At 46.9% G+C, this 230,686-nt stretch carries 206 protein-coding genes, 1 tRNA gene, 6 pseudogenes and 1 riboswitch (1 of these 214 running past the window's edge); of the genes and pseudogenes, 47 read left to right on the top strand and 166 right to left on the bottom strand.

Annotated features, from left to right (window positions below; all coding sequences use genetic code 11):
• The 10 genes in view from AUL54_RS18820 to fabD are tightly spaced (at most 51 nt apart) and all read right to left on the bottom strand, a layout consistent with a single transcriptional unit that may run on beyond the window.
• Positions 1-7,371, bottom strand: the 5' portion of a protein-coding gene (locus AUL54_RS18820) for a type I polyketide synthase (RefSeq protein WP_060964831.1). 348 nt of this gene lie to the left of the window's left edge; 7,371 of the gene's 7,719 nt are visible here — the first part of the coding sequence; its start codon is at positions 7,369-7,371; the stop codon falls past the left edge of the window.
• A gap of 4 nt (positions 7,372-7,375) precedes the next feature.
• Entirely contained in the window at positions 7,376-22,984 is a 15,609-nt protein-coding gene (locus tag AUL54_RS18815) for an SDR family NAD(P)-dependent oxidoreductase (RefSeq protein ID WP_060964830.1), read from the bottom strand.
• A gap of 51 nt (positions 22,985-23,035) precedes the next feature.
• Positions 23,036-28,747: a type I polyketide synthase gene (locus AUL54_RS18810; protein ID WP_060964829.1), complete on the bottom strand. Its 5,712-nt coding sequence runs from the start codon at positions 28,745-28,747 to the stop codon at positions 23,036-23,038.
• A gap of 39 nt (positions 28,748-28,786) precedes the next feature.
• Positions 28,787-35,083: a type I polyketide synthase gene (locus tag AUL54_RS18805; protein ID WP_060964828.1), complete on the bottom strand. Its 6,297-nt coding sequence runs from the start codon at positions 35,081-35,083 to the stop codon at positions 28,787-28,789.
• Between the two features lie 18 nt (positions 35,084-35,101).
• On the bottom strand, positions 35,102-47,695 hold the full coding sequence (locus AUL54_RS18800) for a type I polyketide synthase (protein WP_060964827.1): 12,594 nt from the start codon (positions 47,693-47,695) through the stop codon (positions 35,102-35,104).
• 39 nt (positions 47,696-47,734) lie between these two features.
• Positions 47,735-48,472: an SDR family oxidoreductase gene (locus tag AUL54_RS18795; protein ID WP_060964826.1), complete on the bottom strand. Its 738-nt coding sequence runs from the start codon at positions 48,470-48,472 to the stop codon at positions 47,735-47,737.
• Positions 48,473-48,486: 14 nt separating this feature from the next.
• The gene (locus tag AUL54_RS18790; protein WP_060964825.1) at positions 48,487-49,851 is read right to left on the bottom strand and encodes a long-chain fatty acid--CoA ligase; all 1,365 of its coding nucleotides are present in this window, start codon (positions 49,849-49,851) and stop codon (positions 48,487-48,489) included.
• A complete protein-coding gene (locus AUL54_RS18785) occupies positions 49,848-50,120 on the bottom strand; it encodes an acyl carrier protein (RefSeq protein ID WP_060964824.1) in 273 nt (90 codons plus the stop codon). Before AUL54_RS18785 ends, AUL54_RS18790 begins: the two co-directional genes overlap by 4 nt.
• Before the next feature lie 24 nt (positions 50,121-50,144).
• Positions 50,145-51,125 carry an LnmK family bifunctional acyltransferase/decarboxylase gene (locus AUL54_RS18780; RefSeq protein WP_060964823.1) on the bottom strand — a complete coding sequence of 327 codons (981 nt, stop codon included), beginning with the start codon at positions 51,123-51,125 and terminating at the stop codon, positions 50,145-50,147.
• A 40-nt stretch (positions 51,126-51,165) separates the two neighbouring features.
• A complete protein-coding gene (gene fabD / locus AUL54_RS18775; protein WP_060964822.1) occupies positions 51,166-53,424 on the bottom strand; it encodes an ACP S-malonyltransferase in 2,259 nt (752 codons plus the stop codon).
• A gap of 713 nt (positions 53,425-54,137) precedes the next feature.
• Here fabD and loaP point away from each other — a divergent pair.
• From loaP to AUL54_RS18760, 3 genes are all read left to right on the top strand, one after another.
• Positions 54,138-54,668, top strand: a complete 531-nt coding sequence (loaP, locus tag AUL54_RS18770; RefSeq protein WP_003153257.1) for an antiterminator LoaP — start codon at positions 54,138-54,140, stop codon at positions 54,666-54,668.
• A 354-nt stretch (positions 54,669-55,022) separates the two neighbouring features.
• On the top strand, positions 55,023-56,039 hold the full coding sequence (gene namA, locus AUL54_RS18765; RefSeq protein WP_060964821.1) for an NADPH dehydrogenase NamA: 1,017 nt from the start codon (positions 55,023-55,025) through the stop codon (positions 56,037-56,039).
• 116 nt (positions 56,040-56,155) lie between these two features.
• Positions 56,156-56,932, top strand: a complete 777-nt coding sequence (locus AUL54_RS18760) for an alpha/beta fold hydrolase (RefSeq protein ID WP_060964820.1) — start codon at positions 56,156-56,158, stop codon at positions 56,930-56,932.
• A gap of 45 nt (positions 56,933-56,977) precedes the next feature.
• Here AUL54_RS18760 and rpmG (AUL54_RS20925) read toward each other — a convergent pair whose 3' ends face one another.
• Together rpmG (AUL54_RS20925) and rnz are read right to left on the bottom strand one after the other, a co-directional pair.
• Entirely contained in the window at positions 56,978-57,127 is a 150-nt protein-coding gene (rpmG, locus tag AUL54_RS20925) for a 50S ribosomal protein L33 (RefSeq protein ID WP_003153246.1), read from the bottom strand.
• 78 nt (positions 57,128-57,205) lie between these two features.
• Complete coding sequence (gene rnz, locus AUL54_RS18755) at positions 57,206-58,132, bottom strand: ribonuclease Z (RefSeq protein ID WP_060964819.1); 927 nt, start codon at positions 58,130-58,132, stop codon at positions 57,206-57,208.
• A gap of 208 nt (positions 58,133-58,340) precedes the next feature.
• Here rnz and zwf point away from each other — a divergent pair, with 208 nt between their 5' ends.
• Positions 58,341-59,810 (top strand): glucose-6-phosphate dehydrogenase, encoded by a 1,470-nt coding sequence (gene zwf, locus AUL54_RS18750; protein ID WP_060964818.1) that lies wholly within the window; start codon positions 58,341-58,343, stop codon positions 59,808-59,810.
• A gap of 90 nt (positions 59,811-59,900) precedes the next feature.
• Here zwf and gndA read toward each other — a convergent pair whose 3' ends face one another.
• Together gndA and AUL54_RS18740 are read right to left on the bottom strand one after the other, a co-directional pair.
• A complete protein-coding gene (gene gndA, locus AUL54_RS18745; RefSeq protein WP_007408395.1) occupies positions 59,901-61,310 on the bottom strand; it encodes an NADP-dependent phosphogluconate dehydrogenase in 1,410 nt (469 codons plus the stop codon).
• A 108-nt stretch (positions 61,311-61,418) separates the two neighbouring features.
• Entirely contained in the window at positions 61,419-62,663 is a 1,245-nt protein-coding gene (locus AUL54_RS18740; RefSeq protein ID WP_060964817.1) for a DNA polymerase IV, read from the bottom strand.
• 75 nt (positions 62,664-62,738) lie between these two features.
• On the opposite strand from AUL54_RS18740, the gene AUL54_RS18735 reads away from it, so the two are divergent.
• Together AUL54_RS18735 and AUL54_RS18730 are read left to right on the top strand one after the other, a co-directional pair.
• Positions 62,739-63,020 (top strand): hypothetical protein, encoded by a 282-nt coding sequence (locus AUL54_RS18735; protein ID WP_003153239.1) that lies wholly within the window; start codon positions 62,739-62,741, stop codon positions 63,018-63,020.
• 32 nt (positions 63,021-63,052) lie between these two features.
• Entirely contained in the window at positions 63,053-63,889 is an 837-nt protein-coding gene (locus tag AUL54_RS18730; protein WP_020956057.1) for a membrane protein insertase YidC, read from the top strand.
• A gap of 85 nt (positions 63,890-63,974) precedes the next feature.
• Here the strand turns inward: AUL54_RS18730 and AUL54_RS18725 are convergent, their stop codons facing one another.
• The 3 genes and pseudogenes from AUL54_RS18725 to mce form a co-directional block, all read right to left on the bottom strand.
• Positions 63,975-65,090: a M20/M25/M40 family metallo-hydrolase gene (locus AUL54_RS18725; RefSeq protein WP_060964816.1), complete on the bottom strand. Its 1,116-nt coding sequence runs from the start codon at positions 65,088-65,090 to the stop codon at positions 63,975-63,977.
• 15 nt (positions 65,091-65,105) lie between these two features.
• Positions 65,106-66,623, bottom strand: a complete 1,518-nt coding sequence (locus tag AUL54_RS18720) for an acyl-CoA carboxylase subunit beta (RefSeq protein ID WP_101605604.1) — start codon at positions 66,621-66,623, stop codon at positions 65,106-65,108.
• Positions 66,616-67,045, bottom strand: a pseudogene (mce, locus tag AUL54_RS18715) (methylmalonyl-CoA epimerase). The gene AUL54_RS18720 and the pseudogene mce overlap by 8 nt, the downstream one beginning before the upstream one ends.
• Positions 67,046-67,138: 93 nt before the next feature.
• Between mce and prli42 the strand changes: the two are divergent.
• On the top strand, positions 67,139-67,234 hold the full coding sequence (gene prli42 / locus AUL54_RS21365) for a stressosome-associated protein Prli42 (protein WP_016939040.1): 96 nt from the start codon (positions 67,139-67,141) through the stop codon (positions 67,232-67,234).
• A gap of 13 nt (positions 67,235-67,247) precedes the next feature.
• Here prli42 and AUL54_RS18710 read toward each other — a convergent pair whose 3' ends face one another.
• The 6 genes from AUL54_RS18710 to brxB all read right to left on the bottom strand — a co-directional run bounded on the left by AUL54_RS18710 (position 67,248) and on the right by brxB (position 71,764).
• The gene (locus AUL54_RS18710; RefSeq protein WP_047475667.1) at positions 67,248-67,778 is read right to left on the bottom strand and encodes a L,D-transpeptidase; all 531 of its coding nucleotides are present in this window, start codon (positions 67,776-67,778) and stop codon (positions 67,248-67,250) included.
• 68 nt (positions 67,779-67,846) lie between these two features.
• On the bottom strand, positions 67,847-68,800 hold the full coding sequence (locus AUL54_RS18705) for an aromatic acid exporter family protein (RefSeq protein ID WP_016939038.1): 954 nt from the start codon (positions 68,798-68,800) through the stop codon (positions 67,847-67,849).
• Between the two features lie 76 nt (positions 68,801-68,876).
• Positions 68,877-69,599, bottom strand: coding sequence for an arginine ABC transporter ATP-binding protein ArtM (locus AUL54_RS18700; protein ID WP_060964813.1), 723 nt, complete (start codon positions 69,597-69,599; stop codon positions 68,877-68,879).
• Complete coding sequence (locus tag AUL54_RS18695) at positions 69,592-70,251, bottom strand: arginine ABC transporter permease ArtQ (protein WP_016939036.1); 660 nt, start codon at positions 70,249-70,251, stop codon at positions 69,592-69,594. Before AUL54_RS18695 ends, AUL54_RS18700 begins: the two co-directional genes overlap by 8 nt.
• 61 nt (positions 70,252-70,312) lie before the next feature.
• On the bottom strand, positions 70,313-71,080 hold the full coding sequence (locus AUL54_RS18690) for an arginine ABC transporter substrate-binding protein ArtP (protein WP_016939035.1): 768 nt from the start codon (positions 71,078-71,080) through the stop codon (positions 70,313-70,315).
• A gap of 246 nt (positions 71,081-71,326) precedes the next feature.
• Positions 71,327-71,764: a bacilliredoxin BrxB gene (gene brxB, locus AUL54_RS18685; protein ID WP_003153223.1), complete on the bottom strand. Its 438-nt coding sequence runs from the start codon at positions 71,762-71,764 to the stop codon at positions 71,327-71,329.
• A 179-nt stretch (positions 71,765-71,943) separates the two neighbouring features.
• On the opposite strand from brxB, the gene AUL54_RS18680 reads away from it, so the two are divergent.
• Positions 71,944-72,840, top strand: a complete 897-nt coding sequence (locus AUL54_RS18680) for a YegS/Rv2252/BmrU family lipid kinase (RefSeq protein WP_060964812.1) — start codon at positions 71,944-71,946, stop codon at positions 72,838-72,840.
• Between the two features lie 43 nt (positions 72,841-72,883).
• On the opposite strand, the gene AUL54_RS18675 is transcribed toward AUL54_RS18680, so the two are convergent.
• The 8 genes from AUL54_RS18675 to AUL54_RS18640 form a co-directional block, all read right to left on the bottom strand.
• Positions 72,884-74,146: a dihydrolipoamide acetyltransferase family protein gene (locus AUL54_RS18675; RefSeq protein ID WP_060964811.1), complete on the bottom strand. Its 1,263-nt coding sequence runs from the start codon at positions 74,144-74,146 to the stop codon at positions 72,884-72,886.
• Between the two features lie 21 nt (positions 74,147-74,167).
• Positions 74,168-75,151: a 3-methyl-2-oxobutanoate dehydrogenase subunit beta gene (gene bfmBAB / locus AUL54_RS18670; RefSeq protein ID WP_060964810.1), complete on the bottom strand. Its 984-nt coding sequence runs from the start codon at positions 75,149-75,151 to the stop codon at positions 74,168-74,170.
• Positions 75,152-75,163: 12 nt separating this feature from the next.
• Complete coding sequence (locus AUL54_RS18665) at positions 75,164-76,156, bottom strand: thiamine pyrophosphate-dependent dehydrogenase E1 component subunit alpha (protein WP_060964809.1); 993 nt, start codon at positions 76,154-76,156, stop codon at positions 75,164-75,166.
• 22 nt (positions 76,157-76,178) lie between these two features.
• The gene (lpdA, locus tag AUL54_RS18660) at positions 76,179-77,600 is read right to left on the bottom strand and encodes a dihydrolipoyl dehydrogenase (protein WP_060964808.1); all 1,422 of its coding nucleotides are present in this window, start codon (positions 77,598-77,600) and stop codon (positions 76,179-76,181) included.
• Positions 77,590-78,705 carry a butyrate kinase gene (gene buk, locus AUL54_RS18655; protein ID WP_101605447.1) on the bottom strand — a complete coding sequence of 372 codons (1,116 nt, stop codon included), beginning with the start codon at positions 78,703-78,705 and terminating at the stop codon, positions 77,590-77,592. Before buk ends, lpdA begins: the two co-directional genes overlap by 11 nt.
• A 17-nt stretch (positions 78,706-78,722) precedes the next feature.
• The gene (gene bcd, locus AUL54_RS18650) at positions 78,723-79,817 is read right to left on the bottom strand and encodes a branched-chain amino acid dehydrogenase (protein ID WP_060964806.1); all 1,095 of its coding nucleotides are present in this window, start codon (positions 79,815-79,817) and stop codon (positions 78,723-78,725) included.
• Between the two features lie 13 nt (positions 79,818-79,830).
• Positions 79,831-80,724: a phosphate butyryltransferase gene (gene yqiS, locus AUL54_RS18645; RefSeq protein ID WP_060964805.1), complete on the bottom strand. Its 894-nt coding sequence runs from the start codon at positions 80,722-80,724 to the stop codon at positions 79,831-79,833.
• Positions 80,725-80,846: 122 nt separating this feature from the next.
• The gene (locus AUL54_RS18640; RefSeq protein ID WP_060964804.1) at positions 80,847-82,916 is read right to left on the bottom strand and encodes a sigma-54 interaction domain-containing protein; all 2,070 of its coding nucleotides are present in this window, start codon (positions 82,914-82,916) and stop codon (positions 80,847-80,849) included.
• A gap of 153 nt (positions 82,917-83,069) precedes the next feature.
• Here AUL54_RS18640 and AUL54_RS18635 point away from each other — a divergent pair, with 153 nt between their 5' ends.
• Positions 83,070-83,312 carry a DUF2627 domain-containing protein gene (locus AUL54_RS18635; RefSeq protein WP_016939026.1) on the top strand — a complete coding sequence of 81 codons (243 nt, stop codon included), beginning with the start codon at positions 83,070-83,072 and terminating at the stop codon, positions 83,310-83,312.
• A 27-nt stretch (positions 83,313-83,339) separates the two neighbouring features.
• Here AUL54_RS18635 and prpB read toward each other — a convergent pair whose 3' ends face one another.
• From prpB to ytaF, 10 genes are all read right to left on the bottom strand, one after another.
• A complete protein-coding gene (gene prpB / locus AUL54_RS18630) occupies positions 83,340-84,245 on the bottom strand; it encodes a methylisocitrate lyase (RefSeq protein ID WP_060964803.1) in 906 nt (301 codons plus the stop codon).
• Between the two features lie 18 nt (positions 84,246-84,263).
• The gene (locus tag AUL54_RS18625) at positions 84,264-85,691 is read right to left on the bottom strand and encodes a bifunctional 2-methylcitrate dehydratase/aconitate hydratase (RefSeq protein ID WP_060964802.1); all 1,428 of its coding nucleotides are present in this window, start codon (positions 85,689-85,691) and stop codon (positions 84,264-84,266) included.
• Between the two features lie 25 nt (positions 85,692-85,716).
• Complete coding sequence (gene mmgD / locus AUL54_RS18620) at positions 85,717-86,814, bottom strand: citrate synthase (RefSeq protein ID WP_060964801.1); 1,098 nt, start codon at positions 86,812-86,814, stop codon at positions 85,717-85,719.
• A 24-nt stretch (positions 86,815-86,838) separates the two neighbouring features.
• A complete protein-coding gene (locus AUL54_RS18615; protein ID WP_060964800.1) occupies positions 86,839-87,972 on the bottom strand; it encodes an acyl-CoA dehydrogenase in 1,134 nt (377 codons plus the stop codon).
• A 29-nt stretch (positions 87,973-88,001) separates the two neighbouring features.
• Complete coding sequence (locus tag AUL54_RS18610) at positions 88,002-88,853, bottom strand: 3-hydroxybutyryl-CoA dehydrogenase (RefSeq protein WP_060964799.1); 852 nt, start codon at positions 88,851-88,853, stop codon at positions 88,002-88,004.
• A 20-nt stretch (positions 88,854-88,873) separates the two neighbouring features.
• Complete coding sequence (locus tag AUL54_RS18605; protein WP_060964798.1) at positions 88,874-90,055, bottom strand: acetyl-CoA C-acetyltransferase; 1,182 nt, start codon at positions 90,053-90,055, stop codon at positions 88,874-88,876.
• 137 nt (positions 90,056-90,192) lie between these two features.
• Positions 90,193-90,930, bottom strand: a complete 738-nt coding sequence (locus AUL54_RS18600; RefSeq protein WP_060964797.1) for a glycerophosphodiester phosphodiesterase — start codon at positions 90,928-90,930, stop codon at positions 90,193-90,195.
• An 87-nt stretch (positions 90,931-91,017) separates the two neighbouring features.
• Positions 91,018-91,644 (bottom strand): N-acetylmuramoyl-L-alanine amidase family protein, encoded by a 627-nt coding sequence (locus AUL54_RS18595; RefSeq protein WP_060964796.1) that lies wholly within the window; start codon positions 91,642-91,644, stop codon positions 91,018-91,020.
• Between the two features lie 19 nt (positions 91,645-91,663).
• A complete protein-coding gene (locus tag AUL54_RS18590) occupies positions 91,664-91,981 on the bottom strand; it encodes a hypothetical protein (RefSeq protein WP_060964795.1) in 318 nt (105 codons plus the stop codon).
• A 307-nt stretch (positions 91,982-92,288) separates the two neighbouring features.
• Positions 92,289-92,921, bottom strand: coding sequence for a sporulation membrane protein YtaF (gene ytaF, locus AUL54_RS18585; protein WP_060964794.1), 633 nt, complete (start codon positions 92,919-92,921; stop codon positions 92,289-92,291).
• 147 nt (positions 92,922-93,068) lie between these two features.
• Between ytaF and AUL54_RS18580 the strand changes: the two genes are divergently transcribed.
• The 6 genes from AUL54_RS18580 (at position 93,069) to alr (ending at position 97,385) form a co-directional block, all read left to right on the top strand.
• Positions 93,069-93,701: a helix-turn-helix domain-containing protein gene (locus AUL54_RS18580; protein WP_016939014.1), complete on the top strand. Its 633-nt coding sequence runs from the start codon at positions 93,069-93,071 to the stop codon at positions 93,699-93,701.
• Positions 93,702-93,993: 292 nt separating this feature from the next.
• Entirely contained in the window at positions 93,994-94,131 is a 138-nt protein-coding gene (locus AUL54_RS21555; protein WP_162829239.1) for a hypothetical protein, read from the top strand.
• Between the two features lie 94 nt (positions 94,132-94,225).
• On the top strand, positions 94,226-95,344 hold the full coding sequence (locus AUL54_RS18570; RefSeq protein ID WP_016939012.1) for an NADH-dependent flavin oxidoreductase: 1,119 nt from the start codon (positions 94,226-94,228) through the stop codon (positions 95,342-95,344).
• Positions 95,345-95,468: 124 nt separating this feature from the next.
• Complete coding sequence (locus tag AUL54_RS18565; RefSeq protein ID WP_060965136.1) at positions 95,469-95,681, top strand: spore germination protein; 213 nt, start codon at positions 95,469-95,471, stop codon at positions 95,679-95,681.
• Between the two features lie 124 nt (positions 95,682-95,805).
• Positions 95,806-96,018, top strand: coding sequence for a spore germination protein (locus AUL54_RS18560; RefSeq protein WP_060964793.1), 213 nt, complete (start codon positions 95,806-95,808; stop codon positions 96,016-96,018).
• Positions 96,019-96,203: 185 nt separating this feature from the next.
• Positions 96,204-97,385, top strand: coding sequence for an alanine racemase (alr, locus tag AUL54_RS18555; RefSeq protein WP_060964792.1), 1,182 nt, complete (start codon positions 96,204-96,206; stop codon positions 97,383-97,385).
• Positions 97,386-97,527: 142 nt separating this feature from the next.
• On the opposite strand, the gene spo0A is transcribed toward alr, so the two are convergent.
• From spo0A to AUL54_RS18425, 26 genes and pseudogenes are all read right to left on the bottom strand, one after another.
• Complete coding sequence (spo0A, locus tag AUL54_RS18550) at positions 97,528-98,328, bottom strand: sporulation transcription factor Spo0A (RefSeq protein ID WP_003153177.1); 801 nt, start codon at positions 98,326-98,328, stop codon at positions 97,528-97,530.
• Between the two features lie 279 nt (positions 98,329-98,607).
• Positions 98,608-99,888, bottom strand: coding sequence for a SpoIVB peptidase (spoIVB, locus tag AUL54_RS18545; protein WP_060964791.1), 1,281 nt, complete (start codon positions 99,886-99,888; stop codon positions 98,608-98,610).
• Positions 99,889-100,051: 163 nt separating this feature from the next.
• Positions 100,052-101,782, bottom strand: coding sequence for a DNA repair protein RecN (recN, locus tag AUL54_RS18540; protein ID WP_060964790.1), 1,731 nt, complete (start codon positions 101,780-101,782; stop codon positions 100,052-100,054).
• A gap of 31 nt (positions 101,783-101,813) precedes the next feature.
• Complete coding sequence (ahrC, locus tag AUL54_RS18535) at positions 101,814-102,263, bottom strand: transcriptional regulator AhrC/ArgR (RefSeq protein ID WP_003153173.1); 450 nt, start codon at positions 102,261-102,263, stop codon at positions 101,814-101,816.
• 96 nt (positions 102,264-102,359) lie between these two features.
• Entirely contained in the window at positions 102,360-103,205 is an 846-nt protein-coding gene (locus AUL54_RS18530) for a TlyA family RNA methyltransferase (protein ID WP_060964789.1), read from the bottom strand.
• Positions 103,202-105,103, bottom strand: a complete 1,902-nt coding sequence (dxs, locus tag AUL54_RS18525) for a 1-deoxy-D-xylulose-5-phosphate synthase (protein ID WP_060964788.1) — start codon at positions 105,101-105,103, stop codon at positions 103,202-103,204. Before dxs ends, AUL54_RS18530 begins: the two co-directional genes overlap by 4 nt.
• A 142-nt stretch (positions 105,104-105,245) precedes the next feature.
• Complete coding sequence (locus tag AUL54_RS18520; protein ID WP_060964787.1) at positions 105,246-106,136, bottom strand: polyprenyl synthetase family protein; 891 nt, start codon at positions 106,134-106,136, stop codon at positions 105,246-105,248.
• On the bottom strand, positions 106,126-106,380 hold the full coding sequence (locus tag AUL54_RS18515) for an exodeoxyribonuclease VII small subunit (protein ID WP_007408352.1): 255 nt from the start codon (positions 106,378-106,380) through the stop codon (positions 106,126-106,128). The genes AUL54_RS18520 and AUL54_RS18515 overlap by 11 nt, the downstream gene beginning before the upstream one ends.
• Positions 106,380-107,723, bottom strand: coding sequence for an exodeoxyribonuclease VII large subunit (xseA, locus tag AUL54_RS18510; RefSeq protein WP_060964786.1), 1,344 nt, complete (start codon positions 107,721-107,723; stop codon positions 106,380-106,382). Before xseA ends, AUL54_RS18515 begins: the two co-directional genes overlap by 1 nt.
• Before the next feature lie 126 nt (positions 107,724-107,849).
• Positions 107,850-108,701 carry a bifunctional methylenetetrahydrofolate dehydrogenase/methenyltetrahydrofolate cyclohydrolase FolD gene (gene folD, locus AUL54_RS18505; RefSeq protein ID WP_016939002.1) on the bottom strand — a complete coding sequence of 284 codons (852 nt, stop codon included), beginning with the start codon at positions 108,699-108,701 and terminating at the stop codon, positions 107,850-107,852.
• 11 nt (positions 108,702-108,712) lie between these two features.
• Positions 108,713-109,105: a transcription antitermination factor NusB gene (gene nusB, locus AUL54_RS18500; protein WP_016939001.1), complete on the bottom strand. Its 393-nt coding sequence runs from the start codon at positions 109,103-109,105 to the stop codon at positions 108,713-108,715.
• A gap of 264 nt (positions 109,106-109,369) precedes the next feature.
• Entirely contained in the window at positions 109,370-109,777 is a 408-nt protein-coding gene (locus AUL54_RS18495; protein WP_016938999.1) for an Asp23/Gls24 family envelope stress response protein, read from the bottom strand.
• 21 nt (positions 109,778-109,798) lie between these two features.
• Entirely contained in the window at positions 109,799-111,151 is a 1,353-nt protein-coding gene (gene accC / locus AUL54_RS18490) for an acetyl-CoA carboxylase biotin carboxylase subunit (RefSeq protein ID WP_045926702.1), read from the bottom strand.
• Between the two features lie 14 nt (positions 111,152-111,165).
• The gene (gene accB / locus AUL54_RS18485) at positions 111,166-111,645 is read right to left on the bottom strand and encodes an acetyl-CoA carboxylase biotin carboxyl carrier protein (protein ID WP_016938997.1); all 480 of its coding nucleotides are present in this window, start codon (positions 111,643-111,645) and stop codon (positions 111,166-111,168) included.
• Between the two features lie 151 nt (positions 111,646-111,796).
• Positions 111,797-112,447: a SpoIIIAH-like family protein gene (locus AUL54_RS18480; protein ID WP_060964785.1), complete on the bottom strand. Its 651-nt coding sequence runs from the start codon at positions 112,445-112,447 to the stop codon at positions 111,797-111,799.
• Between the two features lie 3 nt (positions 112,448-112,450).
• On the bottom strand, positions 112,451-113,143 hold the full coding sequence (gene spoIIIAG, locus AUL54_RS18475; RefSeq protein WP_060964784.1) for a stage III sporulation protein AG: 693 nt from the start codon (positions 113,141-113,143) through the stop codon (positions 112,451-112,453).
• Positions 113,136-113,756: a stage III sporulation protein AF gene (gene spoIIIAF, locus AUL54_RS18470; protein ID WP_060964783.1), complete on the bottom strand. Its 621-nt coding sequence runs from the start codon at positions 113,754-113,756 to the stop codon at positions 113,136-113,138. Before spoIIIAF ends, spoIIIAG begins: the two co-directional genes overlap by 8 nt.
• A 16-nt stretch (positions 113,757-113,772) precedes the next feature.
• Positions 113,773-114,788, bottom strand: a pseudogene (gene spoIIIAE, locus AUL54_RS18465) (stage III sporulation protein AE).
• Positions 114,789-115,009: 221 nt separating this feature from the next.
• Positions 115,010-115,399 (bottom strand): stage III sporulation protein AD, encoded by a 390-nt coding sequence (spoIIIAD, locus tag AUL54_RS18460; RefSeq protein ID WP_076982559.1) that lies wholly within the window; start codon positions 115,397-115,399, stop codon positions 115,010-115,012.
• 12 nt (positions 115,400-115,411) lie between these two features.
• On the bottom strand, positions 115,412-115,618 hold the full coding sequence (spoIIIAC, locus tag AUL54_RS18455; RefSeq protein ID WP_003153142.1) for a stage III sporulation protein AC: 207 nt from the start codon (positions 115,616-115,618) through the stop codon (positions 115,412-115,414).
• Between the two features lie 22 nt (positions 115,619-115,640).
• A complete protein-coding gene (gene spoIIIAB, locus AUL54_RS18450; RefSeq protein ID WP_016938992.1) occupies positions 115,641-116,156 on the bottom strand; it encodes a stage III sporulation protein SpoIIIAB in 516 nt (171 codons plus the stop codon).
• Positions 116,150-117,073, bottom strand: a complete 924-nt coding sequence (gene spoIIIAA / locus AUL54_RS18445) for a stage III sporulation protein AA (protein WP_060964782.1) — start codon at positions 117,071-117,073, stop codon at positions 116,150-116,152. The genes spoIIIAB and spoIIIAA overlap by 7 nt, the downstream gene beginning before the upstream one ends.
• A 76-nt stretch (positions 117,074-117,149) precedes the next feature.
• On the bottom strand, positions 117,150-117,431 hold the full coding sequence (locus AUL54_RS18440) for a YqhV family protein (protein WP_016938990.1): 282 nt from the start codon (positions 117,429-117,431) through the stop codon (positions 117,150-117,152).
• Positions 117,432-117,579: 148 nt separating this feature from the next.
• Complete coding sequence (gene efp, locus AUL54_RS18435) at positions 117,580-118,137, bottom strand: elongation factor P (RefSeq protein ID WP_060964781.1); 558 nt, start codon at positions 118,135-118,137, stop codon at positions 117,580-117,582.
• 24 nt (positions 118,138-118,161) lie between these two features.
• Complete coding sequence (locus AUL54_RS18430) at positions 118,162-119,223, bottom strand: M24 family metallopeptidase (RefSeq protein WP_060964780.1); 1,062 nt, start codon at positions 119,221-119,223, stop codon at positions 118,162-118,164.
• Between the two features lie 131 nt (positions 119,224-119,354).
• Positions 119,355-119,885: a YqhR family membrane protein gene (locus AUL54_RS18425; protein WP_060964779.1), complete on the bottom strand. Its 531-nt coding sequence runs from the start codon at positions 119,883-119,885 to the stop codon at positions 119,355-119,357.
• A 220-nt stretch (positions 119,886-120,105) separates the two neighbouring features.
• Here AUL54_RS18425 and AUL54_RS18420 point away from each other — a divergent pair, with 220 nt between their 5' ends.
• Together AUL54_RS18420 and AUL54_RS18415 are read left to right on the top strand one after the other, a co-directional pair.
• On the top strand, positions 120,106-121,062 hold the full coding sequence (locus AUL54_RS18420) for a DUF1385 domain-containing protein (RefSeq protein WP_060964778.1): 957 nt from the start codon (positions 120,106-120,108) through the stop codon (positions 121,060-121,062).
• 36 nt (positions 121,063-121,098) lie between these two features.
• Positions 121,099-121,494 (top strand): SA1362 family protein, encoded by a 396-nt coding sequence (locus AUL54_RS18415; RefSeq protein WP_060964777.1) that lies wholly within the window; start codon positions 121,099-121,101, stop codon positions 121,492-121,494.
• Here the strand turns inward: AUL54_RS18415 and AUL54_RS18410 are convergent.
• The 3 genes from AUL54_RS18410 to AUL54_RS18400 all read right to left on the bottom strand — a co-directional run bounded on the left by AUL54_RS18410 (position 121,491) and on the right by AUL54_RS18400 (position 123,843).
• Positions 121,491-122,366: a patatin-like phospholipase family protein gene (locus tag AUL54_RS18410; RefSeq protein WP_060964776.1), complete on the bottom strand. Its 876-nt coding sequence runs from the start codon at positions 122,364-122,366 to the stop codon at positions 121,491-121,493. The genes AUL54_RS18415 and AUL54_RS18410 overlap by 4 nt on opposite strands.
• 112 nt (positions 122,367-122,478) lie before the next feature.
• Entirely contained in the window at positions 122,479-122,907 is a 429-nt protein-coding gene (gene mntR, locus AUL54_RS18405) for a transcriptional regulator MntR (RefSeq protein WP_013352852.1), read from the bottom strand.
• Between the two features lie 99 nt (positions 122,908-123,006).
• Complete coding sequence (locus AUL54_RS18400; protein WP_016938983.1) at positions 123,007-123,843, bottom strand: lipoate--protein ligase family protein; 837 nt, start codon at positions 123,841-123,843, stop codon at positions 123,007-123,009.
• 192 nt (positions 123,844-124,035) lie between these two features.
• On the opposite strand from AUL54_RS18400, the gene AUL54_RS18395 reads away from it, so the two are divergent.
• On the top strand, positions 124,036-124,419 hold the full coding sequence (locus AUL54_RS18395) for a rhodanese-like domain-containing protein (protein WP_013352854.1): 384 nt from the start codon (positions 124,036-124,038) through the stop codon (positions 124,417-124,419).
• Between the two features lie 38 nt (positions 124,420-124,457).
• On the opposite strand, the gene gcvPB is transcribed toward AUL54_RS18395, so the two are convergent.
• From gcvPB to gcvT, 3 genes are read right to left on the bottom strand one after another with little or no spacing between them, the layout of a single operon-like run.
• Entirely contained in the window at positions 124,458-125,930 is a 1,473-nt protein-coding gene (gene gcvPB, locus AUL54_RS18390) for an aminomethyl-transferring glycine dehydrogenase subunit GcvPB (RefSeq protein WP_060964775.1), read from the bottom strand.
• Positions 125,923-127,269, bottom strand: coding sequence for an aminomethyl-transferring glycine dehydrogenase subunit GcvPA (gene gcvPA / locus AUL54_RS18385; RefSeq protein ID WP_060964774.1), 1,347 nt, complete (start codon positions 127,267-127,269; stop codon positions 125,923-125,925). The genes gcvPB and gcvPA overlap by 8 nt, the downstream gene beginning before the upstream one ends.
• A gap of 14 nt (positions 127,270-127,283) precedes the next feature.
• The gene (gene gcvT / locus AUL54_RS18380) at positions 127,284-128,384 is read right to left on the bottom strand and encodes a glycine cleavage system aminomethyltransferase GcvT (RefSeq protein ID WP_060964773.1); all 1,101 of its coding nucleotides are present in this window, start codon (positions 128,382-128,384) and stop codon (positions 127,284-127,286) included.
• Positions 128,385-128,562: 178 nt separating this feature from the next.
• A riboswitch (glycine riboswitch) is annotated at positions 128,563-128,663 on the bottom strand.
• Between the two features lie 144 nt (positions 128,664-128,807).
• On the opposite strand from gcvT, the gene AUL54_RS18375 reads away from it, so the two are divergent.
• From AUL54_RS18375 to sinR, 4 genes are all read left to right on the top strand, one after another.
• Positions 128,808-130,478, top strand: a complete 1,671-nt coding sequence (locus AUL54_RS18375) for a DEAD/DEAH box helicase (RefSeq protein WP_060964772.1) — start codon at positions 128,808-128,810, stop codon at positions 130,476-130,478.
• Between the two features lie 21 nt (positions 130,479-130,499).
• Positions 130,500-131,294, top strand: coding sequence for a YqhG family protein (locus AUL54_RS18370; RefSeq protein ID WP_060964771.1), 795 nt, complete (start codon positions 130,500-130,502; stop codon positions 131,292-131,294).
• 176 nt (positions 131,295-131,470) lie between these two features.
• Positions 131,471-131,644 (top strand): anti-repressor SinI, encoded by a 174-nt coding sequence (gene sinI, locus AUL54_RS18365; protein ID WP_016938977.1) that lies wholly within the window; start codon positions 131,471-131,473, stop codon positions 131,642-131,644.
• 33 nt (positions 131,645-131,677) lie between these two features.
• The gene (gene sinR / locus AUL54_RS18360) at positions 131,678-132,013 is read left to right on the top strand and encodes a transcriptional regulator SinR (RefSeq protein WP_003226345.1); all 336 of its coding nucleotides are present in this window, start codon (positions 131,678-131,680) and stop codon (positions 132,011-132,013) included.
• A gap of 47 nt (positions 132,014-132,060) precedes the next feature.
• Here sinR and tasA read toward each other — a convergent pair whose 3' ends face one another.
• From tasA to tapA, 3 genes are all read right to left on the bottom strand, one after another.
• Positions 132,061-132,846: a biofilm matrix protein TasA gene (gene tasA, locus AUL54_RS18355; protein WP_016938976.1), complete on the bottom strand. Its 786-nt coding sequence runs from the start codon at positions 132,844-132,846 to the stop codon at positions 132,061-132,063.
• A gap of 63 nt (positions 132,847-132,909) precedes the next feature.
• Positions 132,910-133,494 carry a signal peptidase I SipW gene (gene sipW, locus AUL54_RS18350; RefSeq protein ID WP_060964770.1) on the bottom strand — a complete coding sequence of 195 codons (585 nt, stop codon included), beginning with the start codon at positions 133,492-133,494 and terminating at the stop codon, positions 132,910-132,912.
• Positions 133,466-134,137, bottom strand: a complete 672-nt coding sequence (gene tapA, locus AUL54_RS18345) for an amyloid fiber anchoring/assembly protein TapA (RefSeq protein WP_060964769.1) — start codon at positions 134,135-134,137, stop codon at positions 133,466-133,468. The genes sipW and tapA overlap by 29 nt, the downstream gene beginning before the upstream one ends.
• Before the next feature lie 258 nt (positions 134,138-134,395).
• Here tapA and AUL54_RS18340 point away from each other — a divergent pair, with 258 nt between their 5' ends.
• Entirely contained in the window at positions 134,396-134,725 is a 330-nt protein-coding gene (locus tag AUL54_RS18340) for a DUF3889 domain-containing protein (RefSeq protein WP_016938972.1), read from the top strand.
• A 40-nt stretch (positions 134,726-134,765) separates the two neighbouring features.
• On the opposite strand, the gene AUL54_RS18335 is transcribed toward AUL54_RS18340, so the two are convergent.
• From AUL54_RS18335 to AUL54_RS18295, 9 genes are all read right to left on the bottom strand, one after another.
• Positions 134,766-134,945, bottom strand: a complete 180-nt coding sequence (locus tag AUL54_RS18335) for a YqzE family protein (RefSeq protein ID WP_022552966.1) — start codon at positions 134,943-134,945, stop codon at positions 134,766-134,768.
• 56 nt (positions 134,946-135,001) lie between these two features.
• On the bottom strand, positions 135,002-135,379 hold the full coding sequence (comGG, locus tag AUL54_RS18330) for a competence type IV pilus minor pilin ComGG (protein ID WP_060964768.1): 378 nt from the start codon (positions 135,377-135,379) through the stop codon (positions 135,002-135,004).
• Positions 135,380-135,877 carry a competence type IV pilus minor pilin ComGF gene (gene comGF, locus AUL54_RS18325; RefSeq protein WP_235588382.1) on the bottom strand — a complete coding sequence of 166 codons (498 nt, stop codon included), beginning with the start codon at positions 135,875-135,877 and terminating at the stop codon, positions 135,380-135,382. It lies immediately after the preceding gene.
• The gene (gene comGE, locus AUL54_RS18320) at positions 135,789-136,103 is read right to left on the bottom strand and encodes a competence type IV pilus minor pilin ComGE (RefSeq protein ID WP_060964766.1); all 315 of its coding nucleotides are present in this window, start codon (positions 136,101-136,103) and stop codon (positions 135,789-135,791) included. The genes comGF and comGE overlap by 89 nt, the downstream gene beginning before the upstream one ends.
• Entirely contained in the window at positions 136,087-136,524 is a 438-nt protein-coding gene (gene comGD, locus AUL54_RS18315) for a competence type IV pilus minor pilin ComGD (protein WP_060964765.1), read from the bottom strand. Before comGD ends, comGE begins: the two co-directional genes overlap by 17 nt.
• Complete coding sequence (gene comGC / locus AUL54_RS18310; protein ID WP_045926801.1) at positions 136,514-136,780, bottom strand: competence type IV pilus major pilin ComGC; 267 nt, start codon at positions 136,778-136,780, stop codon at positions 136,514-136,516. Before comGC ends, comGD begins: the two co-directional genes overlap by 11 nt.
• 46 nt (positions 136,781-136,826) lie before the next feature.
• Positions 136,827-137,864, bottom strand: a complete 1,038-nt coding sequence (comGB, locus tag AUL54_RS18305; RefSeq protein ID WP_060964764.1) for a competence type IV pilus assembly protein ComGB — start codon at positions 137,862-137,864, stop codon at positions 136,827-136,829.
• Positions 137,851-138,921 carry a competence type IV pilus ATPase ComGA gene (gene comGA, locus AUL54_RS18300; RefSeq protein WP_045926720.1) on the bottom strand — a complete coding sequence of 357 codons (1,071 nt, stop codon included), beginning with the start codon at positions 138,919-138,921 and terminating at the stop codon, positions 137,851-137,853. The genes comGB and comGA overlap by 14 nt, the downstream gene beginning before the upstream one ends.
• Before the next feature lie 192 nt (positions 138,922-139,113).
• Positions 139,114-140,064, bottom strand: a complete 951-nt coding sequence (locus tag AUL54_RS18295; protein WP_060964763.1) for a magnesium transporter CorA family protein — start codon at positions 140,062-140,064, stop codon at positions 139,114-139,116.
• Positions 140,065-140,209: 145 nt separating this feature from the next.
• Here AUL54_RS18295 and AUL54_RS18290 point away from each other — a divergent pair, with 145 nt between their 5' ends.
• Positions 140,210-141,511 (top strand): hemolysin family protein, encoded by a 1,302-nt coding sequence (locus tag AUL54_RS18290; protein WP_060964762.1) that lies wholly within the window; start codon positions 140,210-140,212, stop codon positions 141,509-141,511.
• Positions 141,512-141,548: 37 nt separating this feature from the next.
• Here AUL54_RS18290 and AUL54_RS18285 read toward each other — a convergent pair whose 3' ends face one another.
• Positions 141,549-142,379 carry an STAS domain-containing protein gene (locus tag AUL54_RS18285; protein WP_060964761.1) on the bottom strand — a complete coding sequence of 277 codons (831 nt, stop codon included), beginning with the start codon at positions 142,377-142,379 and terminating at the stop codon, positions 141,549-141,551.
• A 73-nt stretch (positions 142,380-142,452) separates the two neighbouring features.
• Here AUL54_RS18285 and AUL54_RS18280 point away from each other — a divergent pair.
• Positions 142,453-142,523, top strand: a tRNA-Gln gene (locus AUL54_RS18280).
• Positions 142,524-142,587: 64 nt separating this feature from the next.
• Here AUL54_RS18280 and AUL54_RS18275 read toward each other — a convergent pair.
• Positions 142,588-142,968: a Spx/MgsR family RNA polymerase-binding regulatory protein gene (locus tag AUL54_RS18275; RefSeq protein WP_060964760.1), complete on the bottom strand. Its 381-nt coding sequence runs from the start codon at positions 142,966-142,968 to the stop codon at positions 142,588-142,590.
• Positions 142,969-143,204: 236 nt separating this feature from the next.
• On the opposite strand from AUL54_RS18275, the gene AUL54_RS18270 reads away from it, so the two are divergent.
• Complete coding sequence (locus tag AUL54_RS18270) at positions 143,205-143,450, top strand: DUF2626 domain-containing protein (RefSeq protein WP_003153078.1); 246 nt, start codon at positions 143,205-143,207, stop codon at positions 143,448-143,450.
• A 39-nt stretch (positions 143,451-143,489) separates the two neighbouring features.
• Here AUL54_RS18270 and AUL54_RS18265 read toward each other — a convergent pair whose 3' ends face one another.
• Positions 143,490-144,128, bottom strand: a complete 639-nt coding sequence (locus AUL54_RS18265) for an MBL fold metallo-hydrolase (protein WP_016938959.1) — start codon at positions 144,126-144,128, stop codon at positions 143,490-143,492.
• A gap of 154 nt (positions 144,129-144,282) precedes the next feature.
• Between AUL54_RS18265 and AUL54_RS20920 the strand changes: the two genes are divergently transcribed.
• A complete protein-coding gene (locus AUL54_RS20920; protein WP_003153076.1) occupies positions 144,283-144,456 on the top strand; it encodes a DUF2759 domain-containing protein in 174 nt (57 codons plus the stop codon).
• Between the two features lie 33 nt (positions 144,457-144,489).
• Here the strand turns inward: AUL54_RS20920 and AUL54_RS18260 are convergent, their stop codons facing one another.
• The 5 genes from AUL54_RS18260 to AUL54_RS18240 form a co-directional block, all read right to left on the bottom strand.
• Complete coding sequence (locus AUL54_RS18260; RefSeq protein ID WP_060964759.1) at positions 144,490-144,804, bottom strand: MTH1187 family thiamine-binding protein; 315 nt, start codon at positions 144,802-144,804, stop codon at positions 144,490-144,492.
• Between the two features lie 5 nt (positions 144,805-144,809).
• A complete protein-coding gene (locus AUL54_RS18255) occupies positions 144,810-145,847 on the bottom strand; it encodes a YqgU-like beta propeller domain-containing protein (protein WP_060964758.1) in 1,038 nt (345 codons plus the stop codon).
• Between the two features lie 72 nt (positions 145,848-145,919).
• The gene (locus tag AUL54_RS18250; protein WP_060964757.1) at positions 145,920-147,044 is read right to left on the bottom strand and encodes a M14 family metallopeptidase; all 1,125 of its coding nucleotides are present in this window, start codon (positions 147,042-147,044) and stop codon (positions 145,920-145,922) included.
• A gap of 80 nt (positions 147,045-147,124) precedes the next feature.
• Complete coding sequence (glcK, locus tag AUL54_RS18245) at positions 147,125-148,087, bottom strand: glucose kinase GlcK (protein WP_016938955.1); 963 nt, start codon at positions 148,085-148,087, stop codon at positions 147,125-147,127.
• Between the two features lie 18 nt (positions 148,088-148,105).
• Positions 148,106-148,318, bottom strand: a complete 213-nt coding sequence (locus tag AUL54_RS18240) for a YqgQ family protein (RefSeq protein ID WP_235588381.1) — start codon at positions 148,316-148,318, stop codon at positions 148,106-148,108.
• Positions 148,319-148,581: 263 nt separating this feature from the next.
• Here AUL54_RS18240 and nhaC point away from each other — a divergent pair, with 263 nt between their 5' ends.
• Positions 148,582-149,892 (top strand): Na+/H+ antiporter NhaC, encoded by a 1,311-nt coding sequence (gene nhaC / locus AUL54_RS18235; protein ID WP_060965135.1) that lies wholly within the window; start codon positions 148,582-148,584, stop codon positions 149,890-149,892.
• Between the two features lie 76 nt (positions 149,893-149,968).
• Here the strand turns inward: nhaC and AUL54_RS21285 are convergent, their stop codons facing one another.
• The 3 genes from AUL54_RS21285 to rpmG (AUL54_RS20915) form a co-directional block, all read right to left on the bottom strand.
• Positions 149,969-150,142 carry a hypothetical protein gene (locus AUL54_RS21285; RefSeq protein WP_101605444.1) on the bottom strand — a complete coding sequence of 58 codons (174 nt, stop codon included), beginning with the start codon at positions 150,140-150,142 and terminating at the stop codon, positions 149,969-149,971.
• Between the two features lie 62 nt (positions 150,143-150,204).
• Complete coding sequence (locus AUL54_RS18230) at positions 150,205-150,759, bottom strand: 5-formyltetrahydrofolate cyclo-ligase (protein WP_060964755.1); 555 nt, start codon at positions 150,757-150,759, stop codon at positions 150,205-150,207.
• 78 nt (positions 150,760-150,837) lie between these two features.
• Positions 150,838-150,987 carry a 50S ribosomal protein L33 gene (gene rpmG / locus AUL54_RS20915; RefSeq protein ID WP_003153056.1) on the bottom strand — a complete coding sequence of 50 codons (150 nt, stop codon included), beginning with the start codon at positions 150,985-150,987 and terminating at the stop codon, positions 150,838-150,840.
• 347 nt (positions 150,988-151,334) lie between these two features.
• Between rpmG (AUL54_RS20915) and AUL54_RS18225 the strand changes: the two genes are divergently transcribed.
• Together AUL54_RS18225 and AUL54_RS18220 are read left to right on the top strand one after the other, a co-directional pair.
• Positions 151,335-151,688 carry a hypothetical protein gene (locus AUL54_RS18225; protein WP_016938950.1) on the top strand — a complete coding sequence of 118 codons (354 nt, stop codon included), beginning with the start codon at positions 151,335-151,337 and terminating at the stop codon, positions 151,686-151,688.
• Entirely contained in the window at positions 151,685-152,149 is a 465-nt protein-coding gene (locus AUL54_RS18220; protein ID WP_060964754.1) for an endolytic transglycosylase MltG, read from the top strand. Before AUL54_RS18225 ends, AUL54_RS18220 begins: the two co-directional genes overlap by 4 nt.
• A 96-nt stretch (positions 152,150-152,245) precedes the next feature.
• On the opposite strand, the gene pstB (AUL54_RS18215) is transcribed toward AUL54_RS18220, so the two are convergent.
• From pstB (AUL54_RS18215) to AUL54_RS18175, 9 genes are all read right to left on the bottom strand, one after another.
• Complete coding sequence (gene pstB, locus AUL54_RS18215; RefSeq protein WP_060964753.1) at positions 152,246-153,028, bottom strand: phosphate ABC transporter ATP-binding protein PstB; 783 nt, start codon at positions 153,026-153,028, stop codon at positions 152,246-152,248.
• Positions 153,029-153,039: 11 nt separating this feature from the next.
• Positions 153,040-153,846 carry a phosphate ABC transporter ATP-binding protein PstB gene (gene pstB, locus AUL54_RS18210; RefSeq protein WP_060964752.1) on the bottom strand — a complete coding sequence of 269 codons (807 nt, stop codon included), beginning with the start codon at positions 153,844-153,846 and terminating at the stop codon, positions 153,040-153,042.
• Between the two features lie 18 nt (positions 153,847-153,864).
• On the bottom strand, positions 153,865-154,749 hold the full coding sequence (gene pstA / locus AUL54_RS18205) for a phosphate ABC transporter permease PstA (RefSeq protein WP_016938946.1): 885 nt from the start codon (positions 154,747-154,749) through the stop codon (positions 153,865-153,867).
• Positions 154,749-155,678: a phosphate ABC transporter permease subunit PstC gene (gene pstC / locus AUL54_RS18200; RefSeq protein WP_060964751.1), complete on the bottom strand. Its 930-nt coding sequence runs from the start codon at positions 155,676-155,678 to the stop codon at positions 154,749-154,751. The genes pstA and pstC overlap by 1 nt, the downstream gene beginning before the upstream one ends.
• A 47-nt stretch (positions 155,679-155,725) precedes the next feature.
• The gene (locus tag AUL54_RS18195; protein WP_060964750.1) at positions 155,726-156,628 is read right to left on the bottom strand and encodes a phosphate ABC transporter substrate-binding protein; all 903 of its coding nucleotides are present in this window, start codon (positions 156,626-156,628) and stop codon (positions 155,726-155,728) included.
• A gap of 156 nt (positions 156,629-156,784) precedes the next feature.
• Positions 156,785-158,932, bottom strand: a complete 2,148-nt coding sequence (pbpA, locus tag AUL54_RS18190; protein WP_060964749.1) for a penicillin-binding protein 2A — start codon at positions 158,930-158,932, stop codon at positions 156,785-156,787.
• A 101-nt stretch (positions 158,933-159,033) separates the two neighbouring features.
• A complete protein-coding gene (locus AUL54_RS18185) occupies positions 159,034-160,323 on the bottom strand; it encodes an MFS transporter (protein WP_060964748.1) in 1,290 nt (429 codons plus the stop codon).
• Positions 160,324-160,442: 119 nt separating this feature from the next.
• Positions 160,443-161,048: a superoxide dismutase SodA gene (sodA, locus tag AUL54_RS18180; RefSeq protein WP_060964747.1), complete on the bottom strand. Its 606-nt coding sequence runs from the start codon at positions 161,046-161,048 to the stop codon at positions 160,443-160,445.
• Positions 161,049-161,213: 165 nt separating this feature from the next.
• Positions 161,214-161,696 (bottom strand): DUF456 domain-containing protein, encoded by a 483-nt coding sequence (locus AUL54_RS18175; protein WP_060964746.1) that lies wholly within the window; start codon positions 161,694-161,696, stop codon positions 161,214-161,216.
• 157 nt (positions 161,697-161,853) lie between these two features.
• Here AUL54_RS18175 and AUL54_RS18170 point away from each other — a divergent pair, with 157 nt between their 5' ends.
• The 3 genes from AUL54_RS18170 (at position 161,854) to ispG (ending at position 164,264) form a co-directional block, all read left to right on the top strand.
• Positions 161,854-162,618: a DUF1189 domain-containing protein gene (locus tag AUL54_RS18170; RefSeq protein WP_060964745.1), complete on the top strand. Its 765-nt coding sequence runs from the start codon at positions 161,854-161,856 to the stop codon at positions 162,616-162,618.
• Positions 162,619-162,710: 92 nt separating this feature from the next.
• Entirely contained in the window at positions 162,711-163,013 is a 303-nt protein-coding gene (locus AUL54_RS18165; RefSeq protein ID WP_016938938.1) for a LysM peptidoglycan-binding domain-containing protein, read from the top strand.
• A 132-nt stretch (positions 163,014-163,145) separates the two neighbouring features.
• Positions 163,146-164,264: a flavodoxin-dependent (E)-4-hydroxy-3-methylbut-2-enyl-diphosphate synthase gene (ispG, locus tag AUL54_RS18160; protein ID WP_198698973.1), complete on the top strand. Its 1,119-nt coding sequence runs from the start codon at positions 163,146-163,148 to the stop codon at positions 164,262-164,264.
• A gap of 30 nt (positions 164,265-164,294) precedes the next feature.
• Here the strand turns inward: ispG and AUL54_RS18155 are convergent, their stop codons facing one another.
• Complete coding sequence (locus AUL54_RS18155) at positions 164,295-164,672, bottom strand: DUF308 domain-containing protein (RefSeq protein ID WP_101605443.1); 378 nt, start codon at positions 164,670-164,672, stop codon at positions 164,295-164,297.
• A gap of 133 nt (positions 164,673-164,805) precedes the next feature.
• Between AUL54_RS18155 and AUL54_RS18150 the strand changes: the two genes are divergently transcribed.
• Entirely contained in the window at positions 164,806-165,387 is a 582-nt protein-coding gene (locus tag AUL54_RS18150) for a 5' nucleotidase, NT5C type (RefSeq protein ID WP_060964742.1), read from the top strand.
• Between the two features lie 29 nt (positions 165,388-165,416).
• On the opposite strand, the gene AUL54_RS18145 is transcribed toward AUL54_RS18150, so the two are convergent.
• Both AUL54_RS18145 and AUL54_RS18140 read right to left on the bottom strand, forming a co-directional pair.
• Positions 165,417-165,827 carry a zinc uptake transcriptional repressor Zur gene (locus AUL54_RS18145; RefSeq protein WP_003153018.1) on the bottom strand — a complete coding sequence of 137 codons (411 nt, stop codon included), beginning with the start codon at positions 165,825-165,827 and terminating at the stop codon, positions 165,417-165,419.
• 123 nt (positions 165,828-165,950) lie between these two features.
• Positions 165,951-166,832: a YitT family protein gene (locus AUL54_RS18140; RefSeq protein WP_060964741.1), complete on the bottom strand. Its 882-nt coding sequence runs from the start codon at positions 166,830-166,832 to the stop codon at positions 165,951-165,953.
• 118 nt (positions 166,833-166,950) lie between these two features.
• Between AUL54_RS18140 and AUL54_RS18135 the strand changes: the two genes are divergently transcribed.
• Positions 166,951-167,205 (top strand): DUF2624 domain-containing protein, encoded by a 255-nt coding sequence (locus tag AUL54_RS18135; protein ID WP_047475611.1) that lies wholly within the window; start codon positions 166,951-166,953, stop codon positions 167,203-167,205.
• A gap of 30 nt (positions 167,206-167,235) precedes the next feature.
• Here AUL54_RS18135 and AUL54_RS18130 read toward each other — a convergent pair whose 3' ends face one another.
• A complete protein-coding gene (locus AUL54_RS18130; RefSeq protein ID WP_060964740.1) occupies positions 167,236-168,129 on the bottom strand; it encodes a deoxyribonuclease IV in 894 nt (297 codons plus the stop codon).
• Positions 168,130-168,140: 11 nt separating this feature from the next.
• Positions 168,141-169,457 carry a DEAD/DEAH box helicase gene (locus AUL54_RS18125; protein WP_060964739.1) on the bottom strand — a complete coding sequence of 439 codons (1,317 nt, stop codon included), beginning with the start codon at positions 169,455-169,457 and terminating at the stop codon, positions 168,141-168,143.
• A 165-nt stretch (positions 169,458-169,622) separates the two neighbouring features.
• Here AUL54_RS18125 and vrrA point away from each other — a divergent pair, with 165 nt between their 5' ends.
• Complete coding sequence (vrrA, locus tag AUL54_RS18120) at positions 169,623-170,330, top strand: VrrA/YqfQ family protein (RefSeq protein WP_049627032.1); 708 nt, start codon at positions 169,623-169,625, stop codon at positions 170,328-170,330.
• A 122-nt stretch (positions 170,331-170,452) separates the two neighbouring features.
• Positions 170,453-171,397 (top strand): 4-hydroxy-3-methylbut-2-enyl diphosphate reductase, encoded by a 945-nt coding sequence (locus AUL54_RS18115; RefSeq protein ID WP_060964738.1) that lies wholly within the window; start codon positions 170,453-170,455, stop codon positions 171,395-171,397.
• A 20-nt stretch (positions 171,398-171,417) separates the two neighbouring features.
• Here AUL54_RS18115 and AUL54_RS18110 read toward each other — a convergent pair whose 3' ends face one another.
• The 25 genes and pseudogenes from AUL54_RS18110 to rpsU all read right to left on the bottom strand — a co-directional run bounded on the left by AUL54_RS18110 (position 171,418) and on the right by rpsU (position 194,398).
• A complete protein-coding gene (locus AUL54_RS18110) occupies positions 171,418-172,539 on the bottom strand; it encodes a Nif3-like dinuclear metal center hexameric protein (protein WP_060964737.1) in 1,122 nt (373 codons plus the stop codon).
• A complete protein-coding gene (locus AUL54_RS18105; protein WP_235588431.1) occupies positions 172,532-173,179 on the bottom strand; it encodes a tRNA (adenine(22)-N(1))-methyltransferase in 648 nt (215 codons plus the stop codon). The genes AUL54_RS18110 and AUL54_RS18105 overlap by 8 nt, the downstream gene beginning before the upstream one ends.
• 182 nt (positions 173,180-173,361) lie before the next feature.
• The gene (gene cccA, locus AUL54_RS18100) at positions 173,362-173,724 is read right to left on the bottom strand and encodes a cytochrome c550 (protein ID WP_060964735.1); all 363 of its coding nucleotides are present in this window, start codon (positions 173,722-173,724) and stop codon (positions 173,362-173,364) included.
• A 347-nt stretch (positions 173,725-174,071) separates the two neighbouring features.
• On the bottom strand, positions 174,072-175,193 hold the full coding sequence (gene rpoD, locus AUL54_RS18095) for an RNA polymerase sigma factor RpoD (RefSeq protein WP_016938926.1): 1,122 nt from the start codon (positions 175,191-175,193) through the stop codon (positions 174,072-174,074).
• A 192-nt stretch (positions 175,194-175,385) separates the two neighbouring features.
• Positions 175,386-177,197 (bottom strand): DNA primase, encoded by a 1,812-nt coding sequence (dnaG, locus tag AUL54_RS18090; protein ID WP_060964734.1) that lies wholly within the window; start codon positions 177,195-177,197, stop codon positions 175,386-175,388.
• A 21-nt stretch (positions 177,198-177,218) separates the two neighbouring features.
• Positions 177,219-177,725: a YaiI/YqxD family protein gene (locus tag AUL54_RS18085; protein WP_045926739.1), complete on the bottom strand. Its 507-nt coding sequence runs from the start codon at positions 177,723-177,725 to the stop codon at positions 177,219-177,221.
• A gap of 256 nt (positions 177,726-177,981) precedes the next feature.
• The gene (locus AUL54_RS18080; RefSeq protein ID WP_060964733.1) at positions 177,982-178,794 is read right to left on the bottom strand and encodes a pyruvate, water dikinase regulatory protein; all 813 of its coding nucleotides are present in this window, start codon (positions 178,792-178,794) and stop codon (positions 177,982-177,984) included.
• Between the two features lie 24 nt (positions 178,795-178,818).
• Entirely contained in the window at positions 178,819-179,457 is a 639-nt protein-coding gene (gene ccpN / locus AUL54_RS18075; protein WP_003152989.1) for a transcriptional regulator CcpN, read from the bottom strand.
• 101 nt (positions 179,458-179,558) lie between these two features.
• The gene (gene glyS, locus AUL54_RS18070; RefSeq protein ID WP_060964732.1) at positions 179,559-181,598 is read right to left on the bottom strand and encodes a glycine--tRNA ligase subunit beta; all 2,040 of its coding nucleotides are present in this window, start codon (positions 181,596-181,598) and stop codon (positions 179,559-179,561) included.
• Positions 181,591-182,478, bottom strand: a complete 888-nt coding sequence (glyQ, locus tag AUL54_RS18065; RefSeq protein ID WP_060964731.1) for a glycine--tRNA ligase subunit alpha — start codon at positions 182,476-182,478, stop codon at positions 181,591-181,593. Before glyQ ends, glyS begins: the two co-directional genes overlap by 8 nt.
• Before the next feature lie 301 nt (positions 182,479-182,779).
• The gene (gene recO, locus AUL54_RS18060) at positions 182,780-183,547 is read right to left on the bottom strand and encodes a DNA repair protein RecO (protein WP_060964730.1); all 768 of its coding nucleotides are present in this window, start codon (positions 183,545-183,547) and stop codon (positions 182,780-182,782) included.
• 36 nt (positions 183,548-183,583) lie between these two features.
• Positions 183,584-183,727: a YqzL family protein gene (locus AUL54_RS20910; RefSeq protein WP_007408286.1), complete on the bottom strand. Its 144-nt coding sequence runs from the start codon at positions 183,725-183,727 to the stop codon at positions 183,584-183,586.
• A gap of 155 nt (positions 183,728-183,882) precedes the next feature.
• Positions 183,883-184,788 (bottom strand): GTPase Era, encoded by a 906-nt coding sequence (gene era, locus AUL54_RS18055; RefSeq protein WP_016938919.1) that lies wholly within the window; start codon positions 184,786-184,788, stop codon positions 183,883-183,885.
• Positions 184,769-185,179 carry a cytidine deaminase gene (locus AUL54_RS18050; RefSeq protein WP_016938918.1) on the bottom strand — a complete coding sequence of 137 codons (411 nt, stop codon included), beginning with the start codon at positions 185,177-185,179 and terminating at the stop codon, positions 184,769-184,771. The genes era and AUL54_RS18050 overlap by 20 nt, the downstream gene beginning before the upstream one ends.
• A gap of 121 nt (positions 185,180-185,300) precedes the next feature.
• A complete protein-coding gene (locus AUL54_RS18045; RefSeq protein WP_060964729.1) occupies positions 185,301-185,675 on the bottom strand; it encodes a diacylglycerol kinase family protein in 375 nt (124 codons plus the stop codon).
• Positions 185,656-186,129, bottom strand: coding sequence for an rRNA maturation RNase YbeY (ybeY, locus tag AUL54_RS18040; RefSeq protein WP_003152973.1), 474 nt, complete (start codon positions 186,127-186,129; stop codon positions 185,656-185,658). Before ybeY ends, AUL54_RS18045 begins: the two co-directional genes overlap by 20 nt.
• On the bottom strand, positions 186,130-188,262 hold the full coding sequence (locus AUL54_RS18035; RefSeq protein ID WP_060964728.1) for an HD family phosphohydrolase: 2,133 nt from the start codon (positions 188,260-188,262) through the stop codon (positions 186,130-186,132). It lies immediately after the preceding gene.
• A gap of 80 nt (positions 188,263-188,342) precedes the next feature.
• Complete coding sequence (locus AUL54_RS18030; RefSeq protein WP_045926742.1) at positions 188,343-189,302, bottom strand: PhoH family protein; 960 nt, start codon at positions 189,300-189,302, stop codon at positions 188,343-188,345.
• Positions 189,266-190,490 (bottom strand): annotated as a pseudogene (gene yqfD / locus AUL54_RS18025) (sporulation protein YqfD). The gene AUL54_RS18030 and the pseudogene yqfD overlap by 37 nt, the downstream one beginning before the upstream one ends.
• 17 nt (positions 190,491-190,507) lie before the next feature.
• Complete coding sequence (yqfC, locus tag AUL54_RS18020) at positions 190,508-190,789, bottom strand: sporulation protein YqfC (RefSeq protein WP_003152966.1); 282 nt, start codon at positions 190,787-190,789, stop codon at positions 190,508-190,510.
• 56 nt (positions 190,790-190,845) lie between these two features.
• Positions 190,846-191,280: a hypothetical protein gene (locus AUL54_RS18015; RefSeq protein ID WP_060964726.1), complete on the bottom strand. Its 435-nt coding sequence runs from the start codon at positions 191,278-191,280 to the stop codon at positions 190,846-190,848.
• Between the two features lie 27 nt (positions 191,281-191,307).
• Positions 191,308-192,300, bottom strand: a complete 993-nt coding sequence (floA, locus tag AUL54_RS18010) for a flotillin-like protein FloA (RefSeq protein WP_060964725.1) — start codon at positions 192,298-192,300, stop codon at positions 191,308-191,310.
• A gap of 24 nt (positions 192,301-192,324) precedes the next feature.
• The gene (locus tag AUL54_RS18005) at positions 192,325-193,641 is read right to left on the bottom strand and encodes an NfeD family protein (RefSeq protein WP_060964724.1); all 1,317 of its coding nucleotides are present in this window, start codon (positions 193,639-193,641) and stop codon (positions 192,325-192,327) included.
• Between the two features lie 122 nt (positions 193,642-193,763).
• Positions 193,764-194,210 (bottom strand): GatB/YqeY domain-containing protein, encoded by a 447-nt coding sequence (locus AUL54_RS18000; RefSeq protein ID WP_007408278.1) that lies wholly within the window; start codon positions 194,208-194,210, stop codon positions 193,764-193,766.
• Between the two features lie 14 nt (positions 194,211-194,224).
• On the bottom strand, positions 194,225-194,398 hold the full coding sequence (rpsU, locus tag AUL54_RS17995) for a 30S ribosomal protein S21 (RefSeq protein WP_003152957.1): 174 nt from the start codon (positions 194,396-194,398) through the stop codon (positions 194,225-194,227).
• A 171-nt stretch (positions 194,399-194,569) separates the two neighbouring features.
• On the opposite strand from rpsU, the gene AUL54_RS17990 reads away from it, so the two are divergent.
• On the top strand, positions 194,570-195,496 hold the full coding sequence (locus AUL54_RS17990; RefSeq protein ID WP_060964723.1) for a Na/Pi symporter: 927 nt from the start codon (positions 194,570-194,572) through the stop codon (positions 195,494-195,496).
• A gap of 35 nt (positions 195,497-195,531) precedes the next feature.
• Here AUL54_RS17990 and mtaB read toward each other — a convergent pair whose 3' ends face one another.
• The 12 genes from mtaB to gpr all read right to left on the bottom strand — a co-directional run bounded on the left by mtaB (position 195,532) and on the right by gpr (position 209,443).
• Positions 195,532-196,887 carry a tRNA (N(6)-L-threonylcarbamoyladenosine(37)-C(2))-methylthiotransferase MtaB gene (gene mtaB / locus AUL54_RS17985; RefSeq protein ID WP_013352930.1) on the bottom strand — a complete coding sequence of 452 codons (1,356 nt, stop codon included), beginning with the start codon at positions 196,885-196,887 and terminating at the stop codon, positions 195,532-195,534.
• A complete protein-coding gene (locus tag AUL54_RS17980) occupies positions 196,887-197,657 on the bottom strand; it encodes a 16S rRNA (uracil(1498)-N(3))-methyltransferase (protein ID WP_060964722.1) in 771 nt (256 codons plus the stop codon). Before AUL54_RS17980 ends, mtaB begins: the two co-directional genes overlap by 1 nt.
• A gap of 22 nt (positions 197,658-197,679) precedes the next feature.
• Positions 197,680-198,615 (bottom strand): 50S ribosomal protein L11 methyltransferase, encoded by a 936-nt coding sequence (prmA, locus tag AUL54_RS17975; protein WP_060964721.1) that lies wholly within the window; start codon positions 198,613-198,615, stop codon positions 197,680-197,682.
• 23 nt (positions 198,616-198,638) lie between these two features.
• Complete coding sequence (gene dnaJ / locus AUL54_RS17970) at positions 198,639-199,766, bottom strand: molecular chaperone DnaJ (protein WP_060964720.1); 1,128 nt, start codon at positions 199,764-199,766, stop codon at positions 198,639-198,641.
• Positions 199,767-199,945: 179 nt separating this feature from the next.
• On the bottom strand, positions 199,946-201,784 hold the full coding sequence (gene dnaK / locus AUL54_RS17965; protein ID WP_060964719.1) for a molecular chaperone DnaK: 1,839 nt from the start codon (positions 201,782-201,784) through the stop codon (positions 199,946-199,948).
• Positions 201,785-201,808: 24 nt separating this feature from the next.
• Entirely contained in the window at positions 201,809-202,384 is a 576-nt protein-coding gene (grpE, locus tag AUL54_RS17960; protein WP_016938904.1) for a nucleotide exchange factor GrpE, read from the bottom strand.
• A 59-nt stretch (positions 202,385-202,443) separates the two neighbouring features.
• Entirely contained in the window at positions 202,444-203,475 is a 1,032-nt protein-coding gene (gene hrcA, locus AUL54_RS17955) for a heat-inducible transcriptional repressor HrcA (RefSeq protein WP_016938903.1), read from the bottom strand.
• Between the two features lie 80 nt (positions 203,476-203,555).
• Positions 203,556-204,695, bottom strand: a complete 1,140-nt coding sequence (gene hemW, locus AUL54_RS17950; RefSeq protein WP_060965134.1) for a radical SAM family heme chaperone HemW — start codon at positions 204,693-204,695, stop codon at positions 203,556-203,558.
• 58 nt (positions 204,696-204,753) lie between these two features.
• Positions 204,754-206,589, bottom strand: coding sequence for a translation elongation factor 4 (gene lepA, locus AUL54_RS17945; RefSeq protein ID WP_047475598.1), 1,836 nt, complete (start codon positions 206,587-206,589; stop codon positions 204,754-204,756).
• Positions 206,590-206,720: 131 nt separating this feature from the next.
• Complete coding sequence (locus AUL54_RS17940) at positions 206,721-207,059, bottom strand: YqxA family protein (protein WP_016938900.1); 339 nt, start codon at positions 207,057-207,059, stop codon at positions 206,721-206,723.
• A gap of 16 nt (positions 207,060-207,075) precedes the next feature.
• The gene (gene spoIIP / locus AUL54_RS17935; protein ID WP_060964718.1) at positions 207,076-208,269 is read right to left on the bottom strand and encodes a stage II sporulation protein P; all 1,194 of its coding nucleotides are present in this window, start codon (positions 208,267-208,269) and stop codon (positions 207,076-207,078) included.
• 67 nt (positions 208,270-208,336) lie between these two features.
• Positions 208,337-209,443: a GPR endopeptidase gene (gene gpr / locus AUL54_RS17930; protein ID WP_060964717.1), complete on the bottom strand. Its 1,107-nt coding sequence runs from the start codon at positions 209,441-209,443 to the stop codon at positions 208,337-208,339.
• 202 nt (positions 209,444-209,645) lie between these two features.
• Here gpr and rpsT point away from each other — a divergent pair, with 202 nt between their 5' ends.
• Positions 209,646-209,912: a 30S ribosomal protein S20 gene (rpsT, locus tag AUL54_RS17925; protein ID WP_003152876.1), complete on the top strand. Its 267-nt coding sequence runs from the start codon at positions 209,646-209,648 to the stop codon at positions 209,910-209,912.
• Between the two features lie 17 nt (positions 209,913-209,929).
• On the opposite strand, the pseudogene holA reads toward rpsT, so the two are convergent.
• Positions 209,930-210,971 (bottom strand): annotated as a pseudogene (holA, locus tag AUL54_RS17920) (DNA polymerase III subunit delta); the annotation flags it as partial.
• 39 nt (positions 210,972-211,010) lie between these two features.
• Positions 211,011-211,165, bottom strand: a pseudogene (locus tag AUL54_RS21280) (hypothetical protein).
• A gap of 40 nt (positions 211,166-211,205) precedes the next feature.
• Here AUL54_RS21280 and AUL54_RS20905 point away from each other — a divergent pair.
• Positions 211,206-211,340 carry a YqzM family protein gene (locus tag AUL54_RS20905; RefSeq protein ID WP_003152870.1) on the top strand — a complete coding sequence of 45 codons (135 nt, stop codon included), beginning with the start codon at positions 211,206-211,208 and terminating at the stop codon, positions 211,338-211,340.
• A gap of 18 nt (positions 211,341-211,358) precedes the next feature.
• Here the strand turns inward: AUL54_RS20905 and AUL54_RS17915 are convergent, their stop codons facing one another.
• From AUL54_RS17915 to AUL54_RS17905, 3 genes are all read right to left on the bottom strand, one after another.
• On the bottom strand, positions 211,359-213,710 hold the full coding sequence (locus AUL54_RS17915) for a DNA internalization-related competence protein ComEC/Rec2 (protein ID WP_060964715.1): 2,352 nt from the start codon (positions 213,708-213,710) through the stop codon (positions 211,359-211,361).
• On the bottom strand, positions 213,711-214,280 hold the full coding sequence (locus AUL54_RS17910) for a ComE operon protein 2 (RefSeq protein WP_016938895.1): 570 nt from the start codon (positions 214,278-214,280) through the stop codon (positions 213,711-213,713). It lies immediately after the preceding gene.
• Positions 214,281-214,345: 65 nt separating this feature from the next.
• On the bottom strand, positions 214,346-214,960 hold the full coding sequence (locus AUL54_RS17905) for a helix-hairpin-helix domain-containing protein (RefSeq protein ID WP_060964714.1): 615 nt from the start codon (positions 214,958-214,960) through the stop codon (positions 214,346-214,348).
• 58 nt (positions 214,961-215,018) lie between these two features.
• On the opposite strand from AUL54_RS17905, the gene comER reads away from it, so the two are divergent.
• Complete coding sequence (gene comER, locus AUL54_RS17900) at positions 215,019-215,840, top strand: late competence protein ComER (protein ID WP_060964713.1); 822 nt, start codon at positions 215,019-215,021, stop codon at positions 215,838-215,840.
• A 68-nt stretch (positions 215,841-215,908) separates the two neighbouring features.
• Here the strand turns inward: comER and AUL54_RS17895 are convergent, their stop codons facing one another.
• The 8 genes from AUL54_RS17895 to AUL54_RS17860 are packed head-to-tail and all read right to left on the bottom strand — an operon-like array spanning position 215,909 to position 220,913.
• On the bottom strand, positions 215,909-216,646 hold the full coding sequence (locus AUL54_RS17895) for a class I SAM-dependent DNA methyltransferase (protein WP_060964712.1): 738 nt from the start codon (positions 216,644-216,646) through the stop codon (positions 215,909-215,911).
• Positions 216,643-216,999, bottom strand: a complete 357-nt coding sequence (gene rsfS / locus AUL54_RS17890) for a ribosome silencing factor (RefSeq protein ID WP_016938891.1) — start codon at positions 216,997-216,999, stop codon at positions 216,643-216,645. The genes AUL54_RS17895 and rsfS overlap by 4 nt, the downstream gene beginning before the upstream one ends.
• A gap of 16 nt (positions 217,000-217,015) precedes the next feature.
• Positions 217,016-217,576: a bis(5'-nucleosyl)-tetraphosphatase (symmetrical) YqeK gene (gene yqeK, locus AUL54_RS17885; RefSeq protein WP_060964711.1), complete on the bottom strand. Its 561-nt coding sequence runs from the start codon at positions 217,574-217,576 to the stop codon at positions 217,016-217,018.
• Positions 217,566-218,135, bottom strand: coding sequence for a nicotinate-nucleotide adenylyltransferase (locus AUL54_RS17880; protein WP_016938889.1), 570 nt, complete (start codon positions 218,133-218,135; stop codon positions 217,566-217,568). The genes yqeK and AUL54_RS17880 overlap by 11 nt, the downstream gene beginning before the upstream one ends.
• A 10-nt stretch (positions 218,136-218,145) precedes the next feature.
• Positions 218,146-218,436, bottom strand: coding sequence for a ribosome assembly RNA-binding protein YhbY (yhbY, locus tag AUL54_RS17875; protein ID WP_003152858.1), 291 nt, complete (start codon positions 218,434-218,436; stop codon positions 218,146-218,148).
• Entirely contained in the window at positions 218,430-219,272 is an 843-nt protein-coding gene (gene aroE, locus AUL54_RS17870; RefSeq protein WP_060964710.1) for a shikimate dehydrogenase, read from the bottom strand. The genes yhbY and aroE overlap by 7 nt, the downstream gene beginning before the upstream one ends.
• 19 nt (positions 219,273-219,291) lie before the next feature.
• Positions 219,292-220,392, bottom strand: a complete 1,101-nt coding sequence (yqeH, locus tag AUL54_RS17865; protein ID WP_060964709.1) for a ribosome biogenesis GTPase YqeH — start codon at positions 220,390-220,392, stop codon at positions 219,292-219,294.
• A 2-nt stretch (positions 220,393-220,394) separates the two neighbouring features.
• Positions 220,395-220,913: a YqeG family HAD IIIA-type phosphatase gene (locus tag AUL54_RS17860; protein WP_014470710.1), complete on the bottom strand. Its 519-nt coding sequence runs from the start codon at positions 220,911-220,913 to the stop codon at positions 220,395-220,397.
• 361 nt (positions 220,914-221,274) lie between these two features.
• Between AUL54_RS17860 and AUL54_RS17855 the strand changes: the two genes are divergently transcribed.
• Positions 221,275-221,415, top strand: a complete 141-nt coding sequence (locus tag AUL54_RS17855; protein WP_003152850.1) for a sporulation histidine kinase inhibitor Sda — start codon at positions 221,275-221,277, stop codon at positions 221,413-221,415.
• A gap of 129 nt (positions 221,416-221,544) precedes the next feature.
• Here the strand turns inward: AUL54_RS17855 and AUL54_RS21835 are convergent, their stop codons facing one another.
• The 4 genes and pseudogenes from AUL54_RS21835 to AUL54_RS21765 all read right to left on the bottom strand — a co-directional run bounded on the left by AUL54_RS21835 (position 221,545) and on the right by AUL54_RS21765 (position 224,117).
• Positions 221,545-221,679 carry a hypothetical protein gene (locus AUL54_RS21835; RefSeq protein WP_016938886.1) on the bottom strand — a complete coding sequence of 45 codons (135 nt, stop codon included), beginning with the start codon at positions 221,677-221,679 and terminating at the stop codon, positions 221,545-221,547.
• Between the two features lie 75 nt (positions 221,680-221,754).
• On the bottom strand, positions 221,755-222,486 hold the full coding sequence (locus AUL54_RS17850) for an SGNH/GDSL hydrolase family protein (RefSeq protein WP_049627056.1): 732 nt from the start codon (positions 222,484-222,486) through the stop codon (positions 221,755-221,757).
• Between the two features lie 72 nt (positions 222,487-222,558).
• Entirely contained in the window at positions 222,559-223,293 is a 735-nt protein-coding gene (locus AUL54_RS17845) for a polysaccharide deacetylase family protein (RefSeq protein WP_060964708.1), read from the bottom strand.
• A gap of 113 nt (positions 223,294-223,406) precedes the next feature.
• Positions 223,407-224,117 (bottom strand): annotated as a pseudogene (locus AUL54_RS21765) (peptidoglycan recognition protein family protein).
• A gap of 110 nt (positions 224,118-224,227) precedes the next feature.
• Between AUL54_RS21765 and AUL54_RS17830 the strand changes: the two are divergent.
• Entirely contained in the window at positions 224,228-224,854 is a 627-nt protein-coding gene (locus AUL54_RS17830; protein ID WP_060964705.1) for a TVP38/TMEM64 family protein, read from the top strand.
• Positions 224,855-224,869: 15 nt separating this feature from the next.
• Here the strand turns inward: AUL54_RS17830 and AUL54_RS17825 are convergent, their stop codons facing one another.
• Together AUL54_RS17825 and AUL54_RS17820 are read right to left on the bottom strand one after the other, a co-directional pair.
• The gene (locus AUL54_RS17825) at positions 224,870-225,340 is read right to left on the bottom strand and encodes a GNAT family N-acetyltransferase (RefSeq protein ID WP_045926765.1); all 471 of its coding nucleotides are present in this window, start codon (positions 225,338-225,340) and stop codon (positions 224,870-224,872) included.
• Positions 225,306-226,562 (bottom strand): MFS transporter, encoded by a 1,257-nt coding sequence (locus AUL54_RS17820; protein ID WP_060964704.1) that lies wholly within the window; start codon positions 226,560-226,562, stop codon positions 225,306-225,308. The genes AUL54_RS17825 and AUL54_RS17820 overlap by 35 nt, the downstream gene beginning before the upstream one ends.
• A gap of 453 nt (positions 226,563-227,015) precedes the next feature.
• Here AUL54_RS17820 and sigK point away from each other — a divergent pair, with 453 nt between their 5' ends.
• The 4 genes from sigK (at position 227,016) to AUL54_RS17800 (ending at position 230,683) form a co-directional block, all read left to right on the top strand.
• Entirely contained in the window at positions 227,016-227,744 is a 729-nt protein-coding gene (sigK, locus tag AUL54_RS17815) for an RNA polymerase sporulation sigma factor SigK (protein WP_016938880.1), read from the top strand.
• A 529-nt stretch (positions 227,745-228,273) separates the two neighbouring features.
• Positions 228,274-228,591, top strand: coding sequence for a winged helix-turn-helix transcriptional regulator (locus tag AUL54_RS17810; RefSeq protein ID WP_060964703.1), 318 nt, complete (start codon positions 228,274-228,276; stop codon positions 228,589-228,591).
• Positions 228,592-228,662: 71 nt separating this feature from the next.
• Positions 228,663-229,298 carry an FMN-dependent NADH-azoreductase gene (locus AUL54_RS17805; protein ID WP_060964702.1) on the top strand — a complete coding sequence of 212 codons (636 nt, stop codon included), beginning with the start codon at positions 228,663-228,665 and terminating at the stop codon, positions 229,296-229,298.
• 533 nt (positions 229,299-229,831) lie between these two features.
• Complete coding sequence (locus AUL54_RS17800) at positions 229,832-230,683, top strand: RhaT/GlcU family sugar-proton symporter (protein WP_060964701.1); 852 nt, start codon at positions 229,832-229,834, stop codon at positions 230,681-230,683.
• Positions 230,684-230,686 lie beyond the last annotated feature (3 nt).

Here is a 230,686-nt window from a genome sequence, read left to right as displayed (position 1 = left end):
ATAATGTTCAAATGGCTCACGCGCTGATAAGAAAGGCGGAATCCGCTTATGGTAGACGCTCAGCACACATCGGATGAAGCCCGCAAGACCTGAAGACAGAAGCAAATGCCCTACATTCGGTTTCACCGATCCGATCCGGCAGGGCAGAAGCGTTTTCCGGTTCAGCTGATAGACATCTGAGAGCGCCTTGATTTCCACTGAATCAACGATTGGGGAACCGCCTCCGTTCACTTCTATATATCCAATGTCTTCGGGCGACTTTTCCGCCATATTAAGCGCAGTTTGAATGACGTCTCTCTGCGCTCTTATATTCGGTGAACCGGGACCGAGCGTCCGGCCGTCATTGTTTACCGAGACGGCTTTTATGACGCCGTAAATGCGGTCTCCGTCCCGCACCGCATCGCTCAATCGCTTGATAAACACCGCCCCCGCTCCTTCTCCGAGCACTTCTCCCGCTGATTCACGGTCGAATATATGAAACACGCCGTTCTCATTTAAAATATGGCGCGCTCCGAATAACCGGTGCGCGGACGGAGATAAGAGCAGACTCACTGAACCGACTAAGGCCGCGTCAATCCTTCCGGCCAAAAGGGCATCTTTTGCAAAGGACAGCCCGATCAGACCTGAGGAACATGCTGTATCCACGACAAGGCTCGGCCCTGTGACATTAAAAAATCGTGAAATATTGGCCGCCAAATAGTTTTGCCCCGCTCCCAAAATCGGGTTAGGCGCCTGCAGGATATGTTCCATACCGGCTGAAGGCTGCGCCCTGCCGCCGATGTACACGCCGACTTTCCGGCCCGACAAATCCTTTTGGCCGTACCCGGCATCATAAACGGAATGAACCGCTTCTTCTAATATGATCCGCGCCTGCGGGTCCATAATTGCCGCGTCTTTTTCAGAGATGCCGAAAAAGCCCGCATCAAACATGTCGATATCATCTATCCACCCCGCATAATCCTTTGTATGTGCTGTTGCATGCCAGCGCGATGCGGGGACAGGCCGGATGGCGGTGTTCCCTTTCATCAGCAGCTCCCAAAAAGCATCCGTTCCGCCCGCCCCCGGAAAACGGCAGGACATGCCGACGACGGCAATAACGTCTTCGGTATCCGCTTTCGGCTTCATGGATGTTCTCTCTTCAGCGGAGGCGGTTAAATCAGGCTGGAGGTCCCTGTCTTGAACGAAACCTTTTTCTTTTGTCACAAAATCGGCTTCATGATGCACTGCGAAATAGTCAACCATTTCTGTAATCGTTTGATATTGAAGCATTAAGGACGGTGTTAACTTTATGCTGATCCGTTTTTGCAATGATTGAACCAATTCCGCAAAGAGTATTGAGTCAATCCCGTATTCATCAAACGGCATATCATCTTTTATCTGCTCATCCGTCATTTTCAGTTCTTCGCTGAAAACGGTGCGCACCCATTGGCGAATCGTATCCTTCACCTTTTGGTCACTGGAAATGCTTTTTTTCACGGGAGCTTCAGATTTCTTCACCTTCAAAAGATCACCAAAATCAGCCTCACTGTCTTCGGGAACACAAGGAATTCCGCAGCTTTGTCCGTTTAATATGATGTAATCTAAAAACTTCAGTCCGTCCTCGGCAGACAGTCTGGAAAGTCCTGATTTTTGATAAGCAGGTGTTTCCGGCAGGCCTTCAGCCATGCCGGTTTCTTTCCAGACGGGCCATTGAACGGCTTTAACAAACACGTTCCCTTTACCTGCTTGATGATTTGCAAATGAGTCCATAAATGAATTAGCCATCGCGTAGTCACTTTGCCCCGCAGCAAGCGAAGGGATCTGCCCCGAAACGGATGAGAACAAAATAAAAAACGACAGCGGCTCATTCTGAACGGCTTCATAGAGACCGCGAAGCCCTGTTACTTTCGGCGCGCAAACGCTTTCGATTTCCGTTTCGGTTTTGTTATAAAAAGCGGGGTGTTCTCCCATTGCACCCGCGCAATGAAAAACGCCGGTAATCGGTCCCATCGTGCCGCGGATGCTGTCCGTCATTTTCCGGAGGCCCTTTTGATCCGTAAGAGAAACGCTGTAATAACGGATCTCCGCGCCCCGCTCGGCTAACCTCTGCATCCGCTCGGCTTTTTCCGGGAGTATGCCGTCCTTTTTCATGTCTGCCCACTCTGAGGAATCGGGAAGCAGCTCCCGCCCCATGATGACCAGTTTCCTGCATCCGCGTGAAACGGCATGCTCCGCCGCAATTGCGCCGATCCCGCGCGATCCGCCCGTTATTAACAGCACATCATCAGACGAATAGGAAAGCTCAGGCGCCGCCGAAACATTCATACCCTGCTTCAGAAACGGCACATAACGGCGATTCAGCCTGTAGCAGCATTCACTGCCGCTTTTGGCCCGCGGCTGTAAAAATTCAGTCTCAATCTGTCTGCTTAATTCTTCTGTATGCTCAATCTCACAATCGCTATCTATCGTAAAAGAATGGATGTTGGTATACTCAGCGCCCAGCATCCGGTACAGCCCCGCCGTTTTCGCCCCTTGCATCAGAGGTTTACTTTCCTTGAAAGGCTGGAGGCGGTGTGTCACTTGGCTGAACACAGCGCCTCTATGACGGAATGATTCAAGAGCCTGCTGTAAAAAGGCAAGCTTTCCGTGTTCTATCTCTTCCTGCCGTTCATATTCCGCATCATATGCGGTTATGTCGATGACCCCGAGTATCTGTTTGTTTTTAAGAGACTCCCGCACTCTGCCGTAAAGGTTTCGCCCCGATGCGGCAGCGTAATAATCGGCGCCGTCTTTTGCCTGATGGATGAAGCGGATCGTTTCAATATGGCCGTTTCCTTTAAAAAGAGCATCGGCCAATCGGCTCGTCTTATCAGTTGCAAGTATCATTACTGTTCCTGATAATGCTTCAGATTCCGCCGGATCTTGCTGCTTCCAGTCTTTTTGAAGAATGATCTTTTGGTTTTCCGCCGGTTCGTCTGTCTGTTTCCGGATATCCGCAGGCACAGGCACCCAATACCGCTCCTTCGCGAACGGATATACAGGAAGGCTGACCCGTTTCGGCTTCTCTCCTTCGTATAACTGGCTCCAATCAACGGCGGCTCCTTTTGTCCACTCAGTGAGCAATCCGGAATATTGCTTGTTTTTCAAAAGCTCGGCCATTCCACTTGATGACATATCATCTTGAGCACGTCCGCGGAAACACCCTTCAATTTCTGTTTTCCGTTCAAGCACATCCTTCAGTTTCGCTTGCAGGCCGCAAACGGATGTAACGATAAATGCCAGCCGTTCAGGCATCGCTTCTCTGCCAGCTTGAAGCGTGTAGGCCAGGTCTTTAAGGTCGACTTCTTTTTCCCGTAAAAAGCGGTCATACCGTTTTACATATTCCAATAGGCGTTCTTCATTTTTTGCCGAAAGCAGAAACAGAACCGGCTCGTCTTCCCGTATACTCACCGATTTCTTTTCAGCCTGCGGCGGCAGATATTCTTCTATGACAAAATGGGCATTGCTCCCGCTGGCGCCAAAAGAACTTAAACCCGCTCTTCTCGGCTGGTCAGGATGTAACGGCCGTTCCCATTCTACCAGCCGGTCCGCCACATAAAACGGCGTGTCCGAAAATGGAATATGGGGATTCAGCGTGTCCGCGTGCAATGACGGAAAGATTTCTCCATGCTTCAGCTGCAAAAGCACCTTTGTTAATCCGGCGATTCCGGCGGCTCCTTCTAAATGGCCGATATTTGATTTGGCAGAGCCGATGGCGCAAAACCGCTTCTTGTTTGTCCATTTGCGGAATGCGCGGCTCAGCCCTTCAATTTCAATCGGATCACCCAGAGACGTGCCTGTTCCGTGGGCTTCAATATAGCTCAGTGTCTCCGGATCAACGCCGGCACTCTGAAAAGAATCTGTAATGACTTCCGCCTGTGATGCCGGATCTGGCACTGTCAAACCGGATGTTTTTCCGACATGGTTTAAAGCGGAGCCTTTTATGACGCCATATATCGGACAGCCCATTCTTTCCGCTTCTTGAACGGTTGTCAGCAACACCGCGCCGACGCCTTCTCCCGGCACATAGCCGTCACCGCCGGCGGCGAAGCTTTTGCAGACGCCTTCTGAAGACAGAAATCCGGCATTCGCCAAAAACGCATATTTATGCGGATGTGTGACCGCATTAACACCGCCGGCAATGGCGAATTCGCACTCTCCCCTTTTAATGCTTTCACATGCCAAATGTATGGATGTGAGCGAAGAAGAGCACATCGTATCAACAGCCATTGACGGTCCTGTAAAGTTCAGGCAGTGAGACACGATATTCGGAACAGAGGCAGGCGTCACGCCCATAGACAGCGGTGTGCCCCGCTGTGTGATTTCAGCGCCGAACAGCTCATAATGGCTCCAAAACACACCTGCGAATACCCCGACGCGTTTTCTCTTTTGTGAAGATAGACCGCGCGCCGTTCTGTCCTGATAAAAACCGGCATCTTCACAAGCTTCCCAAGCCGTCTCTAAAAAAAGCCGTGCCTGCGGGTCCATCATTTCAGCCTGGCGCGGAGTCAGATTGAAAAACAGCGGATCAAAGCAGTCTATGCGATCTAAAAATCCTCCGTAACGATAGAACTGATCTGCTTCATATGTGAAAGGATAACCTTTCCATCTGTCTTTCGGCATTGTTGTGATGCTGTCTTTACCTGAGCGCAGATTTTGGTAAAATTCATCGATGCTTCCCGCCTGCGGGTATCTTCCCGCCAATCCGATTACCGCAATATCGTGCTCTTCTGTGTGTCTCTCTTGTTTTCGGCTCCTTCTCTTGACAGCTGCATGGGATAATGAAGAGCGGTTCTTGTCTGCCATCGGAACCAATCGGGCCATGCTTTCAGTTACAGCCGGCTCCTTCCCGTATAAAATAACGGATTGCAGCTTGCCGAGACGCAGCATATATTCAAGTGAAGCCATCCCTTCCCCGGCCGGAATCGGGCTGGTGCCAGTTGCATCATTTATGAGCTCTTTCATCAAGCTGTCAACCTGCATGCCGCCATCTTCCCAAAGCGGCCAGTTGATCGTCATAGAAGCCCCGGCCCGTTCGCCTTTTTCCGCTTTGCAATTGCGATATTTCATATATTCATCCATAAAAGCGTTCGCTGCGGCGTAATCTGTCTGGCCCGCATTTCCGGCCAACGCCGAGAATGAGGAAAATACGGCGAAAAACTCAAGCGGTTCATGCCGTGAAGCTTCGTCCGCATGAATCAGGCCGCTGATTTTCGGCAGGAACACCCGCTTCAAGTCAGAACTGTCTTTTTGGATGATAAATTGATCTTTTAAAACACCGGCGCAATGAAAAATGCCCGTCAGCCGGCCGAAAGTTTCTGTAATCAGAGCAAATGCCCGCTCTGTTTCGGCTTTGCTGCCGATGTCCGCTTGAACGTAAAGAACTTCTGCGCCCGATGCTTTCAGTCTGCTGATCTTCTCAGACTGTTCCGGCGAACGGCCGATGAGTGCCAGCTTCACCTTTTCTTTTTCTGCAAGGTGACGGGCAAGCAGAAATCCAAGACCGCCGAGGCCTCCTGTAATGACATATACGCCGTTTTGTTTCCAAGGAGACTGTGTCTGCCCGCCCGGTTTCTCAATACGTTCGAACAATCTGATCTGCCGCATATTGTCTTTATACCGAATGTCTGTGCAGCCCGCATAAGAGCCGTCTGCTTCTGTTCTAATGATTGCGGCCGTCTCACTTGGCAATCTCTCATTCTTGTTACAGAAGGTGATCACCTGAGTGCGAAAAGCCGGATTTTCAAGATGTGCCGTTTTCAGCATAGCCCCGAGAGCGGAAGACAATGCCGCTCCATTCTCAGCGGCGCATACAAGCTGAATCAATGTATGTTCTTTCGGATGGTCTGTCAGTTCCCGTTTGAGCATACGAAATATGCGCTCGGCATCTGCTTCAAACTGCTCATCTGCAACCTCATGCTCCCTTTTTAGTTCTATCACTTCCGCTTCCGGGCAATATGTGCCGAGTTCATCGGTGAGACGGGATCCTGCATCGGCAGCGATAATGAGATGACGGGTGTGTTTTTGCCCGTTCCGCACCGCCGTTTCCAGCGGCTGATCTTTCCAGGCGGGTTCAAAAAACAGAACCTCATCAGCAATGTCAGCGTCTGATGTATGCCGTTCTTCGGCCGAATCTTTCAGCACACAGCCCGCTTCATTGATAAGGTAATCCGCAAGGCGGCGGACAGATGAATATTCAAAAAGCAGTGTCGGATAAAACTGCTGCTGAAAAGTCTGCTCTAATATCTTTACAAGCTTCAGCAAATGCGCCGAGTCAAGCCCCATATCATAAAAGCCTTTCCGCACATCAATATCCTGTGCCGGACGATTGATCAACCTGGCGATTTCCGACTTTATGTAAGTCACCATGTTTTGTTCCGGCGTTTGCTGTTCAGACACGTCTTCTGCGACAACAGGACTTTCGGGCTCTCCACGGCCGCTTCTGTTCTGCTGAGGCAGCTTCTCTTTGTCTATCAGATGGGTAATCATATTCGCTTGTCTGACCCTTTTTACTGTCATTTTCTTACATTCGGCCAATACGTTCCCTGCCCTGTCGTAAATCGTGAAGTCAGCCGAATAAAAATCAGGTTCGCTATCTGATGCGCCGCTTTCAGTGCGGCTGTTTTTCGCAGAATAAGTGTAAATCGTTTTCGGAAACGGCTGATATATGCAAAAACGATTGATCATAAAAGGAATATAAGGTGTGTCATTCTGCTTTTGGGCCGACAATGCAAAGGAAGAGCCGGCAAGGGTGGACGCATCTAAAAAAGCCGGATGCGCCTTAAATTTCTCCCGGAATCCTTCAGCCAAATCACTCAGACTGAGCTCCATTAATTCTTCTTTATCCTGAAGCTGATAAACGGCCCCTTCATTTTTCATAAACTCGCCATGCTCAATATGGCTTCTTCTTGCAATTCCGTAAATGTCATGCATGTCCCATTTTCGGCTTGCGTTTTTTATGAACGCTTCAATATTCAGTTCTTTTGCCCGGGGCGTGTCTTTTTGCAAATAAAGCTGACATTCCATATTCTCATCCCGTTTTCCGCCAAGCGGTGTGCCGTTTTTTGCTTTTTCGCTTGTGATCTCAACTTTCCAGCTGTCACGCGCCGGCGTAAAGGTGACATACAGGTGTTTATCAAACTCTTCAGATGTTACAACAGGCTGCTTAAAAATAATCTGTCTTAATTCTATAGGCCGTTCACCGAGATACCCGGCGGCGAGCCGATACAGCATATCTATTAAAGTCACGCCCGGGAGGACGCGGATTTGATGAACGCGATGATCCCGGACGATATAATTCGTATGGCTGATTTTCTGCAGGAACGTTTTGACCTGATCGGTAGCAACTGCCAATCTATCACACCTCGCTTATTTCAAACATTGCTTCTGTGCCCGCCTCATTTTCTTCCGCTTCGGACAACTGTGCTTTTTCAGGCCAATACCGCTGTTTTCGGTATACTGTCTGGCCGCCTTTCGGTTCCATGGCCGCTTTTCGTTCTTTCGGAATTCCTTCGTTGCTGACAATAATATGAGCGTTATTCCCGCCCAAACCGAACGCGCTGACCCCGGCCCTGAGTATCTCTTTTTTTCCGTTCCACCGCTTCAGCTCAAGCACAGGATAAAGCGGCGAATCATTAAATTGAAAGCGGGGGTTCGGTTTATGGCAATGCAAAGTCGGCGGCAGTTCTTCATTGGCAATCGCCAGCAAAACTTTGATGATTCCCGCCGCGCCCGCCGCACTCAGCAAGTGGCCGATATTGCTTTTGACGCTTCCTACACCGCAAAATTGTTTTTCATCGGAATAAGCAGACAAGACATTGGTTAATCCTTTTAATTCAATCGGGTCGCCGATCAACGTACCGGTTCCGTGCGTCTCTACGTACGTCATGGTGTCCGGATCGATTTCCGCCGATTGAACCGCCTGCTCAATCAAGTCCTGCTGCGCCCGGGGATTCGGCGTCGTCACGCCCATTGTGCTGCCGTCATTATTTATCGCAGATCCGTCAATAACGCCGTATATTTTATCTTCGTCTTCTATCGCTTTTTCGAGCGGCTTCAGCATCAGCACGCCGCAGCCCTCTCCGATTCCTGTTCCGTCCGCATCGGCATCGAAAGATTTTGAACGGCCATTTGGCGATAAGATTCTCGCCGCGCTCATTGTGAGAAAAGGTTTTTCATCAAGCAAAATGTCAACCCCGCCCGCAAAGGCCGCCTCCGCTTCTCCATTTTGAATAGCCTGCACGGCCAAATGAATTGCCGTAAGCGAACTGGAGCAGGCCGTATCTACGACCAGGTTGGGCCCTGTAAAGTTATAAATGTGCGCCATATGTGCGGTAATAAAATTTTGCCCCGCGCCGATAATCGCATCTTTTTGCAAATATTGAAATTTCTGATGAAACGCACCTGCCCTTGCACCGGCAAAAACGCCGATACGGCGGCCCCAGAGATCCTCTTTTTGATAACCGGCATCGGCCAAAGCTTCCGCGCTCACTTCGAGCCACTGCCTTTGCAGCGGATCTATCATCGGTGCCAGCGTTTCTGAAATATTAAAATACCCCGGGTCAAATTGATCAATATCGTGAATAAAACCGCCCCATTTACTGATGCTTTTTCCTTCTTGATATTCACCCGGCTGATAGTGTTCCCCGGCATTCCATCTGTCCGACGGAACTTCAGTGACGGCATCCGTTCCGCTGCGGAGATTCTTCCAAAATTCTTTTATATCCCCCGCTTTCGGAAAATGACAGGCCATGCCGATTATCGCCACCTTTCCCCGTTTCCCGGGCTTATCTGCCGTTTTTTTGCTCCGTTTCGGCGTCTTCTGCAAAGGGAACTTCTCCGCGGGAACCGCTGCATCTGCCGAAAAAGCTTCCGGACAATGTGCGGCTAAATAATCCGCGAGCTGTTCTATAGTAGGGTGTTCCAGAAGGACAGTCGGATCAATTGAAACAGACGGCAGTTTTTGATCAATCTTTGTCAGCACTTGCGCCAGAAAGATAGAATCCATTCCGTATTCCTGAAAAGGCACATCGATATCCATATGCGTTTCATCGATACTCAGCTCTTTTGCCAAAAGCGACTTCAGCCAAGATTGAATATCAATCCGGTTATGTTCCCGTTTTTTTGTTTCAGGAGGTTTGGCAGCTGTTCTCATTCCTTTATGGGCGGCTGGCTTGGCGTTTTCCAGCGATTTGATGTCCCAATCATGTTTCACTTGTGCCGGCAGCACGACAGCTCCGGGTCTTTCTCTTAAAATGTAATCAAGCATCTTGAGACCTTCCGCGTCAGAGTGCCGCAGCAATCCCGTTTGCTGATACATTCCGCTTTTTGTATCCCTGCTCATGCCCGTCTCATCCCATGCCGGCCATTGTATGCTAATGATGCCGCTCTCATTGTTTTCTGCAAAATAGTCCATATAAGAATTAGCCATCGCATAATCGCTCTGACCCGCCGCAAGAATCGGGACGGCTGCTGAGACAGATGAAAACAGGACGAAAAATGCCGGCGCATCATCCTTTACACTCTCATACAGACCGTGGAGGCCGTCTGCTTTCGGGGCGAGCACCCGAGCGATACTGTCTTTGGATTTGCGGAGAAAAGCAGGGTTTTCACGGTCCGCAATTCCCGCGCAATGCAGAATGCCTCCGACAGGTCCGAGCGTTGAGGCTACCTCTTTTATAAGCCGTCCGACGGCCTGCTTATCCGTCAGATCAACTGCTGAGACGCACACTTTTACGCCTTGTGATTCCAGCTGCCGGATAAGCTGTATTTTTTCCGAAACAACAGGGTCTGTTTGCTCAAGATCCCACTCGGTTTTCGGCGGCAGCTCCTTTCTGCCTGTCAGAAGCAGTTTCTTCACACCGTATGCGGAAACGAAATGCTTGGCGCATAAAGCGCCGAGTCCGCGCGTTCCTCCGGTTATCATCAGGACGGCGTCTTTTGGAAACACAGTCCGGTCTGTTTGCACGGCTTCTGGTTCAATCTGATCAGTCTGCCGAAGAACATAGCTGAAGCGCATGCCGTCCCTGTAGCAAACAGCAGACTCCGTTAAGTCTGATTCAATTTCTTTTTTAATAAAAGCGGCTGTCTGCTCCAGCGGCTCTTCAGGATCAATATCGGCGTGACAGGTGAGAATATGGCTGTATTCATGCCGCAGCATGCGATAAAGCCCCGCTTTTTCAATACCATGCATAGCGGCAGCCTTATTTTTGAAAGATTCAAGCCCTTTTGTAAGATAAAGCATTTTCATGTTTTCTTGTCCGCGGCCGTATTCAATCAGCTGCTGCAGTGATGCCGCCCAGCTGATGTCCTTCCGCTTTTGTCGGGAGCCGCAGCCGGTGAAGTCAATAAACCCGGAATAGATGGCCGCATTCGGATCCTGTAAGAAAGAGATGAGCTGATTTTCCTGCACAATGTCAGCATCATTCAGCTGTTTTTTCACCTCGGCGGCAAGGTCTTTTGTATCCTCGGAGACGATGAGCGCTAATTTGCTGAATGGCTCGGATGAAGACACTGCTTCGCAAGGCTCCCATGTTTTCTGCAATAATACTGTTTTTTGATTCGGAAGCGGCAGCTGCTCCAGTTTCGGCACCCAATAGCGGTCTGCTCTGAACGGATAGGAGGGCAGGCTGATGCGGCGCGGCTTACTGTCCGTATACAGCTGCTCCCAATCCGTATCAAATCCGTTTGCCCAGAGCCGCAGCACTTTCTTGTATTTCTTTTTCTCAATCCAGGCGCTGACGAGGTCAGCAGCGTCTTCATCGTCTGAGAACATGGAGATCGTGTTATTCTCGCGTTTTTTACGGCCGCTGATGATATCTTCGCTGTTTTTTCCCAACAGAAACGCGTTCAGTTTTTCAGTCAGTTCCTCTGCGGAGTCTGCAATGATTCCCAGCCTCGCTTCCATCGCGTCCCGTCCGGTCTGCAGTGTGTATGCGGCATCTGCAAGATCGATATGGCGGGATGATCCGTTTTTGATACAATCGCGAAGGAGACGCGCTCTTTCTTTCAGCCGCTCTTCATTTTTAGCCGACAAAACAAAAAGAGATGACGCTTTCTCACGGGTTTCCGGCTGTTCCGTCTCACTTTTGCCCATGTATTCTTCAATAACGATATGCGCATTGACACCTCCGAAACCGAATGAGCTTACACCCGCCCGGCGGGGCAGGACCCGGCCGTTTTCATCACGCAGCGCTTCCCACTCCTTTGTTTCTGTCACAATGTAAAACGGGCTGTCCTTCAATTTGATATGGGGATTGATGGTCTCGCAATGCAGACTTTTGGCGAGCGTCCGATGTTTCAGCTGCATCAATACTTTGATAACGCCCGCAATGCCTGCTGCGAGCTCCAAATGTCCGATATTTGTCTTCACTGAGCCTATCCCGCAATACCCGCCCGGAGCCCCGTCTGTTTGGAAAGCTTTTTTCAATGCATTGATTTCAATCGGATCTCCGAGTGCCGTTCCGGTTCCGTGCGCTTCTATATAAGTGATCGTTGACGGGTGAATACCGGCTTTTCGATAAGCGCTTTTCAGCACATCCGTCTGAGCCTGCGGGTTCGGCGCGGTAAGTGATGCTGAGCGTCCGCCGTGATTTTCCGCTGTACCGCGGATGAGACCGTAGATGTGATCCCTGTCATGCTCAGCCTCTGAAAGCTTTTTCAAGACAATCATGCCGGCACCCTCTCCTCTGACATAACCGTCAGCCTGGTCAGAAAATGTTTTGCAGCGCCCGTCTTCACTGAGCATGCCTGCTTTTTGAAAACCGATATGCCCTTCAGGTGTGACGATCGTGTTGACGCCCCCTGCGACCGCCATATCACAATCTCCCGTTTCAATGGCTTTTACCGCGCGGTGAATGGCGACTAAAGAGCTTGAACAAGCGGTTTCTACCGGCTCGCTCGGCCCGTGAATATCAAGAAAATAACTCATCCGGTTCGGCCCGACGGACGGCACGATTCCGGTCATCGTATACCCCTCGACAGGAAGACCCGCCTTATTGATTAAGGTTTGATATCCGCTTCCCAATGTGCCGGTGAAAATGCCGGTTTTTGTTGCGGCAATCCGTTTTGCTGAGTACCCCGCGTCTTCAATGGCTTTCCACACATACATCATTAATAGACGCTGCTGAGGATCCATCATTTCAGCTTCTTTCGGAGATATCCCGAAAAACAGCGGGTCAAACCCGGCGATTCCATCTATAAAACCGCCCCATTTAATTGACGTTTTATTTGCATCCGCTGCCGGATCGCCGTAATATTCACGCCAATCCCAGCGATCTCGGGGAATTTCTGTGATGCAATGCTCTCCTTTTGATAAACGTGTCCAGAATTCATCTATGTCTTTCGCTTGCGGAAAAATACCGCTGATTCCGATAATGGCTATCGGTTCGGTTTTTTCTTCTGATTTTCCTTTTACGGATACGGGCGTTGCCCGCTTGACATGAACGGCCGCCCGAGCTTCAGCTTTTCTTTTTCCGGCTTTTGGGGAGGTTTTTAAACTCTCTCTTTCTAAGCCGCTGAATGCTTCTTTCCATTCTGATATCAAATGGCCGCTCAGTTTGCGCAATGTCGGAAATTCAAAGAAGATAGTCGGGCTGAGCTCAAGCTGGTAAGACCGATTTAATAGATTTGTAAATTCAGTAAAGATGATCGAATCAAATCCGTATTCCGTCAGTTCGCTGTCAGCCTCAATATCTTTAATGCTTACCTTTAAAAGATCTGATACATGCCGCTTTAGTTTCTCTTGAACCCTATCTTTCAGATCTCTTGCATCTGTCTCTGCCGCAGCTTGTCCGGCGGCGCTTTGTTCGTCGCCCAGATCGAAAATATGGCTGCGAATCCGTTTTTCGTCGCCCTCCGCCACCATGACCTGGTGTTCTCCGGAGGCAAAAGCGGCATAAAGCGCTTGGATGCCTGAAGCCGATCGCATGGCTTTCATTCCGGTCTGTTCATACATCAGCCGTTCGGTCTCTTTGTCCACGCGCATACCGCCTTCTTCCCAAAGCGGCCAGTTGACGGACAGGGTCTGCCCGCTCCGCTTGTTGTCCCGCACGAGACGGTTTCGGCGGGCTGCATAAACATCCATAAATGCGTTGGCGGCCGCATAACCGGCCTGCCCCGGATTTCCCATGCCTCCCGCCAAGGAAGAAAACAGAATGAAAAAGTCCAGCCGCACATCTTTCGCTGCTTCATCAAGATTGATAAGCCCTTTCACTTTCGGCGCCATGACGGTCTTCCGTTCGTTTTCTGTCTGGTTCAGAATGTAGTTGTCAGCGATCACGCCGGCGCCGTGAATGATCCCGTCGAGTGTTCCGTGCTCCTCCTGTATGCCGCGGACGAGGGCGATGACCGCCGCCCTGTCTGTCACGTCAACCGGTTGATACAATACGCGGGCACCCGACGCTTCCAAGCGCCGTAAGCGGGCGGAGCGGTCTTCATCAAGCGCTTCCGCCCTTCCCGTTAATACGAGGACGGCATTTTTGACGCGGGAGGCTATTTCTTCAGCGAAAATCAGTCCGATGCCGCCCGCTCCCCCGGTGAGGAGGTAAACCCCTTCGTCTTTCCACGGAACGGCGCCGCTTTGAGAGGCCGGCAGATGACGCCAGTTTCTGACGAGACGTTTGCCATCTTCATAACGGATTTCCGCTTGTTCAGGATGCGCCCGGTTTTCTTTCAGTTTGGCAAGAAGCGATGATGCTGCCTCGGCCGGATCGGCTTGGATGACTTGGCCGTACAGCTTCGGATGTTCAAGGTGAGCCGTTTTCAGGAAAGCGGCCAGCCCCGCCAATACATTGTCTTCCCCCCTGTCGGGGACAAGAAGCTGGATCAGCGTTTTTTTCTTCTGTTTTTCTTTGATAAGACGGGTGACGATCGCTGACAGCTCCGCCGCGCAGGCGTCATAACGGTCCTCAAGCGGACCTTCGCCGTCAGCCGCACATACGGCGCCCCTGATGTCTTCCGCATTCATTCCGCCATACAGCGTCACGTATCTGAAAGACTCTTCTTGTCCGCCTTCACCCGGCGGTGATTCCTGCCACTTTGGCTGAAGCAAGAGCGGTTTTTCCCCCGTTTCCTCTTCCAGAAAACGGGCGGTGAGTCCCGTCAATCGGACACATACCGCGCCGTTTTCATCACACAGCTCAATATGATAGGCGCCGTCCGCTGAGGAAAGCACCGCCCACATCGTCTCCCGGCACGGAGAAAACACCTGCATATCCTGCAGGGCAAACGGCAGAAACGGCTGTCCGGACGCGGAACCGTCTGAGAGCACGAGACCGATAGAAGCCTGAAGGGCGGCGTCCAGCATGCTCGGATGCAGGATGAACGGCTCCTTTTCTTCGCGGACGGACGGCGGAAGAGTGAGCTTTGCGAGCACTTCTCCGCTCCCGGCATAGACGGCGTCAAGCGCCTGATGAGACGGTCCGTAGGTAATGCCGAGGCTGTCGAATGCTTCATAGCACTCAGCCTTTGACATGCACCGGCCACAGCAGCGCGTCTGAACCGCTTCCACATCGAGTACAGGAGCACGCTCCGTCTCTTCGAGCACGGCCTTTCCCTGGAAAAAGACAAGCGGCTCTTCTCCTTCGGCATACGCTTCAAAAGCGATGTCTCCGTTTTCTTCCGGCTGAAGCTTTACATGAAGCGTCACTCCTTCAGAAAGCGCCGTCACCGGACGGAGCCAAACGATCTGTTTGAGCCGGACACCCGCTTTCCCGCCCGGCAAGTCTTCAGCGGCAAGCGTAACGGCGGCCCGGGCCATTTCTAAAGCAGCCGCGCCCGGAAGCACCGGTTTTCCATTGACGATATGATCGGCAAAAAACGGTTCACGCCCTGAGAAAACAGAAGTAAAGCGCTGGGCGGTAAAGGTCGATGTATTCGCATGGAGCAGCGGGTGAAGCTTTTCACGTTCAGCTGAAGTCCGGCTTTCTAGCTCTCTCTGAAGATCGGACGCCCAATACGTCTGCCTGGCAAACGGGTAGCCCGGCAGATTGCCGATTCGCGGCAAAGGTCCGCCATAAAGCAAGTCCCCTTCGATTTCATAACCTTGACAATAAAAATCTGCCAGCACGCATAACAGCTCCTGATATTTTCTATGGTCAGAATATGAGGCGCTGCACTTGCCGAGCACTTCTATTATGTGCTCCTGAATGTGCTGACGGCCTGCAAAGTGCTGCGGTACTTTTCCCGAAAACGCATAAGGGTGATGTTCATTAAGCTTTGCCTCCTTCCATACATACACTGCGTCATCAGCATCTTGAACCACGATGGCGGCGCGATGGTTAAAGTGATGCCGTCCTTTTAGCAACGTATAGCTGAGCTGGGCTAGATCATTTTCTTTCAGTCCGCCATTTTCCGCCCAAGTGATCATATCTTCGATTTTTTCCTGAAGGGCATCCTTTGTTTTTGCAGACAAAGTCAGTAAATATGCAGGGGCATCCCGATGAGGTGAAACGCTGCGCTTATAGCTTTCCATAACGACATGGGCGTTTGTTCCGCTCATCCCGAATGCGCTGACTGCCCCCATTCGGTTTTTATCCGGCAGAGAAGGCCACGGTTTACCCGTTTTATTCACATAAAAAGGACTCTTCTCCCAGCTGATATAGCGGTTTTCCCCGCTGCAATGCAGACTGGCGGGAATCATTTCACGGGAGAACGCCTGTAAAAGACTGATCAAACTGACAATGCCTGACGCGGCAAACGTGTGGCCGATATTGGTTTTAATTGATGTGAGCGCGCAAAATGCTTCTTTGTTTGTATAGGCAGAAAACGCGTCATAAAGCGCGTTAATTTCCACCGGATCACCGAGTTTTGTCCCCGTGCCGTGTGTGACGATATATTCGATATCTTCAGGGTTGATACGGCCCCGGTCATATACGGAAGTAAGCAGCCGGGTCTGCGCGACGCCGCTCGGAGCGGTAATTCCGTTTGTTTTCCCATCATAATTGATGCCGCTCGCCCGAATCACCCCGTAAATCGGATCACCATCCGCTTCCGCCTCTCTCAGCGGCTTAAGAACAACCGCCGCGGCCGCTTCCCCCGGAACCATGCCGTCAGCCCTTTTATCAAACGCGAAGCATTTCCCGTTTTCCGACAGCATTCCGGCTTTATCTATCGTTTCAAAAAAGTCCGGGGTATTCATGATATTCACCCCGGCCGCAACAGCTGTTGTGCACTCTTTATTCTGCAGGCTTAATACCGCCTGATGGACAGAAACGAGCCCCGAAGAACATGCAGTATTTATCGCCATCACAGGACCTGACAAATTCAAGTGATAAGCCAGCCGCGCCGCCAAAATACCGTTATGATGAGACGTGACATTGCCTTTGTCCCGTGTTAAAAGGTGATAATCTCCTTCTTCCGCCCCCACAAACATACCGATCGTCTGCTGCCTGATATGACTGGCGCCGTAGCCGGCGTCCTCAAGGGCCCTCCATGCTTCCTGAAGAAGCAGCCGCTGCTTCGGATCCATCGTTTCAGCTTCCCTCGGCGATATTTCAAAAAATAAAGGGTCGAATTCGTCCGCCCCCGGTACAGCGCCGAGTTTCCATTTTGAACTTGTGAAGCCTTTTTTTGCGACCGGTGCGACAACGTCCTTTTCCTGAAACAGAATGTCCCAGAGCTCGTCCGCCGTGCGCGCCTGAGGAAATCGGCCGCTCATGCCAATAATGGCAATGGAATCACCTGCCTGAATGCCCTCGGTTCCGGCGTTCAGCTTATTTCTTCCCTTCTGCTTCTTTCGCTTTTCCGTTCCTGCCTTTTCAAAGACAGATTGATCTGCGGATTCAGGTTTCTTTTCTTCATAGACATGCTCCATGACGGACTTGTGTTCCGTCAGAAAATAGCGGACGACCTTCTCCAGTGTGGAATGTCCGAAAAACAGGGCCGGTGTCACTTCAATTCCGTAATGAGCGGACAAAGAAGAGGCGAATTCCGCCAAACTGATAGAATCAAAGCCGAAATCAGCCAGATTGTCAGCGTCCGTCAGTCTGTTCTTGTCTATTTTCAAAAGCCCCGCCGCCAGTTCCTTCACATCCCAGCTTACGCATTCTTCCAGTGTAAAGCCTTTCATTTCACTCCGCCTTCCTGAAAACGGGACGTTCCGGTTTACAGAACCCGAAATCGGCCGTTCGCCTTGATCTATCTGCAGGAAGCGTTTGGCCCTCGACGGAAAACCGGCCAGGACGAGATACTGGCTGGACGGCTGGACTAACAATGTTTCAAAAGCTTCGAGTCCTTCCTCTGTGTATAAATAACGCTGTCCGCTTGATTTTAAATACATATCGGTGCTTTCCGCCGTGCCGACATGCATCCCTCCTTCTTTCCAAAGCGGCCAATTGATGGCAAGTGACTTGCCGCTTCTGAGTCCGAGGCTCACAAGTTTATCCCGATGACGGACAAAAGCCATTTGGAAGCGGTTCCCCATTGCGTAGTCACAAGAACCGAAGTCTCCTAAAATCGCTGAAGAAGAAGAGAAACAACAGAAGAAGTCAAGCGGCTCCCGTGACAGAACCTGATCTAACACCGCGGTGCCGTCCGCTTTTGGCGATAAGACTTGCTGAAAGGTTTGCAGATCTTTCTCCAGAATGCTTTCAGTGCCTTGAAGACCTGCAGCGTGAATGACACCGTGAATCGGCCCGCATCCTTTCTCTTTCGCTTCTTGCAAACCTTTCTCCATCTGAGCCTGATCTGCGGCATCCGCCTGCACGTAAAACACCTTGGCGCCTGATTCTTCCAATCTCTTGATCTTGTTCAGCACCGGGCCGCCTGCCGCTGATCTCCCCGTCAAAATGAGCGTAACCGATCCTTTTTCAGCAAAATACCTGGCAAATAACAAGCCTAATCCCCCGCATCCGCCGGTAATCAAGTACGTTTTTCCGCTTTTTATCACACGCTTCTCAACAGGGGCAATATCCGTCTGCTTCATTTCCATGACGTGACGGATTTCCCCGCTGTACATGACACTGCGGAACGACTCGCTGTGAAGCTCTTCACATGTGTTATGGATCAGCTTTTCAAACAGTTCTTTTTGTCCAAAATAAACCGCGGCCGTATCCGTCTCCGGCAGGATCAGTTTCAGCGACCGTTCCAGCCCGATCCATGACTCGGCGTAACTGATATCGGTACCGGTCCCGCACTGAGCGGAAAGAAGGATTCGCCTCGGTTTAGAACGCAAAGAAGCAGCTGCGCGGATCACATGATAGAGAATAGAATAGTCTTTCACGGCCTTTTCATCTTCAAGCGGCCATCCATATAAAACGGCATCCGCTTTGCCGGCAGCCGTTTCAATATGCCGAAACGTTTCTTGATATGCTTGTCCATCAGTGATTTTAATTTGATAATGCGTGTTTGAAAGCTTTTGAGTTTCCTCACCCTGTGAAATAAAAAACACGCCGGTTCCCGGATAAAGAGATTGTAAAGACCGATAAGCATGCTTTCTGGCAGCTTCTCCCGTAAGAAAACAGATGACCGTTTTCAGCTCTTCATGAATGGATTTCATCAGAGGCTGCTGAGTCCACATTTCTTCAAATATCATCATCTCGGATTGTTCCTCTTGCCCGTGATCCTGCTGAGACGGCTGGCTCATTCTCACCCCTTTGATTTCTGCGCAGACAATGCCGGTTTCATCACAAAATTGAATGTCACAGCCGGTTTGATTCTTTTTATTAATATACATCCACATGCCCGATGAACACGGACGCATGACGCGCAGTTCTTCAACTGCTTCAGGCACGATATGGACTGACGGCTCCGTTTTTGCCAGGACATGAAAAGCTGCGTCCAAAAATTCCGGCGGTATATGATATCCCGGATTACGGCCGCCGCTTTCATCTATAAGAGCAAGCTTCGCCCAAACCGCATTTTCTCCCGCATAAAGCTTTTCAACGGTGCGGAACTCCTTACTGATGGTTACACCTGATGTGCCTGGTGTTTCATAATCGAATGACAGCGGGCGGCAGTCTTTTTGTAAGGAGACAATATCAAGCACGCGGGATGGCTGTATGTTCCCTTGTCCGACGATTCCATAATGATGCAGCTTCTCTACGTCACTGTATATTTCATAATGGATGCCTTCCTCGTCTTCAGACAAAAGGGAGAGATTGACGCCCGCACCTTGATGTCCTCCGGTAATCGGGTCAGTCCATGCCGCCGTTCGGATCCATATCTCTTTTTCTTCAGAGCTGTCTGCCGCATGATGATAAGCTGCTAGCGCCATTTCTAAATAAACGGCTGCCGACAGAACCCGCTCCCCTTTCACATTCTGGAAAACGTGTTCCCGGCCTGTAAAAGATGTATGATAGCTTTGCTCCGTCAAAGTTGACGTATTTTCATGCAGGAAAGGATGCACATATTCAGTTATTCCAGTTTTTGGTTCTTCTTGCTTCATCCAGTAGCTTTCTTTTGCAAATGGATAAGACGGCAGACTGATACGATGCGGCAGCGCGCCTTTATATAAAGATGACCAATCGACGTGGGCCCCGTGAACCCAGGCATTCAAAAGACTGTCAAATTGACGTTTTTCCATCCAATCACTGACTGTGCCTTCCGTCTCTGTGACAGCATCATCACCCCGGCCTGTAAACACCCCGCTTACGGAACCAGCATTATTCAGAAAAGCAGTCAGCTTCTGTTCCAATTCAGAAACAGAGTCCGCTGTCATCGCCAGCCGTTCCTCCATCGGGACTCTGCCGACTTGAAGGGTAAATGCCGCGTCAAGCAGATTTGCATCTGTAATTGTTCCGTTTCCGGCGGCATCCGACAGCAACAGAGCCCGCTCGCGCAAGCGGTCTTTATCTTTTGCCGATAAAACAAAAAGCGCCGGACGGCCGGAGTCTGCCGAAGTCATTTCAGCCGGTTCATACTCTTCTATCAGCAGGTGGGCATTCGCTCCGCCCGCTCCGAAAGAAGATGTACCCGCGATTCTCGGATATTCCTGTGTTACTCCTTCAGATTCTATGACCGGCCGTCTCCATTCCGCCGTTTCCTGCTGCACGATAAAAGGAGAAGTTTCAAAATCAATTTCCGGATTCAGCTGCTTTGAGTGCAGCGACGGCACCAGATATCCGTGTTTCATCTGAAGAAGAATTTTAGTGACCGCAGCAACACCCGCCGCACTTTCCAGGTGTCCGATATTGGATTTAACAGAACCGATGGAACAAAATTGCGCTGCATCCGTATAGCGGCGGAAAGCCTTGGTTAACCCTGCGATTTCAATCGGATCTCCTAAAGAAGTGCCGGTGCCGTGGGCTTCCAGATAGCTGATTGCTCTCGGGTCAATCCCTGCCCGCTCCATCGCCTCTGCGATCACTTCCCCTTGTGCATTCGGATTCGGAACGGTGAACCCGTTCGTTTTGCCGCCGGCGTTCAGAGCGCTTCCTTTAATGACACCGTATATATGATCATGATCTGCAACAGCCTTCTTCAACGGCTTTAACACGATACAGCCGACGCCCTCTCCGTCAACAAACCCGTCAGCCTTATCACCGAACGCTTTGCACGCGTTTGACGGTGACAGCATTCTCATAGAAGAAAGTCCGATATAATGAACCGGATCTGTAATCAGATTTACGCCGCCGGCAATCGCGCATTCAGATGCACCTGTTCTGATGCTTTCTGCGGCGAGATGAATGGCGGTTAAGGATGAGGAGCATGCGGTATCGACCGCAATGCTCGGACCGTGAAAATCAAACACATAGGATACGCGGTTCGGGATAAAGTGGTAGTGGGCCCCTGTCGGATAGTTGCCGTTCATGACACCCGCAAAGACGCCAACCTTTTTACCGGCGCATAGTGAATCAGGGGTATATCCGGCATCCTCAAGGGCCGCATAAGCGGTTTCCAGAAACAGTCTCTCCTGCGGATCCATGCGCTCCGCTTCTTTCGGGGAGATTTTAAAAAACAGCGGGTCAAATTTATCAATATCTGTTAAAAATCCGCCCCACTTTGTATACATCCGGCCTTCCTTCCCTTTTGTCTCATCATAGTAGTCCCGCCAATCCCAGCGGTCTTTCGGAATTTCGGTGATTCCGTGTTCACCGGTCTTTAACCGTTCCCAGAACTCATTAACATTTTCAGCTCCGGGGTACCTCCCGGCAAGACCGACAATTGCCACTTCAAGGTGTTTTGACGGCGGCTCGGAAGCGGGCGGCGCTTTTTCAGAAAAAGATGCCGCTTGGCGCTTCGTCAATCCGGCGCTTTTTTTCCGGCTTTGCTTTTTCTGTAAAGTGTGCGGCGTCTTTTCGGCTTCTTTATTTGTCTTGAAAATCCCAGCCATATCTTCCTGTCTTGAGCTGACGAGATATTCCGCTAATCCGCCGATTGTCGGATACTCGAAGAACAATGTGCTGCTGATATCAGGGACGTCTTCCCGCAAGCGGTTGGTCAGCTGTACGATTAAGATGGAATCGATTCCGTATTCTTCAAGGGGCGTATGGGCTTGAACGTCCTCAATCGGCATCTTTAAGATGGTGCTGACGATCTGTTTCAGGTACTCTGTGCTTTTTTCAAGCAAAGAGCCGGATGATACCGCTTCAGTATGACGGACTTCTTCAGAAAATTGCGCATGCAGTTCGCGCTCCTTCGTTTCAGTCAAGTATGCGGCAAGCTCTTCTATCGTCCGGTATTCAAAAAACAGCGTGCTGCTGATATCAGGGACGAGATCCCGCAGCTCATTCGTCAGCTGAACGATCAGAATAGAGTCAATGCCGTATTCATCCAGAGGAGCCAGCGGATTTATCTCTTCTGCCGGCATTTTTAATACTTTTGCCGCAGCCCTTATCAGAAAAGCCGCTGTCTTTTCCGAAAGCCCCTCTCCCGCTTGTTTGATGGGGAGCTGACGATCAGAGGATGTTTGCGGTACGTTTGATTGGCGCTTTTGCGCGGTGTAAGCTTCCCTGCTCTGCCTGATGACCCCGTTGCTTTTCGCCGTGATAATCTGCTGGGTGTGCAGACGTTCGTTTTCAGCCGGAAATTGAATGGAATGAAAGCCTTCAGCCATTAAAACGGATTTCCATGTTTCCGGATAAAGACCGGGGCACCCCGGAATCCGCAGCGCCTCGTCTTCGTACAGCCACCAGCCCTCTAATAAGCCGAATGTAACATGTGTAAACGTCGTATGCCCGCCCAGTTCATTAACGAGCAGCAAACCGTCCTTTTTCAATACGGCTTTTGCCGTCCGTAAGGTTTTCCGGATATTTTTGGTGGCATGCAGCACGTTTGCGGCAATAGCGATATCGTAGGTTCTCAGATGTAACCCTTGGCCCGCCGCAGGCTTCTCCACATTAAACAGCTGATACGTCAAATACGGATTGTCCGCGCCGTATTCCTTTTCGGCATGCATTAAAAAAGCTTTTGACAAGTCAGTATAACAGTATTCCTGAATATGATTTTGATAGGGGCGGAGCTTTTTAAACAGTGTGCTGCTCGTTCCGCCGGTGCCCGCTCCGATCTCCAGCAGACGGATGTTTGCATCAGGATTGTTTTTAATTACATTTTCCACATACATACACGCTTCATTTGCCAGCACATCGTTGTAATAATCAGCGAGAATGTTATGCTTATAGATTCCTTCAACAAGCTCCATTGAAGAATCGGGAAACATCACGTCAGTCGCTTTTATTTTGCCTGTTAAAATGTCAGGCAAAGCTTGAATGACGGTATCCGCCAGCAGAGCCTGCGCTTTCATATCCGGATCTTTCAGCCATTCGTTTTTCTTCTTATGCCACTCTTCCCAAACCGCGGCCGTTTCACCGCTGTTAAGATCGCTGTCTAAAAGACGGATGCTTTCTTCCAGCCAGCGCTCATATAAAGGCAGACAGGAAGCCGCCCGCGCTTCGCCGGTCAGACCCATTGAACGCAGCGTCACCCGCAGCACTTGCAGCAAAAGCCGATTCAATTCTTTCATTTGATTGCTTATTTCTGTTCTTAAGGATAACTGTGTACGGTCTTTTTGTTTGTCTCCCTTACCCAAAACCTTATCCTCCTAAGAAAATTAAATTTGCTCCGTCATTTTGACAGGCAATCAGATAGTCACAAATTCATGAGGGTTCATTCCCTCGATCGGAATCGGCTTGGTCAGCTTCATCAGTCCCATACGGGAGATCGGCTGCGTCAGCAAAGTTTCCAGCGCCTGCATCCCTTCCGCCCGGCTGATCAGCCCTAGACCGATTTGGCTCAGTCTGTCAAACTCTTCAGAAATGTGATTGTCAGCCCGCTCCCAATAACCCCAGTTCATCACTTTGACCCGGCATGACAGCCGTCCGGAAAGCTCATGGGCAAATGCGTCTTTAAATGTGCACCCCGCCGCATAATGACTTTGATTCGGATTCTTAATATATGAAATAACCGAAGAGAAAAAGAGAATAAAGTCCAAAGACTCTTTCGCAAATACTTCGGCAATGTTGACGGAAATATCCACTTTCGCCTTAAGGCCGGCGTGAAACTGTGATTCTTCCATATCTTTTACGCTTTCATTCGCAAATACCATCGCTGAATGAACGACGCCGCTGATGGTGCCGTATGTGTTTTTAATCTGTTCATAGGCGCGCTGAAGCGATGGAAGATCAGAAGCATCTGCGGATATATATTCGGGAGCCGGGCCTGATGGCCGGTACCGGTCTATTTTTTGGCGTATCCGGCTGTCCAGCGGCCGCCTCCCGATCCAGACGATTCGGGCTTTATACGTCGTCACCATATAATCTGTCCAAACCTCGCCGATGCCTCCCGCACCGCCGATGATGACATATACGCCTCCATAGCGGTAAGGAACACTTTCAGACGGCTCGCTTTGGACCGGAAGCAATTGAGGCCGGTACCATTCCTGATGTCTGCGCACCCATGCTTTACCCGTACGGTCGCGGGGCAGGCTGAATATGTCTTCTGCGGGGAAATCCCCTCCGTCTTCAAGATCGACCAGACGGATGTGCCAGCTCGGATGTTCTTTAGCGAGAGACCCGACAAAACCGTGCACACTGGAATGAGCGGGACGCGCCTCATCATATTGGGTGATAGGCTGTGCTTGGTGCGTAATCACCGTAATCCCGAGCTGCTCTTTTCCATACCCGAGACCGATAAGAGCTTTGGCCGCTCTGAAAATTTGCAGCACCCCGCTTTTTTGATCATGGATGTAAGAATCAGCTGGCTGAGGGGCAAACCAGATCATATGCTGAATCTCACCGAGACGGCGGAGCCGATCAGATATCACTTCAACGGAAGCACTTTGGCTGCTGTCAAATCGGACAGCTTTAGGAAACAATCGTAAAACCGCGTCGGCCTGCCCGTCTGTACCGCCTATAATGAGAGCTTTTGCTTCAGAAATGGGGAAGCCGGTTTGGTTGTCTATCGGTTCCGCGTCCCATACCTGCATCAGTTTGACGGCTCCAGTAAGGTCACCCGGCAGATCGTATTGCTTATTATCGGTTACGGGCGGCGCACTTTCGGCCATCCGGGCAGAAAACCCTTTTATCCTTACACACACCTTGCCGCGTTCATCACATATATCAATGTCCATTCTTCGCACGGCCGGTGTTTCATGCGTCACAAACACGGCCGCCCACATGTTTGGACTGCAAGGATGAAAAACGGTCAGTTCATGTAATTCAAAAGGCATTAACGGCTGCTCCGGATAACCCGCTTGATCTTCATTCATAACGCCGATGGCCGCCTGAAAAGCGGAATCAATCAGACTAGGATGGAGCACAAACTGTTCGGCCTCATCAGAAACGGAAGCAGGGAGCACCAATTTAGCCAAGGCTGCTTTTTCCCCGCGATAAATGTGATCAATTCCTTGATGTGAAGGTCCGTATACAATTTCCGCCTTTGCAAACGCCGCATAGCAGTCTTCTTTTGACAGCACTTTTTTGCGGCATCGCGCTTTCAGCTGTTCAATATGCAAGACCGGCGCCTCAGACAGCGGCTCAATCACAGCACTGCCTTCACAATAAATGTCTGAATCGTTTTCATTGCTGTACACTTGAAATGAAACATTGCCGTTATCCTCCAAGGAAAGCCCTGTCGTCATTCGCAGCGGCTCTTTTTTATGAACGGCCTGGCGTATCCAGCTGATATACCGCAGCGAAATGCCGGTTTTAGCCGTGTATTCAGCGGCTAACGGCGCGGCAGCCAGTTCAGCCGCGGCTCTCGCCATTTCAAGATAAGCCGCCCCGGGGAGAACACGCTTGTTTTGGACGATATGATCGGCTAAGAAGAATTCATCTCCGTTCAGTACCGTGCTGAATTTTTGTTCTAACAAATCTGATGTATTGCGGTGAAGCAGCGGGTGAAGCCTGCTTTCTGTATTTACGGAAGTAACGGGATGATCGGGCTCCGGTATCCAATATTGTTCCTTTGCAAACGGATACGTCGGCAGACTCATCCTGCGCGGTTTCTCCTCCTGATACAGCCGCGTCCAGTCTATCTCAAATCCTTTTGACCACAGCTCCGCAAGTTTTTTGTAAGTGCCGCTGTCCATCCATTTTCGGATCAGCTCCTCCGTATCCTGATCATCATTCAGGAAACCCCTGATTTCCGTTCCGCTACCAGACCGCCCTTGAAAGCAGCCGTCAATCTGCCGTTTTCGTTCTGTAAATTCGGTTAATTTCCTGATCAGGTCCGCTTGATCGTTCACTAAAAAAACAAGCCGTTCTTCCATTGCCAGCCGTCCCGTTTGCAGCGTATACGCCAGTGACCGCAGGGAAAAAGGTTCATCAGGCTGCTTATCTAAGCCGGACTGACCGAAAAGACCGGAAAGAATATTCTTATGTTTCTCATCTTTTGTAAGACATTCTGCTAAAGTCCGGACGGAAGTATGCTGTATGAGATCAGTCATGTCTATTTCCAGCTCATATTGATCCGTCATCAGCTCAGAAAACTGAGTCAGCTGCATGACATCCAAGCCGAATTCCTTCCAATCGTGTTCACCATCTACCGAGCCGGCCGCTACATGCAGAACTTCCGCCAGAACACCCCGCAACGCATTTTCCAGCTGATTTTGCATTGTATCTATTTTGTTATGAAGCGGACCGCTTCCTTCAAGCGCTTTATCTTTGAGAAATATCAGCAGGCGGGCAGCGTATTCCTTCAGCCGCTCCGGATTTTTCGCTGATAGAGGCACGATATACGGTCTCTCTTGATTCTCCGTAATGCCGGCGTTTTTAGGCCTGTACTCTTCTAAAATGAGATGAACGTTTGAACCCGTCGCCCCGAATGAACTGATGCCTGCGCGTCTCGGACAGGAATGTTTACTGCCGTTCTCTGTATACGCCGGCTTTTTCCATGACTCGGTTTTTTGCTGCACGTAAAATGGCGAGTCCTCTAAACGAAGATACGGATTAATCGTCTCTGAGTGCAAAGAAGGGACAAGCGTTTTGTGAAACAGCTGCAAAACCGTTTTATGAAGCCCGCTGATCCCGGCGGCTGATTCCGCATGTCCGATATTCGATTTAACGGAACCGATCGCACAAAATTGCCGATCCTCCGTAAACGTGCGGTAAGCTTTAACAAGACCTTGTATTTCAATCGGATCTCCTAAAGAAGTTCCGGTTCCATGCGCTTCCACATAAGAAATCGTCCGGGGATCGATCCCCGTTTTTTCAAAGCATTCAGCTATCATATCCCCCTGCGCCACGGGGCTCGGCACGGTAATCCCGCTGACGGTTCCCACGTGATTGACGGCGCTGCCTTTTATCACCGCATAAATATGATCCTTATCTTCTTCGGCTTTGTGAAGCGGCTTCAGCAGCACGGCCCCGATGCCGTCAGCTGAGACATAGCCTGTGCCGCCTTCGCCGAACGTGCGGCACAGCCCGTCACTCGAATGCATATCCATCAAGCCGTATGTGATATATTTTGTCGGGTGCAATGATAAATTGACGCCCCCGGCAAGAGCTGCTTCACATTCACCGCGTCTCAGACTTTCCGCCGCCATATGGACGGCCGTCAGAGATGACGAACACACCGTGTCAACCGCCATGCTCGGCCCGTGAAAATTGCAAAAATATGAAACCCGGTTTGCGATCGGCGCATAGTTCAAGGGATAAGGAAAGACCAGCCCTTTGGCTGCAGCTTCAGCGCCGACGAGAGAATAATCCATATGCATCACCCCGGCAAACACACCGACGTTCATTCTCTTATTCGGCCCTTTCGGCTGAACGATTGTTTCCGGGGTGTAGCCCGCATCCTCAATCGTTTCCCAGCATGTTTCTAAAAACAATCGTTCTTGCGGATCTTTAGCTTCTGCCTCCCGCGGAGAAATCCGGAAAAATTTCGCATCAAAACAATCCGGATCGTCTATAAAACCGCCCCATTTGGAAATCGGCTTGCCGGACGGCGATCGCAAATGCTCATATTTCCTCGTATCCCAGCGGGAACGAGGCACTTCCGTTACGCTGTTTTCTCCATTTTTTAAATTTGCCCAGAATTCACGAAGATTTTTGGCGCCGGGGTACCGTCCCGCCATCCCGACGATGGCAATATCTCCATTCTGCGTTCCGGCTGACGCCGATTTTTTCACGCGGATTTGGGTCGTCCTCTTTTTTTCCCGGTGCAAAGGTTCAGCATTTGAATGTCCGCTTTGAGCATGGCCGAAACCGGCTCCGTAATGTTCGCACAAATACCCTGCCAATTCCGTGATTGTCGTGTATTCAAATAACAGCGTCGGCAGAAGCTGCGTTCCGATTTTCCGTTCAATTTCCTTTACCATGTCCAACAGCCCCGGAGAATCCAGCCCCATTTCATAGTAGCCGATATCCGGGTCAATCTCTTTCACAGGTTTGTTCAATCGGGCGGCAAGCAATTCTTTTAAATAAACGATGCACTGTTCAGTAAGGCCGGCGGAAGCCTCCGCAGAGCGGGGTTCCGCTTGCGGATCCGGGACGGCATTCCGCCCGTCAGGTTCTTTCTTTTGCCGTTTCTGATTGATCAGTTCCGGGTCCCTCACCAGTTTATTGGCGAAGTTTTTCAGTTCGCCGACTTTTCTGCCTTCCTCATTGAAAAACTCCATTGTTACGTAAACGAGATCTTTCTTACGGGTGACGGATTCTTTTTTTATCTTGGTGATACATGTCGTCTGCAGCAATTCGGCGCAATAAAACGATTCATAAAACAGCGGCAGAAATAATTGCCCCTCCTCTCTCGTCAAAGGAGCGAGATATACATTGGAGCCGATGCTGCTCGCATCTATCAATGCGGGATGAAACATCGCCTCTTCTGCATGTTCCAGCTGATCCTTTTGCACCGACAGATCAATATAAATCTCTTTTTCAGTTTGGTAGACGCTTCCGCAGCCTTTCATCATTCCTGAATGAACCAGTTCTTGATCCCTGCATTCCGCGTAAATGTCCTCAAGCGGTATTTCTGCCGCCGTTTGTTTTACGGCATCCATCCGGACGCTCTCTTGGAAGCCGGCGGGCTTGACGGAATGCATGTGCGCCGCGGCATATACCTTTGTCCCTGCTGCTTCGTCACCTTGTTTTTGCCCTTTCACCTCCACCTTCCACTGCCCTTCGCCGCTCACTGTACAATCAACGGAAAGCAGGATTGATTCTCCCTGTTCAGGAGCTAAAGGGTGAAAAATCGATAAGTGCCTGAGTTCAAGGCCGGCATGAAAAAAACCGTTTTCTCTGAAAGTCTGATAGATCAGGTCAATATAAGCCAGACCCGGCAGCAGTTCCTTTCCATAGGCTTTATGATGTTTCAGAACGGGGTGCTGATTGTTAATAAGAAGCTGCTCTTGCATATGAACTTCCTCCATATCGACGTTCAATTTTCAGCGCAATCAGTAAGTCTTCATTTGTTTCCAAAACGTATTCGGGCGGGACTTATGTGCGCTTTCATGCAGGCTTTCGGCTTTGTCCGGACGAATGGGCCGGCGTTTTAATTCCTGTCTCGGCAAAGGCTTTCTAACCGGGGTATACGCCTTTTGCTCCCAAGCTTCCACTATGACATGGGCATTCGTCCCTCCGTCAGCGAAGCTGCTGACGGCGGCAATCCGCGGTGAATCCGTCCATTCACGCAGAGCGTGCGAAAAATAAAACGGCGAGGCGGACAAATCGTAATGCGTCATCGGCTCTTTGCCCGAAAGGAAAGGCACACGCATTCGGCGCGAGAGCATAAGCACTGTTTTAATGAATCCGGCAATCCCTTCAGCGCATAACGGGTGTCCGATATTCGGCTTCATCGACCCCAATTCGCAAGGCGCGCTGTTTTGCATACGGTACACCGCTTCAATCGCCCTCAGTTCCAAAAGGTCTGTTACTTCAGAGCCTGAACCGTTTGCTTCAATGTAGCTGATATCCTCCGCTTTTCTGCCGCTTTTGGCAAGCGCCTTGGCCATCACTTCTTTTTGCGCCTGTATATTCGGTGTGGCAGGCCCCGCGGTTCTGCCGTCATTGTTTACGGAAATGCCTTTAATGACCGCATGAATCCGGTCCCCGTCTTTTACAGCTTGGGCCGCTGTTTTTAAATACACCATTCCGACGCCTTCTCCCAATACGATGCCGCCGGTGCGGCGGTCAAAAATATGAAACGCAGGCTCTTCGCTTAACAGATTGCGAAGTTCGAACATCCGGTGGGTTTGACCGGATTCCAACAGACTGACTCCCCCGACCACCGCTGAGTCGATTTCACCGCAAGAAAGCGCCTGTATCGCCATATTCATACCGACAAGCGCTGAAGAACAGGCCGTATCCAAAACGAGACTCGGCCCCTTCAAATCAAAGAATTGAGAAAGATTGGCCGCTAAGTAATTCGGGCCGGCGGCGACTATCGGATTTTTTGCATGCTTCAGACGGTTTTCGTCAGGCATACTGCCGCCGCGTCCTCCTAAATAAACACCGGCTGACCTGCCTTTCATTTCTTGTAAAGAGTAACCGCTGTCTCTGAACAGATGGAGCGCCTCTTCTAATATAAGAAAGGACTGGATATCCATTGCCTTGATGTCTTCTTCGGGAATAAGGAAAAACTCCGGGTCAAAATGCGTTACATTTTTTAAAAGGCCCGCATAATCCGCCTTCTCCGTTTTCCAGCGTTCTTTCGGCACCCTTTGAATGGCCGACGTTCCTTCAGACAGCAGCTTCCAATAAGCTTCAATTGATTCAGCTCCCGGAAAACGGCAGGACATTCCGACAACAGCGATGTCTTGCGCCGCTGGAGCTCCGGAAGGCTGAATGACAGCGGCTGCTGTTTGTTTGGGAACGTACGGGATTACAGGCTGCATCGGTTTTGAAACGGTAGCTTTGATTTCCGGATATGCTGTTTCAAGCCATCCCGCCAGCGCAGCAACCGTAGGGTATTCATACAGCACCGCCGGGTCAAGGTCAGCTTTGATCCTCTTTCCGATCGCTCTGGACACTTGGGCAAGCATGATGGAATCGGCTCCGTAATCTTGAAAAGGTGTATCAGATTCAAATCTTGACGGCTCCAGTCTTAATTCCCGGCAGCAAATGCCCGTCAGCCATTCCTCAATGCTTTCTGTATCGGCCTGTTCCTGCTGCTTTGTTTCAGTAAGCCCGGATGAAAGCAGCAGACGGTCAGGCTCCCATTTTTCAGGGTGAATGACGGCCGGCATAATAACAGATCCGCAATCGCCTGCCATAATGGCATCAAACAGGCTCAGTCCTTCTCTGTCAGTGATGCTCTTTAAACCGCTTTTCTGATAGACCCGGCTTTTTGATTCGCCCATACCCGTTTCTTTCCAGCTCGGCCATTGGATGCTCAGCACCGGAAAACCTTTTGCGGCCGCAAAATAATCCATATAGGCGTTAGCCATGGCATAATCGCTTTGTCCCGCTCCTAATTCCGGCATCACGCCGGACACTGAAGAAAACAGCGCAAAAAACCGGAGAGGCTCCTTGTGCAGCGCTTGATACAAAAGGTCCAGTCCGTCTGTTTTAGGTTCAAGCACGGGCATCATCTGCTCTTTTGTTTTGCGGATAAAGGCGGGATGATCGAGATCTACGGCTCCCGCTGCGTGTATCACGCCTCCTATCGGCCCCATCTTCTCTTTCACCCGGCTGACGGCCTGCTCATATTCAGGGCCGGAAGATACAGACAGCACTTCCGTTTGGACACCTTTTTGTTCGAGCTCTCTGATTCTCCTCACTTTATCGGAAAACGGGGAATTCCGTTTGGTATGGTCATCCCACTCCGCTTTCGGAGGCATTGTTTCTTTTCCGGTAAGCACGAGTTTCGTGACTCCGTAACGTTCGGCAAAATGCCGGGCGAATAAATATCCGAGTCCCCGGGTCCCTCCGGTGATCCAGAGCACATGGTCTTTCGGAAATGAAAATTCTTTTTCAGCTAAGCTGTTTGTTTCCTTTAACCGCGCATGATAGCGCACACCGTTTCGGTAACACACTTCGATGTCTTCAGAATCGCGAAAAAACTCCTCTGCGATCTGGTTTGCCAGCTCAGGAGCTTCAGCAGTCCGTTCTGCATCCATATGCCGCGAGCGGATATCCTTATACTCACTTTGGAGCATCCGGTACAATCCGGCCTTTTTTGCACCTGAGAGATTTATCGTTTCATTTGCAAAAGGTTCAAGCCCCTTTGTCACACAAAGCAGCTGAAGCTTTCGGCCGCGGTTTCTGTTGTCAATGAGAGACTGCAGACGATGAATCCAGCCGTCATCATGCTTGATTTCCATCCCGCATCCGGTCACATCAATCAGACCGCCAAACCGGGCCGCGTCCCCGGATATTTCCGATGATGCAGCGTCAATGATTTCAGACTCGTGGAAATAACGGGACAGCTCAACGGCCAAATTTCCTGTCTGGTGATCAGCAGCTATTCCGATGACGCCCCGCACTTCCTTAGCCGGAACACGGCTGCTTTCTGCCCAGCTTTTCTGTAAAAAGCGGATTTCACGAAATGTTTCAGCATGTGTTTCGGCATCACGAACATTGTCCGGCGCTGCATCGTCCGGCCAATAACGATCCTTTATAAATGGATAACCGGGAAGGCTGATGCGGTGCGGCAGGCTGCTGTTATAAAGCTCTGACCAATCAATCTTCAGCCCTTTTACCCAAAGTTCCAGAAGCTTCGCGATTTTTTTTCTTTTCATCCATTTACGGACGGCTTCCTGCATATCTTCATCCTTAAAAACGGCTAGAATGTCTTTATACTGTTTGCTTTTTCCCCTGAAGCAGCCGTCTGTCCCGCCGTCAATAAAACGCTGCAGTTTTTCCGCTAACTGCTCCGTCGACGTCACAATAAACGCCGCACGTTCTTCCATCGCTTCTCTTCCGGTTTGAAGGGTGTAAGCCGCATCCCGGAGGCTGCGGTCTGTGACGTCATTTTTTCTGATCGCTTGAAGAAGCTGCTGCGCCCGCCGCTTCAGGCTGGCCTCCTGTTTGGCGGATAATAAAATGACTGCGGGGTCTTCATCTGTGAATGGCTCAGAAATCTCCCTATCAGGTTCAATATATTCTTCTATCAATATGTGGGCATTTGCCCCGCCCGCGCCAAAAGAAGAGATTCCCGCGATTCTCGAAATCTCTTTCTGCGCTCCGTTTTCCTCAATGACCGGCCGTTTCCAGTCTGCCAATTCACGCTGCACCACAAACGGCGTCCGGTCGAATGCAATATTCGGATTCAATTTCCGGCAATGTAAAGAGGGGGCCAGCTTGCGTTTTTGAAACTGGAGCAGCAGTTTCGTTACACCGGCAATGCCTGCTGCGGCTTCTAAATGCCCGATATTGGATTTAACTGAGCTGATGGCGCAAAAGCCTTTATCTGGCGTTTTCGTTTGAAATGCGCGGGTCAAACCGTCAATCTCGATCGGATCTCCTAGTTCAGTACCCGTGCCGTGGGCTTCGATACAGCTGATCATCCGCGGATGTATTCCTGATTTTTCAAGCGCGCCGTAAATCACGTCAGCCTGGGCGCTCGGACTCGGCACTGTATACCCGTTTGTTCTGCCGCCGTGATTGATATGAGTGCCGCGAATCACCCCGTAAATATGGTCCTTATCAGCCATCGCTTTTGACAGCGGCTTTAACAGCACGGCCCCGACGCCTTCACCGGGAACAAATCCGTCTCCGCCTTCACCGAAACTTTTGCACGTTCCGTCTTTTGAAAGCATTCGATAGGCGCTGAGCTCCGCATAAGCCGAAGGATGCGTATACACATTCACACCGCCGGCAATCGCCATGTCACATTCGCCGCGAAGGATGTTTTCACACGCTTCATGAATTGCAGTCAGCGAAGACGAGCACATCGTATCAACCGGCATGCTCGGCCCTTTCAGATTAAGAAAATAGGAAACTCTGTTGGCCGCTGAACTGAACGACGTTTTCGGCTGCAGGGTGCCGCCGTTTTTCCAGTACATTCCGTACCCGTTTTTCGTAATGCCAGCAAAAACGCCGACCCGGCCGTTATACAGATTCTCAAGCTGTTCCTTCGTATAACCGGCATCCTCCAGTACTTGCCAGCACATTTCAATAAAGAGACGCTCCTGCGGGTCCATATTCAAAGCATCACGGGGTGAAATTTGAAAAAACAGCGGATCAAAGAAAGCGGCATCTTTCAGAAACCCGCCCCGCTTACTGTAACTTTTCCCTGCTTTCACGGCCGCTTCGGGATCAGGGTTATAGTATTTGTCCTTTTCCCACCGCTCTTCGGGAATTTCCGTCACACAGTCTTTTCCGGCTGCCAAGTTATCCCAGTACTCTTCAAGTGTTTCAGCTTGCGGATAACATCCGCTGACTCCGATAATCGCAATCCCTTCTTTTGTCTGGTTCTCATTGGAAAAAGAAGGCCGTTTCTTTCGCTTGATAAACGACGGAAGCACCGGAAAATCTTCATTTGCCAAAACCTGTTCTGATATGCCTGAACGGTGCTCATCATCATTTGTCCATTTTCGGCATTCTTTTGGATAATCCGTGACAAAGTGAGCTGCCAGGGAGCCCAGTGTCTTATATTCGTAAAAAACCGTTTTGGAAAGGTCACCGAAAAGCAGAGACAATTCGCGGTTCAATTTCGTCACAGTAACTGAGTCGATTCCGTAGGTTTCCAGCGGCTCTTCAGTGTCTATGTTGGAAACAGCCATTTTTGTAGTCAGGGCAAAAAGCGTTTTGAGCTGAAGAAGCGTTTGTTCATACAAACGTTCACTGTGGTGTTCGGCATTGGTTTTTTCGGGAGCGCCCGCCTTGATGACAGGCTGCAGCTTCAACCCCGACAGGGAAGCCCATATTTTTCCTTCTTCGTCACATAAATCAATATAAAAGCTCCCCGCCTTCTCTTGTATCTCGGCCCATACCCTGTCAGGACAAGATTCATAAAACAAAAGCTCGTCCAATGAAACCGGGGCGAGCGTTTTATATTCTTTGCCGCCAAGCAGCGCGCATGCCTCTGTCACACTTTGTATCACACAGGGAGGGAGGCCGAATCGGGAGGATTCTTTTTGGTTTGTCAATGGAATTGATATGTCTGCCAGCATCCGTCCTGCTGAGGCGTAAATACGCTCAATTCCTTTCATGTGCTCACTGTATTGAACAGTATCGTTCTGAGTGATGGCTTCAATTTGCTGCTGATCCATCAGGGAACCGCTGTTTTCCTTCAAGCGGCTGATATCCAGCATGCCAGGCGGAGCATCAACTGGCTGAATCGTCCCTTGGCTGTACACATCATGATGACTGGAATCGGCAGAAAATGGATTATAAATCTCAAACCTTTTGGCTTCACCCTCTGCGGGTATCAGCCTGATTTCGATATGGAACGGCTCAGCCTCAGTCAGAATGGGCTTTGACCACACAATATTCCTCAGCCGGACAGCCGCAGTCTCCTTTACTGTCAAAACAGCCGCAGCTCTCGCCATTTCCAAAAGAAGTTCTCCAGGCATAAGCTTTTTATGCTGTAAAGAAACATCAGCGAGAAAAAATTCCCGGCCGCTGAAAGCTGCCGAGAATCCCTGTCCCGTTTCATTGGAAATATGCTGCTGAGCAAGCGGATGAAGGGAAGCCGCTTGGCGAAGTCCCATCCGCATATCATAATCGCGCAAAATGCCGATCGCATCCTGTTTTGTCATTTTTTTATTTTTGACGTCAGAAAAAACCCGGTGCAGAAACTCTTTCATATGGTTTCCTCCATTACGCTAATCCCTGTAAAAACCGATCGTTCTTTTTACAGCGGCTTCTATGCTTATTTCGTTTTTCTCCAATTCATCAAGCAGGCGCTCATAAGTCTCAAGCGGGGACGTATCAGTCTCGTAAGTCTCCCGGTGCCTTATATGCTGCGCACTGTGCGGTATCCAGCAATGTGTTTTCGCAAAAGGATAGACGGGCAGGCTGACTTTTTTTGGCCTTTCGTCCGGATATAATTTATTCCAGTCGACATGTAAACCTTGCACCCATAATTTTGCAAGCATTGCATACTTTCCTGCTTCAATCCATTGATCTACGGTCCCGCTCATTTCTGCGTTGTCCGTCATCTCTGTAAACAGCTGTTTCATCGCTTTGTTCCGGCCTGTAAAGAAATTCTGCCCCGTTTCCTTGCCGCTGAGGAAATCATTCAGCGCGTTCGTAAGCTCTTCTTTTGTTTCAGCAATGACGGCAAGGCGCTCTTCCATTTCATCCCGGCCAAGCTGAAGCGTATAAGCGATACCCGCAAGAGCTCCGTCAGCTGAATGTGACTTTTCCAAATATCTGCGCAGCTGTTCCGCACGTTCCTTCAGCTGTTCCGCCGTCTTTGCCGAGAGAATGAATAAGGACGGCTGAAGTTCACCGGCCGTCCATTGTTTCTCTTCAACAGGAGAAACATATTCTTCGAGCACGACATGAGCGTTGACACCGCCAAATCCGAACGAGCTGACACCCGCTCTCCGCGGCAGTTCATTTCCGCTCTCATCAGTCGCCGCTTTCCACGGCTGAGTGTCGCGGACGAAATAAAACGGGCTGCCGTCGAGGCTGATATACGGATTAACGGTTTCACAATGCAGACTTTTAACGAGCGTTTTGTGCTGCATCTGCAAAATAATTTTTAAAAGACCGGCCATGCCGGCGGCAAGCTCTGTGTGGCCGATATTCGTTTTGACGGAACCGAGGCCGCAATGAGGCTGATCGGGTGCCGTTACTCCGGCTTTCTGATAAAGCGCTGCAAAAGCCGCTTTGAGTCCGTTGATTTCTATCGGATCTCCGAGCGCCGTTCCCGTGCCGTGGGCTTCAATATAACTCACTGTACGGGGGTCGATGTTCGCTTGCTGATAAGCTTTTATCATGACTTCTGTCTGTGCTTTCGGATTCGGCGATGTAAGAGAAGCCGCCCTTCCGCCATGATTTTCCGCCGTTCCGCGAATAACGGCATAAATACGGTCGCCGTCACGTTCCGCATCGGATAATGTTTTCAAAACAATCATGCCGGCACCTTCAGCTCTGACATACCCGTCCGCTTGATCGGAAAATGTTTTGCAGCGCCCGTCTTCACTGAGCATTCCCGCTTTATTAAAGCTGATATGCATATCCGGCGACACAATAGCATTGACGCCTCCTGCAATCGCGATGCTGCAGTCTCCGGCCTGAATTGCCCTGACCGCACGGTGAACAGCGACCAATGAGCTTGAACAGGCGGTTTCAATCGGTTCGCTCGGCCCATGTATATTCAGAAAATAGCTCATGCGGTTCGGACCGATTGACGGAACCGTTCCGGCGGCGGAAGAACCCTCAATCTCTATATGGAACTTTGAAGCTTCCTGAGCGTAACCGCTGTTTGTCGTGCCTGCAAAAATGCCTGTATTTGTACCTGACAGGCTTTTGGCAGAGCAGCCGGCATCTTCAATCGCTTTCCATACATGCATCATTAAAAGTCTTTGCTGAGGATCCATCATTTCGGCTTCATGCGGAGAAATACCGAAAAATAAAGGATCAAATTGAGCGGTTTCATCAATGAAGCCGCCCCACTTTACATTGCTCGCATTTTTATCTTTCTGCGGATCTCCGTAATACTGTCTCCAGTCCCAGCGCTCCGGCGGTATTTCAGAAATGCAGTCCTTTTCTCCGGCTAAATTCTCCCAAAACATTTCCGGATTTTCAGCCATTGGAAATGCACAGCTGATTCCGATTATCGCCACGGGCTCTTCAGGTGCAGCTGCGGTTTTTGTTTTAGGAAGGCGGGACGGAATCGAGAATGGCTCCGTCTTCATTTTTTTACGCACAACCGGTTTCTCCGTTTCTGTTTCTGCCTGTGAGCCGAATGTATCCGGATGTTCCGCCAGCAAGAATTGGGCAAAACGAAAGACTGTCGGGTATTCAAAAAACACGGCCGGTGTCAGTTCAAGCCCATACATTTTATTTAGTTCATTTGCAAACTGCGTGAATGAAACCGAATCAAAGCCATAATCTCTCATCTCTGATTCAGCATCTATTTCTTCTTCTTTCACCTTCAGAATGCCTGATATCATATGTTTGAGTTCTGCTTGTACTTTATTTGGCAGATGGACGTGCGTCTTCCTTGACACATGAATGCTGCGGGACGGTTCCGGCGCTTCAGGCATCAGGTTTTTTCGAATCCGTTTTTCGTCGCCCTCTGCCACCATGACCTGGTGTTCTCCGGAGGCAAAAGCGGAATAAAGCGCTTGGATGCCTGAGGCCGATCGCATGGCTTTCATTCCGGTCTGTTCATACATCAGCCGTTCGGTCTCTTTGTCCACGCGCATACCGCCTTCTTCCCAAAGCGGCCAGTTGACGGACAGGGTCTGCCCGCTCCGCTTGTTGTCTCGCACGAGACGGTTTCGGCGGGCTGCATAAACATCCATAAATGCGTTGGCTGCCGCATAACCGGCCTGCCCCGGATTTCCCATGCCTCCCGCCAAGGAAGAAAACAGAATGAAAAAGTCCAGCCGCACATCTTTCGCTGCTTCATCAAGATTGATAAGCCCTTTCACTTTCGGCGCCATGACGGTCTTCCGTTCGTTTTCTGTCTGGTTCAGAATGTAGTTGTCAGCGATCACGCCGGCGCTGTGAATGATCCCGTCGAGTGTTCCGTGCTCCTCCTGTATGCCGCGGACGAGGGCGATGACCGCCGCCCTGTCTGTCACGTCAACCGGTTGATACAATACGCGGGCACCCGACGCTTCCAAGCGCTGTAAGCGGGCGGAGCGGTCTTCATCAAGCGCTTCCGCCCTTCCCGTTAATACGAGGACGGCGTTTTTGACGCGGGAGGCTATTTCTTCAGCGAAAATCAGTCCGATGCCGCCCGCTCCCCCGGTGAGGAGGTAAACCCCTTCGTCTTTCCACGGAACGGCGCAGCTTTGAGAGGCCGGCAGATGACGCCAGTTTCTGACGAGACGTTTGCCGTCTTCATAACGGATTTCCGCTTGTTCAGGATGCGCCCGGTTTTCTTTCAGTTTGGCAAGAAGCGATGATGCTGACTCGTCCGGATCGGCTTGGATGACTTGGCCGTACAGCTTCGGATGTTCAAGATGAGCCGTTTTCAGAAAAGCGGCCAGCCCCGCCAATACATTGTCTTCCCCCCTGTCGGGGACAAGAAGCTGGATCAGCGTTTTTTTCTTCTGTTTTTCTTTGATAAGACGCGTGACGATCGCTGACAGCTCCGCCGCGCAGGCGTCATAACGGTCTTCAATCGGACCTTCGCCGTCAGCCGCACATACGGCGCCGCTTATGTCCTCCGCATTCATTCCGCAATACAGCGTCACGTATCTGAAAGACTCTTCTTGTCCGCCTTCACCCGGCGGTTTTTCCTGCCACTTTGGCTGAAGCAAGAGCGGTTTTTCCTCCGTTTCCTCTTCCAGAAAACGGGCGGTGAGTCCCGTCAATCGGACACATACCGCGCCGTTTTCATCACACAGCTCAATATGATAGGCGCCGTCCGCTGAGGAAAGCACCGCCCACATCGTCTCCCGGCACGGAGAAAACACCTGCATATCCTGCAGGGCAAACGGCAGGAACGGCCGTCCGGACGCGGAACCGTCTGAGAGCACGAGACCGATAGAAGCCTGAAGGGCGGCGTCCAGCATGCTCGGATGCAGGATGAACGGCTCCTTTTCTTCGCGGGCGGACGGCGGAAGAGTGAGCTTCGCGAGCACTTCTCCGCTCCCGGCATAGACGGCGTCAAGCGCCTGATGAGACGGTCCGTAGGTGATGCCGAGGCTGTCGAATGCTTCATAGCACTCAGCCTTTGACATGCGCCGGCCACAGCAGCGCGCCTGAACCGCTTCCACATCGAGTACCGGAGCACGCTCCGTCTCTTCGAGCACAGCCTTTCCCTGGAAAAAGACAAGCGGCTCTTCTCCTTCGGCATACGCTTCAAAAGCGATGTCTCCGTTTTCTTCCGGCTGAAGCTTTACATGAAGCGTCACTCCTTCAGAAAGCGCCGTCACCGGACGGAGCCAAACGATCTGTTTGAGCCGGACACCCGCTTTCCCGCCCGGCAAGTCTTCAGCGGCAAGCGTAACGGCGGCCCGGGCCATTTCTAAAGCAGCCGCGCCCGGAAGCACCGGTTTTCCATTGACGATATGATCGGCAAAAAACGGTTCACGCCCTGAAAAAACAGAAGTAAAGCGTTGGGCGGTAAAGGTCGATGTATTCGCATGGAGCAGCGGGTGAAGTCTGGCTGCTTTCTCACTTTCCGCAGAGCCTGTTTTATCAAGTGACACATCAGCTTTTGTGACCCAATATCGGTCTTTGGCAAAAGGGTAGGCCGGGAGACTGATGCGGCCCGGGTTACGCTGATAAAGAGCTGACCAATCGACGTCAAGTCCTTTAACCCAAAGGTCAAGCAGCTTTGCGTATTTCCCTTTTTTCAGCCAGGCATTTATGGTAAGCGCCATATCTTCATCAGAAGTGAGCGAAGCCGCCAATGAATGATGTTTGGCTGTCCTGCCCCGCCAGATATGAGCATGTTCGATATTATGATCGTTTGAGAAACTCATAAGCTTCATTTTCAGTTCTTCTATCGACTCGGCCGTAAATGCAAGCCGCTCAGCCATCGGTTCTCTTCCCGCCTGAAGCGTGTAAGCGATCTTGGTCAAATCCCCGTCAGAACGTTTTTTTCTTATGACATCATCCAGAAGCTGGCGGGCGCGCTCTGTCAATTGCTGCTCATTTCGCGCTGATAAAATAATAACAGCCGGTTTTTGCGGAGAAACAGACGCGTTTTCCATTGGTTTCAGGCTGTCAGACGGCACATATTCCTGAATGATGACATGTGCGTTTGAACCTCCTGCTCCAAACGAGGAAATACCGGCAATTCGCGGATATTCCTTCATTTCACCCGTGATATTCAAGACAGGGCGTTTCCATTCCGTTTCTTTTTGCTGTACGAAAAACGGAGTGTGCTCAAACTCAATATTCGGATTCAATTCCGCCGCATGCAATGAAGGGGCAATCCTCTTATGTTTCAATTGCAAAAGCAGTTTGGTGATCCCCGCAATCCCGGCAGCGCTTTCTAAATGTCCGATATTTGATTTAATTGAACCGATGGAACAAAACTGACTGTCTTCTGTTGTCAGGCGAAAAGCTTTCGTTAACCCGTCGATTTCAATCGGATCACCGAGCGCAGTGCCCGTTCCGTGGGCTTCCAAGTAACTGACCGTTCTCGGGTGAATGTCTGTCCGTTTTAACGTCTCTGCGATCAGATCAAACTGCGCTTTCGGATTCGGCACCATATAAGCGTTTGTCCTGCCTGCTGCGTTCAGCATGCTTCCTTTGATAACACCGTAAATATGATCGCCGTCTTTCTCCGCTTGAGCAAGCGGCTTTAACACAATCGCCCCTACTCCTTCACCGTCAACAAAACCGTCCGCACTGTCTCCGAAAGATTTGCATTTATCACCGGGAGACAGCATTGAAAAAGCGGACAGCCGCTCATAGTGGGCCGGATCAACGATAAGATTGACTCCGCCGGCAATCGCTGTTTCACTCATTCCGCTCCGCAGGCTTTCTGCGGCGAGATGGACAGCTGTTAAAGAAGAAGAGCATGCTGTATCCACAGCCATACTCGGCCCTTGAAAATTGAACAAAAACGATACTCTGTTTGCGATAGACCAGTCGCTGGGAACTGTCGGGTAATTGCTGTTCATCACACCGACAAAGACTCCGATTTTCCGGCTGTCACAAAGCGTGGCCGGGGTGTACCCCGCATCTTCAATGCTTGAATAAGCAGTCTGCAGAAACAACCTTTCCTGCGGATCCATCCTTTCAGCTTCCGCGGGAGATATACGGAAAAACAGCGGATCAAATTTATCAATGTCATCGAGAAAACCGCCCCATTTTGAATAAATGGACCCCCATTTTCCGCGTTCCTCGTTATAAAACGTTTTCCAGTCCCAGCGATCTTTCGGCACTTCAGTAATAGAATGCCTGCCGGCTTTTACATTTTCCCACAGCTCATCAACGTGATCGGCGCCCGGATACCGGCCTGACAGACCGATGACAGCGATATCCTGGATATAGGGATCTCCGTTTGTCCTGCTGCCTTCCTCGTTTTGAGGAATCTTGTTTTGTTTTACATTCAGGTTATCTGTGTGATCAGACAGCTGCTCCTCACGCACACCCATCGCTTTCATAAATGCTCCCCGCTGAGAAAGAAGCAGGTAATCCGCGATTTCTTCTATCGTCTGATATTCAAAAAAGAGGGTGCTGGTCATTTGGTCAAACACGTTACGAAAGGCATTTGTGAGCGTGACGACCAGAATAGAATCCAAACCGTATGCGGTTAAGGAAACCGACGGATCCATTCTCCCGCTCGGAATCTTCAGCGTTTTTCCTATTAATTCCGTCAGATATGTGATGCCCCGTTCTCTTACGTTTGGAATCGGCGCGGCGCTTTCCGCGGGAACCTCCACCCGTCCGGCGTTATCGGAATGAGCCCGTCCATTCCCTAATTGCCGCTCGAGCGCTTCTTTACGGGAAGACAGAAAGTAATCAGCAAGCTCATCAATGGTTTGATATTCAAAAAACAAAGTGCTGCTGACAGAACCGAAGACGTCTTTTAACGCATTGGTCAGTCTGACGACCAGTATGGAATCCAATCCGTATGCGGTTAACGGTTCATGGGATAAAAGACGATGCGCCGGCACTTTAAGCGCTTCACCGATTAACTTCTTCATCAGTTCAACGCTTTTTTCTCTCAAGCTGAAATGCAAGGTATCATCCGAAAGACCATCTGCGTCATACGGACGGCGCTCCGGTTTTTCTTCTGACGCCTGCGGGAGGGCAAGCCTGACCATTCCGTCACTTTCAGCCGCTATAATCTGCTGGCCTAAGTCGTGTGCGGCTTCGGCCGGAAACAGAGGATGGACGAATCCTTCAAGCGAAAGCGCTTCCGTCCAGCCGGCCGGCTCAACCCCCGGACAGCCCGGAATCCGTAAATCATGATCTTCATACAGCCACCAGCCTTCAAGAAGGCCGAACGTCACATGGTTGAATATGGTACGGCTGTTGATCTCATTTATAAACAGCTGGCCGTTTTTCTGCAGCATTGCTTTCGCATGGCGCAGCGTAGAGCGTATATTTTTTGTCGCATGAAGCACATTGGTCGCGATCACTGCGTCATACGTGCCGATGTCCGGCGCTTCTGTTGATACCGGCTGCTCAGCGTTGAATATTTTATAAGTGACATAAGGATATTCCGGACCGAATATGTCTTCTGCATGTAAAAGAAATGCTTTAGAAATATCCGTGAAACAATATTCGGCAATATGCGCTTCATACGGTTTCAATTTTCTCATGACCGCGGCGCTCGTCCCGCCCGTTCCGGCCCCGATTTCTAAAATGCGGATTTTCGCCTGCGGGTCTTTTTCCAGACGTTCCCGCAAAACTGCAATCAATGTGTCAGCAAGCTTGTCATTGAAAAAATCAGAAATGATATTATCGCGGTAAATGCCTTCCACAAGACGGAAGGAGGAGTCAGGGAACATCACTTCCGTTGCCGGAAGCTTACCGGTTAAAATGTCTGGAAGCACACGCAATGTCTCTTCTGCCAATCTGACATGCGCCCTCATGTCTTTCTGGCGCAGCCAAGTCTCTTTTTTCCGCTCCCATTCCTCCCACATTTTCCCTAGATCCGTTTTTTCCGGAGCAATCGCTAATTCAGTCAGGAAGACAAAGCTCTCTTTCAGCCATCTGCTGTATTGTTCCGTTATGCCGGCAGCTGATTGAAATAACGGCAAAGTCTCATCAAGCCTTGCGCCCATCTCATAAAGGGTTGATACAAGCATTTTTTCAATGAGGGACTCCATCTCTCTCATGCAGCTCATTACACTTGATGCTTTTAACCGCTCAGCTTCGTTATTCTGCATGATGTTAACCGCTAATTGTCCGAGTGCGGGAGGAATCTTTTCCGGATAAACCGTTACTTGTTCTTTCAGATCGTCTTTCATAAAAACCGGATCTGTCGTTTTGATCAGCGCCAGCTGGTCATGAGGTCCGGAAAGCAGGGTTTCAAGCGTTTTCATCGCTTCGGGCGCCTCAATAGAAGCGATTCCGTCCCGCTCCATCCGTTTCCGGTATTGTTCTGAAGCGACAATGCCGACACTTCCCCAAAAGCCCCAATTGACAACTTTTACGGCATACGGCGCTTTCTGTGAGATCCGCTTAGCAAAAGCGTCTTTAAACGTGCACCCGGCGGCATAATTGCTCTGTCCCGGCGCTTTTTGAAACGACATCATCGAAGAGAAAAACAGCAAGAAATCCAGGGGTTCCCCTTCAGCTACCCGGGCAATCTGCAAGCTGACATCAGTTTTTGCAGAAAGTGAAGCGCGGAACTGATCCTCTTCCATATTGGCAAAGCTTCTGTCTGATAACACGATGGCGGAATGAATGATTCCGAGGACCTGTCCATTTTCCTTCACAATGGTGTCATACGCCCGCTTGAGAGAATCATAATCCGCAGCATCCGCGCTGAAATATTGCGGTGCGGGACCTATTGCCGCAAGTCTTTTCAGCTTTCTTTCAATCTGTGTATCTTTTTTCCGTCTCCCGATCCAGACAATTTTCGCCTGATAGGTCTGAATCATATATTCAGTCCATACTTCTCCTATTCCGCCTGCTCCGCCGATAATCACATAAACCCCGCCGTGCCGGTATAACGAAGGCTCATCTGCATGATGCTGGCAGACGGCCAATTGCTGGCGGTGCCACTGACCTGCACGAAAGACCCACGGATTTCCCTCGGGGTCCGCCGGTAAAGAAAAGACATCAGGAAGATGCCGGTCTCCCCTTTGAGATTCCAAATCAAGAGGCCGGATGCTCCAATTGGTGTATTCTTTTGCGAGCGATCCCGCTAATCCGTGTATGCTTGCATGACTCGGATTGACCTCATCATGTTCATGAATCGGCTGTGCTTGAAACGTGCAGATTGTCAATGATAGTTGTTCCGTGTCAAAATTCAGAAGCAGAAGCGCTTTTACCAGCCGGAAAAGCTGCATGACCCCGTGCTCCTGTCCGCCGGCCGTATCCGCATCATAAACGGATGGAATGGGATGATCCGGTGCCGCCCATATCATGTGTTGAAAAGAGCCTTGCGCTTTCAGTGTTTCAGCCATTTGTTCCGCGCTGTCCAAAGAAGTGATGTCCGGAAAACGGACATCGGAATACATCTCTTTCAAAGCCTGCTGAAAATCAGGCCCGGCCCCGATGACGATTATTTTTTCTTCACGCATGAAAGACATGCCGGTTTCCGGAATGGTGACGGTGTTCCAAACCGGTGTCATAAGCAATTCCGTTTCACGGCTTTTCTTCGGCGTGACGCCGGCTTTTTGGTTAAACCCGGCGCTTTCCTGCACCTCTTTTATGATAAAATCTTTCACTGCCGCCAACAGCACGCCGCGCTCATCACAAATATGCAGATCAAATTGGTGAACGGAGGCCGCTTTTACTTCCGCATGCACAAATACGGTTTTCGCTAACGGTTCAAGCAGCTGTATTTCTCCGAAGGAAAACGGTACGATAAGCGCAGGCTCTTTTTGAAATTGCAGCACATGCGCCATTGCAGTTTGAACAGCGCCATCCATTAAGGACGGGTGTAGGATGTACTGTTTAAAATCGGCTTCCAAGTGTGACGGGAGCGTTAATTTGGCCAGTGCTTTCCTTTCTGTATAAGAGAATTCGCGGATGACCTGAAAACTGTCCTTTTGCACGATTCCCGCCTCAGAGAACGAGTGATAGATGTCTTTCGGCTCCGTTCTCTCCGTAAATGGCGCCGGGAGCTGAAAGACCGGGGCCTCAAAAGGCGCTCCTTTTTCTTTACAAATCACTTCTCCTTGCGAAAAGAGGATGCCGGCCGCTCCTTTTTCTTTAATGACATAGCTTATACGCTCTTTTTCTGCTTCAAACTCTACCATGACGGATGTTGGGTCTGTCCCTGTCACAATCGGCTCCATGTACCACACACTTTGAAGAGAGACGACCGGGCGTTCTCCCCACAATCCCGCGCCGTATACCGCCATTTCCAGATGACAGACTCCGGGAAGCACATATTTTTCGTTCACTAAATGATCTTTAAAGAAATATTCATCCTTGGAAAATATCTTTTGAAACGTCCCTTTCCGGGCGGATGAAACATTCTCATCAAGCAGAGGATGCAGCGCTTCACGCCTTTTGGTCTTTTGGGGCTTTTTTGTATACCGCTTTTTTTGATCGGTCAGCCAGGACGTTTCCTTTAAAAACGGATACGTAGGAAGCGGAACTTTCTGATACGGCGTTTCCGGCTTTTTGCAATCTTGAAAGCCTTTCACCCACAGCGCGGCAAATTTCTCAGGATCTGAAACGGATTGGCCTGAAACGTCCGGCCGCCCAGATGACGCTTTTCCGAAGTAAATATACCTTCCGTCTTTGTGACCGCTTACAAATCTGTTCAATCGCTGTTTCAGCTCAGAAAGGGATGATGCAATGACAGCAAGCCGGAAGGAGAAAGGCTCTCTGCCTGACAATAGGGTGGCAGCGATATTTTCCAGGCTGTATCCCCCGGCAGAAGGCGGGTTTTCCAATCGGGCAAGAAAAGAGCATAATTTCCCGGCATATTCTTTCAGCTGTTGTTCGGAATGTGCGCTTAGTACGACCGCATGCGGTTTTTGCTCAGTATTCCCGTCCGCTTGCCGTTTTGGCTGATAAGCACCTACGATCAGATGAGCATTAGAGCCTCCTGCGCCGAATGAACTGATTGCGGCGATTCTCGGTTTATCTCCTTCAGCCGGCCACGGCCGGTTGTTTCGGACGACATAAAATGGCGAATCAGAAAAAGAAATCTTGCGGTTCAGTTCCTCGGAGTGCAGACTGGCGGGAAGCGTTTCATGTTTCATGCTTAAAAGCACCTTGATTAAACCGGCGATCCCTGCAGCCGCTTCCAAATGTCCGATATTGGATTTCACCGAGCCGATTCCGCAGTAATTTTTCTCATCGGTCTGTTTATCAAATGCCATAGACAGACCGCGTATCTCAATCGGATCGCCGAGTGCTGTGCCGGTTCCGTGAGCTTCAATGTAGCTGATATCCGCCGGACTTACCGCGGCTCTGTTTATAGCGGATAAAATCAGGTCCCGGTGCGCTTCCGGATTCGGCACCGTATACCCGGTCGTTTTACCGCCGTGATTAGTGGCGGACCCCTTAATGACACCGTAGATGTGGTCGTTGTCCGCAATCGCTTTTTTCAATGGTTTTAATAAAACGGCTCCCGCGCCTTCGCCGGGCACGTAACCGTCCCCGCCTTCACCGAAACTGCGGCATTTTCCTTCAGAAGACAGGAAATGCGATTGGCTTAAAAACATGTATTTTTGCGGATGTAAGCTGAGGTTGACGCCTCCGGCAAGCGCCATTTCACAGTCGCCCGACATAATGGCCTGACAAGCCTGATGGACGGCGACAAGCGATGAAGAACACGCCGTATCAACAGCGATGCTCGGCCCATGGAGATCAAGGAAATAAGAAACCCGGTTCGGAATGCCCCAATATAAGGAGCCGGGGCCTTTATACTGACCTTTGAGGAAACCTTCTTCGTGTGCAATTAATGAATATTCATTCCAAGTCACTCCGGCGAATACACCGATTTGATCCGTCGGCCTCGCCGCCGGGTTCCCGTAACCGGCATCCTCCATTGCTTCCCAGCAGCACGTGACATACAATTTTTGCTGAGGGTCCATTAAATCAGCTTCCCACGGGGAAACAGAAAAAAACAGCGGGTCAAATTGATCCGGATGATCAATAAAACCTCCCCATTTACTGTATGACGCGTATTCTTCTGTTTTCTCTTCCGAGTAATAAGAGCTGTCCCATCTGTCCTCAGGGATTTCGGAGACACAATCTTTATTTTCCATTAAATTGTTCCAAAAATCATGCTGGTTTTCCGCTTTCGGAAACATCCCGCTCATTCCGATAACCGCAATATCAGAGCTCCTGTCCGTTCCCGGTTCAGGCACCTTTTCAGCCGCCTGTACAGGAAGCAATTCTTCTTCCTGCCGGCTTCCCGTATCAGGCTCCGTTTCTTTGAATTCAAGAACGCTTTCGGGGTTTCGTTTCTGCGCACTTAAAAACTCACTCAATTTCTCAATGTTCGGATATTCAAACAGCAGCGTTTCAGAAAGGCCGGTAAATTCTTTATGCAATATGGTCATGATTTCTTCACTGATGAGAGACGTCACGCCAAGAGTAAAAAAAGCGGTTTTATCTTCTGCTTCGGTCACCTCGGCACCCAGCTTTTGCGCTATTACCGTTCTTAAAAATTCGTTAATACATTTCATGAGGATACCATCCCTTGTACAAAAGAATTTTTCTGTGCTTTAACAAGTTAATCCGCCGTCTATTGCCATTGTCTGTCCGGTCATAAAGGACGATTCAGGAGAAAGCAGGAAACGAACGAGTCCGGTCATATCGTCTGTTTCGCCTAAACGCCCCATCGGCGTCCTTCTGATAATCTGCGATTTTTGTTTTTCCGGCATATTTTTCGTCATATCGGTGTCCACAAAACCGGGCGCAAGTGAATTGACACGGATTCCTTTGGACCCGAGCTCTCTGGCCAGGCTTCTCGTCAAGCCGTCAAGAGCCGCTTTGGATGCGCTGTAGACAGAAGTGCCTTTAAATCCTCTTGAGCCGATAATGGAGCTTATGTTAACGATTGATCCGGAATTTTGTTTCAGCATGACCCGGGAAACATTTCGGGTCAGCTTGATGACTGAACCGATATTCAGATTAAGGATGCGGTCAATGTCTTCATCATTGGTCAGGGGCAGCAGCTGATCAAGGTTCAAACCGGCGTTATTGACCAAGCCGTCTATTCTGGAAAACTTGCGGTATACTTGAAGAACAAACTGTTTCATGGCGGCATCATCCGCCGCATCCGCCGCTTCCCAATAAAAGCGGCCGCGGTACTTTTCACTCTCTCTCAATGTGTTAATAAAATCAGATTCACTGCGGCTGAAAGCGGCTACTTTGTAATCCTCATCCAAAAGCGCCTGTACAATCGATTTTCCGAGTCCCCGGCTTCCTCCGCTGACTACCGCTACTTTTCCGTTATTCATATGTACCTCCTGTTTTACACGTTTCTTATTTTTTTAAATCGGTCATTAGACAGTTTCCGATCTGTAACAGAAATGATCTGCGGTATCTGATATGGCTGCAGCTTCTGTCTGCAATGAGCTACGGCCCGCTTTCTGAAAGATTTGATATCTTCCTCTTTTTCAAGTACGGCCTCTGCCGCGACAATCTCGCCCGTAATCGGATTTTTTCTGCCCGTTATGAGAACGTCCCGGACATTCGGTATCTCCAGAAAAACGCTTTCCACCTCTGCCGGAAAAACTTTCTCTCCGCCCACATTAATGATTTCACTCTTTCTTCCGAGAATTCTTATATATTCGCCGTCTGTTTCCACCTGGTCACCGGTGTCGTACCAGCCGTCTTCATCGAAAGGTGACGGTGCATTTAAATAGCCGAGCATCGCCGACTCAGAACGGACCCAAAGCGTGCCTCCGGTAATTTTGGTCTCTGTTCCGGCACCGCCTACTTTCATCCAAGTGGATCGGCTGTCTTTTGATTTCGTTGAGAATATACCCAGTTCAGTTAATCCGTATGTTTGTTTCAGCCGTACACCCGGAAACAGCCGATGAATGCCGCGCAGCGTTGATAGGGGCATCGGTTCTGTGCCGTAAGTGATCAGCTGGAGTGAAGAGAGGTTATAGCCGGCATCCGCATTGGACATCAGCAGCATGTTTAAAAAGGTCGGGGTGGCGGGGAGTACTTGGACAGCATGTTTGTCGACCGCCTGATAAACGGACTCCGGCGTTCTGCTGTCTGATGTGACGATCGTTCCCCCGTTAAACAGAATCGCAAACAGCGTATTAATGCCGCCTATATGATCCAATTTCAGAAAAATGAGCGTACGCAGCGGTTTTCTCTTCGCCGTTTTGTATTTTTCAAGCAGCCGGCCGGCGCTTAACACGGATGCTTTGCTTTTGCCGGAGGTTCCCGATGTGAAAATAATAACGCCTGACTCCCCTCTCTCTCGCAGGTCATCAAGCAGAGGGTGAGAGGCGCTTTTAGAACCTTCACGAAGCGTCCAGCTGTCATTTTCATTTATTTCAATGATTTGATTCACTTTCGCGTCTTCAAACATATCGAGATGCTTTTCCCTTGATTCATTGCTGAGAGGGACAACGATATTTCGGTTAAACAGAAGCGCCAGCAGCAAAAAAATGGCGTTCGGGGAATAATCCCCGATAAGCGCCACACATTCTCCTTCACGTATTCCGTTTTGTTCAAGTTCTTTCTGAAAAAAGCTAATTCGTGTCAGCAAATCATCATACGTAAAAGTCTGCCCTTTAAAAATGAGAAACTCACTGTCTTGCGTTTCCCTAAGCTTATCAGTCACCCAGCTGATATCTCTCCCGCTTTCTGTTTTCATGATTGAGCACTGTCCATATATTTTTGATAAATATCACAAATGCTGCCGACGGTTGTAATGCTGGAAATTGTTTCTCCTTGTGAAAAAGGATCTACTCCGGTTTCCATCTCCATCTGTGCGACTAATTGAGCGATATCCAGTGATGAGAAGCCCAGATCCTCTATGACTCTCACATTATCTCCCGCTTCAACGGCCCGATATGACTGCTGTTCTTGAATATCCTGGATGATTTGAGCGATGATCTGCTTCATTTCCTTGGTTTGTTCCATTTGCTTTCAGCTCCATTCTTCATTTTATAAACTTCTGATGACCCGTTTATAATCCGGAATATGATCTTGTGAAGAGGTCGGCACCGCCAGCAGCTTATCCACCTTGGAAATGGCCAGCAATGTATGATTTCTTTTCATATAGACTTCAATCTGATAGCTGATTTTCGCCACTGAGATCATACCGAGGGACTCACCGTGAAAGTCGGGATCGCATTCTTCAATGTGTCCCGTCATATAAATATCAAGCTCTTCATCTGCAAAACAATTTCCGTAATAATACGTCTCTCTTTCAAGCAAAAATAAATGCCGCGCGATTGAAACCGGAAAACCCGGCTTCGACCGGCGCGTCATCCATTCAAATTCCGCCGCATCCATTATCTTGCTGAATTTCGCAAACACCATGGCATGCCCCGGCGCAGCATCCTGATCAACAGGAACCCGATATGAAACGGGGTCTGCTGTTTTGAGGTTGCCCGGCTTCATACCGAAAGCGTCCGTTCTGATTTTCTTTGACCGCATCAGCGCGTAAGGCGGCTTGGCTAACTTAGAAAGTTCCGCAATGCATTCAGCCTTAGGCGCTGAGACTTTGCGGGTCGAACCTTCTGTTTGTGTGACGTCGACGACAATTAAACTATTGGCTTTCATAGAAGGAAACCGCCCGGGGTCCCACTCGCTTTTATCAGAGCTGACCGCTCCTTTCGGCCCGAACAAATAATCAGATTCTAATATGGTTTCTCCAAACCGGGAGATATCGACCCCGACGGAAACCTCGTCCCATAATCGGTACTGATCAAGAGGCTTATCTGAAGGAACTTTGAGATGTGTCATAAAATAAGCCGGATACAAAATCAGCCCTTGGTGATCGGCCATCTGATCAGGCCGGAATCCCGTTCCGTCCGTTAAATGGTGACTGTGTGCGTTGCCGAATAACAGCAGCAGCGCGTACTCATTCAAATTCCCTAACCCGACATGGCTCATCGTTAATTCATGATTTTCAATCAGCATGGTCTGTCCTCCGCAGAAAAAATGTAATGTCCGGTCATACTCAGCCTGTAATCGATACCAGCCTTTGCGCAAGAAGGCCGGCTGTTTCTTCCATGAGCTGTTTGCCGATCAAATCGACATGCCTGTTTCTCCAATTTTCAAGCGGGGTTCCTTTCACCCATTGATTAAATGCGCCGAGTGCAGGGCCGCAATGAATTTGGTAATCTATTTTACTTTCGCTTTTTCCTTCCAGAGCGAGCCTCGTCGTATGGGAAAAATACCATTTAAATACCATCGCCATTTTGTGTTTCGGATTCTGTTCAGCTTTGGCGATCTGTTCAGGAGATTTATCATGTTTCAACTGCTCATACACTTCTTCAAAACTGCGCTGGAAATACTTATCTTCAATTAATGTTTTCGTTTTTTCATCTATTTCATCTAAAGAATTGTATTGTCTGTACAAGTCAAAGAGTTTATTGGCTCTGGCCGGGAAAAACAGGCCTTTTTTCAGCACCTGCACCCTTGCTCCCGCTTCAAACATATCTCCCGCGGGAGCGTATGACGTATCCTGCACGTTCGCTTCCTGAAGCAGATCTTTCACTGAATCACTTGTCCCGGCTTCGACCGTGCATTGATTAATAGAACCGGTTCCGATAAATTCGGCGCCGAGCAGAAACGCGGCAGCAGCCGCTTCCGGAGTGCCGATTCCGCCGGCTGCGCCGATTCTTACTTTTTTCGCATACCCGTGCTTCTCCATCATGCGGTCTCTGAGTCTGATCATGGCAGGCATTAATGTATACGGAATCCCTTGGTCGGTATGCCCTCCTGAATCCGCTTCAACGCAAATGTCATCAGCCATCGGAATTTCTTTTGCAAGCGCCGCTTCCCCGGCTGTCAGCCGATTGTCAGACACAAGTCTTTCCAGCATATGAGCCGGAGCCGGATTCAGAAAGGCCTCAGCGACTTCAGGCCGGGATACTTTCGCGATGATTCTGTTTTGAACTGACACCGATCCGTCATGATTCCTGCTTAATCCCTTTGCTCTGTATATAACGAGAGCGGGGGTTATGCCCATAAATGCCGATGCTTCAATAAGATGAATGCCGTTTTTCAAATATAAATCTATCATTCTGACTTCCTTGTCAGGTGACATCATATGATGAAGAAGGTTCATTCCGAATGTTTCCCCTTGCCGCAGTGCAGATCTGATGGTTCCGATGGCCTGTCCGATCCGTTCGATACTCAATCCGCCCGTTCCGTAAAAGCCCAGCATTCCCGCTTTTGCCGCTTTAATGACCATCTGTTCCGAAGCAATTCCCCTGTACATGGAGCCCGTCATGTAAGCATATTGGATGTTATAATCTTTTTTAAAATCTTCGTTCCCTAATCTCATTCCCGCCGTTTTTTGTGAATCAGCTGCCGATGCTTTAACATCAGCAGTATCAGACTCTTCTTTCGGCATAGGTAATGGGACGGCATCTTTTTTAATCTGCCGCGTCAGTTTTGTCAGCACTTCCCCGGGCCCGACTTCTGCAATTTCATTATTTTCAATTCCCATCAGACGGCGTATCGTGTCCGTCCACTTTACCTGATTGGTCATTTGCAAAGTCAGATTTGTTTTGATTTCGTCATTCTTATAAGGTGCGGCATGAAGATTTGAGATCACCGGAAAACGAAGAGGCAAAAACGCCGTTTCTTCTAAATAATCTGCAAACTCTTTTTCAGCATCTTTCATATAGCGGGAATGGAAGGCGCCGCTCACATTTAAAGGAAGGTACATTCTCACGCCGGCTTTTTCAAAGACGGGGCCCGCTTTTTCAATGTCTTGTTTCGTTCCGGCGATCACAATTTGCGAAGGTGAATTGTGGTTAGCGATATCAATGCCGGTCAGATGATAATCGGATAGAACCTCTTTTACTTGTTCAGCCGTAAACCCCAAAACCGCCGCCATGCCTCCGGGAGCTGCCTTGCTCATGAGCTCCCCTCTTTTTTTTACAAGCTGCAAACCGGTCTCAAAATCAAAGCAGCCGGCCGCAAATAACGCATTATATTCTCCTAAACTGTGCCCTGCGGCGTAATCAGGCTCTCTGCCGGACTCTTTCATTTTCTTTAAATAACTGAGTGCACTCACCGTATATAACGCCGGCTGGGTAAATTGCGTTTTCCCCAGCTGGTGATTCGGATCCTCCAGACACAATTCTTCTATAGAGTAGCCTAATATGTCATCAGCCTGACGTGTCAGATCTTGAAATTCATCAAACAGTCCGGCTCCCATTCCTTTAAATTGAGAACCCTGCCCCGGGAAAACAAACGTAAGCATCTTATCCTCATCCTTTCCGCATCGCCAATTTTGTACATCACATGTGGTTCTCCATACAAAAACGTCTCTTATATTCATATATTGACTGGTGTAAACACCGGCATAAAAATAAAAACACAAACGCGTTTGCGATTCAGCACAGGTTTAAAAATCGCAAACGCATTGTGTTTTCCTTTTCTGACATAATTTATATTAAAACATATTACTTGTTTACTGAATGTTTCTCATGACAAGCTGCAGTGCCAATATGCCCGAAAACAGCCATGACGGCACACTTCTCCCTTATCATGTATATGTAGATATATACACTGCAATCATTTTTATAATCCCTATTTCCTCTTCAACGTGCCGAAACAGCGATTGAAATTTAATAGGTGCTTTACATCAATTTAATAAATTTAACAAATAGTTGCTATTTAAAGAGAATAATATCAATTTATAGATAATAATGTCAAGACCTTTTTTTCGTTATTTTCTGACATTTATTCCACAGTTTTATGTTCGGCGGATAAAATGTCAGACAATTCCCTGAACCCTTTTCATGTCAAAGAAAATTCATCGCTTCTCTGTCAATTGGGTCTATACTTATTTTTCATTTTCATATATTATGTAAAAAAAAGACGAATTAGAAAAATTTTTAATCACTTTAAATACTATCCATTAAATACTTTCTTTGTATAATAATTTCTTATTATTCTAAGGAGGATCCAGTCATGAAATGGTACGCACTTTTTGTAGAGTCGGGAAAAGAAGAAGCAGTGCAAAAATTTCTGCGTCTGCAGTTTGATGAGCAGGCTCTCTACTCAATCATACCCAAGAAAAAAGTCACAGAACGAAAAGCCGGAATCAAATACGAGGCACTCAAAAAAATGTTTCCGGGATATGTGCTGTTTAAAACAAAGATGACAGAGCGGACATTTCATAAAATCAAAGAACTCCCCATTTCATGCAGAATCGTGAATAACGGCGCATATTATTCCAAAGAGCGTAAAACCTATTTCACGACAATTAAGGATGAAGAAATCCTCCCTATTATCAGGCTGATCGGAGAAGGAGACACTGTAGATTATTCAAAAGTCTATATTGAAAATTCAAAAGTAACCGTTGCCTCAGGACCTCTTAAAGGAATGGAAGGCATTATTAAAAAGATCGATAAAAGAAAAAGACGCGCCAAAATCTGCCTGTCTTTTATGGGACTGGACAAAATGGTCAACGTCGGAATTGAAGTGCTCTCCAAACCCTAGCATTTCAAAAAAAAGCATCAACAGCATGTGCCGTTGATGCCCTTTTTATATAAACAGACGAAAGCCCGACATCAAAATAACCCCGCTCACCACCGTCACGGTCAGACTTTTTGTTTTCAAGGCAGTATTTTCATCCTGACAAACTGGTTCAAAGGAGGCCACGCAGTCATCGGTGCGTTTCTCATCTATATTTGCTATATGATCCCTGTTATGAAGATACGGCCCCGATGTGTATAAGAAAAATGCCCGTTCAGAACAATAAGAACGATGTGTTCAGCTGTGAGCAGTTTATATGACTGAATGATCATGAGTTGTTATAATCAATGTCTAAAAACATTCCGGGAGGCGAAATAAATGGCCAGAAAATTATTTACACCATGGACCGTTAAAGATGTAACGATCAAAAACCGTATTGTTATGGCACCGATGTGCATGTATTCCTCACATGAAAAGGACGGAAAACTGCAGCCTTTTCATATGGCGCACTACATATCGCGTGCAATCGGTCAGGTCGGTCTGATTATCGTTGAAGCGACAGCCGTTAATCCGCAGGGACGTATTACCGATCAGGATTTGGGCATTTGGAGCGACGATCATATCGAAGGCTTTGCCAAACTGACAGAACAAGTGAAAGCACAAGGGTCTAAAATCGGCATTCAGCTCGCGCACGCGGGACGTAAAGCAGAGCTTGACGGAGACATTTACGCTCCTTCAGCCATTCCTTTCGATGAGCAGTCCAAAACACCGGCTGAAATGACGATAGAACAAATTAAAGAAACCATTCAGGAATTCAAACAGGCCGCGGCGCGTGCGAAAAAAGCCGGCTTTGACATTATCGAGCTTCATGCGGCACACGGCTACTTAATGCACGAATTTTTGTCACCGCTGTCCAATCACCGTACAGATGAATACGGCGGCTCACATGAAAACCGCTACCGCTTCTTAGGCGAGACCATTGAAGCCGTCAAGGAAGTCTGGGACGGACCGCTATTTGTCCGTGTTTCCGCATCTGATTATACTGATAAGGGGCTGGACATTGCCGATCATATCGGCTTTGCGAAGTGGATGAAGGAGCAGGGAGTCGACCTGATTGATTGCAGCTCAGGCGCACTCGTTCAAGCTGATATTAACGTCTTCCCCGGCTATCAAGTGAGCTTTGCGGAGAAAATCCGTGAGCAGGCCGAAATCGCAACAGGCGCCGTCGGTTTGATAACGACAGGGACAATGGCCGAAGAAATTCTGCAAAACAACCGCGCTGACCTCATTTTTGTCGCGAGAGAACTTCTGCGCGATCCGCATTTTGCAAGAAGTGCAGCGAAGCAGCTGAATACAGAAATACCGTCGCCGGTTCAATACGACAGAGCATGGTGACAGAAGAGACAGCCGGAAATTTTTATCATCGGCTGTCTCTTTTTTTTATTTTTTGAGAAACGATCGCCGAAGCATCTCCGTCTTCCTTATAGAACCAATTAGAGGGGATGACTCCAATGAAAGCAGCATGGATGGAAAGGACATACCTGATTGACGGCTGTCCGTTTTATACAAAACACCGTAAAGGTGCCGGCGAAGTGACGATCGTCTTTGAAGCCGGCTGCGGCACTTCTTCTGAAACATGGACACCATTACTCACTGACATAGATGAAGAATTTGGGGTTTTCACATATGACAGAGCCGGAATCGGCAAAAGCGGCCAAAGCAGAAACAAGCGAACGGCAGATCACATGGTACAGGAATTAAACGCCCTTCTGCTGAAGGCGGGCGTCAAGCCTCCTTACCTTGTCGTCTCGCATTCATACGGCACGATTATCAGCAGACTTTGGGCGAGCCGAAACCGACGGGATATTCTCGGAATGGTGCTCCTTGACCCGGTTTCTGAAGATCAGGAGACGAAAGTGCTTCCGCTTCTTCCCGCGGAAATGAAAGCGGCCTACCTGAAGCAGTTCAGATTAGAAGGATCACACGCGGAATTTTTGACGAGCCTTCGGCAGATCAAGCACCAGCAGATTCATTTCGGCGATATGCCGCTGTTGATTTTATCATCGGGAGAGCGTGATGAGCGCTTAAAGCACGCTCATGAAGAATGGATGAAACTGCACAGAAGCATGCTCGATGTCTCTTATCAAAGCGGATGGATTCAGGCCAAAAACAGTTCTCACGCCATTCATCACGATGAACCGCATATCGTCCACCTTGCCATTTATGATGTTTGGTGTGCGGCGCGCCAGCAAATGAATGCTCCGGCCTATCAGGCGGTAAACTCATAAAACAAAAGCCATTGTGCCGGAGCACAATGGCTTTTTTATCGTGATCTACTTCGTCTCACGATGTAAAGTATACTTTTTCAACCGGGGTGAATACTTCTTCATTTCTAATCGATCCGGATTCGTCCGTTTGTTCTTCGTCGTGATATAGTTTCTGTCCCCTGTCTCTGTGCAGGCCAATGTTACATTCACACGCATCATTTTCACCTCTCGATCAAATCGTAATAATTACGTTTTATTATATACCCTCAAATCAAAATGTCAAGCGTCCATTTTTTAAGAGCGTTCCACTGTGACTTCCATGAAGTCAAATGCGATCCTGCTGTTTTCAAATACCGCTTTCGCCTCATGTTCCAGACGCTCTATCGGTGATTCGCCTTGATACCTTGCGCTGATATGAGTTAAGATCAGCTGTTTGGCGCCTGCTTTTTTTGCCGTTTGTGCAGCTTGTTCTGTCGTCGCATGATAGTAATTATGCGCAAGCTTTGCATCTTCTTTAGCAAACGTCGCTTCATGAACAAGTACATCGGCATTGCGCGCAAGCTCCGTTACCCGCTCTGATGCCCGGGTATCCCCTGAAAAAGCGACGATCCTCCCCTTTTTCGGCGGCTCCAAAAAATCCTGTCCATCAATTATTCTTCCATCATCAAGCGTGACTGTTTCGCCTTTTTTGATCTTCTGATAGACGGGGCCGGGTGGAATATTCATTTCCTTCAGTCTGCCGGCCTGCAATGCACCGGGAATATCTTTCTCCTGTACACGGTAGCCGAACGCTTCTACACCGTGAATGACGGATGTTGCGGTAACGATGAATTGCTCATCTTCAAAAACCGTTCCCTCTTCAATTTCATGTACGGTAAGAGGATACGTCAAATGAGTCGCCGTCACATTCAGGCTTGTTTCAATAAATGCTTTTATGCCTTTTGGCCCGTAAATCGTCAGCTCTTCTTCACCGCCCTGAAATGACCGGCTTCCCAACAGACCCGGAAGACCGTAAACATGGTCACCGTGAAGATGGGTGATGAAAATCTTTTCGATTTTCCTCGGTTTGATTGTTGTATGTAATATCTGATGCTGAGTGGCTTCTCCGCAATCAAACAGCCATACGGAACGCCTTTCTTCAAGAAGCTTCAGCGCGACGGACGTTACGTTTCTCGCCTTTGCCGGCATGCCGGCCCCCGTCCCTAAAAATAATAATTCCACAATGCTTCCTCCTAGATCTTTGTACTACTAAGGATACAGGATCAGGCTGAAAATGTGAATTCACCCGGGGCTTCTCCGGCCTGATTAATTTTTTTCTGTAAACCTCAAAAAACAGGCTGAAACATTTGCTTTCAACGAATTTTAGATTTAAAATGAAGGAAATATGCGGGGTTTTAAACCATGCTTCAGATAAAGTGAGGTACTCTAAGTGAAAACAAACGACAAACCAAAAGCAGTAATTGTAATATTTGGTGCCACAGGGGATTTGGCAAAACGAAAACTTTACCCATCCATTCACCGTTTATATAAAAATGGTCAGATTGGTGAAGAGTTTGCAGTTGTAGGTGTTGGAAGAAGACCTTGGTCAAACGAGGACCTCCGTGAAACCGTTAAAACGTCTGTTTCTTCGGCTGGGCAAAAAGACATAGATGATTTCACATCTCATTTTTATTACCATCCGTTTGATGTAACGAATCCGGGTTCCTATCAGGAGCTGAATGTCCTGCTTGATCAGCTTGAACATACATATGAAATCCCGAATAACCGAATGTTTTACTTGGCAATGGCCCCTGAGTTTTTCGGCACAATCGCAAAATCGCTTAAAAATGAAGGTGTCACAGCGACAAAAGGCTGGTCCCGTCTCGTAATTGAAAAACCGTTCGGCCATGACCTGCCGAGTGCGAAAGAGCTTAACAAAGAAATACGGGAAGCTTTCACAGAAGATCAAATTTATCGGATCGACCATTACTTAGGCAAGCAAATGGTTCAAAACATCGAAGTCATCCGTTTTGCGAATGCGTTGTTTGAACCGCTTTGGAATAACCGCTACATCTCAAACATCCAGATTACGTCAAGTGAAGATCTCGGCGTTGAGGATCGTGCGAGATATTATGAAAAATCAGGCGCACTCCGCGATATGGTTCAAAATCACATTTTACAAATGGTCGCTCTCTTAGCAATGGAACCGCCTATTAAACTGAACACAGAAGAAATCCGCAGCGAAAAAGTGAAGGTGCTGAGAGCTCTCCGCCCTGTCGCTCCAAATGAAGTGGGCGATTACTTCGTCCGCGGACAATACCAAGCGGGAACGATCAACGGAAACTCTGTACCGAGCTATACAGATGAGCAAAACGTAGCACCGGATTCCAATACGGAAACATTCGTGTCCGGAAAGCTGTTAATCGACAACTTCCGCTGGGCCGGCGTTCCGTTTTACATCCGAACAGGGAAACGGATGAAAGAAAAATCAACGAAAATCGTCGTTCAATTTAAAGACATTCCGATGAACCTATATTACGGCAATGAAACGAATGTAAATCCGAACCTGCTTGTCATCCACATCCAGCCGGATGAAGGCATCACTTTATATCTGAATGCTAAAAAATTAGGCGGAGCCGCACATGCTCAGCCGATTAAGCTGGACTACTGCAGCAACTGCAGTGACGAAATGAACACACCGGAAGCTTACGAAAAGTTGATTCACGACTGTCTGCTCGGTGATGCAACGAACTTTGCCCATTGGGACGAAGTGGCGCTTTCTTGGAATTTCGTCGACGCGATTTCCGAAACATGGGCAGCCGACAAAACCCTTTCCCCGAATTATGAAGCCGGATCAATGGGACCTAAGGCTTCAGACGACCTCTTAGAAAAAGACGGCCTTCACTGGTGGAATATATAAGAAGAAATTAAAAAACCGCGGCGCTGTTCATAAGGCCCGCGGTTTTTACATATCAGAAAAGCCCCCGCAGTTATTGCGGGGGCTTCTTCATTACTTCATCCATTCAGTATGGAAAATGCCTTCTTTATCCGTGCGTTCGTACGTATGCGCGCCGAAGTAGTCACGCTGCGCTTGAATCAAGTTTGCAGGAAGCACTGCCGTACGGTAGCTATCGTAATATGCAAGTGCGCTTGAGAACGAAGGTACCGGCACGCCTTGGGCTACGGCAAGTGAAATCACTTGGCGAAGGGCGCCTTGGTAGCTTTCTGCAATGTTTTTGAAATAGCTGTCTAACAGCAGGTTGTCAAGCTCCGGTTCACGGTCATACGCATCTTTGATCTTTTGCAGGAACGCCGCGCGGATGATACAGCCGCCGCGGAAGATCATCGCGATTTCACCGTATTTCAGATCCCAGTTATATTCTTCAGATGCAGCTTTCATTTGGGCGAAACCTTGTGCGTAAGAACAGATTTTACTCATGAAGAGCGCTTTTCTGACCGCTTCAATCAGCTCTTCTTTGTTTTCAGTGACCGGCTTAACGTCAGGTCCGGACAACAGGCTGCTTGCTTTCACACGCTCTTCTTTCATTGCGGAAATGAAACGCGCAAAAACAGATTCAGTGATAATCGGAAGCGGCACGCCTAAGTCAAGAGCGCTTTGGCTTGTCCATTTACCCGTTCCTTTTTGGCCTGCTTTATCAAGGATGACATCAACAAGCGGTTTGCCCGTTTCTTCATCTTTTTTAGTGAAAATGTCAGCCGTGATTTCGATCAGATAGCTGTCAAGCTCTCCTTTGTTCCACTCAGCGAATACTTCATGAAGCTCTTCGGCAGACAGTCCGAGCACCTGTTTCAGAATGAAGTATGACTCAGAGATCAGCTGCATGTCACCGTATTCGATACCGTTGTGCACCATTTTTACATAGTGCCCCGCTCCGTCCGGGCCGATGTATGTCGTACAAGCTTCTCCGTCCACTTTAGCAGAAATGGCTTCCAAAATCGGCTTCACGAGTTCGTGCGCTTCCTTTTGGCCGCCCGGCATAATAGAAGGCCCCTTAAGCGCTCCCTCTTCACCGCCTGATACACCCGTTCCGATAAAGTGAATGCCGCTTTCGGCAAGCTCTTTGTTCCGGCGCTGTGTATCTTTATAGTATGTATTTCCGCCGTCAATCAAAATATCGTCTTTTTCCAGATGAGGAAGAAGAGATTGAATCGTCGCATCCGTTGCAGTTCCCGCTTTAACCATTAATAAAATTTTGCGGGGTGTTTCAAGAGACTGGACAAACTCCTCAATGCTGTATGTACCGACAACATTTTTGCCTTTTGCCTCTTCTAAAAACTCTTCCGTTTTGCTGCTTGATCTGTTGTATACAGACACAGAAAATCCCCGGCTTTCAATGTTAAGAGCCAGATTTTTACCCATTACCGCAAGACCGATAACTCCGATTTGTTGTTTTGACATATTCTAACGTCCCTTCTTCAAACGTTTAACCATTTTAAAATTTAAATTAAAATAAAATGATATTTATACTAAAGAAATTATCATACATAACCCCTTTTTTCAAGTTATTCACCTTTTCTTTTCATCCTGAAAAAAGTCTCTGTTAAAGCTCGTTCCCCTTGTTTTGCTTTCTTCTTTTTTCATGACGGCGCCTTTTCGGATCATGTGTCGGCCGTATTTTTCATTCAGCTCGTTCATCATCTGAACAATCGGCTCGTCCTTTGCATCCTCCTTGAATGAAAACAGATCAAGCTGTTTGTACGCCTGCTGTTTTTCGACCAGTTCCGTTCCGGTGATGCCGAGAAGCCTCACCGGTTTTTGGTTCCAGTGCTTGTCAAACAGTTCCATCGCCGCATTCATGATGTCTTTTTTCTGATCAGCCGGATTGCTGAGGGTCATGCTTCTTGTGACCGTTTTCCAATCCGCATAGCGGATCATGATAAACAGCCGGCAGGCCATGACCTCCTTACGCTGAAGCCGTTCGCTTACAGACAGCGCGAGCCGGTCAAACACGCCGGTTAATTCATCCCAGTCAGCCGAATCATGCGAAAGGGTGGATGAGTTGCCGACGCTTTTAAATTCATAAATCCGTTCGGGATCGACTTCTGCGTGGTGGATGCCGTTCGCCTTATCCTTCAGCCTCGGCCCGTTTATGCCGAGCAGCATTTTCAGCGCCCGTTCGTCTCCTTTTGCCAAATCACCGATCGTTTTGATGCCGAGCGTTTTTATTTTTTCCGCAGTCTTCGTTCCTATACCGTGCATCTCTTCAATCGGGAGAGGCCACAATATGTCGGGCAGCTCTCTTTTTCTTAAAATGGTGATGCCGAGCGGTTTTTTCATATCAGACGCCATCTTGGCGAGAAATTTATTCGGAGCGATGCCGATGCTTGACGGAAGCAAAAGCTCTTTTTGCAGCCTTGCCTGAATGTCTGCGGCTGTCTCATACGCCCTGTGTCCGTGGGGTGTGTCCGTAATATCCATGTATCCTTCATCAATAGAAACCGGTTCGACTAAATCCGTATACTCCCTCAGAATGCTGAACATTTCTTTTGACGAACTCCGGTAGCGGTCAAAATTCGGAGGAACGACGATAAGTTCCGGACAGAGGCGTTTTGCCTGCCACACCGGCATGGTGGTCTTTACGCCCCGCGCTCTCGCTTCATAGCTGCAGGTGACGATGATTCCTCGCCGTTCCTTCACGTTTCCGGCAACGGCGAGAGGTTTTCCCTTTAAAGACGGATCATACGCCATTTCCACAGAGGCATAAAAACTGTTCATATCGATATGAAATATAATTCTCCCTTTTCCGGCCACTCCCGGCGCCTCCTTTCCTTTCATAGACAACCTTATATATATGTAGTAAAATAAGAGCTGAATGGATGTGATAAAATGATTCTTGAGTCAATGAATGACTTTTTATTTTTAGTCGATTTTTTCACAATTATTCTTCCCGCTCTGACCGCGATCGGCATCGCTTTTCTTTTGCGTGAGCGCCGCGCAGGCGAGCATTGGAGAACGAAACGAATAGATGAACATCAAGCAGTCGTTCAGCTGAACCGAACAGACTTTCTTATTATTATATATCATCGCATTACAACTTGGATACGTAAAGTCATCCGCATGAATTCACCGGCGAATGATGATGAAGATGTCAGCTTCCTCCTTTTATAACGGCAAGTGAAGATAAAAAGGAGGAGACATAATTGTCTAAAACATATCAAAAATGGATAGCATTCGGATTATTTTTTATCGTACTGTGCACAGGCCGCTCGGCTTTTGCAGCGACATCTCAGACTCAGACGGGAGGCCTCGGGAATATCGGGTTTTTCCACGATTACCTGATCGAGCCGTTTTCGGCACTTTTAAAAGGAGTGGCGGGCCTGTTCCACGGTGAGTACGGACTGTCGATTATTCTGGTGACGATTATCGTCCGGATCGTTGTATTGCCTTTGTTTGTGAACCAATTTAAGAAACAGCGGGTGTTCCAGGAAAAAATGGCTGTGATCAAACCGCAGGTCGACAGCATTCAGGCTAAAATGAAACAAACGAAAGATGCGGAGAAACAAAAAGAACTGCAAATGGAAATGATGAAGCTTTACCGTGAGCACAATCTGAATCCGATGGCAATGGGATGCCTTCCGATGCTGGTGCAATTCCCGATTTTGATCGGTTTTTATTACGCCATCCGCTCAACGCCGGAAATCGCTTCACACTCATTTCTGTGGTTCAGCTTAGGGCATTCTGATATTCTTGTATCACTGTGCGCGGGCGCCATGTATTTCTTACAGGCTTATATTTCCCAAAAATTAAACGAGAAATATTCACCGGCCGCTCAAAATCCGGCCGCGATGCAGTCAGCAAAAATCATGGTCTTTATTTTCCCTGTCATGATGACCATTTTTTCACTTAACGTACCGGCTGCGCTTCCGCTTTACTGGTTTACAAGCGGACTGTTTTTGACAGTGCAGAACGTGCTTTTACAGCAGACGCATCATAAAAAGAAACAAGCTGCGGCTCAGGCGGAGCCCGCAAAATCATAATATTGAACCTGCCGTGTGAATTCCGGCAGGTTTTTTCGTGTGTATCTGACGAAAAAAAACACCCAATTCATTGGGTGCTTCGTTTTTAGTTGGCTGCTGTTTCGATAATGGCAACGACCATTTCCGCCGTTTTGACGAGCTCTTCAATCGGCATTTTTTCATTTTTCGTATGGATTTGTTCATAACCTACTGACAGGTTGACTGTCGGAATGCCGTGGCCGGCAATGATGTTCGCGTCACTTCCGCCGCCGCTCGTCTGAAGTTCGCTCGGCCGGCCGATTTTTGCCGCCGCTTTTTTCGCGACTTCCACAACCTGATCGCCGTCCTGGTATTTGAAACCCGGATACATGACTGCGATGTCCACTTCTGCGCGGCCTCCCATCTCAGCTGCCGCAGATTCGAAAGCTTCCTTCATTTTCTGCACTTGCGCTTCCATTTTTTCAGGCACTAACGAACGCGCTTCTGCCAGAATATCAACTTGATCGCAGACGATATTGGTTTGCGTGCCTCCTTCAAAACGTCCGATATTAGCCGTTGTTTCTTCATCAATACGGCCGAGCGGCATTTTTGAGATTGCTTTTGATGCGATTGTAATCGCGGAGATGCCTTTTTCCGGTTCTACTCCCGCATGAGCCGTTTCTCCGAAAATGGTTGCTCTCACTTTCGCTTGTGTCGGTGCGGCTACAATAATGTTGCCGACTTTTCCGTCTGAATCAAGCGCAAAACCGTATTTCGCGGTAATATCGGAACGATCCATTGCTTTTGCTCCGACTAATCCTGATTCTTCTCCGGCCGTGATGATGAACTCAATCGTTCCGTGCTCGATGTTTTGTTCTTTCAGCACTTTAATGGCTTCAAACATTGCGGCAAGGCCCGTCTTATCATCAGCGCCTAGAATCGTCGTGCCGTCGGTTTTGACATAGCCGTCTTCCACAATCGGCTTAACGCCTTTTCCCGGAACAACAGTGTCCATATGCGATGTGAAATAAATCGTATCCGCATCTTTTGTGCCCTTTAACGTACAGATTAAGTTGCCGGCTCCATGCCCCGTCACTTCTTTTGTATCGTCTTCTTTTACGCTCAATCCTAAATCAGTGAATTTTTGTTTGAGCACCTTGCTGATTTCCGCTTCGTGTTTTGTTTCTGAATCAATTTGAACAAGTTCCAGAAATTCTTCAAGCAGGCGTTTTTCGTTTACCATTTTCAGTTCCTCCGTTTAAAGCGGTATATTACCGTGCTTTTTTTTCGGTCTTTCCTCTTCCTTATGCGCAAGCATGTCAAATGCCTGTATCAATTTTTTCCTCGAGTCTTCCGGCCGGATGATGTCATCCACCATACCGCAGGCAGCCGCTTTATACGGACCGGCGTTTTCCTTTTCATATATGGCTTTTTTTTCGCGCTTCGTTTTTTCCGGATCGTCAGAAGCCTGTATGTCTCTGCGGTATAAAATCGATGCCGCGCCTTCTGCTCCCATCACGGCAATTTCCGCATTGGGCCAGGCAAATACAAGATCAGCTCCGAGCCCTTTCGAATTCATGGCGACATAAGCGCCTCCGTAAGCTTTTCTGATGATGAGCGTCACTTTCGGCACCGCCGCTTCGGCAAAAGCATACAGCAATTTTGCTCCGTGACGGATGATTCCCGCATGCTCCTGCTGAAGGCCCGGCAGAAATCCGGGAACATCAGCGATCGTTAACAGCGGAATATGAAATGCGTCGCAAAAACGGATGAATCTCGACGCTTTGTCAGCGGCATCAATCGTGAGGCTCCCCGCCAAATGTTTCGGCTGGTTTGCGACAAAACCGACCGTGCGACGTCCGAGCTTCAGAAAACCGACAGCAATGTTTTTAGCAAAATACGGCTGAATGTCAAAAAACGTTCCGTCATCCGCCAGTTCTTTTATCACCTGTAACACATCGTAAGGTTTCGAACTGTCCGCGGGAACGAGGGTGTTTAATAACGGTCTGGCGTCTTCCTTTTTAACGGGCAATGCCGTCTGACTGCCGTGCGGGAGATAAGAAAGCAAGGTTTTCACCGCGGAAAGAGCCTCTTTTTCCGTTCGTGCGGAATAGTGGGCATTTCCGCTTATCACATTATGTATTCCCGCACCGCCTAAACTTTCCGCGTCAATCTGTTCACCCGTCACCTGTTCAATGACTTTAGGACCTGTAATAAACATGTGCGACGTCTGTTCCGCCATAATCACAAAATCCGTCAGAGCGGGTGAATAAACAGCACCGCCGGCACATGGCCCGAGGATAACAGAAATTTGCGGAATCACTCCCGAGTAAAGGACGTTCCGCCTAAAAATATGACCGTAGCCATTTAATGATACCACACCCTCTTGAATTCTCGCACCACCTGAGTCGTTCAGTCCGATGATCGGGGTTTTATTTTTAGCCGCCAGATCCATCACTGCAGCGATTTTTTCGGCATGTGTCTCACCGAGCGTCCCGCCGAGAACGGTAAAGTCATGAGCAAATAAATACACGGGCCGTCCGTCAATTGTGCCGTATCCGGTAACGACGCCGTCTCCCGGAGCATGTTGGCATTCGGGCATGCGGCTTTTGGCAAACGGCTGAAGCTCTGAAAAACTGTCTTCATCCAATAAATAGGCAATTCTTTCTCTTGCCGTCAGCTTGCCTTTTTTGTGCTGTTTTTCATTTCTTTCCGCACCGCCGCCGTTTGTAAAAAAGGAACGTCTTTCGTTTAAGTGTCTGATATGGTCACTCATGCTCATCTTCCAGTTTCTCCTTTTTCAATTGTTTCACAAAGCTCAATCAAAACCCCGTTCGCCTCTTTCGGGGAGAGAAATGCGATCTTCTTCCCGCCCGCTCCGCTTTGCGGTTCATGATTGGTCAAAGTCATGCGGCTTGATTCAAGCTCCTTGATCGTTTCCTTAAGATCGGCGCACCGGAACGCCAAATGATGCAGCCCTTCGCCTCTTTTCTGTAAAAAGGAGCTGACGGGAGATGCTTCGGACAGCGGCTCAATCAGCTCAAGTTTTGTGCTTCCCGCTTCTAAAAAAGCAACTTTCACATTTTGGCCGTTTACCAGCTCGTCTCCTATATACGTAAGCCCCAGCATCCGTTCATAAAATCCTCTTGCGGCATCAATAGAGCTGACGGCAATACCAATATGATCAAGTTTTTTCATTGCGCGGCCACCTGCTTTCTGTCATAGGATATGGCTTGTTCATACAAGCAAAACACGTTAAAATGATAGACAGTAATCTTAAGGAGTGAAACGATGTCTCAGAAATTCATGAAAAGCGCTGTCATCGTCATTTTAGGCGTATTTATACTGTCAACAGTCCTCTCAGGCATTATGATGTATTTGCGATAAAAAAGCGGGCGCCTCATTGCACGGGGGTTTCCTGCTTTTTTATGAGGGCTTTCCGCTCTTTTGCAATGTCCTCAAATGAGCGGTTTTCTTTTGTAATCAATACTTTCGTTCCGGGAGGGATAATCCGAAAAATATGGATGACATCCCGGTTTTTCATGCGGATGCAGCCATTTGATACAAACCCTCCGATCAGCTCTTCTCTGTTTGTCCCGTGAATGCCGTATATCCTGCCGTCGGTTCCTTTCGCATCAAAACCGATCCAGCGGACGCCGAGCGGATTTTCCGGCGCGCCTCCCTCTACATTTTTCTTCCGGTAATACGGATTTACAGCCTTGACCGTTACCGTAAATTCTCCTTCAGGCGTCAGATCATCTGTTTTTCCCGTCGCCACCTGATAAATGCCTTCTATTCGATTATCCTTCACAACCGCAAGCGCATTTGTGGTTTTATTGACGATAATGTAAGGGTCACCCGGCAAAGGATTCGCGCCAAGCGGCCAAAGCGGAGACAGCAGCAGGATTGCTGACAATAAAAAAAATCGCATGGGCTCCCCTCCTTTTTTCATTAGAATGACCAATGAAAGGAGGACTCATGCGATGATTCATATGTTTTTTACAGCTTGATGCCTTTGAAATAACTTTTAATCACGAGATATTGTTCCATCTCACCGAGCAGGTGGAATAAAGCCGCCCGCGCTTCAAATTCCTCGCGTGTTGCCGGGAGCGGCATTTCTTCAAATTCCGTTCTCATTTCCGCCAGTCTTTTTAAAAATTTATGGGCGGTATTGCCGGGATGAATGGCTTCCCTTAATTCATGGATAAAATGGGCAATCATTTTTCCCTGCTCCACCGTTATTGAAACAGAGGTAATCTTCGGCAGCAGCCTTTCGATAATTTCAAATTGTTTCTGTCTCATTTTAAAATAATGATAGTAGAGATTTTCATGGCGCAAAATATGATTCTGCACGTCACGGTACGCGAGGTTTTTCGCCTCTTGAATCATCTGATGCGTCTCCGGTATTTCTTTCCCCGTCCAATCTTGCTCACCTGTTAACAAATACCGTTCGATTTCGGCGAAGATGACGGCAAAGTTGTCCTCGATTTTTTTCCGGTACGCCGCAAGTTTTCTGTCGAGGCTCGGCATATACAGATTCATTAACAGCGCGACGCCGATACCTACGGTGATCAGCTGGAACTCATTCCAGATAAACGCCGGCGTAATGCCGCCGGACATATATAAATGAAGAATGATAACTGAGCTGGTGACGATCCCCTCGTTTATTTTTAAAACGACTGTAGTCGGAATGAACAGCACGAGCAATATTCCGATCACAAACGGATAATAGCCGATCAGTCCGAAAAAGACATATGAAAAGACGATCGCCAATAAACAGGCGGCAAATCGGGCCCACGAGGCCTGAAGCGACCGCTTTTGCGTAATTTGGATGCACAATATGGTGATGATTCCTGCGGATGCGAAGTTTTGCAGATGCAACAGCTGGGCTAAATAAATGGCCAGCGCCGTTCCAAGTGCGGTCTTTAGTGTGCGGTAACCGATTTTAAACATTGCTTGCTCCATTCTGTTTGTTTCGTTCTCAAAAAAAAGAAGAAGAGCATTCTTCTTCTTTTCTTACAGTTATATTTTATAATATTTTTTCTAAAAAGTCCTGTGCTCTTTTTGACTTCGGAGAAAGAAAAAATTCATCCGGCGGCCCGTCTTCCACTATTGTGCCTTCATCCATGAATAATACGCGGTCTGCGACTTCCTTGGCAAATCCCATTTCGTGCGTGACGATCACCATCGTCATGCCTGTCTGCGCGAGCTCTTTCATCACCTCAAGGACTTCTTTGACCATTTCCGGGTCAAGGGCTGAAGTCGGTTCATCAAACAGCATGATGTCAGGATTCATGGCAAGCGCCCGCGCGATGGCGACACGCTGCTTCTGCCCGCCTGACAAGCGGTTCGGATAGTCCTTCCGTTTTTCAAGCAGCCCGACTTTTTCGAGGAGCGCGCACGCCTTTTCTTCCGCCGCCTTTTTGGACTCTTTCTTCACACTGACCAGTGCATATGTGATATTATCAAGCACCGTTTTATGAGGAAACAGATGAAAATGCTGAAATACCATACCGATATTTTCCCGCACTTTCAGTTTATTCGTTTTAGCGGCGGTGATTTCTTTTTCCTTAATGGCAATCGTTCCGCCGCTCGGGGTTTCCAGCAGATTTAAGCAGCGCAGAAACGTTGATTTGCCCGAGCCGGAAGGCCCGATGACGGCGACGACTTCACCTTCTTGGATCTGTGTTGAAATGTTTTTCAATACTTCGTGTTTCCCGAATGATTTTGAAAGGTTGTCGACCTTAATCATTGGCTTTCAGCTTCCTTTCTACGCCTTTTCCGATGAATGCTAAGATCAAAACGAGCACGTAATAGATTAAGCCCGCCACAATAAGAGGCTCTAAATAGTTGTATGTTGCGGCGCCGGACTGGTAGGCCCGTCTCATGATATCGCCGAGACCGATAACCGTGACGATCGCCGATTCTTTCGTCAAAGTGATTAATTCGTTAATAATGGCCGGAGAAATGTTTTTGAACGCCTGCGGCAGCAGCAGATCTTTCATCATTTTTCCGTAAGGCACGCCGAGAGCGACGGCAGCCTCTTTTTGTCCTTTGTCAATCGCGTTGATTCCCGCTCTGATAATTTCAGAGACGTAAGCGGCAGAATTGAGCGATAAGGCGGTGACCGCCGCCCAAAATTGGTCGATCTGAAAGCCGAGAAGCTGCGGCATACCGAAATAAATGATCATCAGCTGCAGCACGAGCGGCGTGCCGCGAAAAATTGAAGTATAAAAATCCGCAATCCATTTCAGCGGACTGATCGTGCTGATTTTAAACAGACTGAGAATGATGCCTAATACAAGGCCGATGACCGCTGAAACGAGCACAATTTTTAATGTGACGGCAAGGCCTTCCAATATAAAAGGAATTTGGGGTATTGTCGCTGAGAAATCCAAATTCATACGTGTGATCTCCTTTACCTATATTCAAGATAAAAAGCTCAACGAAAAGTTGAGCTTTCTTTTATTTCTCGTTGGTGAACCATTTTTTCTTCAGTTTTTCGATTTCTCCGTTTTTCTCCATTTCTTTCAGCGCTTTGTTAAACTTCGCTGTCAGATCACTGTCTTTGCGGAACGCAATCGCGGAGCCCGATTCGTCTGATTTCGCATCTGCTGAGACAAATCCCTGCAGATCATGATTTGAACTGAAATAGCCCTGTGCCACGATGTCTTCGATAATTGCGGCATCAAAACGGCCGGATTTAATCTCTTCCGTTAAGTCTGAAATGCGGTTGCGGTCTTCGAGCTGAAAACCGTATTTTGAAGCAAGCTTCTTGCCTTTTTCTTCTTGAATGGAGCCGAGCTGAACACCGACGGTTTTGCCTTTCAGATCATTCAGAGATTTAATGCTGCTTCCCTTTTTCGTAACGATCATATTGTTAGCAGTATAATAAATATCTGAGAAATCTACTTGCTTTTTCCGTTCCGGCGTAGGTGTCATTCCTGATAAAATCATATCAACCTGCTTAGACTTCAGCGATGTAATCAGACTGTTGAAGTCCATGTCCTGCACCTCAACGTCATAGCCAGTCTTTTTGCCCAGAGCTTTTGCCAGATCAACGTCAAATCCGACGATCTGATCGCCGTCTTTATATTCAAACGGTTTATAATCAGCCGATGTACCCATAATCAGTTTGTTCTTTCCGCCTTCTGAGCCTGAATTGCCTGACCCGCAGGCGGACAGCGCAAAGGTGATACATGCGGCAGTCAATACCAACAGCCATTTCTTCATGATTATTTTCCCCCATATCTGCTTATCTCTTAAACTTGAATATTTATTCGTTAATCTGTATTTTAAACACTTTTTACTAGTTATGCAATACTATTTTCAAAAAATATAATTCCCTTTCTTTATTTATTATAGTCATTGTTTTTCGAATGAGTGACAGCTGATTGCCGGTGCATAAATATTTATATTTATACAAACACCATATAAAAAAACCCCGCAAGCGCTCGGCTCCGGGGTTTTCCTTTTTACTTATACTTCTTCACAATATTCTTCAAAGGCTTCCTGCAGTTTTGTGACGACGGCCATAGGCTCATGCCCTTCAATTTCATGGCGTTCCACCATTTTCATGATTTTCCCGTCTTTTAAAATCGCAAAGGACGGAGAGGACGGCGGGTAGCCTTCAAAGTACTCTCTCGCTTTTGCTGTCGCTTCTTTGTCCTGTCCGGCAAAAACCGTCACAAGCTGATCCGGGCGTTTATCATAATGTACGGAATGGTACGCCGCAGGTCTTGCAATTCCGCCTGCGCATCCGCAGACAGAATTGACCATAACAAGTGTCGTTCCTTTTTTCGAAAGCGCTTCGTCCACTTCCTCAGCGGTTTTCAGCTCCGTATACCCGGCGGCTGTAATTTCCTGACGGGCTTGACGCACGACATCATTCATAAATAAATTAAAATCCATATTCAACTGGGACCTCTCCTTTTTGATCATCTTCTCTTATGATAGCAAGGAACCTGCCCTATCGGCAAATGACACCGCTCATCTCCGATTGATTTTTGTCCCTTTTATGTTTTCGATGTAAGTTTATGACCTTTTAAAAACGGGAAACTTGTTAAAGAGATTGTCTGAAATAAAGGAGCAGTCGTATGAGCCAACGGAAAGCAGTATTAATTTATAACGGAAACGCCGGTCAAAAACAGATTGATAAAACCCTCGGCACGGTCGTCCCCATTTTGGCCCAGTCAGCTGACGAGCTTTTGATTAAACCGACCAAACATCAGGATGATGCCAGTCAGTTTTGTGAAAATCTCGACAGCTCGGTTGACCATTTATACATTTTAGGCGGAGACGGCACAGTGCATCAATGCATCAACAGTATCAGCAAGCTTGATCACAGACCCGCTGTCGGCATTTTGCCGGGGGGAACGTGCAACGATTTCTCACGGGCGCTCGGCATCCCGCAAAATCTTCAAAAAGCCGCTGAAGCGCTCGCAGCCGGGCATAAACGAATGATAGACGTCTGTAAATCGGATGACGGCTATTTTTTGAACTTCTGGGGGATCGGGCTGATCACTGAAGCATCGAGCCATATTAATGAAAAAGAAAAAGCATTGCTCGGGAAAATCAGCTATTTCACGAGCGCCTTAAGGACGATGACAAGCGCGAACCCTTTTCCCGTCAGATTGACGATCGACGGTGAGGTGAAAGAAGACGAAGCCGTTATGGTGCTTGTCATGAACGGGCATTTTATCGGGACAAACAGAGTTCCCCTGCCTGATGCCAGCCTTCAGGACGGGTTAGCCGATGTGTTAATCTGCCGCAGCACAAGCCTTGCCGCTTTGCGGGAGCTGATGACGATGGAGCAGGGTTCATTTGATGATTTTAAAGGAGAGCTTTCGTATATTCAGGCTTCCAGGATTGAAATCGAAACCGGACGTGAGATGGACGCGGATACGGACGGCGAGGTATATGGAAAGGCGCCTTGCACGATCGAAGTGAAAAAACATCATCTCACTATGCTCGTTCCCGAAGATTCAGAATGAAACTGAAAAAACTCCCTTTGCCGCCAGGGCAAAAGGAGTTTTTTTAATAGACTGAAGTATTTTCGTCAATGTTTTCTAAGATCTCTTTGACGCGTCCGAGGAAACGGCCGCATACGAGCCCGTCAAGCACTCTGTGATCTAAAGACAGGCAAAGATTAACCATATCACGCACGGCAATCATCCCGTTATTCATGACAACCGGACGTTTGACGATTGATTCTACCTGAAGAATGGCTGCCTGCGGATGATTGATAATGCCCATAGACTGAACCGAGCCGAAAGATCCCGTGTTATTGACGGTAAAGGTGCCGCCCTGCATATCATCAGCGGCAAGTCTTCCGTCTCTCACTTTTTTCGCAAGATCCGTTATTTCTCTGGCTATGCCTTTAATCGTTTTTTCATCAGCATGCTTAATAACCGGAACAAACAGCGAATCTTCTGTGGCAACGGCAATGGAGATGTTGATGTCTTTCTTTTGGACGATTTTGTCCCCCGCCCACATGCTGTTCATTTGCGGGAACTCTTTAAGAGCCTGCGCCGCCGCTTTAACAAAGAAAGCGAAGAATGTTAAATTGAAGCCTTCTTTTTGTTTAAACGAGTCTTTCATGCTGTTTCTGTACGCCGTCATGTTCGTGACGTCGACTTCCATCATCGTCCAGGCATGCGGAATTTCTGTTTTGCTTTTATGCATATTGGCTGCGATGGCTTTTCTGACGCCTGTAACCGGAATTTCAATATCACCGGCTGACAGAGCTGGTGCCGGCGCTTGTTTTTGCTGCTGTTTGGGTGCTTGTTGTGTTGTTTGGACGGCAGCCGGTGCCGATGCTTCCGTCTTCTGCTGCATTCCCGAATCAATGATCTTTTGAATGTCTTTTCGCGTAATTCTTCCGCCTGCACCCGTTCCTTCAACTTCTTCAAGCTGAATGCCGTGTTCTCCCGCTAATCTGAGCACAGCCGGCGAATATCGCGCTTTATTTGACTGATCTTTACCTGCACGGTTTGAATCGGTGTCTGCAGGGGTATTTTGCACTTCTTCCCGCTTCGGCGCCTCTTCGGCTGCCGTTTCTTCTGTTTCAATTTTGCAGATGATCTCGCCTACTGCAAGAGTCTGCCCTTCTTCCCCTACTAGTTCTGTAATCGTACCGGTAAAAGAAGACGGCACCTCCGCATTCACTTTATCTGTCATGACCTCCGCGATGGGGTCATATTTATTCACTTGATCACCCGGGGATACCAGCCATTTGCTGATCGTCCCTTCCGTCACGCTCTCTCCGAGCTGAGGCATAGCCATTTGTTCAATCGCCATGTCAAAAACCTCCTTACGTCTTTAAAACTCCGCTAATTCTCTCATCGCGGCTTCTGCTTTGTCAGGATTCATCATGAAGTATTTTTCCATTGCCGGCGCATAAGGCATCGCCGGAACGTCAGGACCCGCAAGCCGCTTGATCGGTGCGTCTAAATCAAATAAGCAGTTCTCAGAAATAATGGCGGCGACTTCACTCATAATGCCGCCTTCTTTCGTATCTTCTGTGATCAGCAATACTTTACCCGTTTTAGATGCGGCTTCAATGATGGCTTCTTTATCTAACGGATAGACCGTACGCAAATCTAATATGTGCGCGGAAATTCCGTCTTTTTCAAGACGCTCGGCAGCCTGCAGAGCGAAATGGACGCATAAACCGTACGTAATGACAGTAATGTCGCTGCCTTCGCGTTTTATATCCGCCTTTCCGATCGGAAGGACGTAATCGTCAGCAGGGACTTCGCCTTTAATCAGGCGGTACGCCCGCTTATGCTCGAAAAACAGTACGGGGTCTTCGTCACGGACAGCAGCTTTTAACAGCCCTTTTGCATCATAAGGAGTTGAAGGCATGACAATTTTAAGGCCCGGCTGGTTGGCAAAGATAGCCTCCACAGATTGGGAATGATACAACGCCCCGTGCACGCCGCCGCCATAAGGCGCTCTGATGACCATCGGACAGCTCCAATCATTGTTTGAACGGTAGCGGATTTTTGCCGCTTCTGAAATGATTTGGTTGACCGCAGGAAGAATGAAATCGGCAAACTGCATCTCCGCGATCGGACGCATGCCGTACATGGCGGCGCCGATACCGACGCCGGCAATCGCTGATTCCGCAAGCGGCGTATCCATCACCCGCTCTTCTCCGAACTGCTCATAGAGACCTGCCGTGGCTTTAAACACGCCGCCTTTTCTCCCGACGTCTTCCCCGAGAACAAAAACACGCGGATCTCTTTCCATTTCTTCTTTCATTGCTGCATTAATACTGTCAATATAAGACATTACAGACATAAGTATTCCTCCCTACTTCGCATAAACGTGATCAAGCGTTGATTCAGGAGATGCATATGGCGCTTTCTCCGCTTCGTCTGTCGCTTCGTTTACGATAGCCATGATGTCATCCAGCATGGTCTTTTCTTCTTCTTCACTAAGAAGCCCGGCTTCTTGAAGGTATGTTTTGTATATAAGAAGCGGATCTTGTTTCTTTGCTTCTTCTACTTCTTTGCGTTCTCTGTAGCTGCTGTCGTCGTCGTCACTCGAATGCGGCGTCAAACGGTAGGAAACCGTTTCGATTAATGTAGGGCCTTCGCCTTTAGACGCACGTTCGCGCGCTTCTTTCACGACTCGATAAACTTCCAGCAGATCGTTTCCGTCAACAGTGACGCCCGGCATACCGTAGCCTACCGCCCGGTCGGAGATATTCTCGCAGGCCACCTGTTTGTCATACGGGACAGAAATGGCATACTTATTGTTTTCACACATGAAAATGACCGGCAATTTATGCACGGCGGCGAAGTTCGCCCCTTCGTGAAAATCTCCCTGATTGGAAGAGCCTTCTCCAAAGGTCACGAAAGAAACGATATCCTTTTTATCCATGCGTCCCGCAAGCGCGATCCCGACTGCGTGAGGGACCTGCGTCGTAACAGGAGAGGAGCCCGTTACGATTCTGTTTTTCTTTTGACCGAAGTGTCCCGGCATCTGCCTTCCGCCTGAGTTCGGGTCAGCCGCTTTCGCAAAACCGGACATCATCAAATCCTTTGCAGTCATACCGAATGCAAGCACTACCCCCATATCTCTGTAGTAAGGAAGCACATAGTCGGTATCGCGGTTTAAAGCATAGGCCGCGCCTACTTGTGCCGCTTCCTGCCCTTGACATGAAATAACGAACGGAATTTTGCCCGAGCGGTTTAACAGCCACATTCTTTCGTCGATTTTTCTGGCTAACAGCATGGTTCTATACATTTCAACGGCTTCCGCGTCAGAAAGCCCTAATGCTTGATGGCGGTTTGTAGTCATTCAAACCCCTCCTTCTTTCCTTTTAAAAATGAATCGCGTTTCCGTCTGCGGCTAGTGCAGCTTCTCCAATCGCCTCTGAAAGCGACGGGTGCGGGTGTATGGACTGGCCGATTTCCCACGGCGTCGCATCGAGCACCTTGGCAAGCCCCGCTTCAGAGATCATATCGGTGACGTGCGGACCGATCATATGAACGCCGAGAATATCATCTGTGTTCCGGTCGGCGACGATTTTGACAAAGCCGTCGCTTTCCCCGTAAACAAGCGCTTTTCCGATCGCCATGAACGGAAACTTTCCGATCTTAAGTTCGTGTCCTTTGCGTTCGGCTTCTTCTTCTGTCAAACCGACACTCGCCGCTTCCGGATTTGAATAAATGCATTTTGGCACAAGAGCGGCATCAAGAGGCGCCGGATTAAGACCCGCCATATGTTCAACGGCAATGATGCCTTCACGGGATGCCACATGTGCAAGCTGCAGTCCGCCGACAACATCACCGATCGCATAAATATGCGATTCCTTCGTCTGTCCGGCTTCATTTACGACGACAGAACCGTTTTCCGTTACAATGTCCGTGTTTTCAAGGCCGATTCCTTCAATGTTCGGCTGGCGGCCGATGGAAACAAGCATTTTTTCTGCATAATACGTTTCGCTTTTTCCATTCTTTTCAGCGTCAATTGAAACACCGTCCGCTTTTTTCAATGTATCCGGAAGCACTTTCGCACCCGTCACGATCTTAATCCCTTTTTTCGTTAACAGTTTTTCCATTTCGCTTGAAATATCACGGTCCTCAGTCGGCAAAATGCGGTCCGCATATTCGATCACAGTGATATCGACGCCGAAATCGTTCAGCATGGATGCCCATTCAATACCGATGACACCGCCGCCGACGATCATCATAGATTGGGGCAGACGTTCAAGCTCAAGCGCTTCATCTGACGTCAGAATATATGTACCGTCAGCTTCTAAACCCGGCAGCATTTTCGGTCTCGAACCGGTTGCGATAATCAATTGTTTCGGTATCAGCATGTCGTTTTCTTCGCCATTTGCGTATTCAACGGAAACTGTACCTGGAAGAGGTGAGAAGATGGAAGGGCCGAGCATACGTCCGTACCCGTTGAATACATCAATCTTCCCCTTTTTCATCAGGTGGGCGACACCGCCGGCCAGCCGGTCAACGATTCCCTGCTTTCGTTTTTGCACACTGTCAAAACGGAGGGAGACACCTTCCGTTTCAATGCCGAACGATGCCGCTTCCTTTGCGGTCCGATACACTTCCGCGCTTCTTAACAGCGCTTTACTCGGAATACATCCTTTATGCAGGCATGTTCCGCCGAGTTTTTCTTTTTCTACAACGGCCGTTTTTAAGCCGAGCTGGGCCGCTCTGATGGCGGCGACATAACCGCCTGTTCCGCCGCCCAGAATGACCACATCATACTCAGTCGCCATCTGTTTTCACTCCTTCGCCGATCTGATATTGTTTTGCCTGCTCCTCACCGGCTAAAACCCGAAGCGCGCCTTGCGCGAGAGATTGCAGTTCATTTTCTCCCGGGTACACCAGTACATCCGAAATCCAATCTATGTACGATCTGATGGCGGATACGAAACGTTTCCCGTACGCTAAACCGCCCGTCAGGACGATAATGTCTACTTTTCCTTTTAAAACGGCGCTTGCCGCCCCGATTTCTTTTGCTACTTGATAAGCCATGGCATCATAAATGAGCCTTGCATGCTCATCTCCGTCCTGAATTCGTTTTTCCACTTTCAACGCGTCCGTTGTTCCCAGGTAGCCGGACAGTCCGCCGGTGCCGACAAGTTTTTTCATCATATCGGCTTTTGAATATTTGCCGGAAAAACACATTTCCACCAGATCTCCGGCCGGAACGGTTCCCGCACGTTCCGGACTTAAAGGTCCTTCACCGTGAAGCCCGTTGTTGACATCCGTCACCCTTCCGCAGTCATGAACGCCGACTGTGATGCCGCCGCCCATGTGGGTGACGATCATCTTCATCTGTTCATACCGCTTGCCGAGGGACGCCGCCGCCTGACGGGCAACGGCTTTTTGGTTTAAAGCATGAAAAATGCTTTTCCGCTTGATTTCAGGCATTCCTGATACTTTAGCGAGCGGAGTCATCTCATCCACTACGACCGGATCGACGATATATGCCGGGATATTTAGTCCGTCAGCAATTTCCCTGGCAATAATTCCGCCCAGATTGGAAGCATGCTGGCCGTTGTAGCCGTTTTTCAAATCAGTGATCATGGCGTCATTCACTTCATATGTGCCGCCCTCAATCGGTCTGAGCAGGCCGCCTCTGGCGCAAACGGCATCAAACTTTGAAATGTTGATGCCCTGTTCGTGAAGAGACTCAAGTATGCTTATTTTTCGAAATTCGTATTGGTCGATAATGCTGTTAAATGTTTTCAGCTCTTCTTCGGGGTGCCGCAGCGTCTTTTCAAATATACAGCGTTCATTGTGAAAGACGCCGATTTTCGTTGATGTTGAGCCTGGATTCAGAATGAGAATGCGTTTTTCCTGTTCGAACATTTTCATACCTCCAGATCAAATTCCTACCGTCTGCTTAATATGCTTTGGCCGTTTTGCAAAAACTGGCTTCTTGAACGGCGCATGCGCTCAATTCGTTCCTCAGCAAGACGGTCAGCCGCTAAATATGTCGGAATGCCGTCACGCGCGGAAATATCGAGCACCCGTTCAATGTTTGCATAGATGCCTTCAACCTTTTTCAAAGCCCGCTCTGCATTGTAGCCGTAAAGCTCATCTGCTACATTGATGACGCCGCCGGCATTGATGACATAATCCGGTGCGTATACGATTCCCATCTCATGAATGGTATCGCCGTGACGTGTTTCTTTCAGCTGGTTATTGGCCGCTCCCGCAATGACTTTCGCCTTCAGCTGTGTAATCGTGTCATCGTTAATGACGGCACCGAGAGCACACGGAGCATAAATATCGCACGCCTGTGAGTAAATGTCGTCCGGATCGACTGCACGGGCGCCAAAGTCCTCAACGGCACGTTTAACAGATTCTTTATTGATATCCGTCACGATTAGAGAAGCACCTTCTTCGTGAAGGTGGCGGCAAAGATTGTAAGCCACATTTCCCACGCCTTGCACGGCAATTGTTTTTCCTTCCAGTGAATCAGTGCCGAACGCCGCTTTAGCGGCAGCTTTCATCCCTTTGTATACGCCGTACGCCGTAACCGGAGACGGATTTCCTGAGGAACCGAATGCAGGAGAAATCCCTGTTACATAGTCTGTTTCATCATGAATAATATCCATATCTTCAACGGTGGTGCCGACGTCTTCCGCCGTAATATATCTTCCGTTTAAGCCTTGGATGTACCGGCCGAATGCGCGGAACATTTCTTCATTCTTATCCTTGCGCGGGTCCCCGATAATAACGGTTTTCCCGCCGCCCAGGTTTAGCCCGGCAGCCGCATTTTTATAAGTCATGCCTTTTGCGAGTCTTAATGCATCTTCAATCGCAGCTTCTTCACTGTCATATGTCCACATTCTTGTTCCGCCGAGTGCAGGACCGAGCGTCGTATCATGAATCGCGATGATCGCTTTTAATCCAGATTGTTCATCTTGGCAGAATACCAATTGTTCGTAATCATAAGTCTCCATATATTTAAAAATTTCCATAGGTTCGTTCCTCCTACTGTTCTTGTGATGCGCAAATCGCAAGCGCAATTGAATACAGTTTATTTTCTGCGGTATCCGCTCTGCTCGTTAATGCAATCGGCGCCTTCGCACCGGCGATGACGGCAGCAACATTTGCTTTCGCAAAATAAATCATTGACTTATAAAGCATATTTCCGGCCTCAATTGAAGGAACCAAGAGAATATCCGCCTGGCCCGCAACGCTTCCGGAAATTCCTTTTTGGAGCGCGGCCGCTTGGGATACGGCATTATCCAAAGCGAGCGGTCCGTCCGCAATGCAGCCCGTAATCTGTCCTCTATTGCACATTTGGACGATTGCAGCGGCATTCAGCGTCGCCTCCATTTTCGGGTTAACCGTTTCAATTGCGGCAAGGACTGCAGCTTTCGGCATAGGGTTCCCTACTGAATGCGCGACATGAACCGCATTTTGCAGAATATGCCGAAGCTCTTCAAGAGACGGGGCAATGTTCAGCGCCGAATCCGTTACATACATCAGCCGGTCATAGTCCGGCACCTCAAAAACGGCTACATGTGATAACACCTTCTTTGAACGCAGCCCTTCCTGTCGGTTTAACACTGATTTCAGAAGAGTTGAGCTCGGCAGATTCCCTTTCATTAAAATATCAGCCTCTTGTTCACGCACTGCTCGCACTGCTTTTGCAGCAGATTCTTCGGGTGAATCGGCGTGGACGATTTCAGCATTAAACTTCGGCTCGTTTGCCAGGAGTTCTTTCAGCTTTTCACTGTCACCCGTCAGTAAAAATCGTGCCGATAAATGTTCTGCCGCCATTTTGACAGCTTGGATCACTTCTTTATCTGCTGCGTGGGCCACTGCAATGGTTTTTGCGTTTTTTGCCGCGGCTTTTTCAACTAGGTCTCTCAGCTTCATTTTGTACCACCTTCCTTGTGCGAATCCGCTTTTATCAATGCAAGTTCCGTGCCAAATATGCAGGAGGGTTATTACGGCCTTTTTTTAAGAAAACATGCAGCTGGTTGCGCTTTTTCTGCAATTTATTGCATGCCGTCATTTGCAAGGCCGTACTTGTCCATTTTGTAGTACAGATTCCGAATGCTGACACCAAGCGCTTTTGCCGTTTTGGTTCGGTTGAATTTGTGCTTTTCAAGTGTTTTTTGAATGACATGTGCTTCAAATTTTTCAACGGCTTGAGAGAGTTTTTCTCCTTCCACATCCGGAAAATCACTCTGGGCGCCGTTTTTTTCATTCAGCTCTGTTTCAAAAACAGGCAGATGCTGCTGTTCGATCCGCTCCATGTTCGGCTCTAAAAAGATCATCGCCCGGCCGAGCACATTTTCAAGCTCTCGTACGTTTCCAGGCCAGCTGTAGGCTGATAAAGCACGCAGCGCGTTGGGCGAGAGTCCCTTTACGTTGCGTCCGTAATCCTGATTGATTTTTTCAATGAGCCTAATGCTCAGCGCTTCTATATCTTCTTTACGCTGCCGAAGCGGCGGGATGGAGATCGGATAGCGGTTAATCCGGTAATACAGGTCTTCCCGGAACGTCCCTTCCGCCATGGCTTTTTCGATATTGACATTTGTCGCTGCGATAATTCTGACATTGACAGAAATCGCTTTAGCGCCGCCGACTCTGATAATTTCTTTTTCCTGCAGAACCCTGAGCAGCTTTGCCTGGGTGCTTTGGGTCAGCTCCCCGATTTCATCTAAGAAAATGCTGCCGTTATTCGCTTCTTCAAAAAGCCCTTTTTTGCCCCCGCGCCTCGCGCCCGTAAACGCGCCTTCCTCATAGCCGAAAAGCTCGGATTCAAGCAGTGATTCAGACAGGGCCGCACAATTGACCCTGATGAATTTATTGTATTTTCGGTCGCTTTCATTATGGATGGCGTGGGCGAAAAGTTCTTTTCCGGTGCCGGATTCTCCCCGCAGCAGAATCGTCGCCGGCGTTTTCGCCCCGAGCTTCGCCTGTTCAAGGGCGACCAGCATTTGTTCACTCGTGCCGATAATGTCATCAAACGTGTATTTCGCTTCAAGCGTGCGGATGATCTGGCGCGCCCGGTTCAATTCAGCCGTCAGCGTTTTAATTTCTGACACATCGTGAATGACGCCGACGCTGCCTTTTAAAATACCGTCGACAATAACGGGGGCAACATTCACAATGACATCCTTTTTATTGGGGCCGACTTTCATCCTTACCCCCCGTACGGGCCGCCTTGTCCCCAATACTTTCAGATGCATGCTTTCCCCTTCCGAAATATCGGTGGAGGCGGGTTTTCCGATGACTTCGCTTTCTGCCAGCCCGGTCATTTTTGTATACGCTTTGTTGATTAACATTCCGATGCCGTTTTCATCAACGACGGAAATGGCTTCGTCTGACGATTGAATAATCGCTTCAAGCATAGTGCGGATTTGTTTTAAGTTCGTGACCTCTTCTGCCAGCTCAACCGCGTCCGTGATGTCTTTAAACACGCATAACGCCCCGAGAAGCTTCCCGCCTTCATCAATGATCGGCAGTCTTGTCGTGACAATCTGAAGGTGCTTTCCGAGGAGCTGCTTCTGGTTATACTCCGGCTCTCTCGTTTCCAAAATCCGCGGCAGTTTTGTGTTCGGCACTACGTCTTTAATTTGGCGGCCGATGACATCTTCCCGTTTTTGACCGACCATTTTTTCAGCCATCTGATTAAATAAAATGATCGTTTCATTGACGTCTATAAAAATCATGCCGTCGTGCGTTGAATTAAAAATCCGGTCATGCTTATAGGTCTGGGACTTCAGCATTTGAATAAGCTCCTGTTTTTCCTCCATCAGCTGAAACATCATGTACGCCAATTTTCCCGGCATGACGATGGTTTGTTCTTTTTTCTGTTGGAGCAGCTCATCCATGACCGCTTTGTCGCCCGTTGTATGGATGATGATATCTATATCTTCGGTTATGTAAGATTTCCAATCTGATGAGGTTGCAATTCCATATTTCCGGGCTTCTTGCAGCCCTTGCGCCTCCGGATCTTGATCAACCACCGCAATAATTTGGATCAGCTTTGTTTTCATCAAAATCTGTAAGAGCGCCGTGCCTCCTTTACCAGCACCTATAATCAGCACCTTCTGCATCCCGATACCCCTTTATATGAAAAAATTTGCACACCTGTATTTTCCGTTGCAATAATTTGCACAACCCCTATGTTACCATGTTTTCATCTCTTGACAAAATATTTTTTCGATTGGACAATAAAGGAAATCACATCGTAAAGGGGTTTTCTGAATATGAGCCGGCTTGTTGCGCTTTTGATTCTCGTCCTCCCCGGCGCTGTCGCGGCGCTCGGCATTAAGCTGATGAGAGATGCATTATTCGGGCATGTGTTTGCCCCGTTTCCGTCCCTTTTTCTTCAGGGAGCTGCCGGACTGGCGTTTTTTTTATTCGGCCTTTATATTCTGGCCGGGTTTATTCTGTACAGAGATCGGAAACGCAACCAAGTCAGCCCGCGGTTCAGGAAAAAAAAGCTGTAAAAAAAGCCCTTGTAAAAAAGGGCTTTTTCAGTCGTCCGGCAGTATCGTTTTGGCAATGGATTGATCCAGTTCTTCATAGTCATCATAAGCGATCGTTTCATATAATTCTTTTCTCGTCTGCATATCGGAAAGCCCCGCTTTTTGCGAGCCTTCTTCTTTTATAAGGCGGAAAATACGCTCAAAAGCCTTTGCCGCCGTTCTGAGTGATGTGACCGGGTAAATGACCATGTGACAGCCCATATCGGAAAATTCTTCCGCACTGTAATACGGCGTTTTCCCGAACTCGGTCATATTTGCGAGAACCGGCACACTGGTTTGTTTGGAAAACGCTCTGAATTCGCTTTCTGATTGGAGCGCTTCCGGAAAAATAGCGTCAGCCCCCGCTTTTATATAAGCGTCCGCTCTTTTTATGGCGCCCTCCAGCCCTTCCTGCTGTCTGGCGTCTGTCCTTGCAACAACGAGAAGAGTCGGCGCGGCCTGCTTGACCGCTTTGATTTTCTGCGCCATTTCTTCAATCGGCACGAGCTGCTTCCCATTCAGATGCCCGCATTTTTTCGGCAGGCGCTGATCCTCCATCTGCACGGCGGCTGCGCGCGCTTCATACATTTCTTTCGCCGTCCGGGCAGCATTCAGGATACCTCCGAAACCCGTATCAATGTCCACTAGGACGGGCAGATCAGACGAGCGTACCAAATCTTTAACCCGTTCAGCCATTTCTGCCGACGTGATGATGCCTAAATCGGGCAGCCCCCTGCTCGCCGTGTAAGCCGCACCTGATAAATAAAGAGCCGAAAACCCCGTTTTCTTGGCGATAAGAGCAGCCATCGCATCATGAGCGCCGGGGATCTGCAATATATCCGGCGCTGTCATCAGCGTACGGAACCGCTCTGCAAGCTCCTCTTGAGACGACTGCCTGCTGACGATCCACGTCATGTTTGCCACCCTCCTATTTTATATGAGAAATAAGTCCATAAATTCAATAACGCTGAGCTGCTGCATCCGTCCGCTATGTCTGCAGGCTTCTTCTATTTTACGCTGCTGCTTCAATGAAAAATGAGTGCTGATGTTTGCTGAAAACTTGGCAAGAATATTCGGTACGGCTTCGTTTCTGCGAAACCGGTGCCCGAGCGGGTATTCACATTCGATCCGTTCCGTAGCTGTGCCGTCTGTGAAATGCACCTGTATGGCATTTGAGATGGATCGCTTATGCGGGTCTAAGTAATCCTTTGAGTACGCTTTGTGTTCCGTCACCTCCATTTTGCCCCGCAATGTATCAATTCGCGGGTCAGACGCCGTTTCCTCTTCATAATGATCTGCCTTTATATCTCCGAAAAGAAGCCCGATTGCCGTAATGTACTGCAGGCAATGATCCCGGTCTGCCGGATTGTGAAGCGGCCCTTTTTTATCGATAATCCGGATTGCTGATTCATGCGTCATAATCGTGATCCTGTCGATTTCCCCGATGCGGTCTTTCACCTGCGGATGGAGCCGGACCGCGCATTCCGCCGCTGTCTGGGCGTGGAATTCAGCCGGATAGGATACTTTAAACAATACATTCTCCATCACATAGGACCCAAGCGGGCGGGCAAGCTTTATTTCCTGCCGGTTAAATAATACGTCTTGAAATCCCCACACCGGTGCGGTCAGCGCCGTCGGGTACCCCATTTCACCTTTTTGCGCCACCAGGGCCAAATACACGCCTCTGCTCGTCGCGTCACCGGCTGCCCATGATTTGCGCGATCCGGTGTTCGGCGCATGCCGGTACGTTCTGAGGCTTGAATTATCAATCCAGGCGTGAGATACGGCGTTATTGATTTCCGCTTTTGAGCCTCCCATCATGTGGGCGCAAACAGCCGCAGTCGCCACTTTCACAAAGAGCACATGGTCAAGTCCGACTCTGTTTAAACTGTTTTCTAAAGCGAGAATTCCTTGAATTTCGTGCGCTTTGATCATTGCGCGAAGCACATCGCGTACGGTAAGCGGTTCTTTCCCTTCAGACATTCTCACTCTGGAAATATAGTCCGCACAAGCCAATATGCCTCCGAGATTGTCAGACGGATGACCCCATTCCGCCGCAAGCCACGTATCATTATAATCGAGCCACCTGTTGATGCATCCGATATTAAAGGCGGCCGTGACGGGGTCTAATACAAAAGGCGTGCCCGGAACCCTGCTGCCGTTCGGCACAGTGGTTCCCGGGACAATCGGGCCGAGCAGCTTTGTACATTCGGGATAGCTGAGCGCCAAAATGCCGCAGCCTATCGTATCAAGAAGCACATGTCCTGCCGTAGTGAAAGCTTCTGAACTGTCAATCTCCTGATGGAGCACGTAATCAGAAATCTCTTCGATCACGGCGTCCATTCGGCGGGTTTCTGTCATGTTTTCATCTTCCTTTCTTGTCTGTTTACAGGCGCGCTCCGGTATAGCGGACACGCGGGCGGAAAAGCCGGTTTCTGCTGTGCTGTTCAATGACGTGCGCGCACAGGCCGACGGTTCGTGCGCTGAAAAATATAGGCGTGTACAGCGGTATCGGAATGCCGAGCATGTAATAGACCGGCGCTGCGTAGTAATCTAAATTCGGATAAAGGCCTTTTTTCTCCCGCATGACGGTTTCGCCGGCTTCACACATGTGATAAAGACGGAAATCACCTGACAGATCAGACAGCTTTTTCAGCGCTTCTTTCATCATGAGCGCCCTCGGGTCCATTTTTTTCATGTAGACACGGTGGCCGAAGCCCATGATTTTTTCTTTGTTTGCGAGTTTCTGAGTTAACAAGTGAATAAACCCGTCTGTATCCTTCGCTTCTTCAAGCATGTACATAACCGCTTCGTTCGCTCCGCCGTGAAGGTTTCCCTTAAGCGAGGCGACGGCTCCGGTGAGAGCGCCGTAAATATCCGATTGCGTCGAAGCGATGACACGGGCCGTAAATGTTGAGTTCGGCAATTCATGCTCACTGTATAAAAGAAGCGACCTGTCGAATATTTCTTCTTCCAAGGAGGACGGCGTTTTTCCGGTAATCATATATAAAAAGTTTGCGCTGTACGATAAGGTTCCGACAGGCGCTAAAGGTTCCTGACCGTTTATGACACGATAGCTGTTGACGGTCAGATTGGGCATTTTGCCTATCAGCCCGCGGACACGGTGCCGATTTACAGAAGAGGTGCGGTCATCAATATCCTTATCAAAGCCGCCAAGCGCGGACAAGCCTGTCCTCAGACCGTCCATCGGATGAGTATGTTCAGGCAGCAGACGGCATATATGCAAGATTTCCTCGGGAAGGTCTCCGCCGCGCCGGATGTCATATTCAAGCGCCGCCTTCTCTTTCGCATCAGGAAGTCTGTCTTCCAATAAGAGGTGGACAATGTCCATATAGCCGGCCGTTTCAGAAAGCTCGATCAGATCATGGCCTTTGATTAAAATCCTGCCCTGCTGTGTATCCAAAAAAGAAATTCCCGTTTCCACCGCAATGACGCCATCTAAACCGGGAGAATAAGATTCCATGGTTTCGCTCCTTTTCCGCGCTTTTTATTGAAGAAGATACTTAGAAATAATCAGCCTTTGAATCTCATTGGTGCCCTCATAGATTTGCGTGACCTTCGCATCCCGAAATAAACGCTCCGCGGGATACTCTTTCATATAGCCGTAGCCGCCGTGAATCTGCACAGCCTCCACTGCCGCTTTCATCGCCGCATCAGACGCGAATTGCTTTGCCATCGATGCTTCTTTTCCGCACGGAAGCCCGCGCTGATACAGATCAGCGGCATGATAGACTAATAGTTTGGCAGCTTCCGCATTCGTCGCCATGTCAGAAAGTTTAAAAGAAACGGCCTGATTCGAGGCAATGGGCCTGCCGAACTGGCTGCGGGTTTTGGCGTATTCCGCCGAGCAGCCGAGCGCCGCTTCGATAATTCCGAGCGCCTGAGCCGCTATGCCGATCCGTCCGACATCTAGGTTTTTCATGGCGATTGAAAAACCCTCGCCCTCTTCGCCGAGCCGGTTTTCAATTGGAATTTCCGCTTGGTCAAATTGCAATTCGACGGTATTGGAACCTAACAATCCGAGCTTTTTTTCTTTCTTTCCGACAGAAAAGCCGGGTGTGTTTTTTTCAACGATAAAAGCGGAAATCCCCTTTCTCCCTTTATCCGGGTCCGTTAAGGCAAATGTCAGATACAGATCTGCCGCTCCGCCGTTTGTAATAAAGATTTTTGAACCGTTCAGAATATATGAACCGCCTTTTCGCACTGCCGTTGTTTTCAGGCTTCCCGCATCAGATCCGGATTGAGGCTCAGTAAGCGCAAAAGCCCCGACGTATTCGCCCGCTGCCAGCTTTGGAATATACCTTTGTTTTTGGGCTTCTGTCCCGAAATGGAGAATCGGGTTTGTCCCTACCGATGTGTGGACGGATAAAATGACGCCGACAGCTGCGCTGACTTTTGATATTTCATGAATCGCTAAAATGTAAGATGTTGTATCAGCCCCCGCTCCGCCGTATGCTTCCGGGACGGGGATGCCCATTAACCCCGCTTCTCCCATTTTTTTAATCAGCCGGTCCGGAAATTCATCGGTTGTTTCCATGATCTCAACCATCGGTGCGATTTCCTTGCGTGCAAAATCGCGCACCATTTTTCTCATCATGATGTGCTCTTCTGTAAAATGCACGGCTGCAGGCCTCCCCCATGATTTTTATGTCATCTGTTGTACTCATAAAAACCGCGCCCGCTTTTTTTGCCGAGCCAGCCGGCGCTGACGTATTTTCTGAGCAGCGGGCATGGGCGGTATTTCGAATCTCCGAACCCCGCATAGAGAACCTCCATGATGGAAAGGCATGTATCCAATCCGATGAAGTCGGCTAATGTTAAAGGCCCCATCGGGTGACGCATGCCGAGCTTCATCACTTCATCAATCGCTTCCTTTGAAGCCGCCCCTTCGTAAAGGCAATAAACGGCCTCGTTAATCATCGGCATTAATATACGGTTAGATATAAAGCCGGGAAAATCATTGACTTCGACAGGCGTTTTTTTCATCCGGACAGCAAGCTTCTTTACTGTTTCCGCCGTTTCTTCCGACGTAGCAAGCCCTCTGATGACCTCGACAAGCTCCATGACAGGAACCGGATTCATAAAATGCATGCCGATTACTTTGTCAGGTCTTTTTGTGACAGCAGCAAGCTCCGTAATAGGAAGAGAAGACGTATTGCTTGCCAATATGGTATGAGGGGGACACATTTCATCAAGTGTGCCGAGTAATTCAGTCTTTGCTGTTTTGTTTTCGGCAATGGCTTCTATTACAAAATCAGCATCTCCCGCTTCTGTGAGCGCTGCCGGGGAGATGCGGCTGAAAACGGATTCTGTTTCATGCCGTGTCTTGCGTCCTTTCGCCTGATCTTTCTCCAGATTTGTCTTTATGCGGTAAAGGCCTTTTGTCACCGATTCCGGCTCCACATCGTATAACATGACGGAAAAACCAGCTTCTGCAGCCGTCTGCGCGATACCTGCTCCCATCTGCCCCGCACCTGCGACCATGATTGTTTTCATTTTCATCTGACGCTCCCCTCGTTATATCAGTACACCTCCAGCAGGACGGCGTCTCCTTGGGCCGCTCCGCTGCATATAGCCGCTATGCCTAAACCTCCCCCGCGCCGCTTTAATTCGTATATCAAACTCATGATGATTCTGGCGCCGCTTGCGCCGATCGGATGGCCGAACGCGATCGCTCCTCCATTTACATTCACTTTCTCCCGGCTGAATCCGGCAATCTTTTCGCTGACGAGCACGACGGACGCAAATGCTTCGTTTACTTCAAACAAATCAATATCGTCAACGGACAGTCCGGTTTTTTTCAAAAGCCGGCTGATCGCCTCTCCCGGTGCGCTGGCAAGCTCAGACGCTTCCAGTCCGACAGACGCAAAGCCAAGTATCGCAGCGAGCGGTCTGACATGCTGCTTCGCGGCTTTTTCCTCTGACATCAGCACAAATGCTCCGGCGCCGTCATTTACACCGGGAGCGTTTCCCGCTGTTACCGTTCCGCCGGCTGTAAAAATAGGCTTAAGCTTTGCGAGCTGCTCAAGACTCGTATCAGGGCGCAGCCCCTCATCCTGCGTAACAGTATGCTGTTTGCCCTTTTTGCCGGTCCAAGTAACCGGAACGATTTCTTCTTGCAATTTGCCCGTCTCAGCCGCCTCAGCCGCGCGTTTTTGGCTTAAAAGAGCGTAATGATCCTGTTCATCTCGGGAAATGCCGTACTTTTCGGCCGCAGTGCTTCCGTGGACAGCCATATGAACCTGATCGAACGCACAGGTCAGCCCGTCATGAACCATTAAATCCTGAAAAACCCCGTCTCCCATTCTTATACCCCAACGGCCGGCCGGAATGGCGTACGGGATGTTGCTCATGCTTTCCATTCCGCCTGCAATCAGCACGTCGGCATCATTTGCCCGGATGATTTGATCACAGAAGGTAACGGCTCTGAGCCCCGATGCACAAACCTTATTAATGGTTTCAGCCGGAACGGACCATGGAAGCCCGGCATACCTTGCAGCCTGCCGTGCCGGAATCTGCCCCGCACCCGCTTGGACGACCATTCCCATCACCGCTCCTTCTGCTTCGCTTTCACCGATGCCGGCGCGCTTGATTGCTTCTTTTATGGCAATGCCGCCAAGCTCGGCTGCTTTTACCTCTTTTAATGCACCGCCGAATTTTCCGAACGGTGTTCTTGCCGCACTGACGATAACCGTTTTCCCCACACTTTTGCCTCACTTTCAATAAATTAAAAGATAACGCTTACATAAAACGCCCTGTTACACTATATGAACCTCCTGATCATGTTATGATCGCCCCTCCGGTTTCTGCCCATAAAAAAAAGACTGTCTGAACAGTCTTCTTAATGGCGGCATTCTTCTTTTATAGAAACAGCCAGCTTTGGATAATCGGTAAAAAGTGCGTCTGCTCCCGCTTTCATCAGCTGCTTCATATCTTCCGGACGATTAACGGTGAACGGACGGAGCTTCACTTGGTGTTTCACAAGATGCTTGACCGCTTCAGGGCTGACCGCCGGCGTACCAAGCTTCGGATGATAACCTGAAGCGGGAATTGAAGCGAGATACCGTTCAGGCCGGTACAGCACATCCATCGTCAGCACCGCCCGTTCAATCTCAGGCGCCAAGGCATGGCAAAGCGCGAGGCTCTCATGATTAAATGAAGAAAAAATAACGCGTTTTTCCAATCCGTAATACCTGACTTTTTTGATCACTTCTTCTTCCATTCCCTCGTATCGGAATACACTGTTTTTCAGCTCAATATTGATCAGAAAATCGGCGCGCTCCGCAAAACGCAGCACGTCTGACAAAAGCGGAATTCTGACTCCTTTAAAAGAATCTTTCCATTTTCCGGCGGCATCGGCGGTTCTGATTTTGTCATACGCCGTATCTTTCACAAATCCTTGTAAAGACGTTGTTCGGTCAAGGGTTTCATCGTGAATGACCACGATACGGCCGTCTTTGGTCATCTGTACGTCAAGTTCGATTCCGTCCGCCCCGTCCTCAATCGCTTTTGTGAACGCGGGCATCGTATTTTCGGGATAGTCGCCCGACGCCCCCCGGTGGGCAAAAATAGTCGTCATATGTGTCACCTCAGGTGTTTGTCATCGGTTTTCTCTATTATAATCGTTATGCACGTAAGGCGGGCGCTATTTACACATATTTTACGATTATCGGCCGCTGTAATAGGTTTCGATTCCATTTACAATGGCGTCGGCGGCGTGTTCTTGCCCGTTAGCGTTCTTCAGCTTGTCCGCATCTTGAGGATTTGTGATAAAGCCTAATTCAGCCAGCACGCTAGGCATTTTTGAATATGTAATGACATAAAAAGGGGCTTCTTTTACACCTCTGTCCCTCATCTCTAGAGACGAAACAAGCTGCTGTTGGATATCAGAAGCAAGCCTTTCGCTGTCTGCTCCTTCATATGTTGAATTAAAATACGTTTCTGTACCTGATGCTGTCGATACGGCTGAGTTCGTATGAAGGCTGACGAATAAATCGGATTGGCTGGCGCTTGCTTTCGCCACCCGCTCGTCCAAACTCAAAAAAGTATCGTCAGTCCTTGACGCAACAGGTGTTGCACCTTCTGCTTCCAATTTGGCGGCTACCTTGTTTGACACCGCTAAATTAATGTTTTTCTCCAACAGTCCATTCCCCCCGGCCCCGCTGTCTTCTCCGCCATGTCCGGCATCAATATAGATGGTCTTCCCTTGCAAAGGTTCGGCTGCATAAGCGGACGGCGCAAGCAGAAGCAGGGCGGCACCGAATGCAGCAGCGCTTTTTGTCAGTAAGCCCACGTTTTTTCCTCCCCATTTTTCACATATCTGTTTCTTTTTTCAGTTTTTCAAGCCGTAATTGTCCGTTGCTCTCTTTTTTATAGGTGATTTGCACCGCCGTATGTTCAGGCAGAAGCTGACATTCAAACCGCTTAGCAAAAGGCACCTTCACCTCGTGCCGCTCTCCGTCAATTTCCAGTGCGATCGTATCGTTTCCGGCGGCTTTTATAAATGTTCCTTCCTGTGTAAATGACGGCGCCGAATCCGCCTCAGCGGTATACTCGCAGCCTGATAGCAGCCATGCAGTGAAGATCAGAAGGATGACAGACTTCACACAGATCACCTCACGTTTTCTCATTCGGCTTTATCTTTGTACAGAATGGCGGATTTGTAAAGGGCGCCTTCGTCCCTCCAGCGATTTTCCATATTTGGAATAAAGGCTTTCTGACCCGCTGATTACCTGAACTTAGAAAGAAAGCGAGCTGATCCGTCTATGAAAAAGGTTCTGTCTGATGGCCGGATATGCAAAATTTAACGGAAACGAACGACTTTCTATTCATTTTGAAAAAATGACAGATCGGCAAAAAAAGAGAGCCCGTCATGCGCTCTCCCGAATAGAATGATTCATATTTATTTTGAGCTTTTCATAAAATGAACGGGACAACTTAAAAGAGCAGCGTATTGACGGCAATGATGAGAATAATCACTCCGCTCAGCACCGTGCTGAACTGTCCGACATGGAAAGAACCGATGCGAAGTGACGCAGCTTTTTTCCCGAGCAGGCAGCCGATCCATATGGTCAGAAAGCTTCCGATCGCCGCAGTGATGGAAATGGCAGCGGGAGAAAGCCCGATCAGGCCCGCGCTTAATCCGTTGGTCAGCGCATTTGCGGATACGGCCACCCCGAGAACCATGGATTCCAGTATACCGATTTCTCCCGAACCGTCAGCATCCGCTGTCTCCGGATTTTGCAGCAGACCGGCGAAACGGCCTTTTTTTCCAGACGTGTCAGCAGGCGCTGTATTTTCTTTTTTTCTCGGCACAGCCAGCAGGATGATGCGGATGCCGATCACAGATAAAATAAAAGCCGCCAGCAAAACGGGGAAAAAGCCCGGTAAAACGGCTGAAATCCATTTGCCGAAATAAATTCCGATATAACTGAATAAAAAACAGATAAAAGCGATCATTGTATTTGATGCGTGCGATATTTTGATCTTTCTGATGCCGTATGACATCCCCACTCCTAAATTATCAATGCTCGAGGACACTGCCAAACCTAAAATCAATAACCAAGCCATGTTATGTTCTCCCCATTCTTTGATGTCTTTTCAACATGTTGTGCTGTTCCAATCTACACTATCCTATTCATCAGCACAGAAAAGGTACCTTTTCTGCAAAAATTATTGACTGATTATCATCATTCCGGCGGAAACGAGGTGACACCCTTGGCAGAAAATGAACATAAGACATTGGGCCCCCTTTTAAAATCACTGCTTGATAAGCACTCTCTCTCCATGAGAAAACTCGGCGCATTAGCCAACATTGATACGGCCACCATCTCCCGGATTATAAACGGCAAGCAGAAGGCCAACTTAAAGCATCTTCAGGAATTCTCAAAGCACCTCCGCACCCCGCTGGAGGAATTGCTTGAAGCGTCAGGAATAGACATCGGCCATGAAAAAGAGACTGCGCCGCAAGATCCGATGCACGCGATTCAGGATATGCTGAACATGGCGGAGATGTTTGATCAGCCTTTTTCCCGTGAACAAATTGAACGCGAGCTGACCAGATATGAACAATATGCCAAAACCCAGCAGGGCCATCGCCTGATTTGTGATGAGTTTCAAAAGAAAATGAATAATGAAGAAAGTGTCGGCCCTTTTATTGATCACTTGAAAAACATGCATCATCAATATATGGATGAATCAACACCGGCTGAAGACCGCCCGATTCTAGGGAGTGCGCTCCTGTATTATATTTTAGCGACAGACGTGATTCCGGATTACATGTTTCCGATCGGCTATCTGGATGACGCCATCGCCGTTCAAATCGCTTTGCATCGGCTGAAAAAAAAGTAAAGGCGCCTAAAAAGCGCCCTTTTTTGTTGAAAAATATGAAACACCGCATTACAGTTTTGTCAAAACAGAGACAGCTGTCATATGATACATTAACCTAACAAAAAGGAGGGTGTCTTCTATGGACAGCAACACAGTTGTGGCAGTGTGCGCTCTGTTAAGTGTTGTGATTCAGATCGGAACGATATTCGCCGCAGGAAAGTGGAAAAAAGAATAAAAAACAAATTTGACGGTTTTTTCACACAAGCGTATGCTTATAAATAACCTTGTAAAAGATAAGAAAGAAGATATGCATATGAAAAAAATCATTCTCCTATTCGCCGCCGCTGTCATATTCAGCTCGATCGGCCATCAAATTTCAGGCGGGTATAAAGACCCTGAAAAGGAACGGAGAAAACCGTTCCAGTCGTTTAAATGGTTCGGCCGGTCATAACCCTCAGGAAGAAGAACAAGCAAAATAATTGCACACAATTAAAACATAAGCTAGAATACGGACGAGTTAAACTTTTAAGGAAGAAGGCGAAATCATGAAGCAAACATATAAACCGCTGTTTGAACCTTTTACGTTCGAAAGCGGCGTTACCATACCAAACCGTATTTCCGTTGCACCGATGACACACTATTCATCGAACGATGACGGAACGATTTCCGAACGTGAATTGAGCTACATTACTCCCCGTTCAAAAGAAATGGGCATGGTCATTACGGCATGTGCAAACGTAACGCCTGACGGCAAAGCGTTTCCCGGCCAGCCCGGCATCTATGATGATTCTCACATTCCGGGCTTGAAAAAACTCGCTCAAGCGATCCAGTCTCAAGGAGCGAAAGCCGTTGTGCAGATTCACCATGGCGGATTGGAATGCCCTCCTGAACTCGTGCCGAATAACGACGTCGTCAGCCCAAGCGGTTCAGAAGAAGACGGCAGACAAACTTCCCGGGCTCTCACTGAACAAGAGATTGAGCACATTGTAAAAGCATTCGGCGAAGCGACACGCAGAGCAATTGAAGCCGGCTTTGACGGTGTTGAAATTCACGGGGCAAACGGATACTTGATTCAACAATTTTATTCTCCGAAAACAAATCAGCGCACAGACCGCTGGGGCGGAAGCGATGAAAAGCGCCTTGCGTTCCCGCTTGCAGTCGTTGACGCTGTCAAACAGGCGATTGATGCACACGCTGAACATCCATTTGTTCTCGGCTACCGCCTGTCACCGGAAGAGCCGGAAACGCCGGGGCTTACAATGAAAGAAACATTCATGCTAGCTGATGCGCTTGCGGAAGAAAACTTGGATTATCTGCATATTTCACTGATGGATGTCAATTCCAAAGCCCGCCGCGGCGCAGATACTTCACGGACACGGATGGATTTATTAAACGAACGCGTCGGCCACAAAGTGCCGCTGATGGCGGTCGGTTCCATCTATACCGCGGACGAAGCGCTCGCCGTATTAGAAAGCGGGATTCCGCTGGTGGCTCTGGGACGTGTCATTTTAATTAACCCTGAATGGGCGGTGCTGGTCAAAGAAGGCCGCGAACAGGAAATCGAAAAAGCCATTAAAGCATCTGAAATTGAGAAATACCGACTTCCTGAACCGTTATGGGAAATGATCCAGAATACAGGCGGCTGGGTGCCGTTTGAAAAGTAATCAAAAAACTGCCGGATGTCCGGCAGTTTTTTTGTTTCATAACTTTTTGCCGCTTTGTTTACTCCTATTTCTGATACGCAGCGTACATATAGTAAATAGATTAATAGAAAGGAGACCGTATATGATGGCTGGTTTTCCTATTACGATTAACAGTCTTTCCGGAAACGGGGTTGTCAATGTCGGCGGTGCGTTTTCGATAAGCCCTTTAACCGTATCAAAAACCGTCTACGGCTCAGGAGGAGGAAATATAGGGATTGTTCTGCAATTAAACCAATCCAGCACGGCTCAATCTTTAAACTCGCAATTCTCTGATCAAAATGTAACGAAAACACTATGATATCTGTATTTCCCTTCCTTTCCGGCTCACAGCAGCCGGTTTTTTTTGCCGTTTTGTTTAATCTTATTTCATATTACAGCGTACATATAGATAGTAGATTGTGAGAGAAAGGCGAAAAAATAGAATGAGCGGTTGCCCGATTACGATAAACAACGTATCAGGAAACGGCGTTGTCAATGTTGGCGGCGCCATATCCATCAGTCCGCTGACTGCATCAAAAACCGTTTTCGGTGCCGGAGGGGGAAATATCGGCATTGTCATTCAAAACAATGGTGTAAGCCAGTCCAAAATGTTTGAACACCAATTTTCAGATCAGAATATTGTGAAGTCAATTTAAGGGCTGCCATGCAGCCCTTACTGCATAATTAAAGCAGGCGCACTGATTTCCCGAAAAGTTGATTTTAAACATCAGCGGTCACCTTCTCATGTTTTGAATGATTTCAGTTCAGTGTGAATAAAATGCAGATTGAAAGCATGAAAACACGTCAGTACTGAATCTCAGCACGGAAAGAAGGAATCGCGATGAAAAAACTTTGCCGGGAAGTTTGGATTGAAGTTGACCTTGATGCGATAAAAAAGAATGTACGGGCGATCCGCCGCCATATTCCGAAGAAGTCAAAGATTATGGCCGTCGTAAAAGCAAATGCCTATGGCCACGGCTCTGTGGAAGTAGCGCGGCAGGCACTGGAAAGCGGCGCGAGCGAGCTCGCAGTTGCCAGCGTCGAAGAGGGAATTGTGTTACGGAGAGCGGGAATTAAGGCACCTATCCTTGTGCTCGGCTTTACAGCCCTCAGCTGTGTAAAAAAATCTGCCTTGTGGAATATAACATTATCAGCGTTTCAAGTCAGCTGGGTCAAAAAAGCAAATCAGATATTGGAAAAAGAAGCTGATTCGAAACGGCTGTCCATTCATATCAATGTGGATACCGGAATGGGCCGGCTGGGTGTACGCACAGAAGAAGACCTTTTAGAAGTTGTAAAAGCGCTCAAGTCGAGTACATACCTGTCGTGGGACGGGATCTTTACCCATTTTTCAACAGCGGATGAACCTGATACTGAATTGACAATGCTGCAGCATGAAAAGTTTATCAGCTTTCTCCGCTTTTTAAAAAATCAAGACATCCCGCTGCCTACTGTCCATATGTGCAACACAGCCGCCGCTATCGCTTTTCCCGAATTCAGCGCCGATATGATCCGTTTAGGCATCGGTTTATATGGATTATACCCGTCCGCTTATATTAAGGAGCTGAACCTCGTAGATCTCACGCCCGCACTCAGCTTAAAGGCGCGTATCGCTTATGTGAAAGCCATGGTGACAGAGCCCCGAACCGTCAGTTATGGCGCCACATATATCGCTGAACCGGGTGAAATCATCGCGACAATTCCGATCGGCTATGCTGACGGCTACTCGCGCGCCCTTTCCAACCGTGGGTTTATTCTTCACCGCGGCAGAAGAGTGCCGGTGGCGGGGAGAGTGACGATGGATATGATTATGGTCAGTTTGGGTGATAGTGAGGGCAAACAAGGAGAAGAAGTCGTCATTTACGGCAAACAAAAAGGAGCCGAGATTTCCGTTGATGAAATTGCCGAAATGCTCGGTACGATTAACTACGAAGTCGTATCTGTGTTAAGCCGCCGCGTCCCCCGCTTTTATATCAGAGACGGCGAAATCATCAAAGTATCAGCTCCCGTGTTATATGTGTAGATGCCGTAAATCCCGCTTTTATGCGGCATCAAGGTTCCTCGGGCCGGAGGGATCTTCGTCATCACAAACTCAAAACGCCTTCTCTTCCGCATTCATGCACGGAAAAGAAGGCGTAAAACGTCATCTTGCCATAAAGCTTGCGTTACGAAGCTTTATGCTCCAATCTCAGCTTGTCAGCAACCATCGCGATGAATTCTGAGTTGGTTGGTTTTGCTTTGGTCATGCTTACGGTATACCCGAACAGCGAAGAAATGGAATCAATATTTCCCCTGCTCCAAGCGACTTCAATCGCGTGGCGGATGGCCCGTTCTACACGGCTTGCGGTCGTGTTGAATTTTTTGGCGATGTCGGGATAAAGGACTTTTGTGATGCTGCCGAGGAGTTCAATATCGTTGTACACCATGGAAATGGCTTCCCGCAAATAAAGATAGCCTTTAATATGGGCAGGCACACCGATTTCATGGATAATGCTTGTAATACTGGCATCGAGATTTTTCCGTTTCGGCTCCGGCTGGCTGCGGATGATACTGCTTTGTGCAGACGGCGCACGGTGTGTGACGCTGCTGACATTTCCGCTTACCTGGCGGATATGGCCGACAAGGTTTTCCATATCAAACGGCTTCAGGATGAAATAGGACGCGCCTAAATCGACGGCTTTTTTCGTAACGTCTTCCTGACCGAATGCCGTCAGCATGATAACGTTCGGCTGTTTCTCAAGCTCTGATTCACGGAGCCGCTCCAAAACCGCAAGTCCGTCCAGATGCGGCATAATAATATCTAAAACGAGCACATCAGGATTTTTATCTTTAAACAAAGAAAGACATTCCTGTCCGTTATAAGCAACGCCGATTACTTCCATATCATCCTGTCCCTCTATATATTCACTCAACAGGCTTACAAGCTCTCGATTATCATCAGCAACACAAACTTTAATTTTCTCCACGTTTCTTCCTCCCCCAATGTATTAACAGGACACAACCTATTTGACTGCTACATGTTACATTCGACAAAACCACTACTTCCCCTTTTAAAAAATCCATATTTACCAATAATAGTGGTATATCTTTGTTTTTCTAGCATTTTCTAGGTTTTTCGACTAAAAATTAAGTTTGACAAATCAGGAAACGTGAATTTGTCGAAAAATCTTCATGTCTTATTTTACATGAATCCTGGAAAGAAGTGAAGAACGCGCACATAAAAAAACTGCCGGATGATCCGGCAGTCAGCTTGCTTTGTCTTTTCCATAAACATCAACACCCGCTTCAGATAGCATCCATTCGATATGAACGCCGTAGCCGCTTGTCGGATCATTGACAAACACGTGGGTTACGGCTCCGACGACCTTCCCGTTTTGGATGATCGGGCTTCCGCTCATTCCCTGAACGATTCCGCCGGTTTTTTTCAGCAGTTTCGGATCGGTCACTTTTAACACCATTCCCTTAGTCGCCGGGAATTTTTGCGGAGTGGTGCTGACGATTTCAATATCAAATGTCTCTACTTTATCGTTTTCAATAACCGTCAGCATTTGCGCCGGTCCTTTTTTTACTTCATTTGACAAAGCAATCGGAAGCGCTTTGTCTGAGATGTTGTTTTTAATCGGCTGATGCAGTTTCCCGAAAATGCCGAACGGACTGTTGCGGTTAATATCGCCGATCGTTTTCCGTTCTGACGAAAACCTTGCCAGTTTTTCGCCGGGATTGCCGCCTTTTCCTTTTTCAATTGATGTTACAGTTGAACGGACGATTTCGCCGTCTTCCACAACAATCGGTTTTTTCGTATCCATATCAGAAATGACGTGGCCCAATGCGCCGTATTTTTTTGTTTTCGGTTCAAAAAATGTCATCGTGCCGATGCCGGCTGCCGAATCACGGATATAAAGGCCGATTCGATATTTTCCCTCAGCTTCGTCCTTTGTCGGAATCAGCTTTGTCTTGATTTTTTGCTTATCGCGTTTCACCAATAAATCCAAAGATTCCCCGGTCTTACCCGCTTTTTGAATAAACGGGGCGATGTCGCTCATTTTTTCAATTTTATGTCCGTTCATTTTAATAATGATGTCGCCAGATTCAATTCCCGCTTGTTCTCCCGGAGACTTTTTCCCATCCTTTGTCATCACCTGGTGAAAGCCGACGACCAAAACACCGACTGAATGCAGTTTTACACCGATGGACTGTCCGCCCGGAATGACCTTCAATTCAGGAAGGACATGCACTTTCGTTTTTTTAATGGGGAACCCGGCAAGATCATATACTACTTCTGACCGGCCTTGTTTTTGCCCTGTTATGTTTGCATGACCGTGCTCTTCTTTCAGCGTAAAGGCTTCTGATAATTCGCCCTTTTCAGCGCTTATTGATGCATTGACCGGAACGGCTTGTGTCTGTTTTTCAAAGACGCTCATTTCTGACGGTATCAGTAAATATTCTTTAAACGGCTTAAAAAAGCCTACACTTAGTAAAGAAACAAGGAGAATTACACCTATTGCTTTCCTCATGTTATCGTGCATTCATTCCTTCACTCTCCTCGCTCCTATCCCACACCACTTTCTTTTTCTGCTACATCTATACTTTTGCCTTCCTGCGCTTGATTTATAACCGGCATACGAAGAAAAACATTGGATACACTGTTAGAGAAATGGAACAAAAAAATAAGCTGCCTGTATCAGCAGCTTATCCTGTCGTTTTTACCTGTCCGGCCTGTTTTAAAAGCTCTTGTGCATGCCGTTTTGTCAGATCGGTCACTTCGACGCCCGCAATCATGCGGCCGATTTCCGCTACCTTATCCTGCTTGGAAAGCGGCGTGACATGCGTTGTCGTCCGTCCGTCTTTGAATTCTTTTGCGATCAAAAGGTGCGTATCCGCCATAGCGGCAACCTGCGGCAGGTGTGTAATGCAGAGCACCTGTGAACCGGTCGATACTTTATGGATTTTTTCCGCGATGGCTTGGGCAACCCGCCCGCTTACGCCAGTGTCCACTTCATCAAAGATGATGGAGGTGACATCCTGCTGAGAAGAAAAAATACTCTTCAGCGCCAGCATCACCCTTGAAAGTTCGCCGCCGGATGCGACCTTTGACAGCGGTTTTAACGGCTCACCGGTGTTCGTTGAAATTAAAAATTTCACAAGGTCAATTCCCTTTTGGGTAAGCTGCACGGGCTGGCCGTTGACAACCGGCGCCTCACTGGCAGACGGATCGGTTTTCACGAGGAATTCCGTATCAAACGTTGATTTGCCCATATACAGGCTTTTTAATTCCTGATGAATTGCTTCCGCCAGTTTTTTGGCCCAGGCTTTTCTGGTTTTTGATAAATTGGCGGCTTCTACGGCCACATCTTTGCCGACGGACTCCAGTTCCTTCTTCAGCGCTTCAAGGTGGCTGTCGCGGTTTTCGATTTGATCGATTTCCTCTTCTATTTTGGAGCCGTATTCCAAAATGTCTTCGACCGTCGCTCCGTATTTACGCTTCAGCTGTTTAATCTCATTTAAACGGGTTTCAATAAAATTCAGCCGTTCCGGGTCATACTCCAGATCATCCAGCAGATTGCGCATTTGAAAGGTTGCATCCTCCAGCAGATAATAGGAACTTGACACACTTTCTGACAGCTTTTGCAGCGGTTCATTGATATCCGAAATGTCTTCAAGCTGGGCAGAGGCCATTCCGACCCAGTCAAGCCCCCCCTGTTCGCTGCGGAGCGCATTATAGGCGTTTTTCAATGATTCATAAATTTTTTCAAAGTTGGATATCTGCTTCCGCTCTTCTTGAAGAAGCTCGTCTTCATTCAATTCAAGCTTCGCTGATTCGATTTCTTCAAGCTGAAATTGGATCAGATCTAACCGATGCGCCATTTCCTGTTCGCTTTCCGACAGCTTCTTCACTTTTTTGAGCAGCTTCATATAACGGTCGTAGCCTTCTTGGTATGCCTGAAGCGCTGATTCGGCCTCAGCACCTGCAAATTTATCCAAAAGCTCTAAATGCTTGTCATCTTCCATTAACAGCTGGTTGTCATGCTGCCCGTGAATATCTAATAAAAGTCTGCCGATCTCCCTCAAAGCCGCAATCGTTACTAATTTACCGTTGACACGGCAGACGCTTTTTCCCCCGGCATTAATGTCTCTTCTCATGACAATCATGTCGTCAGATGCGTCTATTCCCTGCTCACGGCACACCTCAAAAACGGGATGGCCGCTGTCCAAAAGAAACAGTCCTTCAAGCTCGGCCTTTGTTTCACCGTAACGGACAAATTCAGACGACCCGCGGCCGCCGACTAACAGGGAAACGGCGTCTATAATAATTGACTTGCCGGCCCCTGTTTCTCCCGTCAGGACGGTGAGCCCCCGTTCAAACGAAATCGTCAGTTCCTCTATAATGGCAAAGTTTTTTATTGATAGTTCAGCTAACAAACAGCATTCCACCTTTTATCTGATAATTACGCTACAGCAGCTCCAAAAGACGGCTTTGAACGCCCTCCGTATCTTCAGGCGTCCTGCAGATGATTAAAATTGTGTCATCTCCGCAGATCGTGCCCATGATTTCTTCCCATTCGAGATTATCCATCAAAGCGCCGATTGCCTGCGCATTCCCCGGCATCGTTTTTAATACGATCATGTGGCTTGCTGAGTCAATTTTTACGAACGCATCCATTAATGAACGCTTCAGTTTTGACAGCGGGTTGAACCGCTGATCCGCCGGCAGGCTGTATTTGTAGGAACCGTTATTGGTCGGCACCTTTACGAGATGCAGTTCTTTAATGTCCCTGGAAACAGTCGCCTGGGTTACCTTATACCCTTCTTCTCTCAGCATGTCAACTAAGTCATCCTGCGTTTCAATCTCATGGCTTGTAATAAGCTCTCTGATTTTTATATGCCTTTGGCCTTTTGTCATGTAAGCACCTCTGTTTTCAAGCTGTTCTTGTCATTATGTTAACCGCTTCTTGATAAAAAGTACATGATGGCAGAAAAAAGGAATAATAGCCCCCTATTATTCCGGTACATCTGTCTTTTTGGCTTTTAATGTTTCATGTGCTTCACGGACGGTACGGAGAATATCTTCTTCCGGCAGTTCAGCGCCGTTTCCGTCTTCTCCCTCCCACTTCAAATGAAGCAGAAACTCGATATTGCCGTCTCCCCCTGTAATCGGTGAGAAGGACAGTCCTTTCACTGTATATCCTTCAGAAGCGGCAAACTGATTCATACGGCGGAGAACGTCAGCATGAACGCCGGGATCTCTGACAATGCCTTTTTTTCCGACTGATTCACGCCCGGCTTCAAATTGCGGCTTCACCAGGGCGATACAATCGCTTCCCGGCACAAGCAGCGTTTTTAAAACCGGCAGAATAAGACGGAGTGAGATGAAAGAAACATCAATCGTCGCGAATTCCGGCAGACCCTCAGTGAAATCGGAAGGCTCGGAATAGCGGAAATTCGTCCGTTCCATGACGACGACCCTCTCGTCCTTTCTCAGCTTCCAAGCGAGCTGATTATAGCCGACATCTACTGCATAGGACCGTTCGGCGCCGTTTTGGAGGGCGCAATCTGTAAATCCTCCAGTAGACGAGCCGATATCAATCATTGTTTTGCCTTTTACTGAGACGGGAAACACCTCAAGAGCTTTCTCAAGCTTTAATCCGCCTCTGCTGACGTATTTAAGAGGGTTTCCTTTTACCGTTAACGGAAGATCCCGGGCGATTTTTTCACCCGGTTTGTCCAATCGGTTTTCATTTGAGTATACGATGCCCGCCATAATGGCGCGTTTCGCTTTTTCCCGCGTTTCCGCAAGGCCTTTTTCTACAAGAAGTACATCTAATCGTTCTTTTTTTGCTGTCATGATCCAATTCCTTTATGTGTCTTCGGCGGCATCAGCAGTTTAATCCGGTTCATAACCTCAGCCTTTGTGAGACCGATTTCTTCAAGCAGGGCGGTTACGCTTCCGTGCTCAATAAACCGGTCAGGAATGCCCATTCTGTCAATCGGCGTATGATACATGCCGAGGTCATGAGCGAATTCAAGAATCGTGCTTCCGAATCCGCCTTCAAGCACGGCTTCTTCAATCGTTAAAATCGGCAGACCTTCATTAAGAATCGCCTTCATCATTTGTTTATCAATCGGTTTTATGAACCGCGCATTGACGACACGCACGGACAGACCTTCTTTTTGCAGTTCTTCAGCAGCTTCCAGCGCCATTTCAATGGTCGTTCCGAACGTTAAAATCACCGCGTCTTTTCCGGGACGGAGCACTTCCCATGTTCCGATCGGAATGGTTTTCAGCTCTTTATCCATCTTTACGCCGAGCCCGTTTCCGCGCGGGAAGCGCATCGCGATCGGACCTTCCTCATAGGAAAGGGCTGTATTGACCATATGGCGGCCTTCATTTTCATCCTTCGGCATCATTAAAACGAGGTTCGGTATATGACGCAAAAAGGCAATGTCAAAGACGCCTTGATGCGTCTCCCCGTCAGCGCCGACCAAACCCGCGCGGTCAATGCCGATAAATACATTCGCGTTTTGACGGCAGATGTCATGGACGACCTGATCATACGCCCGCTGCAAAAAGGTCGAATAGATCGCAAGAAACGGCTTCATGCCTTGAAGCGCCATTCCCGCGGCCATCGTCGCCGCATGCTGTTCTGCGATTCCGACATCAAACATGCGCTCAGGAAATTCTTTCGCAAACCCTTCCAGCTTAGAACCGACCGGCATGGCCGGTGTAATCGCGACAATTCTGTCATCCTCGCGCGCCAGCTCCTGCACGGTGCCGCTGACGAGCCCGCTCCATGAAGGGGCAGCGGCTTTTGGCTTGACGAAATCACCCGTATTGATTTTGTACGGGCCGGTCCCGTGCCATGTCCCGATTGTGTCGGTCTCTGCCGGTTTATAGCCTTTGCCCTTTTTCGTGATGACATGTAAAAGGACAGGGCCTTTTGTTTTTTTGGCGTATTGCAGGTTTTCAAACAGCTCGTGGTAGGAATGACCGTCTACCGGGCCTAAATACGTAAAGCCCAGCTCTTCAAAAAACATGCCTGACACAAGCATATATTTTAAGCTGTCTTTTATCCGCTCAGCCGTGGCGGCCAATTTTCCGCCGACGGCCGGGATGCGCTTAAATAAATATTCAAGCTCGTCTTTTACCCATTGATATTTGCCGGCCGTGCGAAGCCGGCCGAGCATAGAATGAATCGCCCCGACATTCGGCGCAATGCTCATCTCATTATCATTCAGGATGACGATCATATCTTTTTTCTCATCGCCGATATGGTTCAGTGCTTCAAGCGCCATTCCTCCGGTTAAAGCGCCATCCCCGATAATCGGGATGATATATTCTTTCGTCCCTTTAATATCGCGGGCGGCAGCCATTCCCATCGCGCCTGAGAGCGATGTTGAGCTGTGGCCTGTTTCCCATACGTCATGTTCGCTTTCGCTGCGTTTCGGGAAACCGCAAAGCCCTTTATATTGGCGCAAGGTTTCAAACTCCTTGCCGCGTCCGGTTAACAGTTTATGAACATAGGACTGATGTCCGACATCCCATAAAAATTTATCTTTCGGACTGTCAAATTCTTTGTGAAGCGCAATCGTCAGCTCGACAACCCCGAGGTTCGGCCCGATATGGCCGCCTGAGGCAGACAGCGATGTGATGAGAAAATTGCGGATTTCCTCACCCAGCTCTTCCAGCTGTTCAATTGACATCTTTTTAAGAAATGACGGGTCCTGTATTGATAAAAGATCCAAAGCGGATCAACTCACTTTCAGCATGAATTTCTGCAAATTAAACAGTGTCTTTTTGAAAAAAGAAAAAGACTCTCTTTTTATTTTCATCGAAACTGCTTACATTTTACCATAGGAGCGGCAGCCCCTTCAAATCAGGATCGTTTTAATGATCTCTCGCCGCTATTAAATCGCAGAGGTCATGCAGCAGTTCTTTCTGAAGAGATAGGCCGCTGATGATCCGTTTCGCCTCGCTGATATGATACGAAAGCTTCTCTTTCGCACCTTCAAGCGTTAAAAGCGACGGATACGTTGACTTTTCATTCGTCGTGTCTGAACCGACCGGTTTGCCGATCTTCTCCTCATGCCCTTCAATATCAAGGATGTCGTCTCTGATTTGAAATCCGATGCCGATATGGCTGCTGAACAGACGCAGCTTTTCGATTTCATCCTCCGGCGCATCTGCCAAAATAGCGCCTGCCGTCACGGAAAAGCCGAGGAGCTTGGCCGTTTTCCGCTCATGGATGGATTCCAGCTCCTCAAGCGTTACCTGCTTTTGTTCCGCTTCCATGTCGGCAGCCTGCCCGCCGACCATTCCTTCCGTTCCTGCCGCTTTGATCAGCTCCTCGACGAGGCGGAGCCGTTTTTCCGCTGAAACCGCGTCAGACACGTGTGATGTGATTAATTTAAAGCTTTCTGTCAGAAGTCCGTCTCCGGCCAATACAGCTGCCGCTTCTCCGAAGACTTTATGGTTTGTCGGCTTTCCCCGGCGCAAATCATCATCGTCCATGCAAGGCAGATCATCATGGATTAAGGAATACGTATGAATCATTTCAACAGCGCATCCGACCGGAATCCCGTCTTTTTCATCTTTTCCGTAAGCATTCAAAACGGCTAAGACAACGAGGGGGCGCAGCCTCTTTCCGCCCGCTTCCAAAGAATACAGCATAGATTTTTTGAGGGTTTCCGGCATGGCGAGCCGTTCTGTATACAAGGAAAGATGCCGCTCAATCAGTTGTTTGCGCGATGCTAAAAATGCGTCCAGTTTATTTGTCACCTTCGTCTTCCTCCTGAACGCTGAAAGGCGCAAGTTCTCCGTTATCTTTTAAAATAAAGTCCATTTGTTTTTCGACATGCTGAAGCTTTTCATGGCACATTTTTGAAAGGGCCATTCCTTCCTGAAAATAATTAATCGCCTGCTCCAGCGGCACGTCGCCTTCTTCAAGCTTTGCGACAATGCCTTCAAGGCCTTTCATCGCCTCTTCAAATGTCAGCTCTTCACTTTTTTTGGTTTCTGTCATTATCGTTCGCCTCTCTTTTGCAATACTTCACACGTCAAAACGCCGTCTGTCATCTTTACTTCAAGCGTATCATGTTGTTCCACTTGATCAACGCTTTTGATCAGCTCTTTGTCTTTATAGGCCAGACTGTATCCTCTCTCCATAACTTGAAGGGGACTTAATGCATTCAGTTTACCAAGAACCGTCTGAAACTGCGAATGAAGCTGCTTCAGCTGGACATTCATGCTCCGCGTCAGCTGATTTGATCGCTCTTCGTACCGTTTTTTCGCCTGTTTCAGCTGGGTTTCAGGGTGAAGCGCCGTTAATCTGTACGTATTCCGCTCCAGCTGCCTTTCTTTCCGCTCCGTAAGCTCTGTGAGCTGTGCTTGGAATTGCTGATACAAAAGGTCAAACTGCTGTTCTTTTTGGGTATACAATCGTTTCGGAAAACGGAATGCGTAAGATGACTGGAGCGATTGAACCCGTTCTTTTTTCTTGCCGATATGCTGCTGCATCGCTCTTGTCAGGCGGACTTCCGCCGTTTTTGCCCGTTCCATTAAGTCCGTCGTGTGAGGAACGGCGATTTCTGCCGCTCCCGTCGGCGTTGCAGCCCGGATATCCGCGACGAAATCACTGATTGTAAAATCTGTTTCATGTCCGACGGCCGATATAACCGGAATGGCGGAAGCAAAAATCGCCCGGGCAACGATTTCTTCGTTAAACGCCCACAATTCTTCGATCGAGCCCCCTCCCCTTCCGACGATCAGAACGTCACACATCTTTTGCGAATTGGCTTCTTCAATGCGCTTCACAATCGATCTGCTGGCGTTTTCACCCTGAACGAGCGCGGGAAGCACAATGACTTTCACCAGAGGGTATCTTCTTTTGAGTGTGGTAATGACGTCTCTGACGGCCGCTCCCGTCGGTGACGTGACAACCCCGATCGTGGCTGGAAAAGCGGGGATGGCCTGCTTATGCCGGTCATCAAACAACCCTTCGCCGGCAAGTTTTTTCTTTAATTCTTCATAGGCTAAGTAAAGCGCCCCAACACCGTCCGGCTGCATTTCTTTCGCGTACAGCTGATAGCTTCCGCTCGGTTCATAGACGGAGATGCCGCCTCTTACGATGACCTTCATTCCGTCCTCAGGCTTAAACGCAAGCCTTGAACTTTGCCTTTGAAACATGACGGCCTGCATGCGGGCATGCTCATCTTTTAAAGTAAAATAGATGTGGCCTCTTGTATGGATTTTAACGTTGGACAGCTCACCTTTAATCCAAATGTCTTCAAGATGAGGGTCTACATCGAATTTTCGTTTAATATATTTGGTCAGTGCGGAAACCGTGACATATGCCGCTTCACTCACATCCTGCACTCCTTTCATAAAGGCTTTTTGCCCTAAACTAAGAAAAAAACCCGCTCTGGCTGAAAGGAGCCTTAAGAAGCGGGTATCGTGCTCATTGTCACACTTTTTGTGACTGCCTCCGGTTATCTATGATAACGTACGTCTGGCAGATTTAACAGTATTATGCGCAAGCATCGTGATGGTCATCGGACCTACTCCGCCCGGGACCGGCGTAATGAAAGATGCTTTTTCTTTCGCTTCATCAAACTGAACGTCTCCGCAGAGTTTTCCGCTTTCGAGACGGTTGACGCCGACATCAATAACAATGGCACCCTCTTTGATTTGATCAGCTGTGATGAAGTTCGCTTTACCGACCGCAACCACAAGAATATCTGCTTTTTTCGTATGCTCAGACATATTTTTTGTACGGGAATGGCAATATGTGACGGTCGCATTTTCGTTCAGCAGCAGCTGGCCGACCGGTTTACCGACAATATTGCTTCGTCCGACTACAACAACTTCTTTGCCGGAAAGATCTACGTTCGTCTTTTTCAATAACTCGACAATTCCGTGCGGTGTGCAAGGAAGAAATGTATCTTCTCCAAGCAGCATTTTCCCGACGTTGAGAGGGTGGAAACCATCAACATCCTTATCAGGGGAGATCCGCTCGATGACGGCTTTTTCAGAAATATGATCCGGGAGCGGCAGCTGGACGAGAATGCCGTGAAATTCCGGATTTTGATTGTACTCATCAATCACTGTTAAAAGCTCCGCTTCGGTTAAGCTTGAGTCAAAGCGGTCAAGCTTAAACTTCATCCCCATTGTTTCAGCGGCTTTTTTCTTGCCTGTCACATATGAAACAGAGGCGGGATCGTCACCGATTAAAATGACCGCCAAGCCCGGCACTACGCCTTGTGCTTTCAGCTCTTCTACTTCTTTTGCCAATTGTTCGCGTTTTTCTTTAGCCGTTTCTTTTCCGTCGATGATTGTTGCAGTCATTTTCTTTCCTCCTATGATTCAATATCAGTTTTGATGTTAGAAAGAACCCCGTTTACGAATTTTGCAGCTTTATCGTCGCCGAACCGTTTTGCCAGCTCGATGGCTTCGTTTAATGACACGTTAGCAGGAATGTCGTCAGTATAAACCATTTCATACACCGCCAGACGGAGGATCGCGCGGTCTACGTTTGCAATCCGGTCAAGCTTCCAATTGACGAGATGGCCGGAAATCATTTCATCAAGCTGTACCTGATGTTCAAGCACTCCGTACACCAGCTGTTCAAAGAAGTCATCTGTTTTTCCGCCATCAAGCGCGTGCTCGATGGCCTCGTTCGGTGCAATATCGCTGACATCAATCTGAAAAAGTGCCTGCAAAGCTTTTTCTCTAGCTGTTCTTCTTTTCATTTTCTTTCTCCTTCAGATCCGCTTTATCCGCTTGTCGTTAAGCCTAAAGAGATCATAACATATTTTTTTCCCAATCGCATGTCGAAATTTAGGTTTTTTCACCCTAATACCGAATGTTTTCACAAACACTTTGGATTTCATTCGGATTTCACAGCATGAAGAAACTCGGCTGCCGTTTGTAAGCCGGCTTTCTTCATGCCTGAAAAGAAGGGAAACGCATAAAAAACCAAAGGGCTGCCCATCCCCTTGGTTTTTATACGCTCATTACATTTCTTCGTCGATTTCGACTTCTTGGGCTTTCGTGTCAAATTGAATGCCGACGATATGAATATTGATTTCATTGATGGTCAGAGACGTCATATTTAATAAGGTTTGGCGGATATTCTCCTGAACGCTTGCCGCCACTTTCGGGATCGAAATCCCAAATTGAACGACGCAATAGACGTCAATGGTAATCCCGTCATCAGCTAAATCGACCTTTACGCCTTTGCCGTGATTGATTTTGCCGAAGCGTTCTACGACGCCCGTGGCGAAATTGCCGCGCATTTCAGCTATTCCTTCAACCTCGGAAGCGGCGATGCCGGCAATGACTTCAATGACTTCAGGAGCAATTTCAACTTTGCCTAAATGACCCTCATCATGATCCATTTTAAGCACACTGTTGTCTTCCATTCAATTCACCTCCCGCAAAAATTATGAGCCCATTACATCATATGTTTCTAAAAACTTTGTATTAAACTCTCCGCTGACAAATGTTTCATGTTCAAGCAGTTTCAGATGGAACGGAATCGTTGTTTCAATACCTTCAATCACAAATTCGCTCAGTGCGCGTTTCATCCGTGCGACCGCCTCATCACGCGTTGTTCCGTATGTGATGACTTTGGCAATCATGCTGTCATAGTACGGCGGGATCGAATAGCCCGGATATGCGGCTGAATCCACGCGCACGCCGAGTCCGCCCGGCGGCAGGTACATGTTAATCTTACCAGGTGAAGGCATGAAGTTTTTCGCAGGATTTTCAGCATTGATGCGGCATTCAATTGCCCAGCCGTTAAATTCAACGTCTTCCTGTCTGAGCGAGAGCTCCTGTCCGGATGCCACTTTGATCTGTTCTTTGATCAGATCCGTTCCCGTCACCATTTCTGTGACAGGGTGCTCTACTTGAATACGCGTGTTCATCTCCATGAAGTAATAGCGCTGTTCTCTGTAGTCATAAATGAACTCTACTGTACCGGCTCCCGTGTAACCGACAGCCTTCGCTGCTTTTACCGCTGCTTCACCCATCTGCTCTCTGATTTCAGAATCAAGCGCAGGTGACGGCGACTCTTCAAGAAGTTTTTGCAGACGTCTTTGGATAGAACAGTCACGCTCTCCAAGATGGATCGTGTTTCCGTAATTATCGGCAAGCACCTGAATTTCAACATGGCGGAAATCTTCTATGTACTTCTCGATGTACACACCCGGATTTCCGAATGCCGTAGCGGCCTCCTGCTGGGTGATTTCGATGCCTTTAATCATCTCTTCTTCTGTGCGTGCGACCCGGATGCCTTTTCCGCCTCCGCCCGCAGTGGCTTTTATAATCACAGGATACCCAATTTCACCCGCAAGCGAAACCGCTTCTTCGGTATTTTTTATGATTCCTTTTGAACCGGGCACAATCGGCACGCCTGCCTGCTGCATCGTGTCACGTGCGATATCTTTTGTCCCCATCTTCGAAATGGCGTCAGCCGAAGGGCCGACAAACGTCACGTTTAATTCCTCGCACAGCTCGGCAAAATCGGCGTTTTCAGCTAAGAATCCGTATCCCGGATGAATCGCATCCGTACCGGTCAGCTTTGCGACGCTGACGATGTTCGTTACATTTAAATAGCTCTCTTTTGATGTTTTCGGCCCGATACAAAAAGCCTCATCGGCCATTTGGACATGCAGGGCCTCTTTATCTGCCTCAGAATAAACGGCTACAGTTTCAATGCCAAGCTCTTTGCAGGCCCGGATGATTCTGACGGCAATTTCTCCTCGGTTGGCGATCAATAGCTTTTTAATCATAATAGCAGGTCTCCTTACTCAGCTTTTACAAGAAATAGAGGTTGTCCGTATTCGACCAGCTGGCCGTTTTCAACTAACACTTCAACGATTTCTCCTTTTACTTCCGCTTCAATCTCGTTAAAGAGTTTCATTGCTTCTACGATACAAACCACTGTATTTTCGTTCACTTTTGAACCTTGGTTTACGTAAGGGCCGGCTTCCGGCGATGAAGAAGCATAAAACGTTCCGACCATCGGAGACGTAATTTTGTGCAGGTTTTCATCTTGTTTCGGCGCTTCCTGAACAGGATCGGCTTCGCGCGCTTCCGGTTTTGCAGCCTGCGGAGCAGGTGCGTAAGCGGCGGGAACAGCTGGGGCTTGTCCCGTTATATTCACTGCCGGCGCTTCATTTTTTTTCAGCTTCAGACTTACGCCTTCCATCTCGTAAACAAATTCGTCAATGGAAGATTCATCGATTCTTTTTATCAGTTCATGAATTTCGTTGATTTTTAACATCAGTTCCACTCCTATGTATAAAAAATAGAAATTTATGGGTTGCTACTAAAAGTACATACTATGTTTATCTTACAGGAGCGGTTGTGTAAATTCAACACTGATCTAAAATGACAGCAAAAAAGCCCGCAGCGGGTGCGGGCGGTTCAGGCTCTTATTTTGTCGGTTCAAACGTAACGGCGACGTCTTTCATATTCTTGATTTCTTTTTCCACCAGGTCAATGATGGCGGAAGCTTTTGCGTTTGAATGTTTGTCAGACATGACCGTAATGTTGATTTTGTCACCTTCAGCATCCACGAGCGCATCTTTGTAGCCTTGCGTTTTAATGAGCGTTTCCAGCTGTTTTTCTGTCCCTTCCGCTTTGCCGAGCGCCGTCATTTTATCGTAGGCTTCGCTTTTTTCTTTTGCTGTCGCATCATCGCTTGAAACGATGCTGTTTAACTGTTCTCTTTCTTTGCTTCTCGCGTCTTCAAGTTCCATGCGGTATGCGGTAAATAAATTTTCATCAGCTGTTTCTGTGGCGACCGATCCGTCTTTTTCCGATGCTTCGGCTGACGTTTCTTTATCCTCTTTTGTGCCTTTAGAATCTTTCATTCCTTTTGTTCCGTCTTCTTTTTCTGTGCCGCTTTCGCTCTTTTCTTCCGTTTTAGGAGCCGGCGTTTTTTCTGTGGCGATTTCCCCGCTGCTTTTTTCGGTTTTCATCTGCACGGCATTTTTGCTTTCCGGAGACATAATATAATAAACACTTAATACCACGACGAGACTGAGCATTGTTAAAAGCCAAACCGTTTGTTTTTTCAGCATGATTTATGAATCCTCCTTGATTTTTTTAGGGGCAACCGCTACACGGTAGCTCGGAACATCAAGCACCCTTGTGACGGCATCAATGATGGTTTTTTTTATTTGAACGTTGTCCACTCCTTGAGCGACAACGAGTACACCGCGGATATCGGGTTTTTTCGTCTGGACGACGACCGGGGTTTCCTGATCCCCGTTTCGAATCATGACAATTTGTTCTTCAGAGGTTTGATCGGTTACGCTTCTTTTGCCGCCTTCTTTATCGGTTTCTTCAGTGGTGGTGTCTTTTTTCGTTTTATTTTTCTCAAACACTTTTAAAGATGTGGCGTCTACGTTTACGACTATTGATACATCCTCCACGCCGATAATCGTTTCAAGGATCTCTTTCAGCTGGTTTTCATAGTCTCTCTCGTAATCATCAATCGTGTTTTTGGCGCTGCTGTCTTTTGATGCTTTAAAAACGGGTGCGCTTTTTTGCCCGCTCTTATCGTCCGCACGGCCGGACATGACGGTCTGCGCCGTTTCGCCCTTCCCGGTTTTTTCCGGTGAAGAGAACATCTGGCTGACCAGCATAAAAGATACGCCGAGCACAAACACGAACAGAAAGTAATGATATTTTGTCAGTTTTGGTTTTTCTCCGTCTTTCGCCTGTCCGATCATCAGCTGTTTTTTGAGTATGGTCCATAGTCCGTTTTTATTCATGGCCGTTTTTCTCCCCGCCTTCCATATAAACCGTAATTTTCTCACTGCCGATTTCCCATATATCCGCAAGTTTTCCTTTGATGACTGCGGCCTCCTTTTTGCCGGCTGCGCCTTCGGGTTCGTATTTGCGGTCTGTGCGGATGTCGATCGGTGCGACGGTTTGCACGGTTTTTTCAGAAGATGGGGCCATATACACGCTGATCGTTTTTACATCTTCTTCTGAACGAACCTGTTCTTCCGCTGTAAGGCGGATGTCGTCTATTTTGTATTCGTCATGACTGAACATCTCCTCCGCTTTCTTTTTTAGTTGGACAGCCATTTCTTCTAAAACATATGCGCGGTTTGATGCTTGTATTTCTTTTTTTTCTGATTTGATTTGATTTTTTATGTCAGCGGATTGAGATTGCTCTTGTTTTGTCAAATAATCGAAGATGATCTCCGGGTCTGTTTTGAAAAGTTTGAATATCGGGTTGAGCATGACAATGATTAACAGCAGGCTGACAACCATCTTTGCGTATTTTTGCATACTGGAGCTGGGCAGCAGCATGTCGATGACGATGGCAAATAAGATAAACAAAATAATGCTTGTCAGCCATTCTGTTAAAAAGCTCATATCCAATGGGCCTCCTTTATTTCATCATCATGGTGAGATTGCCTGCTGTAATAATGACTGTGATGCTGAGGAAAAACATGAGAGAGACAATGGCGAGCGCCGCAAAAATATAGAGCACGCTTCTGCTGATGACGCCGAGACACGTAATGACGGGCCCGCCTCCGAGCGGCTGCAGAATGGCGGCCGCGAGCTTATAAATAAAAGCGAGAGAAAGCACTTTGATCGCCGGAAATGCGGAGATGCAGATCAAAATTCCGACACCGAGGATTCCCACAGTGTTTTTTAATAAGAGTGAGGCGCTGATGACCGTATCGGTCGCATCCGTAAACATTCGGCCGAGCACGGGAATAAAATTGCCCGTTATAAATTTTGCAGTCCTGAGGGTGATCCCGTCTGTCACGGCAGCCGAAGCCCCCTGGACGGAGATGACGCCGAGAAACACGGTGAGGAATACGGCAAGCGCGCCGATCGCGATATTTCTGAGGAGATTGGCAAGCTGTGTGACTTTATATTGATCTGTCATCGTGCTGACGATGCTTAAAATCGCTGACAGGAAGATAAGCGGCATGACGATGTTTTGAATGAGCAGGCCGCTCGTATTCATCAGAAATAAAATAACGGGGTGAAAAAAGGCAGCGGAAACGGCCCCCCGGAAGATGCCAAAAGCGCGAGCAAAAGCGGGATCAGCGCGAGAATGAAGCTTGTCATCGTCTGAATCGCTTCACTGGCATAATTGACGGCAACATGAAAGCTGTTTAAAGCGAGAATAATCAGTACCATATAAACAATCGCATAAGCCACTTTGCTGACGGTGCTCTGCTGGAACGCATTTTGCAGCAGCTGCAGAATGACGCAAAAAATGGTGAGAAGGATCAAAGTTCCCAGAAGTTTTCCGTTAGCGAGCACTTCATGAAACAGATAGGAAAATAAGGCCTTCAGCCACGCCTCAGGCGAGAACGTTTTTTCTCCGTTAATAAAGTCAATGATGCTTCCCTTTTGGCTTTCCGGCAGAAGGCCGCCGTATTCTGTCATAATGTCGTCCCAAAATTTTCCGATGCCTTCTGTTTTCAGCGCTTCGGCCTGCTTTTTCGCCACTTCATCAGCCGTTTCTTGGTGAACTGCGGTTTCCTGCGCCGCACCGTCTGTTCCGGCAGCTTGTACACATTCAGTCTGAAAAATTAAGAGGAGGATGAACAAAAAAGCCCCCGCCCACCGAAAGCGCTTCATTTTTTGCGCCCCCTTTCCCTTTATGATTAAGAAGGAATAAGTCCGAGAATCGTTTCAATAATAACGGTCAGTATCGGCACGGCCATCACGAGGATCAAAATCTTCCCGGCCAGCTCTATTTTCGAAGCAATCGCTCCCTGGCCCGCATCTTTTGTCAGCTGCGCTCCGAATTCAGCGATGTAGGCGATGCCGATAATTTTTAAAATCGTTTCCACATAGACCATATTGACATTTGCATTGACGGCTATTTTTTCTATCATTCTGATAATGTCGTAAATCTGGTCGACGAGATAAAGAAAGATCACGCAGCCGCTGAAGACGACAATCATAAACGCGAAAGTCGGTTTCTGTTCTTTTACGATCAGGGAGAGAAACGTGGCGATCAGGCCTAAACCTACAATTTGAACAATCTCAATCTATAAGCCCCCCTATCCTTGGAATAGAAACACAGCTTTGATCTTTTTGAACAGGTCATCGACAATCGTCGCCACCATAAATAAAATATAGATAAAGCCAAGCAGCGTCACCCATTGGGCGTATTCTTTTTTCCCCATTTGGTCCAGTATGGTATGCAGAAACGCAACCACGATACCGACTCCGGCGATTTGAAAAATGACATTTACGTCGACTCCCATTTTATGTTTGCTCCCCTCATGTTTACATCAATAGAAGAATGAGTAACAGTCCGGCTAAAAACCCTAAACTTTTCACCATTTTTTCATTTTTCGCCTGCGCCCGTCCGGCATCCGCTTCCGCCGCTTCCAAATGTGTAAGCGCAAGCTTGATATGTTTCTGCTGAGAAACGCGGTCATGGAGCCCGAGCGTCTCTCCGAATTGCTTCAGCACATCGTATTCGCTTTTTTTCATCGCCATGGAGGGCCAGTTATGTTTCAAGCTCTGTTCCCAGGCTGTTTTGGCGGAATCGCTTCCCTGCTCAAGCCTCCTGCTGAAAGCTTGGAACAATGACGATACAGGCTTGGAAAGCTGTGCGGCGATTTGTCCCGAAGCTATGTGCAGCGGCGTATGCCCGAACATAATTTCCGCTTCAAGCGATTGCAGCGCCGCGCGCAGCTGACGGATCTGTCTCGGCCTTTCAATATAGATTTTGGCGATCTCAAATCCCGTCCATGTCGTCGCCGTCAGAATGAACACGGCACCCAAAAGCTTCAGCATGTCATCACGCTTTCAGCATGCGGAACCGGTTCCCCGTCCTTTCCATACATCCTGCTGATCGTTCCCGGACCGCGGCGTCTTGACAGCTCAACATATCGGTCAAACACTTTTTCCTCCCAAAGCATTTTAAGCGACGGCCTTTTGACCAAGTCTTTCATATTCCATCCGTGCGCGGATACGATAACGGTTACGCCGGCATGAAGCGCCTCCATCAGCGCTTTTGAGTCTTCCATTCTCCCGATCTCATCCGCGATCATGACATCTGGACTCATAGAGCGGATCATCATCATTAGCCCTTCCGCCTTCGGACAGGCGTCAAGGACATCCACTCTGCGGCCGAAACTGTGCTGGGGAATGCCCCGCAGGCAGCCGGCAATTTCTGAGCGTTCATCTACAATAGCGGTCTTTTTCGCCGGAATGCGTTTCGATCCGGTGCTTGAAAGCCGGGCCAAATCACGAAGCAAAGTCGTTTTCCCCGTTTGCGGAGGGCCGATGATCAGCGTATTCAGCCAGTTTTCTTTCCATAAGAAAGGGATGAGCGGTTCTGCAATGCCAAGCTTCTCCCGGGCGATTCGAATATTAAAGGAAGTAATATCCCGGAGTCCTTTGACGGCTCCGTTTTCAACGATGACTCTTCCGGCGAGCCCCACACGGTGGCCTCCTCTGATTGTGATATATCCTTTTTTCAGCTCTTCTTCCAGCGTGTACATACTGTAATTGCTGAGCCGGCTGAGAATCAGCTGTGCGTCGCCGGCTGTACAGATATATGACAAAAACAAAGGTTGTCCTTTTCGGATCAGTTCAACCGGCCTGCCGACGCGGATTCTGATTTCCTCTGTATCCCGGCGCGTTTCTTCAGACATGGCGGAGATGGCATCTCTCAATAATTCAGGGAGAACCTCTGTAATTTCATTCAATAGAGTCTCCTCCTTTTTTACCGATTGGCTTCTTTAAAATGTATGATCCGGGACAGACTTTATGACACCCGGGCCTCTATTTATGGACACCTGCTAAAATCAGCACAACCCCCGCGAAAATCAAAATCAATTTTGCATATGAAAGCTGTCCGGCAATCTGATAAATGCCGATCGTCATCGTGATGATAAAGATCAGCGGACCGACGATTGCTAAAATACTATTCACCACAACCGCTTTTCTGATGTCGTTTGTAACAAGCATGATAATGGCCGCCGATAATTCAATGAGAGAGGACAAAACTCGTAAACCGGCCATCGTTAAAACAGTAGAATTGATTGAACCAAACAAAAATTTCATTGCAATCCCCCAACTTCAAGCATTTTGTTACACTATATGCTCTAGCTGACGGAAGTAGTCTCACTATTTTCATATAGAAGAAAGATTCTGTTTCGGAACGCAAAAAAAGCCTGCCCCTTAAAAAGGAGCAGACTTCGTATGTCTTTGACTACGCTCTTGACACGTAAGAGCCGTCTGATGTATTTACAACAAGCGTATCGCCTTCGTTCACGAAGAACGGCACGTTTACGACAAGGCCTGTTTCCGTTTTGGCAGGTTTTGTGCCGCCTGACGCCGTGTCGCCTTTAATTCCCGGCTCTGTTTCAACAACTTTCAGCTCAACTGTGTTCGGCAGTTCAATACCGAGCGTTTCAGCCTGATACATCATGATGTGCACAGACATATTTTCCAAAAGATATTTTAATTCTTCTTCGATTTGGTTTTCGTTCAATTCAAGCTGTTCATATGAGCTTGTATCCATGAACACGTGCTGATCGCCGTTGGCATAAAGATACTGCATCGTTTTTGTTTCGATTTGCGCTTTCGCCACTTTTTCACCTGCACGGAATGTTTTCTCCTGAATAGCGCCCGTGCGCAGATTGCGAAGTTTAGATCGGACAAATGCCGCGCCTTTTCCCGGCTTTACGTGCTGGAAGTCAACGACGCGCCAAATGCCGCCGTCTACTTCAATCGTTAATCCTGTACGAAAATCGTTAACTGAAATCATGTTTGATGTCCTCCTATATTCCAATCACAAAATAATTAATTCTTTAGGGGAATGCGTAATTGTCCGGTTGCCGTCCTCTGTGATGATGATATCATCTTCGATTCTTGCGCCCCCAACTTCCGGTATGTATATGCCCGGCTCAACCGTTACAGCCATGCCCGGCTCAAGAACGGCCGATGACCTGAAAGACAGCCCCGGTGATTCATGGACCTCCATTCCGAATCCGTGTCCTGTTGAATGGCCGAAATACTGTCCGTAGCCTTTTGCGGTGATGTGATCCCTCGTCAGGGCATCCGCTTCTTTTCCCGTCATGCCGGGTTTAATATGCAAAACGCCAAGCGCCTGGGCATCGTATACGACCTGATAAATTTCTTTCAGTTTATCACTTGGCTCTCCGACCGCGATGGTGCGTGTGATATCAGAACAATAGCCTTTATAATACGCGCCGAAATCGAGCGTGACCAAGTCTCCCTTTTCAATCAATTTGCCGCTTGCCACTCCGTGCGGAAGGCTGGATCTCACTCCCGAGGCGACGATCATATCAAAGGAAGAACCGTCTGCTCCCTGACGTCTCATATAAAATTCAAGCTCATTTGCAACTGAAATCTCTGAGATGCCCGGTTTGATAAACGTCAGAATATGTTCAAACGCATCATCCGCAATCTTCGCAGCTTCCTCTAATATCTTAATCTCTTCACTTGACTTAATCAAGCGCAACTTTTCAACGGAATCCGCGACGGGAACCATCTCCGCTTCCTGCAGCACCGCTTGGCAGGATGCATATGTTCCGTACGTCATGCTGTTTTGCTCAAAGCCGAGTTTTTTAATGCCGTACTCAAGAATCGTATCCGCAGCCGTTTGGATTAAGCTTCCGCCGTGCTCGATAATATCAAAGCCCTTTACTTGCGCCTTCGCCTGCTCGGTGTAACGGAAATCCGTGATAAATGCCGCGCGTTCTTTCGATATGACCGCAAGGCCTGACGAACCCGTAAATCCCGTCATATACTGCAGATTGGCGGAGCTTGTCACCAACATTCCGTCTATATCCAGCTGACCGAACAGATTTCGCAATTTCTCAAGTTTCATTCCCTTTCTCCTCCTCGCCGATTCTTGACTGCCGCCTGACACCGCGGGAGCATCCCCATCCGGTTTTCAGCATAAAAAATGTTCACTTCTCGTGAACATTTTACCATACCGGACAGGGATTATACACTTATTCACTTGTTGCCGAGCGCCCTGGCAAGCTTGTCTGATGTTAGCTCATTGTAGTTGAAAGAAATTGAGTAGCCGACAAACAAACCATACAGAATGTAAAGGCAAATCGTCGTCACGATTGTATCTGATTTCAATTCAGTGACAGATTTCACGTCTTCGAAAATCGGATTGAATAAGAAAAAAACCGCACACCATAAAATGACGCCGTATACCATCCCCGGCCACATCGTTTTAAAACGCTTCAGACAGACGAAATATATAAATGCCCCGGCAATCGAAATGAATCCGATGACAACGATGCTGACCATCGTGCCGAGCCATTGTTTTTTCCATTCTCCGATCATAAACGGCTGAAGAATCATGTTAGGACTGATCTCTGAAAAATGAAAGATATATCCGAGATAGCCGATCAAACTCCAAAATACACCGCCGGCAAATCCGATACCGCAAATTCTGCCGGTAAATGAAACAGGCTGCTGATCATCATCCTGCTTCTTTTTTTCTTCCTGTTCTGAATGTTTTTCGCTGGTCATCATGGCACCTCCAGTCATAGAGTGCCCCAAAATTGAAAAGTCATAAAAAGTTCCGCCTTATTTTCATTTAATGAGTAAATTTTAGGAAACCGGGTATACTGCTTGTAGAAAAAGCATTGATTTTCCGGCTGTCAAACTAGAGGTTTACCGCTGTTTCCTGTACAATAGAGTGAAAGGAAATGGTTAGTAAATCCTAAGAAAACAGGCAGGTTGATAAACAATGTCCAAACACAAAACGCCGCCCGCATACGGCGGTCAGGCTGTCGTTGAAGGGGTTATGTTCGGCGGCAGAAAAAATTATGTTACCGCCATCCGCAGGAATGACGGAAGCATTGATTTTTTCAAGCTTCCGAGAGTGCCGAACCCCAAGCTTTCGGTTTTAAAAAAGATTCCTTTTTTGCGGGGAATCGTCGCAATTATCGAGGCAAGCGCCAACGGCACAAAGCATTTAAACTTCTCCAGCGAGCGTTACGGGCTTGACCCCCAAGAGGACGCCAAGCTGGAACAGGAAGATAAGAAGGGTTCGGGATTATCAATGTTTTTCAGCCTGGCGGTGATCGGCGTTCTATCGTTTTTGTTCAGCAAATTCGTTTTTACGCTCGTCCCGGTCTTTTTAGCTGAGCTTGTAAGGCCCGTTTTTTCCTCAGACGCCGCGCAGATCGGCATCGAAAGCCTGTTTAAGCTAATCCTGCTTCTCGGCTTCATTTATTTTTTATCAATGACGCCGTTAATTAAAAGAGTGTTTCAATATCATGGAGCCGAACATAAGGTCATAAACTGTTATGAACAGAATTTACCAATTACGATAGAAAATGTTCAGAAACAGTCGCGGCTTCATTACCGATGCGGTTCAAGCTTTATCTTATTTACGATCATTGTCGGCATGTTTGTCTATTTACTCGTTCCGACAGATCCGCTTTGGGTGCGGATTTTAGACAGGATTGCGCTTATACCGGCCGTCCTCGGCATCTCCTTTGAAGTGCTCCAGCTGACGAACAGGGTTCGGAATATCCCCGTTTTGAAGGTGCTCGGTTATCCCGGCCTGTGGCTGCAGCTTTTAACGACAAAGGAACCGGAAGATGACCAGGTCGAGGTTGCCATAGAAAGCTTTAACGAGCTTCTCAGACTGGAAGACATTTCAGAACAGAGCGAAAAGCCGTCTCACAACGCAATCTGAACCGTTACCTGTTATTATTTTCGGAGGTGGGCAGTTATGAATCATCGTGTACAACCTTTTTTTGCTGTATTAATAGCGCTTGGCGCATTCGGTTTCGTTTATGCGGCGGTCACAACCCCCGCGCAGATGATCTCAAGAGCGATCACCGTCATTATCGCAGGCATCATTATTTATTTTATCGTGAGATCGGTCCTGAACCGCCGCACCGGACGTGACGGAACCGCTTTCAGAAAAGCGGCCAAACAATCGCGGCTCCGAATGAAGGAGCACAAAGCGAAGCACCGCGCCGGCCACAGGGGGCGGGTCAGCCATTTGCGGAGCGTGCCGAGCAGCAGCAGACCGAAGCCGATGATTCTGAAGAAAAAAAGCCAGACCCAGCTTACCGTCATAGAAGGTAAAAAGAATAAAAAGAAAAACAGAGCGCTTTTTTAATAGCTCCATTGCTTCAAAAATTGCTCTGTTTTGCTTTTTCCTAGCTCAATGAGAGCTAGTTTTTTTTGCGGTGTGAGGTGAAACTCCGTCGCCATCACATGTTCCACGGGAATAAAAATAATATTCTGTTCGTACTTTGTCGCGATATGTCTGGCATCATGAGCGTCTTTCATCGTTTCAAACAAAGCGCCGAACAGCTCAAAAGCGTTCCGGATTGATTTCTTCGGACGCTCTTTTTCATTAGGAGAAAGCGAAATTCCGATGACCGGCCGTTTGCGCTCTTTTGAAAACAGCCAAATCGGAAAATTGCTTAACACGCCGCCGTCAACAACCGTTGAAATGCCTTTTTCGGTCTTCAGTTTAATCGGTTCAAAAAAATAAGGGATGCTGCAGCTCATTCTGACAGCTCTGGCAACCGGGAACACCTCCGGATTTAATCCGTAGCGGGGAAGGTCGTCGGGAAGCACGATCATCGTTCCGTTCGTCAGATCTGAAGCGATCAGACGGAGCGATCCTTTTTTCATATCGCCGAATGCGATGATGCCCTTCGCTTTTAATTTATCCGCAATCCACTTTTCCAGCACATCGCCTCTGTACAATCCGAGGCGCCAATATATCGACACCCACTGCAGGATTTTCAGCGGGAGGAATGAGTATCTCTGATCAAGCAATTGCCTTCCGTCCACATCATCGATGATCGCATGAACCTCTCTGCTCGTGTAGCCCGCAGCGATCAATGCGGCAATAATCGCGCCGGCGCTTGTTCCGGCGAGCCTTTCAAAGCGAAAGCCCTTTTCTTCCAGCGCTTCATAAGCGCCGGCAAGCGCGACCCCTTTTATTCCCCCGCCCGAAAATACGCCGTCAATCTGCATACCGCGCCCTCTCCCTTCCATCCAAGGTGTATTATTATTTTAAGAAACGGCTTGGGGAAATAGACCAAAGAATGAAGACATTAAAAAAAGGGCGCCTATTTGGGCCGCCCTTTTATTCACCGGGATTTTCGGTTTTTTTCTGTACGGATTTCAATTCTTTTTTCCGGCTGTCGTCATCTTCAAAATACTGGACGAGATCGCCGATGCGGTCAATGCTGTTCCAGCTCAGATGATGTTCGATTCCTTCTACATCATTGTAAATCTTCTCTTCATCAACACCAATGATTCGTAAAAACTGCTCAAGCAATTCGTGTCTGTATACGAGCCGTTTGCCGATCTTTTTGCCTTTTGACGTCAATACGAGCCCGCGATATTTTTCATAAATCAAATACTCGTCTTTATCTAGTTTTTGAACCATTTTCGTTACAGAGGAGGGATGGACTGCCAAAGCTTCCGCGATATCAGAAACCCGCGCATATCCTTTTTCTTCTATCAGCATATAAATCTGTTCAATATAATCTTCCATACTTGGTGTTGTCATCGTACCCCTCCCAAAAAGCACCTTAACTTAATAAACCATTACAAGTTTACACTAACGGTTATGAAAAAACAAGGATGCTTCCGGTCTGTCAAGCCTTAATCAGCGCTTATAATTCCATTCGTCAGACGCGTATTTCGTCTCAGCCAGCTCATTGACAAACGCAAGCTCTTCAGGAGTGAGCGTGTAAGGTTCAAGATGAATGTTGAGGCCTTCCTCAAAACCGGCTTTAAAAGCGGTTCTGGCCTCATCCATCGTTACCGGTTTTTGGGCTAAGGCGTTGATGGCTACCGCTTTGTTTTTGAAATTCCGCTGCATGCGCTCACGGACTCTGTCGCTCGGATATAAAAACAGATCAAACAGCTTGTCCTCATCAATGTCAAGCAGGATGGAGCCGTGCTGAAGAATAACGCCTTTTTGGCGTGTCTGGGCGCTTCCCGCAACTTTCCGTCCTTCGACGACCAGCTCATACCACGAAGGCGCATCAAAGCAAACGGACGAGCGCGGATTTTTCAGGCTTTCTTTTTCTTTCTCCGTGCGCGGAATCGCAAAGTAGGCATCCAGCCCAAGGTTTCTGAATCCCTGCAGGATGCCTTCTGAAATGACCCGGTACGCCTCTGTCACCGTGGCCGGCATTTCCGGGTGATCCTCTGAAACGATGACGCTGTATGTCAATTCTTTATCATGCAGAACACCCCGTCCGCCTGTCGGTCTTCTGACAAACCCGAGGCCGTGTTTATGTACTGCGTCAAAGTTAATTTCCTTCTTAATATTTTGAAAATATCCGACAGACAATGTTGCCGGATTCCACCCGTAAAAACGGATCACCGGGGGAATTTTCTTTTGGCTGTGCCAATATAAAAGCGCTTCATCCAGCGCCATGTTAAATGCCGGGCTTTCGTTCCCTGAGTCAATAAACCGCCATGTTTCTTTTTCCATAAACTGAACCCTTCTTTATCGTTTTAATAAAATCAGTTTATCAAACTGCCGTGAAAATGAAAAATATTTCGTTTCATTAAGGATGACAATCGCTCCATGCTTTACTATAATAGTATTTGTCCCAAAACGTCCGGTAAGCCTTGTTTTCAGAAGCAGGGTTTTGATTTTATAAGCTAAAGGAGTAGAATCGCATTGTCTAATATGATTGCTTTAATTATTGTTGCGGCGTTTATCGTTTATATGATCGTGTCGTATTTTTACCAACAGCGTTTAATGAAAACACTTACGGAAGAGGAATTCCGCGCGGGCTACAGAAAAGCGCAGCTGATTGACGTCCGTGAACCGAATGAATTTGAAGGCGGCCATATTCTCGGCGCGCGCAACATTCCGCTGTCACAGCTGAAACAGCGCAAAAGCGAAATCCGTCCTGATAAACCCGTTTATCTGTACTGCCAAAACAATGTCCGCAGCGGACGCGCGGCACAGACGCTCCGCAAACACGGCTGCAAGGATATTTACAACCTGAAAGGCGGCTTTAAAAAATGGGGCGGAAAAATTAAAGCAAAGAACCAATAATGAAAAAGAGCTTTCCGTTTATACGGAAGCTCTTTTTTTTACACCCCGTCAGATGTATGTTCGTATTTTAAAACCGGCTTTCTTGCGGCCTTGGTTTCATCCATTCTTTTGACAACCGTGGTATGCGGCGCCTCCTGAACGATTTCAGGCGATTCCTCCGCCTCCCGCGCAATTTGAATCATCGCATCTATAAACGCATCAAGCGTTTCCTTGGATTCCGTTTCCGTCGGTTCGATCATGATGCTTTCTTCAACATTCAGCGGGAAATACACAGTCGGCGGATGATAGCCGAAATCTAAAAGCCGTTTGGCAATATCAAGCGTTCTTACGCCGAGCTTTTTCTGCCTTCTTCCCGATAACACAAATTCATGCTTGCAATGACGGTCATACGGGAGATCATAATAAGGCGCGAGTTTTCTCATCATATAATTTGCATTTAAAACCGCGTTTTCGGTCACAGCTTTTAAGCCGTCAGGCCCCATGGAACGGATATACGTGTAGGCTCTGACATTAATGCCGAAGTTGCCGTAATAAGGCTTTACGCGCCCGATCGATTGCGGGCGGTCATCGTCAAAAGTCAAACGGCCCTCTTTTTTCGTGAGAACGGGTTTCGGCAGATACGGAATGAATTCTTTTTTTACTCCGACCGGCCCCGAACCCGGTCCTCCCCCGCCGTGCGGCCCGGTAAATGTTTTATGCAGATTAAGGTGAACGACGTCAAATCCCATATCTCCCGGTCTTGCTTTACTTAAAACGGCATTTAAATTCGCTCCGTCATAGTAAAGTTTTCCGCCGGCCTGATGGACGATTTCAGCCATTTCCGTAATGTTTTCCTCGAATAATCCGAGGGTGTTCGGATTCGTCAGCATCAGCGCTGCTGTTTCTTCATTGACCGCTCTTTTCAGATCTTCAATGTCAACCAGTCCGTGTTCATTCGACTTGACGGTAATCGTTTCAAAACCGGCGACCGTAGCGGATGCCGGATTCGTGCCGTGGGCTGAATCAGGGACAATGACCTTCGTCCGTCCGAAGTCCCTGCGCGCTTCATGATAGGCGCGGATCATCATCAGGCCGGTCCATTCGCCGTGAGCCCCCGCGGCAGGCTGCAGCGTCACTTCGTCCATGCCCGTAATTTCCTCCAAATGTCCGCTTAAATCGTATAAAAGCTCAAGCGCCCCCTGAACCGTGTCCTCGTCCTGAAGCGGATGAATGGCGGAAAAGCCTGGGAACCGGGCAACTTTTTCATTTAATTTCGGATTGTATTTCATCGTACAGGAGCCGAGCGGATAAAAACCTGAATCAACTCCGTGGTTTCTTCTGGAAAGAGCGGTATAATGCCGCATAATATCAAGCTCTGATACTTCAGGCAGCTTTGCGTCTTCATCGCGGATGCAGTCACCGGGAAGAAGGCTTTCAAGCTCTGTTTCCGGCACATCAAGCTCCGGAAGGCTGTAACCGATACGCCCTTCGCGGGACATTTCAAAAATAAGCGCCTGATCTTGATTATTCATGTTGATCCCCCAATCCCGCAATAAGCGAATCGATCTCTTCTTTTGTTCTCAGCTCTGTGACGGCAATGAGCATATGCTGATTCAATTCCGGATACGCAAGGCCTAAGTCATATCCGCCGATGATGCCGTCTTGCAGGAGCTGCCGGTTTGCTTCTTTGACGGGGAGGTTCAGCCTGACGGCAAATTCATTAAACATCGGGCCGTCGAATGCTACGTGCAAGCCGGCTTTTTCCGCTTGGCGTCTCGCATAATCGGCTTTCAGTATATTTTGGCGTGCCATGTCTTTGACGCCGTTTTTTCCGAGCGCCGTCATCGCGACTGAAGCTGCTAACGCATTCAGCGCCTGGTTTGAGCAGATGTTAGAGGTGGCTTTGTCTCTTCTGATATGCTGCTCGCGTGCCTGAAGGGTGAGAACAAAACCTCTCCGCCCGTTTTCATCCTCCGTTTGGCCGACAAGCCGGCCCGGCACCTTTCTCATCAGTTTTTTCGTTACTGCAAAATAGCCGCAGTGCGGGCCGCCGAACGCCGCAGGTATGCCGAAAGGCTGCGCGTCCCCGACGACGATATCAGCTCCGTATGCTCCGGGCGGAGTCAAAATACCGAGGGCAAGCGGGTTAGAAGAAACAATCAGCTGGCTGTTCCCTTTATGTGCGAGCGGCTCAATGTCCTTTAACGGCTCAATTTGTCCGAAGAAGTTCGGATACTGGACGATTACGGCGGCCGTTTCATCACAGACGGCATGTTCTAATGCGTCAAGGTCTGTGACGCCGTTTTTTGCAGGCACCTCTACAACTTCAATATATTGGCCTTTTGCGTATGTTTTCAGAACATCCCGTGATTCCGGATGCACGGCGGCGGAAATGACGATTTTTTTCTTTTTCGTATGTCCTGACGCAAGCATCGCCGCTTCTGCCAGCGCCGTTCCCCCGTCGTACATGGAGGAGTTTGCAATATCCATACCTGTTAATTCGCAAATCATCGTTTGAAATTCAAAAATCGCCTGCAGCTCTCCTTGTGAAATTTCAGGCTGGTAAGGCGTATACGCCGTGTAGAACTCTGACCGGGAAATCACATGATCGACGATAACCGGCTGATAGTGATCGTACACTCCTGCCCCCAGAAAAGATGCATATGTAACAGCGTCCTTATTTTTCGCCGCAAGCTTTGTCAGCTCTCTCGTCAGCTCTGTTTCTGATTTTGCTTTTTTAATTTGGTAGTCTTTTTGAAACCTCACATCTTCCGGAATATCGGCAAACAGTTCATCAATTGAATCTGCGCCGATGGCTTTCAGCATTTCTTTTTTATCCTGTTCTGTCGCGGGCAAATATCGATGCTTCATATGACTCTCCTTTTTCAGCTCTGTTTTGGGCGTTTATAAAACGGTGTGCGGACAATCTTTGCTTTTACCGTTTTTTTGCGGATTTCCACTTCGACTTCCGTTCCGATTTCACTGAATTCCGTTTTGATTAAGGCAAGGCCGATATTTTTCTTTAAAGTCGGAGATTGTGTGCCTGTCGTGACTTCCCCGATCAGAGCACCGTCTTTTTTCACGGCGTAACCGTGTCTCGGAATTCCCTTTTCAATCATCTCAAGCCCGACCAGCTTACGCGGTGCTCCTTTTTCTTTCTGTTCACTCAATACAGACTTCCCGAAAAAATCGGAATCTTTCTTGTGTTTTACGGCAAATCCGATTCCGGCTTCAATCGGCGTAATGTCTTTCGTCAATTCCTGACCGTATAAAGCGAGCTTCGCTTCAAATCTCAGCGTATCACGCGCACCGAGACCGCACGGAACGATTCCTTCATTCTCTCCCGCTGTAAGAATCTCCTTAAACAGATGCACCGCGTCTTCATTGCGGCAATATAACTCAAACCCGTCTTCACCGGTATAGCCTGTTCTTGAAAGCAGAACTTGGCGGCCGGCAACGTCAGCTCCATCAATAAACGTAAACGGTTTTAAGGAAGACACATCACATTCAGTCAGCTTCGCAAGAACTGCCTGAGCATTCGGCCCCTGAACGGCTAGCAGTGAAATCCCGTCAGACTGATTCGTCAGCGTGACATCCCCTTCCGCGTGTTCTGTCAGCCAAGCGATATCTTTTTCAATATTGGACGCGTTAATCACAAGCAGATAGCAGCTCTCGCTTTTCTGATAGATCAGCAAATCATCGACCGTACCGCCGTCAGGATAACACATGGCGGTATAGAGCGCGCTTCCCGGATTTAAATCGGCAACGTCATTTGTCATCATTTTTTGCAGAAAAGACAGGGCGTCTTTACCGGAGACTTCGACTTCTCCCATATGGGATACATCAAACAGACCCCCCTTTGTGCGGACGGCTTCATGCTCCTCTTTAATAGAAGAAAATTGAACCGGCAGCTCCCATCCTCCAAAATCAATCGTTTTTCCGCCGTATTCTTTATAAACGTCATAAAGCGGTGTTCGTTTCAGCATCATCTTCCCCCTTCAGTCATTGGCGCATTGTAAAGACATATAAAAAAGGACAGAGAAACACCTCATGAAAATGAAGGTTTCTCTGTCCCGGCACCTGAAAGTTTACTTTATGAAAACATCATAAAGACGTCCCCTTTGGTGGTCTGCTGCTTCAAACCGCAGACACTCTCCAGAGTTGCGTCGAGCAAGAGTTCTTTTGCCTGAGAGATTCACTCCGCAGTTTGCTCCTTCGGCGCCCGGATGCACATTTTTCGTCCGAGTCTCTCCCCTTGCTGTCATTCGCTCATATTTACCAATTGTTATGGACATACTAAAGCAATATCTTAGGTGAAATGATTACTTATATCCTACCACCCTCACATACGTCCGGCAACAAAAATGATGATAAATCAGTTTTTTAAAAGAAAGGCGGTTTTGTTACATATGACAGCAGAGATCATATTTGATGCAAACTGGCCGGGAGAGTTTTCTGAGCGGCTGAAAACCGACGGTCCCTGGTCAAATTGGGAGATGTACAAACTGTCGGCTGAAGTCCAGCAGACCCTTGCCATTCCTGAATTCGAAGGGTTGAGGGCTCCTTTATACCTGCCCGATTTCACTCCGCTTCCCCATCAGCTTGAAGTCGCGCAGAAAGTCGTTGAAAAAATGAATGGCAAAGCGATTTTGGCTGATGAAGTGGGGCTCGGAAAAACGGTCGAAGCGGGACTGATTTTAAAAGAATACATGATTCGCGGGCTGGCCAAAAAAATCCTGATTCTTGTGCCGGCATCACTCGTTTCCCAGTGGGTGAAAGAGCTTCAGGAGAAGTTTTTAATACCCGCTGTTGAACAGAAGAAAAGCTATGTGTGGGAACAGTGCGATATCGTCGTTTCTTCTATTGATACGGCAAAACGCTCGCCACACAAGGACATTGTGCTTTCGATTCCGTATGATCTCGTCATTATTGACGAAGCGCATAAGCTCAAAAACAGCAAAACGAAAAATTATGAATTTGCGAGAAGTCTTGTGAAGAAATATTGCCTGCTTCTGACGGCGACCCCGATTCAAAACCGGATCGAAGAAATTTTCAATTTAGTGTCACTGTTAAAACCCGGCCACTTAGGAAATGAAAGCGGATTTCAAGAAACGTTCAATCAAAAGGACGGGATTGACGCTCATGAGCATTTAAAAGAGCTCGTCAATAAAGTGATGATCCGCAACACACGGAGCGACACGGGGCTTACATGGACGAAGCGCCACGTGGAAACAGTGCCGATCACCTTTTCACCGACGGAACAGGCGCTCTACGATGACATTAACGCACTGAAAAACGGCACGGAAAAGCCCGCAAGCGCATTTTCCATTATGACGCTGCAACGGGAGTGCTGTTCAAGCAGGGAAGCCGTGTATATGACGCTTAAAAAAATGCTTGATCAAAAAGACAAACAAGCGCCCGCTTTCGATGAACAGACGATTGCCAATTTAATGGACCGCATCAATCAAGTCACGCAAAACTCAAAAGCGATTCAAGTTGTTGACTTGATTAAAAAGATTAATGACAAGGTCATTATTTTTACTGAGTATCGGGCGACACAGATTTACCTGCAATGGTTCCTCCAGCAGAACGGCATAAGCTCCGTTCCGTTCAGAGGCGGATTTAAGCGCGGGAAAAAAGACTGGATGAAGGATCTCTTCCGCGGCAAAGTGCAGGTCCTGATCGCTACAGAAGCCGGAGGGGAAGGAATCAACCTGCAATTTTGCAACCATATTATCAACTATGACCTTCCGTGGAACCCGATGCGGCTTGAACAAAGAATCGGTAGGATTCACAGACTCGGTCAGGAAAGAGATGTCCACATCTACAATATGGCGACAAAACATACGGTGGAAGAGCATATCTTAAAACTCTTGTATGACAAAATTCATTTATTTGAAAATGTCGTCGGAGAACTAGATGACATTTTAACAAAAATCAAAGTGAGCAATTTTGAAGATCATTTACATGATATTTTATGCCACTCGCTGACAGAGGAAGAAATGCGGATCAAAATGGACAACCTTACCTCTTTCTTATCGTACGGTACGGAAAAACCCGCCAGAAAAAAAGGCTCTTAATTTAAAAGGAGGAAGCGCGACATGAGACAGCAGGAGGTTCACCAATTTTTACTGCGCTTTTTTGAAGCGAACCACTGCCCGATTACTGAACACGGGCCGGGTTTTATGACGGTTCAGTTGACGGTCGAGATGGACAAACAAATTATGAACCGCCCGTTTTATTGGCATTGGCGTGAAAAAACGGGCGGCGAACCAAACCCGATGAAGATCACGTTCATCACTGATAAAGAAACGGCTCCGGAGGATATGGACGGCGAGTTTATTTACTTTGGAGCCCCGCGCCTCTTTCAAATCTTTCAAGCAGTTAAACAAAATGGGAGATTTACAAGAATATATGAGAAAATTGTATCAGCCGGAGCCAGAGTGCCGCTTCAGCCCTGGCTTGGATTAAATGTAGTGATTTCATACCAATCCGACATGAAAAAAGACAGACTTTTGTCTTTAGGCCTGCATCTTGTTTCTGGAACAATCGTTGAAGGATTTCAGCAGAAGCTTGCACCGCTGCCGATGACATCACAAATATCAGACTATTGCTTTACCATATCGCCGATGATTAAGCCGGAAAGCGGGATTAAAAGGATGGAGCATTACTTAAAAAACGCCGCCGCAAAAGAACCGTCAGACTGGGCCGACAGCGCGATCGCCAGATGGAAGAAGGATCTCAGGCTGCTCGATCAGTTTTATGAGCAGACAGAGGAAAAACCTGAGGAATACCACTTGGAAAAACAAGCGCTGAAAGCCTTATATCAGCCGAAAATCCACATTCAGATCGAAAATGGCGGTTTATTTTTCCTGCAAAGTAATTTTTCTGGATAAGCGTTATCCATTCGACACCTTTCCCGTTTTTTCTAGAAATTCTATATTATAATAAAAGTATACAGAAAAAATTTCTGGCGTTTCGCATGCGATGAATCACTTCCAGACATGTAAAGATAAGGTCATGGGCGGATTGGCTGAAATACATAAACAAGTATTTTAGGAGGAGAAAATGCATGAAAAATGCAAAAATGGAATTTTCGCAATTAGATAAGGAATGGGTTGAGCTGATATTAGAAGCTCAAAAAGCAAATATCAGCCTGGAAGAAATACGCAAATACCTGCATTCGCATAAAAAGTCTTCTCAACATATCCAGGCCGCCAGAAGTCATACCGTAAATCCTTTCTGAATGTGCTATAATATCACAAGGAAGGTGATGACATTGATTGGCCAGCGTATTAAACAATACCGAAAAGAAAAAGGCTACTCACTATCAGAACTAGCTGAAAAAGCTGGGGTAGCGAAGTCTTATTTAAGCTCAATAGAACGAAATTTACAGACGAACCCCTCCATTCAATTTCTAGAAAAAGTCTCCGCTGTTCTGGACGTCTCGGTTCATACTTTACTTGATGAAAAACATGAAACCGAATACGATGGTCAATTAGATAGTGAATGGGAGAAATTAGTTCGTGATGCGATGACATCCGGGGTATCAAAAAAACAATTTCGTGAATTTTTAGATTATCAAAAATGGAGAAAATCGCAAAAAGAGGAGTAGTGCCGCCATATGTGCACAACTCCTCTTTTATCTGCCCGCCGTTCGGATTAGTTTTTATCCTCACTGTGAGCCTTTTCGTTTTCCTTCACGTAACCGTCTTTATCCGTATGATCTTTTGTAATGGTCAAGCCGTTCCATTGCGTCGCTTCAAAAGAGAATTGAAGAGAAATCGCATTGCCCTGGAATTTGTTTTGGACACTCAGTCCGTCCGCACCTTTTGCAGTATCATTTTTAAATTGGATTTCCATCCGCACCTGATCATAATCAACAGGCGTTTTCGGAACTCCGTCATACTCAGGCGCCGTCTTGCCATTAATGGTTGCTACATTGACTTTTCCGCTCTCGCTCAGGAATTTCGGATCAATGTGTTTGCTGATCGCTTCGGCGGCTGCTTTATCCTGTTTTGTTGACATTAAGTATAAGTCTTTCAGGCTGGCTGCCTTCAAAATGATATTTTTAGGATAGCCGTTGCCGCCTTCTTTGCCGACTGTCAGAACCGTAATTTCAAACTGGCTGAGGAAATCTTCCGCAGATTCGTTTCCTTTTTTCGCTCCTTTGAAGTCAGTAAAATTCAAAGCCATCAGCACTTCTTTAATGGCAAGTGAGCCATTATTCCTGAATTCAAAATCTTTCGTCAATTTATCACCTGGTTTTAAGTTTGACAAATTGACATTGGCTGATTGTTCTTTAGCCGATAAATCAAGCGTTCCTGACGCAAATGTGGCGTCCGTCGACTTCACATCATTAAATGCGGCCCATGTGCCTCCTCCCACTAATGCTAAACCGAGTGCGGCTGAGGCAACGCCCAAGCTTAATTTCTTTTTCATACCCATGTTTGTATTCCCCCTACTTTTTCTTTTTTGTTATCAAATCCTGTCGCCAGGTTGCAACCGTATTCATGTGGACATCGTCCCGTTTTTCGCATGTTCTTCCAGCGCTTTCGTCTTCCGCTCGATATCGCGGAGAGCGCTGACAATAACAGTTATTGAGTAAATCAAAAGCATGACGCCGGGAACGATTAGCAGAATCGCCGTTCCGATCGGCTGGCTTGCCAAATGTATGACATATCCCGCATACGGAAGCTGATATCCCGTATACTGAGCCACCACGTTTTCAGCTTGAACAGGAGCGGCATCCGGAGCGGCATTATGGTCTCCTTTTGTCTCAAACATCAGGTGCCCGCCCTTTTTTGTGATCCCGATAATTCTGTGTGTTACGGCTGATCCGTCATTTTGTGTAAAAGTGATGACATCGCCTTTTTTTAAATCATTCACGTCAGTAATTTTCTTTACCGCTATGAGCGAACCCGTCTTAAATTCCGGGTCCATTGAACCCGACAGCACGGATTTAAGCGTATAGCCGAAGATGGCCGGCTCACCGCCGGAAGCCCGGGTCGAGATCACCGTTAAGGTCAGCACAATAATCAAACTGAAAATGACGGCATACAAAATATTACTGATCAGTTTCAGCGTTCTTTTCATGTTCTTCCCCGCTTTCTTTTACCGGCTCAGCCGGCTCTTTCTCCGTTTTCTTTAGATCGGAAACGGTCGCCTGTTCCCGGCATTTGACAAGCTTCATCGGTTTTGACCACTCATACTTTTCATCATCCGCAGGATACCCTTCAGGCTTGTAAACCTTGAATGCGTATATGCCTGGCTGCAGGGTCCGCTTTGACTCAATTTTATAAATCGTTTTGCTTTTTTTATCAGTAATAAGCCCTTTGTCCACAACATTCCCGTTTTGCAGAGGCTGTTGCTGAGAGGCGATTTTATGAAGTTCCCATTTCCAGTCAGAAACAGTCCGCTCTTTTCCCCTATTCTCCAGCTCAGCATAGAGTTGAAGCGGCGCACACACGGCGCCCGACGTATCAGTTTGATTTGTTATATGTAAATCACTTTGATCCCAGCGTTCGTCATAACGGCAATTGTCATCGGTATATCGAAAATCTCCGCACGTTTGAACCGGAAGACTGAAGCTTTTCACATCATTAAAGGAGGAACTCGTGTCACCCGTAAACTGAGCACATATCGTCACGGACAGACAGAAAATGAATGAAAGCCGCAAAAACAGCATGATCCTCCATCTCCCCTTACCGCTTTTCTCCATTCGCAACAATCGGAACATGCCTTACCCCCTGTAAAACTGTTAATAAATATAACAATCGTTCTTTTTAAAGAACTGCACAAACAAAGTATAATCAAGGTTTATCATCTTGAAAAATGTCAAAAACGGTCAAATTGTTCGTTTTTAAGAATATAATCTTTTAAAAACATCGTTTTGCTCCAAATTACACACCTTTTTGGAATTTTTTCTAATAAAACGTGAGAAAATAATGAAGTGTTCAAAACAAATTGGGAATAATATATAGCGAAGGGACGAAGAATGATGATCAAACAAAGTCTGATTTGCCTTTCTCTTCTTGTTTTCGGGGTTTCAGGAATGGATCAGGCGGAAGCGGCGCCTTATTATGCTGTTCACCATAAATCAAAATGGGAAAAAATCGCGGAAAAAGAAGCTAAAAAAAGATATCCGCTCGCTCAAACGTTATTTATTCAAAAGGTGTGGGACCGTAAAAGAACAGATGAAGCGGTAAAACAATACCACCTGACATTACGGGAAGGCGCTAAAGAATTTGGTGTGTTTGTTACGATTTCTTTTAATCCCTACAGCCAAAAAGTAAATAAAATTGCCGTCATTGAGGAATACCAATAAAGGCCCTCCTGTATCAGGAGGACCTTTCGTGTGCTACACTTTATTTTTTCCGCTGCATCCACAGCTTAAAACTATACGGCAATATTCCGAACCAGTGCTGGGAAGCCGGCACTTTCTTTTCTTTCCGCACTTCTTTTCGCTCTTTCCGTTCCTGTTTCGGCGTATCGAAATATTTAACGAATTGCTCAGTCATATATTTTACATAATCGTTTGTTTTCACGGCTCTCACCTCATATTGCTGTCTTTACTATGAAGTGTTGTCCCGCCGCCTCTTTTTTATACTTCTGTCCATTGAATCAGCTGTTTCTTCTTCTGATTGAACAAAAGGTGAACCTCCCGTCTCGTCCCTGACGCTGTTTCCGCCTGAATTGTAACCTGAACCGTTTCCCGCTTACCGCTTTCGGTGATCTGAAAGGAAACGGTTCCGTATGGAAAACGATGTGTACCGGTTCGGCCCTTTTGTCCCTGTATCACATGACGGCTTGACAGCAGCGCGCCGTTTTGAAGCAGGTTCTCACCGATCCAGTACTCCCCGGCCTCTTTTGCAAAGGTTTTTCGGGTGATGAAATCAGATGAAGTATAGCTGATGACAAGTAAAACCGCGGCAGAAACAAACAGAACCGCAGGATATATAAACCCGTCAGATTTGTACATTTAATCACCTTTTAAAGAGCTGTAAATCGGAATGGCCGCCTGATTCTTTTTACCTGTATCGCTTGAGATCTCTAATAAAAGCAGGCCGTTTTTCACACCAGCCGTTAAAGATGCCGCATGATGCAGGATCGGCACGTGGCCTTTTCCGTTCACTCTTTTCCTTATCATCGTATGGTAGATTTCAAAACGCACTTCTTCGCCTCCTGCTTTCCGGCAGCTTAATGCCTGTCCGCCGTCCGCCGGCTTTACAGTCTCGGCCTGTTTACATTCATTCATAATCTGCTGAACGGCAATATGATACTCCCGGCTGTCTATTCCGCCGTTATCGCTTTGGCCGGATAAAAACAAATGTAAAATCGGGCTCAGGGTGCTTGATAAGAAGAGACAGACTGCCAAGGAAAACAAAACATTAAGAAGCGTAAAGCCAGTCTGTTTTGAGAATGCTGAGACACATTTCTTTTTCGCCGCGGACAGCCGCACAGACTTTGTAATAATCACCTTCCTCCTTCCACGTCACACCGGGAGACGGCTGCTTTTTTCCGGACATCATATAAGCGCTGATGCGTTCCTGGAGAAGCTGGCGCGCTTTTTGGCGTTCCTCTGTTTTTAGATTATCCGTCAGCAGGTCCGTCCAGACCGGAACGATAGAAATCATAAGAAACAGCCAAATGGCCATTGCTGATAGTGTTTCAATAGTAGAGAATCCTTTACTTCCGTTCTGCATGGACATTTCCGCTCCCTAGGTAAACTGTTATTTCATAAGTGACCCCTGCGTGCTTCAATTGAATCTTTCCGCCGGAATTCGGATGGCCTTTTTCATTAAATTCAAGGCTCTCCGGCAAGGTCATAAGTGTCATATGAAGCGAATCAAATGAACGCTCGACAGCCTTTCCGGCTGACTGGAACTTGTATTTATGCTCTTTGGGGAGAAAAATGATTTTTGTTCTTTTATGCTCTGCGACAGCCGTTTCCTGAACAAGCTGAATATCTTTTTGGAGCTGTTCTGTTTTTTGCCGAACGGTCAGATGGGTATAAACCGGAGGAAGCGCCGTGAACAAGACCGTCAGCAGAACGGACGCCAGGCTTAACACAATCAGGCTTTCAAGAAGCGTGAATCCGCTTTCTGTCAGCCTGTTATTGTTCAACTGTAACTTCCCCGCCGCTAATTAAGATCTGTTTTCCATTCGGACAGGCTGTATTCTTTTTGATATATCCCTCTGATTGTAAGTCTTTCATATCCGGCATTTTTCCTTCATGGTCGATTTCGTACGCCGTCACTTGGGCTTTCACCATATTCTGCAGTCCTTCACAGCCTTTATGCTGTATGCTTTGATTATGTTTTGTAACGTTAGGAATCGTTATTAAAAGCAGAATTGAAACGATAAATAACACGATCAGCATTTCAATTAAAGTAAATCCATCTTGATTTTTCAGACGAAGCACTCCCTTACATTTGGTTCATCATCTGGTACATCGGCATCAGCATTGACATATAGACAATCAGAATCATACCGGCTACAACGCCGTAAATGACAGGCTGGAGAATGCCTGTATACTTCTCCGCGTTTTGTTCAAGGCGCTCCATCATAAACTGACTGTACGTATAAAGCTCGCGATGAAGCCTGCCGTTTGCCTGTCCGTGGCTGACTGCAGCCGCTAAATCTTTTTCATAACACGGATGCCCGGAAAGAGCGGATTCTATTGTCTCACCTGCTTTCAAACGTGTAATGAGCATATCCGCTTCTTCACGATAAAAAGGCAGAAAAGATTGTTCCTTAAAAGCCGTTAAGCTGTCATAGATAGAAAGACCGGATTTCAGAAGACTGCTGAGCTGTAAAGAGAAAAAGTAGCTGTTAAAAAGAACGGCTGCTTTTCCTATTAAGGGGATTTTCACAACAATAAGCATTTTGTCTTGCGGGGATTTTTTCTTACATAAAAACCAAACGAACAAAAACAAGCAGAAAGCGGCGGACAGCGCCAGTGCGCAAGCTTCGTGAAAATGCTGAAAAAACGCAAAGATGAAAGCAGTCGCATCGGAAGTATTCATATTCATTGATTGATAAATCCCAGAAAACTGCGGAATAATTAAACTTTGCAAGATATAAAACATGACACAGACGGAGCAGATTAAAAACATCGGATACCGGAGCATTTTTTTGACTTGATTCGTCTGCATGAGCTTTCTCTGTAACAATTCGCCGCTTTGTTTCATCGCCCCGGGCAATTCTCCATGTTTTTCCGCAAAATAGCAGATAGAGACGGCTTCTTTATGAAAAGACAATGCCTCAAGCACTTCGTAAAACGCATCGCCCTCCCTCAGCCGGCGGATTCCGTCCGTCAGCTCTGCAAGCTGGCGTTTATGAAGCTGGAGTTTCAGCAGTCTGAGCCCTTCGATCAGACTGTACCCTTTTTCGGCCATTTCACCGAGCCTTTTCAAAAAAGCCGCTTGATCTTTCAACGGCCAGGTTCTTTTAATCCGCTTCATGATACACCCACCGATCGTAGTTGTCAGTCGTGACATAGCCGAGCGCGATTCCTTTTCGGATCAGCCTGCGGAGCGTCTGATATTGAAAATTGGCGTGCTCTCCTTTTGCTTCCTGAAAGCATTGGGTGAGATTTTTCCCGTAAAGCAGTTCATAGATTCCCGCACGGCGCGTCTGCCTGTAAAGCCGGCAGTACACGGAGCAGTTTTCCGCTTTGCAAAACGGACACGTTAAATCAACCAGACGCTGAGCGGCAATGGCAATAACGGTTTGTTCAATTTCCGTCATGTTCACCCCAAACTCCAGCAGCCTGTATATAGCGCCCTTAGCATCTCTTGTATGCAGGCTTGAAAGAACGAGGTGCCCCGTCATAGCCGCGCGGACTGCAATTTCAGCCGTCTCGGCATCCCTGATTTCCCCTAAGATGATCATATCGGGGTCATGTCTTAAAATCGCTTTTAAACCGGCGGAATATGTGACTCCGGCTTTTTCATTCACTTGAACTTGTAAAACATCTTCATCTCTCGTTTCTACGGGATCTTCAAGCGTGACAATCCGCCGGTTGAAATGACGTTTTGCATAATTGACAAGCGAATAGAGAGTGGTCGTTTTTCCAGATCCGGTCGGACCGGTAAAAAGAATCAGGCCGTGGGAATGCTTCAGAAAGGACAATAGTGCGGCGCCTGCCCCCGGAAATAAGGACAGTTTATCCAGAGGGGGAATCTGCCGCTTAGGCAAAAGCCTGATGACAAGACTTTCATCATTCATTGTCGGTAAGGTTGACATCCTTAAATGAACGGTTTCGGATGGAAGCGGCAGAGACAATGATCCGTTTTGCGGCTTTCGTCTTTCTCCTATATCCATCGCCGATAAAAACTTAAAATGAGAAATAAGCCTTACGCATTCCTCTTTTTTTAAGACTCTTTTTTTCACAAGAGCATGACCAATGCGAAAATGAATGAAAGCATCCCTTTCACGCGGCACAATGTGTATATCTGAAGCTCTTGCCGTATAGGCCTCGTTTATAATGTTCCTGCTGTATGTTTCAATATTCTCCATAAGATTTCCCTCCTTCCGACACGTATTGTAAATCAAATAGACAAGAGCCGGCAAAAGAGAAATGATGCTTTTTACACAGTGTAAAACGTAAAAAAATCAAAAATCAGCTGCATGATATTGATTTACTGAATGAAATTGGGAACCATTCAGTCATTTTCAGCCGCCAAAAAAGCAGGCGTGTGCCTGCTCTTCTTAGCGTTTCTTTTCTTTCCGCAAATATTTCTTTTGATTCTCCCGCAGAATATCCCCTGTCCAGCCCTTCTGCCGCAGATAAATGTAAATCAGCAGGGTTGATACGATAATAATCACGATGGAACAAATATACGAATATTTCCAATGAAGCTCCGGCATATTATCAAAGTTCATCCCCCAGAGAGCGCCAAGCGCCGTCATCGGTGTAAAGAGAGTTGTAAAGATCGTCAATGCTTTTACAATTTCATTTCCTCTTTGAGAGGTAATGACTTCCTCGGCATGCAGCAGATTGCTCAGCTCCTGATCGAACTCATTGATATATGTAATCCCTCTTTCCATCTTTTGATGAGCCCTGAGGTAATCTTTTTGCCTGTCATTTTTCGGAAGAAACGCTTCTTTTAAAGCCATTTCCACTTTTTTAGCCCCCAGTATCAGGCCTTTCCAAATGAACAGCTCGTGGCGCAGCTTATGCACGTTTTCCAAGATTCCTTTGCTGTTGTCATCATGAATCTGCCATTTCAGCGTCCGCTGCTTGACTTCAAATTCATCCAGTCCGATCAGATAGGAATTCATCAGCTCTCCCAGCAGAACAAAAAAGCCTTCAATCGGATTTTCACAGGTTTGAATCTGCTGTGTGGCATGCTTTTCTTTTACACCGCGCAGCAGCGAAAAATCAAAATTAATCGTAAAAAAGAAGTCTCTCGTAATATAAAAGTGAAATACGGTATGGTTTTTTTCATCATCTAATCCTTGATGATAGATTAAAGAGCCGAAAACCGCTTCATTATTCTGATCATTTGTATCTGCGCGCAGAAAGTTTATATGATTTTCATGTTCAAACCACTTTTCGCATTGCGGCCAGTGATTGTGGTGGATCATTTTTTTTGCTTCTGCTTTTTCATGCGGACCGAGCTGGTACCAAAACCAGTCCGTCCCTGAATGTACCTTCATCTCTTGTCAGCCTCCAGTTTCGCTTTCTTTTTTAATTACCGTAAATGAAGCAGGCTAAACCAGGTTTGATGTTTGAGCAGCTTTCCAGAGTGGTATTATTCCGAAAAAAGGGAGGTGCAAGCCTTCCTTCGCGGAAGGCGTTACATTGTATATCATCAAACTGACTGCCATCGTACTATTTATTTTATTAACGGCGTGTTTTGTCGCCATCGAGTTTTCAATCGTTAAAGCAAGGCGCTCCCGCATCAATCAGCTCATTCAGGAAGGTGTGAAAGGGGCAAAAGCAGCCAAGCATGTCATTACACACCTTGATGAATATTTATCGGCGTGCCAATTGGGCATCACCGTAACCGCCTTGGGACTCGGCTGGCTTGGTGAACCGACAGTCAAAGCAATGCTTCAGCCGTTATTTTTAAAAACCGGGCTTCATGAAGCGGTTTCCCATGTACTTTCACTGATTATCGCATTTCTGCTTGTTACATATGTGAATGTTGTCATCGGTGAACTCGCGCCGAAAAGTTTTGCCATTCAAAAAGCCGAGCGGATTACGCTTTTGTTTGCCAGACCGATCATTTTGTTTTATAAGTTAATGTTTCCGTTCATCTGGCTGCTTAATCATTCCGCCCGCCTGATTACAGCCCTGTTCGGCTTGAAGCCGGCTTCAGAACATGAAATGGCTTATACGGAAGAAGAATTGCGGGTGCTGCTTGCCGAAAGCTACCGAAGCGGCATGATTAAAAAAAGCGAGCTGCATTACGTAAATAACATTTTTACATTTGATAAGCGCACAGCGAAAGAAATCATGGTGCCGCGGAATGAAATGGTGAGCCTGCCGTTAGACAGCGGTTCAGGACATATGCTCCGCGACATTATCAAAACAAATAAATATACCCGTTATCCTGTCGTAAAGGGAGATAAAGATCATGTTGTCGGCATCATCAATATAAAAGAAGTTTTATTCAGATTCCTGTCTGAAGGGGCATCGTTTACAAAACACGAGCTCAGCCCTTACATTCAGCCGGCCATCCACGTGATTGAGACGATCCCGATTTATCAATTGTTCGTAAAAATGCAGCGGGAACACGCCCATATGGCCATTCTCATTGATGAGTACGGCGGAACCGCGGGATTAGTAACCGTGGAAGACATCATTGAAGAGATCGTCGGCGAGATCCGGGACGAATTTGATACGGATGAGACACCTTCTGTTCAAAAGCTTGGAGACAGCCGTTATCTTCTGAACGCCAAATTGCTGATCAGTGACGTCAATGACGTACTCGGAACTGAGATTACGGCTGATCAAGTCGATACACTCGGGGGCTGGTTCCTTACTCAGCATATTGATGCAAAACCCGGAAGCACCATTGATTTTGAAGGGTACACATTTACGGTAAAAGAAATCGACAGCCATCATATCATTACGATTGAAGCTGACAAAGCTGAATAGCTGAGGGGGGAATCCCCCTCGGCCATTCAGCTTTATATCATCTTAATGATTCTTTTACGACAAAACCGTTTTTTGCCAGCGCCTTCGCCAGACTCTGCTCCGTTTTCACATGAGAAAAGTCGATGCCGAGCTTCACGACGGTTTGGGCGATTTCCGGCCGGATGCCTGAGATTGTCGTTTCTATGCCAAGAAGTTTTGTGCTGTCAATCACTTTAAAAATTTGATAAGCGACCATCGTATCCACAATCGGCACACCTGATATATCTAGAAATAAATAAGAAAGCCGGAGCGAAGAACATTGGTCAAGCACCGATTCCAAAATCATTTTTGCCCGGTAAGTGTCAATTTCGCCGACAAGCGGCAAAATTCCAATACCGTCGGCAATCGGCATAATCGGCGCGCTTAGTTCGTTAATCATTTCTTTTTGGGCGTTTAATTGCGTTATTGTCACTTTATGATATTCCTCTGTAAATACTTCAATCATATGGTCAATTGCTTTGTTCAGCTTCTCTCCCCATGTAAATACCGCATTTGTATCAGGCTTCTCAGACATCGTTTCACTGCATGTCTGTATGCGGTTCCAGACCAATCTCCGGAATTCTTTAAAGCTTGCGACGCTTTCATAGACAGGGACTTCATGCACGGCCCGGTCTCTTGCAAACTGCAGCGCCCACTTTGTCAGCTCCTCTTCTCCGCCGTCTTTCCCTGATAAAATGCCAGCAACGATTTCAATTAACAGGCGCTGCTGCGTTTCCGCTTTCTGATCCTCTGAAGGCCGCCCCGGTTCGGGGATGAGCAGCCATTGACGTATGATTTCGCCTGATTCTTCAATTAATACTTGAGATAATACTTCATTTAAATGTTTCACGGGTTTCCTCCATTCAAATCTGACTTGTATGTATAAACCGGCGCCGGATGCACATACTGTAATTAGCATTCGATGGGCTATAGCCAAGCGGTAAGGCAATGGACTTTGACTCCGTGATCGTTGGTTCGAATCCAGCTAGCCCAGTCCTGGAACCGCAAAAAACGAAGATTAGCTGATGATGTTTGATCAGCGGATCTTCGTTTTTTTCTTATGATACAGATTGATGCACCGTTTTTTTCTTCGTCAGCTTCATCAATTCTCCTGGATTATATCCGATAACGAGCTTTTTGCGATCGATCAGGATCGGACGCCGCAGCAGCTTCGGATTTTCAGTCAAAAGCTTCAGCACTTCATTTACAGTCATTTCTTCAATGTTCAGGTTGAGGTTTTTAAATGTTTGGCTCCTCGTCGCTAATATTTCATCAATTCCTTCGGTTGTTAAGGATAAGATTTGCTTCAATTCATCAATTGACGGTGTCTCCCTGAATAGGTGGCGCTCTTGAAAGTCAATATTGTGGGCTTTTAACCAATGTTTCGTTTTTCGGCAAGATGTGCAGCTCGGGTATGAATAAAAAATAAGTTCTTTCATTTTTAAAAATTCCTCCCTCGGATAATCCGTCTCTTTGTTAACATAAGTACCCTGAACTTTTTTTCACTAAACGTATTTCAAAAAGATTTTTCGGATCTTTTTTAGAGAACGGCATAAGATATAAAACACAGGGAAAGACATAAATTCCACAATAAATATAATCATGAAAATGTTTACATTTTAACTGCCGATCTATTATAATAAACTTCAGATAGACTCTCGGGAGGGGATAAGGAATGAATCGCATGTTCCGGGTGTTAGGATTTTGGACGGGGATTTTTGCAGTCATGTTTTTTTTAGGCGGCATGAAAGACGCATCTCTTTTGTTTTTTGGACAGACGATCTTTTTCGTATTTCTTTCTTATTTGAATCTGACTGAGCGGATGTATATTTATATTTTCGGAGCGTACTTAACCGTATTTTTCGCCGGATTTACATATTACTCTATTTTTATTATGACACCGGGCGGCGGAACCCACTGACTGAAAAAGACAGACCGATTACGGTCTGTCTTTTTTCGTTTACAATGAAAATCCATTAATAAACGGATTTCGCTCCTGCTCTGTCTGGATGTCCGTTTCCGCGCCGTGACCGCTTAACACAAGTGTATGCCCGGGAAGCGTGAGCAGTTTTTGATGGATGGAATCAAGCAATACGTCTTGATTTCCTCCATGTAAATCCGTCCGGCCGATGCCTCCCTGAAAGAGAACATCGCCTGAAATCACCAAATCAGCGTCCTTCACATAATAAGAAACGCTTCCAGGTGAATGACCCGGCGTAAACAGCGTCTCCAAATGGAAAGGACCGATGTCCAATATGCCGTCGCCTTCAATCAGCCGATCGGCGGGCCGTGCCGTGACAGCAATGCCGCGCAATATGCCTGATCCGTTTAAGGAAGAGTCCTCCAGCCACTTTTCTTCATTTTTGTGAAGATATACGGGAACATCCCATCTGTCTCTTACCTCGTCAAGCGCGCCGATATGGTCAAAATGGGCGTGCGTCAGCAAGATCGCAAGCGGCTTCAAATTGTTTTCTTTTATGTAATTGTTGAGTTTGTCCGCTTCCCCGCCCGGATCGAAAATCAGACAGGATTGATCCTCACTGACGAGGAAATATGCGTTTGCCTGAATCGGACCGGCCGGCATTCGTCTCCATTTCACTTTCATCACCTCTTTATGTATATGCCCTTATTATGAAGGTTTTCTGCCGAAGATTCAATGAATGCGGCTGGGAAAACACTATCGACAAACAAAATGAAAACGGTTAAAATAAAATGGAAAGATTTTCAGGTTCCAATGACAAAGGGGGAGCATGATGTTACTTGTTGTAATCTTCGGCCTTGTCGCATTATTAGCTGTGTTAGGAGTCCTGCGGGCTGTCAGACAGAGAAATATCCTGGGATTTTTGTTAGCCGCCGCCACACTGGGCGTGTTCGGCTGGTTTACCGTCATGACCGTTGTTACAAGCGGCTATCCGACTGCACATTAAAAGCCTGTATCCATTAGGATACAGGCTTATTTTTTATTGCTGCAAATGTTTGCTGACACTTTTGATTTTGCTCTCCAGCGTCGTTTCTTTATCACGCCTGTCATCAATGCGGATATTGGTCGCCACTCTGTGCAGCCCTTTTTGGAACGGGGCTTCGTGAATCTCCTGAATGACCGCGAACAAGTCGCTCAGCTCTCCTTCAATCAAAGTGTTCATCGGTGTGAGCTGAAATTTGATTTTGCCGGCTGCTTTGTAGCCTTCCAAAATCTTTTGCACATCCGCTACATACTCACTGACGCTCGGTGTTTTTGTTCCGATCGGAATGATTGTCACATCTGCAATTGGCATTTGATTCAAACTCCTTTTTCATTTGTTATGATTGGTTCTGTCAGTCCTGTTTTCAGAGATATCAGCCGGTCATACGTAAAGCCGTATAAAGCGTATTCCCCGTTCGGAGAGATCTGAATCGGTTCCATTTCCGTATTGTTAAGCACCGTCCGCTCCCGTTTGTCCCCCAAGTCAAAGCTGATCAGCCTGTATAACCGGCCCTCCGGCTTAAACGTGTAAAACCGCTTGTGGGTCTGATCGTAATCATATTCCATCGGCGCAAAGCTCTCATACTTTTTTTGAAGAGGAAAACGGTGTGTCACAGATGCCGGCTTTTGGAAAAGGAACTCGCCGTCGCCGTCCGGTTTATCCGTTTGTCTGACGGCAAGCGTCATACCCGGGCGGGAATCTGCCCAGATGACATGTTGGAGCACTCTTTTTTCTTTTGCCGTCTCCAGATCATAGGAATATAAAGGGCCCTCTTCCTCCGTTTTTCCTTGCTTAATATATTGAAATTCATCGGAGGACATCCAATGGACAAAAGGGGCCTGAACGGGACTTATTTTTAAAATGCCGTGTTTCATATCGGCTGTATAGGTTGTGAAGTCCCATGTTTCAGAAAAAACGGTAATCATCATTTGGTACGGGTCATATGGATTCCAAGCCGTCTCCAGCTCATAAGAATTAAAGGCTTTGTGATAAAGTCTTTTCCCCTGCTTGTTCATGAGCACAAGCTCAGTCTGTCCGCTGTTTGTCACCTGAACGAGAATCAGCTTTTTTTTCAGGCTGATCTTTACATTGACAATATGGCCCTTTGTTTCGCAGAGCCGTTCGGATTTTCCGCTGAAAAGATCATATTTCATCAGCTGATCATGTGATGTATACAGAATGGTCCTGTTATCCAGCCATCCTTCCGTTTTCTCCGCTTCATTTTTACTGAGCGGAACGATTTTCTGTTCTGCTGCTTTTGCTGAGACGTCTGTGTCAGGCTGCTGATGAGATGGTTCACAGGCCGCTAAACACAGAACGAATGCGGACAGCAGAACACAACACAAGTATCTCACCAGCCTTCCCTCCATTCTTTTCTATTGTCCCATATTTGTTAATATAAACAAATGAGAAATTTCACAGATGTCTCAAAAAACAAGCGCCCTCCACAATATTCCTTCCGTCGCTTGATAAATATCCGAAAACTGATGAAAAGGCAAAGGATTTTTTCCCTTTCCGAGCTCAACGGTATAGCCCTCTTTTCCGTATTGCTGTATAAACCAATCCCTGAAACCGGCATGGCTGTCAATGGTTTTTACACCTTGATAGCGGTTTCCGCTTATCGCTTCAAACTCCCGGATGACCTCAGATGATTGCTCCGGTTCACATCCTTCGTACCCCCAATAAATCTCTTCTCCCTGTGTATGAAGCGCGATCAGCCTGTCAGGCGGCTGCTCCGTTATCAGCCGGTGCATCGCCTGCGCCTCCGGTTCAGTGAGCGGCGCCGTGCCCGGAAAATCACGGTACGAGGGAGCCTTCGGTTTGCGCCTCTGTTCAATCTCCCAATTCGATGGGAAATGTTTATTTAAATCAACGCCGTTTATATTCGCCTTCCATTCGCGGAAATCCGGGCGGTGCTCATTTAATCCGTTGAGAAATTCATTTTTTTCTGATAAATCTGCACATCCGTAAAGTACGAGATCCACACCGTCGGGATTTACGAGCGGAACGAATGATAAGGATGTCCGGCTGAATATATCAATGGCGGAATGTCCGAAAACGGTTTTATTTTCGCATAATGCCGCGCAATATTCTTTGCACCATTTAATCGCAACCGACGTGGTAATCCATTCATTGGCATGAAAAGAGGCGTTTACATGCACGTTTCTCTCGGCCGTATCCGCGCCTATTCTCAGCTCATAGAGCGGTTTTCCCAAAACGGAACTGCCGATTTTACGGCACGTGACAAATGGAAAGACATCGATTATTTTCTCAATTTCTTCATAGAGCAACTGAGCGCCGTACACCTTTTCTTCCTTCACCCATTGATCAGAAGAAAGAACGCTCTTACACTGCCGGATGTATTGCGAAAGCCCGTTAAGCGTTTCTATCGGACATTCTGGCTGACCGCTCACGAGGAGGCCGGGACAAAATAATTCATCGCTTTCCGCCGTTTTATTGGCGTCTTCCAACAGTTTTTCATCAATTGAAAGCACCTGTGCGACATCTTTCATATGCCTTTTTATTTCAGGTTTGACACGAATTCCCGCCATGTTCATCCCCCTTTTTTAAAACTATATGACAGGGGAGATAAAAAAAGAAAGCCGCCCGCTATATGGGCAGGCAGACTTTCTCAGCAGTTTTGATATTTAAGCCATTCATTTTTGGCAATCCACGCTCCGCCAATGACTCCGGCGTCATTTCCCAGTGCCGCAATCGAAATATCGGCCGCTTCCGCAGAACGCGGGAACGCGGTGATTTTGAAGGTCTCTTCCACTTTTGACCGCAGTATTTCGCCTGCTTTAGATACGCCTCCGCCGAGCACGATTTTCGTCGGATTCATAGCGCTTGCCAGATTTCCGAGCACGAGGCCTAAATGTTTTGCGACATAATCAACGACTTCAAGCGCAGTTTTATCCTGCTGTTTTGCCGCATCGAACACGTCACGTGCCGTCAGATCACGCACCTGCAAGAGCGAAGAGTCGGAAACCGACGCAAGTTTTTCTTTTGCGATGCGGACGATGCCGGTTGCGGACGCAATCGTTTCGATACACCCGGATTTTCCGCAGTTGCACGGAGCTCCGCCTTCCGGAATGCTGCAAATATGACCGATTTCTCCGCCGGCCCCGTTTTTACCGTGAACGATTTCGCCGTTGACGATGATGCCTCCGCCGACACCGGTTCCGAGCGTCACTAAAATGACATCTTTGGCTCCGTCACCTGCGCCTTTCCACATTTCTCCGAGCGCCGCGATATTGGCATCGTTTTCAATAACGGCCGGAATACCCGTTTCCGCCTCAAGATGGTCTTTCAAAGGATAGTTTTTCCATCCCATATTAGTCGTCTCATAAACCATCCCCGTCGCTATTTCCACGGGTCCGGGCGCTCCCATGCCGATCCATTTCAAGATTCGTTTCGGCTTGTTCAATTCTTCCAGCTTCTGGTCAAGCGCTTTTGCAATCGTGACCGTTATAGTGTTTCCTGTCTTATCGGTCGGAACCTCCCATTTATGCTGGATTTCACCGTACATATTGATAAAGGCCAGCTTGATAGTTGTTCCGCCAAGATCAATCCCCGCAAACCATGTCTCTTCCATAATGATCTCCTTTTCTTATTAAATCCTGCTGTTGTCTCTTCCTTTGATCCTCTCTGATTCCTGCTGTAGAACTCCGGAGGCCTTCAGCCATAAGTCTCTTTCAATCACGTTTGACAAGTACATTTCCTTTAATTCATCTTTCATAAAGTCAATTTCAGCTTGTCTGTCACCGAAATACACGATATGTCCGAATGACTTAAACAGCTGCTGTACGTCATAAAATGAATTCATCTTCTTCACCATTTCTTTTCTTCTCAGTATAAGCGTATTTCATCTCTAAAGCAGGCGTCAAGCAAAAAACAATTGGATAAAATATCCTTGTGTCATTTTGGTAAAATCTATATTCATAATTGTAAAAAAACACTCATTTATGCGTTTTTCTGTTACAATACTTTCGTGCCCAAAAGCACAAAAGGATTAAAGTTTGATGGGGTGTTGTTTTGAAACAAGAAAAAAGGCTGACATTCATTTCAGCCATCGGTTTATTTGCTTTAATGTTAGCAGTCATTATTTCCTGCCTGTTTTTCTTTCATACGGAGCCGCATATGCCGCTGTTTTTTTGTGTCATTATTCTGTCTCTTGCAGGTTTGCGGCTCGGTTTCTCGTGGGGCAGTCTTGAAAAAGGAATTGTCAACGGATTGAAAAACGGTGTACAGCCGATTATCGTGCTGGCTTTGATCGGTGTGCTGATCGGCGCCTGGATGTACAGCGGGGCCATTCCCGCCGTCACCGTTTACGCTTTATCGATTATACAGCCGAGCCAGCTGCTTTTGACCGCATTATTTTCATGCATGATCATCAGCACGCTTGTCGGCTCAAGTCTGACAACTGTCAGTACAATCGGCGTCGCGCTGTTAGGGGTGGCAAGCGCGGCGGGAGTTCCGCTCGAATGGACGGCGGGAGCAGTTATTTGCGGGGCCTGTTTCGGTGATAAAATGTCACCGATGTCCGACACGACGAATTTTGCCGCCGGTATCGGCGAAATTCCGATTTTTAAGCATATCCGCCATATGATGGGCACGACCGTTCCGGCACTTTTGATCACAATCGTTCTTTTTTATTTTCTCGGTTCATCCGTTTCAATAAATGCCGCTTCAACGCAAAATATTGAGGCAGTCATTTCCGGAATTAAAGAGGCCGTGCACGTTACGCCTTGGTCGCTTCTTTCACCTCTTTTGGTGATCATTTTGGCGGTCAGACGGGTTTCTGTTATTCCGGTGCTTACCGCCGGTATTATTTCCGCAGGGCTTCTGACTGCCGTTTTTATTCCTGACAGCAGTATTGAAGGATTTATATCTGCCCTGCAAAGCGGCACGGCTTTTAAAACCGGCGACCAGGCTGTAGCCAGCATTATCAACAGAGGCGGACTCCAATCCATGATGGGATCAGTCTCTCTGATCATGATCGCCTTTGCGCTCGGCGGCCTGATGGAAAAAACAGGCCTGATCGCAGCGCTGCTTCAAGGATTGATAAAAGGCGTGCATACGAAAGGACGTCTTGTCATGGCGACCGTCTTCTCAAGCATTGGCGTAAACCTTGCGACAGGCGAGCAATACTTGTCGATCTTAATTCCGGGTCAGTCTTATAAACATTTATATGACAAGCTCAGCATTAAGCGGCTTCACCTTGCACGATCGATTGAGGACGGCGGAACATTGATCAACCCGCTGATTCCTTGGGGAGTAAGCGGCGCTTTCATGGCAAGCGCGTTAGGGGTTTCTGTCATCGACTACCTGCCGTTTACCTTTTTCCTGTACATTTCACCGATCATTTCAATCCTTCTCGGTTTCCTGAAAAAAAACTGATAATACGAGAAAAACCTGCCGTCATTACAGGCAGGTTTTTTCATGCAAAAAATCCCGCTGAAAAAACGGGATTTGTTTAAAAGGCCTGCTGAATGAACTTATTTCTGATAAACGGTATTTTTAAAAAGAAATGAATAAATGGCCGTCTGATCCCTGGCTGGCTGAGCACGGTGTTCATCAGACGGTAACGGTTTTGGTAAACGGCTAAAACAGAGACGGCGCATAATGAGTAGATCAACAATTTTTTCATTTTATCCCTCCTTCCCCTATCGTTTGTCAAACAGCGAGAATTATTCGGGTGCAAGAGGTTTTTTATGCGATGGTTTCAGATTCAGTCACGATCATATCGACCGGAATATCGTGGGGCATGCGGGGAATGCGGTCTGTCAGCTGGCAGTCGAAGAGAAGCGACACGGTACGGCCTTCATAACCGGTCAGAAACCGATCATAATATCCGCCGCCGTATCCGATTCTGAAGCCTTCCCGGTCAAAAGCCACACCGGGCACAATAACAAGATCAATGTCTTTTTGAGCCGCTTTTTCAGTCAGGCTTTCGATCGGTTCACTGAGACCGGCATATACGGTTTCCAGCTGATCATCAGCAGAAAATGTACGGAATTCCATCGCTCCCGTCTGGGGGAAGCATTTCGGGATACAGACTTGTTTTCCCTCTTTCCAAGCCTGTTCAATAATCGGCCGTGTCGGAATTTCCAAGCGTTTCGAGATGGTGACGGCAATCATGCGGGCTTGTTTCCATTCTTTTAAAGAAAACAGCGTTTTGTGCATGCTGCGGCTTTTTGCCTCCCATTCACTTTCTGTTATGCCGGAAAGCTTTGCTTTTATATCGGTTCTGATTTGTGCTTTCACGTTTCTCAAACCTCCCTGAAAGACAAAAAAGCCAGAACTTTATTGAAAGCTCCAGCTTTTTCCGCCGTTTGAAACAGCTTATTTTGTTTCACGGTGTAACGTAGATTTTTTATCACGTGGGCAATATTTTTTAAATTCAACGCGGTCCGGATTGTTGCGTTTGTTCTTTTTAGAAATATAGTTACGCTCACCACATTCAGTGCAAGCCAAAGTAATATTAACGCGCATTATTTTCCCTCCAAACTAAATATCATTTACTTATTCAGACTTATACATAATACCACTATAATGCACGGAATGCTAGAGCTGATTTACATGAAATGTTGTTTAAATGCAGAAAACATCAGTTTATGTTTCTGATCCTCTGAATGGCCTTGCGCAAGATGCATACAAAAAATGACGAAACAGGACAAAAAAGGGCTTTCATATGCGAAATCTATAGAGAAATATCCGTTTGCCCCCCGAATAAAAAAGATTTTCCGACAAAATTCTGTTTTTTTCTCTATTTCCTTTAGAATGGCGGCGTTTTATGGTATAAAAAAGAAGGGCAAATTAATAATAGAAGGTGATGAAACGTGGAAATTGCTATTATTGCGTTGTTTATCGTCAGTATAGCGCTTATTGCATTCTCATATTCTCAAAGAGATCCGATGAAAGACGTGGAACAGGAGCTTGAAACGCTTCAGCTTTCCGCCATGCAGGAAATTTACAAGTTAAAAAAGAAAATGACGGTGCTTGAAGAAGAATTGCTGGAAACCAACCTCGTCATCCGCAAAACCAAAAGCAGCGGCATTAACCAAAAAATCGCCAAACAAATCATTTCAAAATATAACAACGGGATGTCTGCCGAAGCCATCGCAAAAGCGGAACACGTGTCTGTCGAGGATGTCAATACCATTATTAAAGATAATGAGAAGGTGCTCGTATGACAAAACGGGGCATTCAGGCTTTTGCAGCAGGTATGATTTTAGCGACGGCCGTCCTCGCCGCTGTCTTCTATTTGACTGACCATGACCGGGCAGCTGCCGTTAAAACTGAAAAAACAGCATTGACAGAAAAAGAAGTAAACAGCTACCTCGACTCTCAGCAAAAAGTCTCCGTCAAACGGGATGACTATCAAAAACTGCTTGACGCTAAAGAAAAATCGTTAAACAACGATCAAAACACGGACGCCAAAAAGAAAAAGGTCACATACAAACTGACGATCAAAGACGGAATGAGCACGGCTGATGTGTCATCCATCCTTGAAAAAGAAGGAATTATTCCTTCAGCGAAGGACTTTAATGATTACGTAATCGACGCAGGCTACCACAAAGAAATCCGCGCCGGCCATTTCAAAGTCGACTCAGATATGAGCTTCAAAAAAATCGTCAAAACATTAACCCGCTAAAAAAGCTTGCAGGCATCGTCCATTCATGGATACGGCCGGCAGGCTTTTTTAATAGACAATATAAAACGGACCCGGTCAATGGCCGGGCCCGTTTTTTCATCCGAATTTTCCGCTGATATAATCATGTGTTTTTTGATGATCCGGCTGGGAAAAGATTTTGCCCGTGTCGCCCCGCTCTACAAGTTCGCCCATATAGAAAAACGCGGTTTGATCAGAAACTCTCGCAGCCTGCTGCATGTTGTGCGTCACAATGACAATGGTATACTTCTCTTTTAAGGTCAGAATCAGCTCTTCTATTTTCCGGGTGGACACGGGATCAAGAGCAGACGTCGGTTCATCCATCAATAGGACATCCGGTTTTGTGGCGAGCGCCCTTGCGATGCACAGCCGCTGCTGCTGTCCGCCTGACAGGGAAAGCGCCTGCTGATGGAGACGATCCTTCACTTCATCCCAGAGCGCTGCTGCCTTTAATGATTCTTCGGCGATTTCAAGCAGTTTCTTTTTATTTTTTTCGCCGTGTATTCTCGGTCCGTACACGACATTCTCAAATATGGACTGCGGAAACGGATTGCCTTTTTGAAACACCATACCGATCTGCTTTCTTAATTCTGCCGCATCCGTCTTTTCCTTCAGCAGATTGCGCCCGTTATAAATCATATCGCCTGTCACTTTGACATTCGGGGCCATTTGCAGCATTAAGTTTAATGTTTTAATAAACGTGGATTTCCCGCAGCCGGACGGACCGATGATGGCAGTGACCTTCCGCTCCTCAAATCCGATCGTAATATTTTTCAAGGCCTGATGAGCTCCGTACCATACGTTCATGCCTTGAATATCAAATAGATTCTGCGTGTGCACCGCTTCTTTTACAACGCTCACGGTTCTTCCCCCTATCCGAACTTTCCGTTAATATAGTCATCCGTTTTTTGCTCTTTAGGACTTGTAAAAATCTGTTCTGTCTGTCCGTACTCCACCACTTCTCCGTTTAAAAAGAAAGCCGTGCGGTCAGACACCCTCAGCGCCTGCTGCATGTTATGCGTAACGATAACAATCGAATAATCTTTTTTCAGTTCTGTCAAAAGCGTCTCGATTCTGGCGTTTGAGATGGGGTCCAGAGCTGAGGCCGGTTCATCTAAAAGAAGCACGGCAGGTTTCATCGCAAGCGTCCGGGCGATGCAAAGGCGCTGCTGCTGTCCGCCTGATAATGAAAGAGCCGATGAATGAAGACGGTCTTTGACTTCATCCCAAAGCGCAGCTTTCGTTAAGCTTTCCTCTACCGCTTCGTCCAAAACGGCTTTTCTTCGTTCACCCGCATACTTCAGCGCATGTGTGATGTTATTGTAAATGGATTTGGGGAACGGATTCGGTTTTTGAAACACCATACCGATCTCCCGTCTGAGAGACACGACATTAATCTCTTCCCCCAAAATATTCAGTCCTTCATAAAGGATTTCCCCCTCGCTTCTTGCAGAAGGGATGGCATCGTTCATTCTGTTAATCTGCCTCAGAAATGTTGATTTCCCGCAGCCGGACGGGCCGATCAGAGCCGTCACCGCATGTTTTTCAATATCCATATTCACACGCTTAACCGCTTGTTTGTCTCCGTAGTAAATGGACAAATGATTCACTTCCAAAATCGACGGCCCCGGCGAACGCTCTGTCTGTTCCGCTTGTTCCCTGACGATGTGATCAATCATATTTTCGCCTCTTTCCGATTAATTTGCCGTAAGCTTTTTATAAATAGCAGATCCGAGCCATCTTGCACAAAGGTTAAATAAGAGCACTGAAATCACCAGCACTGCCGAGCCGCCGTTTGCTATTGCTTCTGCATCGGGAATAATCCCCTGGGTATTGACACTCCATATATGAACCGCCAGCGTCTCAGCCGGCCTGAAAATATTTAAAGGAGATGCTTCAGAAAACGGGTTTAAATCGGTAAAATTCAGCCGCGGCGTTGTCAGCCCCGCTGTAAATAACAATGCCGCCGCTTCTCCGAACACTCTTCCTGATGCCAAAATGGCTCCGGTTAAAATTGAAGGAATCGCGCTCGGAATCAGCACCGTTTTGACAGTATGCCATCTCGATACGCCTAAAGCGAGAGAAGCTTCTTTCAGTTCTTTAGGAACTGCAGTGAGCGCGCCTTCTGTCACCCGGACCATTACGGGAAGGTTAAAGACTGTTAAGGCGAGTGCGCCCCCGATAATCGTGTATCCCCACCCCGTCAGGTTCACAAACATCAGCATGCCGAACATCCCGATGACAATCGACGGAAGCGACGACAGAACTTCAATACATGTTCTGATAAAATCAGTAATTTTATTTTGCGGCGCATATTCAGCCATAAAGACGCCGCCCCCCACACCAAGCGGTATCGTGATCAACATGGTGATGAACAGAATGTAAAAGGAGTTAAAAAGCTGATCCCGTATCCCGCCGCCTGACGCGATAGCGCTTGATTTTGACGTAAGAAAATGCAATGTGATTTCCGAGACGCCGTGAATCAGAATATACAAAAACAATCCTGCTAAAATCGCCGCAATCACAGCGGCGCATAAACCGAATACACCGGTGGCCAATTTATCCGTTATTTTCCGGTTCATTATACTTTCCTCCTAGATGACAAGTAGCGTATGAGCAGTATAAACAGAAACGACATGATAAGAAGAACAAGCCCCATCGACCACAGCGTGTTATTTTCGATACTTCCGTATGTGGTATGGCCCATGTTTAACGTGATAATCGTCGTTAATGTCCCCGCCGTATCAAGCAGGCTTTCCGGGAGAAGCTTTGTATTTCCGATAACCATCTGTACGGCGAGAGCTTCTCCGAACGCTCTTGCCATTCCAAGCACGACAGCGGTCAGCAATGTCGGAGACGCCGCCGGAATAAGCACCTTCCTGATTGTCTGCCATCTCGTCGCACCGAGCGCATATGAACCGTCACGAAGATGTTTCGGTAATGACGCAAGCGCATCAGCGGAAATCGACGTAATGGTCGGCAGAATCATCACCGAAAGTACGATCGTTCCCGCCAGAAGACTGTGACCCGTTCCGCTTGATTTAAAAGATCCGATAAACGGAACCAATACTGTAAGACCTATGAATCCATAAACGACGGACGGAATGCCGACAAGCAGCTCGATTACCGGCTGCAGCACCTTTTTTCCCCAAGTCGGCGCAATTTCCGTCATAAACACGGCACCCGCAATCCCGAGGGGCGCCGCGATCAGAGCGGAAAGAACCGTGACCGCGAATGATCCGAAAATAAAAGGCAGCGCGCCGAACTCAGGTTTTGCCTGGGTTGGATTCCAATTCAGACTTGTTAAGAACTCAATCGGGCTTACACCATTTACAAAAAAAGATTGCAGCCCCTTTATGCCGAGAAAGATGGTGATTGCCGCTGATGCCCCAATGATAATCGCCGCACATACAGACACAATCACTCTTCCGCGGACTTCATCCATTTGCCTGTTTTGTTTTGAGCTTATTAAGCGTTCGCTTACAGACTCTTTTTCTCTGTGATTTATCATTTGTTTACACTCCTATAAAGAAGAAGGACGGGGAGCCCGCCCTCCCCTCAGCTTTGCTTGCCTTTTGCGTCACGTGTGACTTTCATATCAGAGATCGGAATGTAGCCCTGATCTTTCACGATACTTTTCTGCACTTCATCGCTGTTCAAATAGTCAAGAAATGTTTTGGTCAGGCCAGATGCTTCACCTTTCGTATAAGAGTGCTCGTAAGCCCAAATCGGATATTCGCCTGTGACGACATTTTTCTCTTCGGGTTTGATGCCGCCGATTGATAAAGGCGTTACTTTGTCATCGTTTATATAAGAGAAAGCCAGATAACCGATTGCTCCCGGTGTTTCTGCAATGATTTTTTTGACTGTATTGGAGGAATCCTCTGTGATGCCCTCTGCCGGCTCCGCTCCGTCAAGCGCGTATTTGACGAACGTAGCGCGTGTGCCTGATGAATCAGGACGGTTGACGAGTGTAATCTTTTGATCTTTGCCGCCAAGCTCTTTCCAGTTTTTGATTTTGCCTGTAAAAACGTCTGCCAGCTGTTTTTTGGTTATATCCTTTACGCCCGCACCCGGGTTGACCGCAGCCGCCATCGCAACTACCGCTACACGGTGATCATTCAGGGCTTTCGCATCAATGCCTTCTTTTTCTTCAGCAAAGACGTCTGAGTTGCCGATTTGCACTGCGCCTTCAGACACTTGCGAAAGACCTGTTCCTGAACCTCCCGCTTGCACCTGCACATCAGCATCCGGATGTTTTTCCATAAACTTTTCCGCCGCTGCCAGTACTAACGGCTGCATGGCTGATGAACCAGAAATGGTTAAAGAACCTGATGCTTTTTTATCCTCACTTGCAGATTGGCCGTCCGTCTTGCCGCTTTCCTTTGCATTTCCGCATGCTGCAGCGATGATCATAACAGCAGCCATCAGAAGCATAAGCATCCATTTGTTTTTTTTCATTTCCTGAATTCCCCCTGCGTTTAATGTGTAATTTGTCCTACACGTATAGAGTAAAGGGTTCGTGTAAAATGCGTATAAATCGAATGTTAAGGTTTTGTAAATCCGGATGTTTTTTTGTATAAAAAAAACGCCCACAGACTGTGAGCGTTTCATCTATCAGTTATTTGTATTGCCGTTAGCAGCGTCTTCCTGAATTTTATCTTCGTTTTTCTGCTTCGTATTATTATCTTCTTGTTTCTTTTTCAGCTCGAAGTATTTGTCCAGAGCTGCTCTTCCTATATCATTCGTAATCGAATATCGATCGCTGTAATCAATATAGGCCCAAGGAACGACTACAGAAATAGCCACTTCCGGATTATCAGCAGGTGCATAAGCGACAAGAGTCGTATTATACGTTCCTTCACCCGTCTCTGATTTGTCCGGACCGTCATAGAAAGATTGCGCCGTACCCGTTTTACCGGCAGGACTGTATTTCGCCGTCGCAAAATCAGTTGCGGCTGTCCCTTTTGTCATTACACGTCTGAAACCTGCCTGCACTTCTTTAATGTCAGCATTATTCATATCAATCTTGTTCAGTACTTGAGGCTGAACAGACTCTACAACGGCTCCGATTCCTCTTTTTGAATCAGGCTGTCTGACCTCTTTTACAAGCTGAGGTTTCAAACGATAGCCTCCATTGGCGATTGTTGATACATACTGTGCCATTTGCAGCGGTGTGAACGTATCATACTGTCCGATGGCAAAGTCTAACAGAAGACCGGAAATCCGCTGTGTCCCTTGATACCCAGTCGCTTCATTCGGGAGATCAATTCCCGTCTTCACTCCGAGACCGAACTGACTGAAGTAGTATCTGAAAGTATCAAATGCCTTCATATCAAGCGGCAGAGACTGGCCTTTTTTATATTCCCCTTTACCGACGGCGATCGCCGTTTTAAACATGAACACGTTTGATGATTCCTGAAGCGCTTTTTGGATATCAACAGGACCTAAATTCGTCCATGATTTTTTCGGGTTTTTACTACCTTTGAAATACAAAGGCTCATCCTGAAAAACGGTGTTCAAATTAATCGCGCCCGTCTGGAGTCCCGTCAATACCGTTGCTCCTTTGACCGCCGATCCCATTGCATAGGAGGACGTCATTGCGCCAAGGGCGTAATCATTAATTTTGTACTTTCCATGGTCATTCGTAATCTGTTTGCCGGCCATCGTCAGCACTTCGCCGTTTTTCGGGTTCATCATGACGACAAAGGCCCGATCAAGAAGCTTCGTGCTCGGTCTCGCTTTGGCCGATCTTAAATTTTTCTCAATGATTTTTTCAACGGACTTCTGCAGGTCCATATCAATGGATAACACAAGGTCTTTGCCGGCCTGTCCTTTTGAAATCACTTTGCTGCCCGTGACATTTCCGGATGAGTCGGTTAAGTTCTGCACTTTCTCTTTTTGCCCCTGCAGCAGGCTTTCATATTGATATTCTAAATAGCTTTTTCCGACCCTGTCATTCCGGCTGTATCCGAGTGACAGATAGTGATCCAGCAGGTTGGACGGAAGACCTTCGTTCGAACTGGATACACTGCCGAGCAATGTCCGGATCAGACTTTTGTAAGGATAAGACCGTTCCCAGTCAGACGTCACGTCAACCCCCGGCAGCTCATCTAAATGTTCGCTGACGACGGCCATTTCTTTTGCTGAAACCCCTTCATTTTTGATGTATTGAGGCGTCAGTGAGTAGCCTGAATCCATCTGCCTTTTGATCGCAAGGATCTGCATATCTTTTGAAGTGAGTTCATTCAGCTGTTTGTCCGTAATGCGTTTCAGCTGGAGCTGGTATAAATCATCATCAGACAATTTTTTGTCTTCAGCTTTTTGCTTTTCTTTGGCCGTAATCAGTTTTTTCGCTTCATCAGGCCTCGTTAACATCCAATAGTCTTTTTTATCCCGTTCAGTCACCTTTTTGGTGCTTACTTTAATCATACCCGACAGTTTTTTTGCGATTTTTAAACGCTGTGCCTGGGTGGTTGAGGCTGAACGTGTATATGTAATCGCATTTAATGCTTTATTCGTTACGATGGGATTAAGGTTCCGATCGTATATTTTCCCTCTTGGAACCGCCGTGCTGACATCAGACTCTTCTTGCTTATTGGCAGCGTTTTTATAGTCATCACCCTGAACGATCTGCTTGATGCCAAGCTCGACGATAATCCACGTGAAAATAAGAAACGCGGCCAAAAACAAAAAATTAAGCCGGATCGGCAATGATTTTTTCTTTTCTTTGCTTACTGCTATTTTCTTTTTATTTCTCCTCATGACATCACCTTTTCTTATTTACAGAAAGAAATGACACCTTTTGTTCAGGTGCCATTTTTCATTCTAAAGGTTTTTTCGATAATTTTCTACAGATAACCCTTTTATCTTTCTCCTTTTATAAAATTCGGTTCACCCGCCTGTTTTTGTCGGTCCTCTTCCACTGTTTCATCAGAAGTTTCCGTATCCAGTTTAACGTCTTTAATAAAGTAATAAATCAGCGGATGACCGGCTCCGAGCAGCACGAGCGCCGCCGGTATTCCCACTTTTTCCTTCAGCAAGGTAACGATCAAAAGGAAGCACAGGATGGAAACGATCCGGCCTGCATTTAAAAACAATTCCCTGAGCACGATGTACTCAATTCTGGCCTTTCTGGCAAGCCGCGCCCGGCCTATTACATCATATGTAAGCGAGACATACGGCACGAGCAGAACAGGATAGCCGATCGCAATAAACACTCCGTATATAAGAAGCGTCGTAAAGCTCATATGAAAAATAATGAGAAACAGGGCGCCGTACACAATCAATCCGCCGATAAGAATCGCCTTTTTACGCGATCTTTTTTTGATGAGCCTTGATGCAAAATAGTAAGCAAAAAAAGAAACAGCGGAATTGACGAGACCGAATGTCCCGAGCGCCAGCTCACTGTTTGTCGCAATGAACACAAATACGCTGATTAAAAAAACAAAAATCCCTTCTCTCAAGCCTTGAAAAAAGTGCGCGTTTGTAATCCGGCGCCAATTCAGATTCGTGTGACGCTCATCATAAACTTTTTTCAGCATAAACCGGCCTTTCGACTCTCTCCGCTTGAGAAAAAAGCTCATGACCACGGCAAGGGCAAATAAGCCGAGCGACAGGCTGAAAATGACTGTATAACCCGTATTGTTTTGAAGTCTTGAGATGACCAACCCGGCCACAATCGGGCCGATCATCCCTGCCGACGAAGATAAAATGCCTAAAAAGCCGTTGAAAAAATCTCTCGTTTCAGGTTCCGTAATTTCGAAAGTCAGCACGTTAAAAGCCAGCCAGTAAAAACCATATCCCACTCCGAGCACGGCACCGATCAAAATGAGGCGGGAAGCCGCATTTTCCCCGGCAAGGAGCACACTTAAATAAAAAGCCGCCAAAAAGATAACACCGAACCTGAGAATAAACACCCTGTCAATTTTTTTAGCCAGCCGACCCGCCAGAAGAAAGGTAATCGGCTGCATCGTCACGACCGATAAATTGTATATGGCCAAATCAATGAATTTTCCTGACTGTTTCCATAAGTACACATTGACAAAAGTATTTGACAGCGCGATGCCTAATGAGTAAAGGCCGCCAATCGTCAATAACAGCAGCAGACCTTTATTTACTTCGATGTCGCCGATAATTTTTTTTATTTTGCTCATCATTGACTCCCCTTTACTACACATTAGTCTGTCTCACTCAAACTGAGATATGTAAAAAGGAATCAAAGTCAATAAAAAAACAAGGCCTCCCTCGGGAGACCTTGTTTGATCAGAACTATTTATTTTGCTTCGCTGTAAAGGCGGGCAACTTCATCCCAATTTACAACATTCCAGAAAGCTGAAATGTAATCAGGACGGCGGTTTTGGTAGTTCAGGTAGTAAGCGTGCTCCCAAACATCAAGACCGAGGACAGGCGTTTTACCTTCTGAAAGCGGTGAATCTTGGTTTGGCGTGCTTGTAATTTCAAGTTTGCCGTTGTTTACAACAAGCCAAGCCCAGCCGGAACCGAAACGGCCGGCAGCCGCTGCAGCGAATTTTTCTTTAAATTGATCGAAGCTTCCGAACGTGCTTTTGATCTCTTCAGCAAGCTCACCAGTCGGTTCGCCTCCGCCGTTTGGAGATAAAAGAGTCCAGAATAAAGAGTGGTTTGCATGTCCGCCGCCATTGTTGCGGACAGCTGTGCGGATATCCTCCGGCACTGCGTTTAAATCAGCGACAAGCTCTTCTACAGATTTCTCTGCAAGAGCTGATCCTTCGATCGCTTTGTTCAGGTTTGTAACGTATGTGTTATGGTGCTTCGTGTGGTGAATCGTCATCGTTTCCTTATCGATATGCGGTTCTAAAGCATCATAAGCGTAAGGCAGTTCTGGAAGTTTGTAAGCCATAATTTTTTTCCTCCTTTAAATATATGTACTGAAATGCCGCTTTTAGCGAACTTTTCTAATCTCAATGTAACAAAAGAAAGCAAGGTAATCAATGAAAAAGCTCACAATCCGGCGATTCCAGCAGACATATTACACTTTATCCGTTCACGGCCGAAATTAAACCTTCTAAAGCACCGTCCATAAGAAGTATCCAATCATAAAGAGCTGAATGACTCCTTTGGCCGCGACGCTTGTTAAAAAGCCGATTAACGAGCCCAGTCCCACTTTTGCCGCAGACTTGATATCCTTTTGATGAACAAATACCTCAGCGCAGACAGCACCGATAAACGGACCTAATATAATGCCTGCCACGGGAATAACAAAGGGCCCGATCAATAATCCGATCGTGCTCCCCCAGATCGCCGCCCTGCTCCCTCCGTACCTTTTGATGCCAAGTAAGTTTGACACATAGTCAGCTGCAAATAAAACGGCCGCAAATACCGCCTCAATGAGCCAGAAGAGGTAAGAATAAGGACTGAAGGAAAACAGAAATCCGTAGAGGAGAAAACCGGCCACGATAAATATAACGCTTGGGATCACCGGATACACAAGACCGATGAAAGCAATGACGAAGACCGCAATAATAATCAGCCAATACAAAACACTCATAACTTAAACAACCTCCTTTGTTTTACGGAGCATTACCGCTTCCGCTTTTTCTTAATATGTATGATTCCTTACCGCCGCTTTAAATACTCTCACTTGTGTTCATCTCCGGTGAACGATACAATAAGCAACATATACCAGTTTAGGCTAGGAAGTGAAGATGTTGAACATATTTACGGCTTTATTGAAAAGTACATACTCTCCGGCAGATATTGCAAAAACACGGTTTCAGGGGATAGGAAAAGCGATCCTTTATGTATTTTTGCTGTCTGTCCTTTTTACGTTGCCGAGCGCTTATTACCTTTGCTCCGGCACCGTAAACTCAATGAACGGTTTCAAAACCGTGTTAGAAAAAGATTTCCCTGATTTCAAAATTTCAAACGGTGAATTGCAGACGAAAGCTTCCGCCTCTAAGGAAACGGAAGCGAACGGGTTTGTTATCGTGTTTGATCCCACTGATGCGTACGGCGCTAAACAAATAGCGGCGAAACAAAACGCGATCGGCATTTTGAAGAATAAAATGGTGCTTGCAGTAGACGGACAGGCGACAGAAATGAATTATTCATTAATGCCTGCTGATATCACTAAAAGTGAAATCATATCAGCTTTAAACCAAAATAAAACGATGATCGTCGCCGTCCTTTCCGTTTTGCTGTTCATTATGACGGCGGCCGGCAAATTCATTGAAGTCTCATTTCTCGCCGTCATCGGGCTGATTATAAAAAATGCGCAAAGAAAGACATTGAATTATCAGCAGCTCTGGAAGCTTTCGGCTTATTCCATTACGCTCTCCACCATATTCTTTACGATTATGCGTGCGCTTGTCATTACGGTTCCGAGCGAATTTTTATTGAATTGGTTTGTAAACTTTATCATCCTTTTCCTCGTCTTAAAAGAGATACCGCCAAGAAAGACTGCTGTGTAACAAAGACCGCCCCCCGCGGTCTTCTTTTTTTGTCATGAACAAAATGGGACAAGCATACAATGAAGTAAACATGTATGCGGGAGGCGGTTGGAATGAAGCGGCTTACTTTTGTATTCGGCAGTTTATTTGTGATATTTATTATCTTTTATGATCTTAAAATCGGCACGATCCCTTCTCAAGGCCTTCCTGCATACGCTGCGGCGGCTCAGCCTGCAAATCAGGAAACATCATACAGAACGGTTACGGTCAAAAAAGGTGATACGGTGATGTCGATCGTCGGCGCACATAAAGCGCCGGATGATATTGTACAAGATTTTGAAGCGCTGAATCCGAATGTGAAAGCAAACGCCATTCAGGCGGGCACCGCTTATAAATTCCCCGTCTACCGTAATTAAACGTTAATTTCTTGTCAGTTCGGCAAATACACTGTTACAATATAATATGTAAATAGAAGTTGCCAGACATGTAAAAGGCTCAGCCTGCAGAAGCGGTAACTACAATTAAGGAGCGATTGACAAGTGAGTGAAATCACACATCGTACAAAAACGCGTCCCGTCAAAGTGGGACCTTTAACAATAGGCGGAAATAATGAAGTCGTCATCCAAAGTATGACGACGACCAAAACACACGACGTAGAAGCAACAGTGGCGGAAATCAACCGTTTAGCTGAAGCCGGCTGCCAAATTGTCCGGGTGGCATGCCCTGACGAACGCGCGGCGAACGCAATTGCCGACATCAAAAAACGAATTTCCATCCCTCTCGTTGTCGATATTCATTTTGATTACAAGCTCGCATTAAAAGCAATTGAGGGCGGCGCCGACAAAATCAGAATCAACCCCGGTAATATCGGCCGCCGTGAAAAAGTGGAAGCGGTCGTAAAAGCGGCTAAAGAAAAAGGAATTCCGATCCGAATCGGCGTAAACGCAGGATCATTGGAAAAACGAATTCTTGAAAAGTACGGCTATCCGACTGCTGACGGCATGGTTGAGAGTGCGCTTCATCATATAAAAATCCTGGAAGACCTTGATTTTCACGACATTATCGTCAGCATGAAAGCGTCTGACGTCAATCTCGCCATAGAAGCATACGAAAAAGCGTCAAAAGCATTTGATTATCCGCTCCACCTCGGGATTACAGAATCAGGCACGCTGTTTGCAGGAACGGTAAAAAGCGCGGCCGGACTCGGAGCGATATTAAGCAAAGGAATCGGAAACACGCTCCGGATCTCCCTGAGCGCCGACCCTGTTGAAGAAGTAAAAGTAGCCAGAGAGCTGCTGAAATCATTCGGTCTCGCTTCAAACGCGGCTACGCTTATTTCATGCCCGACATGCGGACGGATCGAAATTGATCTTATCAGCATAGCAAATGAAGTCGAAGAATACATTTCTAAAGTCAAAGCGCCGATTAAAGTAGCCGTTCTCGGGTGCGCCGTTAACGGACCGGGCGAAGCAAGAGAAGCCGATATCGGTATTGCCGGCGCCCGCGGCGAAGGACTTCTTTTCCGCAAAGGCCAAATCGTCCGCAAAGTCCCTGAAGAAACAATGGTCGAAGAGCTGAAAAAAGAAATCGACAAACTGGCAGAAGAACACTACGCAAAGCTTGAAGCAGAAAAAGCAAAAGCAGAACAAGACACACAAAAAGCTTGACGGATAATCCGCCAAGCTTTTTTTTGCGTGTTAGAAAAACGGTGTAATGAAGATGCCCAGCACAAGGGAAACAATACCGATTCCCATCGCCCAGCCGCCTAGAGCGCCCGCTCCTCTTCTTCTGGCGATATAGCCGACGATAATGCCGCATGCCCCTAATAAAACTGGGAGCACGAACAGGGAGATGATAGAAATAGCCAATGCTGCATACCCTATACCCCGGCCTTCGCTTACTCCGTCCCGGTTATCATCGCGGTCTGCTGCTCGGTCAGAAGCACGATATGGCTCTGAAATTTCGGCCGCTGTCTCTTCTGAATAAACATCACGCGTGATATCCGTTCCTTCCGATCCATGATCCACATAGTAGTCGTTGTCTTTTCGATTTTCGTAATCGTATGCCACCTTCAATTCCCCCTTTTTCTTTTATGAAAGGAGCTTTTTTAGTTTCCGCGTTTTTTACGGAATCATGTTTGCTAAACTTTGCTGGTATTGTCAATTGTTTATGTTACACTTGAAGGGATGAAAATATAGGAGTGTGGACATGTTACGGTTAGGTATAGATATTGACGGCACGGTTACGGCACAGGATACATTTGTCCCTTATTTAAACCGCTCATTTCATCTTTCCATTACCTTGGATGATATGACTGATTATGATCTGACCAAGCTTTTGAACATTACAGCTGAGGAGTTTTGGGAATGGATGAATGTTCATGAAGCAGCCATATATAAAGAAGCAAAGCTCGCGGAATTTGCGAAGCAGGCGCTGGACGGACTGAAAGAAGAGCATCGCCTCATCTACATTACGGCAAGACGCAGCCACTTAGAAGATGTCACGCTGGACTGGTTTGCAAACCGGGACGTTCATTACGATCACATTGAGCTTGTCGGGAGTCATCACAAAGTGGAGGCCGTCAAAAAACACGGCATTGACCTGTTTTTCGAAGATCACCACGGCAACGCGACAATGATCGCAAAAGAAGCAGGCATTCCGGTTATCCTTTTTGATTCCCCTTATAACCAGCTCCCCACCGATTCCAATATTATCAGGGTGCAGAATTGGCTTGAAGCCGTCGCCTGGATCAATAAAAACAAACACAGCCTTCAGCATGTCAGAAGCTGAAAAAACCTCCTGCTTATACAGGAGGTTTTTTATCGGCACGCCGGACAGGTGCCGTAAATTTCAAATTTATGACCGCTGATTTCATACCCTTCCAAATCATCGTGAAGCTTATCCATCGGACAGGACTCAATTTCCTTCGTTTTCCCGCAGGTTAAACAGATAAAATGGTGATGGTGATGGGTATAAGAGCATGTAAATCGGAACAGTTTTTCCCCGGACAGCTCCGTCGTTTCTAAAATACCGAGTTCTTCATATAACGAAAGATTTCTGTATATGGTATCAAAGCTCAAACCCGGATAGTCGTCGTTTAATGCGGCAAGCACGTTTTTGGCCGTCAGATATTTATCAGAATCAGCAAAAAGCTGCAGCATGTCTTCTCGCTTACTCGTATATTTATACCCTTTTTCTTTCAGCAGGTTCAACGCTTCTTGTACGTTCATGAGGACCTCCCCTTTACAACACGGTATCGCTCCAAAAAGAAAATGGCAGCTGAATGAACAGCAGGCCATTTTCTTATGCTGTATAAAATTATACCTATAAAATGACGAAAAGTAAACGAAAGCCTAGTGAATCGCGGTTTTGAACTTACCGCCCCTCGTTTCATGGGTATTCATGATCGTAATAAATGCGTTTTTATCAATTTCAAACACAATGGATTTCAACTTTGTCACTTCAAGCCTTGTCACGACCGCGTAAATGACTTCTTTGGTTTCATCTGTATATCCGCCTTTTCCCTGAAGCTTGGTGGTTCCCCTTCCAAGCCGGTGCAAGATCGCGTCTGAAATTTCCGCATACTGGTCTGCCACAATAATGACCGCTTTTGTTTCATCGAGACCCTGAATGACGGCGTCAATCGTTTTCATGGCAATATAATAAGTCATGAAAGAATACATCGCCTGCTCCGGACCGAACACAAAACCGGCCCATATAAAAATAAACACATTGATGAGCATAACGAATTCTCCGACTGAAAAGGGCAGCTTTTTTGTGAGAAGGATACCGAGTATTTCAGTACCGTCCATCGAGCCTCCGTTTCGGATGACAAGGCCTACCCCGAAACCGAGCAAAAGCCCGCCGAATACCGTCGCCAAAATAGGCTGGGTCGTAATGGCCTCCACATGGTGCAAGGAGGATTCAATCAGCGCTAAACCGACGATTCCGATAAAAGTAGAGATGAGAAATGTTTTGCCGATATATTTATATCCGAAAATCATAAATGGAATGTTGAGTAACACAACGAATAAGGCGAAATTGAGGAGGGGATTGGACATAAAGAGGTGGTCTAAAATTAATGAAACACCGATAATGCCTCCGTCGATAAAATTATTAGGGACCAGAAACAATTCAATACTTACGGCGGCTGAACCCGCCCCGATCAGAATCATGATGACCCTGAAGATAAAGTGTAAAAATGATTCTTTTTTGTGCTGTTTATTTGGGGTCATAAAATCTCCTTTCCTGTAATAACTATTTTAAACAGTAAGCAACTTCATTTTACCATTAAAAGCTGTAACATTTTAATAATTTGCTCAATACATTATGTCTAAAGAGGTGAAAGTATCGATGATTTTAATACAAAGAATCATTTTGCAGCGGCTCAATCAAGCCACTGCGGACGACCTGCTGAAATATTCAAAGCAATACGGAATCAGCATTACGAGAAGTCAAGCGGCTGAGGTAGCGGCTCTGATGCACGGAAAAAATATCAATATTTTTGATGAACAGGAGCGGCTTCGCCTGCTGAAAAAAGTGGAAACGATTACCTCAAAAGAAACGGCTCGGAAAGTTGACGAACTTTTCAATCAATTTTCAGGGTAAAAAAAGGAGGGGCAATTCCCCCCCTCCTTTTTATTGAGCTGATATTTTTTCAAGAAGCTCCTTGTCAAACTGCTTTTCTTTCAGCATTTCGATTTCAAAACGGTACGGCGGCTTCTTATTTTTCTTGTCTTCGCCTACATAAGGTGTTTCGAGGATTTTCGGAATATCGGCAAGCTGCTCGTGATGAACAATGTACTGCAGAGCGTCAAAACCGATCTCTCCGAACCCGATGTTTTCATGACGGTCTTTACGGGCTCCCCTGATATTTTTGCTGTCATTCACATGAAGGACTTTTATCCGGTCGATGCCGACGATTTTATCAAACTCATTAAGAACGCCGTCAAAATCATTGGCAACATCATATCCTGCATCATGGGTGTGACAAGTGTCAAAGCAGACGGAAAGATGTTCATTATGTGTGACGCCCGAAATGATCTCGGCAAGCTCTTCAAAACTTCTTCCGCATTCTGACCCTTTGCCCGCCATTGTCTCCAGCGCAATCTGGACGCTTTGGCCCGGATCAATCACTTCGTTTAATCCTTCAATGATCTTTTTGATGCCCGTTTCAGCACCGGCTCCGACATGCGCTCCTGGGTGAAGCACGATCTGTTTCGCGCCGATCGCTGCCGTTCTTTCAATTTCAGAACGCAGAAAATCAACGCCCAGCTCAAATGTTGCCGGGTTTGTCGTATTTCCGATGTTAATGATGTACGGCGCATGCACGACAATGTCACCGATGCCGTTTTCCTTCATATGGGCGCGGCCCGCTTCAATATTCAAGTCTTCAATTTTTTTGCGGCGCGTATTTTGGGGAGCGCCCGTATAGATCATAAATGTGTTCGCCCCGTATGAAACGGCTTCCTTGCTTGCGGCAAGGAGCATATGTTTTCCGCTCATTGAGACGTGTGAGCCTATTTTCAGCAACCCGATTCCCCCTACTTTCCTCTGTTAGATTGGTTTCTTCTCTGCTTCTTTTTAATTTTTTCCATTTCGTAGCTCATTTTCTTTTTATAGCCCGGCTTTACTTTTTTCGGCTTTTTCACAAGGCGTTTCGCCATTTGGTCAGCCTCATTTGCCGTCTTTTTGCGATTTTTACGGCGGTGGCGGTCATCGCCTTTCTTCCATTCCCCGTTTACAAGCTCCGCATAGTCAAACACAATGCCCATCTTTTCGAGTCTTGCGAGCGCATCTTCGTCAGAAAGCTCGTATATAGTCAGTGCTTGGCCTGATGAACCGGCGCGTGCGGTTCTTCCGACGCGGTGAACATAAAAATCCAGATCGTCCGGAAGCTCGTAGTTGATGACATGGCTTACGCCTTTAATGTCAATTCCTCTTGCCGCAAGGTCTGTCGCAATGACATAAGTGAATTCCAGATCATTAATCTGCTTCATTACCTTTTTACGTTCACGCGGCGTTAATCCCCCGTGCAGAAGGCCGATTCTCATGCCTTTTTCGGTCAGGTATTTTGCAATATGGTCAGCCGTATTTTTCGTATTGGCAAACACGATGCCCAGATAAGGATTCAGGTTCGACATCATATCAAAAAGCAGTTTGTCTTTATCACGCTGTTTAGAAGGAACCAAAACATGTTCGATCTTTTCGGCTGTGATCCTTTTCGGCTCAACATGAGCGTATTTCGGATTTTCCATATACTTTTTCAAAAACGGCTTCAGCTTTTCCGGAATCGTAGCTGAGAAAACAAGCATCTGCAGTTGTTCCGGCATACGGGATCCGATGTAATCAACGTCTTCTAAAAAGCCCATATCAAGCATCAGATCAGCTTCGTCAATGACGAGAGACTGCGCTTTATACACGTTCAATGCCTGCGCTTTAATCAGATCCGCAATCCGGCCCGGCGTTCCGACGACGAGATGAGGCTGTGTTTTCAGCTTATCAATTGATTTTTGCTTGTCCGTTCCGCCGATAAAGCATTTTGTCCGGATCGGCCCGTCTTCGGCACCCTGTGTGATTTTGAGCGCTTCCTGATAAATCTGATTGGCAAGCTCTCTCGTCGGCGCCGTGATAACCGCCTGCACCGTATCAGAATCCGGATCAATCCGATTCAGAATAGGCAATAAATAGGCGTGGGTTTTTCCCGTCCCCGTCTGGGACTGCCCGATCACGCTTTCGTTTTTCAATACAGCGGGTATCAGCCGCTTTTGAATATCTGTCGGTTCATAAAAACCAAGGCGGTGAACTGCATCTATAATAAACGGTTTTAAGTTGTATCCATCAAATTTAGTTTCTTTCATTTTTCCCAGCTCCTTAAAGCGGCACATTCTGTGTCCATCATCACATTATAACCGATTTTACTTAAAAACACCATGTCTTGGGGGAATCCTGTTTTCCGGACAGAAAAGCAAATGCCCCCTCCGATGCATATTGTAATAGCAGAGAGACAGAAAGGAGGTACAAGTATGTTTCCACAGCAGCCGATGAGAAATATGGCGCAGCAGGGCCGGCCGTTGATGAACCCGCGGATGATGATGAGAGGCAGACCGTCATTGCCGGGCCGGCAGATGATGCAGCAGGGCCGGCAGTTTTTCCCTCAGCAGCAGATGGCCGGAGCAGGTTTGAGAAACGCAGGCACAGGCGGAGGAGGCTTAAAAGGAATGCTTTCCCGTTTTTTACCCGGATCAGGAGGAAGCGCTGCCGGGTCCGCACCGGCAGCGGCCAGCGGAGGAGCAGGCGCAGGCCTGCAGGGATTGCAGGGAATTCAGAGTCTGGCAAGTCCGGCATCCCTGTCGAGCATGCTCGGCAATGTTCAGAAGGTGCTCGGCGTGGCGCAGCAGGTTACGCCGATGATCCAGCAGTACGGCCCTTTAGTGCGGAATCTGCCCGCCATGATGAAGCTTTACAGTCAATTAAGCAGCAGCGATGATGAGAATGAAGATAGCGAATCCGGCGAGACAAAAGAAACAGCCGAACAGGACAAAAAGGATGAAGATGAAAAAACGGACGAAACTGAAGGTGAAAACAAATCAGACGCCTCATCTAAAACATCAAAGAAGACGTCTGAAAAAGCATCCGCTTCACAAGAAAAAGACGAAACTGAAGCAACATCAGCGGAACAGCCGCGTCCAAAAAGAACATCGGGCAGATCAAAGCCGAAATTATATATTTAACATTCTTTGATATCTCACGAAAGATTAGCTATAATGAGATCAGAAGAATGCAAGATTTGAGCCGTTTAACTACGGCTTTTTATATTGCCTCTACACTCACTTTTGATAGGAGGACATCTACATTGGACGTTATCAAAATCTCGCCGCGCGGCTATTGTTACGGCGTTGTTGATGCCATGGTCATAGCCAAAAACGCGGCACTCGATAAAAGTTTGCCAAGACCTATATATATACTCGGAATGATCGTTCATAATAAGCATGTCACAGATGCGTTTGAAGAAGACGGAATTTACACGCTTGACGGCACTAACCGTCTGGAGATTTTAAAGCAGGTGGAAAAAGGAACCGTTATTTTCACCGCACACGGAGTATCTCCGGAAGTAAGAAAAGCCGCTGAGGAAAAAGGGCTTGTTGCGATTGACGCCACATGCCCGGACGTCACGAAAACACATGACTTAATCCGAAAAGTAAAAGCAGAAGGCTACCACGTCATTTATATCGGCAAAAAAGGCCACCCCGAGCCAGAAGGAGCCGTCGGCGTCGCCCCTGAAATCGTTCATCTCGTTGAAACAGAGGAAGACGTGAGAAACCTCGATATTCAGGCTGAGAAATTAATCGTTACAAACCAAACGACCATGTCCCAGTGGGACGTCCATGATATTATGGAATCAGTCCAAGAAAAGTACCCGCACGTGGAATATCATCAGGAAATCTGTCTGGCCACACAGGTTCGTCAAGAAGCTGTCTCAGAGCAGGCAAAAAAAGCGGACTTAACCATTGTTGTCGGCGATCCGAAAAGCAATAACTCCAACAGGCTGGCTCAAGTGTCAGAAGAAATCGCCGGAACAAAAGCCTACCGCATCGGAGACATCAGTGAATTGAAGCTCGAATGGCTCAAAGACGTCAATACCGTCGCCGTTACCGCGGGCGCTTCAACACCGACACCGATTACAAAGGAAGTCATCCGGTTTTTAGAGCAGTTTGACCATAACGATGAATCGACATGGCAGCTTGAGCACAATGTGCCGCTCAAAAAAATCCTTCCGAAAGTAAAAATAAAAAACTGAGGCCCCTGGCCTCAGTTTTTTTATAGGAAGGTAAATGGATTTGTGTCTGTTTCGGAAGCGAAAATACGCACGTCGTAATTTTTCTCCCCGGCCATTGCCGTAAGCTTCTCAGCAGTGCCTTTTCTCATGATCTTTTCAGCATAATGCCCCGGGTCTACGACGTTTAACCCCATCATCATCGCGTCATGCGCTACATGGAAATAAAGGTCGCCCGTCACGTAAACATCTGCACCCTTCCGCTTAGCCTGGTAAATATATTTATTTCCGTCACCGCCAAGCACTGCGACTTTTTTCACCTTGCTGTTTCGCTCTCCGACCATCCGGACTCCGTTGACGTCAAATTTCTCTTTCACAAACAGCGCAAACTCTTCAAGCGTCATGTCTTGCTGAAGTTTTCCGATGCGGCCGAGTCCTTTTTCAAGCGGGGACTGCTCCACCGGATAAATATCATACGCCACCTCTTCATACGGATGGCTTTTTTTCAGCGCTTTTACGATGGTTTTCTCCATACTTGCCGGAAAAACGGTCTCAAGTCTCACTTCATGGACGAGTTCCAGCTCTCCCGTCTGTCCGATAAACGGGTCTGCCCCGTCCAGCGGTTTAAAGCTGCCGATTCCCTCAGAAGAGAATGCGCAATGGCTGTAATTGCCGATATGTCCCGCTCCGGCATTGCCGAGTGCGGTTCTTACAGCTTCTTCATAGTCTTTCGGCACATACACGGCTAGCTTTTTCAGCGGGTCCGAATATGTCGGAACGAGCACTTCTGTGTCTGTCAGGCCGAGAGCTTCCGCAAGCAGATCGTTAACACCGCCGTCCGCCACATCAAGATTCGTATGAGCCGCATATACGGCAATATCATGCTTTATACATTTCTCAATCAATCTTCCGCCAGGCTGATCGGTGGTGATCTGTTTAAGCGGCCGAAAAATCGGCGGATGGTGAGCGATAATTAAGTCAACCTTTTTTTCAATGGCTTCATCCACCGTCTGTTCCAGAACATCCAGCGTGACCATGACATTTTTCACCGGCTTATTCAATGTGCCGATCTGCAGACCGATTTTGTCTCCTTCCACCGCAAAAGCCTTCGGTGAAAATTGTTCAAACAGCTGGATGATTTCCTGTCCGTTCACATGTTTAGGCATGTCCGATTACCTCCTTCAGCAGTATGATCCGCTCTTTCAATTCAGCTAATTTTTCATGGTTTTCATTCTTTGCGCTGCGGCTGATCTGTTCATAAATTTGTTCAGTATGCTTAAGTTCCTGACTCCATTTCCGAAGAAACACTTCACTCTTTTCTTTTAACAAAAACGGACCGGCAAGCATTCCGGCAGCCATCGTGGTGTCCCGGTACGGCGCATCACGGTCGCCGGTTTCCGCGACGAGTATTTCATAACACTTACCGTCTTCTTCGAGAATCACTTCGTCAATCAGTTCATAGCCTTCCTGATAAAGCCACTCTCTTATATGAACGGCATGAATATTCGGCTGCAGAATCAGCCGTTCACGCCCCGTCAGTTTTGTTTTTCCGGACTCCAAAATATGAGCGATCAGCGCTCCGCCCATGCCCGCGATTGTGATGGCGTCCGCTTCTCCCTTTTCAAGGACGCTCAGCCCGTCACCTTTCCTTACGGAGATAAGGGCGCTTAAGTCCAGTTTTTCCACCTGCTGTTTGGCGGATAGAAACGGCCCGTCTGTAATTTCACCGGCGATTGCGCGGCTTGCCAGATGATTCAAAACGGCATAGCAGGGAAGATACGCATGGTCTGACCCGATATCAGCCACCAGGGCACCTGGAGGGATATATTCCGCTACAGACTGCAATCTTTTAGATAACTTCATTTCATTCACAATATCACAACTTTTCTCAGGTTCTTTTTCCTTTACTATCATATAAAAAAACCGCCCGGAATCCAAGCGGCGGATAGAGTTTTTCATATGTCTTTTATATAGGGACAGGTAAAGCTTTATTTAATCTCAGAAACCCATTTTGCCATGTCATCCATCTTTTCGGCCGGGACAAGGCCGGCTGGCATCCCGTTGCCGCCTTTTTCAATTCTCGTTTTAATCGCAGCGACATCTTTTCTTTTGCCGACGCCTTTTAAGCTCGGCCCTGAGACACCTTCATAGTTCTCCCCGTGACAGGTGATGCAGTTCGCTTTATAAATCTCTTCAGGTGAAGCGTTTGCAGTTTCCTTTTCGGCATTTTTGCTTTCACCGCCGCTTGCGATCTGATGCGCATCTCCATTCCCTTTTACTGACAGAAAGAAAGTCAGCCCTATTCCCAGAACTGCGATGAGCAAAAAAGGAATCAGCGGATTCCACTTCATATCTCCATCCCCCTTTTTCATTCTCCCCCTATGTAAACACTTCTAATTCTAACTTATTTTTACAAAATGTAAATGGTCTCATTAAGCAATTTCTTTGATTTCACAATTTATACATAAACAAAAATAACTGTTTTGTTTACCCAAAATTGTCTTTATTCTATTGTATAATGAATTGTATACGCTTACAATAAGGAATATAAATTAACTTATCTCGCTTTCCCTCTATTCAGGACATGCCGCATTTTTCCGAACCCATTTGCAAAACACATGCTTATCCAGTAAAATAAAGGTATATTATCCATATATCTTATACGTAAAAAAGAACGGATCAACAGACCCGTTCCATTCTATTCGAGAAAATCCTTCAGACGTTTGCTTCTGCTTGGATGTCTCAATTTACGAAGCGCTTTTGCTTCAATTTGGCGAATACGCTCTCTCGTTACTCCAAACACTTTGCCGACTTCTTCAAGCGTTCTTGTGCGTCCGTCATCCAGACCGAAACGGAGACGCAGCACATTTTCTTCACGATCCGTCAACGTATCCAGCACATCTTCCAGCTGTTCTTTCAAAAGCTCATATGCCGCATGATCCGACGGAGACGTCGCTTCCTGGTCTTCAATGAAATCACCGAGATGTGAATCGTCTTCTTCACCGATCGGCGTTTCTAAAGAAACAGGCTCTTGGGCAATTTTTAATATTTCACGAACTTTTTCAGGCGTAAGATCCATGTCTTCAGCAATCTCTTCCGGTGACGGCTCTCTGCCCAGATCCTGAAGAAGCTGACGCTGCACACGGATTAATTTGTTGATCGTTTCCACCATGTGAACCGGGATACGGATCGTTCTCGCCTGGTCAGCGATGGCGCGTGTAATCGCCTGTCTGATCCACCAAGTCGCATACGTACTGAATTTATATCCTTTACGGTAGTCAAACTTTTCGACGGCTTTCATGAGACCCATGTTTCCTTCTTGAATCAAGTCTAAGAAAAGCATGCCGCGGCCGACATACCGTTTAGCAATGCTGACAACTAAACGAAGGTTTGCTTCAGCCAATCTGCGTTTAGATTCTTCGTCACCTTCTTCAATTTTTTGAGCATAGGTGATTTCTTCTTTAGCAGAAAGAAGATTTACCCGTCCGATTTCCTTAAGGTACATGCGGACTGGATCATTGATCTTTACGCCAGGCGGTACGCTGAGGTCATTAAGGTCAAATTCTTCTTCGGCTTTGGCAAGCTGTTGAATATTAGGATCTTCCGTTTCTTCATTTTCACTAATTAATTCAACACCTTGTTCTCCTAAAAATTCATAATACTCATCCATTTGGTCTGATTCAATTTCAAAGCTGGACATGCGTTCAGCAATTTCTTCATATGTTAAAACGCCACGTTTTTTTCCGGTTTCAGTAAGCTGGTCTTTTACCTGATCCAGTGTAAGTTCTGTTTCTGTCTCGTGGGTTTGTTTATCAGCCATTATGGATCCCTCCTTCCAAAGCTTGCAACGAATTCTAAAAGCGGTATGTTTCTTATCCGTCCCGGGAGCCTTCTCTCTTTTTCAGCATGCAGGGCAGCGGATAATAAGTGACAATTCATGATGAGGTCAAGCGATCTATTTGCTCCTCCGCAAGGAATCATTGCCAAGAGAACGCAAGCCTCTTTTTTGATGTTATTTTAATGATCGGTTCAATGCGACAATTTCTTGAGCCAGAGACGCAGCTTTCACAAAGTCTTTCTGCCTCTCTGCATCCGCTCGTTCTGCTTCTTTTTCCTTTATCATTGACCATTTTCGGTGATCCAACACTTTTTTTACATAATCGGATAACTCGGCCTCTGAGAGCTCCTCGTTTATTTGGAGCATCCCTATATCTGAAAGCAGCTGGCTGATTTCATCATCCTGCATTCTCGCCATAAGATGCTGCGGCGTCATGTCAGCGCCCTCTTCATAAACAGCGTACAGATATGCTGCCAGCGCACGATGTCCGTCAATGTTAAATTCAAAGCCGACACGCTCAATCACTTTCTTTATGACGTTTCGGTCTCTCAGCATATGAGCGAGAAGAAGTCTTTCCGCATTCTCATAGGCGGGACGGAGACGGCGCCGTTTCGCTTTTGTCGTCACCCGGGCCCGTCTTGGCTGCGGTTCGGCGTTTTTGCCGCCGGGGGCGTTTTGGGCGGCATAGATGGAAAGCTGTTCAGTCAAAGACTCTACCGAAAGAGAAAATTCGGAGGCGAGCTGCTTCACATACATTTCCTGCTCAAGCGACCCCGAAAGAGCGCTGATTTCTTTCAGCACTTCTTTCATGTAAGCGAGCCGGTCTCCTTCGTCAGATAAGTTTTTCCCTTTGCGGAAATATTGCATTTTAAAAGCCATGACCGTAACGCTTGCATCAATGATATCTGTCTTGAATTTTCCTCCGCCCCGGGTTCTGACATAGTCATCAGGATCAAGACCGTCAGGCATCATGCTTACTCTTACCTTACAATCAGCTTTCTGAAGCAGGTCGGCCGCTTTCAGCGTAGCTTCGTACCCGGCTTTATCCGAATCGTAGCAGAGAATGACCTCCTGAACATTTCTTCTCAGGATTTTCACATGCTCTTCGGTGAGCGACGTCCCCATTGTGGCGATACTTTCTTTTACGCCTGAGCTTACGGCGGAAATGACATCCGCAAAGCCTTCAAACAGAACGGCTCTCTCCTCTTTCCTGATCGGCAGGCGGGCCTTATGGAAGTTGTACAGCAGCTTAGATTTATGAAACAGCGGCGTTTCCGGACTGTTCATATATTTCGGCTGCTGGCTTCCGAGCGCCCTTCCTGAAAAAGCCGCCACGGCTCCGTGATGATCATGAATGGGAAACATGATTCTGTTTCTGAAACGGTCAAAATATCCGCTGCCGTCTTCCCTTCTGATCAGCAGACCCGCTTTCTCCATCAGTTCTTCCTCAAAACCGCGCTTTTTCAAGAATTTCGTCATGAAATCCCAGGAATCCAGCGCGTAGCCGATTTCAAACTCATCTATGAGCTCTTTCGTAAAACCCCTTGATAAAAGGTAATCTAACGCTTCCTGGCCTTCCTTTGTATTCATTAGCAAATGATGGTAAAATTTCTTCAGAAGCTCGTGAGCTTCCGCCATCTTCTGGTCTCCGGAAGATTCCGGCCTGGATGCAGAGTGAATCGTTATATCATCAGGGAAATCAATCTGATATTTATCAGCAAGGTGAGAAACAGCTTCCGTAAATGAATAGCCTTCCATCTGCCGTAAGAAAGAGAAAACGTTCCCGCCCGCTCCGCATCCGAAGCAATGAAAGATCTGCTTATCACTGGAGACGGAAAACGAGGGCGTGTTTTCACCGTGAAACGGACAGAGCCCAAAGTAGTTGCGGCCTTGCTTTTTCAATTGGACATAATCACCTATGACTTCAACAATGTCTGCTGACTGCTGCACCTGATTAACTACTTCATCTGGTATGCGGTTTCCCATCTTATAACACTCCGTCGTACATTATTCGATGTTTTGATTTGAAATCCCTTCATCATTCGACAGGATTTTTTTAAGCAGGGTAACAAATCGATTCCGATCTTCTTTATTTAATTTTTTAGGTCCTTTGGAATAGATGCCGCTTCTTCTCATTTTGCCTGACATATGACGGCTCATCAGAGCGAAGTCAATCGTGTCTTCAGTATAAGAACGGCCCCTTTCCGATAAGACGGCGATATTTCTGTTCAGCAGAAGAGATGCTAAACCGATATCCTGCGTGACTACGACGTCTCCCGATCTCACATGGTTTGCGATGTATAAATCTGCCGCTTCTTTATGAGGATCTACGTATATCCAGTTCTCGTCTTTGCTTCTGGAAAGCTGGTAGTGTTCAAATGATGCGACGAAAATAACACGAACGCTGAATTGCGATGCAATGAGCAAGATTTCCTCTTTTACGGGGCATGCGTCTGCATCGACAAAAATCGTCTTTTCTTTTTCATTTAGAAGACTAATTCTCCATCCCTCCATCAATCTCCTGCATAAAAACAAGCGAAATCGCATATGCTCCATGACTGCGGATCTATTTTGAGTCTTTGTCGAAAAATTTCCGGGAGTTATTCTTGACATCTTACCCGTAATAGTTTATTCGTATCACACTAAGCTTAAACCTAAAAATAAACATTTTATCACAATTTTTTATTATAATACAAACTTCGCGAAGATGCCATCCTTTTTGTTTATTCCCTATTTGCATACCCAAAAACCCAGGATAAAGCGTCCTGAGTTATCGGCCCTTTGTTTTCAGATGATGAATGATGTTCGCTGTTTCCTCGACCGCTTTGTTCGAAACGTCAACGACTTGGCAGCCGATCCGATCCACGATTTTCTCAAAATACTCCAGCTCTTCTTTAATTCTGTTGATATTGGCGTAAATGGCTTTGTCATTTAAGCCGAGAGATTTTAACCGTTCTTTTCGAATATGGTTCAGTTTATCAGGGCTGATTTTTAACCCGATGCATTTTTTCGGATCAACGCTGAACAGTTCTTCCGGCGGATCGACTTCAGGCACGATCGGCACGTTGGCCACTTTCAGGCGCTTATGGGCAAGATATTGAGATAATGGGGTTTTAGACGTTCTTGATACGCCGAGCAGGATGATATCGGCTTTTAAAATGCCTCTTGGGTCCCTCCCGTCGTCATATTTAACGGCAAACTCGATCGCCTCGACCTTTTTGAAATAATCTTCATCAAGCTGGCGGACGCGGCCCGGTTCATATTTCGCCGCCAAACCGTAGGCTGTTTCCATTTTGTCGATGAGCGGACCGATAATATCGTAGTACATCACATTCGCTTTTTCCGCTTGTTCAACTAAGTATTTGCGCATTTCAGGAACAACGAGCGTAAAACAGATAATGCCGCCGTCCGCTTTGGCGAGAGACACGACTTCATTAATGGTGCCGATATCTTCCACATAAGGTATTCTTCTGATATGCGTATCATCGGCTGAGCCGTTAAACTGGCTGAGCGAGGCTTTTACAACGAGTTCGGCGGTTTCTCCGACTGAGTCTGATACTACATAAATGATGCGATTGTCCATGTTATCCCCCGTTAGTTTTCAAGCTTATATGATTTCATTCTCTGATAAACTGACAAGTATCTTGGTCATATTCGTTTTGGTAAAGCGGCCGATGACCTCAAAGCCTTTATCCGTATCTTTAATAACGGGCAGGGCATCGATCTGTTTCTCAATCAAATATTTGGCGATGTCCATCACATAATCGTCACGCCGGCAGACGGCGATATTGGGCATTCTGGTCATAATAATATGAACCGGTATTGAGGCAAGTTCCTGCTGGCCGATGCTCGCCCGCAGCAAATCTTTGCGTGACAGCACACCGACTAAGACAGCATCACGATCTACGACAAATAACGTGCCGACATCTTCTAAAAACATGGTGCAGATGGCATCGTATACTGAGACGTTTTCATTGATGACGACAGGGATCGATTGAAAATCTTTCACTTGCAGCTTTTTCAGTTTATCCGCAAGCAGCTGATTTCCCGTTTTTCCGGTATAAAAATAACCGACCCGGGGACGGGCCTCTAAGAAGCCTGACATGGTGAGTATGGCCAAGTCCGGCCGCAGCGTGGCTCTTGTTAAATTGAGCTGTTCTGCAATATGCTCTCCGGTAATCGGGCCGTTTTCCTTTACAATTTGTAAAATTTGTTCTTGCCGTTTATTTAATTCGATCGTACTCACCACCTTTATGGAAGGGTTTCTTTATCTATGTTTTTCATTCTGTGATGTTTATGTAAAAGGGGAAAAGACGATTGCCGATCACACAGCAACCGTCTTTTTCTTTATTTTACAATAAGATGATTCATATTAGCAAAAGACTTGATCACATCTGCAAGTGCAGTCATTTGCGCTAAACGGTTGGTTTTTAATGCTTCATCGTCCGCATTGACCATCGTGTGATTAAAGTAATCTTCGATCGGCTCCTTTAATCCGCTGAGCGCGGCCAGCGCCTGTTCATAGTTTTTAGAGGCAAAGCTTTCCGCGACGCTGTCTTTTGTTTTTTGATAAGCGTCAAACAGGTTTTTCTCCTGTTCATTTTCAAACAGATCCGGCTTGATATCACGGCTCTCGCCTTTTTTACTGATGGAGATGACCCGTCCCAGTGATTCAGCCGTTTCTTTAAATCCAGGTGTGCCGAGGTGTTTCTCAAGCACTTTTGCTTTAGAAACAGCTGCATACGGCTCAAGCTCCGTGCTGTCCAGAACGGCTTCAATCACGTCATGACGGATGTCTTCAGCGTTTAAGACGTATTTCAGACGCTGTGTAAAGAAATCAAGAAGCTCATTTTCTTTTTCCGTTTCTGTCAATGACAGCAGTTCTTTAAAAGAGATGCCCCAGTTGCGGTCGATCAGAATGGAAACGATGCCGCTTGCCTGACGGCGCAATCCATACGGATCCTGAGAACCTGTCGGGATCACGTCAATGCTGAAGAAGGAAGCCATCGTGTCCAGTTTATCGGCTAATGCCACGACCGCACCGGTAAAGGTTGAAGGCACCTCTCCCCCGGCCGCTCTCGGCATGTAGTGCTCATTTACCGCGGCAGCGACGGCTTCATCTTCACCGAGCATGCGCGCATATTTTTCTCCCATGACGCCTTGAAGCTCAGGGAACTCATAGATCATATGTGTAACAAGGTCAAATTTAGAAATCTCTGCGGCGCGCTTCACATGTTTTTGCGTCTGTTCATCAGCATTCAGGCGGACCGCAAGTTTACCCGCAATGGTGACCACTCTTCTTACTTTATCCCCGAGGGAACCGAGCTCTTCATGGAAAACGATATTTTCCAGTTTCTTCACATTTTCATCGATGTTCAGCTTTTGGTCTTCCTTGTAGAAGAACGCAGCATCTGAAAGTCTTGCTCTCAGCACTTTCTCGTTTCCGCGGGCAACATTTTCAAGGGCATGGCTGTTCCCGTTTCTTACCGTAATAAAATGAGGCAGCAGATTCCCGTTTTCATCTTTTACCGGGAAGTAGCGCTGATGCTCTTTCATAGTTGTCACAAGCACTTCTTCAGGTAAAGAAAGAAACTCGGGTTCAAAAGAGCCGTAAAGCGCTGTCGGATATTCCACCAGATGATTGACTTCGTTCAGCAGATCTTCATCTATCGGAATATTCCATTTCTTTTCGTTTGCCAGCGCGTCCAGCTGCCCCTGAATCATTTGTTTGCGCACTTTCGGATCAGCAATGACGTGCTGTTCTTTCAGCAGCTCTTCGTATGATGACGGTGCATCAACAGATACTTCTTGACCGAGAAAACGGTGTCCCTGTGTGTTCCGGCCCGTCTCTACATTCGTGATTTCAAACGGAATGACGTCTTTTCCGAAGAGAGCGGCAATCCATTTGATCGGACGGATATAACGCAGATCCTGTGTGCCCCAGCGCATGTTTTTCGGGAAATGCATTCCGGTAATCAAGTTTTCCAGCTGCGGTAAAAGTGTTTTCGTCTCTTGTCCCGCCTGGAATTTTTGGACGAAAACATATTCCGTGCCGTTTACGTCTTTTATATACAGGTCATCCACTCCGGCGCCTTGGCCTTTGGAAAATCCGATAGCGGCTTTTGTCCAGTTTCCGTCAGCATCCAGAGCGATTTTTTTCGCCGGTCCTTTTGCTTCTTCCTGAATATCAGCCTGTTTTTCTGCTACGTCTTTTATATATACTGCCAGACGTCTCGGTGTATTAAAAAGTTTCACTTCACCGTGGGCAATATTTTTTTCAGTCAGCCAGCCGGTCAGTTTGTCACCGAGCTGCACCATGCTGTCATGTAAAAAACGCGCCGGCATTTCCTCGAGTCCGATCTCTAAAAGCAAATCTTGTTTACTCATGGGAAGAGCCCTCCTCTTTAAGCATTGGGAACCCTAATTTTTCCCGTTCTTCATAATACGTTTTGGCTACTTTTCTAGCTAAGTTGCGGACCCGTCCGATATAACCCGTCCGCTCTGTCACTGAGATTGCGCCTTTTGCGTCCAGCAGGTTAAATGTGTGAGAGCACTTCAGCACATAATCATAGGCCGGATGCACAAGGCCGTTATCCATTTGTCTGATCGCTTCTTTTTCGTAAGTGCTGAACAAATGGAAAAGCATATCCACATCTGATGTTTCAAATGTGTAAACGGAATGTTCATATTCAGCCATCATAAACAAATCTTTCACTGTGAATCCTGATGTCCATTCAAGATCAAAGACGTTTTCTTTATCCTGAATATAAGACGCAAGACGCTCAATGCCGTACGTAATCTCAACAGACACCGGTTTACATTCAATTCCGCCCACCTGCTGGAAGTACGTAAACTGGGTGATTTCCATACCGTCAAGCCATACTTCCCAGCCAAGGCCCGCACAGCCTAAAGACGGGTTTTCCCAGTTGTCTTCTACGAAACGAATATCATGCTCGAGCGGATCAATACCGAGCGCGCGCAATGAATCCAGGTAAAGCTCCTGGATGTTATCAGGCGACGGCTTGATAATGACTTGGAATTGGTGATGCTGATAAAGTCTGTTCGGGTTTTCTCCGTACCGTCCGTCCGCAGGCCGTCTGGAAGGCTCAACGTAAGCCACTTTCCACGGCTCGGGTCCGATGCTTCGTAAAAATGTATACGGGCTCATTGTGCCTGCGCCTTTCTCCACATCATACGCCTGCATGAGCACACAGCCTTCATTAGACCAGTGTTTCTGCAAGGTTAAAATCATATCTTGAATGTTCATTTCAAGCACCTCCACTTTCTCCATTCTTTTACAAGTGCGGCGGCAATCAAAAAACTCCCGTCTCTATGCTTGCCAGCCGCAAACATAGGGACGAGAGTTCTCCCGCGGTTCCACCCTAGTTGCTGAGGATGTGAATCGCTCAGCCTCTTTTTAAAGAGTTGCTCAAGAATGCCTTTCGTTGCGCGCTCATCCCTAGCTTACACTGTCCTAAGGTCGCTTATATGAGTTGGACGCAAGTACTTCTTTCTGTCACTGCAACATATTTTATAATAAATGATCATATAAAAAGATGGGCAGAATGTCAACTTTTGTTTTCATCCAAAAGGTTCTTCATGCTTTCCATCTGATCTAAAAACCGCTTTGACTTTAAATAAAGCCCTGAATATTCCTCGTAATACAGATCAATGACCTGTTTTATTTCATTTTTGGTTTCGTGCTTTAACGAGACGCTGCCGAGCCTTCCGATATCAAAGTAATAAAAAAGCCTTAGCAGCCTTGCCGTTTGCGGCGAAATCGGAACTTTGTACGGATCTTTTTCAAAGCAGCGGTGGCAGATAAAACCGTTATCTCTTATCGAAAAATGAAACGTCCCGTCCCGGCTTTTACAGTGGACACAATGATTCAGCTCCGGATACAGCCCCATGACGCCAAGCATTTTCATCTGAACGATGAAGGTGATCACGTCCGGGTCAGTCCCCTCATTCAGCCTCTTAAAGGATTCGAGAATCAATTCGAATAAATAGGGGTTCGGTTTCTTCTCTTCCGTTCCTTTGTCAGTGAGTTCAGCGATAAAAGCGGCATATGCCGTCAAAAACAAGTCTTCTCTGATCGTTCTCATGCTGAGAATCATTTCACCCTGCTGGAGCGTGCCGAGTCCGGATGTTCTTTGCATTAAAAATGACCCGTACAAAAAAGGCTGGCTGACTGCTGACAGCCGGCTGGCTGACTTCCTGGCACCCCTTGCCATGACGCCGATTTTGCCGTGTTCCCTCGTCAGCAATGTCACGATTTTATTCGTCTCTCCGTAGTCATTCGTACGGAGCACGATTCCTTCACATTTTGTCAGCATTTCCGCACCTTCCAACAACGGGAGGGGCCAAGAGGTTTACAAAATTGGAAAATCAATACGGGCTAGCTCATCTTCCGGTTCTTCGGGTCTTTCCAGGTTCTCTTTTTCCAGTTCTTTAAAAAGAAGGTACGTATCAACACTTCCTGTTTGAGAAAATACGTTCCAGGTAAAATTCAACACAAAAAACCCACCTTTCATCATTAAACTAGCTTGCCAATCCAAATTCTTACCCTTATCTTGACCTGATGTCCTCCTTTTCATGTTAAACAAATTTTGCTAACGAATCCCTGTTTCTGTGAGGTAATCCCACACATCAGGCATGCGCCTCAGATAACTTAATATTCATCCTCTTTGAAGCCGAAATCACGCAGCTGAGACATTTTATTCCGCCAGTCCTTCTGCACTTTCACCCATAGTTCCAGGTAAACGCGTGAGCCCAGCAGCGCTTCAATATCAGCCCGCGCTCTTTTGCCGACTTCTTTCAGAAGAGCTCCTTTTTTCCCGATGACGATTCCTTTTTGAGAATCCCGCTCGACCACGATGGTGGCGGCGACATGGACGGAGCCGTTCTCCTGCCCTTTAATGGACTCGATAGCGACAGCGATGCTGTGCGGCACTTCTTCCCTTGTAAGATGGAGCACCTTTTCCCTGATCAGTTCAGAAATAATAAACCGCTCAGGATGGTCAGTCACCTGATCGCTCGGATAGAACTGAGGCCCTTCCGGTAAATACGCTTCAATCTGCGTGAGCAGGGTCTCGACGTTGTTTCCTTCCAATGCTGAGATCGGCACGATTTCCTTAAACGGATAGCGCGAACGGTACTCATCAATTAAAAGAAGGAGCTGATCAGGGTGGATCTTATCAATTTTGTTTACGATCAAAAAGACCGGCGTGGACGTCTGTCCAAGCTTTTCAATGATAAACTCGTCGCCCTTTCCGTACCCTTCCTCGGCGTTAATCATAAATAACACCAAGTCAACTTCTTTCAGCGTGTTCTGCGCCACTTTCATCATAAAATCGCCAAGCTTGTGCTTCGGTTTGTGAATGCCCGGTGTATCAATAAAAATGGTCTGCGATGTGCCTGTTGTCAGCACCCCTTGGACTTTATTTCTTGTCGTCTGGGGTTTGTCGCTCATGATGGCGATCTTTTGACCGATGACCCTGTTTAAAAAGGTCGACTTACCAACATTCGGTCTTCCGATGATTGATACAAATCCTGATTTAAAGCTTTCGTTCGTCATGTAAATCCTCCGATGAAAATGCGCCCGGCAATAATTCTTCCGCAGTCATTTCTTTTATTTGTCCTTGTAAGTTGGTCAGAATAACAAGCATATCCTTTGAGCACAGCTCGGAAATTACTTGTCTGCAGGCTCCGCACGGTGAAACCGGTCCCGGAGTGTCCGCAGCCACGGCGAGCATCGCAAATTCCGTATCCCCCTCGGAAACAGCTTTGAATATCGCCGTGCGTTCAGCACAGTTGCACATGCTGTATGCCGCATTCTCGATGTTGCAGCCTCTGTACACTTTTCCGTCTTTGGTAAGAAGAGCGGCTCCCACTCTGAAGTTTGAATACGGCACATACGCTGTGTCCCGTGCTGTTAATGCTTCTTGAATCAATTCTTGTCTGTTCATGTGTACTTTTCCTCTCTTACCTTAATCCTGAATGATACCGCTGTCACTTTTATTTTACATAATTATGATTGGTTTTTCACGCCCATTTTTGGCAATGTAAAATAATTGTAAGAATCTTCTGCTAACATATCTTCGGCAAGAAGATGAGTAAACCAATAATACACGAAATCACGGCAAAGACGCAAACGGCTCCGGCTGCCGCATCCTTTGCCGCTTTTGCGAGCGGATGATACTGATCGGTAACTAAATCAACAACATGCTCTATCGCCGTATTTACAAGCTCAAGAGTAAGCATTCCGCCGATCAGGATCAAAATAACGGCCCATTCGGCCGTATTGAGCCCGGTGAGAAAACCGCAAAGGATAACGGCGCAGGCCGCGATGATGTGAAATTGAAAATTCCGCTCTGACCGCGCCGTTTTCCAGATTCCCCTCCATGCATGGACAAAGCTTTTCAGGAATCTGCTCCACTCGTTTTTATGATCTCGTGAGTCCATACTCATCCAGCAAATCCTTTTGCTTTGAAAACATTTCTTCCTCTTCTTCTTTTGTCATGTGATCATAGCCCAGCAGATGCAAAAAGCCGTGGACTGCCAGAAAGCCAAGCTCTCTCATAAACGAATGGCCGTACTCTTCAGCCTGCTCCTTCGTTCTGTCGGCACTGATGATAATATCTCCTAAAACAGGCGGCATGTCAGCGCCCACGATTTCAACCTCGTCTTCGCCTTCTTCCTCAAGTGCAAACGAAATGACGTCAGTCGGGGTGTCTTTTCCCCGGTAGTCTCTGTTGATTTCTCTGATTTCCTCATTTGTCACAATCGTAACGGATACTTCAGCCTGATCCTGAACGCCTTCTTTTTCCGCCGCAAATTGAAGCAGCTTTTCTACTTCTTGGAGCGCATCGGCTGAGACGCTGTTTGTTTCATCAACAATATCTATGAGTAAACCCATTTATTTCACCTTCTTCGTAGCCTCCGGATATTCAATCCGGGAGTGGAAAATTCCTTTTAAAGTCGCACATAGTGTTTTTGCGATCGTATCCAGCTCTCGGAACGTGAGATCACATTCTGAGAACTGCCCGTCCTGAAGCTTGTCGGATATAATTCCGCGCACCAGTTTTTCAATCCGTTCGGGATTGGGATTATGCATGGAACGGACGGCAGCTTCAACGCTGTCGGCCACTGAAATGATTGCGGCTTCTTTTGATTGCGGCTTCGGCCCCGGGTAGCGGAACTCTTGCTCTGTAATCTGGTCGCCCTTTTCCTTCGCTTTATAATAAAAGAATTTCAAAAGAGACGTTCCGTGATGCTGCTCTGCGATATCCACGAGCTCTTTCGGAAACTTATAGCTTCTGAGCATATTCGCACCGTCTGTCGTATGCGCGATGATAATATTTTTGCTGAGCTGAGGAGACAGCTTGTCATGCGGATTATCCATATTCATCTGATTTTCAATAAAATATTGCGGGCGTTTCGTTTTGCCGAGATCGTGATAATACGCTCCGACCCTTGCCAAAAGACCGTTTGCCCCTACAGCTTCACAGGCCGCTTCCGACAAATTCGCCACCATGACGCTGTGATGATATGTACCGGGTGTTTCCGTTAAAATCTTCCGAAGCAGGGGATGGTTCGGATTAGACAGTTCAATCAGCCTCATTGTAGAAAGAATGCCGAATCCCGTCTCAAAAAACGGCATCAGACCGATAATCAAAACGGATGAAGCCAGTCCCGAGACGACCCCCATCAGCATCAGCGTTCCGATTTCAACGGGCGACAGCGCCGTGTTTTGGATTAATAAAAGCGACAGCACGATAATCATATTAATAAATGAGACGAACAATCCCGCCTGCAATATTTTTGATCTCACGTTATGTTTCCCCAAAAACAGAATGCCTGAAATGCTGCTGATTAAATAGTAGATACCGATCACATAATTAAATGTGCCCGTCACACCCTGATTAAACATCATACTGCCGCAAATCGCCAGAATGATGCTCCCTAAAATGGCAAGCCTTTCATTGAGCAGCAGCCTGAACAAAATCGCGCCGGCGGCGATCGGAACCAGATAGCCGATGTTGGTGTATTCAATCTTCTGAAAGAGACTGACGACTTCCATTATGACGAGAATAAGCGTTGTAATGATAGAAAACAGCAATAGGGATTTATTTTTCAGCTTAAGCTCCTGCTGCTGTTTCTCGAAATAGTAGACAAGCGTGGCAATAAACAGCCCGATCATCAGAAGCAGACCGCTGATCGGCTTTAACAGGTTGGAATTATTCAAAAGCCCCGTCAGTTCGAGCTTTCTGTATACTTCCCGGTCGATCAGGTCATTCTCTTCCACGAGAACCTGTCCTTGTTTGATCTGCACCGGCTGAACGCTGTCTGACGCTTCCTGACGTTTTTCATCGGTCGCTTTCGGATCAAACACGTAATTCGGGATCACCGCATATTTTCCGATTTCAGTCGCAGCCGCTAAATATTTTGACGGCACGGAGGCGCTTTTCAGCTCTTTGGCGACCTTATCCTTCGCTTCAGCAAGCTTTTCAGAAGGAATTTCACTGCTCATCACCGTGTTCACTGCGGTTATGACAGAATCCCTCACAAATGAAAAATCTTCATTGTTCGCATGGAGAAGCGATTTAATGGCATCTTCCGAGATGGATTCATTGACATCCTGTGTCAGCTTGCTTTTCACCGATTTGACCAGCGATTTTTCCGAAGGTGACTTTTTGTCTTTATCCGCATCTGTTTTCACTTCTCCGATGCTGTCAAATATGGAGGTGATCAGGTCAAGCCGGTTGTCGGTATAGCCTTTTTTCAGAGTGTATTGATCTTCTACTGCATCTTCGGCCGCCTGTTTTTTCGCTTCCGTCGCCTGCTGATCTTCCACTGTGGCGGGCGCGTAAATCGTCTTATCACTGACTGAGAACAAATCCAAATTAAGTGATTCAGGTTTTACATGAATAAAGAGCAAACCAAACATGATCGCTGAAAGCAGCAGATACAGCAGTACATGGGCTGAGCGGGCATGTCTGAAAGTGCGGAACCGTTCCCGGGCGCTTTTACCCTTTCCCTTCTTTTTCAAAACAAGAACCTCCTCCCTGAAACATCAGGAACACATCATATAAAAATGACCCGATAACGGGAGATCGGGTCATTTTTGCATTACTTTTGCTTATCATAAGCTTCAATAATCTTTGCAACAAGCGGATGTCTGACCACATCTGTCTGGTCAAGTTCAATCACGGAAATGCCGTTTATGTCATTCAGCATATCCCTCGCTACTGCAAGTCCCGATGTGACGCCTTTCGGCAGGTCAATTTGGCTTACGTCGCCCGTAATGATCATTTTAGAGCCAAAACCCAATCTCGTCAAAAACATTTTCATTTGAGCGGGAGTGGTATTCTGGGCTTCATCAAGAATCACATATGCGTCGTCAAGCGTCCGCCCTCTCATATAGGCAAGCGGGGCGATTTCGATAACCCCTCTTTCCATCAGACGCTCCGTATGGTCGCTTCCGAGCACATCGTGGAGCGCGTCATACAGCGGGCGCAGATAAGGATCTACTTTTTCCTTTAAGTCTCCGGGCAGAAAACCGAGGCTTTCGCCGGCTTCCACAGCGGGTCTTGTTAAAATGATTTTTTTAATGTGGCCGTTTTTTAAAGCATGCACCGCTTTTACGACCGCCAAATATGTTTTGCCGGTTCCCGCCGGCCCGATACCGAACACCATGTCGTTTTTCTTCATCGCCGCAACATATTCTCTCTGGCCGATGGTTTTGACACGGATCGGTTTGCCTTTTGCCGTTTTCGTTATTTCCTCTTCATACATGCTTTCAAAATAGTCCAGTTCATCTTTCTTTGCCATTTTCACGGCATACAGCACATCACGTTCCGAAATCTCGATCCCCTTGCGGATTAAAGTAAGGAGCGAGCCCAATAATCTGTCAGCAATCTCAAAAGACTCATCATTGCCGGAAACGTAAATGGTTTCACCGCGTGTGATGATGCTTACGCCCAGATCCTTCTCCATTAAATGTAAAAAGGCATCTTGGCTGCCGAACAAAGAAAGTGCTTCATCCGGGCTTTTCAGTTTGTGATTAATCGCAAGTAAATGTTCTGCCATTCTTTAGTCTCCCTGAACAATAGGTGTGGTTTGCACGATATCTTCTATAACTTGGTAGAGAATAATCAACTTTACTTTACCATTCTCAACGGATTGGTGCAAAACTTTTTCACTTTCCACCTCTCCGCTGCCGCTTAATCGCTTCTCTACGTCTTGTCTGCCCATTTTGATGCCGGCCTGAACCGCTTCGTCCTTCGTATAAGTCCGCACGGATGTTTCGCTTTCTCTTGTCTGTTCTTTGACGTAAGATACCGGAAGCTTCAGCCCCAGAAATTGAAACGGATGCTTTTCTTCCTCTGTTTTCGGATGTTTCAGCGGCTCCTCATTAAACCCGAAGCCCCAAAAAGGCACGCCCCATGATCCGAAAGACAGCTTGTGCTTCGTCCTTACTTTACCCGTATATAGCGTAAATGATGTTTCAAGAGGCACAGTTACTTCTGACTTGTACCATGTTTCTCCGTAAATTTCCGCTTTTGAGGCGACTTTCCGGTCTTCATTTCCGATCAGTCCTGAGACGAGGAGCTGTCCTTTGTCAACATGATCGTTCACAAAAGCCATCGGCTGCCCCTTTTGCACGAACATCCTTTTGATGACCGCCTTCTTTTTGGCAACGATATGGCGGGGGCTCACGTACTTTTCTTTTGTCGGTTCATTTTTTTCGACCACTTTCATATGAAGGGCTGTCCCGTTCAATTCCACACCGACCCACGTAATATTATCGATGCCGTTTGTTAATGATTTTTGAATTTTCTCCGGCGTCATCATCAAAAATTGCAAACGGCCTTTTTTTACACCGATTTCTTCCAGATGCTTCATCATCTGATGCTCGGTTTCGGGCTTTGCCCCTTTAATATCAATGTCCCAAATCATGTTGGACAAAAGAAACAATATAACGAAAAATATCACAAATCCCGCAGTGAAGCCCAGGTTTAATTTTGATTTGAGAAGCAGAAAGGGCAGGCCCTTTCTTTTTGTAAAGCTTGCTTTGCATTCATGTTTTCTGATGACTCTTCTGAAAGCATGTACATCTTGAAGCTGAATCATCAGCAGAACACAGTCTTGCTTTTTTTTCACCGCAAAGATGGCGATTCCGTTTCTCGTGCATTCATTAAGCAGCCGTTCAATCCCTTTTCCTTTGACTTCCATTTGGACTTTACCCGAAAAAAATGACAGCCATTTGTTTTTCACATTATTTCCCCCCGGCTTTATGAATCGACATATCTTACGTGATCTATCGTGCCTTCCAAAAGAATTTCCTCAGGAAGGATTGCCTTAATGACCAAGTTTTTTCCTGATATGATACATTGCCCCTGCTTGAGCATCAGCCTGACTTCTTCTTCGCTGAACAGCAAGAGGCCTCTGTGATTTTCTATGTAGATATGAAGTCTGCCGACCATCGTAATGCGAGGCAGATCCATCATAACGTCCGGGGGAATTTCCAATGCTCTAGTCAGCCACGCCTTTACACGATTCTTTCTTTGCCCCATAAAAAAAGAACCCCCTTTCATCTCATATGTATGATTTGAAAAGGGGTTCTAACACTTTAATTTTTACCGATGCTCCGCATGGTCCGGTGCGGTTTTTTTGCACGGGGCGGACCTAAAATCTCACTGAATATGATGCCCTGCACTGCAGTTTCTTTCTTAATCTTGAGGGCTGATTTCTTCAGAGACGCATTTCGTGTGCGTTGAGATGTCAGCTTAAGTTCAAGCCCATTGAACATCTGCTCTGTCTCCGCAAGGCGCTTTTCAGCTTCCCTTCTTTTTTGCTCAAAAGGGTTCTCTTTTGAAACGGCAGGCATTTCTTCCGCTTCCGGCTTGTGCTCTTTCGGCGGCTGTGTGTGATCCTGCTTTTTTTTCTGATCTGCGGGACGTCTATTCGGCGGGCGTTTTTCATCTTTGTTTTTCTTGCCGAATATTGCCGATATAATGCCGATGACGGCGGCAATGACGAGCGGATTTGTCAGAATCTCGTGCATATAGCGGCTCCCTCCTTAATAGAGAGGTTATTGTTGGTCTTCATCTTGCTGGTCATTCGTCAGCTTGCCGATAGAATCCCTCATGTCCGTGTCAGCGTCGATATTTTTTATGTTCATATAATCCATGACACCAATGTTTCCTTCACGTAAGGCTTCAGCCATCGCAAGCGGCACTTCCGCTTCAGCTTCCACGACTTTCGCACGCATTTCTTCTACGCGCGCACGCATTTCCTGCTCTTGGGCGACGGCCATGGCGCGGCGTTCTTCAGCTTTGGCCTGCGCAATGTTTTTGTCTGCTTCCGCCTGGTCTGTCTGCAGAATCGCTCCGATGTTTTTGCCGATATCCACGTCGGCGATGTCAATCGAGAGAATTTCAAATGCGGTACCTGAATCCAGCCCTTTGCCAAGTACGGTCTGCGAAATCATATCAGGGTTTTCAAGCACTTTTTTATGATTATACGAAGAACCGATTGTCGAGACAATCCCTTCCCCGACACGGGCGACAACCGTCTCTTCTCCCGCTCCTCCGACAAGGCGCTCGATATTGGCTCTTACCGTGATTCTGGCTTTTGCTTTTACTTCAATTCCGTCCATGGCGACACCCGCGATAAACGGTGTTTCAATGACCTTCGGATTGACGCTCATCTGTACGGCTTCCAACACGTCACGCCCGGCCAGGTCAATGGCTGCGCAGCGTTCAAATGTCAGCTCAATATTGGCGCGCTGTGCCGCAATCAGGGCATTGACCACCCTGTCGACATTACCTCCCGCCAGGTAATGGCTTTCGAGCTGATTTGTTGTTGCGGACAGGCCGGCTTTGTGCGCTTTAATTAACGGGTTGACAACGCGGCTTGGAATGACGCGGCGCAGCCTCATCCCGACCAAAGTGAAAATGCTGATTCTGACTCCTGCTGCAAGTGCCGAAATCCATAGCATCACCGGTACAAAGGTGAAGAATATGGCTAACACAATTATGGCAGCTGCAACTATTGCTAAAATCGCCAAACTTGACAGTTCCATCTAATTCCTCCTCAAGATTATCATCTATATTTCTCTCACGACAATGCGTGAGCCTTCCGCTTTCACCACTTTCACCTGTCTGTCTTTTTCAGTAAATGATCCTTCTGAAACGACATCAAGGCGTTCATCATCAATAATAACGGTGCCTGACGGTCTGAGGGCTGTAGCGGTAACACCGACTTTCCCCAACAGCTCCGTCCGGTTCTGATTTGAAACATAACCGTTCTCCGTGCTTGTTGAATCAGTTAATATCAATTTCTTAAAGAATTTCATTCGTTTCCCCAACACCCTTGTTAATATGATAAAGGCAGCAATAGACACACTAAAGGCGATCAAGAGAGAAACCGCCATTACAGTAAAGCTGCCCGCAGCGAGAAAGAGGCTCGCGATGACGCCTGCAACACCGATAAGACCGATTATGCCTCCAGGCAGAAATATCTCTAAAAGGATAAAAACCAAGCCTGCGCAAAATAAGAATACACTGTCATAGCCGGCAAATCCGGCAGCGATATGCCCGGTGAAAAACAGCAGCATGGCCGTCAGTCCGACGGCGCCCGGTATGCCGAGGCCCGGCGAGAATAATTCAATGGTCAAACCAAGCAAAGCGAGCGTTAATAAGACGGGGACAACAAACGGATTTGTCAGCCATCTTCCCAATTTGCCGACAAAACCCTCTTTTGCATGGTGAACATCGGCTTTATCAAAACCGAGCTTTGTATATAAAGCATCGAGGTTTGAAACCGTTCCCTCCGAATATCCGACTTCCTTGGCTTTTTCAGCTGTCAGTGTCAGCAGTTTTCCCTTCGGAGCGCCCGCTTCTTTTGCATTGATGGCGGGGTCTGCCATGGCCAGGGCGTATTTCGGGTTTCGGTTGTTTTTAGCCGCTGCGTCCTCCATTTCTGCATGCCACAGTGATTGGGCCTTTTTGTCTGCCGCGTTTCCTTTGCCGTCGATGATGGCTGCGGCACCCATTTTTCCGCCCGGCGCCATATAAATGTCATCAGCCTGAAGCGCTATATATGCCCCGGCAGAAAGCGCCCGTTTATTCACGTAAGCGGTAACAGGCACATCCGCGCCGCCAATGACATCTGCAATATCCAAAGCTGATTGAACGGCGCCTCCCGGTGTATTGATGTCAAGAATAATGTGTGACGCGCCGGATTCCTTCGCTTCTTTGAAAGAATGCGATAAAAAAGCAGCAAGCCCCTGTTCGACATTTTTCTCAACCGGGATGACATAAACCGATGAACGATCAGCTTTTGCGTTCAATTGAACTCCTAATAAAGATAATACAAACAAGCCCAATAGAGCAACAGCAATTCCGGTTTTTTTTCGGAACAAGGCAGATATACCCTCCTTCCCGTTTCATTCTTCTTTATATACGTAACAAATGTACTTTAGTTTCATTTTTTTATGTATAAAAAAAGACATCTCTCGAGGAAAGATGTCTTTTTCTTCGTCAATTAAGATAATTGACTGCTGACAAGCCTGTTAATCACGCTGCCGTCAGCTTTACCTTTTACTTTAGGCATAATAGCACTCATCACTTTGCCCATGTCCGCTTTCGAGCTCGCACCGACTTCAGCGATGGTTTCATTTACGATTGTCTGCAGCTCTTCTTCAGAAAGCTGTTTCGGTAAATAAACTTCTAAAATGTCCAGCTCTTTTTGAACTTTATCTACTAAATCTAAACGATTAGCGTTTGAAAATTCATGGAGGGAGTCTTTACGTTGCTTAAGTTCACGAGATAGGACAGTAAGTTCCTCATCCTCGGTCAAACTGTCTTTCTTAAGCTTAATTGCTTCGTTTTGAAGTGAAGCTTTCACCATTCGAACGACAGTCAGTTTGTCTTTCTCACGGCTTTTCATATACAGCTTCATATCTTGGTTAAGTCGCTCAAGAAGACTCATAAATCCACCCTCTTTTAGAATTTGCGTTTTCTAGCAGCTTCTGACTTTTTCTTGCGCTTTACGCTAGGTTTTTCATAAAATTCGCGCTTTCTTGCTTCTTGCAAAGTACCTGTCTTTGATACACTGCGTTTGAAGCGACGAAGAGCATCTTCAAGCGATTCGTTTTTTCTAACGACCGTTTTTGACATTCTCTTTCCCTCCCTCCGAATACACCAATCGACTACCTTTAAAAAGATACATATATAAACATGTACTTTGACATTATAATATAAGCCATGAGTCAGGTCAACTAAGTGAGTTCACTTTTCCGTCATGAATAACGCGGCTTGTCTATATAATGATGGAAAGGGGTGTTTCGTTTGCTGATACTGATTCTCTTTACCGCACTTATCCTTGTTTTTTTACTCGGAATGAGCCTGCTCAGACAAGGGCTGATTGCTTTAACGTATTCAAAAATTGAGAAGAGCCTCCTCTTGTTTACCGACCACCCTTTGAAAGCTTTTCTCATCAGCATTGTATTCACGGGTTTTCTTCAGAGCAGCTCAGCTTTTATGGTTATTGTGATCGGCTTTGTCAGTGCAGGCGCTTTGCCTTTTAAACGGACCATTCCGATGATTCTCGGCACGAATGTCGGCTCCACATTTACGACGGAGTTTTTGGCCATAAAGATGGATGTGCTCATTTGGGTGCTTTTGATCGGCGGCCTTGTGTTTATTCTTATCCGGAAATATCCGTTCAGGCAGATCGGCGTAAGCTTTCTCGGTCTCGGCATCATCTTTTTTTGCATCACGTGCTTCAGCCGTCTTGCCGTTCCGCTGACAGAAATGAAGGCGGGGGCGGAGGTTTTGCGCCATGTAAATGATTCAAGCTGGTCCGCTCTTTTGATCGGCATGATATTGACGGCCATCATTCATTCAAGCTCCGTCTGCATCGGCATTTTAATGAGCTTTATGAACGAAGGGATGATCGGCATTGAACAGGCGGTCAGCGTCGTTCTCGGATCTAATATCGGGACATGCGTCACGGCCGTCATGGCTGCTGTTTCAGGGGGTTATGCCGCCAGACAGACCGCCGGTGCTCACGTTGTCTTTAATATACTCGGCGTACTTCTTGTCTTTCCCTTCCTGTCCGCAGCAGCAGGTTTTACAGAGCGGCTGTCTGACGATCCCGCCCAAATGATCGCGCATTTCAGCCTTTTGTTTAATGTTGTCACCGCGTTATTATTTCTGCCGTTCACGCATTTATTTTATCGGCTGATTGACAGGCTGATCCCTCCGAAACCGTAAAAAACCGATGCGTGAAAGCATCGGTTTTTTATCTGTTACGAAGACATGCGCATATTCTGAGTCATTTCTTCTTCAACAACGCGGACGAATTGTCCTTCATTGTACGGATAGCCCGCTTTTTGAATTTTGACTTTGACAAGTTTGCCGATTAAATCTTCCGTGCCTTTGAAGACGACTTTCATGTAATTGTCTGTATAGCCGACGAACATGCCGTCTTCATCAGACTCTTTAAACGTCTCTTCCGGAATGATTTCAAGAACCTCTCCTTCATAATCGGAGGCGTATTCTTTGGCAAGCTGGTCAGACAGAGCAATCAGTTTGTGCACCCGTTCATTTTTCACATTCTCGTCAACCTGATCTTCCATTCTGGCCGCAGGCGTTCCGGTGCGTTTGCTGTAAGGGAATACGTGAAGCTCAGAAAATTTATGTTCTTTAATGAACCGGTATGTTTCCATAAATTCTTCTTCCGTTTCACCCGGGAAACCGACGATAACATCAGAAGTGACAGCAAGACCCGGCAGCGCTTCTTTCAGCTTATTTAAACGGTCCGCGAAAAATTCCATCGTATATTTGCGTCTCATCCGTTTCAGAACGGTGTTTGATCCTGACTGAATCGGGATGTGAAGGTGGCGGACAATTTTATCAGACGCATCCAGCACTTCAATCACTTCATCAGTGATTTGGCTTGCTTCAATAGATGAGATTCTGATTCTTTTCAGTCCTTCTACACGTGTATCCAATTCACGGAGAAGCTTGGCGAAATTGTAATCTTTCATATCTTCGCCGTAGCCGCCCGTATGAATCCCCGTCAGAACGATTTCTTTATAACCGGCATCCACCAGCTGCTGCGCCTGTTTAATGACTTCTTCAGGATCGCGGGAACGAAGCAGGCCGCGCGCCCAAGGGATGATGCAGAACGTACAGAAGTTGTTGCAGCCTTCTTGGATTTTCAATGACGCTCTTGTCCGGTCAGTAAAAGCGGGAACATCCAGCTCTTCAAACACACGTGCTTTCATAATGTTGCCGACGCCGTTGATCGGCTGGCGCTCTTCTCTGTACTGCTCAATGTAACCGAGCATTTTTTCGCGATCCTGCGTGCCGACGACGATGTCAACGCCCGGGATGGCCATAATTTCTGCCGGAGATGTTTGCGCATAGCACCCTGTTACGCAGATGACGCCGTCAGGATTTTGGCGGATCGCCCGTCTGATGACTTGACGGCTTTTTTTATCTCCCGTGTTTGTTACCGTACATGTATTAATGACATATACATCTGCTGTCTGCTCGAATTCTTTTCGTTCATAACCCGCATCTTTAAACAGCTGCCAGATTGCTTCTGTTTCATAATGATTGACCTTGCAGCCAAGGGTATGAAAAGCAACAGTTGCCATTACTGATCACCTCTTAATAACTCTGTATGATAGGAAACTGCGCTTAACGCGTAAAGCGGCGCAGTTTCAGTCCGTAAAATTCTTGGTCCGAGGCCGCATAAGACGGCGCCTTTTTCTGAAAGCTGCTGAACTTCAGACTCAGTCAGACCGCCTTCAGGGCCGAATACGATGAGAAGAGACGAACCTTTCGGAAGGCTTTTGAGCTCCGCAGCGAAAGCGCCCGTTTCTCCCTGTTTTGATGACTCCTCGTATGCAACGACACATTTATCGACATTCTCCGCCATTTCAAGCAGCTGCCGGAACGAATGAACGGTTTTCACTTCGGGAATTTCATTGCGGTACGATTGCTCCGCCGCCTCCTTCGCGATTTTCGCCCATCTTTCCCGCTTCTTCTTTGCCTTTTTGTCGTCAAGCTTAACGACGGATCTGGCGCCTTGAAAGGGGATGAACATACTTGCCCCGAGCTCGGTCCCTTTTTGAATAATCCATTCAAGCTTATCGCCTTTCGGAAGGCCGCTGGCGATCCTGATTTTTAACGGCAGCTCACGGTTTTCTCCCGTCCATTCAGCCATGCTGCATGATATATGATCTTTAGAAACCTCTTTGAGCAGGCATAACGCTTCATGGCCGTCTTTCGAACAGCAGATTATCCGGTCTCCTGCATTCATTCTCATGACGTTTGCAATGTGGTGGACGTCTTCTCCCGTAATTTGAAAATCGGGGGTTTCGTCCATCTCCTGCTTCGTGAGCTCGATAAAATATCGTTGCATACGCTGTGACACCTACTAACTGTTATTTTTTCGCGATGATGCTGACCCAATCTTCCATAGACAGAATTTCTGTAATGGTAAAACCGGCTTTTTCCAACGCTTCTTTTACTTCCTGTTTTTTCTGGCCGATAATGCCTGAAGTAATAAAGTGGCCCCCGTCTTTTAGCAGGTCGTACGCCTGCGATGTAAAGCGGAGAATCACTTCCGCCAAAATATTCGCGACAATGACATCGTGTTCACCTGTGATGCCGTCTAACAAATTGTTCTGTTTCACTTCGGCCGTATCGTTTACTTTGTTCAATTTCACATTCAGACGCGCGCTTTCGACAGCGACCGGGTCAAGATCATACGCATGAACCGATTCAGCCTCAAGCATGGCGGCTGCAATGCTCAAAATTCCTGAACCGGTGCCGACATCAATGACACGGTCGCCTTTTTGAACGATACGCTCAAGCGCCTGAATGCACAAAACGGTTGTCGGATGCGTTCCCGTACCGAATGCCATGCCCGGGTCCATTTCGATAATCAGTTCATCGGTATTCACGGGTGTGTACGTTTCCCATGTGGGTACGATCGTGAATTTTTCAGAAATTTTTACCGGATGATAATACTTTTTCCAAGCTGTCGCCCATTCCTCTTCATTAACTTCAGAAATGGTGATTGTGTTTCTGCCTAAATCAATGTCGTACAAAAGCAGATTATTAATCGTCTCTTTAATGCCGTCGACCGTTTCGCCGAGGAAACTGTTGATCGGCAGATACGCTTTGACAATGACACCCTCATCGGGGTAATCATTGGGGTCGAGCTGGTAGATTTCCCCGTAAACATTCTCACGCTCTTTCATTAAATCAAGCGGATCTTCGATGACAACCCCGCTCGCACCAGCTTCATGCAAAATATTTGAGATGGGTTCGACCGCTTCATGTGTTGTGTGAATGCTGATTTCGGACCATTTCAAAACTACCAACTCCTATCCAATCATTACTCGCCTTTAAATGCGCGTTTTACTTTGTCAAAGAAACTCATTTCTTGTTCATCCGGCAGGTTGCCGCTGACTTCAGCGAACTCGCGGATGATGTCTTTTTGTTTATCTGTCAGATTCGTCGGCGTAACGACGCGGACGACAATGTGCTGGTCGCCTTGTCCGTAGCCGCGGACATTCTGCACGCCTTTGCCTCTTAATCTGAATTTTGTGCCGGTTTGTGTGCCGGCAGGAATTTTTAATTTCACTTTTCCGTGAAGCGTCGGCACTTCAACTTCGTCTCCGAGTGCCGCTTGGGCAAACGTTAACGGCATTTCACAGTAAATATCATCTCCGTCACGCTCAAAGAACTCGTGGGCGCGCACATGGAATACGACAAACAGATCTCCCGGAGGACCTCCGTTTACACCCGGTTCACCTTGACCCGGAACGCGGAGCTGCTGTCCGTCGTCCACACCGGCAGGGATCGTAACGTTAATTTTTTTCCGTTTTTTCACTTTGCCCGTGCCGCCGCAGTCAGAGCACTTGTTTTTAATGATTTTTCCTGTTCCTTCACAGTGGTGGCAGACTCTTCGGTTAACCACTTTGCCAAACGGCGTGTTCTGTTCGACATTCAGCTGGCCTGAACCGCCGCAATGCGAGCACGTTTCCGGATTTGTCCCCGGCTTCGCGCCTGAGCCTTTGCATGTTTCACAATTCTCTTCGCGAGGAATTTCAATGATCGTTTCTTTTCCGAAAGCCGCATCTTCAAATGACAGTGTCATTGTATACTGCAGATCCGCGCCCTGCCTCGGCGCGTTCGGATCACGGCGTCTCGTGCCGCCGCCGAAGATGCTTGAGAAGATGTCATCGAAACCGAAGCCGCCGAAGTCTCCTCCGCCGCCGAAACCGCCGCCGAAGCCCTGATTAGGGTCAGTATGGCCGAATTGATCATATTGAGCCCGTTTTTGGTCATCTGAGAGCGCTTCGTATGCTTCTTTTACCTCTTTGAATTTTTCATCTGCTCCGGATTCTTTATTGATATCAGGATGATATTTTTTTGAAAGCTTCCGATAGGCTTTTTTGATTTCATCCTTTGAAGCGCTCTTACTTACTCCAAGCACTTCATAGTAATCACGCTTACTCATCTCGCTTCACTCTCCCGAATTTCTCACATAAATTAGATTGTATCATTTTGAATTATGTTTTTTCAATTCCTTTTATCCCGGGCAAGAAAAAAAGTCAAAGCCAAGAGATGCCTGACTTTGACTTTCTGTCTGTTGAATCAGAATATGCTGTGTGTTCTTTTGCGTTCTGCGGAAAGAACTTATTTTTTCGTTTCGTCGTCTTTTACTTCTTCGTATTCCGCATCGACAACGTTATCGTCCGCTTTTTTGCCTTCAGCGTTTGCTGCGCCTTCAGCCTGCTGCGCTTTTGCCGCTTCTTCATAAAGCTTCATGGAAAGCTCTTGAACGATTGTTTGAAGCTCATCTTTTTTCGCTTTGATCTCTTCAATTTCGTTTTTCTCGATAGCTGCTTTCAGCGCGTCTTTCGCGTCGTTTGCTTTTTTCACTTGCTCTTCATCCACTTTGCCTTCCAGGTCTTTTAATGTTTTTTCCGTTTGGAACACAAGCTGGTCAGCTTCGTTGCGGACTTCGATTTCTTCTTTTTTCTTCGCATCAGCGTCAGCGTTTTCTTCCGCTTCTTTCACCATGCGTTCGATTTCGTCATCAGAAAGACCTGAAGAAGATTTGATTGTAATGTTTTGTTCTTTTCCTGTGCCTAAGTCTTTCGCTCTTACGTTTACGATACCGTTTTTGTCAATATCGAAAGAAACTTCGATTTGAGGCACGCCGCGCGGTGCAGGCGGGATATCAGTAAGCTGGAAGCGGCCGAGTGTTTTGTTGTCGGCAGACATCGGGCGCTCACCTTGCAGCACGTGAATGTCAACGGCTGTTTGGTTATCAGCAGCAGTTGAGAATACTTGTGATTTGCTTGTCGGAATTGTCGTATTGCGGTCGATCAGTTTCGTGAATACGCCGCCCATTGTTTCAATACCGAGTGACAGCGGTGTAACGTCAAGAAGGACAACGTCTTTTACGTCTCCTGTGATGACGCCGCCTTGAATTGCAGCACCAAGCGCTACAACTTCATCCGGGTTTACGCCTTTATGCGCTTCTTTGCCTGTTTCTTTTTTGATTGCTTCCTGTACGGCAGGAATACGTGTAGATCCGCCGACAAGGATAACTTTGTCGATTTCGCTTGCAGAAAGATCCGCATCTTGAAGAGCCTGACGGACAGGAGCCATTGTGCGCTCAACGAGATGAGCGGAAAGCTCTTCGAATTTAGCGCGGGTCAGTGTCAGCTCAAGGTGAAGAGGACCTGCGTCTCCCGCTGTGATAAACGGTAAAGAAATTTGCGTAGATGATACGCCGGAAAGATCTTTTTTCGCTTTCTCAGCCGCATCTTTCAAACGCTGAAGCGCCATTTTGTCTTTTGACAGATCAATGCCGTTTTCTTTTTTGAATTCTGCTACGAGATGGTCGATGATGACTTGGTCAAAGTCATCCCCGCCAAGACGGTTGTCACCGGCAGTTGAACGGACTTCAAACACGCCGTCGCCAAGTTCAAGCACAGATACGTCAAACGTACCGCCGCCAAGGTCGTAAACAAGAATCGTTTGGTCTTCGTCCGTTTTATCAAGTCCGTATGCAAGCGCTGCTGCAGTCGGCTCGTTGATAATACGCTCTACTTCAAGACCGGCAATTTTACCGGCATCTTTTGTCGCTTGGCGTTCTGCATCGTTGAAGTATGCAGGAACCGTGATAACAGCTTTAGAAACTGTTTCGCCAAGGTAGCTTTCAGCGTATGCTTTCAGATGCTGAAGGATAATGGCTGACACTTCCTGAGGCGTGTAGTCTTTTCCTTCGATTTCTACTTTATAGTCAGTACCCATATGGCGTTTGACAGACATGATTGTGTTAGGGTTTGTGATAGATTGGCGTTTTGCCACTTCCCCTACTTGGCGCTCGCCGTTTTTAAATGCAACGACTGACGGAGTAGTACGGTTACCCTCAGCGTTAGCGATAACTGTCGGCTCGCCGCCTTCAAGCACTGCCACACATGAGTTTGTCGTACCCAAGTCAATTCCGATTACTTTACTCACTTTGAATTACCTCCTGCTATGTAGTTATTGATTCACTTTAACCATTGAAGGACGGATGACGCGGTCCTTCAGTTTGTAGCCTTTTTGCAGTTCTTCGATAACAATATTGCTGCCGAAGTTTTCATCTTCCACCTGCATGACGGCTTGGTGAAGGTTCGGATCAAATTCCTGACCGACAGCTTCGATGGCTTCAACGCCTTCTCTTTCAAGAGCGTCCATCAGCTGGCGGCGGACCATTTCCATACCTTGCAGCAAGCTTTTTGTCTGCTCGCTTTCAGCTTCTACCTGTAAGGCCCGTTCAAAGTTGTCGAGAGCCGGAAGGATTTCCGTTACGACGTTTTGAGAACGGTATTTCTGAGCAGCTTCCATTTCAAGGCGGCTGCGTCGTTTATAGTTTTCAAAGTCTGCTTGAACACGCAAAAGCTTATTTTCTTTTTCATCAAGCAAACCCTGCAATTCATCAATTTGGTGCTGAAGGGCTTCTTCCTGACCTGCTGTTTCTTCATGCTGTTCTTGTGAAGCGGCTTGTTCTGCCTGTTCTGTCGTTTCTTCTTGTTCTGCTGCTTCAACCTGTTCTGCGGTTTGTTTTTCTTCTGACATTGTGTTCACCTCCCTCAAATGCTGTAAAAAGATGACTGAAAATGTTTGCCAAAATTCCCTTATTCATCATACAAACTTGTGAATGCTTTTGACAAGTCCGAAGTCACATGCTGCAGCAGGCTGACGACTCTTGAATAATTCATGCGTGTCGGCCCGATAATGGCGATTGATCCGATCTGCTTCGTGTCAACCGTATAGGTGGCCGTGATCAGGCTGCAGTTTTCCATTTCCTCGTAGTCGTTTTCTTTTCCGATTTTGATTGAAATCCCGGCTTTTGACGACTGAAACAGCTTCAGGACATCCTGCTCTTTTTCAATTAAGGATAAGAGCGAGCGGACCCGTTCAATATCATGGAACTCCGGCTGATTCAGCATATTGATTTTTCCGCCGAAAAATAATTTCTCAACATGGCCCGCCGGATGGAATGTGGAGCGGAGCGATTCGAGAATGCTGTCATAGTTGGCGATATGCTGCCTTAAATATGTGACAACCTCTTTAAAAATACGCTCATTCAGTTCGTCCATCGGAACGCCCGCTAATCGGTCGTTCAATATATTGACCAGTTTTTCAATATCGGCCAAATCCACTTTAGCCGGGAAATTGATCGTGCGGTTTTCGACATGCCCCGTATTCGTAACGAGGATGGCGACCGCTTTATCCGGCTGGATCGGAACAATTTGAATCTGTTTAAGATAATTCTCGCTCAGCGTCGGCCCGAGAACAATCGATGTGTAGTTTGTCAGTTCGGACAGGATCTGCGCTGATTTTTGGACTGTTTTTTCAAGCTCGAAGATTTTTTCTTTAAATATCGAGTGAATTAAATCCAGATCGGTTTTAGTCAGCTTGACGGGTGACAGCAAATGATCGACATAATACCTGTACCCTTTTTCCGACGGAATCCGTCCTGAGGATGAATGGGTTTTTTCAATAAAGCCCAATTCCTCCAAGTCAGCCATCTCGTTTCTGATCGTTGCAGAGCTGAATGTAATCTCGTCTTTTTTTGAAAGAGTTCTTGATCCTACAGGCTGCGCTGATTGTATAAAATCATTAATAATCACTTGCAGGATCAACAGCTGACGATTTGTTAACATCATCATCACCCCTGTTAGCACTCAAGGTCAGCGAGTGCTAATTCTATATCAAAAGTAACAAACGAAAAGAAAAATGTCAATTATAACTCACCCAAAAAAGCGCCAAAAACCTCATTTCCTAATAATTTGCCTTCATGCGTTAATGCTACCGATTTTTCCGAGTCACAGATCAGGCCTTTTTCAGTTAAATCTTTGAGAATATCAGGAAACAGTTCATCGACTGAACGTCCGAATTTATCCAGGAAAGCTTTTTTTTGCACGCCTGACATTTTTCTGAGACCGAGGAACATTTCTTCCTCAATCTGCTCTTCACGTGTCACCTCGTGCGTGTCCCGGTAAGGCAGCCCTTTTTCTTCGATGAGCTGAATATAATGTTTCACGGGACCAGCGTTGACGGTGCGGGTGCCGCTGATATATCCGTGAGCCCCTGCGCCAAAACCGAAATACTCTTCATTGCTCCAATAGGTCAGATTATGCTGCGACTCGTAGCCGGGCTTTGCAAAGTTGCTGATTTCGTATTGGCGGATGCCCGCTTCACTCATCTGCCTCATAACCGTTTCATACATCTCAGCCTCTTGTTCTTGCGCAGGGAGATGCAGGCGGCCTTTTTGCATTAAATTATAAAACACCGTTTTCGGCTCGACGATCAGCGAGTAAACGGAATAGTGCTCCGCATCCAGCGACAAAGCCGTTTTAACAGAATTATCAAGGTCAGCCAGCGTCTGTCCCGGCAGGCCGAACATTAAATCGAGACTGATGTTGTCAAAACCGAGCGCCCTCGCCCGTTCAAAGGAGCTGAACACGTCCTTTTGTTTATGCACCCTGCCGATTTTCTGCAAAAGGGCATCTTCGAAAGTTTGAACACCGAAGCTCAGCCGATTGACACCGGCATTTTTCAGGATTTTTAATTTTTCCGAGGACAAGTCATCCGGATTCGCTTCCGCGGCAAATTCAATGAGTCCGTCAGAAGGCTCCAGCACGCGGTGAATGGAATCCATCAGTTTTTCAAGCTGGGCGGGCGAGAGCGATGTCGGCGTGCCTCCCCCGATAAAAATCGTGCGAAGATCAGGGCGGCCCGTACGTTCTATCGTATTTATCATTTCCTTTTCGAGTGAGTTTAAATACTCATCGACAGGCTGGCTCTGAATAAAATATTTATTGAAATCGCAATAGTGGCAGATATGCTCACAAAACGGAATATGAATATAAGCTGATTTCATTTGAAACACCTTCTTCTTTACAGAAAGAAGCCGCAGTGCGGGACTGCGGCGGCTTCCGTTATTTTTTCGGGCTGTCATCCATTTTAAGGACGGCCATAAACGCTTCCTGCGGCACTTCGACTGAGCCGACCTGCTTCATCCGGCGTTTTCCTTCTTTTTGTTTTTCAAGAAGCTTCCGTTTCCGCGAGATGTCTCCGCCGTAACATTTTGCAAGAACGTTTTTCCTCATGGCTTTAATGGTTGAGCGCGCCACGATTTTCTGTCCGATCGCCGCCTGCACCGGCACTTCGAATTGCTGGCGCGGGATCAGCTCTTTTAATTTTTCGACGATGACTTTTCCGCGCTCGTATGCGTAATCGCGGTGGACGATAAATGACAGCGCATCAATTTTTTCAGCATTCAGCATAATGTCCATTTTGACGAGTTTAGACGGCTTGTAGCCGATCAGCTCGTAATCGAAAGAGGCGTACCCTTTCGTACTGGACTTCAGCTGATCAAAAAATTCGTAAACAATTTCCGCAAGAGGCATCTCGTATACAATGCTGACCCGGTTGGCGTCTAAGTACTGCATATCGATAAAGTTGCCCCGTTTCCCCTGACAAAGCTCCATAACCGCTCCGACATAATCGTTCGGAACCATCATCGTCGCTTTGACATAAGGTTCTTCCACCCGTTCTATTTTTTGCGGGTCAGGCATGTTTGACGGGTTATCGACGACGATCTTTTCACCGTCCGTCATATATACGTCATAAATAACGCTCGGCGCGGTCGTGATGAGGTCAATTTTAAATTCCCGTTCAATCCGTTCTTGAATGATCTCCATGTGAAGCATTCCTAAAAAGCCGCAGCGGAAGCCGAAGCCGAGGGCTTGTGACGTCTCCGCCTCGTATTGAAGGGAGGAGTCATTCAATTCAAGTTTTTCCAGAGCCTCGCGCAAGTCATTATATTTGGCTGTGTCAATCGGGTAAAGTCCGCAATAGACCATCGGATTGAGTTTGCGGTATCCCGGAAGCGCTTCTGCCGCAGGCTTAACCGCGCTTGTAATCGTATCACCGACACGGGTGTCGCCGACATTTTTAATTGCGGCTGTCAAATAGCCTACATCACCGACTGTCAGTTCGTCAGCCGGCTGCGCTTTCGGCGTAAAGACGCCGACTTCGATGACTTCAAACTCTTTTCCGGTCGCCATCATTTTAATTTTCTGGCCGGGTTTTACCGTTCCTTCTACGACTCTGATATACGCGACGACTCCGCGGTACGCGTCATAAAGCGAGTCAAAGATGAGCGCTTTCAGCGGAGCTTCCGGATCTCCCGCGGGAGCAGGCACTTTTTCTACGATCTGCTCTAAAATGTCTTCGATGCCGATACCCGCTTTCGCTGAAGCGAGGACGGCGTCTGAAGCGTCAAGACCGATCACGTCCTCAACTTCTTGACGCACACGTTCTGGCTCTGCGCTCGGGAGATCGATTTTATTAATGACAGGAAGAATCTCAAGGTCATTATCAAGCGCCAGATAGACGTTCGCCAATGTCTGCGCTTCAATTCCCTGGGCCGCATCAACAACGAGAATCGCGCCTTCACAAGCAGCCAGGCTTCGTGATACTTCATATGTAAAGTCGACGTGTCCGGGCGTGTCGATGAGATGGAATATATATTCTTCTCCGTCTTTTGCTTTGTATTTCAGCTGAACGGAATTTAATTTGATGGTAATTCCCCGTTCGCGTTCAAGGTCCATTGAATCAAGCAATTGTTCTTTCATTTCCCGCTGGGTGATCGCCGATGTTTTTTCTAAAATCCGATCCGCCAAGGTCGATTTGCCGTGGTCTATATGGGCGATGATCGAGAAATTCCGGATTCTTGACTGCCTCTCTAAACGCTTTTCTTTATCTGTCACAATCTATCACTCCTACTATTAAACGCAAAATACACTAGCTTAGATTATATCAATAGGATTGTAAACATTCAATTAAAACAAGAAAGAGAAAAGCTTCCTATTTGGAATCGTCCGCTTTTCTCCTTAAAATGCTATCGGTTCAGTTTCGAAACCCACTCGTACATCGCCTGGGCCGAGTCCGTTACGGTATTTGAAAGGGTTTCCCCGGCTTTTGAAAACAGGTTGAAGGTTTCCGCCTGTTCCAGCTGTTTTTGTTTTTCTTCCAGATCTTTCGCCGTAACGGTTTGGCCCAAAATGGATGCCTCTTTTTCCTGACCCTCTCCGCCGCTAAGCGTGAATGCACCTTTTAAGGAGGGGTCTTTGTATCCTTTCATATCAAGCATTCCGCTGTTTGCCTGCTGCATGCCGAACAAAACGCCGACAAACATGACAATGGCGATCAGCAGGCATTTGCCGGTAAATCGGATCATTTGCATCACCTGATTTCTATTGTTTTTCCTTCTCTCCTGATTGCGAACTGACTTTTTCAGCATTCCAGTACAGTTCGCTGAATACATCGGCTACGGCATCGGATGCGCGTCTCAGTTCTTCAAGGTTGTTATCCACGCCTCCGAATTCCAGCAGAAGCGACCGGTCGTTTAAATCCTGGTTGTATACTCCATTATCTCCCGGAGAGCCTTTTGATAAAACACCGACGCTTAAGCCGGGGTATTTTTTCTCCATGAGCTTATGAAGTTCACTTGCGAGTTTATAGTTTTCTTCAAAATTGGCGCTTTTTTTGCCGACGACGATGGCCACTCTGGCATAGCTTTTTCCTTTAATATCGGCTGTCGTATTTTTCTTGCGGCGGGAATCCCGGTGAATATCTATGGTATATTGCAGATTTTTATTTTTGGCGAGCGCGCTTTTTACAACCGGTCTTGATTCGTCATAGCTTCGCGCATAATTTAAACCGTCTTTGTTCAGGCGGCCCTGAATGTCGGTTTTATCTACGTCCGCTCCTACGCCTTGCGCTTCCAGCGCTTTTCCGAACATATCTCCGACAAGCGTGACATTGGCCTTCGAATGGCGGGCGTTATCCGGATTTGTTTCCCCTTTTAACAGAGGGAGATAGGATTCGGTATTGTGAGTGTGATAAATAAAGACGACTTTTTTGCTGCCGGTCGAATGCTTCGGCGGCGCCGTTTCTTCTTTTTTCGTTTTGTTTTCGATTTCTGCAAGATTCACTTCTTTTTCTTTTTCCATCACCTTTGACGGCGGCGGAGATTCAGCCGGCATATTCGTATAATCCGTCCCCTGCCCCGCCAACAGGATCTCCGTATCGTATTGAGCGAATCCCGGCAGCTCGCGTCCCAAGAAGCTCCGCGGATCTTCCAGATTAATGCTTGTCGCCAGTTTTAAGGAAAGCCGTGACAGCTGAAATGAGTCTTTTTCAGGAAGCTCTGATGCGAAATAATGATTTTCCATGCCAAGGAGGTGTGCAAACGCGTCACCCGGAAGCTCTCCGGCAATTCCGTGAAGAGAATCGGAAGAAAGCCTCAGTTCAGGGCGAAGCGATGTGAGCACACCGGATAATACGAAAATAACGATAAGGCTTGTCATAAACAAAAACATGCCCTTGAGCGCATTTCCACCGTTTACTGCAACGACAATTTGACGGTTTCTGCGTTTTTTTCTCATGATTTGAATCCCTCCAGCGCTTGTCTAGTAATTACTCTATGAACAAGCTAGAGGAGGTAGAACCATTTTAATGATTATAAGAACCTTTGTTATCTTGTGAGACCTTTTCATGAAGGGCGGTGTTTAACCCATTTGCAAGCACGTTCGCCATATCATCAATAAAGGTGTCAATCTCCTTCGGCGTGACCATCAGATTATGTCCGAGCGGAGAAAGCACTTCATGAATCAGCTGGCGTTTTTCGTTTTCGTCCAGCGTGCCGACAATGCCTAAAAAGGATTGGCGCTCTTTTTCTCCGGGAAGATCTTCATCTGTAAGCACCTTCTTTTTGCCAAAGTTCATTCCGGCGGGCACCAAAGACCTCGACGGGCTGTCATCTTTCATTTCTCTGCCGAAATGCTTTAATATGTAGTCCACTGTATCACTTGCGATCGTCACCGCATCAACGACAGTCGGGACACCGATTGCGATGACTGGGATGCCGAGCGTCTCTTTGCTTAATTCTTTTCTCTTATTGCCGACGCCTGATCCCGGGTGAATGCCCGTATCAGAAAATTGGATGGTCGTGTTCACCCTTTCAACGGCTCTTGCCGCAAGAGCGTCTACAGCAATCACAAAATCCGGCTTCGATTCTTTGATCACGCCTTGAATAATATCGCTCGTTTCAATTCCCGTTAATCCCATCACACCGGGAGCAAGCGCGCTGACCGGCCTGTACCCTTCCTGCACATTTTCCGGCTGAAGCCTGAACAAATGCCGCGTCACAAGCAGATTTTCGGTCACAAGAGGGCCGAGTGCATCCGGCGTCACATTCCAGTTGCCAAGACCGACGATCAAACAGCTTGCATCCTTTGGAATTTTTAATGCCGACAGATAGGCGGAAAATTCCACGGCAAACACTTCCGTTACTTTTTCCTGCATTTCAGAGTCGTGCTCCCTCACACCCTGCGCTTCGATCGTGACATAGCGCCCCTGCTTTTTGCCCGATAGCTCGGCGCCTTCTTTTGTAATATCCACAGTTCTGACTTTAATGCCGCCCTTGTCGCGTTCTTTTTCAATAAACCCGTTTATTTCTTTTTTCTGACCGGCTTGTCCGTCTTTTACCGCCTGTTTTGTTTCTACCGCTAAATCCGTCCGTATCAGAAATTGATTGACATCCAGTTCGTTGTTTTTCACGGGGAAGACCTCCTTCAATCATCGTGGTACATAGTGTGGCCATTTGTAAAACGAATCATGCGAATTTACCCATCAACGAAAAATACTTTACATTTATATTGCAATCTAAAGTTCTGTTTGATAGAATACAATTTGTTCTATTGTGAAGAAGATTTAACCTTAAGACACTGTGCTACAGGTTGTATCTTAGGAGGTGAAACACATGCCAAACATTAAATCAGCGATTAAACGTACAAAAACAAACAACGAACGCCGCGCTCATAACGCGACAATCAAATCTGCTATGCGTACTGCAATCAAACAAGTAGAAGCTTCTGTTGCCAACAACGAAGCGGATAAAGCGAAAACTGCTCTTTCTGAAGCAGCGAAACGCATTGATAAAGCAGTGAAAACAGGTCTTGTACACAAAAATGCCGCAGCTCGATACAAATCTAGACTTGCGAAACAAGTGAACGGACTTTCTGCATAATACAAAAACGATCCCTGGTAACGGGGATCGTTTTTTTCATTCGGTCCGGAGAAGTTCAAGAAGAAAGAGCTCCAGCAAGAGCTGCTTGTCCTTTTTCCCGGTTTTCATTTCGTAATCCATCACTGCCAGTTTCTCTATAATACGCCTGAGCTCTTCTTCAGAAAAAAGCCTCGCCTGGTCCATCGCCAGCTTTACCCGGAAAGGGTGAACCTTTAAATTGGATGCGATTTGCTTTTGACCGTATCCTTGTCCGGCAAAATACTTCGTCTGCATAATGAGACGGAACTGGTTGGCGATCAGCGCCATGATTTTGATCGGTTCTTCGTTTTGTTTTAAAAGATCATAAAATATTTGAAGGCTTTCCGTCCGTTTTCGGTTCACGATTTTGTTGATCAGCTCAAAAATATTCTGCTCCAAACTTCTCGCGACAAGCTCCCGGACATCTTCAAGCGTAATCTCATGTCTGTCTCCGGTGTAGGCGGAGAGTTTTTGTATTTCCTGATATATGGAAGACAGGTGGCCGTTTGCAAGCAGAACCAAATGCTCAGCAGCTTCTGCGTCGATCGTTTTATTTTCGGATTTTGCCAGATTAATCGTAAAGTCAGTCGTTTCCTTTGCATTCAGCTCCTTAGCTTCAATCATCAGAGCTTGCTGCTTCAGCGCCTTCGTCAGTTTTTTCCGCTCATCCAGCTTCTCATACGGAGCCACAATCACAAAAACCGTATAAGGCGCAGGCTCCTTCAGATAAGTCTCAAGAGCGCTTGTATTGTGCTCTATTTTTTCTTTCTTTTTTTCTCCTGTTAAAAAAGACGGGTTTTTTACAATGACCAGCCGCTTCTCCCCCATAAACGGAAACGTTTCCGCATCGGTTATCGCCTGGTCAAGCGGATCCTCTTCAAGATCAAAAACAGACAGGTTAAAATCTTTTGTCCCCTCATCAACGACAGCTTGTCTGATACGGCTGACAGTCTCTTGGAGAAGATACGTTTCTTTTCCGTATAAACAATAAACGGAGCGGACATCCCCTTTTTTCAGGGCTTTCCAAACATCAAATACCATGATCGTATGACTTCCTCTCTTTCTTGATCCCCTTCTATCCTAAATTGAGTTAGGCAAATAGTAAAGAGGAAGCTTTAAAAAGGACAGCTTCCTCATTTATAATAAACGCCTGATTCACAAGCTCCCGGGGCTGCTTGTAAAAAGGCGATAATCACAAGAACAGAAAACGTTACCATCACTTCTAGATTTTTCAAAACAATTCCAGTATACTTAGGGAAGTCAGGAGGGATGAAATTGAATGATTTTGAAAAAAACGTTCAAAGCAAACGAAATGATGCTGTTGACTCAGCTGTCGGTTTTGTCGTGTCCTTCGGATTTTTCGCCTTTTTGTTCGTGATGGCAACAGCCATCCATCTTATCGGCTCTTAGCCGCATTCCGGGCTGCTGTCAATCGGCAGTCTTTTTTACTTCCTGCGCCCTGGTTTCTTCTATATCATATGGAGGAAAGACAGAAAACGTTCCGGCGCCTTTTTTAAATCTGTATTGAATCGTTCCGCTGAGATCGGTGCGAAGCACATTGACAGAGTACGCTTTCAAACGATCCAGCACCTCTTCATGCGGATGATGGTAACGATTATCTTCACCTGCTGAAATCAGTGCCGCTTCCGGCTGAAGCTGTTTCAAAAAGGCTTCACTCGTAGAGCTTTTGCTGCCGTGATGACCGGCCTTCAATATATCAGCCTTCAGATTCGGATACGCTTTCAGCACTTCCGTTTCGCCGTCCGATTCTAAATCTCCCGTCAAAAGCCAGCTCACTCCGCCTAAAACTGTCCAAAGCACCAGTGACGAATCGTTTTTACTTCTTCCGTCAGACGACTCCGGGGACAGCACCTGAAATTGAAGATGACCGGCTGTAATGGTGTCGCCCCGCTTTGCTTCGGCAACGGGAATGTTGTTTTCTTTCGCCATCTTCAATATGTCCTGATCCTTCGGTTCCTTCACGAATCCCACGGGAACAATCAGCCGTTTGACTCTATGTTTTTTGATTAATACTCCGGCTTCCCCGATATGATCCTGATCCGCATGGGTTAAAATCAGCGCATCCAGCTTTTTCACCCCTTTTCCGTTCAAAAACGGAATCAAAACCTTCTCACCGATAGAATACGGGTGGCGTTTTTCTTTCCATGATTCTCCTGGATAAGCCACCACTCCCCCTGTATCAACCATTACGGTTCCTTTGCGGTGCGGCGCACTTATAAACAGCGAGTCTCCCTGCCCGATATCAAGCATATCCGCTTCTCCCCAGGGACTGAAATAAGGACGGAACATTAAATAAACCAAAACCGCGCAGAAAAAAAGAGGCGATTTCCTGAGTTTCAAAAAACCGCCCTTTTCCAAAGCTGCAAATAGCGTAAACACGGAAACCGCAAGCAGAAGAAGGGAAAGAAAGTCAGGCTTTGACACAATCATTGTAAATAAATCAACGGATGCCGCATACGTCATGAAATCATGCACAGGCTTCATCACAAGGTCAAACATATAAAACAAACATTCCCCGACCTGCCTTGAAAGTAAGAGAAGAAGGAAACCGATGACCGAAAACGGAATGACAAATAACGTATAAAAAGGCACCATCACCATATTCATCGGAAAACTGACAAGCGAAATCTGCTGAAAATGATAGAGCAGAAACGGAAGCGAACTGAGCTCCGCAATGAATGAGGCCATCGCTAGCGCGGCAAATCTTCTTTTCCCTGCTTTCTTTAAAATGGAGGATGACAGAATTAAAGCGGCGCTTACCGCAAAAGAAAGCTGGAAGCCCGCCTGCCAAAGGAGGTAAGGATTAAACATGAGGAGCAGCAGATAAGACACAGACAATGCAGCCGAGGAATGAATTCTGCGTTTAAAAAGAGTTCCGGCGATATAAAATCCCAGCATGAGAGATGCGCGCAATACGGACGGGGCCGCACCGCTTAACAGCGTATACACCGGTAAAAAAAACAGCAGCAAAACCCCCGCCTTTTCTCTTGTCAGCCCGATTCTGATCAGAACATAAAATATTCCCGCGGTAATCAGACCGACATGCATTCCGGAAATGGCCATTAAATGAACGACTCCCAGATTTTGATAAGCGTTCAGTATATCGTCCTCTATAGAAAATCTTTCACCTAAGGTCAGCGCTTCTACAATTCCGGCAGAGGATTCAGGCACGTGATTTTGAATGATCGAAATCAAATTCTTTCTGATGTTGAGCAATTTATACAGCGGCATGCCGGATTTTTCACACTGCTGAATGGAAGTCACGGAAAATAACCAGTGAATATGCTGAGAATTAAGATGTTCCTTATAATCAAAACCTCCGGGAATCGTCGCATGTCCGGGCTGTTCCAAAGAGCCGGTAAACACGCAGCGCATCCCCGGTTCCAGCTGTTCAATGAGACTTTTTTCTTCAAGAGACCGGATTTTGTATGAAGCGGCCCATTTTTCTTTGTCATGCGTTCGGATAACGGCAGACATTTTCGCCCCGTCAACCTTCGGAATATTTGTGATGACGGCCTGTTCAGTATAGCTCCCGCCCTGATACCGGGATACATTCGCAGCGTCACAAACCGTATACAGAAAGAAATAAAGACAAAAAGAAACGAGGCTGACGATAAACGGTGTGTACTGCTTTGTTTTTACAAAAAGAAAGAGAAGATACAGAAGAAAAAAGAATAGAACCCAGAAGAAATTTGCGGCGGCAATTCCCGCGGTTGCAGAAACCGCCGCCAGAGGCAGAAGAAGGTATTTATATTTCATTTATACGTAACTGGTAAACAGCTCATTGGCCTGTTCATGAATTTTTTTCAGTTCATCCGCCTTAACTCCCGCATCAGATAATTGCTGAATCAGACCGGCTACAAAAGACAATTTTTCGCGGTTTTTCAGATCAATGATCATTTCATCAAGTTCAACCTGCTCCACCTTGACTCCGGCTTGGGTGAACAGTTCTTTTGCGTATGGCTGTGTTTTGTAATCTTCGGCATAATAGACCGTTTTGATGCCCGCCTGAATAATTGATTTACAGCATTGAATACAAGGATAATGCGTCACATAAATTTCGGCGCCCTCAGTCGGCACACCGAACTTAGAACATTGCAGAATTGCATTCATCTCTGCATGTATGGTCCGCTGGCAGTGATTATCTATTAAAAGACATCCTTCATCAGCACAATGGACGCCGCCGGCAATTGAACCGTTGTACCCGCCGGCAATCATCCGCTTGTCTCTGACAACGGTTGCCCCGACTGACAGTCTCGGACATGTGCTTCTCAGCGCCAGCAAATGGCTTTGCGCCATAAAATATTGATTCCATGAGATTCGTTCCACAAGTGTTCCCTCCAAAAGTCTTGTTGCTTTTCTAAGTTTACATAGTTTTGAGCAAAACCGTCAATTCACTTTACCGTAATGGAAGTTTTTATCCGCTCAAATGACTTTTCTCCAAAACCTGATACCTTCATCAAATCTTCAGCAGTCTGAAACCGTCCGTTTTCTTCCCGGTAGGCGATAATTGCTTCCGCTTTTTTCTGCCCCACACCGGAAATCGCCTGAAGTTCGTCCAGAGTTGCCGTATTGATATTGACAGGCGCATCCTCCTTCTCACCTGCTGCGGTTTTCGGGCGATTCTCCTCTTCGCCTTCGCTCGGAATATAAACGACCGTCCCGTCTTGCAGCTGCTCTGCTAAATTAACATTCAGTTCATCCGCCTTTTCCTTCAGGCCGCCGGCTTTTTCAATGGCTTGTGTCACTCTGTCTCCCGCCTTCATTTCATACACGCCGGGATTTCGGACCGCGCCTTTCATATCAATCATAATCTTATCGTCTGCGGTGTCTGTTTTGTCCGTGCCGGATGCTGAGGCTGTTTGGCCGAGCACGGACTGCTGTTTGACCGGTTCTTCTTTTTCAGGACGAAACAGCCAAATGCAGATAAAAACCGCTCCTGCCGCAAGACAAACACCCAGAATTTTCAGGTTCCGCCGCATCTGCTCCGTCATCATCGCTTTCGTCATATTGCATTGCCTCCCCGCATAAGGTTTAGAGGATTAAGGGAAAAAGGAGGGGAATTCATTGAAAATAGGCTTTATCGGCACCGGAAACATGGGAACGATCCTGATTGAATCGTTAATTGAATCAAACGCTGCCGATCCCTCACATATCACCATCACAAACAGAACAATCGAAAAAGCATTAAAACTAAAAGAGCGTTTCAGCGGCATCCATGTCACCGAGGATCAGGAAAAGCTCGTACAGGAAAATGAAATGATATTCATTTGTGTAAAACCGCTGGATATATATCCTTTGCTGAAGAAGCTCACACCTCATTTACGAAAAGATCACATTTTAATCTCCATTACCAGCCCTGTTCAAACGGAACAGATTGAACATGCGGTTCCGTGCCAGACGGCCCGTGTCATTCCTAGCATTACAAACCGCGCCTTTGCCGGTGTCTCGCTTGTTACGTTCGGCAATAGCTGCAGCGAGGCTGCAAAAGCGGATATCCAAACCCTGATCACTCATATTTCAAAGCCTGTAGAAATCAACAGCGGTATAACAAGGGCGGCGTCAGACATTGTCAGCTGCGGCCCTGCTTTTATGAGTTATCTCGTTCAACGCTTTATTGACGCGGCAGTGGAAGAAACGGACATCACCAAAGAAGAAGCCGTCATTATGTCGACGGAAATGCTTGTCGGTCTCGGAAAGCTTCTGGAAACAGGGCATTACACCCTTCCCGCCCTGCAGGAAAAAGTGTGCGTTAAAGGCGGCGTCACCGGAGAAGGACTGAAGGCGCTTGAAAGCGGTGTACAGGATATGTTCAACCGTGTCTTTCAGCGTACACATGACAAATACGATGAAGATATATCTTTAGTGAAGAAGCAATTTCACGTGTAATTGAGTATGCCATAAAACGCTATAACGTGCCAATCGGCAAAAATGCATTTTAAAAACCATCGTTTTGTTTAAACGATGGTTTTTGGTTTGCCTGCCGTAAAGAAAAGACGCTCGGACTCTCTTGAAGGAGGCCGGTCTGTAAAATCAGCCGTCACTTTCTTCAGTTCAAATCCTGTCTCTGCAAGCATTTGTTCATATTCTTCAATGTAAAATGTTTTTTGCTCATGCGTCTCGTCATAGCGGTCATAAGTTTGTCCGTTCCACACGAAAAAGGACATATCATGGATGACAGAAAGCTCTTCATCGCCGGCAAAACTTTGCCAAATATAGCTGATCTGCTCATCCTGGTCCGCATGGGTGCTGTCCGGAAAAAGCTCCGTCATTTTATATGGAGAATGGACGTCAAACAGAAGCAGGCCGCCCTCCTTCAAAACTTGAAAAACACTTTTGAAGGTGCTCAAGACATCATTTTTCGTTTTTAAGTAATTGAGGGAATCACAACAGATGACTACGGCATCAAACTGTTCATCAAAACCGGAAAGCTCTCTCATATCCTGCTGGAGAAAAAGAATCGGCTTTCCCGTTTTTTTCTGCTGGGCACAGCTCAGCATGTCTTCACTCAAATCAATCCCCGTGACTTCGCAGCCTTTTTCAGCAAGCCTGATGGATATTTCTCCGGTTCCGCAGGCAAGATCAAGCACCTTTCTCTTTTCCGGAAGAGACGCTTCGATCCAGCCCGCCCATTCATCATACGGCGCATGGGACATTAACTCGTCATATACGCCGGCGAAGCCTTGGTAAATCATGAGTTCAAGCCGAGTTCAAGCTCTGCGAGCGGCGCGTCGCCCCATAGCTTTTCAAGATTGTAGTAGCTTCTTTCATCTTTATGGAAAACGTGGACAATGACATCGCCGAGATCAACTAAAATCCAGCGGGCCTCATCAAACCCTTCCATCTTTTTGACATCAATGCCGTTTTCTTCTGCCTGATCTTTAATTTCACGCGCAATTGCCTGAACCTGTTTATCAGAATTCCCGTGGCAGATTAAAAAATAATCCGCTACAAGTGAGATTCCTTCCATGTCCAGCGCTAAAATATCCTCTGCACGTTTATCGTCGCATGCTTTTGCCGCGATTTTTAATACGGAAGCTTGATCCATTTCCATATTCCTCCTGTCAATTTTGAGACACCAGCCAGTTATAGGTTGCAAACGTCTCTGGGAAGACCGGCTGGTTTTTTTTCATCAGAAATATCATTGTATTTTTCAGCGCTTGTATAAGCGCTTCGTTCAGATCCGTTTCCGCCAGGCGCCGCACCTCTTCTACTCCCGGAAAATGGCGGCCGGGTTCAATGTAATCCGCCACGTAAATGACTTTGTCTAAAAGGGTCATTCCGGGACGCCCTGACGTGTGATAGCGGATCGCGTCTAAGATCTCCGGGTCAGTGATCCCCGCTTCTTTCTCAGCCAGATACGCCCCCGCAGGAGCATGCCAGAGCTCGGCATTGTAATCCAAAAGCTCAGCCGGCATTTTTTCCCGCACGATGATCTGCTTCATTTCTTCTTTCGGCCGGAATTTGGCGTAATCATGAAAAATAGCCGCCATTTCCGCTTTTTTCGGATCTGCTCCGAACCGGCCTGCGAGAATAACCGCCGTATCTGTCACGCCGATTGTGTGGATGTAGCGATGCTCGGTCAGCTGTTCTTTGACGCAGGCAAGTGCTTCCTCACGATTCATATAAATCATTCTCCTCTATATACTGCCTCACTTTATCCGGCATTAAGTATTGCGTCGTTTTTTTTGCTTTGAGACGTTCTCTCAGCATCGTTGACGATACGTCAAATTCCGGAACGTCGGCAAAAAGCAGCGGATACGGGGTCTCAATATGATACCCCGGGCGCCGCACTCCGATAAATTGAATGAGTGTAAGCAGTTCGTCCAGTTTGTACCATTTCGGCAGATATTCAATCATATCCGCCCCGATAATAAAGAAAAGCTTGTCGTTCGGGTGCCGCTCCTTCAGTAAACGGACGGTATCATAGGTATAAGAAGGACCTTTCCGCTCCATTTCCGCAAGCTCAAGCTTAAAACCGGGATTTGAGCTGATGGCAAGCTTCAGCATCTCAACCCGGTGCCGGCTGTCGGTAAAGTCTTCATTCTGCTTATGCGGGGGAATTTTATTCGGCATAAACCAAATCTCATCGAGCTCCGCCTGATGAAGGACTTCATTAGCCATCAGAAGATGACCGTTATGCGGAGGGTCAAATGTGCCCCCGAATATTCCGATTTTCTTCATGTCAACCACCTTACGGAAGCTCGATTTGTTTATTTTCCTTTGATTCCTTATACAATACGATCGTATTTCCGATCGTCTGTACCAATTGAGAACGGCTGCCTTTCACAAGGGCTTCTGCGACATCGTTTTTATCGTCTTCGCAGTTTTGAAGCACGCTGACTTTAATCAGCTCTCTTGCCTCTAAAGCCTCGGCAATCTGTTTCACCATGTTTTCGTTGACTCCGCCCTTTCCCACTTGAAAAATAGGCGTTAAATGATGCGCTTTTGAACGCAAAAACCGTTTTTGTTTTCCTGTTAACATTGTGTTCCTCCTAGTTTTCCTTCAACAATTGCTCTCATCAGGCCGCTGTCAGGCTCCTGTTCCGTCCACAGCTTGAAGGACAGTGCGGCCTGTTCTACAAACATGCCGACGCCGTCAAGGGTTGTCAAACCTCTTTTTTCAGCTTCTTTTAATAACGCCGTTTGAATCGGGTTGTATACGATATCACAAACGATGGCGCCCGTTTTGGCCCGTTCCAATGAGAGCGGCACGGCATCCGTGTTCGGATACATGCCGACAGATGTTGTATGAATAATGACGTCATATTGCTCAAGCTGATTTTCCGCTTCTTCTAATGTAAGAGCGCGTTTCTGCTGAAAAGAGGGAGCCGCCGCAATCAGACTTTCTGCTTTTTCCGGCGTGCGGTTGCAAACGTCAAACTGTTTCGGCTCTTTGCGGACGATCGTCGTAAAAATTGCTCTTGCCGCCCCTCCCGCTCCTATCATTAGAATGGAGAGCTCTGATATCGGTTTGTCCAAAACTTTGACTAAGGATTTATAAAATCCATCTCCGTCAGTATTATACCCGATGAGCCTGTCTCCCTCTCTTTTGACGGTATTTACGGCCCCGAGTACTTTTGCGCTTTCATGTATTTCATCCAGATGCTCCATGATCGCGACTTTATGCGGGACTGTAACATTAATTCCGCAGATGCCCAGTGCTTTAATTCCGTTAACGGCGTCCTTGAGGTTGTGAGGTTCCACCTGAAACGCAAAATACTGCCCGTTGATGTTCTTATCTTTCAAAGCCGCGTTATGAATATCGGGTGACATTGAATGCCCGATCGGATTTCCGATTACTCCGTACAATTGTTTCATGCTCCCTCTCCCCTTCTCTCTATATTAATGAACGGCGGACAAATACGTGTACGCCTTTCGGAGCGTAAGCCGTTATTTTTTTATCTGCATGCTGCACCGTGACCCATCCGAGACCGGAAAAAACGATATCCGTCTTTCCTTCTTTAATCGTAAACGTGTGAGCCGTAAGCTCCGGAAATTCATCCAAATGATCTTTCCCGGGCGGGGTGAGCAGTTCACCCGCATGCTTTTCGTATAAGGCGTCAGCATTTTCAAGCTTTGTTCTGTGAATCATCAATTCATTCGGCATATAGCAGACAAACGCCGATTTATCGCCTGAAACATAATCAAACCGGGCAAGCCCGCCGAAGTAAAGCGTTTGTTTCTCATTCAGCTGGAAAGTGCGCGGCTTCAGTTCTTTTTTCGGTGTCAGCACCTTTAAGTCACGCTTGTCCACGTAATGCGCCATCTGGTGATGGTTAATGATTCCCGGGGTATCATAAAGCGCGGACCCGTCATCAAGCGGGATTTCAATTGCATCAAGCGTCGTGCCCGGAAATTGAGAGGTGGTAATGATATTCTCTTCCCCTGAGACCTCTTTAATAATCCGGTTGATAAACGTTGATTTGCCGACATTCGTACAGCCCACCACATACACATCACGGTCTTCGCGATAATATTCAATGGCGTCAATGACTTCTTTCATCCCTTGTCCGCGTGAAGCGCTGATTAAAAAGACATCAAGAGGTTTTAAGCCGTATTCTTTCGCTTCGCGTTTCATCCATTGAACGAGCCGTTCCCGTTTTACGGATTTCGGAAGGATATCAGCCTTATTGCCGACAAGGATGATCGGATTTCCGCCGACAAAGCGGTTCAGTCCGTTTATCCAGCTTCCGTTAAAATCAAAAATATCAACGACTTTGACAATAAGAGAGTCAGTATCGCCGATTGTGTGCAAGATATTTAAAAAGTCATCGTCCGTTAATGAAACATCTTGAATTTCATTGTAGTTTTTCAGTCTGAAGCAGCGCTGGCAGATGACATTCTCTTTTGTGAGCGATGCCTTCGGCGCATACCCGAGACCTTGTTTATCCTCGGTCTGGATCGCTACTCCGCAGCCGATGCAAACAACCTTTTCCATTTCTAATCCTCCCACTGAATATGGCCTTTACGTTTCAAAGAACTCAATATTCTCCGTTCAATCCGGCGGTTAAAGCGCGTCATGACCCCGTCAGAGGAAGCGACCGGCACGACAAGGATCGTATGATACCCGTGTCTGTTTCCGCCGAGAACATCAGTAAGCAGCTGATCGCCGATGACCACACAGTCTTCTTTTTTCAGATCCATGCTGCTGACGGCTCTTTTAAAGGCGCGTCCCATCGGTTTTCTTGCCTTATAAATAAACGGTATGCCAAGCGGCTCCGAGAATAATTTCACTCTTCGTTCATTATTATTGGAGACGATCGTGACTTTAATGCCGTGCTCCTTCATTTCTTCAAACCACTCGATTAATCGAGGTGTCGCACTCGGTCTGTCCCACTCTACAAGCGTATTGTCAAGGTCTGTAATAATCCCTTTCACATTGCGCTCCTTGAGCTTTTCCGGTGTGATATGAAATATATTTTTCACAAATTCGTCAGGTAAAAAAAACTTTTTTAACAAAACCCGCACCCTTCCCTTTTTTCTTTCTATCATCTATATGTCGAAACCTGTCGGATTTAAAAACAAAGTCGGACTCAGCAAAAAAATTTCGACAAAAATTGGGTTTCTTCACCATTTGTGGATAAAATTACACACATTATCCACTCTTATTACATCCGGATTTATCCAGATTATAAACAAGATACTAACAAGTTATCCACTTATGAGTGTGGATAACAGAACGATTGTTCTTATTTGTATTTCATGGTAGATTAAAGATAACCTCACCATGAATGAAACGCAACCTTCCATCATATGCTCGCGTCTGATGATTGATTACAACTGTTAAGGAGGTGCCACTCCCATTAATTGGGTCCCCGGCATGAGAAAGCTTTCTGATGAATTACTAATAGAATCTTATTTCAAAGCCAATGAAATGAATTTGAGCCGTGAATTTATCGAGTTAATTGAAAACGAAATCAAAAGAAGATCGCTCGGACACATTATTTCCGTTTCTTCTTAAACAGAAAAATTTTCCGGGCGAATTTCCTTTTTTTACTCAGATGACTGATATTATATCACTTCGGTTATACGCTTTACTACCACTTTCAACAAAAAACACCCCTTACAGAGGTGTTTAAGAAGACGGCTGTTAAATTTTGAACCAATACAGGCCGCCCAGAACGAGAAAAACGACGAGCAGCACAACAAAAAATGCGTACCAGTACCCCGCATTCACCCGCGGAGGCGGGCATACAGGATATGGCGGAGGGAAACCGCGGTTCATAGCAAATCGCCTCCAAAAAGATGTTTTTCTACAGCCTATGATGCACGAGCAAAACGGCTTAGGCAGCTGACGGCGTCAGCGTTCCAAAATCCGCCCATTTTTTATGCCTTCAATTAAGATTCTGGCCCCTTTTGGCGTCATGTGATTTCCGGAAGGATCTATCAGTCCGGATTGGATGAGCGCCCGGTCTGTATCTTTGCCGCCGTCCGCGCGTATAAAGTGTTTCCAATTATCCACCAGAGGCACTTTTAACTCTTTTGCAACCTGCCTTGTAATGCCGTTATAGGAATTATGCCATTTTCTCGCTCCTCCTTTTTCTTTAAAGGCTGAAGCTTTATATCTTGAATAGTAATAGAGATGATGCGTTCCGTTTCCTTCTATAACTGGGATGCACGTCATTAAAATCGGCTTTATACGGTGCTTTCGGCTTTCGTTTACAAAATAAGTCAGGTTTTCTTTAAACCGTTTCTTTGATACTCGCGGCTGTTGTCCCGTCAAAATGCCCGCATCATTTGTTCCGAACATGATAAATAAATATTGGGGCTTGCGGTCAAGCACGTCGCTTTGAAATCGCAGGCGCGCATCCTCAGTCGTCTGACCGCCTATCCCTGCATTTATAACCGTAAGACGGCCGCGTTCCGTTGTTTTTAACATATTTACCCACTGCTGCGCCTTTGGATAATCACGATAATCCCAATTGGAACCGCGCGTATTGCTGTCACCGAAAGCAACAGCGCTTTTCTCTTTGCCCGCGGCGCATCCTGATAACAGACAGGCTATCGTAATAAAAAGAACAGCAAACTTCATTTTTTTCTCCCCCCAAACCTTACATCCTATATGGTACACGTCTCTTTTGCGGCTTTCAACGCGGCGCTCTCTTTACTGGATATGAAAAGGGCCGGCATCCTCTCCGATCAAATCCGAAACCTTAACAAACGTGTAGCCCTGCTTTTTCAGCTGGGGAATGATTTCTTTCAAAGCCTCAACCGTCTGGCGCCGGTTACCTCCGCCGTCATGCAGAAGAATAATATCTCCACCTCTGGCATGTGAAACAACGTGTCTGACGATTTTTCCTTTTCCGGGCCTTCTCCAGTCCCTCGGATCTTGGTTCCAAGACCACATGATGATGTGATAGCCCTCTTTTAAGATGCTTTTGAAAGCCGTACGGTTCAGCGATCCTCCCGGCGGACGGAATAACTTGTCCCCTTCCGGCTGAAGCGATGTGATATGGCGGGCTGAGCTGTGAAGCTCTTTTAAAATGTCTTTGCGTTTCAGACGGTGAAAATATACATGGTTCATCGTATGGTTGCCGATTTCATGTCCTTCTTCAATAATGCGCTTTGCCGTTATCGGGAAATTGTCTATACGGCTTCCGATACAAAAAAAAGTCGCTTTAACATTGTACTGTTTCAGCACATCTAACACAGCCTCTGTATAGACAGGGTGGGGGCCGTCATCGAAGGTTAAAGACAGTTTCTTTTTTTCAGACCTTATGTCCCAGTACACGTTTCCCGTCTTCTCCATGTCACTTCTTTTTAATGATTTCGCATCGGCGGACACGGCAGTGAGACTCGTGAGGACGCATATCATAATGATCAGATGAAAGCATTTCAACGTTTACACCTCCAGTAAACACTACTGTTAACGTGTCCCCTTTTTTAAAAATCATTCTGCGCGCAACTAATGTACATCACCCGCTTTTTCTGTAAGAAACAGGTAATTCCGAATTATGACAGCACTGCTTCCGGCTTGTCTTTCGTTTTCGGACCGTAAATCCCGTCAGCCTGTAAGCCGTTCGTGATTTGGAACCGCTTTACGGCATTGGCGGTTTTGGGTCCGTATATTCCGTCAACTCCATGATTTTTCGCATTTTTATCAGGGTAAAAATAAGCGGCGGCAAGGACTCTTTTCACTTGAGTCACCTTTTCGCCCTTTGTATAAGGGGTCGTCAGTTTAATGATTTATTTGCAGAGCCGTCAGAGCCGTTTATGCCTTTTTTAAAAGGCTTCCCAGCTGTTCAGCAGCCTGCCGGGGTAATTCTTTCCTGACCATTTTTTATGGGGAACGGCGCGATCAAGAGGTATATTATGATCTTTCATGAGCTTTTTAATGAGCCATTGCGCATTTTACACAGCCTTATCAAAATCACCGTCGGCGTTTTCACAAATTTCAATCCGGTTGATTTCCGATTCCCTGTCCCATTTGTTCCGTCTCCGGCGTGCCAGCCGTTCTCATCGAGCGGCAAATGCTGATAAACCACTGAGTCATCCACTGTAAAATGCCGGCTGACAGCTATGTCCGGCTGTTTCACGTCATTTGCGTGCATCTCCCTCGTCCGTGTTGGATGTATGATGGACGGTAATATAATCCGGGTCCATTGCATATCTCGGCCGGTTGCCGTTTGATTTCGGTATCGGGTCTTTTTTTATGGATACCATTTTATCCCTCTCCTATTAAACAATGCAAAAGCACGCTTATCGGACACCCTTTTTTAATAGAAGGAGATAGATTTGTACTGTATACTATTTGAAAAGAGGTGAACGTACAGATGATAAAAAAAGGATTCAGTCTTGCCGTCATCATTGCTGTTGTGATGATCGGTTTTATGCAAAAAGACGTTTGGCTCGGCATGATTCGGGCGGGCGGAATGTACGCCGTGCTTATGAGTATCCTGCTGGTCGCAGCTGACGTATTTTTTCCGATTGTTCCATTCGCCATTATCGCGGCCTTAAACGGAGCGGTTTTCGGGATTGTAAACGGAGTGTGGATTACATTGTCAGGCGCGATGCTCGGGACAATGGCCTTGTTTTTTCTCGTCCGGTACGGATTCAGAGACTGGGCCAGAAAAAAGCTGCGGTCTTACCCGGCCGCGGCCCAATATGAAGATTCATTCCATCAGCACGCGTTTACGGCGGTGCTTTTCGGGCGGCTGATTCCAATTATACCGTCGCTTGCCATGAATACCGTATGCGGGCTGAGCAACATACGATGGCCGATCTTTTTTTCCGCATCGGCGCTCGGCAAAATTCCGAACATTGTGATCGTGACAGTCGCAGGCGCTTCATTTACCAGCAACAAACTGCTGTCTTTCGGAATTTACGGAATGTATATGCTTGTGTTAATGGCTGTCATTTATAAAAAGTTTCCCGGCCTTTTAAAAACGACGAAAAAATGAAGCGCGTACCGCCCCCTATACCGGCGGTACGGCTCCTCTCATTCTGAGAACCTTTCCGTTTAATTCTGAACCGAGCACTTTCAGGTTTTGCTTTTTGTAAAATGACAGGGCCGCTTTATTGTCCGGAGAAACTCTAAGATGATATTCCGAAACACCGTTCGTTCTGAAAAACTGATTCGCGTATTGATGGAGCTTCGTCCCATACCCCATTCCCCTCTGCCGCTCAGTAATATAGTAAAGGTGCACATAACCGATTTTTTGATCGCGATAAGGTTTAATGGAGGCTTCAAGCTGTCCGATCGGCTGCCCGTTATGAAAAAGCAGCACAAAACCGTCGGGAAAGCTCTTGATTTGAGATGACAGCCATCTGAGATACTCATCCTTATTAAAATGATCCGCCGTGCCAAAGCTGACGAGAAACGAATCTTTGCGAAATGAAACGGCCGTCTCTTTATGTTTGTTTAAATTGATTCGCTTGAAATCCATCAAGCGTCCTCCTTTTTGCGGCCGCAAGTAAGAATGAGCATAAAACGGCTGCCAACATCAGCATAACGGCTGCGCCTGTGATGACGATATGGCGGACGGAAGAACTGACTGCCGCCGCTCCGAAAACCGCCGTTATCAATATAATGAAGACGGCTTCAACTAATGCATAAAAGCTGCCCACCCTCCCCATAATGTCCACCGGAACATTTTTTTGATAAAACGTCTGAAATCCCGTATTGGCAAATGCCAAGAAAAAAGCCAGAAAGAAAAACCCGCAAGCAGCCGTCCAAAAAACGTGAGAAAACGCATAAATCATATATCCCGCCGCTGTGAAAAAAGAGCCCATTCCCATCAATAAAGCAGCCGGCATTTTTTTATTAAAGAACACATTGACAAGCGCCCCCGCAATAACCCCTGCCCCTGACACACTGACGAGAAAACCGTAATCAGCATCAGTCAGCTGAAGAACCTCTTTTGAAAAAGCGACTTCAAGCGAATCAAGTGCAGACAACATCACGGTCATGACCAGACTGAATAAAAAATAAATGATCATGACGTTTCGCGCCGTTCGGCTGAAGCGATAGACGAGCTTCCAATCTTCTTTGCACACTGCCAAAGAAAGCATCTGCCTGGGAGAATGTACGTAAGGCTCATTTTCAAGATTCGGCAGCATCATCGTGATGAAACCGGACAGCATTAAAGCAGCCGCATTCACCCAAATCGCAAAAATCGGCGTGCCGACGATAAAAAGCAGCCCGGTCGCAGCCGGTCCGAGGAGAAAAGCCCCTGATTCCGCCAAAGCCCTTAGTGAATTGAATCGTTTTCTCCTTTCAGCCGGGATAAACATCGTCACATACGCCATGGAACACGGACGAAACATCGCATTAGCCATATGAATCAAAAACACGATACAATAAACGGAATATAGAGACCATGCAGTAAACATCAGCGGCAGAACGGCAATGAATCCAGCCCGGATGAAATCAAGCGACATCATCATACTCCGTTTGTTATACCTGTCGATGATGCTGCCCGCCCACCTATTTGTCATCAAAACAGCCGCAGGCCTGATTAAATAAAGAATGGAAACTGCAAAAGCAGACCCCGTTTCTTTTAAGACAATAAGATTAAGAGACAAAAAATAAATCCATTCACCAATATTCGCCACCCCGATTCCGGTTAACAAAAGCACCGGGTGCCGCCAAGACTTACAGCTTTTCATCTTATCCCTCCCTCAGAAACAAAAACGCCCTCAAGACAATGAAGTCTTGAGGACGGGAAACAGCCCGCTATGCCACCTCAATTCGGTTTGGCGCCGGCCTTGCCGGTACAAAGCTTACTCGGTAACAGGAGTATCCGCCGCATCATCCTCGTTTTGCATGATTCCGATGCGAAGCTAAGAGGTTTGTTTCAACACATCCATTCATACTCCTTCCCAGCTCCCAGAGCTCTCTGTCATGAATGATATCTGTCTACTCTTCTCTTCAGCGCTTTTCACGTTATATTTATTCGATCTTACTTTTTTTAACAATATACAGGCTCAATCAGAAAAAATCAAGAGGCTGTAAGAAATAAAACATGCCTTTGATTAATTTCCCTGTACAGACACAAACAGCCTGACTGCCACATACAGTTACATATAGGCTTTTGCCTACATAACTTTGTGGAGGTGAGGATGGTGACAGGTGTTTTTGCAGCGCTCGGGTTTATTGTGAAAGAACTCGTGTTTTTAGTATCATACGTGAAAAATAATGCCTTTCCACAACCGCTCTCAAATAGTGAGGAGAAAAAATACTTAGACCTTATGGCCGAAGGAGATGAACACGCCCGCAATATGCTGATCGAACATAATCTCCGTTTAGTCGCCCATATTGTAAAAAAATTCGAAAACACGGGAGAAGACGCAGAAGATCTGATCTCCATCGGTACAATCGGTCTGATTAAAGGCATCGAAAGCTATTCAGCCGGAAAAGGCACGAAGCTTGCGACATATGCCGCACGATGTATTGAGAATGAGATTTTAATGCATCTGCGCGCCTTGAAAAAAACAAAAAAAGACGTTTCCCTTCATGATCCGATCGGCCAAGATAAAGAAGGGAATGAAATAAGCCTGATCGATGTGCTCAAGTCGGAAAGCGAAGATGTGATCGACACCATTCAGCTCAACATGGAGCTTGAAAAGGTCAAAAAATATATCGACATTTTAGACGACCGCGAAAAAGAAGTGATCGTCGGCCGCTTCGGCCTTGATTTAAAAAAAGAAAAGACGCAGCGCGAGATCGCGAAAGAGCTCGGCATTTCAAGGAGCTATGTATCCCGGATTGAAAAACGGGCGCTGATGAAGATGTTTCATGAGTTTTACCGGGCGGAGAAAGAGAAGCGGAAAAAGTCGAAGGGAAAGTAAGCGAAAAGCCGGATCTGACATCCCGGCTTTTTCTGTTTTACGAAGACTTTTTGAAAAAGAGATGTGACAGTTCCTTACATATACTCTATCAACCTGGATCAAAAAGCTGAATATCCCCCTGTTTATTCACCTCCACATGTAGCTTGATATCTCATCATTTATATGTTCAATCATGTATAACGAACGCGGCATGATCAATACAACATAAGAGGCATTTCATTTCCCTCTTATCGTTAATTTATTTAACCGTCACAATTACTCATTTATACTTAAGTTATTGAATTATTTCCCTTTAATATCCGCACATTGTTATCAATAAAATATATTTCATTTCACAATCATGATTTGATTATTTTAGAAATTCTGCTCATTCACCTGATACTAAAAGGAACTAAAGTGACAAAAAGTAACTAAAAAAAGAGATATCAACCTTTTTAATTCAAAGTACCCAAATACATTTCCATTATTTTTGTTACAATAAATGCATAAGTTATTTTTCATCCATATTTATTGAAGGAGGACATATAATATGGGCGAGTCGAAAGATTTAAAACCTAAAGTAGAAAAAAGCTTCGAGATAATTGGGAAAAAGTGGACAGGGTTAATTATTTATGTGCTAATGAGCGGTCCTAAGCGCTTTAGTGAGTTAAGCGAGAGCATGCCGTCCTTAAGCAGAAGGATTTTAACGGAACGGATTAAAGAATTAGAAGAACAGGGAATTGTTGTCCGAAATGTAATCCCCGATCGTCCGATACGTTCTGAGTACTCTTTAACTCAAAAAGGAACAGAATTAGGAAAAATATTAGGACCGATTAGTCAATGGGCGGAAAGCTGGGTCAAGGATTGACAGTTCTTTTAGTATCTATGCCAATAAACACAGCGCTGTTTTTAATTATCTAATAAGGAAGGAAGATCTCCATGTCTAATGTTCTCTATATCACAGCACATCCTCTGCCTGAAGATGAATCACTCAGCATGACCGTAGGAAAAGAATTCATTGATAGTTACAAACAAACACATCCTGAAGATGATGTTGTCCATTTAGATTTATATAAAGCTGATATTCCTTATCTAGACGCAGATGTATTTAATGGTTGGAAAAAACTTCGCTCTCAAGCTTCACTTCAAGATTTATCAGCGGATGAACGGTTAAAAGTCGCCCGTTTAGCTGAATTAGGCGGACAATTTTTGTTAGCTGATAAATATATTTTTGTAACACCTATGTGGAATTTTTCCGTTCCAGCCATCATGAAGACCTATATTGATGCAATCGCAGTGTCAGGTAAAACCTTCAAGTATACTAAAGAAGGTTCAAAAGGATTACTAAAAGGAAAAAAAGCTCTCCATATCCAATCGCGGGGAGACATCTACTCACATGGTCCTGAAATGGAAAGAGAGATGGGAAACCGATACTTAGAAGCGGTTATGGATTTCTTTGGTATAAAATCGTTTGAAAGCATTATTATTGAAGGGCAAATGAAGTTTCCGGAACAAGCTTCTCAAATTAAAGATAAAGCAATGCAGCAAGCCAAAGAGATGGCTAAACAATTTTAATCCAACACATCATAAGGCCTTGAACCTTATCAAGGCCCTTCAAGTTTCTACAAGCTTTTTTGTTTTATACATCTTCATATACTTATTCCTCTTTTTCTTTAAACGTAAATAGCTCTCGCACACCTCCAACCTGCTTGATTTATACGACCGTTCCCTCAATAAACACTTTCCCAGCAGATATTAATGTTTCTGCCATTTGAGATCCACCTTTCTTTTTTATATGTTAGTTAACAAACCACACATCACCTATGCGATAAACTAACCTAAGTAACCAATAGTAACTTAGGTTAGTTTTTTTCGTTGCGACTGATTTTTTCTTTTGAAATCAGATTTCATATAAATGAACCATTTTTATTATTTCAGACCCGAAACATCAAGAATGGTCTAATTGAAGAACTAATCAGAAAAAAGAAACGTAAAATAAAATCGTTGACTATTTTAGTTACCTAAGTTACTATTAGTAACGTAAAGTGACGAAACAAAACTAGCCACTTTTAATACATCAAGGGTTTGGGAAAGAAGGTTTGGATCAAATGGATATTTTCTTAGCCATTCTTCCTGCAGTATTTTGGGGAAGTATCGTCCTCTTCAATGTCAAGTTAGGCGGAGGACCTTATAGTCAAACACTTGGAACAACGATTGGAGCACTGATCTTTTCAGCTGTTACCTATCTTGTTATTCATCCAGTTTTGACGCCCGTTATCTTTATTGTAGGAATCGTTTCTGGGTTGTTTTGGGCTGTTGGGCAAAGTAATCAGTTAAAAACCATTGAATATATTGGTGTTTCTAAAACGATGCCTATTTCAACAGGTATGCAGCTCGTATCAACAGCTTTGTTTGGGGTGATTGTTTTTCATGAGTGGTCAACAGTCACTACAGTTCTATTGGGAATACTAGCCCTCATTTTTATCGTGATTGGGATTGTGTTAACCTCACTTGAAAGCAAAAAAAATAAAGAGCAATCTGGGCAATTTAAAAAGGGCATTATCACACTCATCATATCTACGATTGGATATTTAGTATATGTGGTCGTTGCACGTTTGTTTAACGTTGATGGCTGGGTGGCTTTATTCCCTCAAGCAATCGGTATGTTTATCGGCGGACTCATCCTCACTTATAAACATAAGCCTTTTAATAAATACACAATTCGCAACATTATTCCCGGTCTTATATGGGCTGCGGGTAATATGTTCTTATTTATTTCCCAACCTAAGGTAGGGGTAGCGACAAGTTTTTCACTATCACAAATGGGAATCGTCGTGTCAACGCTTGGAGGTATCTTCTTACTAGGCGAAAAGAAAACAAAGCGTCAGCTTATTTCGATTTCAATTGGCATTGTGCTCATTATTTTAGGCGGAGTGCTGCTGGGAATAGCAAAAAGTTAAAAT

The sequence above is a fragment of the Bacillus sp. SDLI1 genome (assembly GCF_001553895.1).
Taxonomy (GTDB): Bacteria; Bacillota; Bacilli; order Bacillales; family Bacillaceae; genus Bacillus; species Bacillus siamensis.
Note: the sequence above shows the minus strand (reverse complement) of the source record. Positions and strands in the feature narration are given on the sequence as shown.

Coding starts and splice junctions, on each gene's coding strand:
- dnaG (WP_060964734.1), bottom strand. CDS start 177,197: ATGGGAAACCGCATACCAGATGAAGTAGTTAATCAGGTGCAGCAGTCA.
- sinI (WP_016938977.1), top strand. CDS start 131,471: ATGAAAAATGCAAAAATGGAATTTTCGCAATTAGATAAGGAATGGGTT.
- bfmBAB (WP_060964810.1), bottom strand. CDS start 75,151: ATGTCTGTAATGTCTTATATTGACAGTATTAATGCAGCAATGAAAGAA.
- AUL54_RS18695 (WP_016939036.1), bottom strand. CDS start 70,251: ATGAATTTGGATTTCTCAGCGACAATACCCCAAATTCCTTTTATATTG.
- AUL54_RS17940 (WP_016938900.1), bottom strand. CDS start 207,059: ATGATCCGATTTACCGGCAAATGCCTGCTGATCGCCATTGTCATGTTT.
- cccA (WP_060964735.1), bottom strand. CDS start 173,724: ATGAAGTGGAATCCGCTGATTCCTTTTTTGCTCATCGCAGTTCTGGGA.
- yqiS (WP_060964805.1), bottom strand. CDS start 80,724: ATGAAGCTGAGAGACCTAGTTGAAAAAGCCGCGGCAAAAAACGCAAAA.
- AUL54_RS18690 (WP_016939035.1), bottom strand. CDS start 71,080: ATGAAGAAATGGCTGTTGGTATTGACTGCCGCATGTATCACCTTTGCG.
- namA (WP_060964821.1), top strand. CDS start 55,023: ATGGCCAGAAAATTATTTACACCATGGACCGTTAAAGATGTAACGATC.
- rpoD (WP_016938926.1), bottom strand. CDS start 175,193: ATGGCTGATAAACAAACCCACGAGACAGAAACAGAACTTACACTGGAT.
- AUL54_RS18110 (WP_060964737.1), bottom strand. CDS start 172,539: ATGCCTAAACATGTGAACGGACAGGAAATCATCCAGCTGTTTGAACAA.
- tasA (WP_016938976.1), bottom strand. CDS start 132,846: ATGGGTATGAAAAAGAAATTAAGCTTGGGCGTTGCCTCAGCCGCACTC.
- AUL54_RS18640 (WP_060964804.1), bottom strand. CDS start 82,916: ATGCAGAAGGTGCTGATTATAGGTGCTGGTAAAGGAGGCACGGCGCTC.
- AUL54_RS18175 (WP_060964746.1), bottom strand. CDS start 161,696: ATGAGTGTTTTGTATTGGCTGATTATTATTGCGGTCTTCGTCATTGCT.
- AUL54_RS18425 (WP_060964779.1), bottom strand. CDS start 119,885: ATGACCAGCGAAAAACATTCAGAACAGGAAGAAAAAAAGAAGCAGGAT.
- AUL54_RS17880 (WP_016938889.1), bottom strand. CDS start 218,135: ATGAAGAAAATCGGAATATTCGGGGGCACATTTGACCCTCCGCATAAC.
- mtaB (WP_013352930.1), bottom strand. CDS start 196,887: ATGGCAACTGTTGCTTTTCATACCCTTGGCTGCAAGGTCAATCATTAT.
- AUL54_RS18560 (WP_060964793.1), top strand. CDS start 95,806: ATGAGCGGTTGCCCGATTACGATAAACAACGTATCAGGAAACGGCGTT.
- AUL54_RS21285 (WP_101605444.1), bottom strand. CDS start 150,142: ATGAAAAAATTGTTGATCTACTCATTATGCGCCGTCTCTGTTTTAGCC.
- pstB (WP_060964752.1), bottom strand. CDS start 153,846: ATGATTGATCACATCGTCAGGGAACAAGCGGAACAGACAGAGCGTTCG.
- mntR (WP_013352852.1), bottom strand. CDS start 122,907: ATGACAACACCAAGTATGGAAGATTATATTGAACAGATTTATATGCTG.
- hemW (WP_060965134.1), bottom strand. CDS start 204,695: ATGAAATCAGCTTATATTCATATTCCGTTTTGTGAGCATATCTGCCAC.
- AUL54_RS18810 (WP_060964829.1), bottom strand. CDS start 28,747: ATGCAAGAGCAGCTTCTTATTAACAATCAGCACCCCGTTCTGAAACAT.
- AUL54_RS18080 (WP_060964733.1), bottom strand. CDS start 178,794: ATGGACAATCGCATCATTTATGTAGTATCAGACTCAGTCGGAGAAACC.
- spoIIIAB (WP_016938992.1), bottom strand. CDS start 116,156: ATGCTGAAGCTTTTGGGTGCCGTGTTCATTCTGACGGCGACGACATGG.
- nhaC (WP_060965135.1), top strand. CDS start 148,582: ATGTTAGCAGTCATTATTTCCTGCCTGTTTTTCTTTCATACGGAGCCG.
- rpsT (WP_003152876.1), top strand. CDS start 209,646: ATGCCAAACATTAAATCAGCGATTAAACGTACAAAAACAAACAACGAA.
- AUL54_RS18600 (WP_060964797.1), bottom strand. CDS start 90,930: ATGACGACTATTTTTGCCCACCGGGGGGCGTCGGGCGACTATCCCGAA.
- AUL54_RS18045 (WP_060964729.1), bottom strand. CDS start 185,675: ATGGACTCACGAGATCATAAAAACGAGTGGAGCAGATTCCTGAAAAGC.
- AUL54_RS18170 (WP_060964745.1), top strand. CDS start 161,854: ATGTTGAACATATTTACGGCTTTATTGAAAAGTACATACTCTCCGGCA.
- AUL54_RS18790 (WP_060964825.1), bottom strand. CDS start 49,851: ATGAAAACAGAAAGCGGGAGAGATATCAGCTGGGTGACTGATAAGCTT.
- AUL54_RS18250 (WP_060964757.1), bottom strand. CDS start 147,044: ATGGCGGGAATTCGTGTCAAACCTGAAATAAAAAGGCATATGAAAGAT.
- AUL54_RS18720 (WP_101605604.1), bottom strand. CDS start 66,623: ATGAGTGACCATATCAGACACTTAAACGAAAGACGTTCCTTTTTTACA.
- spoIVB (WP_060964791.1), bottom strand. CDS start 99,888: ATGCACGATAACATGAGGAAAGCAATAGGTGTAATTCTCCTTGTTTCT.
- AUL54_RS18400 (WP_016938983.1), bottom strand. CDS start 123,843: ATGGAAAAAGAAACATGGCGGTTTATTGACTCAGGGAACGAAAGCCCG.
- AUL54_RS17980 (WP_060964722.1), bottom strand. CDS start 197,657: ATGCAACGATATTTTATCGAGCTCACGAAGCAGGAGATGGACGAAACC.
- mmgD (WP_060964801.1), bottom strand. CDS start 86,814: ATGGAATCTTATTCTCCCGGTTTAGATGGCGTCATTGCGGTGGAAACG.
- yqfC (WP_003152966.1), bottom strand. CDS start 190,789: ATGGGGCAAAGAAAGAATCGTGTAAAGGCGTGGCTGACTAGAGCATTG.
- bcd (WP_060964806.1), bottom strand. CDS start 79,817: ATGGAAATTTTTAAATATATGGAGACTTATGATTACGAACAATTGGTA.
- AUL54_RS17820 (WP_060964704.1), bottom strand. CDS start 226,562: ATGAAAAGCTGTAAGTCTTGGCGGCACCCGGTGCTTTTGTTAACCGGA.
- AUL54_RS18145 (WP_003153018.1), bottom strand. CDS start 165,827: ATGAACGTACAAGAAGCGTTGAACCTGCTGAAAGAAAAAGGGTATAAA.
- AUL54_RS18275 (WP_060964760.1), bottom strand. CDS start 142,968: ATGAAAGAACTTATTTTTTATTCATACCCGAGCTGCACATCTTGCCGA.
- glyS (WP_060964732.1), bottom strand. CDS start 181,598: ATGAGTAAACAAGATTTGCTTTTAGAGATCGGACTCGAGGAAATGCCG.
- rpmG (WP_003153246.1), bottom strand. CDS start 57,127: ATGCGTGTGAATGTAACATTGGCCTGCACAGAGACAGGGGACAGAAAC.
- AUL54_RS18415 (WP_060964777.1), top strand. CDS start 121,099: ATGAATCATCGTGTACAACCTTTTTTTGCTGTATTAATAGCGCTTGGC.
- lpdA (WP_060964808.1), bottom strand. CDS start 77,600: ATGGCGACTGAGTATGATGTGGTCATTCTGGGCGGCGGAACAGGCGGT.
- AUL54_RS18240 (WP_235588381.1), bottom strand. CDS start 148,318: ATGAATTCATTTTATGACGTACAGCAGCTGTTTAAGTCATTCGGACAT.
- AUL54_RS18760 (WP_060964820.1), top strand. CDS start 56,156: ATGAAAGCAGCATGGATGGAAAGGACATACCTGATTGACGGCTGTCCG.
- AUL54_RS18125 (WP_060964739.1), bottom strand. CDS start 169,457: ATGAAAGAAACTAAATTTGATGGATACAACTTAAAACCGTTTATTATA.
- sipW (WP_060964770.1), bottom strand. CDS start 133,494: ATGAAAAGAACGCTGAAACTGATCAGTAATATTTTGTATGCCGTCATT.
- prpB (WP_060964803.1), bottom strand. CDS start 84,245: ATGACGTGGATCGTCAGCAGGCAGTCGTCTCAAGAGGAGCTTGCAGAG.
- AUL54_RS17805 (WP_060964702.1), top strand. CDS start 228,663: ATGTCTAATGTTCTCTATATCACAGCACATCCTCTGCCTGAAGATGAA.
- AUL54_RS18780 (WP_060964823.1), bottom strand. CDS start 51,125: ATGCTGATTGAAAATCATGAATTAACGATGAGCCATGTCGGGTTAGGG.
- comGE (WP_060964766.1), bottom strand. CDS start 136,103: ATGCAGAACGGAAGTAAAGGATTCTCTACTATTGAAACACTATCAGCA.
- spoIIIAC (WP_003153142.1), bottom strand. CDS start 115,618: ATGGGAGTCGACGTAAATGTCATTTTTCAAATCGCCGGAGTCGGTATC.
- AUL54_RS18135 (WP_047475611.1), top strand. CDS start 166,951: ATGATTTTAATACAAAGAATCATTTTGCAGCGGCTCAATCAAGCCACT.
- AUL54_RS18050 (WP_016938918.1), bottom strand. CDS start 185,179: ATGAACAGACAAGAATTGATTCAAGAAGCATTAACAGCACGGGACACA.
- alr (WP_060964792.1), top strand. CDS start 96,204: ATGAAAAAACTTTGCCGGGAAGTTTGGATTGAAGTTGACCTTGATGCG.
- rpmG (WP_003153056.1), bottom strand. CDS start 150,987: ATGCGCGTTAATATTACTTTGGCTTGCACTGAATGTGGTGAGCGTAAC.
- AUL54_RS18195 (WP_060964750.1), bottom strand. CDS start 156,628: ATGAAAAAAAACAAATGGATGCTTATGCTTCTGATGGCTGCTGTTATG.
- AUL54_RS18430 (WP_060964780.1), bottom strand. CDS start 119,223: ATGAAACTTGAGAAATTGCGAAATCTGTTCGGTCAGCTGGATATAGAC.
- sigK (WP_016938880.1), top strand. CDS start 227,016: ATGGTGACAGGTGTTTTTGCAGCGCTCGGGTTTATTGTGAAAGAACTC.
- nusB (WP_016939001.1), bottom strand. CDS start 109,105: ATGAAAAGAAGAACAGCTAGAGAAAAAGCTTTGCAGGCACTTTTTCAG.
- AUL54_RS18410 (WP_060964776.1), bottom strand. CDS start 122,366: ATGCAGATTGACGGCGTATTTTCGGGCGGGGGAATAAAAGGGGTCGCG.
- glcK (WP_016938955.1), bottom strand. CDS start 148,087: ATGGAAGAGACATGGTTTGCGGGGATTGATCTTGGCGGAACAACTATC.
- AUL54_RS17825 (WP_045926765.1), bottom strand. CDS start 225,340: ATGGATTTCAAGCGAATCAATTTAAACAAACATAAAGAGACGGCCGTT.
- AUL54_RS18015 (WP_060964726.1), bottom strand. CDS start 191,280: ATGCACGAGATTCTGACAAATCCGCTCGTCATTGCCGCCGTCATCGGC.
- spoIIIAF (WP_060964783.1), bottom strand. CDS start 113,756: ATGAGCTTTTTAACAGAATGGCTGACAAGCATTATTTTGTTTATCTTA.
- AUL54_RS17915 (WP_060964715.1), bottom strand. CDS start 213,710: ATGAAATATAAATACCTTCTTCTGCCTCTGGCGGCGGTTTCTGCAACC.
- AUL54_RS17800 (WP_060964701.1), top strand. CDS start 229,832: ATGGATATTTTCTTAGCCATTCTTCCTGCAGTATTTTGGGGAAGTATC.
- AUL54_RS18140 (WP_060964741.1), bottom strand. CDS start 166,832: ATGACCCCAAATAAACAGCACAAAAAAGAATCATTTTTACACTTTATC.
- AUL54_RS18725 (WP_060964816.1), bottom strand. CDS start 65,090: ATGGTAAACGAAAAACGCCTGCTTGAAGAATTTCTGGAACTTGTTCAA.
- pstA (WP_016938946.1), bottom strand. CDS start 154,749: ATGAACCGGAAAATAACGGATAAATTGGCCACCGGTGTATTCGGTTTA.
- AUL54_RS18295 (WP_060964763.1), bottom strand. CDS start 140,064: ATGAAGGTACATTCAGGGACGGACTGGTTTTGGTACCAGCTCGGTCCG.
- gndA (WP_007408395.1), bottom strand. CDS start 61,310: ATGTCAAAACAACAAATCGGAGTTATCGGTCTTGCGGTAATGGGTAAA.
- AUL54_RS18420 (WP_060964778.1), top strand. CDS start 120,106: ATGTCCAAACACAAAACGCCGCCCGCATACGGCGGTCAGGCTGTCGTT.
- dnaJ (WP_060964720.1), bottom strand. CDS start 199,766: ATGAGTAAGCGTGATTACTATGAAGTGCTTGGAGTAAGTAAGAGCGCT.
- glyQ (WP_060964731.1), bottom strand. CDS start 182,478: ATGAACATTCAAGATATGATTTTAACCTTGCAGAAACACTGGTCTAAT.
- spoIIIAG (WP_060964784.1), bottom strand. CDS start 113,143: ATGAATAAAAACGGACTATGGACCATACTCAAAAAACAGCTGATGATC.
- AUL54_RS18800 (WP_060964827.1), bottom strand. CDS start 47,695: ATGAAATGTATTAACGAATTTTTAAGAACGGTAATAGCGCAAAAGCTG.
- AUL54_RS18220 (WP_060964754.1), top strand. CDS start 151,685: ATGACAAAACGGGGCATTCAGGCTTTTGCAGCAGGTATGATTTTAGCG.
- AUL54_RS17855 (WP_003152850.1), top strand. CDS start 221,275: ATGAGAAAGCTTTCTGATGAATTACTAATAGAATCTTATTTCAAAGCC.
- ytaF (WP_060964794.1), bottom strand. CDS start 92,921: ATGGCTTGGTTATTGATTTTAGGTTTGGCAGTGTCCTCGAGCATTGAT.
- gcvT (WP_060964773.1), bottom strand. CDS start 128,384: ATGCTGAAACGAACACCGCTTTATGACGTTTATAAAGAATACGGCGGA.
- floA (WP_060964725.1), bottom strand. CDS start 192,300: ATGGAACTGTCAAGTTTGGCGATTTTAGCAATAGTTGCAGCTGCCATA.
- AUL54_RS18165 (WP_016938938.1), top strand. CDS start 162,711: ATGAAGCGGCTTACTTTTGTATTCGGCAGTTTATTTGTGATATTTATT.
- AUL54_RS18805 (WP_060964828.1), bottom strand. CDS start 35,083: ATGAAAGAGTTTCTGCACCGGGTTTTTTCTGACGTCAAAAATAAAAAA.
- efp (WP_060964781.1), bottom strand. CDS start 118,137: ATGATTTCAGTTAACGATTTTCGTACAGGATTAACGATTGAAGTAGAC.
- recO (WP_060964730.1), bottom strand. CDS start 183,547: ATGCTGACAAAATGTGAAGGAATCGTGCTCCGTACGAATGACTACGGA.
- era (WP_016938919.1), bottom strand. CDS start 184,788: ATGACGAACGAAAGCTTTAAATCAGGATTTGTATCAATCATCGGAAGA.
- AUL54_RS18785 (WP_060964824.1), bottom strand. CDS start 50,120: ATGGAACAAACCAAGGAAATGAAGCAGATCATCGCTCAAATCATCCAG.
- yqeK (WP_060964711.1), bottom strand. CDS start 217,576: ATGAATCGTGAGGAAGCACTTGCCTGCGTCAAAGAACAGCTGACCGAG.
- loaP (WP_003153257.1), top strand. CDS start 54,138: ATGAAATGGTACGCACTTTTTGTAGAGTCGGGAAAAGAAGAAGCAGTG.
- AUL54_RS18675 (WP_060964811.1), bottom strand. CDS start 74,146: ATGGCGATTGAACAAATGGCTATGCCTCAGCTCGGAGAGAGCGTGACG.
- AUL54_RS18710 (WP_047475667.1), bottom strand. CDS start 67,778: ATGCGATTTTTTTTATTGTCAGCAATCCTGCTGCTGTCTCCGCTTTGG.
- AUL54_RS18150 (WP_060964742.1), top strand. CDS start 164,806: ATGTTACGGTTAGGTATAGATATTGACGGCACGGTTACGGCACAGGAT.
- AUL54_RS17810 (WP_060964703.1), top strand. CDS start 228,274: ATGGGCGAGTCGAAAGATTTAAAACCTAAAGTAGAAAAAAGCTTCGAG.
- AUL54_RS18000 (WP_007408278.1), bottom strand. CDS start 194,210: ATGAGTCTTCTTGAGCGACTTAACCAAGATATGAAGCTGTATATGAAA.
- AUL54_RS18665 (WP_060964809.1), bottom strand. CDS start 76,156: ATGACTACAAACCGCCATCAAGCATTAGGGCTTTCTGACGCGGAAGCC.
- AUL54_RS18735 (WP_003153239.1), top strand. CDS start 62,739: ATGATTCTTGAGTCAATGAATGACTTTTTATTTTTAGTCGATTTTTTC.
- AUL54_RS18340 (WP_016938972.1), top strand. CDS start 134,396: ATGATGATCAAACAAAGTCTGATTTGCCTTTCTCTTCTTGTTTTCGGG.
- vrrA (WP_049627032.1), top strand. CDS start 169,623: ATGTTTCCACAGCAGCCGATGAGAAATATGGCGCAGCAGGGCCGGCCG.
- ybeY (WP_003152973.1), bottom strand. CDS start 186,129: ATGGGTTTACTCATAGATATTGTTGATGAAACAAACAGCGTCTCAGCC.
- tapA (WP_060964769.1), bottom strand. CDS start 134,137: ATGTTCCGATTGTTGCGAATGGAGAAAAGCGGTAAGGGGAGATGGAGG.
- AUL54_RS18610 (WP_060964799.1), bottom strand. CDS start 88,853: ATGAAAATGAAAACAATCATGGTCGCAGGTGCGGGGCAGATGGGAGCA.
- comGG (WP_060964768.1), bottom strand. CDS start 135,379: ATGTACAAATCTGACGGGTTTATATATCCTGCGGTTCTGTTTGTTTCT.
- AUL54_RS18635 (WP_016939026.1), top strand. CDS start 83,070: ATGAGCCGGCTTGTTGCGCTTTTGATTCTCGTCCTCCCCGGCGCTGTC.
- AUL54_RS18260 (WP_060964759.1), bottom strand. CDS start 144,804: ATGCCAATTGCAGATGTGACAATCATTCCGATCGGAACAAAAACACCG.
- AUL54_RS17895 (WP_060964712.1), bottom strand. CDS start 216,646: ATGATTTACCAAGGCTTCGCCGGCGTATATGACGAGTTAATGTCCCAT.
- AUL54_RS17830 (WP_060964705.1), top strand. CDS start 224,228: ATGATAAAAAAAGGATTCAGTCTTGCCGTCATCATTGCTGTTGTGATG.
- rpsU (WP_003152957.1), bottom strand. CDS start 194,398: ATGTCAAAAACGGTCGTTAGAAAAAACGAATCGCTTGAAGATGCTCTT.
- AUL54_RS18700 (WP_060964813.1), bottom strand. CDS start 69,599: ATGATTAAGGTCGACAACCTTTCAAAATCATTCGGGAAACACGAAGTA.
- AUL54_RS18375 (WP_060964772.1), top strand. CDS start 128,808: ATGACAGCAGAGATCATATTTGATGCAAACTGGCCGGGAGAGTTTTCT.
- AUL54_RS21835 (WP_016938886.1), bottom strand. CDS start 221,679: ATGAACCGCGGTTTCCCTCCGCCATATCCTGTATGCCCGCCTCCGCGG.
- AUL54_RS17850 (WP_049627056.1), bottom strand. CDS start 222,486: ATGAAGTTTGCTGTTCTTTTTATTACGATAGCCTGTCTGTTATCAGGA.
- AUL54_RS18085 (WP_045926739.1), bottom strand. CDS start 177,725: ATGGAGGGATGGAGAATTAGTCTTCTAAATGAAAAAGAAAAGACGATT.
- aroE (WP_060964710.1), bottom strand. CDS start 219,272: ATGAAACAATTGTACGGAGTAATCGGAAATCCGATCGGGCATTCAATG.
- spoIIP (WP_060964718.1), bottom strand. CDS start 208,269: ATGAGAAAAAAACGCAGAAACCGTCAAATTGTCGTTGCAGTAAACGGT.
- comGA (WP_045926720.1), bottom strand. CDS start 138,921: ATGGAGAATATTGAAACATACAGCAGGAACATTATAAACGAGGCCTAT.
- yqeH (WP_060964709.1), bottom strand. CDS start 220,392: ATGGAAAAGGTTGTTTGCATCGGCTGCGGAGTAGCGATCCAGACCGAG.
- AUL54_RS18515 (WP_007408352.1), bottom strand. CDS start 106,380: ATGACAGAAACCAAAAAAAGTGAAGAGCTGACATTTGAAGAGGCGATG.
- AUL54_RS18570 (WP_016939012.1), top strand. CDS start 94,226: ATGAAGCAAACATATAAACCGCTGTTTGAACCTTTTACGTTCGAAAGC.
- hrcA (WP_016938903.1), bottom strand. CDS start 203,475: ATGTTAACAAATCGTCAGCTGTTGATCCTGCAAGTGATTATTAATGAT.
- AUL54_RS18625 (WP_060964802.1), bottom strand. CDS start 85,691: ATGACAGAAACCCGCCGAATGGACGCCGTGATCGAAGAGATTTCTGAT.
- AUL54_RS18565 (WP_060965136.1), top strand. CDS start 95,469: ATGGCTGGTTTTCCTATTACGATTAACAGTCTTTCCGGAAACGGGGTT.
- AUL54_RS18185 (WP_060964748.1), bottom strand. CDS start 160,323: ATGAGCAAAATAAAAAAAATTATCGGCGACATCGAAGTAAATAAAGGT.
- grpE (WP_016938904.1), bottom strand. CDS start 202,384: ATGTCAGAAGAAAAACAAACCGCAGAACAGGTTGAAGCAGCAGAACAA.
- AUL54_RS18705 (WP_016939038.1), bottom strand. CDS start 68,800: ATGTTTAAAATCGGTTACCGCACACTAAAGACCGCACTTGGAACGGCG.
- accC (WP_045926702.1), bottom strand. CDS start 111,151: ATGATTAAAAAGCTATTGATCGCCAACCGAGGAGAAATTGCCGTCAGA.
- AUL54_RS18495 (WP_016938999.1), bottom strand. CDS start 109,777: ATGGAAGACAACAGTGTGCTTAAAATGGATCATGATGAGGGTCATTTA.
- comGB (WP_060964764.1), bottom strand. CDS start 137,864: ATGAAGCGGATTAAAAGAACCTGGCCGTTGAAAGATCAAGCGGCTTTT.
- gcvPA (WP_060964774.1), bottom strand. CDS start 127,269: ATGAAGCATCGATATTTGCCCGCGACAGAACAGGATAAAAAAGAAATG.
- rsfS (WP_016938891.1), bottom strand. CDS start 216,999: ATGGATCAAGCTTCCGTATTAAAAATCGCGGCAAAAGCATGCGACGAT.
- AUL54_RS18530 (WP_060964789.1), bottom strand. CDS start 103,205: ATGACAGCAAAAAAAGAACGATTAGATGTACTTCTTGTAGAAAAAGGC.
- AUL54_RS21555 (WP_162829239.1), top strand. CDS start 93,994: ATGAAAAAAATCATTCTCCTATTCGCCGCCGCTGTCATATTCAGCTCG.
- accB (WP_016938997.1), bottom strand. CDS start 111,645: ATGTTAAAAATCAACGAAATTCATGAACTGATAAAAAGAATCGATGAA.
- AUL54_RS18030 (WP_045926742.1), bottom strand. CDS start 189,302: ATGGCAGAACATTTACTTGCGATTAATCACAAACTGAAAAGCCCGGAT.
- pbpA (WP_060964749.1), bottom strand. CDS start 158,932: ATGAGGAGAAATAAAAAGAAAATAGCAGTAAGCAAAGAAAAGAAAAAA.
- prli42 (WP_016939040.1), top strand. CDS start 67,139: ATGTCTCAGAAATTCATGAAAAGCGCTGTCATCGTCATTTTAGGCGTA.
- AUL54_RS18370 (WP_060964771.1), top strand. CDS start 130,500: ATGAGACAGCAGGAGGTTCACCAATTTTTACTGCGCTTTTTTGAAGCG.
- AUL54_RS18270 (WP_003153078.1), top strand. CDS start 143,205: ATGAATCGCATGTTCCGGGTGTTAGGATTTTGGACGGGGATTTTTGCA.
- folD (WP_016939002.1), bottom strand. CDS start 108,701: ATGACTGCAACAATCATCGACGGAAAAGAAACGGCTAAAGAAAAACGC.
- gcvPB (WP_060964775.1), bottom strand. CDS start 125,930: ATGAATAATCAAGATCAGGCGCTTATTTTTGAAATGTCCCGCGAAGGG.
- AUL54_RS18480 (WP_060964785.1), bottom strand. CDS start 112,447: ATGCTGAAAAAACAAACGGTTTGGCTTTTAACAATGCTCAGTCTCGTC.
- AUL54_RS18680 (WP_060964812.1), top strand. CDS start 71,944: ATGAGCCAACGGAAAGCAGTATTAATTTATAACGGAAACGCCGGTCAA.
- buk (WP_101605447.1), bottom strand. CDS start 78,705: ATGAAAATGTTCGAACAGGAAAAACGCATTCTCATTCTGAATCCAGGC.
- AUL54_RS18795 (WP_060964826.1), bottom strand. CDS start 48,472: ATGAATAACGGAAAAGTAGCGGTAGTCAGCGGAGGAAGCCGGGGACTC.
- pstC (WP_060964751.1), bottom strand. CDS start 155,678: ATGATAAATCACAGAGAAAAAGAGTCTGTAAGCGAACGCTTAATAAGC.
- comGC (WP_045926801.1), bottom strand. CDS start 136,780: ATGCTGATCGTGTTATTTATCGTTTCAATTCTGCTTTTAATAACGATT.
- yhbY (WP_003152858.1), bottom strand. CDS start 218,436: ATGTTAACAGGAAAACAAAAACGGTTTTTGCGTTCAAAAGCGCATCAT.
- AUL54_RS18590 (WP_060964795.1), bottom strand. CDS start 91,981: ATGAGAAAACGTGAGGTGATCTGTGTGAAGTCTGTCATCCTTCTGATC.
- AUL54_RS17905 (WP_060964714.1), bottom strand. CDS start 214,960: ATGACGAAAGCGATGATGACGGAGCAGATGCGGCGGAACCTGAAAATT.
- AUL54_RS20920 (WP_003153076.1), top strand. CDS start 144,283: ATGTTACTTGTTGTAATCTTCGGCCTTGTCGCATTATTAGCTGTGTTA.
- ahrC (WP_003153173.1), bottom strand. CDS start 102,263: ATGACAAAAGGCCAAAGGCATATAAAAATCAGAGAGCTTATTACAAGC.
- AUL54_RS18440 (WP_016938990.1), bottom strand. CDS start 117,431: ATGAAATTTTTGTTTGGTTCAATCAATTCTACTGTTTTAACGATGGCC.
- fabD (WP_060964822.1), bottom strand. CDS start 53,424: ATGCTTACGTTTGTTTTCCCGGGGCAGGGTTCTCAATTTAAAGGAATG.
- sodA (WP_060964747.1), bottom strand. CDS start 161,048: ATGGCTTACAAACTTCCAGAACTGCCTTACGCTTATGATGCTTTAGAA.